This window comes from Kushneria sinocarnis (genome assembly GCF_003633775.1).
GTDB lineage: Bacteria > Pseudomonadota > Gammaproteobacteria > Pseudomonadales > Halomonadaceae > Kushneria > Kushneria sinocarnis.
The window spans coordinates 398,625-566,358 of record NZ_RBIN01000001.1; the positions used below are offsets into that span (position 1 = coordinate 398,625).

The following is a 167,734-nucleotide window of genomic DNA, read 5'->3' on the forward strand; positions in this document are numbered from 1 at the left end:
CTCGCCGGCCAGCCAGGGGCTGCCGAAACGGGTCAGCCCCTCCTGCCAGAGCGCCTCGAGGCGCCTGAGGTCGCGGGCGAGGGCCTCCCCGGGGCGCCGAGCTCGATGCGCAGGGCGCAGTTCATCGAGCATTCGTCGCGCAGGGCGGCAAAGCCCGCATGCATTTCGGCACTCGCCGAGCGCGCCCAGCTGCGGGGGTCGCGATGCGCGGGCCAGACACCGGGATAGGCTTCGGCGAGATACTCGATGATCGCCAGCGACTCCCAGATCACCTCGTCGCCGTCATGCAGGCAGGGCACCCGGCCGGTGGGCGAGAAGGCCTCGAAGGCACGCTGGCGACCGGCGCCTTCGAACGGGGTCAGGATCTCCTCGAAATCAATGCCGAGCGCGCGCATCAGTACCCAGGGGCGCATCGACCAGGAGGAGTAGTTGCGGTTGGCAATGAACAGTCGGTAATGCATGGGCGCCTCCCGAGCGACGAGGACATGGAGATCTTCATGTTCTCAGGCCCGGGGGCGCACCGCCAGTCGTTTATCGGCGCATGGCGGTGCAGGCCGCTGTGCCGCGGGGCATGCCCTCAGATGACGCCGAAGATATCGAGAAACACCCGGAGGGCGACCAGCGAGACCACCAGCATCACGAGGCCATAGACCACGTTCTGGCGCCGTGTGTTGGCCAGTTCGCCGAGAAAGCGGCGTCGATTGCAGAGCACCCAGATCGACCCGACGATGGCAGGCAGCAGCAGGCCGTTGATGGCCTGGGCGGCCAGGATCAGCTCGATCGGCGTGCTGCCGAAGGCGGCCACGATCGCGATCGGCGCCAGTCCGGCAAACAGCATGGCGGCCCGGTTGAAACGGTCGCCGGCGTCTTCGGAGCGCCCCAGCGCCTCGCCCAGCAGCGGGGGCTGCACCGCGATGTTGAACAGCCCCGACGAGAAGCCCGCCGCCCACAGCCCCAGCGAGAACAGGATACCGGCGTACTGCCCCAGCATCGGTGTCAGCTGGCGGGCCATGTCGGTCGCCCCCGAGACCGAGGCGTCGCTGCCATGGATGACACTGCCGGCGCAGAGCAGGATGGCGACCATGACCAGTCCGGTAATGACCACGTTGGTGGTGTGATCGAAACGCGACAGGGCGAGCCGCTCGGCCATGGGGGTGGTGTGGTCATTGGCGTACTTGCGCTTGATGAAGGCTGACAGCCCCAGCACGGTATTGGGCGGCAGCGTGGTCGCGATCAGGGCCAGGATCAGCCAGTAGTTGCCTGCCGGGACCTGAAACGAGAAGCCCGTGGCGGCGACGGTGGCAAGGTCCGGGCCGGCAAACAGGGCGGTCAGCACGAACGAGAGCACGATCAGGCCGATGATGACCCGGTTGACGTTCTCCAGCAGGCGATAGACCCCCACCCAGCACATGATCAGTGCGGCCAGCGCCAGAAGGGCGACCCAGACCACGATCGGAATGGACGGCAGAAAGAAGTTCAGGGCCAGCGCCGCGCCGGTGAAGTTGCCGGCCTGAAAGGCGACGGCCCCCAGCAGCAGGGCGACGTAGAGCAGGCCCGACCAGCCCCGGCCCATGGTGGTGCGAATGCCCTCCATGGCGGACTGGCGCGTCATCAGGGTGAAGCGGATGACCGGGCGCTGGAAGCAGAAGGCGACCAGCGAGGCGGCAAGGGTCGCCCACAGCAGCTGATAGCCGTAGGTGGCACCGGCGACCGACAGGGTAGTGATGGAGCCGGGGCCCAGGATGCAGGCCGCCACCATCGCGGCGGGACCCAGCGCGCGCAGGCGCTGGCGCATGTCGAGGCGGGGCGCGGCGTCGCGTGCCGCATGCCCGGAGGCAGTGTGCTCTGTCATGGCGATACTCGTCGATTGTTGGCCTTGTTATCAGGCTTCTCGCGGGAAGCTCATGAGACGAAAGTATCAGTCATTGCGGGCCGGCGCCATGGCCGCCGATCCCTTTCTTCGCCGCTCGCGGCCGCTCGGCAGCGGCGCGCAGGCACCATGAAAAAGCCCCGCCGGTGGCGGGGCTGAAGGCAGGGGGAGGGGCGCTTCAGTGCGAGGTACTGCCGCTGGCGCCCAGCCCGGTCTGCGACCGCACGAACTGGGGTTCGAACAGGGCCCGCTCCTCTTCCGCGGCCCGGGACTTGTCGGTGACCGAGAACACGTAGATGCCGAGAAAGGCCACTGCCATCGAGAACAGCGCCGGGTAGTCATAGGGATAGATCGGCTCGGCGTGGCCCAGTACCTGCACCCAGATGGTCGGTCCCAGGATCATCAGGCCGATGGCCGTGGCCAGCCCCATTGCGCCGCCCCACAGCGCGCCCCGGGTGGTCAGCCGTCGCCAGTACATGGCCAGCAGCAGCACCGGGAAGTTGCAGCTGGCGGCGATCGAGAAGGCCAGCCCCACCATGAAGGCGATGTTCTGGCTCTCGAACAGGATGCCCAGCCAGATGGCCACGATCCCCAGCACCAGTACCGCGCCCTTGGAAACCATCACCTCCTTCGCCTCGTCGGCCTGGTCGCGCTTGAGCACGCCGGCATAGAGGTCGTGCGAGACCGCCGAGGCGCCTGCCAGCGTCAGCCCGGCGACCACCGCGAGAATGGTGGCGAAGGCCACCGCCGAGATGAAGCCGAGGAACAGGCTGCCGCCCACGGCGTCGGCCAGGTGCACCGCCACCATGTTGTTGCCGCCGATGATGGCGCCGGCGGCATCCTTGAAGGCCGGATTGGTGCTGACCAGCAGGATGGCGCCAAAACCGATGATGAAGGTGAGGATGTAGAAATAGCCGATGAATCCGGTCGCCACGAACACGCTCTTGCGGGCCTCCTTGGCATCCCCGACCGTGAAGAAGCGCATCAGGATATGCGGCAGTCCGGCGGTGCCGAACATCAGCGCCAGCCCCAGCGAGATGGCCGAGATGGGATCGCTGACCAGGCCGCCGGGGGTCATGATCGCCTCGTCATCGGGATGTACCCGGGCGGCCTCGCTGAACAGGTGCTCGACGCTGAAGCCGACATGCCACAGCACCATCAGCGCCATGAAGGTGGCACCGAACAGCAGCAAAGCCGCCTTGATCATCTGTACCCAGGTCGTTGCCAGCATGCCGCCGAACAGCACGTAGCAGACCATCAGCACGCCGACGATCACCACCGCCACGATGTAATCGAGGCCGAACAGCAGCTGGATCAGCTTGCCCGCCCCGACGATCTGGGCGATCAGATAGAGGGCGACCACCGACAGCGAGCCGAAGGCCGACAGCGTGCGGATCGGGCGTTTCTTCAGGCGATAGGAGGCGACGTCGGCGAAGGTGTAGCGCCCCAGATTGCGCAGCCGCTCGGCGATCAGGAACATGATGATCGGCCAGCCGACCAGAAAGCCCATCGAGTAGATCAGACCGTCATAGCCGGAGGCGAAGACCAGCGCCGAAATGCCCAGAAAGGAGGCCGCCGACATGAAGTCACCGGCAATCGCCAGGCCGTTCTGGAAGCCGGTAATGCGACCGCCGGCGGCATAGTAGTCGGAGGCGGTGCGGCTGCGCTTCGAGGCCCACCAGGTGATATAGAGCGTGGCGGCCACGAACAGCAAAAACATCACGATGGCGGCAATATTGAGCGGCTGACGCTCGACCTCGCCGCCGATGGCATCCGCCAGCGCGCCCTGCAAGGGCAGCATCAGCGCGATGCTGCCCACGGCGGCCAGCCATCCCGTACGTTGTAGCGTGCCAGAGGAGAAGCGGCTCATTGACGGTCCTCCTCGAGGATCTGGTGGACGAGACGGTCGAACTCGCCATTGGCGCGGCGCACGTAGATACCGGTCAGAATGATGGCCGCCAGGATCAGGCCGATGCCGATCACGATGCCCCAGGTGGTCATGGCGCCGTCGGCCACCGGAATCCCCAGCACCTGCGGGGCAAAGGCGATCAGCAGGATGAAGGCGAAGTAGAGCCCCATCATGATGGCGGTCAGGGTGAGTGCAAAGCGTCCCCGTCGGTGTACCAGGGCCTGAAAGTTGGGATTGCTGGCGATACGCCGATAGGCGTCGTCGTGATCGAGCGATGACATATCGATTCCCTTGCCGAAGTGCCCTGCACGCGACGGGCACGATTTTTTTGACGTCCTCGGCGTCGTAATACCACCGACAGGCGGTCGAGGCGCATCTCTCTTTGGTCGTAGTACGGTGCAGGCTTAAGCGCTACTACAGGTGGCTCTGATGCAAGGGGCGGGCCGCGCGGGCCCGGGGGAGGCGGTCGTGCGGGGTCTCAGCAGGTCTGCCAGCCGCTGCGCCCGACGCAGTGGCCCTGGCGGTCAAACACGCACACTTCCAGCGCCATGCCGCTCTGGCGCACGACCCGGGCGGCGCTCGCCAGCGCCGCCTCGGCGATCGCATCCCCCAGCGCGATCCCGCCGGCGGCCGCCTGTTCGAAGGCATCCAGCCCGGAATTGGCCTCGGCGATGGCCGCCACCAGGGCGTCACTGCCGCCCCGGGTGCGGGCCAGTTCGGCCAGCGCGGCGAGATCGACCCCGCCGCGGCGCGAGTGTACATCGAGCATGCCCTGGCCCAGCTTGGCCATCTTGGCGATGCCCCCGGCAATGGTGACCCGCGGTACCGGATGGGCCCGCAGATACTTGAGCATGCCGCCGACGAAGTCGCCCATCTCGATCAGCGCGCTCTCCTCGAGGGCGTAGAGCTGCTGAACGGCGGCCTCCGAGGTCGAGCCGGTCGAGCCGGCCACATGGCTCAGGCCGCGGGCACGGGCGACATCGATGCCGCGGTGGATGGAGTGAATCCAGGCCGAGCAGGAGAAGGGAATGACCACCCCGGTGGTGCCGAGCACGGAGAGACCGCCGAGAATGCCCAGCCGCGGGTTGAGGGTCTCGGCGGCGATGCGCTCGCCGTCGTCGATGGCGAGGGTGACCTCGAGATCGAGCTGATGATGACCGTCGGTCCGGCTGGCGACCTCCTGCAGCGCCTCCAGAATCATGCGTCGCGGCACCGGATTGATGGCCGGCTCGCCCACCGGTACCGGCAGGCCCGGCCGGGTCACCGTGCCCACCCCGGGGCCGGCGCGGAACACCAGCCCCGAACCGCCGGCCAGGGCGCGCACGCTGGCGCGCACCAGCACGCCATGGGTGGCGTCCGGGTCATCGCCGGCATCCTTGATCACCCCGGCCATGGCCATCGGCTCGCCGGCCTGCTCGTACAGCGCGTGGACGGCGAGCGCAAACGATGGCGTCTGGCCGCGCGGCAGGCGCACCGTCACGGGGTCGGTGAATTCGCCGGTCAGCAGCGCGCCATAGGCCGCCCGGGCCGCGGCGGCAGCGCAGCAGCCGGTGGTCCAGCCGCGTCTGAGAGGAGGCGTATCGTTCATGTCGTGCAGCATACCGGACGTACGCCGCCATGGGCATGCATCCGAGCAACGCCGGGGCGCGACCCCGGACGCCCGAGTGCCCCCTTTTCGGGCATCCGGATGCCTTTGCCGTTTTCCTGCACCAAACGAGGCCTTTCGAGGTCCCCGGACGATCGGAAACGCAGCAGCATGACGCAGCGGATCATGGCAATGCGCGATGATGGCGCATGGAAAAGCGCAGGACTGGCATGACTCTTGTATGGCAAAGGCGTGAACGCTGCTGTGCCTGCACCACAGAGGGACATCGGGCAGTTCGATAACAATTCCACGGGATCATCGGGAGTCAGGTCATGTTTCAACACTTGTGTGTGCGGCGTCTGCTCATCACGGCAGGACTGGCGGTTGCCCTGCCGTTCGGGGCGCAGGCGGCCGAACAGGACGATCAGGGGCCGATTCGGGTCGGTATCCTGCACTCGCTCTCCGGCACCATGGCGATCAGCGAATCGACGCTGAAGGACGAGATGCTGATGCTGATCGAGCAGCAGAACGAGGCCGGGGGCCTGCTGGGCCGCCAGCTGGAGCCGGTGGTGATGGACCCGAACTCGGACTGGTCGCTCTACGCCGAGCAGGCGCGTGACATGCTGACCGGCGATGACCGCGTCGACGTCATTTTCGGCAACTGGACCTCGGCGTCGCGCAAGGCGGTGCTGCCGGTGGTGGAAGAACTCAACGGCCTGCTGTTCTACCCGGTGCAGTACGAAGGCGAGGAGTCCTCCGAAAACATCTTCTACACCGGCGCCGCGCCGAATCAGCAGGCGATTCCCGCCGTCGACTACCTGATGGACCAGGGCGTCGAGCGCTGGGCGCTGCTGGGCACCGATTACGTCTATCCGCGCACCACCAACAAGATCCTCGAAGCCTATCTCAAGGAGCATGGCGTGGCGGACGAGGACATCATGGTCAACTACACGCCGTTCGGTTTCAGCGACTGGCAGTCGATCGTCTCCCGGGTGAGCGACTTCGGCAGCCAGGGCAGGAAAACGGCGGTGATCTCGACCATCAACGGCGATGCCAACGTGCCCTTCTACAACGAGCTCTCCAACCAGGGCATCTCCGCCTCCGACATTCCGGTGGTGGCGTTCTCCGTGGGCGAACAGGAGCTCTCCGGCATCGATACCGCCCCGCTGGTCGGCCACATGGCGGCGTGGAACTACTTCATGAGCGTCGACAGCGACGCCAACTACGACTTCATCGACAACTGGGTCGCCTATACCGGCAACGACGAAGCGGTCACCAACGACCCGATGGAAGCGCACTACATCGGCTTCAACATGTGGCTGCAGGCGGTCGAGAGTGCCGGCACCCCGGCGGTGGATGCGGTGAAGGACGCGATCATCGGCGTGACCGTGCCGAATCTCTCCGGCGGGGCGTCGACGATGATGCCCAATCATCACATCACCAAGCCGGTCATGATCGGCGAGATCCAGGACGACGGTCAGTTCAGCGTTGTCTGGCGTTCGCCTTCCGCGGTGGCCGGCGATGCCTGGTCGGACTATCTGCCGGAATCGCAGAACCTGATCAGCGACTGGCGCGCACCGCTGCGCTGCGGCCGGTTCAACGTCGAGTCGATGACCTGCGAAGACGGTCAGGGGGCCGATTAACGCCTGTCTGCCGGCGCTCCACGAGCGCCGGCAGACTGCGTCGGCAACACCGGTTCTGATGCCGGCCGCATGGCGGCTGGCATCGAGGAAGGAAAAATGACCCGAATCCCGCTTGCCGGAGCCCAGCATGCCGTACGCCTGCTGCTCCTTTTCCTGCTGCCCTGTCTGCTCTCGGCATGGGGGCAGTCCGCCACGGCTGACGTCAGCGAGTCACGGGCCCGGGCGCTGCTGGAAGCGCTCGATACCGACAGCTTTCAGGCCAGGGGCGACGCCGCCCGGGCGATTGCCGACAGCGATGCCGAGCAGAAGACCCGCTGGCTGCAGGCGCTGCTCGAGGGCCGCCTGGGCAAGGCCCGGCGCGGCGATCGCTTCTACATCATCACCGATGACAGTGGCCGCGAATGGCCGATCATCGATGCGATCAGCTACGAGGAGGCCGGTACCGGCACCCGGCGCACGGTCGAGGCGTTTCGCATCAACAACGAGCTGCGCACCCGCCTGCAGGGGCTGCTCGCCTCGCTGTCACTGACCAGCGGCGACGAGGCGGCGCGACTGCGGGCCGCCGATCGCCTGCTCGGCGAGGTCGCGCCGGACAATGTCGAGACCGTGCGCCAGACGCTTGCCGACGAAGAGAGCCCGGCGGTGCGTGAGCGCCTGGAGATGGCGCTTGCGCTCTTTGCGGTGACCCGCGGTGACGCCGAGGCGCTCGACACGCTGCGCGGCAACCTTGATACCCGCGTGCGCAACGCGCTGACGCCGATCGCCGCCGGTGACGATGCGCTGGCCGGGCAGACGCGGGCGGTGCTCGAGGGCATCGAAAGCAAACGCGCCTGGTATGACCGGGCCCAGACGCTCTTCTTCGGTCTCAGTGCCGGCTCGATCCTGGTGCTGGCGGCGATCGGACTGGCGATCACCTTCGGCGTCATGGGCGTGATCAACATGGCGCACGGCGAACTGATCATGATCGGCGCCTACACCACCTGGCTGATCCAGCAGGCGCTGCCGGGCCAGCCGGGGCTGGCACTTGCGCTGGCGATTCCCGGTGGCTTTCTGGTCGCCGGGGCGTTCGGGGTGGTGATCGAGCGCACGGTGATCCGCTTTCTCAAGGGGCGGCCGCTGGAGACGCTGCTGGCGACCTTCGGGCTGAGCCTGATGCTGCAGCAGCTGGTGCGTACCGTCTTCTCGCCGCTCAACCGCCGGGTGAGTTCACCGGAGTGGCTGCAGGGCTCGTGGCAGATCAACGAGGCGCTCTCGCTGACCCTCAACCGCTTCGGCGTGCTGCTGTTCTGTCTGGCGGTGTTTGCCGCGCTGTGGGCGCTGATGCGCTTTACCCGGCTGGGGCTGGAGGTGCGTGCGGTGACCCAGAATCGCGCCATGGCACGGGCGATGGGCATCCGCGCGACGCGCGTCGACATGCTCACCTTCGGGCTGGGGGCGGGCGTCGCCGGGCTGGCCGGCGTGGCGCTGTCGCAGTTGACCAACGTCGGCCCCAACCTGGGCCAGGGCTATATCGTCGACTCCTTTCTGGTCGTGGTCTTCGGCGGCGTCGGCAACCTGTGGGGCACGCTGGTCGCCGGGATGTCGCTGGGCGTGATCAACCAGGTGCTGCAGCCCTGGGTCGGCGCCGTGCTGGCCAAGGTCTTCGTGCTGGTCGGGGTCATCCTGTTCATCCAGAAGCGCCCGCAGGGCATCTTCGCACCGAAGGGGCGCACCTCATGACCGCAAGCGACCATCCGCAGGCCATCGACCGCTCTCGCCAGCTCTTCCTGTCACGCTCGACGCTGCTGACCAGCGGGATGCTGATCGTCGGCATGGTGGGCGTGCTGGTGCTCAACGCGCTGCCCGCGGCCAGTCCGCTGCATGTCAGCAGCGCCACGGTGGCGCTGCTCGGCAAGTATTTCACCTACATGCTGCTGGCGCTGGCGGTGGATCTGATCTGGGGCTATCTCGGCATTCTCAGCCTGGGGCACGGCGCCTTCTTCGCCCTGGGCGGCTACGCCATGGGGCTCTATCTCAACGCGCAGACCTCGCCGCTGCCCGGCTGGCAGGCGGTGATGAGCTGGTTTCCCGTGGCCGCGCTGGCGATCGTGCTCGCGCCGGGGCTGCTGGCCCTGGTGTTCGGCTGGCTGGCGTTCCGCTCGCGGGTGACCGGGGTCTACTTCTCGATCATCACCCAGGCGCTGACCTTCGCGCTGATGCTGGTCTTCAATCGCAACGAGATGGGCATGGGGGGCAGCACCGGGCTGACCCGCTTCTACGAGCTGCTGGGGTTCCGGCTGGCCAGCGAGGGCATGACGGTGGCGCTGTTCATCGCCTCCGGGGTCGCCGTGCTGCTCGCCTTCTGGCTGTGCCGGGCGATCGTCGTCTCCCGGCTGGGGCGGGTGAGCATGGCGACACGCGATGCCGAGGCGCGGGTGCGCTTCATCGGCTACCGGGTCGATCACGTCAAGCTGGCGCTGTTCGTGGTGTCGGCGATGATCGCCGGGATTGCCGGCGCGCTCTATGTCCCGCAGGTGGGCATCATCAATCCGAGCACCTTCGCGCCGCTGTTCTCGATCGAGATCGTGGTGTGGGTGGCGCTGGGCGGCCGCGCCACGCTGTACGGGGCACTGCTGGGCGCACTGGTGGTCAACTATCTGAAAACCGTGCTGACCGGTGCCATGCCGGATGCCTGGCTGTTCATTCTGGGCGGGCTGTTCGTGCTGGTCACGATGGCCCTGCCGCAGGGCATCGCCGGGCTGCTGGCACGCCGGCGCGGCCGGCAGGAGGCAAGTGCATGAATCCGATCGCTTCCGGCCGTCTCGAGCGGCTGCGGGAATTCGCGCGTCCGGATCGCGTCTTCGATTTCATGGCGCCGGCGCAGTCGCCGGTGGACGTGCGTCACGGCCCGATTCTCTATCTGGAAGATGTCAGCGTCAGCTTCGACGGCTTTCAGGCCATCCACCGGCTCAACCTGACCATCGACGACGGCGAGCTGCGCTGCATCATCGGGCCCAACGGCGCCGGCAAGACCACCATGATGGATATCATCACCGGCAAGACCCGGCCCGACAGCGGCCAGGTCTGGTTCGGCAGCCGCCACAACCTGCTGACGCTCGACGAACCGCAGATCGCCAATCTCGGGATCGGCCGCAAGTTCCAGAAGCCGACGGTCTTCGAGGCGCTGGACGTGACCGAGAACCTGGAGCTGGCCATGGCCGGCGATCGGCGCATCTGGAAGACGCTGCTGGCCCGGCTCGATCACGAGGGGCAGGCGCGCATCGACGAGGTGCTCGAGACCACCGGGCTGACCGCGCAGCGTCATCGCCCTGCCGGCGTGCTCTCCCACGGTCAGAAGCAGTGGCTGGAGATCGGCATGCTGCTGATGCAGCGCCCGCGCCTGCTGCTGGTGGATGAGCCGGTGGCGGGCATGACCGAACCGGAGATGCACCGCACCGCGGATCTGCTGACCCGGCTGGCGGGCCAGCAGTCGGTGGTGGTGGTCGAGCACGACATGGGCTTCGTGCGCTCGATCGCCCGCCGGGTGACGGTACTGCACCAGGGCAGCGTGCTGGCGGAGGGCTCAATGGATGAGGTGGCCGGCGATCCCCGGGTGATCGAGGTCTATCTCGGCGGTGACGAGGAGACAGCCTGATGCTGAGCGTGGCAGGACTGAACCAGTACTACGGCGAGAGCCATATCCTGCGCGATCTCGACCTCGAGGTGCCGAGCGGCGGCTGCACCTGCGTGATGGGGCGCAACGGGGTCGGCAAGACGACACTTTTGAAGACGATCATGGGCGAGGTGGGAGCACGCAGTGGCCGCATCCGGTTCGACGGCGACGACCTGCTCGGGCGACGCCCGGAGGCGCGCGCCGGGCTGGGCATCGGCTATGTGCCGCAGGGGCGCCAGATCTTCGCCACCCTGAGCGTGGAGGAGAACCTGCGCATCGGCCTGCCGGCGCGGCGCGATCGAGTGCGGCGCATTCCCGAACGCATCTACGAGCTGTTTCCGGTGCTCAGGGAGATGCGCCATCGCCGCGGCGGCGATCTCTCCGGCGGACAGCAGCAGCAGCTGGCGATCGGCCGGGCGCTGGTGCTCGATCCGCGCCTTTTGATCCTCGACGAACCGGGCGAGGGCATCCAGCCCAACATCGTAACGCAGATCGGCGAGGTGTTGCGCCGGCTGCAACAGGAGGACCGGCTGACGGTGCTGCTGGTCGAGCAGAAGCTGCCCTTTGCCCGCCGCTACGCCGATCACTTCATGCTGATGGATCGGGGACATCACGTCGCCGTCGGGGCGATCGGCGAACTCGATGACCGGCTGGTGGCCACGCACCTCACGGTATGACCGGGCGCCTTGCCATGGTGCATGGCCGGTCGCTCTGCCGGCTGTTTGCACCCTTATTGTGCGCCATGCTGATCCGGCATGGTGCATGGGGACGCCGAGGGGCGCCGTGGCGCCCCACGAGAGCGCGTGTGGCCGGCGTTTCCGGGATTCCGGCATGAAATTTGTATGAGGATGGGCAGGGCCGAGGCGCGGCTGCACCAGCGAAGTTCACCGTGGTGCCGCGCTCAACGCCACTGACCTTATTCATCACAGCCGCAGCCGGCCTTCATGCCGCAGGGCCGGTGCAGGGAGCACCCGCATGACCACCCGCCAGTCAGGTGTCCGCGAGGCGGCGCCGCGCAGCAGCGACGAAACCCTGGAAGACTATACGCTGCGCTATGCGCCCCGCAGCTTTCGTCGCTGGCGTCCGTCCGTGGTGGCCATCACCGCGCTGGGCGGGATCGCCTATCTGGCCGACTTCTCCATCGGCGCCACCATCGGCCTGACCCACGGCACCCTGAATGCCCTGCTGGGGATCCTGGTGGCCGCGGTGGTGATCTTCGCCACGGGGCTGCCGATCGCGTACTACTGCGCCCGCTACAACATCGATCTGGACCTGGTTACCCGCGGCGCCGGCTTCGGCTACTACGGCTCGGTACTGACCGCGATCATCTTTGCCACCTTCACCTTCATCTTCTTTGCGCTGGAAGGCTCGATCATGGCGCAGGGGCTGCTGCTGGGGCTGGGCATTCCGCTCTGGCTGGGGTATCTGATCTCGACGCTGCTGGTCATTCCGCTGGTGATCTACGGCATGAAGGCGCTGAGTACCCTGCAGGTCTGGACCTCGCCGATCTGGCTGATACTGATGTTCGGGCCGGTGCTCTGGCTGATCCATCGCGATCCGGGCATGGTCTCGACCTGGCTGGCCTTCGACGGCGACAGCGGGCGCGGCGTCAATCTCGCCGAGGTCATGCTGGGCGCCGGGGTGGCGCTGTCGCTGATGGCGCAGATCGGCGAGCAGGTGGACTATCTGCGCTTCATGCCGACCCGCACCGCGGAGAATCGGCGCGCCTGGTGGGCCGGGGTGCTGGCCGCCGGGCCCGGCTGGGTCATCCTGGGCGCCCTCAAGCAGGCGATCGGTGCCTTTCTGGCGGTCTATATCGTCTCCCGGGTGGGCAATACCAGCGCCACCGAGCCGGTCCAGCAGTTCGTGGCGACCTTCGGCCAGCTGGTACCCGGCTGGCTGGCCATGACCCTGGCGGTGATCCTGGTGGTGATCAGCCAGATCAAGATCAACGTCACCAACGCCTATTCGGGGTCGCTGGCCTGGACCAATGCCTTTACCCGGGTGACCGGCCACTATCCCGGCCGGCTGGTGTTCGTGATCATCAACCTCTCCATCGCCCTGGCGCTGATGGAGGCCAACATGTTCGCCGTGCTGGGCGATATTCTCGGCTTCTACTCCAACTGCGCGGTGGCCTGGGTGGTCACGGTGGCCAGCGATATCGTCTTCAACAAGTATCTGCTCGGGCTCTCGCCCCGGCTGCCGGAATTCCGGCGGGGCATGCTGCACGCCGTCAATCCGGTAGGGACGGTCTCCTTCATCGCCTCGGCAGGCCTGTCGATTGCGGCCTACTTCGGCGCCCTGGGCGAGCTGCTGGCGTCCTATTCGCCGCTGGTCGCCATCGTGGTGGCGCTGGTGATGACGCCGCTGATGGCCGCGATCACCCGGGGGCGCTACTACCTCAGACAGCGTGACGACGGCATGGCAACCCCGCGCTTTCTGCCCGATGGCACGCCGGGCGATACGCTGCATCAGTGCGTGGCCTGCGAGGCGACCTTCGAGCGGCCGGATGTGCTCTACTCGGCGCAGCATCAGGGCGTGATCTGCTCGCTCTGTCTGAGTACCGGTGACCGCCATGCCGTACCGGCGCCGGCACAGTGAAAGGCAGGATGGGTCCGGACCCGGTGAGGATGGGAATGAACACGTGATGAGCGAACAGGCAGAGCGACAGGGCAGCCGGGCCGAGGGGCCGGCGGACAGCGGCCACCGCTTCGATGCCGCACGGCGCTGGCCGGCGTCGCTGGAACTGCAGTTCGCCCCGCGCGGCGACCGGACCCGGCTGGTTCGCAGTCGCCATCAGGGGCCGCTGCGGGTGCAGCGCCCCTTTCATCCGGAAGGTGCGCCCTGCCATCTCTATCTGCTGCATCCCCCGGGGGGGCTGGCCAGCGGCGATGCGCTCGACATGCGCATTCATGTGGCCGCGGGGGCCGAGGCGCTGGTGACCACGCCGGCGGCGACCAAGCTCTACCGCAGCGATGCTCGCGGCGTGGCGTTCGAGCAGCATGCCCGGCTGGCGGTCGAGTCCGGGGGCGTGCTCGAGTGGCTGCCGCAGGAGACCATCGCCTTCGACGGGGCCCGCGGTACGCAGACCACCCATATCGAGCTGGCCGCCGGAGCCGCGACGCTGGGCTGGGAGGTGCTGGCGCTGGGCCGGCCGGCAGGCGCGCAGCCCTATCGCCACGGCATGCTCGAACAGCGCTTTCGCCTCGAACGTGGCGGCCGGGTGCTGTGGCACGAGCGTCAGCCGCTCGATCCCCGGCATCCGCGCTTTGCCGGTCGCTGGGGGCAGGGCGGTGCCACGGTACAGGCGACCCTGTGGGCCGTGGGGCTCGACGCGCCGGAGGCGAGCGTGGCGGCGCTGCGCGAGACGCTCGTCGATGAGCCGCCGACCTGCTGGGCGGTCACGCTGCGCTGGGAGGTGCTGCTGCTGCGCTATCTCGGTGATGACACCCGTACCGCCTGGCGGCTGTGTGAACGTGCCTGGCAGCTGTTGCGACCGCGCCTCTCCGGCCGGCCGGCGTGTGCGCCGCGCATCTGGGCGACCTGAACCACCCCCGGGCGGCCCGGCCCGGTGAGTGCATTTTGAAACCGCAATGCCACCGCATGGCTGGCATCTTGCTGCAGGAGCATGGCCGATGGAACTGACACCAAGGGACCGGGACAAGCTGATGCTGTTCTCGGCAGCCCAGCTGGCCGAGCGGCGTCGCGCCCGCGGGCTGAAGCTGAACTATCCGGAAGCGGTGGCGCTGATCAGCTTCGAGATTCTCGAAGGCGCCCGCGACGGCAGGAGCGTGGCCGAACTGATGAGCTACGGTCGCGAGATTCTCACCCGCGATGATGTCCAGGAGGGCGTGCCCGAGATGATCGAGGATGTGCAGGTCGAGGCGACCTTCGCGGACGGCACCAAGCTGGTGACCGTGCATGATCCGATCGTCTGAGGGCGCGACGGCGGCGGGCTCGCCGCCCGGTCGTCGCGCCCCTCGCTTTTGCACCGACACTCCATCCACAGGGCGGGAGCAGACCCATGATCCCCGGTGAATATCAGCTGCAGGACGGCGAGATCGAACTCAATGCCGAGCGCGAGCGGCGCACGCTGGCGGTGGCCAATACCGGCGACCGGCCGGTGCAGGTGGGCTCGCACTATCACTTTGCCGAGACCAATTCCGCGCTCGATTTCGATCGCGGTGCGGCGCGCGGCTTTCGGCTCGATGTGCCGGCGGGTTCGGCGGTGCGCTTCGAGCCCGGCCAGACCCGGGATGTGACGCTGGTGGCGCTGGCCGGCCGGCGTCATGTCTACGGCTTTCGCGGCGAGGTGATGGGCCCGCTGGATGAGGAGGACACCGCATGAGTCGCATCTCCCGACAGGCCTATGCCGACATGTACGGCCCCACCACCGGTGACCGGGTACGGCTGGGCGACACCGAGCTGTTCATCGAGGTCGAGCGCGACTGTACCGTGCCCGGCGAGGAGGTGAAGTTCGGCGGCGGCAAGGTCATCCGCGACGGCATGGGGCAGGGCCAGCGCACCGACGCGGCGGTGCCCGATACCGTGATCACCAATGCGCTGATTCTCGACTGGTGGGGAGTGGTCAAGGCGGATGTGGCGATCCGCCATGGGCGCATCAGCGCCATCGGCAAGGCCGGCAACCCGGATACCCAGTCCGCGGTCACCATTCCGCTCGGGCCGGGCACCGAGGTGATCGCCGGCGAAGGCAAGATCCTGACCGCCGGCGGACTGGATGCGCATGTCCACTTCATCTGCCCCCAGCAGGTCGATGAGGCGCTGGCGTCCGGGATCACCACCATGCTGGGGGGCGGCACCGGCCCGGCGACCGGCACCAACGCCACCACCTGCACGCCGGGCGAGTGGCATCTGGCGCGGATGCTGGAGGCGGTCGATGGCATGCCGATGAACGTCGGTCTGCTCGGCAAGGGCAATACCAGCGATCCGGCCGGAATCGAGATGCAGATCCGCGCCGGCGCGATGGGGCTCAAGCTGCACGAGGACTGGGGCACCACGCCGGCGACCATCGACAACTGCCTGAGCGTGGCCGAACGCTTCGATGTGCAGGTGGCGATTCATACCGATACCCTCAACGAGGCCGGCTTCGTCGAGGAGACCTTCCGCGCCTTCCGCGAGCGCGGCATCCACACCTATCACACCGAAGGGGCCGGCGGCGGCCACGCCCCGGACATCATCACCGCCTGCGGGCTGGCGCACGTGCTGCCGTCGTCGACCAATCCCACCCGGCCCTACACGGTCAACACCATCGACGAGCACCTCGACATGCTGATGGTGTGCCACCACCTCGACCCCGCCATTCCCGAGGATGTGGCGTTCGCCGACTCGCGCATCCGCCGCGAAACCATTGCCGCCGAGGATATCCTGCACGACCTGGGGGCGCTGTCGATGATCGCCTCCGACGCCCAGGCGATGGGCCGGGTCGGCGAAGTGATCTGCCGCACCTGGCAGACCGCGCACAAGATGAAGCAGCAGCGTGGCGGGCTGGGGACGGCCGCCGACGGTCCGGTGGACAACTTCCGGGCCCGGCGCTATATCGCCAAGTACACCATCAACCCGGCGATCACCCACGGCATCGCCCACGAGGTGGGCTCGGTCGAGGTCGGCAAGCTGGCCGATCTGGTGCTGTGGAAGCCGGGCTTCTTCGGCGTCAAGCCGGCGCTGGTGCTCAAGGGCGGCATGATCGCGCTGGCGCCGATGGGCGATCCCAACGCCTCGATTCCCACTCCGCAGCCGGTGCACTACCGACCGATGTTCGGCAGCCACGGCCGGGCAGCCAGTGCCACCCGGCTGACCTTCGTCAGTCAGGCGGCGATCGATGCCGATCTCGGCCGCCGGCTGGGGCTGGCGAGTCCCCTGAGCGCGGTGCGTGACGTGCGCGGCGTGCGCAAGGGGGACATGAAGCTCAACGACGCCCTGCCGAGGATCGAGGTCGATCCGCAGACCTACGAGGTGCACGCCGATGGCGAGCTCCTGAGCTGCGAGCCGGCCGCCGAGCTGCCGCTGGCCCAGCGCTATCACCTGTTCTGACCCCGCAAGGAGCGGCTGACCGACATGTACAAGGCGATCGAGCGCCTGAACCGCGAGGCACTGGCGCATGCGCCAGTGCTGGATACCCTGACCCACGAGCAGCGCTCGCGCGGCCGGCTGCGCGCCACCAGCGATGACGGACACGATGTCGGCCTGTTCCTCGAGCGTGGCCCGGTGCTGCGCGACGGCGACGGCGTGCGGCTCGAAGGTGGCGAGGTGCTGCTGATCCGGGCCGCCGCCGAGCCGGTGGCCACCGCGCGCATCGAGGGCGCGCTGGCGCTGGCGCGGCTCTGCTATCACCTCGGCAACCGCCACGTGCCGCTGGCGATCGGCGAGGATGCGCAGGGAGGCTTCGTGCGGCTGCAGCCGGATCATGTGCTGGAAGCACTGGCCGAGCGGCTGGGTGCCCGGCTCGAGCGGGGCGAGGCGCCGTTTGACCCCGAGTCCGGCGCCTATGCCGAGGGGCATGGGGGCATGCCCACGCGCATGATCATCATCCGGCCTCCGGGCACCCGCACGAATGAGCGAAGCGGCCACCCCGCTCCCGGGCGGCGAACTCGCGCTGCTGGGACTGTTGCAGCTGGTCAGCCCGGCGCTGCCGGTGGGGGCCTTTGCCTGGTCACAGGGGCTGGAGAGCGCCTTCGAGCTGGACTGGGTGCGTGACGAGGCGAGCCTCGGCGACTGGCTCGAGGGTGTGTTGTTCGATGGCATCGGCCGCCTGGAGCTGCCGCTGCTGCCGCGCCTGCTGCGTGCCTGGCGGGCCGAGGATGTCGCGGCGCTGGTCGAGTGGAACGACTGGCTGCTGGCGGCGCGCGAGACCCGCGAGCTGCTGGAAGAGGATGTCCAGCTGGGGCACTCGCTGCGGCGCTGGCTGGAGGGGCTGGGGCTGGCGCCCGAGCCGGGCGTGCTGGCCCGACTGGAGACCCTGGCCTACGTCACGCTGTTTGCCCGGGCGGCCCGGATGCGCGGGCTCGACGAGCGCACCGCCACCCTGGGATTCGGCTGGGCGTGGCTGGAGAACCAGCTGGGCGCGGCCTGCAAGGCGCTGCGGCTGGGGCAGAGCGCGGCGCAGCGGGTGATCGAGCGGCTACGCCCGCGGCTGATCGAGGCGGTCGATATTGCCGAGACGCTGGCCGATGACGAGCTGGGCCCGGTCACGCCGGGGGTGACGCTGGCGAGCGCACTGCATGAGACGCAGTATTCGCGGCTGTTTCGCAGCTGAGCGCCGAAAAACATCGCGACTGAAGTCGCTCCTACAGAAGACGGCTCTGTTGTCCTGCAGGCGGGCTTCGATCGCGAAATATCAGCGGCGTTCGAATGAATCGCCCGCGGAAGGTGGGCAGAAGGTTGCCTGCAGGAGCGACTTCAGTCGCGAAATATCAGCGGCGCCCGGATGAACCCGCCGCCGCGGGAGATGGGCAGAAGGTTGCCTGCAGGAGCGGCTTCAGTCGCGAAATATCAGCGGCGTTTGAATGAACCCGCCGCCATGGAAGATGGGCAGAAGGTTGCCTGCAGGAGCGACTTCAGTCGCGACACATCAGCGGCGTTCGAATGAACCCGCCGCCGCCGGAGATGGGCAGAAGGTTGCCTGCAGGAGCGACTTCAGTCGCGAAATATCAGCGGCGTTTGAATGAACCCGCCGCCGCGGGAGATGGGCAGAAGGTTGCCTGCAGGAGCGACTTCAGTCGCGAAATATCAGTGGCGTTTGAATGAACCCGCCGCCATGGGAGATGGGCAGAAGGTTGCCTGTAGGAGCGACTTCAGTCGCGAAATATCAGCGGCATTTGAAACGAATCCGCTCCTGACGCGAACGTCATCGCAGGAGCGCCATCCTGACAATCGGAACAGAAGGATCAGGACAATGACACAGTGTCTTCGGGTCGGCATCGGCGGCCCGGTGGGATCAGGCAAGACCGCGCTGCTGCTGCAGCTCTGCCGGGCGCTGCGCGAGCGGGTCAATCTCGCCGTGGTGACCAACGACATCTACACTCGCGAGGATGCCGAATTTCTCCAGCGTCACGAGGCGCTTTCCAGCGATCGCATCATCGGCGTGGAAACCGGCGGCTGCCCGCATACCGCGATCCGCGAGGACGCCTCGATGAACCTGGCGGCCATCGACGAGCTCCATCAGCGCCATGAGGGGCTGGAGCTGGTGCTGATCGAGTCCGGCGGCGACAACCTGGCCGCGACCTTCAGCCCCGAGCTCTCCGATCTCACCCTCTACGTGATCGATGTCTCCGCCGGCGACAAGATTCCGCGCAAGGGCGGGCCGGGGATTACCCGCTCGGATCTGCTGATCATCAACAAGATCGATCTGGCCCCGCAGGTGGGCGCCGATCTCGACGTGATGGATCGCGACGCCCGCAGGATGCGCGGCGAGCGGCCGTTCGTGTTCACCAATCTGCATGAGGGTAGCGGGCTCGATACCATTCTCGCCTTCATTACCGAGCGCGGCATGCTGGCGGCTTGAAATGGCCATGGCGGGGGCGGGCCGTGTGAGCGTGGCCGTATGCGCGACAGGTAGCGGGCGCCATCGACATGACGCCCGCTGAGATGGCCGGTATCGACCGTGGCCGGTTATATCCTGACGGTGGCCGGATCCGCCAGCGGGTTGCTGTCGTGCACGTCCAGCGCCCGCTCGCGGTCGCGCTCGATGAACCCGATCGTGTGCGTGTGGCGGCACGAGGTGCCGATTTCGATGGGATAGCACCCGGCATCGACGATCCACTGCGTGCGGTCCGGGTCGAAGCGGGCCAGCGCCCGGTCATGCAGTTCGAGCGACAGGAAGCGGGTTTCGCCCGGTTGCAGCATGACCCGGGTAAAGGCGCGCAGTACCCGTAGCGGGCGCTCGACCTCGCTGTGCTCGGGCGCTCCCACGTAGAGCTGGATCACCTCGGCGGCGGCCCGGTCACCGACATTGGTGATGCGGCCCACGGCCCGGGTACGGCCATCCGGCTCATCCAGCAGCGTGAAGTCCTCCAGTTCGAAGCGGGAGTAGCTCAGACCGAAGCCGAACGGGAAGAGCGGTGTGCGCTGCAGCCTGTCATAGCCACGATAGCCGATATCCAGCCCCTCGCTGTAGACCATCCGCTCGATGGCGTTGTCGTCGTCACCATAGGCCTCGCTCGGCGCGGGGTAGCTGCCATGGGCCGGGTTATCCTCGACGGTGCGTTCGATCGAGATCGGCAGCCGGCCGCTGGGCGAGATGTCGCCGTAGAGGATTTCGGCCAGTGCGCGGCCACCGTGCTGGCCCGGATACCAGGCGTGCAGTACGGCCCCGACGCGTGTCAGCCAGGAGTCCATGGCGAGTCCGGTGCCGCCGTGCAGGACCACCACGGTATGCGGGTTGCGCGAGGCGATGCTTTCGATCAGTTCGGCCTGGAACTCCGGCAGTTCGAAGTCGTGATCGAACGCCTCGCCCTCGTATTCGGCACTGTTGCCGGCGGCCACGATGACGGCGTCATAGTCGGCCAGCGCAGCCGGCGCGGCCAGCGAGGCCCAGCTCATCTGCACGCCCTGCAGCCCGCCCAGGGTGCCGGAGAAGCCGCTGCGCCGGGTGTATTCGAGTACCACCCGGTAGGCCCGGCCGGCCTGCAGTGCCCGGGCGCGAGCGTTGCGGGCCGCGGGATCGGGAATGGTCGGCGCCGGCAGCTCGTTGGCGGCATCGAGGATCAGCTCATCATCGACCCAGAGCCGTATCGGGCCATCGGCGCGCACCTTGAAGACATGATCGCCTTCGAGTTCGGGGCGGATGAAACCGGTGAAGCGGGCCGAGAGGGCGCCGGCCCGGGTATCGAACCTGTTGTTCCAGCTGTTGGTGGTGCCGAAGTCGGTCACGTTCTCGTTGGTCGAGAAATCCCAGTTGAGTGCCGGTTCGATGCGCTCGAAGGTGGGTTCGGCCTGATCGAAATCATCGGTGGCGTAATAGGCGCCATGGAGCCCCCGGACTTCCTCTCCCGCGTCATCAAGGGTGAACCAGACACTGTTGCGCGGGTTGAGGGCCAGCGACTCGATGAAGTCCACCCGTGCCCCGTCACCGGCCAGATCGCGCAGACCATCGAGTTCGCTGGTGTAGTCCACCGGGTCGATGTTGGCACTGCCGAACCCGGTGGGCGGTGCGTTGCGGCTCAGCTCTCCGACCACGGCGATTCGTTGCTGCCGGTTGAGCGGCAGTAGCGGGCGGCGGTGGCAGGCGGGTTCGTTGCGCAGCAGGACAATGCCCTGGCGGGCGATCTCCAGCGCCACCCGCTGGCTCTCGGCGCTGTGGATTTCGCCCGAGCCTTCCGGCAGCGCCTCATCGAAGCCGAAGCGCAGGATCTGGCGCATGATGCGGCGCACCTTGTCATCGATGATGCTTTCCTCGAGCGTGCTGTCCTCCAGTGCCGGCATCAGCGTCTCGGCATTCATCCGGTAGCCGGTGGGGCGGTCGATGTCGGTGCCGGCCTGTGCCGCCTTCAGACCATCGATGATGCCGTTGTAATCACTCTCCACCAGCCCCTGGTACTGCCAGTCGCCCTTGAGAATATCGCTGAGGATATGCGCATTCTCACAACCGTAGTCGCCGTTGACCCGATTGAGGGTGGCCATGATCGAGGCAGGGTGCGCATTCTTGACCACCGACTCGAAAGCCAGCAGATAGTGTTCGCGCAGGGTGCGCTCGTCGATGATCTCATCGAGGTAAAAGCGGTTGGTCTCCTGGTTGTTGGCGGTCAGGTGCTTGACGCTGCACCACACACCGCGCGACTGGATGCCGTTGATGGCGGCGGCAGCCAGTACGCTGCCCAGCATCGGCTCTTCGCCGGTCATGTGCTCGAAGGCACGACCGCCATAGGGCATCCGGTAGAGGTTGAGCCCCGGGCCGAGAATCTGCTGGAAACCGGCTTCACGGGTATCGAATCCCAGTGCCCGACCGTAACGTTTGGCCAGATCGAGGTTCCAGCTCGACGCCAGTGTCTGTCCGGCCGGATAGCCGACGCCGGGTTGTGAGCCGAAGCGAACCCCCAGTGAGGCATCGGTGCCCCGGATGCGGGGCAGCCCCAGACTTTCCCGGGGTTTGACATCCCAGTCCAGCTCACCACCGATGTAGTCGAGCTTCTCTGCAAGTGTCATCTGTCCGAGCAGCGTGTCGATGCGCGTCTCGATTTCGGCCGCGTCGGCGGACATGGCGTGGTGTTGTGAAGCATTCATGGCTGATCATTCCTGTTCGAGATGATGGAAAGGCGCGCCATTGAGCGGGATGTCATGGCGCACTGACGTCGCCGTCTTTCTCTGTCAGTGGCGACGCTTTCACCATGATTTAATCGTTTTTAAAGAGAAATCTGATGCAGGTGTGAGGGGAAAATGCGACATCCGGCAATGACGATGAAAGTTTTCGGGTTGCCGATTGCGGATGTAATGCAAATCACTGGTTTCAGGTTTTATTTTTGCAATTAACGAAGCCGTAAGAGCGCTTCTGGCGCCGGCAATGAAGGTTTCATGAGTGCAATGGCCGGCGCTGATCAGGTGCCGGTTCAGGGGAGGGTCGCAGGGGCCGGTTACCGTGGCTGATGGTCGTCGAGGAACAGTCGGGCCGGTGCCGGGGTGGTGCAGCGACCGCTGGCCGGCGGGCTGGAGACCGACTTCTGCCTGCTCACCCCACGCGAGCAGCCGCTTTCGCAGCTGGCCCGGGAGTTCGTCACGCTGTTCGAGCGCGAATACGACCGGGTAATCGTCGGGGCGGGAGCGCCTGCCCGGGCCTGATGCTGCCCGGCCATCGTGTCGTCCGGCAAGGCGCGAACGGCCACCGCAGGCGGCCGTCGCCGGCTTGTTTACTCTTCGGGGGGTGTCAGGGCCCGCTGGCGGATGCCGTTGATCTCGTCGGCAATGATTTCGGGATGATCCTCCGGGGTGAAGTGATAGCCGTCGGGAATGCGGCGCACCGGAGCGGCACCGAGCAGCTGGCCCAGCCGCTCGCCGGCGGCGATGTCGAGCAGGTCGTGCTCGCCCCAGATCAGCCCGATGGGGCAGTCGGGGGTGGTGCTCAGGCGATCGGCCACGGCCAGGGTGTCGCGGGCATCCAGATGGCGCAGCTGGTTGGCGAGTCCGGCCGGGCCGGTGGCCTGGTTGTAGGGTGACCAGTGCAGCAGCGCCGCGTCCTGCCCCCGCTGCTCGTCGGCATGGCCGTATTTGGCCAGGCAGTGCATGAAACCGGGGCGCAGCAGCGCCGGGGGCGTGGTCGCCACCAGCCGGTTGAAGCGCTGCCCCCACTGCATCGCCGGCACCGGCCAGTTGTCGAAGGCCACCGAATCGACCAGCACGGCACCGGCACAGTACTCGGGGTGCGCGGCCAGCAGTGCCTGCACCACGCCACCGCCGACGTCATGGCCGACGAAGATGGCGCGCTCGATGCCCTGCGACTGCAGCCAGGCGGCCAGGTAATCGGCCTGGGCCGGGATGGAGATATCACGGCCCAGCCCCTCGTCGATCGACCAGCCGTAGCCCACCATCTCCCAGGCGAGGCAGCGGCTGCCGCCGTTCACCAGATGCGGGATCACGTGGCGCCACAGGCGCGGGCCGGTGGGGATGCCATGAATCATGATGACCGGCAGCTCGTCGCCGTCGCTGTCGCCATGCGCCTCCCAGCGCATCACCAGGTCGTTGACCAGGGCGCTGTGGGAGAGCTCCGGCGCGGTCGGGGTGAGGCTGTCCGAGCGGCGCGCACGCAGCGCCTGGTGTTTCTGCCAGGAGGTCCACGCCATCCAGGCAGCCGTACCGGCCACCAGCCAGCGCCCGTAGCGGGGGCGGCGGGGTCTGTCATCATCGAAGCGTTCGCGATCCATGTGAGCACCCGATTCGGTCGGGCCCGTGCGGGCCGTGCAGGAATGTGTCTTGCTATCCTGAGCGTAGTCCGCCCCGGCCGACACGCAATGGCGCCCTGTGCTCATGGCGGCGGGATCGGTCGTGCAGGGCGAGGAGCGGATGCAGTAGAGTGTCGAGGGACCGGCATGTCCGCCAAGGCTCAACCCACTCCAATCACAAGGACCTTTCATGCGCCCGTATACCACAACGACCACCGCCCTGCTGGCCCTGTTCGGCATGGCCATGGCCTCTCCGGCGCTGGCCCACCCCGCGCTGCTGCCGCATACCCATGGCGGCGGCCTGATGGCCGGGCTGCTGCACCCGCTGACCGGGCTCGATCACCTGCTGGCGATGGGCGCCATCGGACTCTGGAGCGCGCGCCAGAGCGACCGGCTGCGCCGCTGGATGCCGCTGCTGGTGGCGCTGGGCATGCTGGCCGGCGCCGGCATGGCCTGGGCCGGTGTACCGCTGCTGGGCGTCGAGTTCGGCATCGCCATGAGCGTGCTGCTGGCCGGTCTGATGATTGCCGCCATGGTGCGTCTGCCGAGCGTTGCGGGGGCGGGGCTGGTGTTCGCCTTCATCCTGCTGCACGGTCACGCCCACGGCAGCGAGCTGGCTCCGAACGCCTCGGCGCTCTACTACGCGCTCGGCTTTCTCGCCTCGAGCGTGGCCATCACCCTGACAGGCCGGCTGCTCGGCGGCTGGCTGGCCCGGCGCGACGATCGCATCAGCCGGACCCTGGGTGGCGTCATTGCGCTGGCCGGTGGCGCACTGACGCTGGGCTGAATCGATTGCTGTCACCTTGCGCCGGCCCCACGGGTCGGCGCTCCTTTCCCTCCCGTTTTCGGAACACCGTGTCATGAGTGCCTATCAGCAGCTGACGGATCTCTTTCAACGTCTCTCCCGCTATGAACATCTCGGCGCCATGGCCGGCTGGGACCAGCTCACCATGATGCCGGAAGGTGGCAGCGAGGCCCGGGCCGAGGCCATGGCGGAGCTGGAGGTGCTGATGCACCACACGCTGACCGCGCCAGAGGTCGGCGAGTGGCTGGCGCAGGCCGCCACCGAGTCGCTGGATGACACGCAGCACGCCAACCTGCGCGAGATGCAGCGGGCCTGGCATGACGCCGTGGTGCTGCCGGAGCGGCTGGTGGAGGCCCGCTCGCTGGCCGGTGCGCGCTGCGAGCAGGCGTGGCGGCGGCAGCGCCCCGAGAACGACTGGGCAGGATTTGCCGCCAATCTGCGCGAGGTGGTCAGCCTCTCCCGCGAGGAGGCCGCCATTCGCGCCGAGGCCACCGGTACCGGCCGCTACGAGGCGCTGCTGAACAAGTTCGAGCCGGGCCTGGGTGTGGCCGAGCTCGACCGGCTCTTCGATGACCTGCGCGGCTGGCTGCCGGAGCTGCTCACGCGGGTGGTCGAGCGCCAGCGCGCGCATCCGGTGCGTACCCCCGAGGGGCCGTTCGATCGCGAGGCGCAGCGCCGGCTGGGCGTGGCGACCATGACCCGGCTGGGCTTCGACTTCGATCACGGCCGGCTGGATGTCAGCCTGCATCCGTTCTGCGGGGGCGTGCCCGAGGATGTGCGCCTGACCACCCGCTACCGCGAGGATGAGTGTCTGGGCGCGCTGATGGGCATCATTCACGAGACCGGTCACGCCCGCTACGAACAGAACCTGCCGCAGGCGTGGCGCGGCCAGCCGCTCGGCCGGGCACGCTCGATGGGCGTCCACGAATCGCAGAGCCTGACCTTCGAGATGCAGCTCGGGCGCAGCGAGGCCTTCCTGCGCCAGCTCGCCCCGCAGCTGGTCGAGCACTTCGGTGCGCGCGCCGGCTTCGAGGCCGACAACCTGGTGCGGCTGGCCCAGCACGTCGAGCCGGGGCTGATCCGGGTCGATGCCGACGAGGTCTCCTATCCGGCGCATATCCTGCTGCGCTACGAGATCGAGCGCTCGCTGATCGAGGGCGCCATCGAGGTCGATGACATCCCGGCGCTGTGGGACGAGAAGATGCAGCACTATCTCGGCCTTGACACCCGGGGCAACTACCGCGACGGTCCGATGCAGGACATCCACTGGACCGACGGCGCCTTCGGCTACTTTCCGACCTACAGTCTCGGCGCGATGCTGGCCGCCCAGCTGATGGCGGCTGCGCGGCGTGCGCAGCCCGGGCTCGACGAGCAAATCGCCGCCGGCGACCCGGGCGGGCTGTTCGACTGGCTGAAAACGCATGTCTGGCAGCAGGGCAGCCGTTTCGATACCCCCGAGCTGATCCGCCGGGCAACCGGCGAGCCGCTTGATGCCGGCTACTACCGGCGCCATCTTGAAGCGCGCTACGCCGGCTGAGCCCGACGCAGCGCTCACCGGAGCCTGCCCATGACCCTGCCGATCCTGCACCACTTCGATGCCTCGCCCTTCTCCGAGAAGATCCGCCTGCTGATGGGTTACAAGCAGCTGACCTGGGGCTCGGTGCAGGTGCCGCGAATCATGCCCAAACCGGCACTCGTGCCGCTGACCGGCGGTTACCGGCGTACACCGGTGATGCAGCTCGGGCGGGACATCTACTGCGACACGGCGCTGATCGCGCGTACGCTGGAGCGGCGGCAGCCGAGCCCGACGCTGCTGCCCCCGGCCCAGCTGGCCAGCATTGCCGCGCTGGAGCAGCTCGCCGATCGTCAGCTCTTTCTGGCCGCCGTACCGCTGCTGTTGCGACCGGCCGGGCGGCAGGCACTGGTCGAGCGGCTGGGGGAGGCGTTCGTGGCCCGCTTTCAGCAGGATCGGGCCGAGCTTTTTGCCAGCGGTAGTACCGGGCGGCCCGATGAGGCCTTCTCCCGACAGGTGCTGAAGCCCACGCTGGCGCTGCTGGAAGCGCAGCTGACGGCGGCGCCCTTCATGCTCGGCGTGGCCCCGACGCTGGCCGATTTCGCGCTCTATCACCCGATCTGGTATCTCCGCCACAACCCCGCTGGCGCCAGCGAGCTTGACGGCCATCCGCGGCTGCTGGACTGGTACGAGCGCATGGCCGCCTTCGGCCACGGCAGGCCGCAGGAAATGCCGGCGCAGGAAGCGCTGACGGTCGCGGCCGGCTGCCGGCAGTGGCAGCCGCTGCCAGGCGACTTCGATTGCACGCTCGAGCTGGCGGCGGGGCGCCGGGTCGCGATGGCCGCCACCGACTACGGCACCGAGCCGGTGACGGGCGAACTGATTCATGTCGGGCCGGAGAGCATGACCCTGGCTCGCCACGACGAGACCATCGGCGTGGTGCGAGTTCACTTCCCGCGTCAGGGCTTTGCAGTTTGCGCGCTCGACTGAAGCGCCGTATCCCGGTTGGCCGGCGGGCGCCATTGCCCTGCTCAATCCGCTCGATTGCCCTTGAAGGGGCCCGCCATTTGCTAAGCTTGAATTCAGTACTCCTGCCCGCGCGTGCCAAGTGGCCGGTACAGTGACCGGCATCGGCGCCCGAAGATGGATGAAGTGATCGAACCGACAAGCCAAGGAGCCCTTCATGTCGAAGCTCAGTGACAGTGATCTGCACGGAGAGCAGAGCGAGCGGGCCGGACCCGGTGGCGGCTGGCCTTCGGTCAAGGCGACCGAAACCCACTTTCTGCGTGAGCATGTGCCCTGGCAGGGCAACAAGCTGATGCTGAAGATGAACAAGCCGGGCGGCTTCAAGTGCCCGAGCTGTGCCTGGCCGGACCCGGCCAACCCTGGCCCCGCCGAGTTCTGCGAAAACGGCGCCAAGGCAGTGGCCTGGGAGGCGACCACGGCGCGGACCACGCCGGAGTTCTTCAGAAAGCACACGGTGACCGAGCTCAGGGAGTGGTCGGATCATGCGCTGGAGAAACAGGGCCGGCTGACCCATCCCATGCGGTACAACGCCACCACCGACAAGTATGACCCGGTGGAGTGGGAGACGGCGTTCCGCGAGATCGGTGAAACCCTCAGCAAGCTCGATCCCTGGGATGTCGATCTCTATACCTCGGGACGGGCCTCGAACGAGTCGGCCTTTCTGTGGCAGCTGTTCGGGCGCATGTATGGCACCAGCAACTTCCCCGACTGCTCCAACATGTGCCATGAAACGACCTCCAGGGCACTGCCGGAAAGCATCGGGGTTGGCAAGGCGACCACTACCCTGGATGATTTCGAGCACGCCGATGCGATCTTCATCTTCGGGCAGAATACCGGCACCAACAGCCCGCGGATGATGGGCGAGCTCTATGAAGCGCGCAAGCGCGGTGCGGCCGTGGTGACCTTCAATCCGTTGCGCGAGAAGGCGCTGGTGAAGTTTGCCAATCCGCAGTCGCCGAGCGACATGCTCACCAATGGCAGCGAGCCGATCAGCTCGCAGTACCATCAGGTGCGTATCGGTGGCGACATGGCCGCCATCCAGGGGATCTGCAAGGCGATTCTGGCCGCCGATGATCTGGCCCGCGAAAGCGGCGGTCGGCGGGTGATCGATGCCGATTTCATCGAAGCGCACACCCACGGTTTCGAGGCCTTCGCCGAACACTGCCGGTCGCTCTCCTGGGAGACCATCGAAAGTTACAGCGGGCTGACCCGCAACGCCCTGCAGGAAGCCGCCAATACCTGGATGGCCGCCGAACGGGTGATCTGCTGCTGGGGGATGGGCATTACCCAGCACATCAATGGCGGCGACAACGTGCAGCAGATCGTCAACCTGCTGCTGCTGGGTGGCCACATCGGGCGCACCGGCGCCGGCCCCTGCCCGGTACGCGGGCACTCCAACGTGCAGGGCGATCGCACCGTGGGCGTCTTTCATGAATCCGGCGAGCCGTTTCTGGCGAAGATGGATGAGGTGTTCGGCATTCACTGTCCGCGGGAGCACGGCCGTGATGTTTCCCTGACCACCGAGGCGGTGCAGCGTGACGAGGTACGGGCGTTTCTCGGCCTGGGGGGCAATTTCTTCCGGGCGATTGCCGATGATGAGCGTACTGCACCGCACGTGGCCAATCTCGATCTGACGGTGCAGATCTCCACCAAGCTCAATCGCAGCCATCTGCTGCACGGTCGGGCCGCGTACATCCTGCCGACGAAGGCCCGGACCGAGCGCGATGTGCAGGCCGGCGTCGATCAGGCGCTGACCATGGAAGACGGCATGTGCAACATCCACGCTTCGAAGGGGGATCTCGAGCCGGCCTCACCGCAGCTGAAGTCCGAGGTGGCCATCATTGCCGGGCTGGCGCAGGCGACCCTGCCGGTGCATCCGAAGGTCGACTGGGCGTGGCTCTGCGAGGATTACGCGCGCATTCGCGACAGGATCGAGGCCACCCAGCCGGATACCTTTGCCAATTACAACCGCCGGCTGGAGGAAGAGGGCACCTTCCATCTGTATATTCCGGCGCGCGAGCGGATCTGGCACACCGACACCGGACGGGCCAACTTCCTCTTTCCCGGTGATGAGCTGAAGGAGGACGAGAGCCGCCCCGGGGATGATCACTTCCAGCTGCTGACCACCCGCGGCCATGATCAGTTCAACACCACGGTCTATTCCTATGATGATCGCTATCGCGACATCTACGGCGAGCGCATGGTGGTGATGATGAACCCGCAGGATATCGAGAAGCACGGCTTCGAGGCCGGCAACATGATCGAGTTCATCACCGTCAGCCAGGATGGCATCGAGCGGCGGGCGGCCGGCTTCAGAATCATCGCCTACGATATCCCGCAGGGCTGCCTGGGGGCGTACTATCCGGAAACCAACGGGCTGATCCCGATCGCCAACCGCGACCGACGCAGCGGTACCCTGGCCGCCAAGTCGGTGCCGGTCACGCTGCGGCTGATGGACAGCGAAGAGCTGGAGCAGCAGACCGGCAAGCTGGCCACCGCCTGATAGGGGCCTTGCCTTCAGTGATTCAGCGCCCGGCTTCGGCCGGGCGTTGTCATGTCGGAGGTGTGGCCCGGGGGCGTTCCAGCGGCAGCCAGCAGATCACCCGCTGGATCTGGCGGTCCCAGTAGCGCCACTGATGATCGCCGGCGCCCTCGCCGTAATCCAGCGTCAGCGCCGTATCCCGGCAGGCATCACGAAAGCGGCGATTGGCCTCGAGCAGGTAGTCCTCGCTGCCGCACCACTGGAACAGGGCCGGCTGACAGGGCTGCGGCTGGCGATAGTGCGCGAGCAGCGCCAGCAGATCGTCCTCGCCGCCGGCGGGGGCATGCTCGAAGATCCACGGATACTCCGGTGGCGGCGCCTCGCGCTCGCCCACCGCCACGATATCCAGCGAGCCGGAGAGGCTGGCGGCGGCCGCGAAGCGCCCGGGCTCGCGCAGCGCCCACTTGAAGGCGCCGTAACCGCCCATTGACACGCCGGCCACGAAGGTCTCCTCGCGGCGCTGCGAGATGGGGAAGAGCCGCGCACTGACGGCCGGCAGCTCCTCGCTCAGAAAGCGATACCAGGCCGGGCCGCGGGCCATGTCGGTGTAGTAGCTGCGCTCCACTCGCGGCATGATCACGGCCAGCCCATAGGGCTCGGCGTAGCGCTCGATCGCGGTTCGGCGCAGCCAGCTGCTGTCATCGTCGGAGAGACCGTGCAGCAGATAGAGCACCGGTGAGGGACGTTCGGCATGCTCCGGCACGAGTGCCGTGAGCGTGGTCTCCATGTCCAGTACGTCGGAACGGAAACGGCAGTTCAGCAGCGCCATGAGTATGGCTCCGGCTCAGGCATCGACGATGCGATAGCGCGCATTGACGAAGCAGTAGATGCCGTAGGCCACCAGCCCCAGCGCCACCACACTCAAAAGCCAGGGGCCGAAGGGCTGCTCGGCCAGCGTCTCCAGCGCGCCGCCCAGGCCGCGGGCCTGACTGGGCCGGGTATTCCAGGCGGCCAGACAGATGAAGCCCGACATGATCAGGAACACGAAGCCGCGCGCCGTCAGCCCCCAGCGGGCAATGAGATCGGCGACGTGCAGCTGATGCGCGGGCATTTCCCGGGTGTGCCAGTTCTTGCGATAGCTCTGCTTCCAGGCCCGCCACCACTGGCGCAGGCCGACAAAGCCGAAGATGACGCCGATGACGAAGACCGCCACCAGGCCACCGGGATGGCTCATCAGCATGGCGGTACGACTCTGGGTCGAACCGCCGCCACTGCTGCTGGTCAGCAGCAGGCTCAGGCTGTGCACCGCCAGGGCGCCGTAGATCAGGCCGCTGATCACGAAACCGCCGCGCACGCACAGTCCCTTGAAACCGCCGCCCTTGTGTTCGGCATCGAACACGGCCTGGATGATGCGCCAGGCGGTGTAGGCCAGCAGCCCGGCTGCCAGCACACCCAGCATGTAGCTGCCGAAGGGCTTGAGGGCGAGCTCTCGCAGGGCATCCGAGGCGCCGCCGCGCTGTCCGCCCAGACCGACCGCGGCCATGAACGCCAGCCCGCCGATCAGGATGTAGACGACGCCCTTGGCGGCATAGCCCAGACGGGCGGCGATCGTAATGACTTTCTGCAGATTGCCGGTAGGGTGATCCAAGCCAACTCCTTGTACGGGGTGATCGTGGAGCGAATCGTTTTATTGTGTCGCTCCGGACTGGTGAGTGTTCGATATGACCGGCATTATCGCAGCATTGCACTGTCAAAATGCGAACGTTGATGGCCGGCCACAGAAAAGTAACCATTGCAGACGTGGCTCGCCACGTCGGATTGACCAATATCACGGTCTCCCGGGCGCTCAACCGGCCGGAAATGGTCAAACCGGCAACCCGTGAGCGCATCCGCCAGGCCGCGCTGGAGCTGGGCTATGTGCCCAATGCCTTCGCCCGGGGCCTCAAGCGCAGCGACAGCCGGCTGATCGGCGTGGTCACCGCGAGCCTGGACAACCCCTTCTACGCCGAGATGATCAAGGCCATCTCGCGCCACGCCAAACGCCACGACTACGCCATCATGCTGTTCGATACCGATGGCGAGGCCTGGCTGGAGGAGACTGCGATCGAGACCCTGCTGAGCTATCAGGCGGCGGGCATCATTCTCTCGCCGGTTTCCGACGAGCCGGACTACCAGCCGGCATACATCAGCCGGCTGCAGGCCAGTGACGCCGCCGTCGTGCAGCTGGATCGCACCCTGCATGGTAGTGGCTTCAGCGCGGTGGTGCTCGACAATCTCTGGGCCGGGGAGCGGGTGGCCCGCCATCTGCTCGATGAGGTCTTCCACCGGCGCGAGGCCGGCGGGCGGCTGCTGGTGGCGGCCGGCCCCGAGCACTCGCTGATCTCGAGACAGCGGCTGGCCGGGGTACGCGAGGCGCTGGCCCGCCACGGCAGTGACATCACGGTCGATGTGCTGTGGGGCGATTACACCTTCGAGCCGGCCTTCGAGCAGGTGGGGGAGTATCTTGATCACTTCGGCGCTCCCCGCGCCATCTTCGGGCTCAATCAGCTGATCACGCTGGGGGCCCTCAAGGCGCTGCGCTCGCGCGGGATCGACCGCGACTCGCTGGGCGTGATCGGCATCGACCGGCTGCCCTATCTCGATATCTTCGATATCACGGTGCCCTGCGTGGTGCATGACGGCTACCACGCCGGCCGCCAGGCGGTGGAGCTGCTGCTCGAACAGATTCGTGATGCCCATGCGGCGCCGCACACCCTGACGGTACGCGGCGAGCTGCTGCTATAGCTCGCCCCTTCTCAAGAAGCGCCAGGCGTTTTCAGGGAGAACCCGAGACAGACCCCCTCCCGAATCCGGATAATGGCGGGCAATTCGCACCCCGCGACCCCCGCCACCCATCCGGTTTGTGCTCATGGAAATCAAGGTCAACTATCTCGACAACCTCCGTCAGGAGGCGAAGTTCGACGACTTCACCGTCATCACCGATCAGCCGATCCGCTACAAGGGCGATGGCTCCGCGCCCGGGCCGTTCGATTACTTTCTGGCCTCCACGGTGCTGTGCGCGGGGCACTTCGTGCGCGTGTACTGCAACGCCCGCGATATCCCGACCGAGCACATCCGGCTCTCGCAGAACAACATCGTCGATCCGGACAACCGCTACAACCAGATTTTCCGCATCCAGGTCGAGCTGCCGAGCGATCTCTCCGAGAAGGACCGCACCGGCATCCTGCGCTCCATCGAGCGCTGCTCGGTCAAGCGGGTGATCCAGAACAACCCCGAGTTTCGGATCGAGGTGGTCGAGAACATCGACGAAGACGCCCAGGCACTGCTGATGGGCGGCACGGTCGAAGGGGAGAGCACCTGGATCGAGGGCAAGGATCTGCCGCTGGAGCAGACCATCGCCAACATGACCGGCATCCTCGAGCGCCTCGGCATGAAGATCGAGATCGCCTCCTGGCGCAATAGCGTGCCGAATGTCTGGTCGCTGCACATCCGCGATGCCGCCTCACCGATGTGCTTCACCAACGGCAAGGGCGCGTCGAAGGAAGCGGCACTCTGCTCGGCGCTGGGCGAGTTCATCGAGCGGCTCTCCTGCAACTTCTTCTACAACGATCAGTTCTTCGGCCCCGAGATCGCCGCCAGCGACTTCGTGCATTACCCCCATGAGCGCTGGTTTCAGCCGGGGCCGGATGACACCCTGCCCGAGGGGCTGCTCGATGACTACTGCCGCGCCATCTTCGACCCGGACGGCGAGCTGCGCGCCTCGCACCTGATCGACACCAACTCCGGGCGAAGTGATCGGGGCATCGTCGCGCTGCCGTTCACCCGCCACTCGGATGGGGAGACGGTCTGGTTCCCCTCCAACCTGATCGAGAATCTCTATCTCAGCAACGGCATGAGCGCGGGCAATACCATTGCCGAGGCGCAGGTGCAGTGCCTCTCCGAGATCTTCGAGCGGGCGGTGAAGCGCCGCATCATCGAGCAGGAACTGGCGCTGCCGGATGTGCCTGACGAGGTGCTCGCGCGCTATCCCGGCATCAGGGAAGGCATCGAGGCGCTGGAAGCCCAGGGCTTCCCGGTACTGGTGAAGGATGCCTCCCTCGGCGAGCGCTACCCGGTCGCCTGCGTAACGCTGATGAACCCGCGCACCGGCGGCGTGTTCGCCTCCTTCGGCGCCCACCCGAGCCTCTCGGTGGCGATCGAGCGCAGCCTCACCGAACTCTTGCAGGGCCGCAGCTTCGAGGGCATGGATGATCTGCCCCAGCCGACCTTCAATTCGCAGGCGGTGACCGAACCGAACAACTTTGTCGAGCACTTCATCGACTCCTCCGGCGTGGTCTCCTGGCGCTTTTTCAGCGCCCGCGCGGATATCGCGTTCTGCGACTGGGACTTCTCCGGCGATACCCACGCCGAGGCCGAGCAGCTGTTCGCGATCCTCAAGGAGGACGGGCTGGAGGCGTATGTCGCGATCCATGAGGATCTGGGCGCGCCGGTCTGCCGCATCCTGGTGCCGGGCTACTCCGAAGTGTATCCGGTGGATGATCTGGTGTGGGACAACACCAACATGGCGCTCCACTACCGCGAGGACATCCTCAACCTCCACGCACTCGACGATGACCGGCTGGCCGAACTGCTGGAGCGGCTGGAGCAGAGCGAACTCGACGAGCAGATGAAGATCGTCACGCTGATCGGCATCGAGTTCGACGACAATACCGTCTGGTCCGAGCTGACGATTGCCGAGCTGAAGCTCCTGATCAGCTTGGCGCTCGGCCAGTACGAGGATGCGCTCGACCGCACGCGGATGTTTCTCCAGTTCAACGACAACACCCGCGACCGCGGCCTCTTCTATCAGGCGCTCACGGCGGTGCTCGAGATCGCCATCGATGACGAGCTGGCGTTCGAGGACTACCACCGCAACCTCGTGCGCATGTTCGGCGAGGAGAAGATCAATGCTGCCGTCGGCTCGGTGAACGGCGACGTGCGCTTTTACGGCCTCACGCCGACCAGCATGGAACTGGAAGGCATCGACCGCCATCAGCGGCTGATCACCAGCTATCAAAAGCTGCACGCCTGGCGGGCGGCGAACGTCGAAGGCTGATACCTGCGTCATCATGTTGTGCACCGCGCCCACCACCGAGTGGGCGCGGTTGTGTGGGGCTTCGTGAGCGAGGCGTAAGCCCCGCCCGGTCGATAGCTGCCACCGTGGTGACCTGATTCTTGCTGACAAGGCTGGTAAGCCGGTTTTAAACGGGATACTCGGCAACAACCATCAGTGAGGGAGCAGCTCTTTTACCATTGGTACTTTCCCTTTCAGGGAGCCTATGTCCAGGAGCTGGAGTCGCGCGGTAGCTGGCCGTGGGGATCGTAGGCAGCCAGTCTGTCCTGGTCGGTCAGAGCCTCCGTGAAAAGCACCAGGTTTGTGCCCTCGGGCCTCGCCAGGGAAGGAAAGAGAACGCCCTTGTCGCCCGCCTCCAGAATCATGTCTCCAATGAGCCAGGAGGGGGGCTCAACCCGCTGATTGAACCAGATTCGCCGCCAGTCGCAGTAGAGTTCCTGCCACAGCGGATCCCATCCACTGCTGAAGCCCTCCCGGAAGTCCACCAGGTTGGTGACCTTTACCTCATAGCTCACGATCAGGCCCGGCGGCATGAGCGCGGACAGCTGCTTGTATTCCGCAATGGCGGTGGCTTCATCGAGCGCTAGATAGAGTGCTGATAACCCTATCCTGTTCAATCGGCCGCCATGTTCGCCTGCGCCCGCACCGCTCGTTGGAATGAACGACCATTTGGGGTCGTGGACGCGATAGGCCACCGAGGCGAAATGCGAAAGCTCGATCACCCTACAACCCCGGCCTGCAGGGCTCGAATGTAGCGCAGCAGATCTTCGCTGCGGCCATCGCTGACCAACTGCTCCGCAGTCTGGTAATCAAAGGTGCTGATAGGCTCGTTGCGAAACCAGAACAGGGCATCGTGGAAATTACCGTTGATGTCGGTCGCTGCTGCCAGTATGCGAATGGCGTCGCGCAGAAAGGCCTGAAGCTTTTCAGCACCCGCCGCGCGAGCAATGGTCGTGCGATGAACATGAGCTCGGCTGGCCAGCACCTGGATGTCCATGCTGAGGGCGCTGGCGAACAGGCGCGGACTGATGATGGGTTGACCACCGGGACGCGCCGCTATCCTGAGATCCTCGACGAATCGATCAAAGCTCTCCGGCGCCCGGTAGGCACTCGGTTCGGGAGTCTCACGCAGGGCTTCCGTACTCATGGCACTCTCCTGGACGCCTTGATGCGTCCTAAATGCATCACAAATACATCCTATCACCTTCACAAGCAGCCCATCACGTAGCTTCGTGGTTTTCCCACATCGAAGTACCGGCTTTCTGACAAGTCAGCTCTCAGACAGCGCCTGCTACAGGCTGGGGCTTCTCCGCGCTACTCACGCCGAAGCCGATCAGCATGGCGCTGGAAGGCATCGACCGCCATCACCCGATAGTGGTTGATGCATCTCATGCCTTGGTGGGCGTTGCTCTCGAAGTAACGCTTGGTTACTTTAAGTAAAAACTACTTAAGACGGGCTAGGTCAATACAGTGCACGCAGGGACTACCGCATGGAAGGCAGCCGACCAGCCTCCCATGTACAGGTAGGGGCGGTAGCGTGGCTGAGTATCATGTGCCTACCGCAAGGTGCCTGAGAAATTCCTGGGTTCTGTTTGAAAAAATCGGCTCTCATGTATTGCCCGAAAGCTTGCTTCAAACAGGCTGGCTCCAATCCGATTGATTAAAGACCGGGCAGTGGTTGCTGATATTTATTAGGTTAATTTTAAATAAGAGGTGTGGCAAAATGTTCAGGTTGCTCGGCAAACTGATCTTGCTTTTACTGGCTTTAGTCTCAGCCGGAGTGGTCTGGCAAAAAAACAGTCTCACAATTCTGGCATTGGAACGGGTTGATCCACTGCCAGAGACAAAAGAGCTGATAGCAGCAGGCCATTATGCAGAAGCGAATGAGTATCTGGGCTTTTTCATGGAGTTTGATTATGTCGCTCAAGATCCGGAAGCCCGGGCACTGCTAGAAGATATAGAGTCTCATCGAAGCAGCTATGCTTATCAAGCCAGCAAGCTAGCAGAGGGGCTTTTCACGGGGAGCAGCGACGAAACCATTGGTCAGGCAGCCAGTGTCACGTCAGATTTCTTCCTATTTGGGGACCTTCGGGATCTCTCGCAACAAGGCTGGCATTGGGTTAAAGGAGAGCCCGTTGACAAAGCCGTTACTACACTGGCTGGTACAGGCGTTGCTATAGGTCTTGGTCAATTGGTCGCGGGTGCAGCCACCATTGGCACGGCCGGGGCAGCAGCGCCATCGATCGTCGCTACATCATCGGCCAAAATTGGCATTTCCATGCTCAAGATCGCCCGGAGGATGGGCAAGCAGCCTCCCTGGCTGGGCAAGGCCCTGGTCAGAAGCGCTGGAAAAGCCAGGATTGCTGGCAACATGGCTGCCATTCGAGGTTTGTTCGGCGATCTCGCAGTGCTTGCCAAGACTCGAGGCGGCATCGAGCTATTGAGTCATACTCGTGATGCAGTGTCGCTACATGGCATGGCGAGTTTTGCCAAGGCTTTAGGCAAGGACAGCCTCCCCATTTTCATGCTGGGTGGAAAAATGGCAATAAAAGCCACTGGCAATATTGATCGGCTGGGCAAGGAGTCCATTCGAGTGGCAGCCACTTATGGTCAGAAGGGGCTAAAGCTGCTCAACAAAACCGGCATGCCTTCAAAGTTCAAATTAGCAAGCCGCTTGGGAAAAATGGGGATCAAGGGCGATATATTGAAATTGCTGGCTCATATCCTGGCGAATATACCTGTCTGGATTTTATATGGGCTTATAGCACTCGGCGTCATAATCTGGAAACCTTGGCGTTGGGCAGATTTTATCCTCAGGCCACTATCTGGAAAGCTGGCGCGTCGATTAAATGAGACCCGCGCCGTCCGGCACTAGATAGAGGTACATCATGACTGGCATTACGGTTACCGAGGCACGCAACAACCTTTACAGGTTGCTCGATGAGACCGCCGAGTCCCACCAGCCGATTGTCATCATGGGCAAGCGCAATAAAGCGGTGCTGGTGTCGGAAGAAGACTGGTCCGCCATTCAGGAGACGTTTTACCTGCTTTCCGTACCCGGCATGCGCGAATCCATACGTGGGGGATGAACACCTCCATCGAGGGATGCGAGGGAGAGCTGGACTGGTGACATGGAGATCGGTGTACCAGGTGCTTGAGGATGAGCGAGTGATGAAAGTGCTGCGGCTCTGGAGCCATTATGAATAGGGCTTCACAGGCCGGCTACTACCAGACAACCTTGCTGCTGCCATGAACCCCCTGCCCCGAAGGGCAGGGCAGAAGCTACCTCGCCGTATACCCCCCATCGATCGGCAGACACACCCCGCTGATCATCGCGGCGTCGTCGCTGAGCAGAAACAGGATTGGGGTGACCACATCCGCCATCTCGGCAAAGCGCCCCAGCGGAATCGCGGCGAGCATCGGGTCGCGCTGCTCCGGCGCCGACCACACCTTTTCGGCCATCGGCGTCATTGTAACGGTCGGGTTGACGCTGTTGACCCGGATGCCGGCCGGGCCGAGCTCCAGGCAGAGCGCCCGGGTGATGGCGTCCATCGCCGCCTTGGAAGCGCTGTAGGCGAGATGATCGTCCAGCCCGACCAGCGAGGCCTGGCTGGAGACATTGACGATGCTGCCGGCCCGGCCGGCCTCGATCATGTGGCGTGCCACGCTGCGTGCGGCAATGGCTGCGGCGCGGGCGTTGGCCTGGAAGACGGCGTCGATGCGCTCGGCGGGCAGGGTCAGCGCCGATTCCACGTGGGTAATACCGGCGCTGTTGATCAGGCCATCCACCACGCCGAGGCTGCCAATCATCTCTTCCAGCTGTTCGCTGTCGGTGATGTCGAGCGGGTGCGTCTCGCAGCCGTATTCGGCCAGCCGGGCCAGCGCCTCGGCATTGCGGCCCAGCGCCACCACGCGCGCGCCCTGGTCGATCAGGGCGCGTGCGGTGGCGTCACCAATGCCGCTGGTGGCGCCGGTGACCACGTAGCAGCGGCCGTTGAGTGAGGGGTAGTGGGTCAGCTCGCTCATGGAATCAGTAGCACCTTGATGGATTCGGCGGCGGTCGCCATGCGAAAGCCCTCCTCGAACTCTGAAAGTGGCAGCTCGTGGGTGACGATGCCGTCGGTGGTCACCAGCCCGCGTGCCATCAGGTCGATCGCCACCGGGAAGGTATGCGGCGAGAGGTGCGCGCCGCGCACGTCGAGCTCCTTGCGATCGCCGATGATCGACCAGTCGACGCTGGTCTCCTTGCCGAACACGCTGAACTCCACGAAGCGCCCCAGCTTGCGGATGATCTCGAGCCCCTGACGCACCCCGGTGGGCGAGCCGGTGGCCTCGATGTAGACATCGCAGCCGTAGCCGCCGGTCAGCCCGCGCACCTCCTTCGCCACGTCGTCGCGCGCGGGGTTGAGCACCACGTCGGCGCCATAGCGTCGGGCCAGTTCGAGGCGTTCATCGAGCATGTCGATGACGATCAGCTGCTTCGGCGTCTTGAGCCGGGCGACCTGCACCATCGCCAGGCCGATCGGGCCGGCGCCGGCAATCACCACCGTATCATCGAGCTGGATATCGCCGCGATTGACGGCATGAATGCCGCAGGCCAGCGGCTCGATGAAGGCGCACTGGGCCAGCGAGAGGGCCTGTGGAATGCGGTGCAGCCGCGCCTTCGCGGGAATGCGCATGTACTCCGCCATGCCGCCCTCGGCCACCTCGCGCTGAAAGCCGAGGATGTTGTGCACCTCGCACATCCAGTAGTGGCCGCTGTCGCAGTAGCGGCACTTGCCGCAGGGCACGATCTGCTCGGCAATCGCGCGGTCGCCGACGCGCACGTCGAAGTGCGCCTCGGCCCCCGGGCCCATCTCGACCACCTCGCCGAAGAACTCGTGCCCGGCCACCACCGGCGCCTGCACCCAGGCGGGCTGGGAGTCGCCGCCCCAGAACATCTCCGCCCCGCCCCGGCATTTGACGTCGCTGGCACAGATGCCGCAGGCGCCGATCTTCAGGATCACCTCGCCGGCGGCGGCGCGTGGCCGGCTCACCTGTTCGAGCCGGTAGTCCTCGGGGCCGTGGCAGACCACGGCCTGCATGGTGTCTTCGGAAGCTTGTGCTGTGGTTGAGGTCATTGGAAGGCTCCAGTGTCAGAGAGGCGGGCTCAGGTGTTGCGGCCGCGCCCGATATAGATCGCCAGCAGGATGATGGCGCCCTTGACCACGTCCTGCAGATAGGGCGACACCCCCAGCAGGTTGAGGCCGTTGTTGAGAATGGCCAGCAGCATGGCGCCCACCAGGGTGCCGAGGATCGCGCCGCGCCCGCCGGCAATGGCTGCGCCCCCGAGCACCACGGCGGCGATGGCATCGAGCTCGAAGCCGGTGCCGGCATTGGGTTGGCCGCTCATCAGCCGGACATGAGCATGTCCTGACAAATGTTATCGTTGTCATTTGCTATTCAGACGCCGTCGGCGGTTTTCGGCAATTCGTCTTTGGCGTGAAAGACCAAAGTCGTAGGGCCCCGGGCTGGCGCCGGGCCGCGACCGGCGCCAGGGTAGAGCCGGGCCGCAGGCCATTCGCGGGCCGCATCCACGGACAGCTTTCAAAGACGGTTTCTACGGACAGCTTTTACGGACAGGGAGGCAGCAGATGCCGCGCTACCATGTGGGCGTCGATGTGGGATCGGCGAGTGTGCGTGCCGGAGTCTTCGACACGCGCGGGCACTGCCTGGCGCAGGCGGCCCGGCCGATCGAGCAGTACCGGCCACGGGCCGAGTTCGTCGAGCAGTCCAGTGACAACATCTGGCAGCAGTGCGTCGCGGCGGTACGCGAGGCGGTCGAGCGCGCGGCGGTGGCGCCGGGCGAGATTGCCGCCCTGGGCTTTGATGCCACCTGCTCGCTGGTGGCGCTGGGGGCGGATGGCCGGCCGGTGTCGGTCTCGCCGAGCGAGGAGGCGGATCACAACATCGTGATGTGGATGGATCACCGGGCGACCGCCGAGGCCGAGGAGATCACCGCCACCGGCCACGAGGCGCTGAAGTACATCGGCGGGCAGGTCAGCCCCGAGCTGGAGCTGCCCAAGCTGCTGTGGCTGAAGCGTCACCGTCCGGATCAGTTCGCGCATGCGGCGCTCTATCTCGATCTGGCCGACTTCATGGTGGCGCGGGCCATCGGCGATCTCGAGGGGCCGCAGGTGGGGGAACCCGGGCGCAGCGTCTGCACCCAGGTGTGCAAGTGGCTCTATCTCGCCCACGAGGGGCGCTGGCCGGAGGATCTGCTCGCCCGGCTGGGGCTCGAGGCGCTGCTGGAGAAGCCGGCCATGCAGGGGGCGATCCGGGCGGTCGGCTCCCGGGCCGGTACCCTGTCGGCCGCGGCAGCCGAGGCGATGGGCCTCTCCGGCGAGGTGGTGGTCGCGACCGGGCTGATCGACGCCCACGCCGGCGCGCTCGGGATGCTGGGCGAGGACCCGGAGGGGTCGCTGGCCGTGATTGCCGGCACCTCGGCGTGTCACATCGCCTTTTCCCGCGAGCCCTGCTTCGTGCCCGGGGTCTGGGGCCCCTACTGGGGGGCGGTGCTGCCCGATGGCTGGATCAACGAGGGCGGCCAGAGCGCGGTCGGGGCCCTGATCGACCATGTCATCACCGACAGCGCGGCCTGCGATGCCCTGAAGGCGGCTGCCGACACCGCCGGCATCAGTCACTTCGAACTGCTCAACCGCCGGCTGGCCGAGCTCGAGCACGAGCACGGCGAGCTCACCGCCGAGGTGCATCTGCTGGATTATCATCATGGCAACCGGTCACCTCGGGCGGACGCCTCGCTGCGCGGCATGTACAGCGGGCTCGATCTCAACGAGGACATCGATGCGCTGGCGGTGCGCTATCTCGCCACCCTGCAGGCGATCGCCTATGGCACCCGGCACATCATCGAGGCCCTCAACGCCCACGGCCATGCCATCGAGCGGCTGCGCCTGTGCGGCGGGGCACTGAAGAACGAGCGCTGGCTGCAGGAGATGGCGGATGCCACCGGGCTGCCCATCGAGCTGCCGGCCGAGCCGGAGACCGTGCTGCTGGGCGGGGCCATGCTGGCGGCAACGGCCTGTGGCGATTATCCGAGCCTGCGCGAGGCCGCGGCCGCGATGAGCGGCACCGATCGCCGGCTCGCGCCGAATCCGGCCCGCCGGCGTTTCCATGCGGCCAAGTATCGGGTCTACCACGAGCTGCACGCCGATCAGCTGAAATACCGCGAGCTCATGCGCCAGGCCTGATATGCAGGCCTGACCCGCCCGCGTTTCAGGACTCGGGCTGTGGCGCGCTGGCCAGAACCTTGCGCAGAAAGGTACGGGTACGCTCGTCCCGGGGGCGGGTGAACAGCTCGTGTGGCGGGGCCTGCTCGATGAGGCGGCCGCCGTCCATGAACACCACCCGGTCGGCGACGTCACGGGCGAACTGCATTTCGTGGCTGACCACGATCATGGTCTGGCGCTCGGTGGCGAGCTGTTTCATCAGCGTCAGCACTTCCTCGACCCATTCCGGATCGAGCGCCGAGGTGGGTTCGTCGAACAGGATGACTTCGGCGCCGGTGGCCATGGCCCGGCCGATGCCGACCCGCTGCTGCTGGCCGCCGGAGAGGGCCGCCGGGAAGGCGTCCGCCCGATCGGCCAGGCCGATGCGTTCGAGGATGGCGCGGGCGCGGCGATGGGCCTCGGCCTTCGCCATGCCCTGCACCACGATCATGGATTCGGCGATGTTCTCCAGCGCCGTCCGGTGGGCGAACAGGGCGTAGTTCTGGAACACGAAGGCGGTCCGCCGGCGCAGGGCGAGGATGTCGCGCTTCGTGGCGCGCGTGACATCGAAGCTCAGCTCGCCGACCGTCAGCTGCCCGGCATCCGGCGTCTCGAGGAAGTTGATACAGCGCAGCAGGGTCGACTTGCCGGTGCCGGAAGGGCCGATCACGACGATGATTTCGCCACGCTCGAGTTCAAGATCGATGTGATCAAGCACGGTGTGATCACCGAACCGCTTGGTGAGTCCGGAGAGTGCAATCATCGCTGATACGCCCGGTTGAGTCGTTGCTCCAGCCACTTCTGCAGCCACGAGAGGGCCTCCACGATCACCCAGTAGATCACGGCGACCACCAGAAAGGCTTCGAAGTAGAGAAAGCTGCCGGCCGCTTCCTTCTGGGTGGCGCCCATCAGTTCGGTGACGCCGAGGGTAAAGGCCAGCGAGGTCGATTTGATCATGTCGATGAAGTAGTTCATCAGCGTCGGCGTCGCGACCCGGGTCGCCTGGGGCAGGATGATGCGACGCATCAGCTGGGCGCGGGTCATGCCGATCGACAGCGCCGCCTCGGTCTGGCTGCGGTCGATGCCGATGATGGCCGCGCGGATCGACTCCGCCATGTAGGCCGAGAAGTGCAGGGTCAGGCCCATGATGGTGGCGGTAATGCCATTGATCGAGACCAGAAAGGAGAAGATCTGTGGCAGACCGTAATAGAACAGAAACAGCTGCACCAGCAGCGGCGTGCCACGAAAGAACGAGATGAACAGCAGGGCGGCGCCGTTGAGGCCCGGCACCCGCGAAACCCGGATCACGGCCAGCAGACAGGACAGGAGCAGCGCGCAGATCATGCCCGCTGCGGCCATGCCCAGCGTCAGCGGCAGGTAGCCCAGCAGGATGGGCACCAGCCCTGCCATGTAATCGAAATCAAGTGCGTGCATACCTGCAAACCCGGCTGACAGAACGCGAGCGCTCAGGGCTCGCGTTCCGGTATGGCTTGATCGACAGCGTCAGGACTGGCTGGCGGTCGCTGGCTGCTCGCTCTCTTCGGGGGCGCTGGTGATATCGCTACCGAACCATTTTTCGGAGATCCGGCTCAGTGTGCCGTTCTCGCGCAGCGTCGTCAGGGCCTGGTTGACGCGATCGCGCAGCGCACGGCCCTGTTCGTCATCGCGGAAGGGCAGGGCGTTTTCGATCTTCGAGAACGGCTGGCCGGCAAGCTGCAGTGGCAGGGGCTTGTCCTTGATCACCTGCGTGGCGCTGACCCGGTCCATCACGAAGGCATCGGCGCGTCCCAGCGCCACATCCTGCTCGATATTGGAATCATAGGTCTTGATGTTGATCTGATCGGCATACGGCAGTTCGTTGAGCAACTGCTCGTAATTGGACCCCAGGTTGACGGCCACCGTCTTGCCCTTGAGATCCCTGACGCCATGAATCTCATCGTTGCCCTTGCGCACCACCACCTGAGCACCATCGTAGACGTAGGGTTGAGTGAAGGCGTATTTGGCCTTGCGCTCCGGGGTGATGGTGATCTGATTGGCGATGGTATCGATACGACCGGAATCGAGCATGCCGGCCAGACCCGAAAAGCTGGCGGTCACGAATCTGATGTCATCGCCGGTCTGTTCACCGATGGCCTTCATGACATCGACTTCGAAGCCCTTGAGCTGATTGTGATCGACAAAGGTGAAGGGGTAATACTTGCCCGACATGCCGACCTTCAGCGTGTCAGCCTGAGCCAGGCCGGCAGCGCCCAGCGTGCCGATGCTCAGGGCGGTAATGGCCAGGGTACGGGTCAGGATAGAGGCCAGTGACATGTCATTCTCCGAATCAATGGGGCCGCGCATGGCAGCGATGAGCGACAGCGTAACGCAACCTTACATTGAGTAATAAGAAAAAGAATTCATATGCGATCGGGTTTTTAACCATGAGGGCGCTCCGGCACAGGATTCCCGGGGCACCTCATGATCGTGCTGTCGCGCAGGGCCGATTTTCAGAGCCGGGAGCACTGTCACAGCGGCAGGGCGCCATCGGTCTTGATCTCGTCGAGCACGAAGAAGGTGCGCACCTGACGCACCCCCGGCAGTGCCACGATCTTCTCGCTGTGAAAGCGGTTGAAGGCCGGCAGGTCGCGCACCCGCACCTTCATGAAGTAATCCACGTCGCCGGCCACCAGCCAGCACTCCAGCACCTGGGGCAGGGCGCCGGCGGCTTCGGCGAAGCGCTCGAAGCTGTCCCGTGTCGAGCGGTCGAGCACCACGCCGACCAGCACGGCGGTTTCGCGCTGCACGGCGCGGGGTTCGATCATCGCCCGCACGCCCCGGATCACCCCGCGCTCGAACAGACGCTTCGTGTGCTGCCAGCAGGCCGAGGCGCTCAGCCCCACCCGGCGGGCGAGGTCGGCGTTGCTCAGGCGGCCGTTGTCCTGCAGGGCCCGCAGGATGCGGCGATCATGGGCGTCCAGCTCGGGCCAGACGGGGGGCTGTTCGTTGTCCATGTAATGATCCTTTTGTTGTTCGGGTCGTGCGGCGTCATTTCTGCGTCAATCGAACGCTGTGATGGAGGATCGTGTCAATCGGGACGGGAATCAAAAAGCACCTTTCGCCAGGGCTTCGATATGCTGAAGGGGTGCGATACCGGTTCGGTGCCGGATGACAACAAGACTCCCGATTTCAGGACACCCCACCATGACTCTAGACCTCGAAGCGCGTTTTTCCCGTACGCCGCTGGGCTTCTTTCCCTCTCCCGTGCATCCCCTCAAGCGACTGTCGAAGGCGCTCGGGATCAATCTCTGGGCCAAGCGCGACGATGTCTCCTCGGGGCTGGCCTTCGGCGGCAACAAGGTGCGCAAGCTGGAGTGGCTGGCCGCCGATGCGATCGCCCAGGGCTGCGATACGCTGGTGTCGATCGGCAACATCCAGTCCAACCATACCCGCCAGGTGGCGGCCGTTGCCGCGGCGCTGGGCATGAAGTGCCGGCTGGTGCAGGAGGAGTGGACGAAGTGGGACGATCCGGCCTACGAGCAGGTCGGCAATATCCTGCTGTCGCGGCTGATGGGCGCGACCACCGTGCTGGAGGGCGAAGGCTACTCCACCGAGCTCAAGGAGACCTGGCAGCGGGCGCTGGAGGAGGTCCGGCGCGAGGGCGGCAAGCCCTATGCGATCCCGGCCGGCGCCTCGGATCACCGCCTGGGCGGGCTGGGCTATGCCAACTTTGCCGATGAGGTGGTGCGCCAGGAAGCCGAGCATGAGCTGTTCTTCGATACGGTGATCACCGCCACCTGCACCGGCTCCACCCAGGGTGGCATGGTCGCCGGCTTTCGCGGTCAGGACCGGCCGCGGCGGCTGATCGGCATCGATACCGCCTGCAACGAGGCGATGACCCGGGCAGCGGTCACGAAGATCGCCCGCCAGACCGCGGATCTGATCGGGCTGTCGGCCGAGATTCGTGACGAGGATGTCATCATCGACCCGCGCTTCGCCGGCCCGGACTACGGCCTGCCGGACGAGGCCACCATCAGCGCGATCCGCATGGGCGCGGAAATGGAAGCGATGCTGACCGACCCCGTCTACGAGGGCAAGTCACTGGCCGGGCTGATCGCCATGGCGCGCTCGGGCGAGATCGCGCCGGGGTCGAACGTGCTGTACGTGCATCTGGGCGGGGCGCCGGCACTCGACGCCTACCATCGGGCGTTCGAATAGCGCGCCCCACCCGGGGCCACCGAGCCGGCCACGGGCCGGCCCTTTCATGCCCCGCAGCACTTCTTGTACTTCTTCCCGCTGCCGCACGGGCAGGGGGCATTGCGCCCCGCCGTGGCACGTGCCGGCGGGTCGATGACGCCATCGACATAGAGCCAGCGGCCCTGGCTGCGGCGAAACTGGGCACGCTCGTGCAGCACCGCCGGCCGCGCCTCGACGGTGCCGCCCTCGTGTTCGAGATCGTGCTCCAGATAGTGGGCGCGAAATTCCACCATCCCCTGGGCGCCGTGCACGCTGCTGTCGAGAATCTCCAGGCCGGTCCAGTCCACCGTGCGCCGGTCCAGCATGGCGGCATCCTCCGGTGGCCGGCCGGGCGCGTCGGGGGCCCAGGTGGCCAGCAGATAGTCGCCCAGTCCGCCGAGCGCGAAGGCGCTGTAGCGCGAGCGCATCAGGGTCTCCGGATCGGGTGGGGTTGCCAGGCCCTGATGGTAGCGGGCGCAGCAGTCGCTGTAGTCCAGCCCGCTGCCGCAGGGGCATTCGGTCGCCTCGGTGGTCATCGTCCCTCCGGTTGCATGAGCCGAGGCGCATTCTAACAGCTCCGCAGCTCCGGCTCAGGAGGCCGCTTAGCGCTCCGGGCTGGCCGTGCGCAGGGCCAGGCGCAGCCGGTGGATCAGCCAGTAGCCCAGCGCCCCCATCGTCGAACCGGTGAACCAGCCATAGTCGTGCAGCCAGTTCCAGAAGCCGCCGAAGGCGGAGAGCAGCATGATCGCCACCGGAATGGCAAAGGCCAGCATGCCGGTCAGGTTGACCGTCGGATAGCAGCCGTCGGTGCGGTAGAGGTCGGCCAGTTCGAGGCGCTGGCGGCGGATCACGAAGTAGTCGACGATCATGATCCCGGCGATCGGCCCCAGCAGGCTCGAATAGCCCAGCAGCCAGTTGGAGTACAGGCTCTCCAGGGTAACGCCGGAGGTGATCACGCCCGCCTTCTGCAGCAGGTCCCAGCCCATCAGCACGGTGCCGGTCAGCCCGGTCAGCAGCACCCCACCGGTACGGTTGATCAGCTTCGGCGCCAGGTTCTGGAAGTCGTTGGTGGGCGAGACGATGTTGGAGGCCGTGTTGGTCGAGATCGTGGCGATGATGATCAGCACCATGGCGATGGCGACCCAGGCGGGGCTGTCGATGTGGCCGATCAGGTTGACCGGGTCGGCGACGGTCTCGCCCACCAGGGCCGGGGAGGCGGCGGTCATCACCACCCCCAGTGCGGCAAAGAAGAACATGGTCAGCGGCAGCCCGATGATCTGCCCCGCGATCTGGTCCTTCTGGCTGCGAGCGTAGCGGCTGAAATCGGGGATGTTGAGCGACAGCGTGGCCCAGAAGCCGACCATCGCGGTCAGGCCCGAGAGCAGATGGGGGAGGAGGGCGTCCTCGGCCGGACGCGAGGGCGGGCGCGCCAGCAGTTCCCCCACCGAGATGTTCGGCAGCGCCCAGACCATCAGCCCCGCCCCGACGAGCAGCAGCAGCGGGGCCGACAGGGTTTCGAGCCAGCGGATCGACTCGGCGCCGCGGATCACCACCCAGAGGTTGGCCGCGGCAAACACGAAGAAGCCGATCACCTGACCGAGCCCGCCCAGCCCTGCCCAGCCGGGCAGGAGGGCAGAGAGCAGCAGGTGGATGGCGAGTCCGCCGAACATGGTCTGGATGCCGAACCAGCCGCAGCCCACCAGCGCCCGGATCAGGCAGGGCAGGTTGGAGCCGCGAATGCCGAACGACGAGCGCAGCAGTACCGGAAACGGAATGCCGTAGCGGGTACCGGGAAAGGCATTGAGTGCCAGCGGCAGCAGCAGGATGACGTTGGCCAGCAGGATGGTCAGCAGCGCCTCGCCCACATCGAGCCCGAAGTAGGCGGTGAGCACCCCGCCCAGGGTATAGGTGGGCACACAGATCGACATCCCCACCCAGAGCGCGGCCACGTTCCAGCGTGACCAGATGCGCTCGCGGATCCGGGTCGGGGCGATGTCATGGTTGAAGGCGGCGCTGTGCTGCAGGTCCTCGCCGAGGTGCAGCTCGCTCTTGCCATCCTGCTCGACGCTGCGGGAGGTCTCGAGGGTCATTGTTGTTCTCCGATGGGGGCGCCGACGCAAGGCCTCAGCGCTGTGCCAGGCCGCGCACCGCTTCACTGCGGCGCGGCAGCTGATGGTAGCCGCGGTCGAAATAGAGCAGGCCGCGGGTGCGCTCGCAGTGATCCATGGCGACGATCTCGCAGAACAGCACGTCGTGGGTGCCGACGCTGACGCGGCGCGTGATCCGACAGTCGAAGTGGGCCAGCGCGCCGGTCAGCACCGGCGCGCCGGTCACCGCCGAGGACCACTCGCCAACCTCGAAGCGTTCGTCCATCGGCGTGCGGCCGCCGAAGGTATTGGAGACCGCTTCATGGTCGCCGCCCAGCACGTTGACGCAGAGCACCTCGTTATCGGCAAAGGCCGGCCAGGCCGAGGCGCTCTGGTTGAGACAGACCAGCAGCGTGGGGGGCGTATCGGTCACGCTGCACACGGCCGAGGCGGTAAAGCCGGCGCGGCCGCCGGGGCCGGCAGTGGTGACCACGTTGACCGCCGAGGCCAGCTGCGCCATGGCCTCGCGGAAGGCCTCGCGCGAGATGGCGGACTCGGTGTCATGCTGCGAAGCGACAGGATGGGGTGCCGTCATGTCGGTCTCCTTGCAGGTCGGGCCTGCGGTTCAGGTCGTGAGATAAGCGGTGACCAGCGCGTTGACGGTGTCCGGAGCGGTCACCGTGACGCCGTGGCCGCCGTAGTCGAGCAGCTCCAGGCGGGCCCGGGGCAGCGCGTCGGCCAGCTCCCGGGCGCGGGTCCAGGGCACCAGCAGGTCATCGCGGGTGGCGATGACGAGGGTCTCGGTGGCGAGGGCACTCGCCCGCTCGCGCAGATCGAAGGTGGTGGCCGCCCCGACCCGGGCGCGCAGGTTGTCGGCATCCGGGGGGTGATCGAGCGCGGCGTGAATTTCCTCGGCGATGTGCCGGGCGTTGGCCGAGAGCCAGTCGGCGGGATAGAGAAAGAGCGGCTGGGCATCGAGCCAGGCGGCCATGCCGGCCTGCTCCAGCAGCGTCAGGCGGGTGCGAAAGCAGCGTGCGGTGTGGGGGTCGGGCGCGGCCCAGCCGTTGATCACCACCAGTTGATCGAGCCGCTCGGGCGCGAGGTGGGCCAGTTCGAGGCCGATCAGGCCGCCCAGCGCGTGACCCATGAAGCTCACCCGCGGCATGTCGAGCGCATCGAGCAGCCGGATCACGTCCTGCGCCATGTCCGTCACGCTGTAGTCGGCGGGCAGCCGGCCGGGGCTCTTGCCGGTGCCGCGGTGATCGTAGGTGATCAGCCGGTGGCTCCGCCCCAGGGCCTCGAGCTGGGGTGTCCAGAACTGCCCGGCGCCCCCCAGCCCGGAAGAGAGCAGCAGGGCGGGAGCGGCGTCGTCGCGCCGCCCGTGGAGGGTGTAGTGGAGTTCGGGGCGATCGGCCATGACGCGTGCTCCGGCTCAGCTCGGCAGATGCGCGAACGAGGCGATTTCCACCAGGGCCTCGGGTTTGACCAGCCCACACTGGATGCAGTAGCGCGCCGGCTTGTCACCGGGGAAGTATTCGGCATAGACCTCGTTGATCGCGGCGTAGTTGGCCCAGTCGGTGAGGAAGATCGAGTTGAAGGTGACATCGGCCATGCTGCCGCCGGCGCTCTCCACCACGCGCTGGATGGTGTCCAGCACATGGCGGGTCTGGGCGGCGGCATCGCCGGGATGCACCACGTCGTTGTGCTCATCGAAGGGCAGCGTGCCGGAGACATAGAGCACGTTGTCGGCCAGCGCGCCGGGGACGAAGGGGGCAATCGGGGCACTGGTGCCGGGGGGAATGATGGCCTGTCGTGGCATGGGGCAACTCCCTGGGGTGTGAGGGTGAACGAAGGGGTGGTCAGGCCGGTTGCCGATCGGCACCGGCCCGCGCCGGAGGGCAGGCCGCCTCGACCGCCTGCTCGAAGGCCGTGGCGGTCGAGACCCAGCCGAAGAAGGTTTCGATGTTGTAGATCGCGGCCTCGTGCGCCGAGCGGGGTCCGGCCTGGTGGGTGGCGTCTTCCAGTACCACGCCGAAGTATTCGAGAAAGAAGCCGTCGCGCAGGGTGGACTCCACGCAGACATTGGTGGCGACCCCGGTGAAGACCAGGTTGCGGATGCCGCGGGCGCGCAGCACGCTGTCCAGCGGGGTGTTGAAGAAGCCGCTGTAGCGCGGCTTGGCCATCACCACATCGCCGGGCTGCGGAACAAGCTCGTCGACCAGCGCGTAATCCCAGCTGCCGCGGGTCAGCAGGCTGCCGGCGAGCTCCGGGCGCTCGCGCATGGTCCTGAGCGCATTGGACTTGTGCCAGTTGGGCGAACCCGGCCCGCCGGCCTCGACGTACTCCGGGTCCCAGCCGTTCTGGAAGAAGATGATCGTCATCCCCGCGCGCCGGGCGGCGCGCAGGGCACGCGCGGTGTGCTCGATCACCGGCCGGGTGCCGGAGACATCGAAGCCGGCCAGATCGAGATAGCCGCCCGGCGAGGCGTAGGCGTTCTGCATGTCGACCACGATCAGCGCGCTCTCGGCCGGCGCCATCGCCAGCGCCTCGGGGCGCCCCGGCAGCAGCAGGTCGCCGGCGCGGGCGGCGGTATCGCCGCAGCGCACCACCGGCGCATGATTCAGCCCGCTCATGACACCACCTCCTCGGCAGCGGTCGCGACGCGGGTCTTCATCAGCGGCTGCACGTGGCGGCCGAACTCTTCCAGACCGCGCACGAAGTCATCGAAGACCAGCATCGCGCCGGCGGCCCCGGGCACCGCGTCGATCTCGTCGAGCATGGCGGCGACGTGCTCGTACGAGCCCACCAGGGTGCCCATGTTGATGTTGACGGCGGAGGTGGGGTCGGCCATCTGGCGCACGTTGGTATCGCTGCCGGATTTCGTGTCCTTGCTGCCCTGGTCGGTCAGCCATGCCAGCGCCTGTTCGTCCGCGCCGGCCTTGTAGTGCTCCCAGCGCGCCTGGGCCTCTTCATCGGTGGCGGCCGCGATCACCATGAACAGCACCATCGATTCGATGCGGCGCCCGCCCTCGGCGGCGGCGTGGTTGATGCGCTCGACCGTGGGCGCGAAGGCGGTGGGCGTGTTGACGCCCTTGCCGAAGCAGAAGTTGTAGTCGGCGTGCTTCACCGAGAAGGCCATGCCCTTTTCCGACTGGCCGGCGCAGATCAGCCGGGTGGGCTGCTGCGGACGCGGGCTCAGCCGGCAGTCGTCCATGGTGAAGAACTCGCCCCTGAAGTCGCTCTGCCCGGTGTCGAGCAGTTCGCGCAGCACGGTGGTGTACTCGTCGAGGTAATCGTAGCGCCGGGCAAAGTACTCGTCCCCCGGCCACAGCCCCATCTGGCTGTACTCCGGTTTCTGCCAGCCGGTCACCAGGTTGATGCCGAAGCGGCCCGGCGCGATGGAGTCGATGGTCGCGGCCATGCGGGCCACGATCGCCGGCGGCATGACCAGGGTGGCGGCGGTGGCGTAGAGGTCGATCTTCGAGGTGACCGCGGCGAGCCCGGCCATCAGCGTGAAGGACTCGAGATTGTGATCCCAGAACTCGGTCTCGCCGCCGAAGCCTCGCAGCTTGATCATCGACAGTGCGAAGTCGAAATTGTACTGCTCGGCCTTCTGCACCACCTCCCGGTTGAGATCGAAGGAGGGCATGTACTGGGGCGCATTGCGCGAGATCAGCCAGCCGTTGTTACCGATGGGAATGAAAACGCCGAGTTTCATCAGAACCTCCTGGCGGTCAGCCGCGAAGACGACCGCAAGCGGATGCATGGGTGTCGGACAAGCTCCCCCTTTGCCTAACAAGTCATGTGCCAGGTGGGGATTTGTGCCGGTGAATCAGCCGCTTGTCGGTGGTTCTCGGCAGACTTGTGGACCATACGGTCCAGTTTTCGCGGCCGTTGGCATCACGATGGGGAAATGTCGCGTCCGGTTGCATGCTTTTTGTGCATGACGGTCGGTTGAGCGGTGTCATGAGGTGGCGGGGCGGGAGTGGTAGGATGCCTGCACGCTGCGCTCATGAGAGGGCAGCAGCCTGCGATGACTGTCGAACCGGAGCTGCCATGACCACTCCCACCACCCGCGCGGCGGCCAGCGAAGCCCGCCGGGAGCGTATCCTCGAGGCGGCGCTGTCGCTGTTTTCCCGCTTCGGGCTGCGCGGGGCCCGCCTCGACCGCATCGCCGAGACGGCCGGCGTTTCCAAGTCCAACCTGCTCTATCACTTCGCCAGCAAGCAGGCGCTCTACATTGCCGTGCTGCAGGCACTGCTGGAGAGTTGGCTGGAGCCGATGCGCGCCTTTCGCGAGGATCAGGATCCGGCCGAGGCGATCTCCGGCTATATCCGCACCAAGCTCGAACTCTCCCGCGACTGTGCCGAGGCCTCGCGGCTGTTCTGTCTGGAAATGGTGCAGGGCGCGCCGCTGCTGAAGCAGACGCTGGATCGCGAGCTGCGCGCGCTGGTGGAGGAGAAGACCGAAGTGATCCGCAGCTGGGTGGCCCGCGGGGCGCTGATCGAGGTCGATCCGCATCACCTGATCTATCTGCTCTGGGGGGCCACCCAGCACTACGCCGATTTCGCCGTGCAGGTGGAGGCCCTCTCCGGGCGCACGCTGGCCGATCCGGCGTTTCTGGAGGAGACCGCCGCCAGCATCGAGCACATCGTGCTGCGCGGGGTGCTGCCCGGGGGCGCGGGCGAGCGGGGCTGAGCCCTTGCAGCAGGTATGGCCACGACACAGGCCATGCCCGTGGCCTGCTATCATGCGCCATCGCCTGATTGCCAACGGGAGGGCGCATGCCACCGAGATTCGTGAGGCCGACAAGCCGCCGCGGCTGGCTGCTGCTGGCCGCCTTCATTCTGATCATTGCCGCGGGCTGCTGGCCGGTGATCGCGCTGGTCAATCAGCCCGTGCGCGTGCTGGGGCTGCCGCTGATCGCGCTGTGGGCCTATGGCATCGTGCTGGCCAGCGTGGCGGTAATGGCGCTCGGCAACCGCTGGCTGGCCCGCTCCGACCCGCCTGCTGCGGAACCCGAAGAGCGCGTGCAACGGGAGCGGTCGTCATGAATGTCCCGGTCGCCCTGTCGATCACCCTGACCTATCTGCTGGTGGCGCTGTGCATTGGCGTGCGCGCCCGCGGCGGCCGTTCGATGGCGCGGCTGGAGGAGTGGGGCGTGGCCGGACGCAGCATGAACGGCGTGGTGCTCTATCTGCTGATCGGTGCCGGCAGCATCAGCGCCTACACCTTCATGGGGGCGCCCGGCTGGGCATACTCGAAGGGGGTGCCGGTCTTCTATGTGGTGATCTATTTAAGCTATCTGGCGATGGTGGCGTGGTACTTCGGCCCGAAGGTGTGGGCGCTGGGCGAGCGCTTCGGCCATGTCACCCAGGCGGACGCCATCCGCGATCGCTACCAGAGCCCGAAGCTGGGCGCACTGGCCGCACTGGTGATGTCGATCGGCACGCTCGCCTACGCCGTGCTGCAGACCATCGGCGCGGCCTACATCCTCGACGTGATGAGCGGCGGCGCCATTCCGCGCTGGGCCGGCGTGAGCGTGGTACTGGGCATCATGGCGATCTACCTGTGGCTCAGCGGCCAGCGGGCGATCGGCATGACCAACGCCTTTCAGGGCGCACTGATGCTGGTGATCGCCTGGCTGATCGGGCTCTGGGCGACCCATCAGGCCAGCGGTGACTGGTGGTTCGGCGCGGTGTTCGACCGGCTGGCCGACCAGCGCCCCGGGTTTCTCACCCTGCCCGGTGCCGATGGCAGCATGAGCTTCGCCTTCTGGACCACCTCGATCCTGGTGTCGATGGTGTCGTTCATGCCGCCGGTGTGGATGCAGTGGATGAGTGCGCGGTCACCGACCACGCTGCGGCGCAGCGCGACCTGGCTGCCGACCTACTATGTGGTGATCCTGCCGATGGTGGTGGTCGGCTTCATCGGTATCTTCGCCCTGCCGCAACTCGAGCGTGCCGATACCGTGGCGCTGACCATGGCGATGCAGTCGATGCCGGCGGCGCTGGCAGGCCTGCTGGGCGCCGGCACGCTGGCGGCAGCGATGTCCTCCAGCGAGCCCTTCATTCATGCCACCGCCGTGACCTGGGCGCGGGATGTGCTGCGCCCGGCGCTGGGCCTGTCCGAGGCGGCGACCGCCCGGCTGGCGCGCTGGCTGCTGCTGGCGATCATGGCGCTGATCGTGGCCCCGCTGGCGATCACCTCGCCGGGCAACCTGGTGATGATCCTGCTGATCGGGCTGGGCTTTGCCGCCCAGGTGCTGCCGGCCTTCATCGGCATGTTCCTGTGGCCCCGTGCCACCCCGGCCGGGGTGACCGCGGGGATTCTGGCCGGCTTCGCGGTCACGCTGCTTGGCACCCTGGTGTGGCGCAATCCGCTGGGCGTGCACGCCGGCTTCTGGGGGCTGCTGCTCAACCTGCCGCTGTTCGTGGTGGTCTCGCTGAGCACCCGGCCGGTAGCCCGCGAGGTGACCGAACGCTTCTTTGCCATCATGGCGCGGCACTGAGGGCTCGCTGCGCTGGCCCGGTGGCGGACACGCGCGCCATACTGGAAGCATGGATGAGATCGATACCCTGCTCGAGCGCCTGCGCGGCTCGTCGTTTCGCCGGCGCTTTCACCTGCAACCGGCTGAGCGCGACTATCTCGAGGACCGCGGGCGCGCCACCGTGAGCCGCCATGCCCGGGAGTTCATCGCCCACCGTCTCGCCCCTGCCGAGCCGCCCCATGAAGGTCGCCAGACCCCGTGGCGCGGCCATCCGGTGTTTGTCGCCCAGCATGCCACGGCGACCTGCTGTCGCAGCTGTCTGGCCCGCTGGCACGGCATCGAAGCGGATCGGGCGCTGAGCGAAGCCGAGCAGGCCCGGGTGACTGAAGTGATCATGGCCTGGCTTGCCCGCGAGGCCCCCGGGGCGGGCGAGCAGGGCAGCGCCCCGCAGCAGGGCACGCTGCCGCTCTGAATCGCTGTTGCCTACCCCTTTTCGGCTCAGTGTCTGGCCTGAGACCCGCCGGCCCCGGTCAGCGCGGCCTCGGCCAGATCCACCTCGCGCACCAGGCGTCTGAGCACATCATCGTTGATGCGGTGGCGGCCGCGCAGCTTGTAGTACTCGCGCCGCTCGGCGCGCAGCGCTTCCAGCCGGGTCTCGCGTTCGAGCTGGCGGGTGGCCTCGAGCAGCGGCGTGGGCGTGTCGTGATCACCGAGCTGCAGGCGCTGGCGGTAGTAGGTCATCAGCCGGGCGCTGATCTCGTTGAAGGCCACCAGCAGCTCCTCGTTGTGCTGCTCGCGGGCGAAATCGAGATTGCGATCATGGTGATAGCGTTCGATGCGATGGATCGCGGCCTCGGCGCCGGCGATGCGGGCGCGGCGCTCCTCCTCGAACTCGTGGGTATCGCGGGGCAGATCGAGATTCTTCAGCAGCAGCGGCAGTCCGATGCTGCCGGTCAGCAGGGTGAACAGGATCACCCCGGTAGCGAGGAAGATCAGCAGCTCCCGGGCCGGGAAGGGCGTGCCATCGTTCATCAGCTGGGGCAGTGACAGCGCCGCGGCCAGGGTGATGGTGCCGCGAATGCCGGCCAGGGTGGCCGCCAGGATCACCCGCATCGAGGCGAAGCGATCATGGCGCTCGGGGTGGCGCAGCCGCGAGAGCTGATGCGAGACGGCGGTGGCGCCGAGAATCCAGACGAAACGCGACACCAGCAGTGCCACCGAGATCACCACCACATAGCCCAGCAGGCGCAGGAACTCGTGATCGCCGACGTCGTGCAGCGAGTGGCTCAGCGCGCCGCCGATGATCTCCGGCAGCTGGAAGCCGAGCAGCAGGAAGACCAGCGCATTGAGCACGAACTCCACCATCTCCCAGACGCTCTGGGCCTGCATGCGGGTGTTGAGCTGGCTTTCGCGCTTGAGGTCGGCGCGATTGATCACCATGCCCGCGGCGACCGCGGCCAGAATCCCCGAGCAGCCCAGGTGCTCGGCAATCAGAAAGGCGGCGAAGGGCAGCAGCAGCAGCAGCAGGATGATCTGGATGGTGGTGGCTTCACCCAGATGGTGCTCGATCAGACGGGTGCGGACCAGATTGAACAGCCAGGCCACGGCGGCACCGATGAGCAGCCCGCCGAGCGAGATGATGAAAAAGCTCAGGGTGGCGCCCGCCAGCGAGAAGGTGCCGGTCAGCGCTGCGGCGACGGCGAACTTGAAGGCGACCAGCCCGGAGGCGTCGTTCATCAGCGATTCGCCTTCCAGGATGTGCATCAGCCGCGGCGGCACCGGCAGCCGGCCGGAAATCGCCGACACCGCCACGGCATCGGTGGGCGAGAGGATTGCCGCCAGCGCAAAACAGATCGGCAGTGCCAGCCCCGGCAGCAGCCAGTGGATGAAATAGCCCACCCCGAGCACCGTGAACAGCACCAGTCCCAGCGCCAGCGCCAGGATGGGACCGCGCAGCACCATGAACTCGCGCTGGGGGAAGCGCCGGGCATCGGAGAACAGCAGCGGCGCGATGAACAGCAGCAAAAAGATCTCCGGTTCGAGCTCGACGTGCAGGCCGATGGCCGGCCAGGCGAGCAGGGCACCGAAGGCGATCTGCACCAGCGGTATGGGCAGCGCAGGCAGAAAGCGTGCCGCCACCCCGGTGGCTGAGGCGATGAGCAGCAGGATCAGAACGAGCAGCAGGGTGTCCATGAAACTCCGCAGTGGGTCGTGACACAACACAGGTGCCGAGCATACGTCAGATTCGCCCGGCCGTGGACCGGCATGTCAGCGCGCCATGCCGGGTGGCCGGAGCGGCCGGGCAGCCCCGGCGCTGCCGGCTCATGACGGGCCGGACTCACGGATGAGGCGGTTCATCATCCTCCGGGGTTTCCGGGGGCAGCTGGCGTCGGCGTGCGCCGTGCCTGCCGACATGCAGCGCCATTTCGGCCAGATCGAGCTCGTGGACCAGCCGCCGCAGGGTGTGATCGTCGATGTGGTCCCGCCGGCGCAGGCGGTAGTACTCCTGGCGCTCGGCGCGCAGTGCTGCCAGCCGGGCCTGACGGTGCAGGCCGCGGTCGTGTTCGAAGCGCCGCGAGCGGGCATGGCGGTCATCAATGGTCAGGCGGCGGCGGTAGCCGTCGATCAGCCGGCTGGAGACCGCCTCCAGTGCGGCCCGCCGGTCCTGATCCTCATCCTCGTCGTCCTGCTGCTGCCAGTGCTGCTCCAGTGCCCGGATGGCAGCCCGGGCGGCCGCCTGACGGGCGCGGCGCTCCTCCTCGAAGTGCCGGTGATCAGGCGTCGAGGCCAGCCCGCGCAGCAGCAGCGGCAGACCGACACTGCCCAGCACCAGGGTCACCAGGATGACCCCGGCGGCGATGAACACCACCAGCTCGCGTCCCGGCAGCGGGCCGCCATCGGGCAGCTGCGCCGGCAGCGAGAGCGCAGCGGCCAGCGTGATGGTGCCGCGGATGCCGGCCAGGGTGCCGACCGCCACCACGCGTGGCGAGGCCGGCACCCGGGCGTCGCCGTGGTGATGCGATGAGAGGTTTGACAGCTGAATGGCCCCGATCACCCAGAGCAGCCGCAGCCCCAGCAGCACCACGGTGGTGCCCAGCACGTAGAGCGACAGGGTGCCCAGCCCGAAGTTGCGGCCATCGAGCACCGAGGTGGTCAGGGCATCGCCGATGATGTGCGGCAGCTGCAACCCCAGCAGCAGGAAGACCACGGCATTGAAGACAAAGGCGAGCATCTCCCAGAGGTTGTCGAGCTGCATGCGGGTGCGGGTCTGGTCATGGTGGCGCAGCTCGGTGCGGTTGAGCGTGATGCCGGCGGTGACCGCGGCCAGAATGCCGGAAACCGCGAAGTGCTCGGCCAGCAGGTAGGCGGCAAACGGCATCACCAGCATCAGCAGCACGATCTCGGTGGAAGCCTCCGTGCCGCGCAGCGCCAGCAGCTGACGGCGGACCAGGCTGAAGGCCACGGCCAGCAGGGCGCCGATGATGCCGCCGCCCAGCGCGATGCCGAGAAACGACAGGGTCGCCTCCCCCAGCGAGAAGGTGCCGGTCAGGGCCGCGGCCACGGCGAAGCGGAAGGCCACCAGCCCCGAGGCATCGTTCATCAGCGACTCGCCCTCGAGCATGTGCATCAGCCGGGACGGGATCGGCAGGCGCCCGGAGATGGCGGAGACCGCCACGGCATCGGTGGGCGAGAGGATCGCGCCCAGTGCGAAGGCGATCGGCAGCGGCAGGTTCAGCAGGGTATGCCCCAGCCAGCCGATGCCGGCCACGGTGAACAGCACCAGCCCCAGCGCCAGCGCAATGATCGGGCGGCGCAGCGACAGCAGTTCGCGCTGGGGAAAGCGCCAGGCATCGGCGAACAGCAGCGGCGGGACGAACAGCAGCATGAAGATGTCGGGCTTCAGCGCGACATCGAAGCCGGTACCCGGCATGGCCAGTGCCGCCCCCATGGCGATCTGCAACAGCGGCAGCGGCAGCCACGGCAGGAAGCGGGCAGCGAGCCCGGTCCCGGCGGCCACCAGCAGCAGCAGCAGGACGAGCAGAATGATCGACATGCAGGTCTCGCTCCGTTGGCAAGGTATCCATGACGCCCGGGGCGTCGTTGTTCACTCCTGTGACCGTAACGGCGCGCGGGCGTGCCATGCATGCAAAACGGGCGCTCGAATGAGCGCCCGTGGAAAGCTGCCGCTGCGGTCGGAAGTCAGGCGTGCTGACCGCGGTGACGGCCTTCCTTGATCTCTTCGATCAGCTTGTTGTTGAAGGCGTGCAGGTCGGCCGGGGTCCGGCTGGTGACCAGCGCACTGTCGCAGACCACTTCGCTGTCTTCCCACTTCGCGCCGGCATTCTTCAGATCATCGGCGATCGAATGCACGGAGGTCAGGCGACGGCCTTCCACCACTTCGGCGTTGATCAGGATCCACGGTGCATGGCAGATCGCCCCGACCGGCTTGCCGGCCTCGAAGAAGGCACGCACGAAGTTCAGCGCCTTCTCGTCGGTGCGCAGTGCATCGGGGTTGAACAGGCCACCCGGCAGCACCAGGGCGTGATAGTCCTCGGCACTGACCTCGTCGATCACCTTGTCGACGGGGTAGTCATCGCCCCAGTCGGTCTTCGCCCAGGCGCGGATGCCGTGCTTCTTCGGCGCCACGACATGAACTTCCATGCTCTGCGCTTCCAGCGCCTTCTTCGGTTCGCTGAGTTCCAGTTCCTCGAAACCGTCGGTCGCCAGGATGGCGACCCTGGTGCCTTTCAGTTCGGTCATGTCGACGTTCTCCCTGTCTGAATTCCTGCGGCGTTCGTGCTATCCGGCAGAGCCGCACGAACGCTACGAATGAGCCCCTTTAAAGGGTGCCTCAGGCGTGCTGCTTGCGGTGGCGGCCTTCCTTGATCTCTTCGATCAGCTTGCCGCAGAAGGCATCCAGATCGCCGGGGCGGCGACTGGTGACCAGTGCGCTGTCGCAGACCACTTCGCTGTCTTCCCACTTCGCACCGGCGTTTTCCAGATCGCGCCGCACGGTGGGGTAGGAGGTCATGCGACGGCCCTCGACCACCTGGGCGCTGATCAGAATCCAGGGGGCGTGACAGATGGCGCCCACCGGCTTGCCTTCCTCGAAGAAACCGCGCACGAAACTCATCGCCTTCTCGTTGGTGCGCAGGGTATCGGGGTTGATCACGCCGCCCGGCAGCACCAGGGCGTGATAGTCGTGGGAGCTGACTTCATCGAGGGACTTGTCGACGGTGTACTCGTCACCCCACTGCGTTTCCGCCCAGGCCCGGATGGTGCCGTGCTCGGGGGCCACGATGTGAACCTCAACGCCTTCCTGATCGAGCATGGTGCGCGGTACGGCCAGCTCGGATTCCTCGAATCCGTCGCTGGCCAGAATGGCAACGGGGATACCGGTAAGGCTCTGACTCATGATGACTGACTCCTTGTCGTCCGAATCGGTGACTTGCTTGTGCTGGCGCCCGCAGGCGCGGGTGTACCCAGTGTAGTCGGCGTGGCCGGCTTGTCAGTCGACCGCCGACCGGATCGCGGCTGAAGCCGCTCCTACAGGTGCCAAGGGGCATATGCTGCAGGGGCGGCTTGTGTGCGACTCGGCTGTTGGTTGCTCCATCGCGGCTGAAGCCGCTCCTACGGGGGGCTCAGGGCCTGTTTTGCAGGTGCGGCTTGTGTGCGACTCGGCTGTCGGTTGTTGCATCGCGGCTGAAGCCACTCCTACGGGTGCCCTGGGCCTGTTTTGCAGGGGCGGCTTGTGTGCGACTCGGCTGTTGGTTGTTGCATCGCTTCTGAATCCGCTCCGGCGGGTGCCCGGAACATGTGCTGCAGGTCTCCGGGACACAGGCCCGTAGGAGCGACTTCAGTCGCGATCATGACACCTCTGCTCTTGTCGGCGGTGCCATGCCCCCTGCAGGACCTGCATGGCACCTTATGCCGCTTCGTCCCGCGTCGGCGGCGCCATGAACTCCGGCCCCACCGGGTCGGTGATGCACTCGTCGAGAATGGCGTTGATGTCGCGCATCGCCTGATCGTTGAGCGACCAGCCCATCACCTCGTTGGCGGGGTCGAGCTGATCCGGCCGGCGCGCGCCCCACAGGGCCACCGAGACACCGGGCTGATCGAGCAGCCAGCGCAGCGCCAGATGCAGCACCCGCTTGCCGTAGTGCTCCTGTGCATAGGCGTCGAGCTTTTCGACGGCGCTGATGTACTGCTCGAAGCGCGGCTGCTGGAACTTGGGATCGTTGTTGCGCAGGTCGTCGCCCTCGAACGTCGTATCCCGCTTCATCTTGCCGGAGAGCAGTCCGCGGCAGAGCGCCCCGTAGGTCAGGGTGCCCACGTTGTCCTCGCGTACCGCCGGCAGGATGTCGCGTTCGATCTCGCGCTCGAACAGGTTGTAGGGCGGCTGCAGGGTCGACAGCGGGCAGATCTTCTCGAACTCGCGCATCTGTTCGACCGAGAAGTTGGAGATGCCCACGGCGCGGATCCTGCCGGCTTCGCGCAGTTCGCGCAGGGTCTCGGCGGCTTCGCTGACCTCGCGGGTCGGGTCGGGCCAGTGCAGCTGGTAGAGATCGATCCGGTCGGTCTGCAGCCGGCGCAGGCTGTCCTCGACCTCCTTCTGGATGCGCGCGCGGCTGGCGTCGCGATAGGGGCCGTTGTCATTCCAGTTCAGCCCGCACTTGGTGGCCAGCACCACCTGATCGCGGATGCCGCCTTCCTTCAGCGCCCGCCCCACGATTTCCTCGGAGCGGCCGAAGCCGTAGACCGCGGCGGTATCAATGCAGGTGATGCCGCGTTCCACGGCACTCTGGATGGTATCGATCGACTGTTTCTCGTCGGTACCGCCCCACATCCAGCCGCCGATGGCCCAGGTCCCGAGGGCAATGCGGCTGGGGGTCAGATCGCTGTTCGGCAGGGTAACCGTTTCCATGGTATCTCTCCTGATCGGATGAATCCCTGACTCTCCCTTCACAGGGTGGAGACAGCATGGCCAGTTTCAAGGGAGGGGCCGGTAACGCTGCGCAGCGCGGCCTGCTTCAGCTGTCGAAGAAGACCCGCATGACATAGTCGAGATGCGCGCGCATGGCCTGCCGGGCGCCTTCGCTGTCGCGGCGCTCCAGGGCCTCGAGGATCTCGCGGTGCTGGCGCTGCGAGCGCGTCTTCATGTCGGTGGTCAGATACAGGTCCTGCAGCCGGCGGAACATGATGCCGTACTGGTGACCGAGGATGTGGCGAATCAGCAGGGCGTAGGCAGGGTTGCCGCAGGCATCGGCGATGCGAATGTGAAACAGCCGGTCACCGGTATGGTTGGCGGCATAGGGCTGCCCCTGCTGACGCGCGTCGATCTCGCTGCTGTTATCGGCCACGTTGCGTTCAAAGGCCGCGCGGATGCCGGCCAGGGCCTCCTCCGACATCTGCCCGGCGGCCAGCGCCGCGGCTTCCGGCTCGACCAGCCGACGGGCCTCCAGTAGCGCATGAGGCGGAATTTCCGTCTCCGGGTCGAGGGTGAACGCCTCGATCAGCTCCGGATCGGGCTGCCAGGGGTGCTGCCGGGCAGCGGCGCCCAGTACCGGCTGTTCGCCCCGCGGTACCAGCGGCCCGACCAGCACCCCGTGACCGACCCGGACCTCGACCTGGCCGATGACCTCGAGCGCGATCAGCGCCTCGCGTACCGAGGCACGGCTGACGCCCAGGGTCTGGGCCAGCTCACGCTCGGGGGGCAGCAGGGTGCCGGGTGGAAACTCGCCGCGCTCGATGAGTTGATGAAGCTGATCGGCAATCTGGCGATAGAGCCGTTGCTGGCGGATGGCCTGAAGCGGCATGGCGCAGTCCTGTGATGATTGTTGAATCACAATATTCTGCGATATTAGCGGTCCTGTGTGGTTGCGACCAATGATTAAAGGTCAGGCCATTGGCCGTCTGATTAAATCGTTGACAGAGGACGGTCATCGGTCGAGTCGGGCGGGAGGAGTGATATGCAGCCACAGCAGGCGCGGCTGGCAGGCAGCACGGCGCTGATCACGGCAGCCGGCCAGGGCATCGGACGGGCAGCCGCCGAACGGCTGGCGGCCGAAGGCGCGCGGGTCATTGCCACCGATCGGGAGGCGGCTCGGCTGAGCGATCTCGCAGGCGTGGAAACGCGCGCGCTGGATGTGCTCGATGACGCCGCGGTACGCGCGCTGGCCGATGAGCTCGGCGGCGTGGATATCCTCTTCAACTGCGCCGGCTACGTTCATCACGGCACGATTCTCGAGTGCGACGAGCACGCGCTGGAGTTCTCCCTGAATCTCAACGTGCGCTCGATGTTCTATGTCATCCGGGCCTTTCTGCCGCTGATGCTCGAGCGCGGAGGCGGCAGCATCATCAACATGGCCTCGCTGGCCTCGAGCGTGAAGGGAGTGCCGGATCGCTTCGCCTACGGTACCAGCAAGGCCGCGGTGATCGGGCTGACCCGCTCGGTGGCCGCCGATTACATGACCTGCGGCATTCGCTGCAATGCCATCTGCCCCGGTACGGTCGACTCCCCGTCACTGCGCGAGCGGATTCGCGAGCGGGCCGCCGCTCAGGGGCGTGACGAGCAGGTGGTGCATGACGAATTCGTGGCGCGTCAGCCGATGGGCCGGCTGGGGCGGCCCGAGGAGGTGGCGGCACTGGTGGCCTGGCTTGCCAGCGACGAGGCGGCCTTCATTACCGGCACGACCCAGATGATCGACGGCGGCTGGTCGAACTAGGCGCTGGTGCACGGTGTCCGGACGGGCCACGCGGCCCCGCCGGCCATCCCCCGACAGGAACCAAGGAGACAAGTCCGATGAAACTGTTGCGCCATGGCTCGCGGGGCCACGAGAAGCCGGGCGTGCTCGCCGCCGACGGCAGCGTGCGCGATCTCTCCCGGCACGTGGGCGATATCGCCGGCGAGACCCTGCTGCCGGAACAGCTGGCCACGCTGGCAGCACTCGACCCCATGACGCTGCCGGTAGTCGATGAGGGCATGCGGCTGGGACCCTGCGTCGGCCGGGTCGGCAAGTTCATCTGCATCGGGCTGAACTACGCCGATCATGCCGCCGAAACCGGCGCCGAACTGCCCGCCGAGCCGGTGGTGTTCAACAAGTGGACCAGTGCCCTCTGCGGCCCCAACGACAACGTCGAGATTCCGCGCGATTCGACAAAGACCGACTGGGAGGTCGAGCTGGCGGTGGTGATCGGTCGACCCGGGCGCTACATCGACGAGCAGGAGGCGATGGCGCATGTGGCCGGCTACTGCATTGCCAACGACGTCTCCGAGCGGGAGTTCCAGCTCGAGCGCGGCGCCACCTGGGACAAGGGCAAGGGATGCGATACCTTCGGCCCGCTGGGGCCCTGGCTGGTCACGCCCGACGAGATCCACGATCCGCACCGGCTGGGGATGTGGCTGGAGGTCGACGGCCACCGCTACCAGGACGGCTCGACCGAGACCATGGTCTTCCAGGTGCCGCAGCTGATCGCCTATCTCAGCCGCTTCATGAGTCTGCAGTCCGGAGACGTGATTTCCACCGGCACGCCGCCGGGGGTGGGCATGGGGCAGAATCCGAAGGTCTTTCTGCAGGCCGGCCAGACCATGCGGCTCGGCATCGAGGGGCTGGGCGAACAGTGCCAGCGTACCGTACAGGCCTGAGTGCGCGAGTGAATGATGCCACCCGCAGCGGGAGATGAGCATGGCCAATCCCACGATCACCGGCTTTCGGGTCGAGGATATCCGCTTTCCCACCTCGGCCTCGCGGGATGGCTCGGATGCGATGAACGAGGCCCCCGACTACTCCGCCGCCTATGTGGTGCTCGAAACGAACGCCCGTGACGACGAGGGCCATCCGCTGGAAGGGCATGGCATGACCTTTACCTGCGGGCGCGGCAACGAGCTCTGCTGCGCCGCCATCGGGGCGCTGGCCCCGCGGGTGCAGGGCTGGACGCTGGATGACATCCGCGCCGACATGGCCGGCTTCTGGCGCCACGTGGTGGGCGACAGCCAGCTGCGCTGGACCGGGCCGGAGAAGGGCATCATCCACCTGGCCACCAGCGCGGTAATCAACGCCGTCTGGGATCTGTGGGCGAAGGCCGAGGGCAAGCCGCTGTGGCAGCTGATCGCCGACATGAGTCCGGAGGCGCTGGTGCGCTGTATCGACTTCCGCTTTCTGACCGACGTGATCACGCCGGAGGAGGCGCTTGAAATCCTCCGCCGCCAGCAGCCCGGCCGGGCCGAGCGGCTGGCGCGTCTCGAGGCGGAGGGCTTTCCCTGCTACACCACCTCCGCCGGCTGGCTCGGCTATGACGATGACAAGCTGCGCCGGCTCTGCCGGGAGGCGATCGAGGCGGGCTTCACCCACCTCAAGCTCAAGGTGGGCGGTCACCCCGGGGATGACATCCGCCGGCTCACCATCGCCCGCGAGGCGCTGGGCGAAGAGGGCGTGCTGATGATCGATGCCAACCAGGTCTGGGAGGTCGATCAGGCGATCGAGCGGGTGCAAGAGCTCGCCTTCGCCCGGCCGTGGTTCATCGAGGAACCGACCAGTCCCGATGACATCGCCGGCCACCGGAGGATTCGCGAGGCGGTGGCGCCGATCCGGGTGGCCACCGGCGAGATGTGTCAGAACGCGGTGATGTTCAAGCAGTTCATTGCCGGAGGGGCGCTCGATCTGGTGCAGCTCGATGCCGGTCGTCTCGGCGGTCTCAACGAGGCGCTGGCGGTGATGCTGATGGCGGCGAAGTACGAGCTGCCGGTCTGCCCGCATGCCGGCGGGGTGGGGCTGAGCGAGTATGTCCAGCACTTCTCGATGATCGATTACCTCTGCATCTCCGGTACGAAGGAGGGGCGCATCCTCGAGTATGTCGATCACCTCCACGAGCACTTTCTCGACCCGTGCAACGTGCACGATGCGGCCTACTGGCCCCCGCGCCGGGCGGGCTTCTCGATCGAGATGCATCCGCACTCCCGCGAACGCTATCGCCATCGTGAAACGACCGGCTGACGGCCGGCGGCGTCGATCCTGCATGAGTGCCCCATCCGCCCGGCGGGTGGGGCACTGTCATGAGCGGTCATGGCCGCTCGGCCCGGCTGCCACCTTGGTCTCATAGCCGATTGATCAATTGAGCGGCCCCCGGGAGTCGACCATTGTGAGCCCAGTGGTCAGGCCATTGATCGAAGCGCGCAGGGGGCGATCAGGCTGACGACTCCGGTGGCCGGGTGCTTCACCGGTACAGGCACTGCACTGCGGGAAATGGCATGCCGGGGCCGCCGTCCGATCCGTTGCCAGGCGTGCCACGGCCGGCGGGTGACCGGCCGGGACATGGCGTCTGCCGGATCATGCTGGCGGCCCGTTTTCGACTGCCTTTATTTGCTTCACGGAGACAGAACATGACAATCAGAGCCATTCTCAAGCCGCTCGCCCTGAGCTGTGCGCTGGGCGCCGGCGCCATGGCGACCGCCGCTCAGGCGCTCGAGTTTCCGCCGCTGCCGGAGGTGACCGGTGACAAGGTGACCACCGATGACGACAAGACCTATACCATCAAGTTCGGTATCGGGCTGACCGAGGAGAGTGGCCAGTATCGTGGGGTGCAGTACTTCAAGAAGTATGTCGAGGAGCGCAGTGACGGCAAGGTCAAGGTCAACATCTTCCCCAATGCCCAGCTGGGCGGTGACCTGAAGATGGTCAGTGCGCTGCAGTCCGGCACGCTGGAGATGACCTCGCCGTCGACCTCGCCGCTGGTCAACATGGAACCGAAGCTGGCGGTGTTCGATCTGCCCTTCCTGTTCGACGACTATGACCAGGCCGACAAGGTCCTCGATGGTGATATCGGCCAGGGCCTGCTGAAGAAGATCAGCGATGACAACAACGGTCTGGTCGCACTGGGCTGGTCGGAGAATGGCTACCGCGAGCTGACCGACAGCACCGGGGTGGTCGATTCGCCCGACGACCTCAGCGGGATGAAGATCCGCACCATGCAGAACCCCATTCACCTGGACATCTGGCGCACCCTCGGCGCCAACCCGACCCCGATGTCGTTCGCCGAACTCTTCACCGCGCTGGATCAGGGCACGGTCGACGGCCAGGAGAACCCCTGGATCACCATCCTGTCGTCGCGGTTCTATGAAGTGCAGTCGCACGCCACGGCCACCGATCACGTCTATACGCCCTTCATCACGCTGATGTCGTCGCGCTACTGGGAGCGCCTGCCGCAGCCCTACCAGCAGCTGATCCGGGATGCCAGCGAGGAGATGAAGACCTATCAGCGCAAGGTCAACCGTCAGCTGAACCGGGAAGCCAAACAGCAGCTCAGCGAAGAGGGCATGGAGATCACCGAACTCTCCGACGAGCAGCGTGACGCCTTCCGCCAGAAGGTGCTGCCCGTCTACGAGGAGTATCGCGACCAGATCGGCCAGCCGCTGTTCGACAATGTCATGAAGGCCACCGGTCACCAGATGACGCAGTAGGCCACGGGAGGGATCCGGTCATCCGTCCGGCTTCCGGACGGGTGGCCGCTGTCGGTACGGCAGATGTCAGCCCCGGGCTGGCGTCTGAACGGATACGGCCCGCCGGGCTTCATGAGCTATTCAACAGTGGCGATCTGCTATGAGTAACGGGCGATCCGACAAGCGGGGCTTCATCGGCGGGGTCGAAAGGGGCCTCGACTACATGCGCAAGTTTCTCCTCGTCATCGTGGGGCTTCTGACCATCGCCGTGTTCTTCTGTGTCTCGGCCAACGTGTTCGGGCGATTCGTGCTCAACAGCTCCTATCCCTGGGCCGAGGAGATGTCGCGTTTCTTCTTCATCTGGACGGTGCTGCTCGGGGCGGGCGTGGCCTGCCTGGGCAACGAGAACGTGACCCTGGAGTTCGTCCGCGAGCGGGTGCCGGCGGTGGTCGGCCGGCTCTTCGACCTGATCCGGATCCTGGTGATCTACGCCATCTGCATCGTGATCTTTCTGGCCTGGCAGGATGTGCTGGCCGGCTTTGTCAGTTTCACGCCGATTCTGGGCATTCCGCATACCTGGATGTTCGTGGCCATGCTGGTCTTCGCCGTGCTGATGTTCCTGGCCAATACCCTGGACCTGCTGCGGCTGGGCGCCGGGCTGAAGAAGGAGCACTGAAACATGTTCATGCTGAGCATCCTCATCGGCCTGCTGGCGCTGATCGCCATCGGCGTGCCGATCGCGATCGCGCTGGGGGCGATCAGCGTCTATCTGATCTGGCACTACGACTACGCGCTGTCGCCGATCATCCAGCAGGCCGTCAACGGGCTGGACTCCTTCCCGCTGCTGGCGATTCCGCTGTTCATCCTGGTGGGCGAGGTGATGAGCCACGGCGGCATCGCCTCCCGGCTGGTCCGGCTGGCCAGTGCGCTGGTCGGTTTCGTGGCCGGCGGGCTGGGGCAGATCGCGGTATTGACCTCGATGTTCTTCGGCGGCATCAGCGGCTCCGCGGTGGCCGATGCCTCGGCCATCGGCAGCATGCTGATCGATCCGATGAAGCGTCACAACTACTCCGCCGGCGCGGCCACGGCGATCATCGTGGCGGCCTCGGTGGTGGGCATCATCGTGCCGCCCTCGATCCCGATGATCCTGTTCGGCGTGGTGACGGGCACATCGATCTCCAGCCTGTTCCTGGCCGGCATCGTGCCGGGGATCATGATCACCATCGGGCTGATGCTGACCACCTGGCTGACCTCGCGCGCCAGCGGCAAGGCGCAGTCCTTCTCGCTCAGCGAGCTGTGGCACGCCTTCTATTCCGCCTTTCCGGCCCTGCTGCTGCCGATCATCATCGTCGGCGGCATCCTCAGCGGCGTCTTCACTCCCACCGAGAGCTCGGCGATTGCGCTGATCTACGCCGTGCTGGTGTCGGTCTTCCTCTATCGCAGCCTCACCGTGAAGAAGCTGTTCGAGCTGTGCATGAATACCGGCAAGCTGACCGGGCTGGTGCTGCTGCTGCTGGCGTTCGCCAACGTGCTGGCATGGCTTCTGACCGCCAACATGGTGCCGCAGCAGATCGTTGAGGTGCTGACCTCGCTGACCGAGAACCGGCTGGCGATGCTGGGCATCATCACGCTGTTCCTGCTGGTGGTCGGTTTCTTCATGGACCTGACCCCGGCCATGGTGATCCTGGCGCCGCTGATGACCCCGGTGGTGGTGAAGCTGGGCATCGACCCGGTCTACTTCGGGGTGCTGATGTCGTTCATCCTCGGGATCGGCCTGATCACGCCACCGGTGGGCACGGTGCTCTATGTCGGCTGCGGCGTGGGCAATGTCAGCATGGAGCGGCTCTCCCGTGCCCTGATTCCGTACTACCTCACGCTGCTGGCACTGCTGGCGCTGTTTGTCCTCTTCCCCGGCCTGATCCTCTGGCATCGCTGACCGGTCGGCGGCGGGCAGGCTTCGGCCTGCCTGCCGACCCTTCCCGTGTTGCCCGCCTGCAGGCATTGCCCCCTCCGGCCTTGGTCTTATAGCCGATCGGTTAATTGAGCTGCCGAGCACGGCGACGCACTATCGGTTTATTGGTCAGGCCATTGACGCGACGGTTTCAGCGGAGTGAGGCGATGCGTGTACTGGAGTGTATGGCCCCGGGGCACATGACCCTGGTCGAGCGGGAGTATCCCGAGTACGGGCCGGGGGAGGCGCTGCTGGAAATGCGCCGGATCGGGGTCTGTGGCACCGATATCCACGCCTTCGGCGGCAACCAGCCCTATTTCAGCTACCCCCGGGTGCTCGGTCACGAGCTGTCCGGATGCGTGACCGCCACCGGCGACGCGGCCGATCGCGGGCTGATCGGCCACCATGCCTGCGTGATTCCCTATCTGCACTGCGGCGAGTGCGCGGCCTGCCGGCGCGGGCGCACCAACTGCTGCCAGCGGCTCGAGGTGATCGGCGTGCATCGCGATGGCGGCATGGCGGAGGCACTGGTGGTACCAACGCGCCATCTGCTGACCTCGGAGATACTGAGCATCGACCAGCTGGCGCTGGTGGAGTGCCTGGCCATCGGTGCCCATGCGGTCAGGCGCAGCGCGCTGGCCGCCGACGAGCTGGCGGTGGTGGTCGGCGCCGGGCCGATCGGCATGGGGGTCATTCAGTTCGCCCGCAGCCGCGGCGCCCGGGTGATGGTGATCGACACCAATCGTGAGCGTCTTGCCTTCTGTACTGAAGAGCTGGGAGTCGAGGAGACCTGCCACGCCACCGAGGATGATGTCGTAGCTGCGCTGGAAGCACTCTCCGAGGGGGCGCTGGGTGACGTCGTGTTCGATGCCACCGGCAATCCGGCTGCCATGAACCGCGGTTTCGATTTTGCCGGGTATGGCGGCCGCTACGTGCTGGTCAGTGTGGTGCGGGCGGACATCACCTTCCATGATCCGGATTTCCATCGCCGGGAGCTAACCCTGCTGGGCAGCCGCAATGCCACCCGCGAGGACTTCTCGGCCGTCATGGCCGAGATGGAGGCCGGCCGGCTGCATGAGCAGGCGATGATTACCCACCGCTGCGCCCTGGATGACATGCCGGACTCCATGGCGCGCTGGTGCGAGCCGGCCCACGGCGTGATCAAGGGCATGGTCGAGATCGGCGAACAGTCACCTGCGAGCGCGGGAGCCACGTCATGAGCGACATGATAGCGACTCAGACACCGCGCAGAAGCCTGCGCATCCACCGTGACGACAACGTGTGCGTGGCGCTGGTCGATCTGGCGGCCGGCACCCGCATCGAGGAGGCGGGGCTCGACATCACCCTGGCCGAAGCGGTCGGGCGCAAGCACAAGTTCACTCTTGAGGCGCTCTCGCCCGGCGATACCGTGATCATGTATGGCGTGACCGTGGGACGCGCCACCCGGCCGATTCCGTCGGGCGGGGTGATCGCGACCGGCAATATCGAACACACCACCGACAGCGCGCGCGATGGGACGCGACGCCGCGATTGGCAGGCGCCCGATGTCAGCGCCTTTGCCGGGCGCACCTTCGAGGGCTATCACCGCGCGGATGGCAAGGTGGGCACCGCCAACTACTGGCTGGTGGTGCCGCTGGTGTTCTGCGAAAACCGCAACATCGAGGTACTGCGCGAGTGCGTGCGCGAGGCGCTGGGGGATGACCCGCACCGGCGCTACAAGCACATGGCGCGCTCGCTGCTGCATGGCGAGGCCATGCCTGAGGCGGCAGAGGAGGCACCGGCGCTCGAGCGGCCGTTTCCCAATGTCGACGGCGTGCGCTTTCTGACCCATTCGCTGGGCTGTGGCGGGACCCGCGAGGATGCCCGGGCGCTGTGTCAGCTGCTGGCCGGCTACATCTGCCATCCCAACGTAGCCGGGGCCACCGTGCTGAGTCTGGGGTGCCAGAACGCCCAGGCCGGTCTGCTGCAGGAAGCACTGGCCGAGCACGACCCCGAGGGCGTGCGCACGGTGGAGTTCTTCGAGCAGCAGGCGCTGGGCGATGAGGAAACCCTGCTGCGCGAGACGCTGACGGCGATCTTCGACGGCCTGCGCCGGGCCAACCGCAACGAGCGCCGGCCGGCGCCGCTGTCGAAGCTGGTGCTCGGCGTGGAGTGCGGCGGCTCGGATGGCTTCTCGGGCATTTCCGCCAACCCGCTGGTGGGGGCGGTGATGGACCGGCTGGTGGCGCTGGGGGGCTCGGGCCTGCTGAGCGAGTTTCCCGAGCTGTGCGGCGTCGAGCACGAACTCCGCAGCCGCTGTGTCAGCGATGAGACGGCCGAACGCTTTCGCGAGCTGATGGCGGCCTATCAGCGCCACGCCGGGGCGGTGGGCGCCGATTTCTCGATGAACCCTTCGCCCGGCAACATCCGCGACGGGCTGATCACCGATGCGATGAAATCGGCCGGCGCGGCCCGAAAGGGCGGCGACAGCCCGATCGTGGACGTGCTCGATTACACCGAGCCGGTCCGCCGGCCGGGCCTGAGCCTGCTCTGTACGCCGGGCAACGATGTCGAATCGACCACGGCCATGGCGGGCTCCGGCGCCAACCTGATGCTCTTTACCACCGGGCTGGGCACACCGACCGGCAACCCGGTGGCGCCGGTGCTCAAGATTGCCAGCAACAGCGAGCTGGCCACGCGCATGCACGATGCCATCGATTTCGACGCCGGGCCGATCGTCGAGGGGCGTGCCGGCATCGATGAGCTGGCCGACGAGCTGCTGACGCTGTGTCTCGACGCGGCCTCCGGACGCTATCGCAGCTGCGCGGTGCGGCTTGATCAGCAGGACTTCATTCCCTGGAAACGCGGCGTATCGCTTTGAACGGTGGGGCCCCCACGGCCGCGTGGCATGACGGGGCATCTCGGTGCCGGCGCGGGGTGTGGCCGGCAGCGAAGGCACGGCCGGGCCGTGTCACAGCCGGACCGGCCGGCCGAAAGCGGCCTCGTCCGAACAGCCGCCTGACGATGCGGCAACGTGAAAGCACGAAGCACCGCCGAATCTTCGGCAAGGTCTCATCAAGGAGTTCTTATGCGCCGGAAACTCATGAGCTGGCTGGCGACCCTGACCGTGGCGTCGTTCGCACTGGCCGGCAACGTACAGGCGGCCACGGAAATCAAGGTGGCCTATGGCAACCAGCCCGGCGAGCCGATCGATCTCGCCGTCAAGCAGTGGGCGAAATGGGTGAAAGAGGAGAGTCAGGGCGAACTGGTGCTGCAGCCCTTCCCGGCCAGCCAGCTGGGCTCGGAGATGGAGGTGACCCAGCAGGCCCGCATGGGCTCGCAGGTGATTGCCATCAACTCCTACAGCAACTTCATTGATGCGGTACCGGACCTGAGCGTGATCGATGCGCCCTACATTTCCGATACCTTCGAGGACAAGCTCAAGCTGCTCGAATCCGACTGGTTCCGGCAGCAGCGGGAGAAGATGAACCAGGCCGGCTATCACATCGTGGTGCCGGATGTGATCTACGGCGAGCGCCAGCTGCTCTCGCGTGAAAAGGTGAGCAGGCCCGAGGACCTCAAGGGGGTCAAGATCCGGGTGCAGAACTCCCCGATGTATGTCGCCACGGTCCGGGCCATGGGGGCCGTGCCCACGCCGATGTCACTGGGGGATGTCTATCCCGCGCTGGCCCAGGGGATTGTCGACGGGGTCGAGAACCCGCCCTCGGTGCTTTACGGCGGCAAGTTTCACGAGCAGGTCAAGCAGCTCAACATGACCGGCCACATGCAGACCGTGACGCCGTTCGTGACCGGCGAGGCGTTCTGGCAGCAGCTCTCCGACGAGCAGCGCCGGATCCTGACCGAGACCGGCAAGCGCTTCTCCGACTACGCCTCGAAGCTGGTGCAGGAGCGCAACGACAAGGATATCGAGCGACTGAAGGAGGCCGGGGTCGAGGTCAACGAGGTCGATGTCGCGCCGTTTCGCGAGCGGGCCCGCGAGCAGATTCCGCAGGACTTCCCGCAGTGGTCGCCGGGGCTCTATGACAAGGTGCTGAAGATCATCAACGGTTGAGCGCGCGCCGGGGCAGCGCTGGCTGCCCCGGCAGGAGCATGTCATGAAGAGTGTACTGAAGTGGCTCGATCGCCTCATGTCGCTGGATGAGGTGCTGGGCAGTCTGGCGCTGTTCGCCCTGTTCCTGATCGCCCTTGCCAACGTCATCATGCGCTACTTCTTCGATGCGCCGATCGCCTGGGCGGAAGAGATCCTGCAGCTGCTGCTGGTATGGGCGAGCTTTCTGGGCGCCAGTGCGCTGGTGCGGCGCAACGACCATGTGCTGATCGAACTGTTCGGCGAACGGCTGCCGCCGGCGCTGAACCGCTGGCGCGAGCGGCTGTTCAATACCGGGCTGGTGCTGGCCAGTGCCGTGATCATGGTGATCTGGGGACTCGAGCTGCTGCCCTTTTCGGCCTATCGCAGCACCCCGATGCTGCAGATTTCATACTACTGGATCTACCTGGCCGTGCCGCTGAGTGCCGCGATGATGATCTATCACAGCCTGCGACGGCTGATGACCGTACGAGAGGTGTAACATGGCGGTTACCCTGGCGCTCTGCCTGCTGCTGCTGATGTTCCTGCTGGGTACGCCGATCGCGTTTGCCCTGTTTCTCTCGACCTTTGCCTACTTCGTGATCGGTGCCGATCAGCCGATTGCCCTGCTGATCCAGCGGCTCGCCGGTGGGCTGGAGTCGGTCTCGCTGCTGGCGATTCCGTTTTTCATCATGGCCGGCGTGTTCATGAACCATTCCGGCATCACCGTGCGCCTGCTCAATCTGGCCGAGCTCTGCACCCGACGCTTTCACGGTGGGCTGGCGCAATCCAACGTGCTGCTGAGTACCTTCATGGGCGGGCTTTCCGGCTCCAACATTGCCGATGCGGCGATGAACGCCAAGCTGCTGGTGCCGCAGATGAACGAGCGGGGCTATCCGACCGCGTTCTCTTCGGTGGTAACGGCCTCCTCCTCGCTGATTACCGCGACCATTCCGCCGGGCATCGCGCTGATCGTCTACGGCTACGTCAATAATGTCTCCATCGGCCGGCTCTTTCTGGCCGGGGTGGTGCCGGGGCTGCTGATGGCCGCGGTGATGATGGGACTGGTCGCCTTCATGTGCCGGCGGCGGGGCTATCAGCCGCCGCGCCGCGATCGCGTGTCACGCAGCGAGTGGATCAGCGTGACCCGCGCCGGTCTGATCGCGCTGGCGCTGCCGGTGCTGGTGATCGGCGGTATCCGGATCGGCGTGTTCACGCCGACCGAGGCCGGTGCCATGGCGGTGGCCTACGCCCTGATCGTGGGCATATTCGTCTATCGGGAAATGCGCCCTGCCAATGTGGCGCTGGCGACCCGCGAGTCGCTGCTCTCTTCGGTGAACGTGCTGTTCATCATCTGCGTGGCCTCGGGATTCGCCCGCTTTCTGACCTGGGAGCAGATTCCCCAGACCATTACCCAGCTGCTCGCCAGCGGCATGGGCAGCGCCGTGGCCTTTCTGCTGCTGGCCAATGGGCTGCTGCTGGTGCTGGGCATGTTTCTGGAAGGCAACGCCGTTCTGATCGTGCTCTCGCCGCTGCTGGCGCCCGTGGCCGCGCAGTTCGGCATCGACCCGGTGCATTTCGGCATCATCTTCATCTTCAATGCCGCCATCGGCACCATCACGCCGCCGCTGGGCACGGTGATGTTCACCACCTGCAGCATTACCGGCACCCGGGTGCCGGAGTTCATCCGGGAGGTACTGCCCTTCTGGGTGCTGCTGATCGTCATGCTGCTGCTGGTGACCTTTGTCCCCGGCATTTCCCTGCTGCTGCCCGGGCTGGTGTTCGGCTGACCGGCGGGGCCCGGCGACGGCGCCGCGACTCTCTGGCATCCTTGCGGATCGAAGAGCGCGGCGCACCAGGGTGCTGCAACGGGAGCGGGCATGGAATCGGTATCGATCACGGCAGGGGTGGCGGGTCTGCTGGCAGGACTGGTCATCGGCGCGGTGGTGCTGTTGAGTCAGCGCCGCCGCCATGGCGAACGCGAAGCCGAGCTGGAGGAGCAGCTCGATGACGAGCGGCGTCAGCACGGGGAGAGCGAACGGCTGCTGGCTGAGCGGGAGGCGTTGCTCTCCCGTGAGCAGGCGCTGACCCAGGAACAGCGCCAGCAATTGGGCGAGCGCGACCGGCGGCTGGAGCGGCTCGCCGAGGAGCTGGCCGGCTGGCAGCGCCGCGCCGCGTCGCTGGAGACCGCCCGCGAACAGGAACAGAGCCATCACGCCGAACAGCTCAGGCTGCTGGAGTCGGCGCGCCATCAGCTCAAGGAGGAGTTCGAACAGCTCGCCGGGCGGATCTTCGAGGAGCGCAGTGCACGCTTCAGCCAGCAGAGCCGGGAGGGGCTCAATGCCCTGCTGACCCCGTTTCGCGAACAGGTCGAACAGTTCCGCTCACGGGTCGAGGCGCTGCACGGCGAACAGGAGCGCAGCCGCGCGCATCTCAACGCTCAGCTGGAGCAGCTGGCCGGTCTCAACCGGCAGATGAGCGAGGAGGCGGTCAACCTCACCCGCGCGCTCAAGGGCGACAACAAGGCCCAGGGCGGCTGGGGCGAGCTGATGCTGGAAACGGTGCTGGAGCGTGCCGGGCTGCGCAAGGGCGAAGAGTACGAGCGCGAGGTGGCCCGCCAGGGCGAGCAGGGCATCGGCCGGCCCGATGCGGTGATCCATCTGCCCGAACAGCGCCATCTGATCGTCGATGCCAAGGTCTCGCTGACGGCGTGGAGCGAGGTGATGGCCGCCGAAACCGATGAGGAGCGTCAGCGGGCGATGAAGGCGCACCTGCGCTCGGTGCGAAACCATGTCGATGGCCTGGCACGCCGCGACTACCCGAGCCTGACCGGCCTCAACGCCCCGGACATGGTGTTCCTGTTCCTGCCCATCGAGCCTGCCTTTGCCGCCATCTTCCGGCACGACGACACCCTTTTCCAGCAGGCCTTCGACCGTCACGTGGTGATCGTGACCCCCACCACGCTGCTTGCCAGCCTGCGCACCGTGGCGAGCCTGTGGCGACTCGAACGCCAGAACGACAACGCCCGCGGCATCGTCGAGCGTGCCGAAAAGCTGCTCGACAAGTTCCACGGCTTTGTCTCCAGCATGGAGGATATCGGTACTCACCTGCACCGCGCCGGCAACAGCCATCAGCAGGCGATGGATCGGCTGCGCGACGGCCAGGGCAGTCTGGTCGCCCAGGCGCATGAGTTGAATCGGCTGGGCGCACGGATGAAGAAGGAACTGCCGGCCAGCCGGGAATAGGATCCATGAAAAACCGCCGGCCCTGGGGCCGGCGGCTGTTCCAGTGCGTGGCGTCAGTGCCACCCGGCAGTGGGTTACTCTTCCAGCACGAACTCGGCGGTTTGTCCCGCCTCGGAACTGCCGCCAATCTGCACCTCGAAACGCCCCGGCTGGACCTGCATGGCCAGGTCGGCGTCAAGAAACGCCAGCTGGTCGCGGGTCAGCCAGAAGGTGAGGGTGCGAGATTCGCCGGGTTCCAGGGTGACGCGCTGGAAGTCCTTCAGTTCGCGCACCGGACGCACCACCGAGGCGGTCAGATCGCGCAGATAGAGCTGCGCCACTTCGGTGCCGCGCCGCTCGCCGCGATTGCTCAGGGTAACGCGGATCGCCAGCGCCTGATCGCCGCTGATGCTCTGCCGGTCGAGATCGAGCCGGGAGTACTCGAAGGTGGTATAGGAGAGCCCGAAGCCGAACGGGTAGAGCGGCGTGTTGGGGATATCCAGATACTGCGAGGCGTACTTGGGATCGACCCCCTGCGGCCGGCCGGTATTGAAGTGGTTGTAGTAGAGCGGTACCTGGCCGACGCTGCGCGGAAAGGTCATCGTCAGCTTGCCGCCGGGATTGTGGTCGCCGAACAGCACATCGGCCACGGCATTGCCGGCCTCGCTGCCCGGCCACCAGGCCTCGAGCATCGCCGGGGCGATGGCATCCAGATCGGTCAGATCGAGCGGCCGACCGTTGAACAGCACCGTGGCCACCGGTTTGTCTCCTGCCGCCTCGATCACCTGCCGCGCCAGCTCGAGCTGCATGCCGGGCAGGCGGATGTCGGCGCGGCTGGCGGCCTCGTCGGCGTACTCCTGGCGCTCGCCGAGCGCGAGGATGACCGCATCGGCCTGTTCGGCCAGCCGCACTGCCTCCTCGATGCCCGAGGTATCGGTACTGCCGATCTCGTTGGAGACGCCTTCGGCCTGCAGCAGCTCGACCCCGTCACCCAGCCGGTTGCGCAGTCCGCTCAGCAGCGAGACTGCCTGCTCGGCGTCGCCGTCGGCATGCCAGGAGCCGATGACCTCCTGAGTATTGCCCAGCGGACCGATCACGGCGAGGGTGCCGATATCGCCATCCAGGGGCAGCACCGCATCGTCGTTCTTCAGCAGTACCATCGACTCGCGGGCCAGCTCGCGGGCTGCCTGACGATGCTCATCGGTCAGGATGGCGGTGCGTTCGCGCTCACTGTCCGAGTAGCGGTACGGGTCCTCCAGCAGCCCGAGGGCAGCCTTGATCAGCAGGATGCGCCGAACCGCTTCGTCGATGCGCGCCTCGGCGACCTCGCCGGCCTCGACCAGGCCGCCCAGCTCATCGAGGTAGTAGCCATCCTGCATGTCCATGTCGATGCCGGCGTTGACGGCCTTCCTTGCCGCCTGGCGGGCGCTGTCGGCCACGCCGTGGCGTTCGAGCTCCATGATGGCGGTGTAGTCGGTGACCGCGAAGCCGCGAAACTGCCACTCGTCGCGCAGGATGCGTTCGAACAGCAGCGGATCGGCCGAGGCCGGCAGGCCGTTAAGCGAGTTGAAGGCCGTCATCACCGTGGCGCAGCCGGCATCCAGCGCGGCCTTGAACGGCGGCAGATAGACCGAACGCAGCCGCCACTGCGACATGTCGACGGTGTTGTATTCGCGCCCGGCCTCGACCGCCCCGTAGCCGGCGAAGTGCTTGGCGCAGGCGGCCAGGGTATCGGTGGCCTCCGGATCATGCCCCTGCAGGCCGCGGACCTGGGCGATGGCGATCTGCGAGGTCAGCCAGGGGTCCTCGCCGGCGCCCTCCATCACCCGGCCCCAGCGCGGGTCGCGGGAGATGTCCAGCATCGGCGTGAAGCTCCAGTGCACACCGGCGGCAGCGCCTTCGGTAGCGGCGATGCGCGCCGCCCGCTCGATGCCTTCGAGGTTCCAGCTCGCCGCCTGGCCCAGCGGGATCGGGAAGATGGTGCGAAAGCCGTGAATGATGTCGTAGCCGAAGATCAGCGGGATGCCGAGCCGGCTGTTGTCGACGGCCAGCTCTTGCAGCTCGCGGGTGAAGTCGGCATCGAAGGCGTTGAAGACCGAGCCGACCCGGCCGGCGCGAATGTCCTCTTCGATGTCGCTGCCGACCGAGGGCCCGGTGGTGTCCCGGTCGCTGGTGAACTGGGTCATCTGGCCGATCTTCTCCTCGAGGGTCATCTGTTCGAGCAGTGAGTCGACCTGTGCGGTCAGCTCACGATAGCGCGCCTCGGAGAGTTCGAAGGGCAGGGCGGTCGGTTGCGGATTGATGGCGGGAGTGGAGTACGGACGAGTCATGATGATGCTCCTTGCAGCCTATGCGGACAGGGTCGATGGTGCCCATCGACCCTGTCATCTCAGCGTCATCAGCCGTGCTGATCGAGTAGCGCCGGGTGTCGGTGGCGGCCGCGACGCTCAGGCCGCGCGGGTGAAGTAGTACACCCCGAACAGTCCCTCCGGGTCGTGCCAGCGCTCGACCGGCGCAAATCCTGCCTGCCCGGCCATCTCCTCGAAGCCGGCATCGCTGTACTTCCAGGAGTCCTCGGTGTGAATGCTCTCGCCCCGGCGCAGCTCGATCGGCGTCTCCCCCAGCATGAAGCGCTGATCGCGGCGGCTGACCAGATGCATCTCGATCCGGCAGGCATCGCGGTTGTAGAACGCCCGATGATCGAAGTCCGCCGGATCGACCTCGGCGCCCAGCTCATCGCGCAGCCGACGGATCAGGTTGCGGTTGAACTCGGCGGTGATGCCGGCGGCATCGTTGTAGGCCGCCTCGAGAATGGCGGGCGACTTGATCATGTCCACGCCGATCAGCAGGCCGCCGCCGACCGGCAGCAGCTCGCGCAGGTGGTCGAGCATCACGCTGGCCTCGTCGGGCGAGAAGTTGCCGATCGAGGAGCCGGGGAAGAAGGCGACCGGCCGCTCGCTGTCGGCAAGCTCCGCCGGCAGCGTCAGCGGGGTGGTGAAGTCGGCGCAGATGGCGTGCACGTCCAGCCACGGGTAGTCGACGGCCAGCCGTTCGGTGCTGTCGATGAGAAAGTCGCGGGAGATGTCGATGCCGGCATAGCGACTCGGACGCAGGGCATCCAGCAGCAGCCGGATCTTGCGCGAGGCGCCGCTGCCGAGCTCGATCAGGGTGGTCTCACGGCCGACCCGCTCGGTGATGTCGGGCAGCGCCGCTTCCAGGATCGCCTCCTCGGTGCGGGTGGGGTAGTACTCCGGCTGCTGGCAGATGCGATCAAACAGTTCGGAGCCGCGCTGATCGTAGAAGTGCTTGGGCGACAGGGTGCGGGGCGGCTCGCCCAGCCCCGCGCGGGCGTCCTCGAGCAGGCTGCTTGCAGCCGCGCGGGAGGTATCGAGCAGATCGTGAAAACGGATGCGGGAATCGGTGGCCCGGGCCATGACAACACTCCTTGTGGATGGCGGGTCCTGATGATGGCGAGCGAGCCTCGCCGCGGATGGTGCAGTACACCGGCAGGCGGGCCGATACCCAGGGCATCGGCCCGCATGGCGTGTCGGTGGTCAGGCGTCGCGGGCGAGCCGGAAGCCGGAGAATGCCCAGCGTGCCTGGGGCGGGAAGAAGTTGCGGTAGGTGGCGCGGATGTGATCACCGGGGGTGGCGCAGCAGCCGCCCCGCAGGACCATCTGGCCGGACATGAACTTGCCGTTGTACTCGCCGAGCGAGCCCTCCAGCGGCTTGAAGCCGGGATAGGGGCGGAAGGCGCTGCCGGTCCACTCCCAGACATCTCCGAACATCTGGTGCGGGCCGTCTCCGGCATGCGCGCCGGCCACCGGCTGCAGCCAGTCATTCTCGACGAAGTTGCCGGTCACCGGCAGTTCGGCGGCCGCGACCTCCCATTCGGCTTCGGTGGGCAGGCGGGCACCGGCCCAGCGGGCGAAGGCGTCGGCCTCGTAGAAGCTGACGTGACAGACCGGTGCATCCGGATCGACCGGCACCAGCCCGCCCATGGTCATCTGATGCCAGCGGCCATCGACCAGCTGCCAGTACTCCGGTGCCTGCCAGCCGGTCTCGTGGATGTGGTGCCAGCCATCGGAGAGCCACAGCTCGGTGCGCTGGTAGCCGCCATCCTCGATGAAGTCGATGAACTCGCCGTTGGTGACCGGCCGGTCGGCCAGCTCGAAGCCGGCCACGTACTGGCGATGACGCGGTGTCTCGCTGTCGAACACGAAGCCGTTGGCGTCATGCTGTGGCCCATCGGAAACCGAGTAATCCTTGCCGATCAGCCGTACACCATCGGTGTAGTGATGCCACTGGCGCGCGGTCTGCGGCTGGGGCGCTTCGGCGGTCTCCAGCAGGCGCTGGCGGACATCGTCGCGGTAGATCGGATGGAGCGGGTTGCATGACAGGATGTGCTTGATGTCCATCACCAGCAGCTCCTGGTGCTGCTGTTCGTGATGCAGGCCGATCTCGACGCGCGAGAGGATCTCGCCGAGCCGGTCGAGCGGCGGATCGTTGAGCAGCCGCGCCATCTCGGCGTCGATGTGGGCGCGGAACTGGTACATCTCGGCGACCGTGGGGCGCGAGATGGTGCCGCGCAGCGGCTTCGGGAAGGGCTCGCCGTGGGTTTCGTAGTAGGAGTTGAAGAGGAAGTCGTAGGCGGTATTGAGGGTCTGGTAGTCCGCCAGATACGGCTTGAGCAGGAAGGCCTCGAAGAACCAGCTGACGTGTGCCAGATGCCACTTGGGTGGGCTGACATCCGGCATGCTCTGCACCATGTAGTCCTCGGTATGCAGCGGCGCGCAGAGCGTTTCACTGGCCTGGCGGACCCGCTGGAAACAGCGCAGCCACTCCTTGGCGTGGGTGGCATCCAGATTCTCGACGGGATAGCGGGAGACTTCACTCATGTCGATTCCTTGCACCGCGCCGGTGCGATCAATGAATGGGGTGGGCGCAAACCGCGCCATTGAGTTCAGCGTAGCAACGCCACCCACGGATACCAGCCGGCTTTGTGAGGCCGGGTAACCCGGCGCGGGAGTTGTTAGCATGAGCGAGCCCGGTACCGGTTCCGGGGTGTTCACCAGCCAACGGGAAGTCCGTCTTTCATGTCCGATGCCCACCGCCCGCCAGTGCCCGCGCTCCTGTGGCTGCTGGCCTTTGCCCTGGCCGCCTTCAACCTGCGTGCGCCGATCGTGGTGGTCGGCCCGGTGCTCGATCCGATCATGCATACCCTGCACATCGAGGCCGGGGCGGCCAGCCTGCTCACCACCGGCATGATTCTCTGCTTCGGCGTGTTCTCGCCGCTGGCGCCCGGCATTGCCGCCCGCATCGGGCTCGACCGGGCGATTGCCGCAGCGCTGGTGGCGATCACCCTGGGCGGCCTGATGCGCGGCATCGAGAGCTTTGCGGTGATGATCGCCGGCACCCTGTTCGCCGGGCTGGGCATTGCGCTGGGCAATGTCTACATGCCCAGCCTGGTCAAGCGTGACCGGCCGCAGCAGCTCGGTCGCACCATGGGGCTCTACACCGTGGTGATGGGGATCGGCGCCACCCTCGGGGCGGGTACGGCGGTGCCGCTGATGCAGCTGGCAGGCAGCTGGTCGGTGCCGATATGGCTGTGGGCCGGGGTGGGGGTGATTACCTCGCTGCTGTGGTGGGCGCTGGCGCTGCGGCATCCGCCGGCGCCGGGCGAGGGCAGCCGGAGCCGCATGCGTCTGTTGTTTGCCAGCCCGGTGGCGTGGACCCTGACGATCTTCATGGGCATGCAGTCACTCGGCTTTTATACCCTGCAGACCTGGGTGCCCTCGGTGGCGCTGGAGGCCGGGGTACCCCGGGCGAGCGCCGGCGCCATGCTTTCCGTGATCAACCTCACCACCATCCCCGCCAGCTATCTGATCGCCCGGCTGGCCTCGCGGCTGTCGCGGCACAGCCTGCTGGTGCTGGGCCTCTGCCTGCTGGTCGCTGTGGGGCTGGCGGGGCTGCAGGGGGCGCCCACCACGGCGCCGATGCTGTGGGCAGTGCTGCTGGGGGCCGGCCAGGGCGGCTGCTTCAGCTTTGCCCTGACCATGATCGTGATGCGCACCACCCATTCGCATCACGCCGCGATGCTCTCCGGCATGGCGCAGAGTCTGGGGTATCTGATGGCGGCCGGCGGGCCGCTGGTCTTTGGCGGGCTGCACTCGCTGACCGGCAGCTGGCAGCTCTCGCTGAGCTTCCTGCTGGTGCTGCTGGGAGTACAGACGGTTGCCGGCATGCTGATCGGCCGACCGCGCATGGTGGCGCTGACGGAGTAGCGACACCCGGTCGCACGGCCCGGGGGTGAGAAGGCGTGAAGCGCGGGGCGTTTCCCGGTATAAAAAGACCGGGAACCCTGTTCGTCATGCCGGGAGGACGTCTCATGTTCCGATCACTGCTGGTGCCCATCGATGGTTCGGGCTATGCCCGGCAGGCGCTGCGGGTCGCCTGTGAACTGGCCGCCTCCCACGAGGCGACCCTGTACCTGCTCAACGTGCGCGAGCTGCTGCCACACCTGCATGACGGCGGGATTCGCAGCGTCGAGCAGGCGCTGCGCGCCGCCTCCGCGCAAGCCGTCGAAGAGGCCGGTCAGGCACTTCTCGACCGGGCGCTGGCCGAGGTGCCGGACTTCCCCGGCGAGATTCGTACCCTGGTGCGCCGCGGCTCGCCGGCACATGTCATCATTCACGAGGCGAAGACGCTGGGAGTCGATGCCATTGTCATGGGCAGCCGCGGGCTCAGCGATCTGACCGGCATGGCGATCGGCAGTGTGTCGCATCGGGTCAGCCATACCGCGCACTGCATGGTGATCAGCGTGCACGCGGCGGAAGATGCCACGCCCTGAAATGACAGCGGCGCCGGCTGACCGGTTCAGCCCTGCAGGGCGCGCCGGCAGGTGGCCAGCGACTCCTGGCTGATCGCCTCGTAGAGCGCGAAGGGATCGTGCACCGTCACCCCCAGCGCCGCTTCAAAGGCCGCCTGATTATCGCCCTGCGCATACTTCCCGGTGCCGCTGTCGCCGAGGTTGGACTGGAAGATTCCGGCGGCGCTGACCGGCAGGAAATCCTCGTAGATGATCGGCGAGGCCTCGATCAGGCCGCGCTCGATCAGCGCTTCGGCCTCTTCGGGCAGCGTCCCGGTGCCGGCCTGCCGGCGACCCTGCTCGGTCAGGTGGTAGCGGAAGTAGCCCAGCCCCTCGCGGCGCAGCACCGTCTCGTCATCGGGGAATTCACGGAACGCTTCGGCGAGCGCCTGTTGGTGGGCTTCGCCGGAGAGCCCGCCGGTGGTGGCTTTTGACGCGCTCAACAACTGGTCATAGAGCTCGCGCCCGCGCGGGGTCAGCGCCATGCCGCGCTGCTCGATCTCGCCGAAGCGGGCGGTATGCGAGCCTTCTTCCTCGCCGGCGAACAGGATGCTCTCTTCCAGCGCCCGAAAGCTGGTCTGGCGCAGCAGGATGGGGCACTCGCGGCGCGGCGGGCCTTCGATGGTCGCCTTGGGCGTGATGCCGTGCTCGGGCATGGCGGCCTGGGTGGCGTCGATATCCAGCGTGCGCGGGGTGAGGTGATTGATGTGCGGGCCGCGGAAGCAGACCACGTCGGCGATCAGCCGGTGGACCTCGTGCAGCCGCTCGTAGGTAGGGCGATCGACCGTGGCATGGCTGTGCCAGCGGAAGGTCTCCAGCGCCTCCATTACGAACTCGTCGGCCTGGCGGTCACTCAGCCCGCCCTGCCGGCGCCATTCGGCGAGCAGCTCGCGCAGGCGCGGAGTGAAGATGTCGCGGGCGGCCAGAATCCGGCGCGCCTGTTCGCGCAGCGGCTCATCGTCGATCAGCTCCAGCCGCAGCAGCGAGGTAAAGACCCGGAAGGGGTTGTGGGCGAGCGCCGCTTCGTCGACCGGCCGGAAGGCAGTGGCGTGCACCGGCACCCCGGCCTCGGCGAGATCGTAGTAGCCCACCGGAAACATCCCCATCACCGCGAATACCTCGCGCATGGTGGCCAGCTCCTCGGGCGTGCCCAGCCGGATGGCGCCATGCCGCTCGACATCCAGCCGCGCCAGCTCGCCCTCGTCCGGCACCTGCCCGGCCGGCCGTTCGGCCAGCACGCCGGCATTGATTTCACCCACCAGCTGCAACAGCGTGCCGTATTGCGGCACCTCCTGGCGGTACATGTTGGACATCGCCCGGGAGAAGCGGGTGCGGATGCGATCGGGAGAGACGAACTCGGCGCTCATGATGCGGCTCCTGAAAACGATGCCTCCATTTAACGCCCGTGCCGGGGCGCATTCAAATGCGGCAGCGGGGCCGCCGGCCGTGCGGGCTCAGCGCTCCGGCCACTGACTCAGCAGCTGATGCACGATATCGCCGCAGACGCCGAGTGCCGCGAGGCTGACCACCGCCGTCGTCAGGCGCATGGCCCAGGTCGAGAGCGGTGACACCGGCTGCCGGGTGGTGGTGATCACGTGCAGCCGCAGGCCCGCCCAGGCATACATCGCCCCGGTGCTCGCCAGCAGGGTGATGCCCAGCACGGTCAGCAGCGTGTCGTGGTGCTCGAACCCGGCCCGGGTGATCAGCGCCGAGTTGAGCAGCAGCAGAAAGGCGGTGCGCGACCAGGAGAGGCCGGTGCGCTCGGGCTGCAGGCCGGGGTCGCGGGTGGAGTGGGGCGTGCTCATGCCGGCTCAGGGAAAGATGATCAGCAGCGCCAGGGCCAGCGCCACGATCGCCACGAAGATCGCCACCACCAGCAGCAGCCGGGTATAGGGCAGGGCGCTGTCGCTGCGCATGGCCTGCTCGTTGCGCGACCAGCGCCGATAGGCCGCCAGCGCCAGGCTGGCCCCGCCGAGGGTCAGCAGCACGCCCAGCGCCTCGCGGGTGACCGGCGTGGCGAAATCCGGGGCAAACTGATAGATGCCCACCGCGCCCGCCATGAAAGCCAGTGCGGTCCGAATCCAGGCAAGGAAGGTCCGCTCGTTGGCCAGCGAGAAGCGATAATCGGGATGCCGGCCCTGCTCGAACCAGGCCGGGGTCCCCAGCGAGCGTGAGCGCGGTTTGTGTTCGGATGTCTCCTGCATGATCCGGTGAGTCCTCCTCAGCGTCGATGCCGTGATGCGCATTCTGCCACAGCCGGGCCGCGAGCGGCGCAGGCCTCATCAGCCCGGCCAAACCGGGGTGCGACCGTTTATCCGTCCACAGGGTACGGGCACTGGGCTATGCTGACCATCACGATGGGTTGGTCCGGCTTTCAGCAAGGGCAGGGGGCACAGGGCACATGTACAGGGTGACGCAGGCCGGCCTGATCGGCACGGGCGTACTGCTGGTGGGCTATCTCATCGGCGCACTGGTGCAGGACAACTTCCTGCTGGGCAGCTGGCCGCTACCGGTCAGGCTGCTGATTCTGGTCTTCGCCGGCAGTGCCTTTCTGCTCTGGAGCCTCATCGCCTACTGTTTTACCCGCAACGCCCCGGTACGCCGCCATCTCCACAGGCGCATGCGCGGCCGCAACCGGCGCAAGTAGCCGGTTTGAAAGCAAAAGGGGTGTTCAGTGCGCGACTGAACCGCTAGACTACGCAGCCGGTCAGCCGGTGTAGCTCAGTCGGCAGAGCAACGCATTCGTAATGCGTAGGTCGGAGGTTCGAATCCTCTCACCGGCACCATAAAGATCAGTATAAACCGCCACTTACGGGTAATGCCGGGTGGCGGTTTTTTTGTTGCCGCCTTTCTAGGTGACACTTGGAAGCAGGCAATTAGAAGAGCGCCAGAGCTGAGGCCGAAATGATGTAAGACGCTGACACCATTGGTTGGTTACGGGGCTGCGCTGAGACGGACATTCAGCCGGAAAGTAGTTTAGGAACCCCTTTGTCAGTGTGATACGTAGGTTTCTCATTATCGAATTTCTGGCAGAGTTTGTAAAAATGTTTACCGCTTCTTTCCGGTGCTATTAATTCCTCCGCCTGATATAGGCCAAACTGATTTAGGCCTTTTGTGTAAATCCTTTTTTAAACGCTTGTACATACCATCACTGACGTTCTTTTTGGTTCTTTCAGATGGGCTCGAAAGTTGAGCGTGTAATCTGAACAGTTTGCTTGTCACTTTTTTATCAAGTTTTCCGTTGAGAGCTGCCTTTTCTATAACGGCTCTGGCATTGATAGCCATGAGAAACCTGATCTCTTCACGGGTTATTTTTCCCGTATCTACATAATGCTGGACGATACTTTCCAGATTCATTTTCTATTTATATCCAAAATTTTACGAAAGCAGGGCGGAGCTGGATGATGATTAAATATTTATAGTGTCTTGTCAGTGCTCTTCCGCAAAAGTTTGCCTGTTGTATTATCTATTCGATAATCAACAATGCTTCCATCAATGATTCGCCGTATCACTTCACGAGCGGTATCCAGCTCCACATCAAACCATTCTCGCGGTTTGTAAGTGCTGCCATCCTGCGAGCGCAATGTCATATTCACTCGCTGCTGCCCTAACATGGCGTGTATTAAACGCTCAAACCTGTGCGGGTTAAAGTTATAGCATTCGAAGGTCGTGACGATTCTGACCGGCGCTTCAAGGAAGGTCCGGTCCTTGTCAGCATCAATGATGCGCGATTCAACGCTATGTTCGGTGTAGCCAATCTTGTAGAGATTGCGGATGGACTGGATTTTTGGGTTCTGGCTCAGGGATTGAAGAATGTATACCGCGCCAACACGATTATCGTGATGCGTGATGCCCTGTAACTCGTTGAAGGTGTTGTCGCGCTGGAGAATCCGTCGTCCCGATTCATCCTTGTAAAGTGCTCGGGCCAAAGAGCGCAGCAACAGGTTGGATTCCGTGCCGTTGCTGAACACAACTCTCAGGCGCGGATTGAATTTTTTCCCCGCGCCAACGCTTTCTTTACCAGCCTGATCAGCAATACAGAGCATGCCATTAAGAATGAACATGTCTCCTTCGCTGATCTGCGATTCTTTCTGAAAAGACTTGGTCTCAAGCTCGCCAGCATTGAGTTGTTGATGCACCTTTTCGAACAACGTCTCGAAGCGATAGAAGTCGTCACAGTGTTTGCGCTGGGCAATATCCTCAGGCATATCCCGTTTTTCATAGCGAGGAACATGGCGAAGGTTGAAAAGACTCTCGTCTCCTGTGTCGAGCAGGCCCAGCGTATCGCTCGCAAGAATATCGTCCAGTGACATGACACTATTTTGAGAGGTCAACCGATGTGCGGCTTGAGGCTCTGGCTCGGTGGGCACTACATCGGTTGGCTGTGCCGGCATTGAAAAAGTATCAACGTCTTTCTGTCCCTGAGCAGGATGCAGAAGCCCGAACGCATCCCTATCCTCAAGTATGGCGACCTGGTCAGGATTGGCTCGAATGGCTGCCAGGCGTGTTCCGAGTTTGGCTTCTTCAAAGTCGTTGGCATCTCGATCAGGTTCATGGCCATGCCTTGCCATGAACTGCTCGATTTCCTGAAAGCAGGCCATGAGCCTTTGATCGCCACTGGGTATGGCCTGTCTGATTTTGACTTCCAATAAACCCAACGGGTCCGGTTCAGCAAAAATGTCACTGAGCGTCTTGCGCGATCCCCTGCCGGGGTTTGAGCGAATCATGACGCCATACTCCGGCCACGCTCCGCTTTCTTGTGCTTGATATACGCCAGTGCCTCGGCGTAGCGCACTTCAATATGGTTATCACTGTGAAGGTTGGGCTCTCGCCCATGTTGCTGTACGAACTCATTGATTCCTGGCCAGAGAATGACGGCTTCTTCTTCACTCATCTGCACCCGGGAGCCGATCACCGTATCCTGAATGGTTTTCAGCACTGACGAAGTCACTGATTTGGACAGGATTTCATAAGCCCCCTGGAACGGGTTGATACGATCGATCAGATCGACATTGAGATGTTCAATGTTGATGAACTTGTCGCCCATTCTGACAAACTGGCGATTGCCGCTAGAGCTTCCGGTGCCCGGGGTTTCATCGTAGGCAGCACCATTTAAAGGGACGCCTTCCTGAGCGGTATCGTTTGTGGTCCCCGGATTATGATCAACGTTATATACACCCGTCGGTTCCTGAATGAGGGCATCTTTAGGCAGGTCTTCTTCATCGAACAGGCCACCGCCTGATCGGATCAGCATGGAGGTCAGCACCCCCTCGCGAAGCATTTCTCGCTCGTTGTCATCCAGCTCCGGGTAAAGCCGTTCAATGACCTTGGGCAGTTCTACCTGGTTAATCACTTCCGGCTCCGTCGTTTCAACGACGGCTGCAGTAGTGACGGAAGGCGCCTGGACCAGCGCCGCGACAATGTCGTCCTTGCCGCCATTGTTGAGGATATCCAGCAGCCTTGCCGACACTGGGGCTGCAGTGTCCTCGATAACGACCGTACCGGGTTCGAGCGGCTCGCCTTGCTGCATGCGAGAGCGTGGCTTGAAGGTCACGCTGGGAGCCAGCACCTGCTCCATCAACAGCGAGACCGTGATTGCCTTGAGCATATTGTTGACGCTGATACGCACGTCGTCATCTTCGGCGTCAGGCTGAGCGATCAGGTTGGTAAACTGGGCATGTACCTTGCCCGGATTATCCCGCGTGGCACGTCCGATAATCTGAATGATCTCGGTCATCGAGTTGCGATAGCCGATGGTCAATACATGTTCGCACCAGGGCCAGTCGAACCCCTCCTTGGCCATGCCCAGCGCAATGATGATATCCATATCATCGGCAGATTTAATCTGACGTAGATACTCCACCACCTTCGGGCGCTGCAGAGAGTTGTCTTCTACCAGATTGGCGACCTTGAGCAATCGACCGCTGGCGTGGCGTACGGAAAAAATGCCGGTGGTCGCATCCTGCTGTTCCACGTTCCCCAGAATATCGAGAATGCGATCGACTTCGCCGTATTTGTCCTTGGTGGACTCACCGGAGTTCACGTTGGGGATATGAACGATGGTTTTTTGATCAGGGTTCAATACTTCACTGACCGCATCGATATAGCGGTTTTTATAGAAGTGATAGCCGATGCCCAGTGATTTCAGATAGCGATAGCCGTTGAGCTGCTCGTAATAGGTGTACGTCACCTTGTCGAAGCGCTCTTCATCCTCCGGGAGCAGGATGGGGGCAGCATCCCCGCGGAAATAGGAGCCCGTCATCGCCACGATGTGCGCGCTGGAGGCATTCATCAAGGTGTCGATCAACGCGCCGAGGCGGTTGCTCTCATCGGCCGACACATGATGAAACTCATCAATTGCCACCAGGGTGTGGTCAAATTCCTCGGGCGCAAGCCGATCGAAGGCAAAGCGCAGGGTGGCGTGGGTGCACACCAGAATGTGCTCCTCCGATTGGCGCATGAACCGACAGAACACCTCGACCTTGCCCTTGTCACTGCCCGCGCGACACAGGTTATTCTGATCGGCAATCTCCCAGTCGGCAAAGAAGCCCTGTCTGGTGAGATCGGTCTTACCAAACGAGCCACCGATGCTCATCTCAGGCACGGCCACGATGACCTTGTGCAGCCCCTGTCGATGCAGTTTATCCAGTCCCAGGAACATCAGGGCGCGCGATTTTCCCGATGCTGGTGGCGCCTTCAAAAGCAGATACTGGCTGTTGCGCTTTTCAAAGGCGCGGGCCTGCATCTCGCGCATGCCCATGTCATTACTGGTGGTGCTCCCGCCAGTCCGTGCGTATTCAACTCTGATCAGATCGGCCATGAATTACGCCTCCACCCGGGTTTTGGGAGTGCGCGTCGTCTTGCGTTTTTCGACGGCCGATTTGGCACTCTTCTTCTCGGCGGCGATCAGGGTTTCATAGCGCGCCAGCAGATAGGTCTGGCGCTCCGCCATATCGCGGAAGGGTTTATCCCGATACAGCAGCTCAACGGCGACATCGAGCGCCTGATGAGCGGCCAGCAGGTCCTGTGGCATCAGGTCAGGATCGTAAAGCTCTGCCATGGTGCTGCCGGGATGGCATTCCCGGGCCAGCAGCACGTTGCGGCCCAGACGTTCAATTTCAGCCTTCTGCGCGTCGGTGGCATCCGGCCAGGGGAAGGTGTTGTAAACGATGGTGGCGGAGTAGCGGTAACGGCTTTCCAAACGACCGCCCACCAGACGCAGCCAGTCCATGTGCAGGCGCGTTGAGAGAATAGCGAAGTCGTAATGCGTGCCGTTGGGAATGATTTGTACAGCGTCATTTGCTATTACATCACTATTGAAAAAACCAACAGGGGCATAATAGCGGCGCTCGGATGTCACTCGGGGCACCAAAATATAGCTATCTGGATTATTCAGGTCCCTGAATTGGTGGGGGCGCTCGGCGAGCTTCCTTGTTCCCGCATCGCTGCTTAAAAGCCTCTTTTCACGAACTTGCTCAACAAGATTTTTTACTGCTGGCATAGCTTCTATGTCATCAGCATGAGCATCGGCCAGCCACAGGCACCAACGCTCCTTACCTTTGATGAATTCATCAGCGCCTATTAGTCTTCTAATCCAGCGCTGTGCTGAAGGCTCAATGGCAAGTAAGGCATCACGCTCGTCAGTAGTCATGAGCAGATAACCACCATCGTTAGGCATATTGCCAAAAAGCATCGGTCTAGCACCTTTCAAGAAGGACTTTCTGCTTTCAGAAATGACCGTATTGCTTCCTCTAACCAAGTAAGGGCTAATATTATCTACAGTCTCTTTATGCCACTGATCGTTTACTTTTTTATATATGCTTCTTTCTTTCTCATGATGCGTCAGCCCAACAACAATGACGTGCACGCCAGCATTTTTCTTTGCGCTATTGCTCCAGCTAAAAGTCTGGTAAGCGAAACTTATTTTAGTGCCTTGTCGGATAATTGACGGCCAAAGCAGGCTAGCTTGCTTCCCTTGACAAAGGGAGTTGGTCGAGACGAAGGCAGCTTCAGTTGAGCCGGTACGACAATAGTTAGCCGCTAGATAGAACCAACAGGCCACGTAATCCAGAGACTTGTATTTTTTGATGGCTTGACCCAGTACTGATTTCATCTCAGAAAGCTGTGCGTTACTACGATTACCGTGTCCAATAAAAGGAGGATTTCCGCAGATATAGATTTCGTAATCTTCATCTCGGGGGCAGATTGCCTGCCAGTCTTCTAACAAACTATTACCCAGCACCAGATTGCCGGATTGCTTGAGCGGCAGTGTGGGCTCGGCGTGGCCGAACTCCGCTCTGAAAGCCATGTTCATCTGGTGCTCGACCAGCCACATCGACAGGATCGCGATTTCATGGGCGAAGTCGTCAATTTCGATGCCGTAGAACTGGCTCAGCCGAATGCCGCTCATGAACATTTCGTTCTGTCTGGAGACTTTCTCCAGCTCACGAAACACCGCCATTTCCAGTCGTCTTAGCTCCTTGTAAGCGATGATCAGGAAGTTGCCGGAGCCCATGGCCGGGTCAAAGATGCGCAGACGTGTTAACCGAATCAGTAGTGCCTGAAGACGCTTGCGATTGCCACGAGCGCTTTTAAGCTCACTTGTGAGCTTTTCCAGAAACAGCGGCTGAATCACTTTCAGAATATTGGGCACGCTGGTGTAGTGCTGTCCGAAGGCGTCGCGGCTCTCTTCATCGACCACGGCCTGAAACATCGAGCCGAAAATATCCGGGTTGGTTTGTGACCAGTTGAGCTGGCCACACTCAATCATCATGCGTCGTGCCTTGGCGCGGATGCTTGGGACCGGTAGTTCCTGTGCGAAAAGGCCGCCGTTCACATAGGGGAACTGCGCCAGATGCGCTGGCAGGGTCGGGGCGCGTTCTTCCAACGGCTGGTTGAGCACGCGGAAGAGAGTAGTCAGTAGCTCGGGCAGTTCGTCACCATCTTCGCTACTGGCCTCAGCGATCAAGCGAGTAAAGGTGCCTTTGTCGAAGATCTCGGTGTCTTCCGCGAAGTAACAAAACAGCAGGCGAGTCAGAAAAACGTTGAGGGAGTGAAGCTGGTCGGGTGTCTGAAATTCGTTGCTTTCACGCAGGCGCTCAAAGAGCTTGCCCATCTTGGCGGCTGCCTTGACGTCGGCACTGGCCTCGGGATATTTCTCGACACGCTCAAGCCCGGCCATGGGCGCAAAAAAGAGATAGTGTCCGGGCAGGTCAGCAAAGGCGCACTCGATGCGCTCATCCGTTTTGCTATCACGTGCAGTGAACTGCTCAAAATCGGTCACGATCTGGAAACGGGTCTTGTGTCGGGCGACCAGATCATCATCTGCCAGCCTTTGAAGCGCTTCATGAACGCTTTCCCCGACGTTGGGCGGCATGAAGTACAGCCAGTTCTTGAGCCCTACATGTCCCTCTGCCTGACGTGTTGCCACGTTGCGGCTGCTACCGGTGCGTAGCTGGGTGATGGTTGCCTTGGGGAAGCCATAGGCATCAAGGAAGGAATAGATGAAGTCTTCATGACTGGCGCCACTTGCCGTTGCGGCTGCCAGAGCTTCCATGCAGTGAACCTGGTTGAACGCCATTTTGTGCCCCTGAATAATGTAACTAAAGTTTTCTTTAGATTTCAGGTTGCAACGGCTTTAAGATTGAATAACTTTAGGCAATTCTGCAGTTATTTTTTAATCGCATAAAAATCAAATGCTTATAATACTCTGACTGTGCATTCAACCAACGCCATACCGGGAGCCCAATGAACATCGAACGACTCGGCAACGGGCTGGCGTTTTTAAAGGAGGCCGAGCGGCTCAAGAGCGTGCTGCGCACGGCGTAACCACCACCGGGCGGCAGGAGGATACGGCGGCGCATACGTGGCGGCTATGTCTGATGGCGATGACGTTCGAGCGCGAGCTGGCGCCGCTGGACATGACGCGCATTCTGGAATTCTGCGTGTTGCACGATCTGGGTGAGGCGATCCACGGCGATTAGCTCGGCATAGGTGAGAAGCGGTGAGGCCATGGCGCCTGTCTCGCCGGTATCGTGCTGCCGTCATGCTGATCAGTCTCCCAGGTCCGTAACTTGCCCGGGAGGCCGATTTCCCGTGCAAAGGCTTCAAGCGCTGTCCGTGCAACGGTCTGTGCGTCCATGGTGGCCTTCTCTGTCCATTATTTACAGACGATCATTAATAATGGACAGGTATAAAAAATGGACATCAAGGTGGCATCACCTATCGAAGATGACCACTTGGGAGCGATCGCCACGAGAGGGGAACATGACACGCTGTTGCATGCCCGGGCGGCCGGTGTAGGTCGCCCCCGGGCCTGCAGTCAGGCGGAGGCGCTCGGGCTCGCTATAGTCGGATGATGAAGCCCCGGATCAGCCGGGTCATGCCTCCGACTGATCCGTGGCATCGGGTGCGGACGCATCGGCGGCGCCGGCATACTTGAACCAGGTCTTGCCCAGGTGGTTGCGCAGCTCCTTGCCCAGCCGCTCGCTGTCGCGGGCCTCCAGTGCCGCCATGATGGCGTCATGCTCGACCATGGCGTTGTGCCATTTTTCGGTACTCTGATTGGACAGATAGCGCACCCGGTAGAGCTGCCGGCTGATGTAGCCGTGCATGTCGACCAGTGAATTGTTGCCCGAGAGCGCCACGATCCGGTTGTGGATCGATTGGTTGAGGCGGAAGTAGTTCTGCCGGTCCTGCCGCAGGAAGGCGGCCTTCATCTCATAGTGCAGCGCCTGTAGCTCGGCGATGTCCTGTTCGGTGGCCCGGTTGCAGGCCAGGGGCGCCGCGGCCTGCTCCAGCACGCTCAATACATACGCCTTTTCCTGCATGTCCGCCGGGCTGACATCGGCCACCACCGCGCCCCGGTTGGGCAGTATCTCTACCAGTCCCTCGGCGGCCAGCGTCTTCAGCGCTTCGCGCAGCGGCGTCCGCGAGACCTTCAGCTCCGCCGCCAGCCCCCGCTCGGTCAGGCGCTGTCCCGGCTGAAACCGATCCATCACGATGTGTTCGCGCAGATAGCTGGTCACCCTGGTCACCAGCCCCTCCCTCGAAGCGGAAGCGATCTCCTCGAGTGTTGTCATCCCTGCTGCTCCGCGTGTTCTGGAATACCATCCAGCTTATCAACAAAGGTCCAGGATCGGCCATGGTTAAAATAATCCATTAATATCAATAACTTGAAATGATCATGGCGCCATGGAGACCAAAGTAGTAATGATCGGGCCCGGGGCATTGATGGTATACCATTTGAAAAGTCGCCGGATGCTAGCGTCAGCTTGCGGGTCATCACGGCGATTTCACCGGATACAGGGAATGGGATTATAGCGCATGAATTATCAGAGCTACTTCGCCACCGATACCGTCGTCGAGGCCTGCGTTGCCGGCGCCGGCGACTTCGGCACCGGGGTGATCGGCCAGTCGCTTGAAATGAAAGCGTTATCCGTGCGGGTCGTGGTCGATGTCGATGCCGGACGTGCCCATCAGGCGCTGCGCCGGGCCGGGGTGGCCGAGTCCCTTATCCGCGAGTGCCACGATCGCGAGAGTGCCCTGCAGGCTTGGCACGAGGGATACTTCATCGCGACCGGCGAGCATCGGGTGGCCCTGGCGCTGCCCTTCGATATCCTGGTCGAGGCCACTGGTATACCAGAAGTTGGCGCCCGGCTGGCACACGAGGCGATTCAGGCCGGCAAGCATGTCGGCATCGCCACCAAGGAGACCGAGTCGGTCATCGGCCCCTGGCTGACCTGGCAGGCCCGCGAGCGCGGGCTGGTCTTTACCCCCCTGGACGGCGATCAGCCGAGCCTGCTGATCGGCCTGATCAGCTGGGCGCGCACCCTGGGGTTCGAGATCATCGCGGCCGGCAAGAGCAGTGAGTACGATTTCATCCGCCACCACGACAGCGAAACCGTGACGAGCAACCACCGGACCCATGAGGCGACCGGCATTGCCGACTGCTGGCCACTGGATGCGCACGAGGTCTCGACAACGCTGGCGGGCCGGGCCGAGGCCACCCGGAGCATCGTTTCGGTGTCGGTACCGGATCTGTGCGAAATGACCAACGTGGCCAATGCCACCGGGCTGATGCCGGATCGTCCCGAACTGCACGCGCCGGTGCTGCGCATTCCCGAGGTGCCCAGCGTGCTGGATACGCGCGAAGAGGGCGGCATCCTGCAGGAGAGCGGCAGGCTGGAAGTCTTCAGCTGCCTGCGCTTCGATGACGAGGTCAGCTTTGCCGGCGGGGTGTTCGTGGTCATCCGCTGCGACGAGTCGAAGGGCTGGTCGCTGCTGCGTGACAAGGGGCATGTCATGGGCCGCAACGGCAAAAGCGCGATGGTCTATCTGCCGCGTCATCTGCTGGGCTGGGAGGCGCCGATCTCCCTGCTCGATGCGGTGCTGCACGGCATGCCTTCCGGCGGCGGCGATGCTACCGCCCCGCACCTTGACCTGGTCGCGCGTGCCACCCGCGATCTGCCCGCCGGCCATCGTTTCGAGATGAGCGGTCACCACCGCGTCATCGATGGGCTGCGTCCCGAAATGCTGCCGGCCCAGCCCATTGATGATGGGGGCCGTGCTCCCTTCTACCTGCTACCGGATGCCGTGCTCGCACGCCCCATTGCCGCCGGCGAGCCGATCCCCTTCGATGCCCTCGAGATCGCTGCCGATACCATGCTGCTGCGGCTGCGGCGAGAGCAGGATCGGCATTTCTTCACCACCTGCAGCACCGGTGTTACTGCCTGAGGCCTGCGCCTTGGGTGATCGGGCATCAGTATCGGGGTGCCTGGGTCCCGAGAAAGTGCCATGAACATTCCCGGAAGGAGCTTGATGACATGTCCGATCGAAACACATTTCTTGCCTTTGGCATGGCCGGGGTACTCGCGGCCGGCACTCTCGCGGCCAGCGCCACGATGGCGGCCGAGGATAACTTTCCCGATGGCAATATCACCTTTCTGGTGGCGGCCGGCGCCGGCGGTGGCACCGACAATTTTGCCCGCACCATCCAGCCGCTGCTGGAAGAGCGGCTGGACACCACGGTCAACGTGATCAACCTGCCCACCGCCTCGGGCGCCATTGCCCACCAGCGTACCGCCAGCGGGAAGGCGGATGGCCGGACCCTGGATTTCGCCTCGAGCACCCTGGTCACCTCGCTGGCCGCCGGACAGAATCCGACGGGGCTGGATCAGCTGACGCCGGTCGCCAGAATGCAGTCCGACGTGATGGCGCTGGTGGTGAATCCGGACAAGTACGAGGATCTGGAAGCCTTCATGGAGCATGCCCGGGAGCAGCCCGGCGACACCGTTATCGGCGGTACGGCAGCCGCCAGCCCGGACAAGATGGCCTTTCTCGCCTTTCAGGATGCCACCGGGCTCGATCTGAGTTTTGTGCCCTACGATCAGGAAGGCAGCACGGCGGCCAATGTGCTCAGCGGCAACATCGACGGCATGTTCAACGAGATCAGCTCCATTACCGGTTACACGGAGTCGGGCAAGATGAAGCCGATCCTGTTCTTTGCCGAGCAGCCGCTGGAGGGTTTCTCCGAGGTACCCACCACCGTCGGGCAGGGCTGGGATCTGACCAACGGCAATGAGCGCGGAGTCTTTGTCAGCGCCAAGACGTCACCGGAACTCGTCAACCGGCTGGAGAGCGCCCTGCACGAGATCTATCAGTCGGATCAGTACCAGCAGTACGCCGAACGGGTGCATCTCGACTACCGCGACGGGTGGATGGGCAGTGATGCCTATCAGCAAAAGCTTCAGCAGGACCTGAAACAGTACAGAACCCTGCTCAAGCAACAATAGGTCTTGCCCGGGAGCCTGGTCACGGATGATTTCGATCAGGCTCCGAACCTACGCCTCGAACGCTGAATGACACGGCTTCGAGTGCCTGAGGGGAATCGCCGATGAGAATTCCGACCCTGATCTTCAGTGGCTGCGTGTTCGCGGTCAGCGCATTTCTGGCGGTTCTGGCGCTGGGGCTGCCGGGCTCCGATGAGGTCTCCACCTTCATCGGGCCCCGTCTGTGGCCGCTGACGGTGCTGGTGATCACCATGCTGTTGTCGATCCTGCTCGGCCTGCGCACGCTGGCCGCCGGCCGAAACGCCGGGGAGACCGCTGGCGAGGCAGAGGAGCGCGCAGCGGCACCGAAGGATGATACCGGGGCTGACGAGGCCGAGTCGCCCGCCCGCTCGCGTAGCCGGCACTGGCTGCTGCTGGCACTGGTCATCGCCTGGACCGTTGCCATGGAGTTCGTCGGCTTTGCGACCGCCACGGTGCTCTTCGCGGCAGTGGCCACCTGGCTGCTCGGCAACCGGAATGTGCTGTCGATCGTGGTGACCACTGTCGTCAGCCTCGTGCTGGTGTCGGTGGTCTTCAACGAGCTGCTCAATATCCCCCTTCCCTGAAACGGTCCATCGGTCCGGATGCTGTTCAACGAGGCGATGCCATGCTGGAAAGTCTATTGAACGGGCTGGCTGTGGTGCTCCAGCCCATGAACCTGGTAATTCTTCTGTCAGCGGTCTTTATCGGATTTGTCGGCGGGGCACTGCCCGGGCTGAGCGGGGTGATCCTGGTCGTCATTCTGCTGCCGGTGACCTACGGCATGGACTCCACCAGTGCGTTCATGCTGCTGACCGCCATCTACGCCTCGACGGTCTTCTCCGGGCTGATCACCTCGATTCTCTACCGGGCGCCCGGCACGCCCGAGGCAGTGATGACCTCGTTTGACGGCTATCCCATGACCCAGAAGGGGGAGGCCGGCAAGGCGCTGGGCATCGGCATTCTGAGCTCTGCCATCGGCGGCACCGTGGGCACCGTCGCCCTGATCGTCTTTACGCCGCTGCTGGCGTCGGTGGCACTGCAGTTTTCCTCTCCGGAGTTCTTCGCCCTGGCCGTGCTGGGGCTGACGGTCGTGGCCTCGCTGGGGAGCGATCTGCTGCTGGGGCTGATCGGGGCGATGATCGGGCTGTTCATCGCCACGATCGGCATTGACCCCGTGACCGCCACCAGTCGCTTCACGTTCGGCAGCCTGAATCTGGCCAGCGGCATCAATCTGATCCCGATCATCGTGGGCATGTTCGCCATCTCGGAGGTGCTGAAGCGTGCCGGCGAGAACTCATCGCACAAGGCGATGAAGGAGTTCCGCATCCGCATCTTCGACGGTGCCGTGCTGAAGAAGATTCGCACGACCCTGGCGCGCTCCTCGCTGCTGGGGGTGGGCGTTGGCATCCTGCCGGGCATCGGCGCCAGTACCGCCGCCATGATCAGCTACAGCGAGGCGGTACGCTGGTCCCGGCATCCCGAGTGCTTCGGCAAGGGGGAGGCCAACGGCATAGCGGCGCCGGAGGCCGCCAACAATGCGGCGGCCATGGGCGCGCTGGTGCCCCTTTTCGCGCTGGGCATCCCCGGCAGCGGCACCACCGCGATCATCCTGGGGGCCTTCGTCATGCACGGCCTGCAGCCGGGGCCGACATTCATGAGTGCCAACGGCGAGCTGATCTATGCCGTCTTCGTCGGGCTGCTGATCGTCAACCTGATGATCCTGGCCTTTGCCAAACCCTTCATCGCGGTCCTCTCGCGGCTGCTGAATGTGCCCTATGCGGCGCTCGGGCCGATCATCATCATCTGCTGCGTGGTAGGCACCTATTCGGTGCAGAACTCCATGTTCGATGTCTGGCTGATGCTGGGCTTCGGGGTGGCCGGTTATCTGCTGGAAAAGATCAACTTCCCGCTGGTGGCGATCATCCTCGGGGTGGTGCTGGGGCCGATCGCCGAAAGCGAGTTTCGGCGCTCGCTGGCGATGTCGCAGGGGGACCCGATGCTGTTCTTTACCCGCCCGATCAGCGCCACCCTGCTGGCGGCGGCCATCGGCATCGTGACGCTGACCCTGCTGGCACCGCTGTGGAAGCGCCATCGCCGCCGGGTCGCGGCAGCCTGAGGCTGCCGGGGGCGGTGCGGGCAGCGGCGGGCCGCTGCCCGGGCACTATCCGGCAGACCTGTCCCCGGCCGGGGGTGGCGGCGCAAAGCCGCACGGGGTGCCATCCGTGACGCTGACCCGGTCCTCCCAGGGGAGCCGGTAGCGCCCGGCGACCAGATCCTGCATGTAGGTGTAGGGGCAGTCACCGGCGCCGCCGGCCACCGCCACGTAACCGCGATGCCCCAGCTGGTAGATGTTGTTCTCGACCCCCCAGTGATGGCGGGCCTCGTCGATCAGGTCCGGGCGGATCTCGGCGGTAATGATCTCGTCCGGCTGATTGCCGCCCTCCACCAGCGGGACGCCATCGAAGTTGACGATCGAGCCTTCCCCCATCGAATTGAAGGTGCCGTCCGTGCCGGCGAGGCAGACATTGGCGGTCGCCATCAGGTTGCAGAAGGCATTGGCCTGGTTGGTGATGCGCCAGGCGTGCCGGATCGGCGCGGTATAACCGGCGGTGCGCAGCGCAACATGTGCCCCCTTGTAGGCGCATTCGCGGGCCATCTCCGGGAACATGCCGTCATGACAGATGATCAGCGCGAGTCTGGCGCCGTTGGGGCCGTCGCAGACCGGGATGCCCAGGTCGCCGGGCGCCCAGGGCTCGACCGGTACCCACGGGTGCAGCTTCCTGTAGTGCAGCCGCAGGCCGCCCTGGTCGTCGATGATCAGGCCGGTATTGAAGGGGTTGCCCTCGGGGTTGTACTCCATGATCGAGAAGCAGCCCCAGATGGCGTGCTTGCGACAGGCCGCCCGGAACTGCTCGACCTCCGGGCCATCCACCCGACACATCAGCTCATCCCGGGTATCCATGGAGAGCCCGTGCAGGCAGTACTCCGGAAAGACCACCAGGTCCATGGCGGGGTTCTGCCGGCGGGCCTTGCCGACCAGTTCGCAGACCCGGCGGGTCTGCTGCGCCAGCTCTGCCGGGGTTGTGATGCTCGGCAGCTGCAGCTGGGTCATGCCGATCACGACACCGCTGCTCGACCGATTGAGTCCGCCCAGACCGCTCATGATGAGACTCCCTGCGGGGTTGAATCTGGTGGTGTGGCACAGAGTGCGGGCCATTGCGCGGCCCAGGGGGCGGCCTGCTCATAGGCGGCGGCCGCGGCCAGCACGCAGCTGTCATCCAGATGCCGGCCCACCAGCTGCAGGCCGACCGGCAGGCCATCCCCGGTCCATCCGGCGGGCACCGAAGCGGCCGGCTGGCCGGTCATGTTGAAGGGGAAGGCAAGGGAGAGCCACTGGGTGGGAGAGACCATGCGCCCCTCCACCCTTTCAGGGCCCTGGGTGTGAATCGCAAACGGCGGCACCGTGAGGGTGGGGGTGATCAGCAGATCGTAGTCCTGCATCAGACGGCGCATCCGGTTGTAGAGCGCCTGGCGCATCCGGTTGGCCGTGGTGATGTCCTCGGCCCGCCAGGGGTGTGCCAGAAAGGCGGTCAGGTGCGGGGACATCTCGTGACCGTGGCGTGCTGCCAGTGCCCGCATGCCCTCGAGATCGGTGTTGCCGGCCACCAGCCCCCAGAAGGTCTCGAAGGGGTCCTCCCAGTCGGGGGTGACGCTCTCGACGTGACAGCCCAGTGCCCGTTCGAACACGCTCGCGGCCCGGTGGACCAGCCGGCGCACCTGCGGGTCGACGGCGGCATAACCGAAATCCTCGCTGTAGGCGATCCGCTTGCCGCGGAATCCCTGACCGATGGCGCCGTGCCAGTCGATGTCATCGGGAATCGAGAGGCGATCCCGCGCGTCGGGCCCGGCCATGACCGACAGCATCAGCGCACCATCCCGCACGCTGCGGGTCATGGGGCCGATGTGTTCCAGCGTCTCCCAGCTCGACAGGCCGGGATAGCGCTCATCCCGGCAGCCCGGATAGAGCGGCACCCGGCCCATGGACGCCTTCATGCCGAACAGGCCGCAGTGCGCCGCGGGAATGCGCACCGAGCCGCCGCCGTCGCTGCCCACCGCCAGCGGCGTCATGCCGGTCGCCACGCTCACCCCCGAGCCGGCGCTGGAGCCGCCCGGCGTGAGTTCGGGCTGCCAGGGGTTGCGGGTGGTCTCGAAGATCGGGTTGTGGCCGACGCCGCTGTAGCCGAATTCGGGCACATTGGTCTTGCCGATCATGATGGCCCCGGCGGCCTTGAGCCGTTCGACCACCACGTCATCCTCCTCGGGCACGAAGTCACGATAGGCCGGGGAACCGCCGGTGGTGCGCACGCCCCGCGTGGCCACCAGGTCCTTGATGGCGACCGGTATGCCGGCCAGCGGCCCGGGGTCCTCGCCCTTCGCCAGCTGCTCGTCGACGCGGGTGGCCTCCGCCAGAGCCTGATCGGCACTCAGGGTACAGAAGGCGTGCAGCCCGCCATCGAGCCGTTCGATGCGCTCGAGGGCCGCCCGGGTCATCTCCCGGGCCGACACCTGCCGACTGCGGATCAGTTCGAGTCGGGCCGTGGCGTCCAGCTGCCAGAGCTGTGTGGTCATGAGGTCATCTCCTTTCCCTGCAGGGAGTGGGGGTCATTCCGCGCCCGGGCGGGCGCCGACGGGGCGGGTGGCCAGGGCGCCGGCAATCAGCCAGTAGGCAGCGCCGCCGGCCAGCATCGCGACCACTGCCACCGAGAGCTGGGGCAGCCAGAGATTGACCCCGGTGGCCGCCACGATGGCGATCCCCCAGCCGCCCAGCGCCGCCGGCGGGTTGGCCTCAAGCGTCAGACCGTTGCGCAGGAAGTGCGCGATCATGACCCCACCGATGCCGGGCACCACCACGCCCAGCAGGCTCAGCCACTGGATCAGCAGATCCCAGACCCCGGCGGCGGCGGCCACGGTGCCGATGGCGCCGAAGAGCACGGTCATCACCCGGAAGCGCTGGCCGGCGATCTCGCTCCAGCCGGTGGCGGCGTTGTAGAGACAGTGCATGGTGACCGAGGCACAGTTGACCACGAAGAAGGCGGCCGCCACCGGCACCAGCCAGCCCGCCTGATCGGCAACCACGGCGGCAAAGTTGCCATCGCTGGCGGTCCCGGCCGCGGTGACGATGGCGCCCAGCGTCATGGCAACGCCGTTGGCGAGGGGGAAGGCACTGGCCGTGGCGAGCACGGCGTGGGTCGGATTGCGCGCCCAGCGCGTGAAATCGGCGGTCAGGGTGCCCGAATCGATGAACAGCGAAATGACCATGGTAATGGCGACACCGATGCTCAGGACGCTGGCACCGCTGCTGCCGGCATAGCCGACGATGGCGCCCCACTCATGCTGCGAGAGGGTGATGGCAACGGCGGCAATGCCCATGAGCACGAAGAAGGGCACCGAGACGGCGCCCACCACGCTCAGTGCCCGCACGCCCATCATGGTCAGGGCGGTGAACAGCACCCCGGCGGCCAGACTGGAGAGGGGCGCGGACCAGCCCAGCATGTCCTGCAGCCCCTGACCGGCGAGGCCGGTCTGAACCGCGAACCAGCCCACGACCAGCGTGGAGAGAAAGCCCGACACCAGCCTGGCGGCCGATGGGCCGAAGACACCCCGCGAGAGCAGCGAGAAGGAGCGGCCGCTCCGCGCGGCAATCGCGCTCTGGATGCCGACATAGCCGAACAGGATCAGATTGCCGAGCACGATGGCGAGCATGGCCGTCGTGAAGCCCAGTGCCTGGGTCAGCTGGCTGCCCAGAAAGGCCCCGGTCACGACCAGCGGGAAGCCGATCCACACCAGGGTCACCGACAGCAGGGAGTGGCGACGGCTGTCGGGCACCGGTTCATGTTCGAACTCGTTGCCGGAGTGCTGCGGACGATCCGGAGAGGATGATGCGGTCATGAGCTGCTCCTGTGTCATTGTCGTTGTCATGGTGGTGATCGGCGGGGCGCCGGGCGCCCGGGGGTCAGTCGGCGTCCAGCGCACTCAGCAGCGCCGCTGAGGGGGCGGTGGCGCCGAAGATGCCGCCCTGCATGTTGATCATGGTGATGGCGGCTTCCTTGTGGCGGGTTTCGGTGGCGGCGGTGCAGTCGGTCAGCATCAGGCACTCGAAGCCGCGATCGTTGGCCTCGCGCATGGTGGTATGCACGCAGACATCGGTGGTGATGCCGGCAATGATCAGATGGGTGCGCCGGCAGGTGTGCAGCACGTGTTCCAGGTCGGTGGCGTAGAATGAGCCCTTGCCGGGCTTGTCGATGACGATCTCGCCCGGCATCGGCGCCAGCTCCGGGATGATCTCCCAGCCCGGCTCGCCGCGGGTCAGCACCCGTCCGCAGGGGCCGGGCTCGCCGATGGTGGCGCCGGTCTGCGCGCTGCGCCATCGCTTGTTGGCCGGCAGGTCGACCAGCTCCGGGCGGTGGCCTTCCCGGGTGTGAATGATCATGGCGTCGGGGTGCCGGCGCATTGCCGTCAGCACCCGGGTCAGGGGCTCCACCGGAGCCCGGGTCAGCGAGAGGTCGTAGCCCATGCGATCGACATAGCCTCCCGGGCCGCAGAAGTCGGTCTGCATGTCGATCACGATGAGCGCCAGGCGATCCAGCGCGACTTCGCCGTCAAACGGCCAGTGGTAGGGGCGGGCATTCAGGGAAACGGTTCGGGTCATGCAAGGCTCCATACAGGCAGTAGTGTCGGGCGTGACAGCGGATCAGGCGGTCGTCGCCGGTCGGGTGTGCAGCCAGCGGCGCCAGCTGCCCCATTCGGTGATGTCATGCACGTCGTGCATTGCTTCCAGTGCGCCGGCCACGGTGACGAAGCCGCAGCACCACTCGCCGCTGGCAAGCTCGAGCCGGCCGAGGCCGAGCGGTGGGGCGATCTCCGCCAGCAGGCTGCCGAGTGCCACGGTGGGCAGGCGCCAGACCTCGACCTCGATGGCCGCTCCGTGCTGCTCGTCACGCACCATGGCGGGGCGCGGCGGTTCGCCGGGCAGCGCCAGCAGCCGGTAGGCGGCGCTGCTGCGGGTGACCGCCACACGCCGGGCCCGGCGCTCGGTCAGCTGATGGTTGAGGGGCATGCCGGAGAGATGGGCGCCGCAGACCACCAGATCGGTCAGGCCATCGGCGGCCGGAGGCAGGGGGGCCGCTTGTCGGCGGGGCTGGCCGGTTGCTCCCAGGGGCAGCGCCAGGTGCTGCTCCATGGCGCGGCCGAAGCCCAGCAGCTTGAGATCGGCAAAGGCAGGGCCGAACAGGGTGACCCCCTGGGGACGGCCCTCGAGCAGGCTGACCGGCACGGCGAGGGCGGCGTAGTCCAGCAGGTTCATGAAGTTGGTCCAGCGCCCCAGCTGCGTGTTCAGCTCGATTGGGGCGGCGGCCACCTCGGCCTTCGTCGGGTGGGTGGTCACGGTCGGGGCCAGCATGAGATCGACCTGGGCCAGGCCTTCATTGGCCTGCCGGCCCAGTTCCGCCAGCCGATAGCGGGCATCGAAGGCTTCCACCGCAGAGGGCTGGCTGCCCCCGGCGATGACCTGTCGCGTGATCGGGTGCAGGGTCTCGGGGCGCTCCTCGATCAGGGCGCGAATGGCGTGATAGCGCTCGGCCACCCAGGGGCCGCCATAGAGCAGGCGGGCGGCTTCCAGCATCGGCGTACAATCGATCTCGGTGCGCGTGCCGCCCAGGGCTTCCAGGGTCCGGATAGCCGTCTGCATGGCACGGGTATGGGCGGGGTCCGTCGCCCACTGGGACTCGGGCGGCACGCCGAAACGGAAGGCCGCCGGCGGGGCACCGTAGCGCTGGCCGGCGGCACGGAAGTCGTGTCGGCGTGACCAGGCGCAGCAGGGGTCGAAGCGGGCGGTCGTATCGAGCACGGTGTGCGCGTCATCCGCACTCAGGGCAAACAGGCTGATGGTATCCAGCGTGGCGCAGGCGGGGACCACCCCCCGGGTGCTCAGCAGCCCCAGCGAAGGCTTGAGACCGAACAGGTTGTTGAAGCCGGCGGGCACCCGGCCGGACCCGGCGGTATCGGTGCCCAGCGCAAAGCTCACCTGACCGCAGGCCACGGCCACGGCCGAGCCGCTGCTGGAGCCGCCGGGGATGAAGGCAGGATCGAAGGCATTGTCGGGGGTGCCGTGGACCGCCGGGCTGCGTTCGCCCACCAGCCCGGTGGCGAACTGATCGAGATTGGTCTTGCCGAGCGGAATGGCCCCGGCATCGATCAGCAGCTGGACCGCGAAGGCACTCTGCTCCGGCGTATGGGCGTAGGCCGGACAGCCGGCCGTGGTGGGGACACCGGCCAGATCGATGTTGTCCTTGATCGCAAAGGGAATGCCGTAGAGGGGCAGCGTCTCCGGCGAGCTTGCGCGCAGCCGCGCCAGCCAGGGTTCTATCCGTTCCCGGCTCAGACGGGTGATCCAGATGGCCGGGTCCCCGTGGGCATCGATCCGCGACAGCAGCCGGTCGATCAGCGCATCCGGGGTCAGCGAGCCGTCCCGGTAGGCCCGCTGGAGGCCGGCAATGGTGAGATCGGTCATGTGGCGTCCTCCTGGTGGGGCCGGTGCCGGGCATGGGTCTCGACGAACTCCCGGGAGACGCTGCCGACCGAGAGCACATGCCGCCGGGCGGCCTCGGCGGCTTCGCGGGCGTCACCGGCCACGATGGCCTCGACGATGGCGGCATGTTCGGCGAAGGAGCGTTCCGGCCGGTGGGAGACACGAAACTGGGTGTGGCGGAAGGGGGCCAGGCGGGTGCGGGTGGTGCGGGTCAGCTCGATCAGATAGTCGCTGCGTGAGCCGGCATACAGGCGGGAGTGGAACTCGTCGTTGAATCCGGTGTAGGCCGCCGAGTCGGGCTGCTCGGCGAGCCCGCGCGAGGCGTCGTGCAGCGTGACCAGGGCGTGGCGCTCCTCGAGGGTCATGCGTTGTGCGCACAGGCCGGCGCAGGCGGCCTCGAGCTCGGCCATCGCCTCGAACATGCTGAGCAGCTGCGACTCGGAAATGCATGCAGTGACCACGCCGCGATTGGGGCGGCGCTCCACCAGCCCCATCGCGAACAGATGGCCGAATGCTTCCCGGACGGGGGTGCGGGAGACCCCGAAGCGCTCGGCGATCGAGCGGGCGCTCAGGCGGGTGCCCGGGGGCCAGTCACCGGAGACGATCTCCTCGGAGAGCGCCGTGACCATGGCGTCCACCGTCGTTCCTTCCCGAATCAACGTGCGGGCAGGCGCCCGCGGCTCGCTGGCTGACTGAAACATGCTCGGTACGGTTCCCGCTGGGCTGGATTCATCCACCGGTTCTCGCACGGTGGCGGTCTGACAAACTGCATGCAGTTCCGGTGCCAGCAGGAATAAAAGTGCTCGTAAACCAGTGTGATGGGGCGAAAGGGAAGTGTCCGGTGGCGATGCCATGAAAAGTGCATGCACCTTTGGGGTGCCGGGGACGGCACCGTGCACCCGGAGCGACCGGCGCAGGCGGCTGGCGGGAAGAAGGGGGAAGTATCAGGTGCCCTGACGCATGCGCCGGCCACGCCCGCAGGCGTGGCCGGCCGAACAGGCCCGGGGCGGGATCAGCGCCTTGCCGGGGCCTCGCCTGCATCCGCTGCCGGCAGCCGCAGCCACCCGGCCCGGGTGGCAATCGCGGCGATGACGGCCACGGTGCCCAGCGTGATCGCCACATAGAGCCAGGAGTGGCCCGCAATCAGCAGGATGGGGGAGAAGGTCACCAGCATGATCTCGACCGGGGCGCCGAAGATGTAGGCCAGTGCAAAGTCGTCGAGGGTGCGGCTCTTCAGCCGGGGATCGACGATCCTGAGCAGGGCGATGCCCATCGCCACGGTGCCCGTGAACCAGCCCCAGCCGAACAGCCCCTTTTCGAACCAGTACTCCCTGAACAGGCAGGGGGCGACGTAGCGGAAGAAGCAGTAGCTGAAGGCAACGCCGAACAGCAGCAGCAGCAGCGGCACGAAGTAGGCGGCCACCACCGCGAGGTTGATGGAGGCGATGCCGAAGGCCACCAGCACGTCGGTGGCGCCACTGCCGATGCGGTTGATGACGGGGGCGCTGACATAGTGGCGAACGCCGCAGACGCTCAACAGCGCATTGAGGCCCAGCCCCACCAGGAAGGCGAGGGCGAAGGCCGGCGCGGTGAAGTCGAACAGCGCCGCGATCGTCCCCTTGAGCCAGAAGCTGGCGCCGGCAACGGCGGTGACCAGCAGCAGGTGAAACAGCAGCGGTTCGATCGTCATCGAGGAGATCGTTTCCACGCTCTCGCTCTCCCGCTTGTCGGTGGGCACCAGGCCGGTGCGCAGTTCGGAGGGCAGCGAGCCGAACTCGCTGATGAAGCTGGTCCGGCCGCGCCGCGAATTGTGGCGGATGATGGCGATGCCGCCGATGATCGAGCAGAGGACCCCGACCGTCGCCGAGGTCATGGCCAGCGAGGTGGCTTCCGGCCAGCCGTGCGCCGCGAACACCTCCCCGATCGCGGCGGCCGTGCCATGGCCGCCGACAAAGCCGGTGGCCAGCAGCAGGCCGAAGCCTTCCGGCATCGACGACCAGAACGGCGAGAAGAAGACCAGCGCAAACAGCACCCCGGCACCGTACATGCCGATCAGGGCCATGTTGCCGAAGGACCAAATGCTGCCGACCCGGCCCGCGATGCGTCCCAGCGGCACGCGCTGTGCCGCCAGCCCCAGCGAGCCGAAGATGAAGGCAATCAGGATGCCCGGGTAGCTGGCCATGTGGCCCGAAAAGCCCAGCCAGTCCAGACCATTCGGGCCGAGCAGTAGCCCCAGCAGGCCGGCCGTGATGCTGGCCGGCAGGAACAGCTTCTGCATCCAGACCAGCCGGGCACGCAGTGCCACGCCGGCCAGCAGCAGGATCGCCATCAGGGCGGCGTCGTTCATCAGGGTGTCCAGGGAAAACGTCATCTCATGCTCCTGTCTCGCCTTGTTGTTGTAAAAAGAGCCGGTATCAGCCACTGCCGGATCAGGGGGTCGGGTCCGCCTCGGCGAAGCGGCTGAAGCGATAGGGGGTGGGGTCCACCAGGGGGGTATTGCCCGTGACCAGATCCGCCATCAGCTGACCTGCGCCGGGGGCGGTCCCGAAGCCGTGACCGGAGAAGCCGGTGGCCAGGTGGAATCCCGGCAGGGTGTCGATGGCATCGATGACCGGAACGGCATCCGGGGTGACGTCGATCAGCCCGCCCCAGCGCTGGGTGATCTCGAGGTCCCGGAAGAAGGGCACCGCCTCTCCGATCTGGCGCGTGGCTTCCTTCAGGACCCGCGCGGAGGGCACGGGGTCGAGTACGCGCTCGCGCTCGAAGGGCGAGACGCCATCATCCGACCAGCGGCGGTGATGCCACGCCTCCTGCCACAGCCGGGCATCGAGGCGCAGCCGGAACTCCTCCCGGCTGGTGCGCATCATGGGCAGGAAGTCGCGCAGATAGCGGAAGCTGTCGGGCACGATCGGTGCCAGCGAGCCGCCCCGGTGTGAAATGGTGTAGCCGCCATCCGCGCGCTTGCGAAACGAGAAGCCGCTGGTGCCCAGGGCCGCATCGGGGCCGCCCGGCATGGGGGCGGTGCGCATCACCGAACCCAGCACCTTCAGCTGGGGCAGCCGGATGCCCAGATGGCGGCAGAACAGCGACGACCAGGCGCCTCCCGCCAGCACCACCGCCTGGGTACGCACCCGGCCGCGCTCGGTCACCACGGCATGCACCCGGCCGGCCCGGGTTTCGAGGCCGCGCACCGCACACTGCTGCAGGAGGGTCGCGCCCAGGCGCATGGCACTCCGGGCCATGGCGGGGGCCACGACATCCGGTTCGGCCCGGCCGTCGTCGGGGGTATAGAGCGCGCCCACGAAGGCACCGGGATCGACCCCGGGCATGTATCGGGCCAGCTCTGCGCTATCCAGCAGGCGCGAGCTGACCCCGTAGTGGCGGGCCCGCGCCAGCCACTCACGCTGCTGGGTCAGCTCGGCCTCGTTGCGACAGGCATACAGGATGCCGGTGCGCTTGAAGCCGATATCTTCCGACAGCGCTGCTGCCAGTTCGGGCCAGCGGGCCAGGCTGGCCATCGCCAGCGGGATCTCGCGCTCGTCGCGCCCCATGGTGCGACACCACCCCCAGTTGCGGGAGGACTGCTCGCCGGCGATTACCCCCTTCTCCAGCAGGGTGACACGGACGCCGGTGCGGGCCAGTGCCCAGGCCGTGGCGACCCCGATGATGCCGCCGCCGATGACGGCGACATCGGTCTCGTCGGGCAGGGCGGGGGAGGATTCGACCGTCTGAATATGCGGGTACATGGTCATCCTGTTGTTATTGGCCGGTGACGACTTCGACATCTATCACCGCCGCGGAAAGACGAACAACCGGAACCGCCGGCCGTGCTTCCCGGGGGTCCGCTTTGCTCATATAGTGAGACCACTGCCATGCATCCACGGCCGGGGGCCCCATGCCGCAACCTGCTCATCTGCCGCCCGAAGCGGAACGTCCGGACGTGGCGGGTACCCGGACCCTGGCGCGTGCCATGCAGCTGCTGCGCCTGGTGGCGGCGCAGGGCGATCGCGGGGCGACGGTCGGGATGCTGCGCCAGCACTCGGGGCTGTCACGCGCGACGCTCTACCGGCTGCTGCTGAGCCTGCGCCGCCAGGGGCTGCTGCGACAGCCCTATCCGCGGGGCGCCTACTTCCTGGGCTATGAACTGCTGTCGCTCGGTGCCCGGGCGGGCAATGCCAGCGGGCTGCGGGAGCTGGCACGCCCGGCGCTGTTGCAGCTGGCCGCCCACTTCGGGGACAGCTTCTTTCTGCTGGTCCCGGATGGCTACTTTGCGCTCTGTCTGGAGATGCAGGATGGCGACCGGCCGGTGCGCTGCTTCTCCCAGGCGGTCGGCGGGCGCATCCTGATGGGGGTCGGGCAGGCCAGCATTGCGCTGCTCGCCGGCATGCCCGCTGCGCAGCGCCAGACCATTCTGGCCCACAATGCGCCGCGGCTGACGCGCGAGTATCAGCTCGAGATGTCGCGGGTGCGCCGCCAGGTCTCCCGGGCAGGGCAGCGCGGGCATGCCTACAGTGCCGGTGGCATCGGGCTGGATGGCTATACCGGCGTGGCGGTGCCGGTACGCACCACGCAGTGGCATGTGGTGGGCGCGCTCAGCTGTGCCATCGAGATCGACGAGATGACCCGTGGCCATCGGCGTGCGCTGGTGGCGGCCCTCAAGCATCATGCCGGCGAGGTCGGCGAGCGGACCGGTCAGCTGCTGAGACTGACGTAACCCGGTGGTGGCGGTGTCATACCATCAACCAGCTTGATAATGACCTTCACGGCGTTCGATTCGTGCTCCTTCCACTCCGGGCCGACACTGCTGCCATCAGGAAGATGCAGTGCCTTCCGGCACGTTCTGAAACACGGAAAGGAGTACGACCATGAACGCCCGCAACCGTCTCAATACCCTGTTCGCCATCACGCTGGCTGCCCTGCTGCCGACGGCGGCACTGGCCAATCCGGTGGATAGCGGTGCAGGGGAGAGCGCCGCTGCCCCGTGACCGGAGGCGACTTCGCCACCACTTGCCCTATACTGGGCACATGTGTGGACGCTACGCCCTGTTTACCCGAAAGGCGCAGCTGCTGGACCAGCTGCCCCTGCGGGTTCGTGATGCAGATGATGATGCCGGACAGCCGCGCTACAACGTGGCACCCGGCACCGAAGTGCTGGCCGTACGCCGGGCCAGCGATGACGACGAGAACACGGCGATAACGCTGGACAGGCTCTGGTGGGGCTATCATCCCCACTGGGCGGGTGACAGCGCTCCGACCCCCATCAATGCGAAGGCCGAGAAGGTCGCCACCTCGAAATACTATGCAGGTGCCTTTGCCCGTCAGCGCTGCCTGATTCCTGCGGATGGCTGGTATGAGTGGCTGGCCACCGAACACGGCAAGCAGCCGCATTTCATCTGTCGGCAGGATCGCAGCCCCGTCTGGCTGGCCGGTATCTGGAGCGCGCGGCCGGATGGCACCCCGGGGCTGGCGATCATCACCCATGATGCCCGCGGCGTGGCGACCGAGGTGCATTCGCGGATGCCGCTGGCGCTGGACGAGCGCTGCCTGACGGAGTGGCTCGATCCGCACATGACCGACCGGGAGAGCGTTCGCCAGCTGATCCGCCCCCTGCCGGCCGAGCTGCTGAGCCACTGGCCCGTCAGCCGCGAGGTGAACCGGGTCGGCAATGATCGGGCCACCCTGATCGAGCCGATCAATCCGGCATGACGCGCCGGTACACTCCCTGTGTCGCTTGCCCACCCGGCGGTCGCCCGGCGACTGGCCCGGGCATCATGTCCCCATGCTGCTGCCGATGAGGCCACGCGCCCGGCGTATGATGCGCGCCCACCGGGCCGCGTCGTGGCGGAATGATCGCTCCGGGCCGCCTTGAACAGCGGTGCTGAACCGTTGCGGTATCGGCATGAAGTGCTCCGGCTGTTTCCGGTTTTTCATGGGCTTTTTCCAACACGAAACCGGTTGATGTTCAGCAATGATTTCCCGATTTAGACAAAAGTCAGGCTATGCGCCGCTTTCTTGAATACTAGTATATTAGTTCCGGGCGCCGGCCATTGCAGGGAAATAAAGCGGGTGCCTGACTCAATGAAAAGGGAGCGCGAGCAATGAAATCATTTCTCTCTGCAGGCTTGTATCGCCTGCTGACAGGCGTCTTCTGCGTGGGTGCGGTACTGGTAACCGGTCAGGCTTATGCTCAGAGTTCGGCAACCATCAAGGTCGCCAGCTACTTTGCCGAAGAGCATCCCCAGAACGTCGCCATTCGGGAAAAGTTCAAGCCGTATGTCGAGAATCATTCCGACATGAAGGTGAAGATATACCCCAACAGTTCGCTCGGCGATGAACGGCAATATACCAACGGCGTACGCACCGGTAGCATCGAAATGGCGATCGCCGGCATGGGACTGCAGACAGCGGATCCCCGCATCGGTTTTCCGGAATGGCCCTTCTTGTTCGAGAACTATGATCAGGCCCAATCCATGCTGAATGGCCCGGTGGGAGAGAAGATTGATCCGGCCTTCCGCGAGTTGGGGGTTGAGCCACTGGCGTGGACAGCCAATGGATTCCGGGTGTTCTCCAGCAATCGCAGGATCGGCAGCATGGAAGACTTCAAGGGCTTCAAGCTCAGAATGCCCAACCTGAAACTGTACGTGCGTGTCGGCCAGGCCCTGGGTGCCAATGTGCAGACCATGGGGATGTCCGAGGTGTATCCGGCACTGGAGCAGGGCGTGGTGGATGGTCAGGACAATCCGCTGGCAACGCTCTACCGTTCCGGCTGGTATGAGGTGCAGAGCAACGTGCTGGAAAGCCGACACATGTTCAGCCCCAATGTCTATCTGATGAACAAGCGCTTTTACGACAATCTGAGTGAAGAGGATCAAAAGGTCATTCAGGAGGCATCGCATCAGGCGATGGAAATGGAGTGGCAGCTGATGCGGGATTCGGCGGCAGAGATCAAGCAGAAGCTGAAGGCGGCAGGACTCGAGGTGACAGAGCCCGATCAGCAGTTTCACGACCGCATGGTCAGTGCCATGCAGCCCATCTACGACGACTTCGAGCAGCAGTATGACTGGGCCGGCGAGTGGCTCGACATGGTACGCAATCACACTCGGGACTGATCACTGCCGATGGCCATGCAGGGCAGTTTCCTGCATGGCAGATCGCTCACTGCCACGGAGGTGGCCATGTCTCTTGCCGGTCTTTTCAGTCTGCTGGACAAGCTGATCAAGCTCGCCATTGCCATCGCCCTGGTGCTGATGGTCGGGTTCGTGTTTACCAATGTCGTGCTGCGCTATGCCTTTGACAGCGGCCTGACCTGGTCCAGCGAAGTGGCCCGTTACCTGTTTGTCTGGGTGGTCTTTCTGGGCTCGATTCTGGCGGTGGCCGATCACAGCCATCTGGGGGTCGATATCCTGGTCAGCCGGGTGCCGCTCTGGCTGCAGAAGGTGCTGTTCGTCATTTCGGTCATCCTGATCACCGGTGTCATGAGCCTGGTGGTACGCGGGCTTCTGCTGCTGATCGAGCTGAATGTCGGCATCACCGGCCCGGCCACCGAGCTGCCCATCAACAACTATTACCACGCCGGCATGATCTCGGCCGTGCTCATGTCGCTGGTGCTGATCTTCCAGGCGATCAGCTTTGTGATTACCGGTCGTCATGGACCGCAGTGGAGCCGGCACCGGGATGGGGAGGAGTGAGTCATGATGGTCGTGGTCTTTCTGGCCGTGCTGTTTTCGCTGATGCTGATCGGCATGCCGATTGCCTTTGCGATGCTCTGTTCGGCCGTGGTGATGATGTGGTCGCAGGACATGTTCAATGTCACGACCCTGGCCGAGCATTTCATTACCGGGGCCAACAGTTTTGCGCTGATGGCCATCCCGTTCTTCATCCTCACCGGGGAGATCATGAACGCCGGGGGCATCTCGAAACGCATCGTCGAGTTCGCCTCCTCGCTGGTGGGGCACGTGAAGGGCGGTCTGGGGTATGTCGCCATCATCGCCGGCGTCATCTTCGCCGGTCTTTCCGGCTCCGCCGTGGCCGATACGGCGGCATTGGGGTCGATTCTGATTCCCATGATGGTCGCCCAGGGGTATGAGAAGCGGCGTTCCACGGGGCTGGTCGCTTCGGTGGGCATTGTCGGCACCGTCTTTCCGCCCAGCATTCCGCTGATTCTCTATGGCGTGGTGGGCAGCGTCTCGATTACCGGGCTGTTCATGGGCGGTATCGTGCCCGGCATCCTGATGGCCATCGGCATGACCGTGACCTGGTGGTTCGTGGCCCGCCGGGCGGATACCCAACAGCTGGAAAGGGCGAGCTGGCAGGAGCGCCGGCGGACCTTCCGACGCGCCTTCTGGGCGCTGCTGCTGCCCCTGATCATCATTGTCGGCCTGCGTGGCGGCGTGTTCACGCCCACCGAGGCCGGGGTGGTCGCGGCGGTCTATGCCTTCGTGATCAGTCTCTGCCACCGCGAGCTGAAACTGACCCAGCTGTTCGAGGTGCTGGCCGGTACGGCCAAGACCACGGCTATTGTCATGCTGATCGCCTCGGCGGCGATCGTGACCGCCTACGCCATCACGGTGGCCCAGATTCCGGCGCAGATCGCAGCCGGTCTGACCAGCATTACCGACAGTCCCACGCTGATGATGCTGATCATCATGGTAATTCTGCTGCTGTTCGGCTGTGTCATGGACATGACCCCGGCGGTGCTGATCTTCGCCCCGGTGCTGATTCCGGTGGTGCAGCAGCTGGGCATCGACCCCATCTATTTCGGGGTAGTCATGATCATCAATCTGTCGATCGGTCTGATTACGCCCCCCGTGGGCACCGTGCTGTATGTCGGCTGCAGCATCAGCCGGATCAGCATCATCGATATCACGCGCGGTATCTGGCCGATGCTGGTGATGTATGTCGCCATCCTGTTCGCCCTGATCCTGTTTCCCCAGATTGTCACGGTGCCGCTTGAGATCCTGCACGGTGGCTGATTTTTCGGAGTCGGCATGAAAAGATCCCTGTCCCGCTGGCGGCGGTTCGACCAGGCGCGCAGCATTGCGGAGCTGGCCGAGATCGCCCGCCGGCGCCTGCCCAACTTTGTCTACGAGTACATTCACGGGGGCTCGGATGACGAGGTCAGTCTCGCCAACAATCGCGCCGTGTTCGATCGCTATCGCTTCACCCCCAGAACGCTGACCGATGTCAGTCATCGCGACCCGGGCTGTACGCTGTTCGGCCGCCGGATCAGCATGCCGGTCGTGGTCGGGCCGACCGGGTTCAATGGCATGGTGACCAAAAACGGTGATACGAAGCTGGCCCGCGCGGCAGCCGGGCGCGGCATTCCCTTTACCCTCAGCAACGTCTCCACGGTCCCGCTGGAGGAGATCGCCACTACTCCCGGCGGTTGGCAGTGGATGCAGATCTATTTCTATCGTGACCGGGACTATGTGGCGCAGCTGGTCCACCGCTGCCGCGAGTCGGGCTACGACACCATTGTCGTCACCACCGATAGCGCCATCTACGGCAACCGGGAGTGGGATGCCCGCAACTACGCGCGCCCCTTCGTGCTCGACTGGCGCAACAAGCTGCATGCCCTGAGCCGGCCGCGCTGGATCAAAGACGTGCTCTATCCGGAGGGCATCCCGACCTTCAAGAACCTCGGTGATCTGCTGCCACCCGAAGACACGTCCGTGAAGGGCGCCGCGGCCGAGATCGGCAGGCATCTCATGCCGTCGCTGAGCTGGGAGGATATCCGCTGGCTGCGCGATCGGTGGTCCGGCCATCTGGTGATCAAGGGGATTCTCTCGGTCGAGGAGGCGTGCACGGCGGTCGAGTATGGCGTCGACGGCATCGTGCTGTCCAATCACGGCGGCCGCCAGCTCGACAGCTCGGTCTCTCCGGTGGAAATCCTGCCCGAGGTGCGCAAGGCCGTGGGGGATCGGTTGACCCTGCTGCTCGACGGCGGCTTCAGGCGCGGCAGCGACATTCTCAAGGCCCGGCTGCTGGGCGCCGATGCCGTGCTGCTGGGACGCACCACGCTCTACGGACTGGGCGCCGGGGGCGAGGCCGGCGTCGATCATGCGCTCGGCCTGCTGCAGGGCGAGCTGGATCGCAATCTCGGTCTGCTGGGCTGCAGCTGCCTGGCGGAGCTGGATGACTCGCTGATGAGACGAGTGGGCGATGCCTGACTGCCATGCCGGCGGCACCCGGTGCGGACAGCGGCCGTTTCGTGACGCCTCCGGGCAGGCTAAAGTGGCCGGAAACCAGAACCTGTGAGGGCTGTCGGCATGATGAACCGGTCTCGGGGGCGCTCCTCCAGTGATCGCGCCTATATCGAAATTCGCGACAAGATCATCACGACGGCACTGAAGCCCGGCGAGAGGATTTCCGAAAAGGCGCTGTCGGAGGAGTTCGGCATCAGTCGCACGCCGATTCGCGAGGCCCTCATGAGGCTGCGCTACGATGGTTTCGTGGACATCCTGGCCCAGCGCGGTACCTACGTGACCCCCATTCACCTGGATGTGGTACGGGCCGCCCACTACAGCCGTTCGGTACTCGAGTGCGCGTTGGTGCGGGATGCCGCGCTGCGCTGCAGCGAGCGCGAGGCCCGGGCGCTGTGGGAGAATCTGGAGCAGCAGCAGCTGATTGCCGACCAGGGCAGCGGCCTGTACCGGATCGAGGGGCTGGATGAGACGCTGCATCAGCAGCTTGCCGGGATCGCCGGCCAGCCCTCCCTCTGGCAGGTCATCTACCCGGTGCAGCTGCACATCAACCGGGTCAGGACGCTGTTTCTCAGCAGCACCCGGGTGCCGGAGATCATCCGGGAGCACGACGCCATCATCCGGGCCGTCACCCGGCATGACGCGGAAGCCGCGCAGGCCGCCATGCAGACACACCTCGAGTACATGGAAAACAACATCGAACGCCTGGCCGACAGCTACTCGGAGTATCTCTCGTGACCGTGTCCGGCACGTTGCCGGGGCGCTGCCGCCGGGTCGGGTGATAACCGGAGAGGCGGCGAGCGGCGAGGGCCGGGACACGGCAGGCGCGCCCCGGCCGGTTGCCCGTACCGCTGCAACGCTACAGTGCCTTCAGCTCGGCAATCAGCGTCTCCAGCCCGGCTTCGGTCAGCAGGCCGCCGCTGGCGGCCACCAGTGCCCTGAGCGGCAGATAACGCCACATGGCGTTCATCATCTCGCTGGCGTCATCCGCCCGCTCACCCTGCATGCCGGCCAGCAGCGGAACCTCATCGGCGATCGGTGCAAGATGCGCCTTTATCAGCGCCATGGCGGCCGGGAAGGGGGCAAGATCGCCGATCAGGGTATTGCGATGAATGGCGGGCAGGGGCTGCGGATCGCCCTCGACCTCGAGGCTGTGCGCGAGCCGGATATCCCGCGAGGAGGCGCCCACCCGCACCTCGAAACGGCCTCCGGGAACCCGCCACTGCGCGAGTGCCACGTCGTAATGGGCGAAATCGCGGCGCGCAAGCTCGAGCTCGACCCGACGGCTTTCGCCGGGCGCCAGACTGATCTTGCAGAAGGCCTTGAGGGCCTGCTCCGGCATGATGACCGTTTCGGTACCATCGTGCAGGTAGAGCTGGACGACCTCTCGCCCGGGGCGCTGGCCGGTATTGGTTACCGCCACGCTCACGGTCAGCCGATCCGCGGACGTCAGGCGCTCATGGGAGAGTTCGAGCCCGTCATACTCGAAGCGGGTATAGCTCAGGCCGTGGCCGAACGGGAACAGCGGCGCAATGCCGACACTGTCGTAATGGCGGTAGCCGACAAACAGCCCCTCGCTGTAGTACGCCGTATCCCCTTCTCCCGGGAAGGCGGTGTAGCAGGGCGTATGTTCGAGCCGTTCGGGGAAGGTTTCCGCCAGCCGTCCGGCGGGGTCGGCATGGCCGAACAGAAGATCGGCAATCGCACTGCCGACGGCCTGACCGCCCAGATAGCCTTCGAGAATGGCGCTGACCTCGCTGGCCCACGGCATCGCCACCGGCGCGCCGTTGGCGAGTACCACCACGGTGTTCGGCTGCACGGCGGTGACGGCCGCCAGCAGGGCCAGCTGATTCTCCGGCAGGTTCAGGTGGGTGCGGTCGTAGCCCTCCGACTCATGGCGCTCCGGCAGCCCCAGGAACAGCACGGCCACCTCGGCCCGACGCGCGGTGTCGGTGGCAGCCTCGATCAGTGCCTGATCGCTGTGATCCTGGTCGATCGCGAAGCCGCGGGCGTAGTCGACCTGGTCGCCGGTCGCCTGCAGGGCGGCCAGCGGCGTGTCGACCCGGGTGGCGTTGACATGGGAGCTGCCGCCGCCCTGGTAGCGCGGCCGTTCGGCGAACTCTCCGATGACGGCCACGTGCCGGTCGGAGGCCAGGGGCAGTACCCCGTCGTTGGCGAGCAGCACCATGCTGTCACGGGCCACCTCCCGGGCCAGCTGATGATGCGCCTCGGCATCATGAGTGGCGTCGGGGCGCCGCGCCTCATGGGCGTGCAGGATGCCCTCGAGCAGGCGGACGACGGCCTGGTCGAGCACGGCCTCGTCGAGTTCGCCCGACTCGACGGCCGCCACGATCTGGCGGTCGCGCTCGCCGTTGGTGGCCGGCATCTCCAGCTCCAGCCCGGCGCGCAGCCCGGCGACCCGGTCGTTGACCGCCATCCAGTCGGACACCACGAACCCCCGGAAGCCCCACTCGTTGCGCAGGATATCGGTCAGCAGGCGCGGGTGTTCGCTGCAGTACTCGCCATTGACCCGGTTGTAGGCGCACATCACGGTCCAGGGCTGGGCCTCGATGACGGCCTTTTCGAAGCTGGCCAGATAGATCTCGCGCAGCGTGCGCTCGTCGATCCGGGCATCGACCGACATGCGGCGATGCTCCTGATTGTTGGCGGCGAAGTGCTTGAGGGAGGCTCCGACGCCCTGCGATTGCACGCCACGGATATAGGCGGCCGCCAGCGTGGCGGAGAGCAGCGGATCCTCGGAGAGATACTCGAAGTTGCGCCCGCACAGCGGCGAGCGCTTGATGTTGGTACCCGGGCCGAGCAGGAAGGCGACATCCTCGGCCAGCGCTTCCTCGCCCAGAGCCACGCCGACCCGTTCCAGCAGCTCGGGGTCCCAGGAGCTGGCCAGACCGGCCGCGGTGGGAAAGCAGGTCGCGGGCACGCTGTCCAGCAGCCCCAGATGGTCGTCGCCCGGTCCGGTGGGCTGCTTGCGCAGGCCGTGTGGCCCGTCGGACATCATTACCGAGGGAATGCCCACTCTGTCGATGGCCTGGGTATGCCAGAAATCGGCGCCGGAGCAGAGGCTGGCCTTCTCCTCCAGTGTCAGCTGCGACAGCAGCGTTTCGGTCCGGTGGTGCATGGTGCTCTCCTGAACGGTTGTCAGTGACTGGTGGGTTTGGCGGCGCGGATCTGCTCCATGCGCCGGTCACTCAGGGGGTGCAGCCACATCAGCAGTACCACCCCGAGTGCGCCGACTGCCGGCAGTACGCTCATCATGCTCTTGATCAGTGTCAGGACGAGGTCGCCCTGTTCGGTGTTGGGGGTATAGCCGGCCAGGGAGAACAGCAGGCCGGTCAGCATGCCGCCGATGCTCATGCCGAACTTCTGGCTGAAGGTGACCGCGCTGGTGGAGGCGCCGGTGGCCTTGCGCCCGGAACGGTACTCAACGTAGTCGGCGATGTCGGCCACCATGGCCCACATGTTGGGGGTGATGACGCCATTGAGGAACTTGGCAGCAAAAAAGGCGGCGAAATAGGCGGGGGCTCCCCAGTCGGCGGCGAGGAAGAACAGCGCCAGTGCCAGCGCATAGGCCAGGTTGCCCACGATTATGATCCGGCGCTTGCAGAAGCGCTGCAGGCAGAACTGGTTGAACAGGATGCCGACGACCACGCCGATATAGCCGGAGGCCAGAAACCACGAGACCAGCTCCTCGTTGCCGATGTAGTACTTGAAGAAGTAGATGGCGGCCGAGTCGGGCATCAGCATCAGGGCGAAGATCAGCAGGCTGGCGGCAAACATGATCCAGAAGGGCTTCGCCCGGGCGACGTGGCCGAAGGTCCTGAGCGGGTTGCGCTCTTCCTCGCCCTGGGTATGGCGTTCGCGCACGCCGCGGAAGGTCAGCATGAAAACCAGAAAGGTGACCGCGCCATAGAGGGCGTAGGTGAGGGCGAAGCCGCGCTGGTCGTCACCGCCGCCCAGCCATTCGACCAGCGGCAGGGTGGAGTAGCTGATGATGACAAAGCCCACGTAGGAACAGAGCATGCGGGCATTGGTGAGCTGGCGGCGTTCCCGGTTGTCGATGGTCATCGCGACCGGCAGGGCCGAATAGGGCACATTCACCAGCGTATAGAGGCCCATCAGTAGCATGTAGGTCGCGAAGGCGTAGACCACGCGCCCGGTATCGCCGAAGGGCGGCGTCATGAAGGTCAATGCCAGCAGCACCGCCAGCGGCAGCGAGAAGTACAGGATATAGGGGCGCAGCCTGCCCAGTCGGGTATGGGTGCGATCCGCCAGCCAGCCCACCAGGGGATCGGTGATGGCATCCCAGAAGCGGGTGATCAGGAAGAGCGTGCCGACCAGGGCGGGGCTCAGGCCGAAGACATCCGTGTAGAAGTACATCAGATAGAGCGATAGCGACGCCCAGGTGAAAGCGCTTGCAAAATCGCCCAGTCCGTAACTCAGTTTTCCCCTTGCACCCAACATACCGATTTCTCCCGTTCGGGGGCAGAAGCCTGGCTGACAGATGGCGTTTCATTGTTATGAAAGCGCTTTCATGCTGGTTCAGCAGATTTTCCCTGACTACACGACTTTCGTCCTGGATCAGGGCAGCATGATTGCTTCAGGGGCTTATCATGAGCACCAGCACGAAAGTCGAGGCCCGGGAGGAGCGCATATGTCGACCATCAGGGAAGTTGCCGAGCTGGCGGGAGTCTCCCAGGCCACGGTCTCCCGCGTCATGAGCGGGGAGGTACCGGTCACCGAGAGCACGCGTCAGCGGGTCGAGTCGGCGATGCAGGCGCTGGATTATGCCCCCAACGCCTTTGCGCGCTCGCTGGCATCCAATCGCTCGCAGGGGGTGGGGCTGATGATCTCCCACCTGGGAGGCCCCTTCATGGGGCGCATGATGGTGACGCTGGAAGACCGGCTGCGGGCGTATGACAAGTCGCTGCTGGTGGCGTCCGGGCGCAGCGACCCCGAGCGTGAGCGCGAGACCGTGCGCTTCCTGCTGGCCCGGCGCTGCGACGGGATGCTGCTGCACGCCGATGGCATGGGCGATGACGAACTGGCGGCGCTGGCGGAGCGGCTGCCGGTGGTGATTCTCAATCGGCTGGTGCCCCGCCTCGCCGAGCAGTGCGTTCACATCGACAACGTGGCCGGAGGCTACCAGGCGACCCGACATCTGATCGGGCATGGTCATCGGGCGATCGCCTGCATTACCGGTCCGCTCTGGAAGCAGGATGCCACCCAGCGGCTGATGGGATATCGCCGGGCCATGGCGGAAGCGCATCTGGCGGTGGACAGTGACTGCGTGATCGAAGGCGACTCCACGGAGGCGGGCGGGCGCCGGGCCGTGGACCGGCTCGAGGCGCGCGGAGTGGCCTGCACGGCGGTGGTGGCCGGCAACGACGAGATGGCGGTGGGCGCCATGGCCCGGCTGCGGGAGCTGGGCCGCCGTATCCCCGGCGATATCTCGGTGATCGGCTATGACGATGAGGCCTATGCGCATCATCTGACCCCGGGGCTGACCACCATTCACGCCCCGATCGAGGAAATGGCCGAGGCCGCCGCCGCCCGGTTGCTCGAGCTGACCTATGAGCTGCCCTGGCAGGGCCCGCTGGTGTTCAGGCCCTGGCTGGTCGAACGCGGCACGGTGGCCGGGCGGCGTGACTGACGCGCCCATCCGGCCGGGCGGCAGGCCTGCGGGGGCACTACTCCGCCTGGCGGGCGCGTCGGCTCTGATGCTGATGAACGGCATGCAGCACGACCCCCGCCCAGATCGCCAGCAGCACCAGCTGGGTGCCGGTGATCATGTCGGCCGGGAGCTCGACCGCCCCGAGCACGGTGCGGGCGTTGATCACCACGATCGCGCCGCCCACGAACACCCCCAGCAGCTGCGCCGGCATCAGTCGCACCAGCCAGGCGGCCAGTGGTGCCGCGAGTAATCCGCTGATGGCAAAGATTGCCACCCACTGCCAGTTGATGTTGTCGACGCCCAGCGCCAGCAGGAAGCCCAGTGTACCCGCCACCGTGACAAAGAATTCACTGCTGTCGACCGAGCCGATCACCTTGCGGGCCTCGATGCCCCGATGGGCCAGCAGTACCGGGGTCGAGATCGGCCCCCAGCCGCCACCGCCCACGCTGTCGAAAAAGCCGGCCACCACGGAGAGCGGGATCAGCTTCCAGCGGGCGATCCGGGCGCTGCCCGCGCCGGCCTCGAAGCCGAACAGGTAGCGCGCCACGATGTACAGGCCGAGCAGCAGCAGCACGGTGGAAATGTACGGCTTGATCATGTCACCGGGAATGTTGCTCAGAAAGCAGGCCCCCGCAAAGGCGCCCAGTGCGCCGGGGATCAGCATGGTTCTGACCAGTCGTTTGTCCACGTTGCCCAGGCGCAGGTGGGAGAGCCCCGAGGCCGCCGTGGTGGCGGTTTCGGCCATGTGGATGGAGGCCGAGGCGATCGCCGGCGTAATGCCCATGGCCAGCAGAATGGAGGAGGAGGTCAGGCCATAGCCCATGCCGATCGCGCCGTCGACCAGCTGGGCGATGAATCCGGCGATACCGAACAGAATCAGCTTTTGCATGCAGCAGGCTCCTGGAAGATGACATCAGATGCTGGTGGCAGAGAGCGCCGCCCTCACGGCGTCGGGGGAGAGCTCGGGGGTACAGCACTCGAGAAAGCGATAGGCAAAATTGCGCAGCAGGTGGCCCCGGCGCAGTGCAATCAGCGTGGTGTTGCTGGGGAAGAGCGGATGGCCGTCGATCAGCTGCAGGCCGTGATCGCGTGCCGGATCAAAGGCGACGGAGGCAATGATGCCGATACCGAGCCGGAGCTCGACGTAGGTCTTGATGACATCGGCATCCAGTGCCGACATGACGATGTCCGGCGTCACGCCGGCTGCCTGAAAGGCTTCATCGATCCGCGAGCGGCCGGTGAACCCTTCGTGATAGGTGACAATGGGATAGCGGGCGATGGTCGCCAGCCCCGGCTCGGGGCTTGCCAGCAGCGGATGTCCGTCGGGCACGACAATGGCGTGCTGCCAGCTGTGAAACGCGAAAGTGACAAAGTCGTGGCGCTCATCGGCCAGCGCCTCGGTGGCAATGCCGATATCGATCTGGCCGGCCTTCAGCAGGGAGACGATTTCACCCGGACCGCACTGATGCAGTTCGAGATGCACCTCCGGGTAATCCTGTCTGAAGCGCGTAATGACGCCGGGCAGGGCGTAACGCGCCTGGGTATGGGTGGTGGCGATGCGCAGGTGCCCCCGTTCCTGATCGCTCCACTGGGCGGCCAGGCGCTTCAGGTTTTCCGTATCCAGCAGGATGCGCTCGACAATCTCGAACAGCGCGCCGCCGGCTGCCGTCAGCCCCAGCAGTCGCTTGCCCCGGCGCTCGAAGAGTTCGACCCCCAGTTCGTCTTCCAGATCGCGGATATGCTTGCTGACGCCGGACTGGGAAGTGTGCAGGGCATTGGAAGCTTCGGTCAGGTTGAAGTGGCGGCGCACGATTTCACGGACGAGACGCAATTGCTGGATATTTACCGGAGCCTCGGAACGTCGAATGGCAGGAAGTCCGCTCAATATAATGACGTTCTTTCAGGCCGCTAAATGGTGATTTCCGATATGAATATCCGAAAAGCTGATAAGCCTTCACGGCAGTAAATGACGGCGGGTCGGGCGGGGATGGTCCGAGGATGCGACGGCTCGTGACCGCCGGAAGGCAGCTCGCCACGGAGGCCGGAATGGCGGGTGCCGGCCGGGGCGCGACCGGGCTTCGGACGGCCCGGCCGGTATCGGCAGGTTGTCAGGAGCGGGCCCGTTGCGTCTCGATCAATGGGCCGCGGCCGCGCTATCGGCCGGCCTCTTCATTCATGCGCCGGCAGTCCTCTTCGGCCTCGTCACGGACCTCGTATTCATTGCCGACATACTGCTGCTGCTGGTGGTCATAGATGCGAAAGCTTTCCAGCGGCATGTCATTCGGGCCCTCGTTCTGTTCCCGGTTGGGATCACCCTGAATGTGCGATGTGGCGTGCTCGAATACCTCGTAGCGCTGCGGCATGTCTGCTCTCCGATTGGCGTATTCACCTCCCAGTGTGGTCACCCCGTCCAGGGAATGCCACCGGCTTCCCGTGGCCTTCTCATGCTGTTTCATGAGCACGTCGGCAAAGTGCATCGCTACCCCCGGAAACGGATGTAGTACGCTCGATACCGGAGCCGTGATACCCGGTATTGCCCATGATGACCGGCAGCATGGTGCGAAACATGGCGGCTGGTCTTCGCTCCTCAGGCAATGGTTGCTGAAGGTTGAAGCCGGTACGGCACAGGATCTGATGGTTTCGGTCGATAGCCGGTCAAGCCGGGAAAAAGTAACTTGTGAGGGTTTTCTGTTACAGAGAGTTCCCACCGTGCCGGACCAGCCGCCACCCAACCTTGCCCTGACGCCCAGATGTTATCTGTGTGGCTGCCATCTGCTGGCCATCGAGCGTCGCGACGAGGATGACTCCGATGCCGTGAAGTGCGGTCTCTGCAGGATCTATCTGGGGCGGGCGGAGGATCTGGTCGCCGGGGTGCGTGAATACTGAACGGCCGCCGTCGCGCAGCACGGGCAGGCCGAAATCCTCCTGCCGGCCGGCGTAACGTCACTTCAGCCGAACAGGCTTTTCAGCGATCTCAGCAGGGTGATCACTTCATCGCCCCTGAGCATGTAGCAGTGCCCCGCCGGCTGTCGGCGGCACCATACCAGTTCGGCCTGCTGCAGGATCTGCAGATGCCCGGCCAGCTGTGATGAGTCGATGCCGAGCTGCTGTTCGAACTCGGTGAGACCCAGTTCACCCTCCGCGGCCAGCAGCTGCAGGATGTGCAACCGGAGCCCGTGGCCCATGGCCTGCATGACCCCGGCCGCACGCTCATGACCGTAATCGGCCCTGAAGGGGGCATCGGCGGGATGAATCAGCTCGAGCGGGTGCATGTGCAGTTCCCTCTTGTTGTATTTTGCCCGCTTCATATCGGCAGTAACGTGGTTCACCTGAGGGGCAGGACACGCGAATGCCGGAAAAGGCTCAGGGTTGCCAGGCAGCCTGCCGCTATTGGAGAGTGAGAAGTGTCCCGGTCTCGACTTTCAAGCCTGCACGGGGGTGAGCAAAGTTTCATGCATGCCGAATATTCGCCGGAGCAGAATGAGCTGCTGCTCGGGTTGCACCATCTGCTGATCGACCATTTCGACGATCTGCCCTCGTTCATCCCCGCCTGTCTGGAAACCGGTCGGCAGCTGCTCGGGCTTTCGACCGGTATCCTCAGTTGCATCACGGACGATGATTATGAAGTGGTCGACGTGCTGAGCCCGCTGGAGGCCATCCGGCGAGGTGATCACTTTGCGCTCCGGGATACCTACTGCGACGCGGTGATCCGGGAAGGGCAGCCCACGGCCTACCATGCGGTAGGTCAGCGTGCCGACATGCAGCAGCATCCCGTCTATGTCGGTCTGCAGCTGGAGTCCTATATCGGTGTGCCGGTGTATACCGCGCAGGGCGTTTTCGGCACGCTCAATTTCAGCGACCTCAAGGCCCGGGAGCGGCCTTTCGGCGATTACGAGATTCGCATTCTGGAAGTCATGGCCTCCATGCTTGGAAGACTGATCGAGCGTGAACGCCGGGAGCATCGGCTGTTCGAGCGTGAGCAGCTGTTCGAGAAGAGCTTCCGCCACGGCATCGTGCCCAAGGCCATGGCAAGGCCCGATGGCGTGATCATCGATGTCAACGATGCCTTCTGCCGGATGTTCGGCTATCAGCGTGAGCAGGTGCTGGGGCTCAGGCCTTCCGAACTCACTCATCCGGATGATCAGCACATCACGGAGCAGGCCTACCGGGAGCTGTTCAGTGGCATGCGTGACTACTTCGTGACCGAAAAGCGTTATGTCACGCTCAAGGGTAATGTCATTGAAACGCAGATCGCGGTGGCGCTGGTCCGCAACGAGTATGGCGATCCCGGTCATATCGTTTTCGAGGGCGTGGATCTTACCGACAAGAATCGCACGATGCGGGCGCTGGAAGCGGCCAATGCGCGGCTACACAGGTTTGCCCAGACGGATGCCCTGACCGGACTGCCCAACCGCCGGGCCTTTGACGAGGCGCTGGAGCGCGAGTGCGCGCGTGCCAGGCGTACCGGTAATGCCCTGTCGATCGCCATCATCGATCTGGATCATTTCAAGCGTATCAATGACCGGTATGGTCATGGAGCTGGCGATGAGGTGCTGGTAGCGCTGGCCGAGGTACTGCGCTCCGGTATTCGCCGCTCCGACATGGCAGCCCGGCTGGGCGGTGAGGAGTTCGTCGTGCTGCTGCCTGAAACGACCGCTGCGGCGGGTGCCGGACTGGCCGAACGGCTGCGTGAGGCCCTGCATGCCGCCAGCTGGCCGGTCGACAGGGTCACGGCCAGCTTCGGTGTCGCGCAGTATGATGCCGCCGCCATGACACCGAAAACCCTGCTGGCCCGGGCGGACGAGGCCCTCTATGCCGCCAAGGCGGCAGGACGCGATCGGGTGATGAGGGCCGGGCAGTAGGCCGTCGGAGCCATGGCCGCCGGAGGCGCCCGCAACAACGCGCGCTTGCGCGGCGGTTACGCCTGGCGAAGCTCCAGATGAGTGACCTCGACCCCGTTACGGGCAAAGCACATGGCCACGTCGTCGCTTTTCATCAGGTTTTCCGCATCGTCGAGCACCAGCTGACAGCTGGAGCCACCCAGCTGCAGCAGCTGGATCGCCCCCTGGTAGGCCGTTTCCGGACTGTCGTACAACCGGCCCACCGGGCTGTACCAGCCATCCACGCCGATGAACAGGCGCGTGCCGAAGTCGGTCTCGTTCATTTCCAGCATGATCCGGTGCGTACCCTGTTTTTGCACGATCCTGGCCTGCTGCACTGCGATGGTTGCATAGCCCATGGGCACCTCGCCTTTCGAACCGGTTGTGACCGTCTCTGTGTACAACAGTCACGCGGGGACGTATTTATGACTTTCGTCGGCCGTCGATCGGCCGGAGGCGCCGCCAGTCCGGTCCGGGGCGGTGGGCTAATACGCTTTTCCTAATCATCGGGTTTGCCAGAAGGGCCGGGTTTTACTACTACTGGGAGTGACAACCGGTTGTTGTCACTCCAAACCTTGCCCCGGCTTCTGCCGGGTTTTTTTATGCCTGCTGTTCTTGCACGGGTACACGGCCAGCATTCAGTCGCCCCAGCAGCGCGATGATCATGCCCTGCAGTACCAGCCCCGCCCCCAGCAGCAGCCATGCCGAGTCGATGGCGATGGAGCCGAGATAGAGCAGTCCGCTGATGCCGGCCGGCACCAGCGCATAGGGGATCTGGGTGCGCACATGGGCGATGTGATCGCAGCCCGAGAAGATCGAGGCCATCACCGTGGTATCCGAGATGGGAGAGCAGTGATCGCCGAAGATGGCGCCGGAAAAGATGGCGCCGATCGCCATGCTGACCAGTGCCATGTCTCCCATGTTGAAGGCCAGCGGCACCCCGATGGGCGTGAGAATCGCCATTGCGCCCCAGGAGCTGCCGGTGGCAAAGGAGATCACCATGGCGATCAGGAAGATCAGTACCGGCAGCAGCGCCGGGGAGAGCCAGTCCCGGGTGGCATTGATGACGTGCTCGCCGGTATCGAGCGCGCCCGTGACGGTGCCGATGCTCCATGCCAGCACCATGATGACCAGCGCCGGCAGCATGGTGCGAAAGCCGGCCAGCAGGGTGTCCTCGCACTCGGTCAGGCTCTGGCGCTGCAGCAGCGCCATGGCCATGCCGGTGAGGACCATGGCGAAGGCGGCCCATGAGAGCGACACGCTGACATCGGTATCGGCGATGGCATCCATCAGCGGCTTGCCTTCGGCGCCACCGCCGGTGTACCAGAGGGCCCAGCCGGCGACCCCGATCAGCACGACCAGCGGCAGCAGGAAGTGCCAGAGCCGCCCCCGCTCCTCGGGCACCTCGCCCAGATCCTGTTCGACGCTGGACAGCGGCGTATCCCCCGGCGCCACCAGTTCGCCGGTGGCCTCGGCGCGCGCCTGGGCCCGGCGCATCGGACCGAAGTCGCCCAGCGCGATGATCATGGGGACCGAGGCCAGGCAGAGCAGGGCATAGAAATTCCAGGGCAATGAATGCAGAAAGACCCGATAGGGCTGTTCGGTGGTCAGGCCGAGGGTGACGAAGGCGGCGGAGATCAGCGAGACCTGATAGCCGATCCAGTCCGAAACCGGCCCCAGGGTGGCCATGGGCGCCGACGTGGCATCCATGACCCAGGCCAGCTTCTCGCGCGAGATGCGCTGGCGGGCAGTGAGCTCGCGGGTGGCATTGCCCACGATGACCGAGTTGACATAGTCGTTGAAAAAGATGATGACACCCAGCGCCCAGGTCAGCAGCAGCGAGTGGTGCCGGGAGTGAATGCGGGCCATGAGCCAGCGGGAGAGGGCCTGGGAGCCGCCGGTGCGGTGCATGAAGGCGGCTCCTGCGCCGAGCAGTGACACGAGTACCAGAAAACGGGCGTTCCACTCATCGGTCATGACTTCGGCGAACCAGTCGAAGGTCTGCGCCACGCCCGACAGGGGATCGCCGGCGACCAGCCAGCCGCCCAGCCAGATACTGGCAAACAGCGACAGGTTGACCCGGCGGGTGAGCAGGGCCAGCACAACGGCGGCCAGCGGGGGGAGAAGCGAGATCAGCACATCCATGGGGGGCTCCGGTTATCGTTGTTCCCGCCCGATTGGAATCACGGATGGGGTCGCGCGCGCAACCTCGGGTTAAGCGAACGGGGCCCCCCGGCAGGTGGGGGGCCGGAACAGGCCTGACACGACAGGCCACGGGGTGGAGTACGTACTTTTACCTGCGGTGTGTGCGCTCGGCCTTTCTTGCCAGATAAAGGTGAACGCCTGCGACAAGATTCATGACCAGCAACAAAAGCACGATCAGCGTCCCGATGGGGCGGGACACCGAGATCACCTGAAATGCGAACGGCAGTCCGATCAGCATTGCCATCAGCAGCCAGAGGCCGTCGAAGACCGGCCTGGCGACCGATCCCTCTTCCTCTGAGGGGTGGCGAAAGAGATTCAGGATGTGTTGAAACATGGTCTGTGGGGTCCTTTTCATATCGTTGCCTCCTTGTAGCCCGGGCAAGCGGAACCCGGTCTCTGCCATGTTGCACCTTCGGGCCTGCGCTGAAATCCGTATGAAGGCGTCGCACGCCGGGCTTAAACCCGAGGGCGTACCGGGGCGGGTGGCGGTCGCGCAGATGCATGCTCCGCACAAGCAGGGCGCGTGCCATGGCTGCCGAGTGTGCCAGGGGATCGTCGCGAAACGGATAGACCGAGCCGGCCCTCAGGACACGGCCATGCACCGGTCGGAGTTACCGCGCATGGATGCGGGCAGGATTGCCGGCGATGATGCAGGCAGCTCGATCGTCATTGAAGGCCGGAAATTATTGACCGTTGTCGGCTCCGGAAGAGCGCTGAAACCGCGAAATCGGAGAGAGAAAAAAGCGCTGACGGCAGCAGGAGGCGCGGAAATATATCTGAAGAATGCCGAGCCAGAAAATGACCTTTTGACTCGGCATTGGAAAAGAGGGGTCTCGAATCCTTCCCTGGAACCCGTTCAAGTCCATTTAACCCAAACGACTGGACGCCATGCCCTTCGAGACTGCCCCACAGATTAGGAGTGAGCAGGCCCGGCGACAAGCATATTGTCCAATTATTGCATCGTTTTTTGCGATTCTTACACCCGCTGATTACTGTCAATAACACAGGTAATGAAAAGGGTCTTTTTCAGGCCTTTGATGGGCCTTCTGCATCAGCTGCATTGAAGAAAGTGGCCCATCGTGCCCTTCCGATGATGACAGAAACCCCCCGGGTCCGATCACTCATGATGACCATGAACACGGTGAGCGTTTTGCCACGGTCAGGATGGCGTGTGCGGGCCGGATAGGACATGGCCGTGAAGGCCGTGGCGATTTGCAATGCCTGGAGGTCGTGGACTAGCTTTTTTCGAACCCGAACGACGGGCTTTTCCGATCACGCACAACAGATGAGGGGATGCCGTGAGTGATACCGATCTGGGTACGATGGATGCCGGCCAGCTGAGTGAACTCTTCCGAACCGGCAAGGCATCCCCGCTGGAGGCGACCCGCGCTGCACTCGATCGCATCGACCGTTTCAATGACCAGGTCAATGCCTTTGTCCACGTCGACCGGGAAGGGGCGGAAAAGGCTGCCCGGGCTTCCGCCCGTCGCTGGGGGCAGGGGCAGCAGCTGAGTCCGATTGACGGGGTGCCGACCTCGCTCAAGGATCTGACCGAAGTGGCCGGCATGCCGGCCCGGGAAGGTTCGCTGACCACCACCGATACGCCCTGTGAGCACGATGCCCCGCCGGTTCAGCGGTTGCGGGAGGCCGGCGCCGTGCTGCTCGGCAAGACCAATACCCCCGAGTTCGGCTGGAAGGGCGTCACCGACAATCAGGTCTTTGGGGCCACCTGCAACCCCTGGGATACCGGGCTGACACCGGGCGGCTCTTCCGGCGGTGCGGCAGCAGCGGCAGCGCTCAACATGGGCGTGTTGCACCAGGGCGGGGATTCCGGCGGTTCGATCCGTATTCCCGCGGCCTTTACCGGCGTGTTCGGCTTCAAGCCGACCTTCGGCTGGACCCCTCAATGGCCCCCGGCCAAGATGCCCACGCTCTCGCATATCGGGCCGCTGACCCGCAACGTGCGGGATGCGGCGCACATGCTCAATGCGATCGGTCGTTACCACTACCACGATCCCTATGCCGTGCGTGGTCAGCCAGAGGACTGGGGCGTGGATCTCGACAAGGATCTGCGCGGGCTGCGCATCGCCTATTCGCCCGATCTGGGCTATGCGAAGGTGGACCCACAGGTGGCCGATCGCGTCCGGGAGGCGGCCCGCAAGCTGGAGGCGCTGGGTGCCGAGGTGGAAGAGATTCACCCCGGCTTCGAATCGCCGATCGGCATATTCCAGACCATCTGGTTCACGGCCTCGCTCGAGCTGTACACGCAGAGCAGTGAGCGCGAGCGCCAGCTGCTCGACCCGGGGCTGGTGGCCAAGGCGCACCGGGCCGAAAGCTGGAGTGCCGTGGAGCTGTTTCATGCCGAGGCGGAGCGCGCCCGCCTGACCATGGCGCTCGAGCGGTTCAACCAGGAGTACCATCTGGTCATGACGCCATCGGTGCCGCTCGAGCCCTTTGCCATCAACCAGGAGGTCCCGCCGGGGAGCGGCATGCAGGACTGGGAGGAGTGGTCGCCGTTCTCCTATCCCTTCAATCTCAGTCAGCAGCCGGCGGCCTCCGTGCCCTGCGGCTTTACCGACCGGGGCCTGCCGGTCGGGTTTCAGCTGGCCGGTGGCAAGTATGACGACATCCGCGTGCTGCGGGCCTGCAATGCCTACATGAAGGCGCATCCACCGCGCTTTCCCACCGTGCCCGATCCGGCCCAGTACGCCGGCTGAGAGCCTGCCATCCGGCGATCCGGCCTCCGTCCGGGTCGCTGCTCAGCGACCGCGGCCGTTTCTCCCGCCCTTGCGGCCGGCCCGGGCCGCCTTGTCACGGTCGTCGGCAAAGCTGTTCGAATCGCCACGATGCTGTGTCATATCCATCTATCCCCTGCGTGCTGACGGTATATCGCCCGGCGCAGCAGGCAAAAAAAGGCCGCCTCGTGAGGCGGCGATATGGATCGTTACACAGCACGACCATCATAACGTGTCGCCACGCGAGCACCATTCGCCATTGGAGGGGAGATATGTAGTAGCCCGACAGAAGGGGCTACGGCCGCCGGAGCCATCGCCGCATCAGACAGCGGCAGAAGAGCGGAAGCAGGCGTCGCTCGATCAAGCCGGATCGGCAGGTGCCCTGAATCCATCCCTGGAACCCGCGCAGGTCTCACGAAAAGAGACGATCAGCGACGACTGGGCCTGATGCCCTTCAGAGCGTAGGGAAGTGTATAATCCATACAACTGTTGTACAAGAATTTTCTTGCGACGGCCGCAGCCGCCATTTTCATTGATTCGCTCGATTTCCGGGTGACAGCTTCCATAACGTGAGCTAAACAGAAGGGGTCGATATATCCCTGTCGTCAACAGTGTTGGGACCCGGCCTCTCGAGGCCGGGTTTTTTTTATCCCGGCTGGCATGTAGTGACCCATCAGACATCGGCTCGCGATCTCGGCATTCAGTGGCCCTGCGCCTCGTCGGGCGCCTGCTCTTCAACGGCGGTGGCCTCGGGTGCGGCCTGCATGTCGGCTGCCGCGCTGTGGTGGCAGGCAATGATGGCTTCCACCTCGGCTGCACAGCGCGCCCAGGCGGCCTCGGTGCGCTCCAGCTGAAGATGCAGCTCACCGTTGGTGGTCGGATGACTCGCCGGAAGCGTGCAGGGATCCGGGGTCGCGCAGCGATTGACGGTAAGCGTCGGCGCCGGTGACGGCATCTCGCTGGCGCAGCCGGATAATCCGATCAGGCAGAGGCTGATCAGCCCACTGCTGAATGCTGGCATTCTCATGTTGTAACTCCCTGATGTGCTGAAGACGGTTGGAGGCGAGCCGCGCCAGGCGGGCCCGTCGGTCGGCAAGCTGTTGGCGCTGTTGTTCGATGCGTCTGGCGTTGTGCCAGAGCGCATCGATGATCAGCTGGCGCCGCTGCGATTCAAGTTGCTCCCGGTCGAGCTGCTCGCTGACCTGATCGGCTCTGGCAGCAGCGGCTTCGCTGCGCTCCCACAGTGCCCAGCAGCTCAGGGCCAGCATCAGCATGACGGCGCCGATGGCGAGATAGCGGGTCATGGCTCGAGCTCCTTCAGACACAGCCTGCGCTCGGTCTGCCGACGCCTTACCAGCCCGGGCAGTTTCCTGCCGCCGGCATGTACCCAGCGGGTCAGTTCATTGCAGGCAGCGCGAGGCTTGCCGGCGTTGAGCTTGCGCAGCAGGGTGGAGTCGCGAAAGTTGCCTTCGCCAACGTTGAAGATGAACGAGGCCAGCGCCGCTCGGCGGCTCTCCGGCATCTGCCGGTAGATGACGGGATCAACCCGGCGCTCGAGAGCGGCGAAGGCCTCGCCGAGGTCCTCTTCGAGCAGCGCCCGGCAGCGTTCATCGCTGAGGCGTTCGCCGGCCCGGACCCCGGGGCCGGTATGGCCGGTACACACGGTGGGAACCCCGACCGGATCGAGATAGGCCGTGTTTTCCGTGCCTTCGAAGTAGCCCACGACAGCCGTGGCGATGGAAAGCGCGCCGGCCGAGCCGGTGGCGATCAGACGTCGGGGAATCCTCATGTTTCCTCCCTGCGACGCTGTCGCCGTTCCTTCTGCTCCCGCCAGCGCTGGAAACGATGAATGTATCTGGTGAGCAGCAGGCCGATCTGCAGCGTCAGATAGCACAGCGTCAATACGCTGACCCAGTCGGCCGGCGTCATCCCGCCTGCGTGAAGCAGGGAAACAAGCCCCGGTGGTACGGTCCGGGCGGTTTCGGAAACCAGTGTCGTCAACGGCATTTTTCCTCCCGCGTTGCTTTGACGGCGCCGGTTATCAGTCAAAGGTATTAGTTCCGGCGCCCGACGGGATTACGCTACCGTTGCCATATAGCGTGCCGCCACGAGATGGGAGTGTCGGGAGGCTGCCGTAATCGCCCACGTAACAGCAGGTTACGGCATCAGAGAGGGAGGTCTTGGGGCAAGCGATGCTCCGGCACGGCGCCGGGCGCATTGTGTTTTGCCCCGCGCCCGACCAGGGTAAAGGTCGGGAGTTCATTCAGGTAAACCGGGGAGAGACGCATGTTCCGGGCAGTTCTGACCGAGCGCGACGACGCGGGGTATCGCAGCCAGCTGACGACGCTGGATGAGGCGCAACTACCGGCCGGTGATGTCACCGTGCGGATTACGCATTCGACCCTCAACTACAAGGACGCGCTGGCGATTACCGGACGCGGCCGGATCGTGCGTGACTTTCCCATGGTGCCCGGCATCGATTTCGCGGGCACCGTCGAAAGCAGCGAGCACCCCGATTATCGGTCGGGCGACAACGTGCTGCTCAACGGCTGGGGCGTCGGCGAGTCGCACTGGGGCGGGCTTGCGGAGAAGGCCCGGGTCAACGGCGACTGGCTGCTGCCGCTGCCGCAGGCCTTTACGCCGTGGCAGGCAATGGCCATCGGTACGGCGGGCTATACGGCGATGCTGTCGATCATCGCCCTCGAGCGCCAGGGCGTGACACCGGCCAGCGGCGAGGTGCTCGTGACCGGTGCCAGCGGCGGGGTGGGGAGTTTCGCCATCGCGCTGCTGGCTGCGCTGGGGTACCGGGTCGTGGCCTCGACCGGCAGGTTGGAAGAGCAGGCGTATCTGCAGCGGCTGGGCGCGGCAGAAGTCATCGATCGCAGTACCCTCTCGGAACCTGCTCGCCCGCTGGAGAAGGCGCGCTGGGCAGGCGCGATTGACTCCATCGGCAGTCATACCCTGGCCGGGGTCTGTGCCTCCATGCAGCGCGGCGGCGTGGTGACCGCCTGTGGTCTGGCCCAGGGCATGGATTTTCCCGCCACGGTAGCGCCCTTCATTCTGAGAGGTGTCACGCTGGTCGGGATCGACAGTGCCATGCGTCCGCGCGAGGACCGGATGGCGGCGTGGCAGCGTCTTGCCACCACACTTGATGTGTCGCTGCTGGATGAGGTCAGCCGCACCATCGACCTTTCCCGGGTGGTGGATACGGCGACCGAACTGATCGAGGGGCGTATTCGCGGCCGCATGGTGGTGCAGGTCGCCGGGTAACAGCCGAATACGCGGCCGGAAGCGCTGAATTTCCGGCCGTGGTGCTTCAGAGGTTGAGCTCGCGCCTGGCAATCGCCTTCGCCGCGCGGAGTGCGGCCGGGCGGTCGAAATCGGCGCCCTGGTCGCACAGCGCCGACAGCTGCTCGGTCAGGCTGTGCTCACTCAGGTGTCCGCCAGCCAGTGACGCTTCATAAGCGAAGTGAGCCGCAACCTCGTAAGGATTGTGGGTGGGCGTGCCCCCCTGGTTGATGATCTCGATCACCCGCTCGAGGCTGAGGGTCTGTCTCAGCGTCTCGCAGGATGAAGTGTTGAAAACTTCCATGTTCACACCTCGCACTCGTTCATGACCCGACCCGATCGGCATGCTGGTCGCATGTACAGCCTGCGGCTCCTTGTCGATGCGTGCCATGACCTGGGTTAGAAAGACAAAAATGTCCTGGTGCTGGTCGCGTCGGTTGCCGGGATGGGCGCGGAACAGATGTCGGGCGAGGCGGGCGCATAAAAAGGCCGCCATTGCTGACGGCACAATAAGGGTTGAGCAAGCGAACGTGGAACGAATCGCTTGCAGTGCAGTCTGACAGAGCCCGCTTTCAGGCAACAGCGGATTGCGACCAATGATGGAGGCTGCACTCCGCTGTTGCCGTCAACGCTTGTGCCGATGGTTGCTTCTGGTTACCGATCGGGGCAGATGCGCCATTGAAGGTGCAGGGCGCTGTCCCAATGCACGCTCGCAGGGCAGCGTGGCAGTGTCAGCGGGCCATGGCCGGATCGATCCTTCCGACGGTGCTTTCGAGCCGGCTGCAACTGCCGTGACGAACGGCAGCAATCAGTAACCGGCCCAGTGAATCCAGGTTATGGCAGCGCGCTGGTGCCCGGCAGGAAAATAGCGTGGTTATTACCCATCGGGAGATCGCAACACCATGTCCAGTGAATCCAGAAAGCCGCTCAAGAAGAAGGTGACCGGCCGTGTCATGGAAGAGATCGGCGTCGCGCTCAACAGCGACACCGTCTATGACAAGGGCAAGCGGAATGAAATCATTGCGCGTCTGCGCAAGGAGAAGGGCATGAGCAAGGAGGAGGCCGAGCAGGAGGTAGACCGCTTCCTGGGCGACGTCTGAGCCCGGCGTTCCCGCCGTCCGGCATACCTCGCCTTGCATCTCGCCCGCAGCTTCCGGTGGCTCCTGCGGGCGATGGTGTCCTGCCCGGTCCGCACTCCGGCAACAGGCAGCGTTGCCTGTACGCCGCAGTACCCGCTCCCGATGGCCCGCAGCGACTCATCGGCCGGTTGATCGGCTGACGGTCAGCGCGGCCCGGCCCGCGATCGGGTGCCCATGGCAAATGGGGCGGAAAAAAACGAGCCCGCCGGAAGGCGGGCTCTGCTCATGCTGGCAGATGCCGAGCCGAGCTGCTCAGCTGCGGCCGACCAGCAGGCCGAACACGAAACCGACCCCGGCGGCAATGGCCAGCGCATTGAACGGGCGATCGGCGGTGTATTCGCGCGCGTTTTCCATGGCTTCGCCGTACTGCGCCTGGGCCCGGCCTGCGGCGCTGCGTACCCGACCTTCCGTCTGCACGGAGTGATCATCGGTTGCTTCGCCAAAGGCCTGCTGGGCGCGCCCGGCGAGATTGCGGGATTCACCCTCGAGCTGATCCGTGTTCATGATGTCTCCTGACAGTGAATGGATGAATGACCACGTCTGCCCCCCCAGGTTATGACAAAATTGCGCGCTCTGCCGAACTATTTTGCGCGTGCCGGATTTGACCTTCGGGGCTGACCTGCCACTGTTGCCTTCAGGGGAGGTCGATGGCCGTCTCCCCCGGCCTGCATTCGGGAGTCTTCGTCATGTCGGAAAAGCAGTACCGCATTGTCTCTGCGCTGATGAAACGCCACGGACGGACCTTTGCCGCCGAGTTGGGAGTCGATCTGAAGCGCAATACACCCTCGCCCCTGTTCCGGCTGCTGTGCTTTTCGCTGCTGACCAGTGCGCCGGTACAGGCCGATATTGCCATGAAAGGCGCCATTGCGCTGGGGCGTGCCGGGTGGACCACGCCGGGGAAACTGGCCGACAGCCGCTGGGAGGCGCGGGCGAAAACCCTCAATGAAGCCGGTTACGCCCGGGTCGATGAAAAGACCGCCACCCAGCTCGACGAGATGAACCGTCAGCTGCTCGATGACTACCACGGCGATCTGCGCCGGCTGCGCGAGCATGCTGACGGCGATGTTGCTCGGGCGCAGAAGGCGCTCAAGCGTTTCAAGGGCATCGGCGAGACCGGCGCCGGCATTTTTCTGCGCGAGGTGCAGCGTGCCTGGCCGGAGTTTCAGCCCTTTGCCGACAGGGCCGCACTGAAGGCCGCCGACAAGCTCGAACTGCCCGGCAGCGCCGAAGAGCTGGCCGGGCTGGTCGATCGGGCGGACTATCCCCGGCTGGTGGCGGCGCTGGTCCGTGCCCAGCTGGCAAGGGATACGGATGAGCTGCGACGGGCGGCGGATTCATCGGCCTGACCGGCCCGCCGCTCGGGGCGGCGAGTGAATCGGCGCCTGCAAGGATTTCCGGGTCCCGGTGGCCTCGTTATCATGGTGTCATGGAATCGCATGCGCTGCCCGCCCGCGGAGTCTCCGGGTTCGTCATTGCCGACGCCCTGAACGATCCGTTCTACTATCTGGTCAATTTCGAGAGCGTACTCGACTGGGTACGCACGCATCATCACGACCTGCTCAGCGCGGATGAAACCGCCTTTGTGCATGACTTTGTGCAGCTGCCGCGTGTCTCCCGGGCGCTGCTGGTACGCATGGTGATGCGCAAGGGCGAGCTGTTTCGTCGCTCGAAGCTGGTCTACGACGAAATCGGTCCGATCGACCCGGCCTGTGCGCCGCTGATCGAGCATGGCTGGGTCGAGCGTGAACCGGCCATCGAGCTTTCCACCCTGTTCGAGCTGGCTACCCGTGCCGAGCTGAGCCGCGCCTTTCGCCCCTGGCTTGAACGCCCGGGTGGGCGCAAGGCGGCGCTGTTGGCGCAGCTTGCCGAGCAGTTCAGCGAGGCCCGCCCGTTCGGCGAGTGGCTGCCGGCCAGTGGTGACGCCCTCTATCGGCTGACCGTGATGCCGCTGTGCGAGCGGCTGCGGCTGATGTTCTTCGGCAATCTGCGCCAGAGCTGGTCGGAGTTCATCCTCGCCGACCTGGGGATCTTCCGCTTCGAGACGGTCGAGCTGAGCGAGGCCTCGCGCGCCTTCCACTCGCGCGAGGCGGTGGATCGCTATCTCGAGCTGCATCGCTGTCGCGAGCGGCTGGAGGGGGACGAGTCGCCGGCTGCCATTGCAGCGGATGTGCCTGCAGTGGCGGAAGACAGCGTCTGGCTGCGGGCGCGACGTGACCGCCTGCTCTACCGGCTGGCGCGGGAGAGCGAGCGTGGCGGCGACTACGCCACCGCCGTGACCCTTTATGCCGACAGTCATCATCCCGATGCCCGGCTGCGGCGCATCCGCGTGCTGGAGCGACTGGCGCAGTACGAGCAGGCCCTCCAGCTGGCCGGGGAGGCCGAGGCGGCCCCGGAAAGCGACAGTGAAGCGCAGCAGCTGATGCGTATCATGCCCCGGCTGCGGCGTCGGCTGGGGCTGGCGAAGCGGCCGCCGGCCGATACGGGGCCGGTCGACACCTTCGAGCTGACGCTGCCCCGCCCCCTGCACGGCTCGGTGGAGCGGGCAGTGCGCGATCAGCTGCAGCAGTTTGATGCACCGGTGCACTATGTCGAGAACAGCCTGATCAACTCGCTGTTCGGACTGCTCTGCTGGGAGGCGATCTTCGCCCCCGTGCCCGGGGCCTTCTTTCACCCCTTTCACACCGGGCCGGCGGATCTGCATCAGCCGGATTTCCGCCAGCGTCGGGCGGCACTGTTCGAGCGCTGTTTCCAATGGCTGGAAAGCGGCGAGTGGGGCGAGGTCATCCGGCGCAATCGCGTCGCCAAGCAGGGGCTGCAGTCGCCCTTCGTGCACTGGGGGGCACTGGACGAAACGCTGCTGGAGCGTGCGCTGGCCCACCTGCCGCCGCAGCACCTGCGGCGCTGGTTCGAGCGGCTGCTGCAGGACATCCGGGCCAACCGCGCCGGCTTTCCGGATCTGATCCGCTTTACCCCCGAGCCGCCCGGCTACGAGATGATCGAGGTCAAGGGGCCGGGCGACCGGCTGCAGGACAACCAGCGGCGCTGGATCGAGTTCTGCCGCCAGCACGCCATGCCGGTGCGGGTCTGCCACGTGCGCTGGGCAAAGGCGTGAGCGAGGCCGCCGACTACCGGGTGGCGGTCCGGGCGCTGTGCGCCTTCACGGCGCGGGGCGGCGATCTCGATCTGCGCTTCACCCCTTCGCCCACGGCGCAGGAGGGCATGGCCGGGCACGGGGTGGTGACCGCCCGCCGGGATGCGTCCTACGAGCGGGAAATTGCCCTGGAAGGTCACTTCGAGACGCTGCGGGTGCGCGGCCGGGCCGACGGTTTCGACCCGCATGCGAACCGGCTGGAGGAGATCAAGACCTTTCGCGGCGATCTCGAGCACCAGCCGGAGAACCACCGCCGGCTGCACTGGGCGCAGGCGAAGGTCTACGGCGCGCTGATGTGCCGGGCGCGCGAACTCGCCCGGATCGAGCTGGCGCTGGTCTATTTCGATGTCACCAGCCAGCGCGAAACGGTGATCAGCGAATCGTTCGAGGCCACGGCGCTGGAGGCGTTCTTCGCCACGCAGTGCCGAGCCTTTCTCGCCTGGGCGGCACAGGAGCTGGCGCATCGCCGGGCGCGGGAGCAATGGCTTGCACAACTCGGCTTTCCCCACGATACCTTCCGCCACGGCCAGCGTGCGCTGGCGGAGAACGTCTACAAGGCGGTGGCGACCGGCCGGGCGCTGATGGCCCAGGCGCCGACCGGGATCGGCAAGACGCTGGGCACGCTCTTTCCCATGCTCAAGGCGATGCCGGGCCAGCAGCTCGACCGGCTCTGCTTTCTCACCTCGCGTACCACCGGGCGGCAGCTGGCGCTCGATGCCCTGACCACGCTCGGCGCATCGGCGCCGACCACGCCGCTGCGGGCGCTGGAGCTGATCGCCCGCGAGAAGGCCTGCGAGAACCCCGATCTTGCCTGTCATGGCGACTCCTGCCCGCTTGCCCGCGGTTTCTACGACCGCCTGCCGGCGGCGCGTCAGGCGGCGGTCGAGGCCGGCTTGCTCGACCACACCACGCTGCGCCGGGTGGCGCTCGCCCACGAGATCTGCCCCTATTATCTCGGCCAGGAGATGGCACGCTGGGCGGATGTACTGATCGGCGACGTCAACTACTGGTTCGATGCCAGCGCCATGCTCTACGCCCTGAGCGTGGAGCAGCAGTGGCGCATCGGGCTGATGATCGACGAGGCTCATAACCTGGTGGAGCGCGGCCGGCGGATGTACAGCGCCGAGCTCGATCAGACGCGCTTTCTGGCGATGCGGCGCCAGGCGCCGACGGCGCTGAAGTCCCCGCTGGATCGGGTGGCGCGGCGCTGGCGCGAGCTCAATGCCGAGCTGGATGACGGCAGCGGCGATGGCGACTATCGGGTGCTGGCGGCGCCGCCCGGCCGGCTGCTGGAGGCGCTGGCGCGCGCGGTCTCGGCGATCAACGACTACATGGTCGAGCAGCCGGTGGGGCTCGACAGCGCGCTGCTCGAGTTCTATTTCGATGCGCTGCAGCTGGCGCGGGTGCATGAGCTCTTCGACGAGCACTTTCTCTGCGATCTCACCCGGGTGCCGGGGCGCGCGGGGCGCACCGCCTCGCGGCTCTGTTTGCGCAACGTGGTACCGGCGCCGCTGCTGGCGCCGCGCTTTGCCGCGGCCCGCTCGAGCGTGCTGTTCTCCGCTACCCTGAGTCCGGCGCACTACTATCGCGACCTGCTCGGGCTGCCCGGGGCGACACCCTGGCTTGAGATGGCCTCGCCCTTTGCCGGCGACCAGCTCGAACTGCATGTCGATGCCCACATCTCGACCCGCTATCGCGACCGGGCGGCGTCGCTTGCGCCGATCGCCAGGCTGATCGCGGCGCAGTATCGAAAGCGACCGGGCAACTATCTCGCCTTCTTCAGCAGTTTCGACTATCTCGAACGGGTGGTGGCGACGCTGCGCGAGCAGGCGCCCGAGCTGCCGCTGCATGTCCAGTCACGGCGAATGAGCGAACAGGCGCGCCGCGACTTTCTGGCCGTGTTCGACGAGCACCAGGGGGTCATCGGTTTTGCGGTGCTGGGCGGGATCTTCGGCGAGGGTATCGATCTGCCCGGTGAGCGGCTGATCGGCGCTTTCATCGCCACCCTCGGGCTGCCGCAGGTCAATGCCGTCAACGAGCAGATGAAGGCCCGCATGGCGGCGCTGTTCGGTGACGGCTATCGCTACACCTATCTCTATCCCGGGCTGACGAAGGTGATCCAGGCCGCCGGCCGGGTCATTCGCACCCGCGAGGATCGCGGCGTGATCCATCTCATCGATGACCGTTTCGATCGCGCGGAAGTACGGTCACTGCTGCCGGGCTGGTGGTCACCGGCATGAACGGGAGCGATGGCATGCCAGCAAAAACCGAGTCCCGCGCCATCCCGAGCTTCGATGTGGTGGTGATCGGCGGCGGCCAGGCCGGCCTGGCCTGCGGCTATTTCCTGCGTCGCTACGCGCTGCGCTTCGTGATCCTCGATGGCGAACAGGCCGGGGGCGGGGCCTGGCAGCACATGTGGGCGTCGCTGCGAACCTTCTCGCCGGCGCGCTGGAGTTCGCTGCCGGGCTGGCGGATGCCGGAGCAGGGGTCGCAGTGGCCGCATCGGGACGAGGTGATCGACTATCTGCGCCACTACGAGCAGCGCTACCAGTTGCCGGTAAAGCGGCCGGTGACGGTGCATGATGTCACCGCCGGGCCGCAGCGACTGCATCTGGCGACCGATCATGGCGAGATCCGTGCCCGGGCCGTGATCAATGCCACCGGCAGCTGGCACCATCCGTACATCCCCGCTTATCCCGGCCAGCAGGAGTTTCGCGGTCGCCAATGGCATACGGTCGATTACGACCGGCCCGAGCCATTTCGCGGCCGCCGGGTACTGGTGGTCGGCGGCGGCAATTCCGGGGCCCAGCTCATGGCCGAACTGGCCACGGTGGCCGAGGTGAGCTGGGTTACGTTTGAGCCGCCGCGCTTTCTGCCCGAATCGGTGGATGGCCGGGTGCTGTTCGAGCGTGCCAGTGCCCTGTGGCGGGCGCGACAGTCGGGGGAGGCGGCGGTCGAGACGGAGTACGGGCTGGGCGACATCGTGCAGACCCCGGCGGTGCACGCGGCACTGAAGCAGGGGCGGCTGGGCAGCGTGCGCCCGTTTCGGGCATTGACCGAAAGCGGCGTCATCTGGCCGGACGGTACCGAGGAGGCGATCGACGATGTGATCTGGTGTACCGGTTTTCGCCCGGCACTGAATCATCTCGCCGGTCTGGGGGTGCAGGACGACGCGGGTCGCGTTGCGGTCGAGGGCAATCGTTCGAGCGTCGAACCCCGTCTCTGGCTGGTCGGCCACGGCAACTGGACCGGCTTTGCCTCGGCCACCCTGATGGGGGTCATGCGCAGCGCCCGACAGGCCAGTGAAGGGTCGGTGCGGCTGCTCGGCGCGAAGCGCTGGCGCCACCGGAGCTGAACGCGCATGCGCCCGGCTGCCGGGCATTTGCCATGGCGATTCCCGGCCGGTGGCCCGGCTACCGGGTGAAACCGGCTAACAGCGATTAAAGCCCGGGCACCGGCTGGCCGATCAATAACGCAACGACCCGCCGCCAGGCGGGCCGGAGAATCGGCTGCCGTTGACCATGCGCCCGCGAATCCTCCCCGTGTCCTGCAGGAGTGACCCGGCGGCATTGTCCGGTGGTTCTCCGCCACGCGCTGTCGAACTGCGAGAACTCCATGAGGGCATCGGGCAAGCGTCCTGTTCCGTCACTGATCCTGCTGGCGCTGCTGCTGCTGGCCGCCATGCCGGTGGCTGCTGCCGGGGTGACGGTGGCGGATGCGGCCACCGGTCAGCCGCTGGCGAACGCGGTGGTGGCACTCTACCCGCGCGCCGGCCACAGCAGTGCGCCGCCGCCGGTCAGGGCGAGCATCGTGCAGCGCCGGGCGACCTTCATGCCCCACGTGCTGGTTGTCCCCCCGGGCAGCCGGGTCAGCTTTCCCAATCGTGATACCACCCGTCATCAGGTGTACTCCTTTTCCCCGCCGCTGACGTTCAGCCTGAATCTTTATCTTCGGGAGACGCCGCCTCCCGTCACCTTCGACAGGGCCGGCGTGGAAGTGCTGGGCTGCAACATTCATGATCACATGCAGGCCTTCATCGTCATCAGCGAGGCGCCGTTCAGTGCAGTGACCGCGGCCGATGGACGGGTGGCGCTCGAGGTGCCGGCGGGGCCGTATCGCCTGCGCATCTGGCATCCGCTGCTGGAGGACACGCATCAGCAGTGGTGGGAGGGGCAGCTTGACGCCGACGAGCAGCGCCGGGTGGCACTGACCCTGCGCGCCTCGCCGCCCCCGCGCGACGAGCCCTCCGAGCTGGCGCGCCACTTTCAGCAGGCGCTGCAGCAAGGGACGGCGCCCTGATGTCGTTCCGACGCCGTCTGCTGCTGATCATGCTGGGGGTGGTCATCGTCGCCCAGCTGGTCACTGCCGTGGCCACGCTCGGTGCCATCCGGCGGGATGAACTGATCCGGGGCGGCCGGGAGCTCGCGGTCGGGCTGGACGTGACCCGTCAGCTGCTCAGGGAGCGGGGCAGACAGCTGCGCGACAACGTGGCCATTCTGGCGGCCGATTACGGCTTTCGCAGTGCGGTCGCCACCCGGGATACCGCCACGCTGGCCAGCGTACTGGCCAATCACGGCGAGCGTGCCGGTGCCGACATGGTGATACTGACCGACCCCCGGGGCAGCATCATGGCCGGCACTCACCTGGCGCCGGGGTCTGCGCTGCCCTTCGAGTCTCTCTGGCAGCAGGCGCAGCAGCACGGTCAGGCGGTGGGAGTGGTGCTGCAGGATGGTCAGCCTTTTCAGTTCGTGCTGCTGCCGGTGCGGGCGCCCAATCTCATCGGCTGGATCGGCATGGGCTTTGTCCTTGATGACTCGCTGGCGCGCGAGATCGGGCAGCTGACGCGGCTGTCGGTCAGCTTTGTGGTCGGTACCGCTGCCCCGCAGCACGGCGATGAGTTCGTCTCCGGGGCGCTCGCAGCCGGGGAGGGGGCAGGTATTGGTGAACTGCGCCAGGGGCTGGCCCGGGGCCGTTACCTCGAGCAGAGCCGGTTCGAGCCCGGCAGTGCACAGCTGACCCGGGCGACGCTGCTGGTCGATGGCGCCGATGGCCGGGTCTACACCGTGGTCCAGCGTTCCCGCAGCGAACTGCTGGCGATGTTTTACAACCTCGGCTGGCAGATGCTGGTCATCTTTCTGTTGACCCTGGTGCTGATTGCGGTGGCAGTGGCGCTGTGCGTGCGCAGCATGGCCCGGCCGCTGGTGCGGCTGGCCGATGCCGCCCGACGCATCGGTCGCGGCGAGCGGCTGCAGGACATGCCGGTGCGTGAGCGGGGGGAGGTCGGCCTGCTGGCCCGAACCCTGGCCGGCATGCAGCAGGATCTCGACGAGCGCGAGCGCTCGCTGCTGCATCAGACGCGTCATGACCAGCTGACCGATCTCGCCAACCGCTCCTGCGCCCAGCAGGATATCGAGGCCGCCGTGCACCAGGGACGCCCCTTCACCCTGCTGCGTCTGGCCATCAGCGGGTTTCGCCATATCAACGATACCTTCGGCTATGACATGGGTGATCGGGTACTGGTGACCCTGGCGCGGCGCCTGCGGGCGCTGCCGCCGCCGCTGCGACAGGCCTACCGCATCGGTGGCGATGAATTCCTGCTGCTGCTCGATGTCGCGCAGGCTGAAAAGGTGTGGCTGACCGGTCTGCTGGATGAGCTCTTTCGGCCGATCGACCCGCAGGGCACGCCGATCCGGCCGACGCTGTCGCTCGGCGAGGTGAACTTCCCGGCTCACGGTCATGATACATGGCTGCTGCTGCGTCGCGCCGAGATTGCCATGGCGGTTGCCCACCGTACCCACTGCCCTCATCGGCGCTACGAGGAGGGGCAGGATGAGCAGCACCAGCGCCAGCTGAAGCTGGTTCGTGATCTGCAGCAGGCGGTGACCGACCATCAGCTGTTCATGGTCTATCAGCCGCAGACGGCCGCCCCTACCGGTTGCCTGACCGGTTTCGAGGCGCTGATGCGCTGGCAGCATCCCGAGCTCGGTTTCATTCCGCCGGATGAGTTCATCAGTCTGGCGGAACAGTCCGGCCACATGACGCTGCTGTCGCAGTGGATGATCGAGACGGTCTGCCGGCAGCTGGCCGAGTGGAATACCCAGGGGCACCGGTTGCGGGTGGCGATCAATCTCTCGGCCCGCGACGTGGTCGATCCGACCCTCGCCGATCGGCTGGAGCAGGTGCTGCTGGCTCATGACGTGGCTGCCGACCAGCTGACCCTGGAGGTGACCGAGAGTGCCATCATCCAGGATCCGGTCATGGCGGTGACCGTGCTCGAGCGCCTGCGCCGGGCGGGCGTGCGGATCGCCATCGACGACTATGGCACCGGCTACTCCTCGCTCTCGCAGCTGCGCACCCTGCCGGTGCGGGAGCTCAAGATCGACAAGTCCTTCGTGCTCGGACTCGAGGAGCGCGAGGAGGATCGCATCATCGTGCGCTCGACCATCGAGCTTGGTCACAATCTCGGGCTCGAGGTCGTGGCCGAAGGCGTGGAGACGGAGGCTGCCCGGCAGCTGCTGGCCAACCTTGGATGCAACTACCTGCAGGGCTATCTGATCTCGAGGCCGCTGCCCGCACAGGCCGTGCCCGGCTGGATTGCCGATGGCGCCGTACTCGAGCGCCATCCGTGATGCCGGCCACGTTCTTGCGCATCAATTCATTGACCGGGAGTTTGCCATGGCACGTGCTTGTTACTGGCTGATGGTGCTGCTGTTGCTGTCCGGCTGCGGCTCGCAGGCCGCTTCACCTTCGCTCTACAGGCAACTGGGGGGCCAGCCCGGGGTCGAGGCCATCGTGCATGACTTTCTGATTCGCATGGCGGACGATGCCCGGCTGGTCGGTTTCTTCGCCCATACCAATATCGACCATCTTGCAGATTCGCTGGGCGATCAGCTTTGCGAGGTCAGTGGTGGGCCCTGTCACTACCAGGGGCCGCCAATGGACCGGGTGCATCAGCACATGGGACTGACCGATGACGACTTCTACGCCATGATCGGCCATCTCAACAAGGCGCTGATGGCGCAGGGCGTGCCGGCCGGGGCGCGACAGCGCGTGATCGGGATTCATCTGGCTGCCCACGAGGATGTCATGCGTCTGGCCCGGCCGGCGCACTGAGCACAGGGCGCCGTCGACGTTCGGAGGCCGCGCGCTTCGACGCGATGTTAACCATTCGTTTATTTGAAGTTGACCGATCGGGCTGTCAGGCTATCCGGCAACCTGTAGAGCAACCAGCGGTTAACAAGTCATGTATGCAACCGGAACTCCTGCCGGCGAAACAGTCAACCGTCACGACTGGCAGCGTGACGAAATCGAGCAGCTGCTGAATCTGCCGTTCAACGAGCTGCTGTTTCGCGCCCAGGCGGTGCATCGCCGTCATTTCGATCCCAACGCCGTCCAGATCTCCACGCTGCTGTCGATCAAGACCGGCGCCTGCCCCGAGGACTGCAAGTACTGCCCGCAGTCGGCCCACTACAACACCGGCCTCGACCGGGAGAAGCTGATGCAGGTCGAGACGGTGCTGGAAGAGGCCCGCAAGGCGAAGGAAGTGGGGGCCAGCCGCTTCTGCATGGGCGCCGCCTGGCGTCATCCGCACGAGCGCGACATGCCGTACGTGCTGGCAATGGTGCGCGGTGTGCGGTCGATGGGGCTGGAGACCTGCATGACGCTGGGCATGCTCGGTCAGGCGCAGGCCGAGCAGCTCGCCGACGCCGGGCTCGATTACTACAACCACAATCTCGACACCTCGCCGGAGTACTATGGCGAGATCATCACCACCCGCACCTATGCCGAGCGGCTCGATACGCTGGAGCATGTCCGCCGCGCCGGCATGAAGATCTGCTCGGGAGGCATTCTCGGCATGGGCGAGTCGGTCACCGACCGCGCCGGACTGCTGCAGCAGCTCGCCAATCTGCCGGTGCACCCCGAGAGCGTGCCGATCAACATGCTGATCCGCATCGAAGGCACGCCGCTGGCCGAGGTCGAGGAGCTCGATCCGCTGGCATTCGTGCGCACCGTGGCGGTGGCCCGCATCCTGATGCCCGGTTCGCACGTGCGACTGGCCGCCGGCCGCGAACTGATGAGTGACGAAACCCAGGCGCTGACCTTCTTCGCCGGGGCCAACTCGATCTTCTACGGGGAACGGCTGCTGACCGCGCAGAACCCGCAGGCGGCCCATGATCAGCGCCTGTTCGAACGCCTCGGGCTCTACCCCGAGCGTCGCGAGGATGTCGACGATGCCACCCACGAGGCCGCCATCGGTGAGCAGCTCGAAAAGGCGCGCATCCGGGCGGTGACCACCGACGCCACGGCCCGGGCATGAGCGGGGCCGGCAGTGCCGACCTGGACGCCGCGCTGGCGCCCCGGCTGGCCGAGCGTCATGCGCAGGCGCGCTACCGGCAGCGGCGCACCGCGGATCGGGCCGGGGCACATGTGCACGTGGACGGCCGCGACGTCGTGAACTTCTGCAGCAATGACTATCTCGGGCTGGCCCATGATCCACGGCTGGGCGAGGCGCTGGCAGCCAGCGCCCGGCGCTTCGGCACGGGGGGTGGAGCCTCGCATCTGGTCAGTGGGCATCTGACCCCGCACGCCATGCTCGAGCAGCGGCTGGCCTGCTGGACGGGCCGCGAACGGGCGCTGCTGTTCTCCAGCGGCTATCAGGCCAATACCGGCACCATCGCCGCGCTCACCGGGCGGGGCGATCACGTGGTGCACGATCGCCTCAACCACGCCTCGCTGCTCGATGGCACCCGGCTGGCCGGCGCCCGGCTGCACCGCTTTGCGCACAGGGATCCGGCGCATGCCGGGCAGCTGCTGGCCGGACTCGATCCGGCGCGCGCCCGGCTGGTGGTCAGCGACGGGGTCTTCAGCATGGATGGCGACTGCGCCGATGTAACGGCGCTGGCCGGGCAATGCCGTGCCCGGGGGGGCTGGCTGATGATCGACGATGCCCACGGACTGGGCGTGCTGGGGGCGCGGGGCGCCGGGACACTGGAGGCGCAGGGCGTATCGGCCGATGAGGTGCCGGTGCTGGTGGGCACGCTCGGCAAGGCGCTGGGCACCCAGGGGGCCTTCGTGGCCGGCAGCCATACCCTGATCGAGGCGCTGATCCAGTTCTCCCGCCCGTATGTATATACCACCAGCCTGTCACCGGCGCTGGCCGGGGCCACCCTGACCGCGCTCGATATCGTGCGGGACGAGCCCGAACGCCGCACCCACCTGCAGACGCTGATTGGCGCGTTCCGCCACGCCGCCGAACGTCTGCCGGGCATCCGGCTGATGCCTTCCGACACGCCGATTCAGCCGCTGCTGGTCGGCCGGGGCAGCGAGGCCGAAGTACTGGCGCTGGCCCGCCGGCTGGCAGACGAGGGGCTGTGGTGTACCGCGATCCGCCCGCCCACGGTGCCCGAGGGCAGTGCCCGGCTGCGGATCACCCTCTCGGCAGCGCACACCCACGCCGATCTTGATCGACTACTGTCAGCACTGGAATACCACTGTTGCAGCCAGGAGCTGACCGATGACTGATGCCGACCGGACCTGTGAACGCCTCATCCTGCTGCCCGGCTGGGCCCTCGGCCCGGACCCCCTGGCGCCGCTGGCGCGCGCCATCGAGCGGCACGCCCCCGGAGTGGTGGTCGAGTGCGCCCGCTATCCGGCACTGACCAGCCGCCGCCGCGAGGTCTGGCTGGAGGCACTCGATGCCGAGCTGGCCGATCATGCCTGGCTGGCGGGCTGGTCGCTGGGCGGCATGCTGGCGACCGCACTGGCCGAGCGACGCGGCGCGCGGGCGCGGGGGCTGATCACGCTCGGCAGCAATGTCAGCTTCATCGCCCGCCCGGGCTGGTCGGCGGCGATGGCGCGCCACACCTTCGAGGACTTCCGCACCCGGCTGGCCTCCTCACCGGGGGAGGCCTTCGAGCGCTTCGCCGCCCTGAGCGCCAGGGGCAGCCGCGATGCCCGAAGTCTCGGACGTGAGCTTTTGGGCGCGCTGCGGCGTACGCCGAGCGATGAAGCCGCCGCGGGACTGGCGCTGCTGCAGCAGCTCGATCTGCGCGATGTGCCGGCCCGGCTTCAGGTGCCCCAGCTGCACCTGTTCGGCGAGCACGACATGCTGGTGCCCAGTGCGGCCCGGACGCTGATTGGCGAGCGTCTGCCGGCGGCAGGGGAGACCCGGCTGCTGGCCGATACCGGTCACGGCTTTCCGATTGAGCGGGTCGAGGAGACCGCCGGGGCGATCGCGGATTTCATTACCCGGCACGCCTCGGCCCGAAGTGTTCGGAGCGCACCGCCATGATCCCGGAGACCGACCCGGTAACAGCGCATGATGTACCGCAACAGGCAAGTGCCTGCTTCTCGCGGGCCGCCGGACACTACGATGAGGCGGCCGCGCTGCAGCGTGAGGTTGCCGATCGGCTGTTGGCGCACATCGACGACGCCCGGGTGCCCGCCACCATCGTCGATGTGGGTTGTGGCACCGGCTATGTCACCGCGCAGTTGCAGCAGCGCTTTCCGGGGGCGGCGTTAATCGGTGTGGACCCGGCACCGGGGATGCTGAGCGTCGCCCGCAGCCGCCATGCCGCGCTGCCGATCGACTGGCGCGCCGGGGCCGCCGAGGCCCTGCCGCTGCCTGCCGAGAGCACCGATCTGCTGGTGTCGAGTCTGGCGTTGCAGTGGTGCGCCTCGCCGGCGCCCTTTCTGGCCGAAGCCGAGCGGGTGCTGCGACCGGGCGGCCGGCTATGCTTTACCACCCTCTGCGAGGGCAGCCTGTTCGAGCTGAAGGACGCCTGGCAGACGCTGGACAACGCCCCGCACGTCAACGCCTTCATCACGCCCGAGGCGCTCCACGGCGAGCTGCAGGCCTCGGCGCTGCACTACGAGGAGATGACCCTGGACGATCACCGCACCTTTCATCCGGACCCTGCCACGCTGATGCGCGCGCTCAAGGCGGTCGGGGCCAATACCGTGGCCGGCCGTGGCGTCAGCGGACTGACCGGCCGGGCGCGCTTTGCCCGACTCGAACGGGCGATCGAGGCCTTTCGCACCGATGCGGGGCTGCCGACCACCTATCGGGTGGCGCGGGTGAACCTGCATCGGCCGGCCGATAGCGCGGCGGGTGCGCCTGCGCCCCCGGCCGGGGAGAGCGCTTCATGACGCGGGCCTTTTTCGTGACCGGCACCGATACCGATGCCGGCAAGACCGTGGTGGCCGCCGGGCTGCTGGCGGCCGCCCGCCGCCGGGGGCTGAGTACCGCGGCCGGCAAGCCGGTGGCCACGGGCTGCACGCGCACGCCACACGGACTGCGCAATGACGATGCGCTTGCGCTGCAGCGCCAGTGCCGGCCCGGGCTTGAATACGAGACGATCAATCCGGTGGCCCTCGAGCCGGGCATCGCTCCGCACATTGCCGCCCGGGAAGCGGGTATCGAACTGACGGTGGACGCGCTGGCGGCGCCGATGCGCATGCTGCTGGCCCGTCACGCCGATTTCACCCTGATCGAGGGCGCCGGCGGCTGGCGGGTGCCGCTCAACGAGCATGAGTCGCTCTACGGGCTGGCCCGCACGCTGGCGCTGCCGGTGGTGCTGGTGGTGGGGGTGCGGCTCGGGGCGATCAGTCACGCCCGGCTGACGCTGGAGGCAATCGAGCGTGACGGACTGCGCGTGGCCGGCTGGGTGGCCTGCGTCATCGCGGGGGAGACTGCCCGGCTCGCGGAGAATCTGGCCACGCTGAAGCACTGGCTGGGCCGCGAGCGCGACCCCGACCGGGGCCGGGTGCCCTGTCTGGGCGTGGTGCCCCGGCTGGCCGATCCCGCGCCCGAGCGGGTGGCCGACCATCTCGATATCAATGCACTGATGGAAGAGCGCCGATGAGTCGCAACGACGAGTGGATGCAGCGTGATATTGCCAGCCTCTGGCACCCCTGCACCCAGATGAAGGACCATGAAACGCTGCCGGTGACCCCGATCCGGCGCGGCCGCGGGGTCTGGCTGGAGGACTTCGATGGCCGCCGGTATCTCGACGCGGTCAGCTCCTGGTGGGTCAACATCTTCGGTCACGCCAACGAGCGTATCAACGCGCGTATCCGCGACCAGCTCGACTCGCTGGAACACGTCATCCTGTCGGGATTCACCCACCAGCCGGTGATCGAGCTCTCCGAACGGCTGGGCCGGCTCACGCCGGCGGGGCTGGGGCACTGCTTCTATGCCGACAATGGCTCGGCGGCGGTCGAGATCGCGCTCAAGATGAGCTACCACTACTGGCACAACGTCGGCCGGCCGGAGAAGCGGCGTTTTCTGACCATCACCAACGGCTATCACGGCGAGACGCTGGGGGCGCTGTCGGTCGGGGATGTGGCGATCTTCACCGAGACCTATCGCTCGCTGCTGCTGGATGTGCTCAAGGTGCCGGCCCCGGATGGGTTCGGCCTGCCGCGCGAGCAGTGGATTGACGAGGCGTGGGAGAAGTTCGCCCACATGGAGGCGGCGCTGGAACGCCATCATCATGAGCTGGCGGCCGTGATCGTCGAGCCGCTGATCCAGTGCGCCGGGGGCATGCGGATGTATCCCCCCGAGTATCTGACCTGGCTGCGCGAGGCCTGTGATCGCTACAACGTGCAGCTGATCTTCGATGAGATCGCGGTCGGCTTCGGGCGTACCGGCACGATGTTCGCCTGCGAGCAGGCCAGCGTCCGGCCCGACTATCTCTGTCTCTCCAAGGCGATCACCGGCGGCTATCTGCCGCTGTCGGTGGTGATGACCACCGATGAGGTCTATGACGCCTTCTACGATGACTACGCGAGCCTGCGCGCCTTTCTGCATTCGCACAGCTATACCGGCAATCCGCTGGCCTGTGCCGCCGCTCTGGCCACGCTGGATATCTTCGAGCAGGACAGCGTGATCGAGGCCAACCGGGCGAAGGCGGCCCACATCGAGCGGGTGACGGCGCCGCTGCGGGATCACCCCCATGTCGGCGATGTGCGCCAGACCGGCATGGTGGTGGCGATCGAGATGGTCCGGGACAGGGCCACGCTTGAGCCCTATGACTTTCGCGAGCGGCGCGGCTTGCGGGTCTTTCAGCACGCCATGTCGCGCGGGGCGATGCTGCGCCCGCTGGGGAACGTGATCTACTGGATGCCGCCCTACGTGATCGAGCCCGAAGAGATCGACTTTCTGGCCGAGGTCACCCGGGAGGGGCTGGAAATCGCCACCGGCGATTGAGAGACAACGAAAAAAGGCCGCCCGAAGGCGGCCGAATCCAGGAAAACCAACGGCATCAGAAGGATTCCCACTCCTCGACTTCGGAGTGCGATGTGGTGCGCGGGGCCGGGGCAGTGGCTTTGGCCGGGTGAGCGCCGGAGGTGCGCGCCGAGTGGCTGGTGGCCGGCTTCGGGGCATGGGTGCTCGTGCTTTGTCCCGGGCGTGTTTGGGTCGGCTGTGCTGCGCGAGGCGGCTGCGGGTGGCCCACAGCTTCTGCGTGCCTGAAGAAGGCGATCTCACGGATCAGCGCCTCGGCCTGCTGCTCCAGCGATCGGCTGGCGGCGCTGGCCTCTTCGACCAGACTGGCGTTCTGCTGGGTGACGCTGTCCATCTCGGTAATGGCGGTGTTGACCTGGTCGATGCCGGTGGACTGCTCCCGACTGGCGACGGCAATCTCGCCCACCAGGTCGGTCACCTGCTTGACGCTGGTCACGATCTGCTCCAGCGTCTGCCCCGAGCGGTTGACCAGCTCGGTGCCGGTGGTCACCCGGGTGACGCTCTCTTCTACCAGCGCCTTGATGTCCTTGGCGGCATCGGCGCTGCGGCTGGCAAGATTACGCACTTCCGCGGCGACCACGGCGAAGCCGCGCCCCTGCTCACCGGCGCGCGCCGCCTCGACCGAGGCGTTGAGCGCCAGCAGGTTGGTCTGGAAGGCGATGTCGTTGATCAGGCCGATGATGCTGGCGATCTTCTGGCTCGAGGTATTGATTTCGCCCATCGCCGAGACGGCCTGCGAGACCACTTCACCGCCTTCCCGGGCCTGCTGGCTGACATTGCGCGCCAGGGTATCGGCCTGGGCGGCGTTGTCGGCGTTCTGACGTACGGTGGAGGTGATCTCCTCCATCGAGGCCGCGGTCTGCTCCAGGTTGGCGGCTTGGCTCTGGGTGCGCTGGTTGAGGTCATCGTTGCCGCTGGCGATCTCGCGGCTGGCCACCTGCACCGAACCGGCATTGCGCTGCACCGAGCTCACCACTTCGGTCAGCCGGTCGCGCATGGCGGCCAGCGACTGCAGCATGTCGCCGAACTCGTCCCGGCAGGTGATGTTGATGCGGGTGGTCAGGTCACCCTCGGCGAGCGCCTGGGCCATCTCGCGGGCCTTGCCCAGCGGGGCGAGGATGCCGCGGATCAGCCAGATGGCCAGCGCCGCGGCCAGCAGTACCGCCACCACGATCACGCCGATCACGGTAGTGCGGGTGGTCGCGTAGGACTGACGGCTCTGCTGAAAACCGGCTTCGACCTGCGCATTGTTGGTCTGGAACAGGGCGTCGATATCCCCGGCCAGCCGGTTGTACTGGGTGCTGAGGGTCGACGCCGAGTGCGCGCGGGCGCCATCGAAATTGCCGGCGGCCATCAGACTGACGTTCTGCGCAATGCTGTCGCGCAGTTCATTCAGGTGCTCGTGAAGGGTATCGGCCTCGCTGGCTTCCAGAGTCGAGCCGATCCCGCTCTGATACGCCTGCCAGGCCTGGTCGATCCGGGCATTGCTGCGGGCGAGCTGCTCCTTGAGGCCAGCGATGGCGGCGCTGTCACGTTCCGCCTGGCTGTCGACGATGCGCACCCAGTCGCGCAGCAGGTCCGTGCGAACCTCGGCCAGGGCGGAGAGCGGCTGGACGTTGTTGTGACTGATGTCGTCCAGCGTCTGCTGGGTGCTGCGAGTGCTCATCAGCCCCAGAACGCCGACCGCAATCAGCAGGAGGATACAGAGACCCAGGCTGGCCGCCAGCCGGGCCTTGACGCTTCGATTCAGACCGAACATTGCGAAAATTCCCTGTAGAGGACTGCCTTCCTGGCAATCGTTGAGGCCAGCAGCGTCATGGACCGGACAGGGCAGTGACCCGCTGTTACAGGCCATATCGGCCTGGCCCGAGGGATAATTAGGCTGAATGCTGCTTATGGTTATAATAAATAAATTTTAATAAAGAAAAGCGATTAAGAGCCGAGGGGCCAGTGTTCCGGCAGGTGGTGGCCATTCGAATCCGGATTTGTGCCCCCGGATCGCGTCACCGACACTGTGCCTCCTTGCTACCACCTGCCGCTGAACGGGAATGATCATGTCGGATACTCGACAGCACACCTCCGAGTCGCCGCTCGGGCCGGCCCTGGTACTGCTGATGGCAGTGACCACCGGACTGGCCGTCGCCAGCAACTATTATGCCCAGCCGCTTTTGCACACCATCGCCGATCGGCTGGCGCTGTCGTACTCCAGCGCCGGCATCATCGTGACCACCGCCCAGGGCGGCTATGCCGCCGGGCTGCTGCTGCTGGTGCCGCTGGGGGATCTGTTCGAACGCCGCCGCATGATCGTGATCATGATGCTGCTGGCGGCGCTGGGGCTGCTGATCAGTGCCAGCGCCGGGTCGCTGGCCATGCTGCTGCTGGGCACCGCCATCACCGGGGTGTTCTCGGTGGTGGCCCAGGTGCTGGTGCCCTTTGCCGCCACGCTCGCCGAGCCGGAGCGCCGGGGCAGGGTGGTCGGCACCGTGATGAGCGGGCTGCTGCTCGGCATCCTGCTGGCGCGCACCGTCGCCGGCGCGCTCTCCTCGCTGGGGGACTGGCGCACCATCTACTGGGTCGCCGCGATCCTGATGCTGCTCAATGCGCTGATCCTGTGGCGGATGCTGCCGCGCTATCGCCAGTCCGCCGGGCTCTCCTACGGCCGGCTGCTGATGTCGATCGCCACGCTGTTCCGGCGCCATCCGCTCTATCGGCTGCGGGCCAGCCTGGGCTTTTGCACCTTCGCGACCTTCAGTGTGCTGTGGACCTCGCTGGCATTTCTGCTCTCCGGGGCACCGTGGCACTTCTCCGATGCCACCATCGGCCTGTTCGGTCTGGCCGGGGCCGCCGGCGCGCTGATGGCACGCCGGGCCGGCAGTCTGGCGGATCAGGGCCACGCCGCCCTGGTGACCACTGCCGGGCTGGGGGTGCTGGTGGTGGCCTGGGCGCTGTTCGGGCTCGCCGGCTGGAGCCTGGTGATGCTGGTGGCCGGTATCGTCCTGCTCGATCTGGCCCTGCAGGCGGTGCACATCACCAACCTCAACCTGATCTACGGCCTCGACAGCAGTGCCCGCAACCGGCTCAATGCCGGCTACATGACCACCTACTTTCTCGGCGGCGCCTTCGGCTCGCTGGCCTCGGCGGCGATCTATGGCCGTTTCGGCTGGAGCGGGGTGGTCTGGCTCGGGTTCGGGCTCTCCCTGCTGGCGGCCCTCATCTGGTCATACGGTCATCGCCGCATGGTCGATTGAATAAGCGCCCGGACGCCCGCAGATAGGGAGCATGCTGGCTGGCTGGATGACCGGGTCAGGTGTCATTCAGGCAGCGCTGGTCAGGCTGTGTTAAACAGCTATGCTCAGGGTTTACAGGAACAGTTTCCAAAAGGAGCGATATGGATATCATCCGCATTATTCTGGCGATCATTCTGCCGCCGGTGGGCGTCTTCCTGCAGGTCGGTTTAGGCATGCATTTCTGGATCAACATCCTGCTGACCATTTTCGGCTACATTCCGGGCATCATTCACGCCGTCTGGATCATCGCCACGCGCTGACGCATCCGCGAAGCCGCTCGTACGCCCTGCCGCAAGCCCCGGTCATGCCGGGGCTTTTGCGTGGGCAGGCCGGTGGCCGAAGCGCGCGCTCAGGCCGTGGCCGATGCCCGCCCGGTCAGCTGCCGGCGGCGCCGGGCGCGCTCGACCAGGGCGCCGAACACGAGCCCCAGCACCGCCCAGATGATTACCTGAATGCCCAGTGACGAGAGCCGGAACTGCCACAGCACCTCGGCCGGGAAGTGCGCCGGAATGGTCGCCACGGTGGGGAAGAGCCCCCAGGCGAAGGCGGCGATGAGCCCGTAGAGCGCCCCGGCGGCCAGCACGCCGTTCCACGGCCCCAGCCGTGCCCGCAGCGGCCGGGCAAGGCGTACGCTGAGCATCATGGCGCTCAGCGAGACCGCCAGCAGCAGGAAGTAGACCTCGGTGCGCAGGTCGATGGTGGCGGCGGTGCCGATGCCCGGCGGGTTGGGCGGATACTTCACCCACGGCACGGCTACCAGGGCGAGGAAACCGCCGGCGGCCAGCAGCACCGACAGGGCACGCGGCGAGAGCCGGCCCAGCCGCCCGTTGGCCAGGGCAAAGACCAGCGCAAAGAGCCCGCCCAGCGCCGTGCTGTAGACCCCCACGCCGGTGAGCAGCCCCCAGCTGCTCTGGGTGGCCCGGCTGATACCGGCACCGTCGCCGTGATGATGGCCCTCGCCCGTGGCCCCGTGCGAGTGCGCCTCACCGTGATGATGGCCGTCAGCCTGACTCGCCTCGAAGCCGATCGCCCGGGTCAGCGGCGGCTCACCGAAGGTGCTGGCCATGGCAAAGGCCAGCAGACCGGCGATCAGGCCCGCCAGCATGCCGCGCCACAATAGCTGTCCGATCATGTATCGGCCTCCGTTCAGTGGCAGGGGAAGCCGAGCAGATGCCGGCCGTCATGCACGAACTCGTGAATGCCGGTGCCGGAGAACATCGCCGTGGCGCCCTGTTCGGCGCCGACGAAGTAGAGGGCCAGCATCAGCAAGAGCCCGCCGAGCAGGGCCCAGGGGAGCAGTTCGCCGAGTGGCACAACGGGCAGGGAGGGGCTTTCGGGCGACACACCGGTCGCGGTAGTGGTCTGACTCATGTAGGAAGACTCCTGCGGGATGACGCGTCCCTGTGGTCGGGTAAACGATGGCCCTCACGAGGTCTGGCTTCCTGCGGTCATGGATCCGCGGTTACAGTGGCGCGACCGCGCCGGAGTTGCACCGGCTTCCCGTGAGGACCGCACACCTCCATTCTGTGCCGCTGGCCCCGAGATTACTACCCGCAAGGAGTTTCGATGACGCGTCGCCTGACCCTGATTGCCCCGGCCGCCACCGCTGCGCAGCGGCTCGGCCGGCTCCCGGCCGACGAGCCGATCGAGCTGCCGACCGGGGCCCGGCCGCCCCGGATCGACGGCCCGCAGGTGGCTGCATGCTTCCGTGCGCCGGAGCTTCAGGCGCGTCAGACGGCCGAATGGCTGGGGTTTGAGGCCACCACCGAGGCGACGCTCGGCAACCTCGATATCGGCCGCTGGCAGGGCCATTCGCTGGAGTCACTGGCAGGCGAGGACCCCGATGGGCTGGCGCGCTGGCTGCGTGACCCGGCGGCCGCTCCGCATGGCGGCGAGTCGATCGAGCAGCTCTGTCAGCGCATCGCCCCGTGGCTGACGACGCTGGCCACCGGCCACACCCTGATGGTCACGCATTCGGCGGTGATCCGAGCCTTCATGCTGGCTGCCATGGAGGCGCCGGCGCACAGCTACTTCGGACTGGATGTGGCACCGCTGACCCTGACCCGACTGGAGGACAGCACGCGCTGGCGGGTACGCTGCAGCGGCGTGGCGCTTGATTCAAGCGTGAAAGGAAGTTGATCTTTCACCAAAGACGGAGATATTTGAACGGCTTTTCAATTTGCTAACAGCCGTTCTGCCAAGCGTCGGTCCGTTACCAGAATATTTCCCAGTCCGGCCGTGAATGCAGCCCGCACCGCATCAGCCTTATAGGAGCCACTGGCTAAAATCATAAGGTTGGCAATCCGGCGCATCTCTTCAAATCCCATTGCCAGGGTGCGGCGGGAGAAATCTGTATAAAGGCTGCCATCGGAGCGGATAAAAGTACCCAAGATTTCGGCCACGGCGCCGGAGGCAGTAATTTGCTGCTGTTCATCCGGTTCTAGCCGCTGAGTCAGCTGTGATTGCAATGGCTGAATACTCCCGATCGAGATGGCTGCCGCACTGACGTTGTCAAACTGGGCCATGGCTGCCGCCACGCTTTGTTCTCGGCGCAGGCTATCGGCTATCCCATCATCTGAAACGATCAACGGTACGTACATGGGATAAGCCTTGCCGTGATTCACCTCAGTGATACGCCGAATCATATCCAGTGAGTTTTCGCCGGGTGTACCCACAATACCGCAAATTTGTACCACCGGGCAGCCCGGCAGCCGCTCAAGCTGATCCACCATGGCGCTGGTGGTACGCCCCCAGCCCACCCCCAATACATCGTGTTCGGTGATCAAATCACCGAGCAGCGCCGCGGCCGCTCGACCGATCTGCTGTCGGGTGCGTACAGAATCATCCTCTTCGACAAAGGATTCCACTACCACCGCTTCACGCAGACCGAAGCGCCGGCGTACTTCGCTTGAAAGGGCCGAGTGGATTTCGATGGGAGGGCGAATTACGAACTCGACCATGCCCCTTTCGCGTGCAATATCAAGCAGGCGCGCCACCTTGAAACGTGAAATGCCCAGGTTTTCGGCGATCTGAATCTTGGAGTCGTTATCGATATAAAAACGCTGCGCCACGCTCGCTGCCAGAAGTCCTGTCTCCTGATCGCCGGTCATGGATCTCTCCTTGCTGCCTAAAAAAGTATCCTACGAAAAGAGAATATCGCACAAAAGAGCGCTGATGCTTTCATTTGAGTGGTTCAGCCTAGAGTTTAAAGGGCGAATAATCAGTGCGTCCAGCTAACGCGCCGAGGATGCGACCAGCCAGACAGGGAGAACACGATGTCAGTTTTCGATGCTTCTATAGTGGGACTCTATGTGGTCGATGTACATGGTCGGTCGATTACGTCACTACCGGACGAGGGAACCGGTCAGTTCATTGATGAGATTGTCTTTACGGTAGCGGGGACTGCCGGTGGTGTGGCGGTGGACTGCGCCCTGCTGGGAATGAATGTCTACGCGGCCGGTGCAGTGGGTGATGACGAAAAGGCTAATTTCATCTTTCACAACCTGGCTGAGTATGGGGTGGATACCGGCGGGCTTGAACGCCTTGCACATCTGCCTACCTCAGCTTCGATGATCGCTAGTGGTGGTTCCGGTGAGCGCCGGCACTGGCATTTTCGTGGTGCCGCCGGGGGCTATCGGCCAGATGCGACAGCCATTGAGCAAGCCCTTGAAAGCCACATTGTGCATGTTGGTGGGATCGGACTGCTGGGCGAGTTCGATGGTGAGCCGGCGCTGGATTTCATGCGCCGCGCAAAAGCTAGGGATTGTATCACCACGCTGGATCTGATTTTCGCCCGCCCAGAGGTGCGTGAATCGGTTGATCCGCTCATGCCATGGACCGATTATTTTATTCCCAGCATTGATGAAGCTCAGGTGCTGACCGGTCTCGATGACCCTGATCGAATCGTCGACTATTACCTCGAAAAAGGCGCGGCCAATGTCATCCTGACGCTGGGTGAAGATGGCAGCTATCTGGCCGGGCGTGACATCCGTGAGCGACTTCATGTTCCGGCAATTCCCGGATTGCAGCCGTTGGATACCACGGGCTGCGGCGATGGGTATTCGGCGGGGATTATTGTCGGGCTCCATAATGGTTGGAGTCTTGAATTTTCTGCATGCTTTGCTACTGCCGTCTCATCACTGGTGCTGTCGGGACTAGGGTCTAAGGCTGGCATTGTGTCGTTGCAGGCAACACGTGACATAGCCGAGCGCCACTATAGCGAGTGTCAGAAATACATCGGCGATCGCGGACACCGGTATGAGGCAAGTTCATCGGGGAATGGATAAGCGAGTGTTCCGGTCTCTGAATGAAGGTCTCCTCTTATCCTGCCTGGACAGATGACATGACTGAAAACGAGAAGCGACAGTTGATTGTCGACCATTGCCTGGAAATGAATCAGAACGGCCTCAACCAGGGGACATCAGGCAATATCAGTCTGCGCCACGAACGAGGCATGCTGATTTCGCCAAGTGGTATCGATTACCGTGAGATGAGAGCCGAAGAGATCGTCTTTGTTGATCATGACGGACAGCCCCATGGGAGGCTCAATCCCTCCAGCGAATGGCGTTTTCATCTGGCCATTCTGAATCGATATGAAGCGTTTAACTCCATTGTGCACAGCCATCCTATCCACGCCACGGCGCTGGCTATATGTCGTCAGGATATTCCAGCAGCGCACTATATGGTAGCTGCTGCGGGCGGTGAAACAATTCCTTGTGCACGCTATGAGACCTTCGGTACTGATGCGCTTTCAGAAGCCGTACTGGAAGTTCTGGAGGGTCATAAGGCCTGTCTGCTGGCGAACCACGGCATGATCGCCTGTGGTGAAACGTTGCCACGCGCCATGTGGCTGGCGGTAGAAGTGGAAACTCTTGCTCGACAATATGTGATTGCCAGTTCCATCGGTACTCCTCACATACTTGATCATCAAGAAATGGTGAAAGTAACCGAGAAGTTCAGGAATTACGGTCGACAGCCGAATCGCACCTCTACGCGATGACCAGCGAGAAGCAATAGCCCGGGATTGTCTTTTGTAGTTGTGGCTACCGTTGTGATTTTCTATCAATGCTCCGTTAGCGCCGCATAAAAGATTAACGAATAGGCCATTCGCGCTCTAAAAAGTGGAGATTCTGCGACCAATAGGTGATTCCGCTCATAAGAGTGATATGTTGCTATTTTGTTTAGCGTGGTGTTTCGAGTGCGCCGACTGGAGTGCTATTGGCGCTGGTATGACCCGAACAAAAGGTGCCTTATGGCGGATAAGATCACGGCTGATTCTGTAGCGGCGTCCATCGAGCCAATCGTTGAATATCGTGATATCAGCAAGCGTTTCGGCACTTCGGTTGTGCTCGATGGCATCCGGCTGTCTCTCTATCCGGGGCGGGTAACGGCATTGATGGGAGAAAATGGCGCCGGTAAATCCACCATGCTGGGTATCTTGGCCGGTCTGCTGGCGCCGTCGCAGGGCACCATCGCCGTGGATGGCAAAACGGTGGTCGAGTATTCCCCCAATGCTGGTCAGGCGCGCGGTATCGAAATCGTTACCCAGGAGCTCTCACTGGTACCACATCTGACTGTGGCCGAGAACATCTTCCTTGGTCGGGAGCTGACAGGATGGGGCCGCATGGGCGGATTTTTACAGTCATCGCACATGCTGAAAGAGGCTCAGGATGCGATTAACGAATTCGATATTCCGGTATCGGCCAGTGACCGCATCGAGCAGATCAGTCTCTCCTATGCCCAGATCGTCGAGATCATTCGTGCCTGGCACCGCCGGCCGCGCATTCTATTGCTCGATGAGCCGACCTCCTCGCTGACCCGCAATGAAACCCGACATCTGTTTGAAATCGTCAAACGTCTGCGCACTGCCGGCACTGCGGTAGTTTTTACTACCCACAAGATGGATGAAGTCGAGCAGATGGCGGATGACATTGCAGTGCTTCGCGATGGACAGATTACGCTGACAGCCCCCATCGAAAAGCTCTCCTCGAACGAGATTATAAGCGCCATGGTCGGCCGCGAACTGGCCGAGCAGCATCTGGAGCTACCTGAAGTAACGGCTAGCAAGCCCGCACTGGCAGTCAGCGGCTATGCCACACGCCAGCCTGATGAGGAGTATGAAACCGGCTTCGCTTTCAGCGTGCGCCCGGGGGAGATTGTAGGATTAGCCGGCATTGCCGGTTCGGGTCGTACGGCCTTTTTCAAATCGGTTTACGGCCTCCATCCCGCGCGTACCGGGGAAGTCGTGATGGGAGGGCAGAACTATGATAACCGTTCTCCTTCGGCATCACTCAAGCGCGGGCTGATTTATATTCCGGAGAATCGGAAGGAAGCGGGGCTGGTACTGTCGCTGGACATCGCCCAGAACACCATCCTGTCGAATCTGACGCGTTTTACCGGGCCCGGCGGGTGGGTCAGGCGCGGACGTGAAGAGAACATCAGCCGTGAGGCACTGGAAAGTTTACGCACCAAATACGGTGGTGCGCGCACTTCTGTTGCGTCGCTTAGCGGCGGCAATCAGCAGAAGGTGCTGGTAGCACGCTGTTTGATTGCCGACAGCCCACAGGTGCTGCTGCTCGATGAGCCCACTCGCGGTATTGACGTAGGCGCCAAGGCAGATATTTACGAAATCATTGTCGACCTGGCACAGCGGGGTATTGCCATCGTCGTCTCTTCCTCCGAGCTACCGGAGTTAATGACACTTTCACACCGTATTGCCGTTTTCCGCGAAGGGGCCCTGTGCCAGACCTTCGAGCGCCATGAGTTCGATGAAAAAGAGATCGTGCGCGCTGCTATTGGCGCCTGAGCTTCTGCACGTTCGACCGATTCCAAGGAGAGCACGCCATGAGTACAGCCCACACGGAGAACGCAGCCAGCACCCGCTCAACAAAAGCCATCGGTGCAATCTTCAATCGCACCCGACTGGCCTCGCTGGTGGTCTGGATCGCCTTTGCCTGTTATGTGGTGCCACTGGCGATCGTTGAGCCACAGTTCATCTCCTTTTACAACATTATCTCGATTCTGATGTTGATATCAGTTTACGCCCTGATTGGCTTCGGTGAGGGGGTGGTAGTGCTGTCAGGCGGGATCGATCTCTCGGTAGGCAGTGTGGTGGGGTTGGCCGGTGTGGTGGCAGCTCTCATTCTGGACGGCCATTCGGGGCTTGGATGGGCGCTGATGGCGATACTGGGCGGTGTGGCGGCTGGCATTGTGATCGGGACATTCAATGGTATCGCCGTAGCACTGCTGAACATTCCCGCTTTTGTCGCCACCCTCGGCACGCTGTCGATTGCACTCGGGTGCGGATATGTCCTGAGCAACGGTCAGCAGATATCCATTAACAACATGGAGTTTCTGGATATCTCGGTTTACTCATGGTTTGGTATTCCGATTCCGATTTATATCCTGTTCGGTGTTTTCTTTCTGCTTTGGCTCACGCTATCACGCACGCGGCTGGGACGTTACGTCTACGCAGTGGGCGGTAATATTCAGGCTGCTTTCGTTGCGGGTCTTCCGATTCGGCGAGTACTGATCTCGGCTTTCATGATCTCGGGAGCGCTGTCAGGTCTGGCTGGCGTATTGCTGGCTTCACAGATTACCGCTGGCATCGCCACGACCGGAACCGGCTACGAGTTGATCGCCATCGCAGCGCCAGTGATCGGTGGTATTAGTCTGGCTGGCGGACGAGGCTCAATCGCCGGTGCGCTGTTTGGTGTGATTCTGTTGGGGACCATTGATAACGGTCTGACAATTCTCAATGTTTCGCCGTTCTATCAGCACATTATCAGCGGTTTCATCATCATCCTTGCCGTGTTCCTCGACACGGTAGCCAGCCGTCGGAAACTGGTCTGAACGACCGTTTTCCATGCACGGAATGCAAGCCAACCATCCCGAAGGGGAGAACAATCATGAGAAGAGCAAAGTGGTTCAGGCAACTGGCAGTCGGTGCAGCTGCGATGTGCGGTCTGTCGCTGATGGGGGTCGCCCAGGCTCAGCAGAGTGAGACGCAGGAAAACAAGGAGCCGCTGACCATCGGTTATACCGTTTATGCCATGTCCGGGTGGGTCTCCTCGGGACGTGAGGGAGTCGATGCAGTCGCCCGCGCCAATAATGTCGATCTACGCTGGGCCAGCGCTGACAACTCGGTAGCCTCCCAGGTAGCGCAAATGAATCAGTTCATTGCCCAAGGTGTGGATGCCATCGTAGTGGATCCGGTCGATTCGGCCGCACTGGGGCCGCAGATAAAAAAAGCACGCGAACGTGACATTCCGGTTATCGGTACCAACGTCAAGGTATTCGACCCCGGCAAGCAGTATCTCAATTCCTATGTTGGTCCGGATGACATAGCCGCGGGTGAGAATCAGACCCGCGCATTGATCAGGAAGATAGGCGGTAAAGGCAATGTGGTGATTCTCCAGGGGCCGCTAGGGCAGTCGGGTACCATTGATCGGACCAAGGGCATTGAAAACGTTCTGGCCGAACACCCTGAGGTCAAGGTGCTTGCCAAGCGCCCTGGCGATTGGAAGCGCGAAGAGGGCTACAACATCATGGCTTCCTGGCTGTCACGCTATGGCGAAGATATCGATGGTGTGATTTCGGAAAACGACGATATGGCGGTAGGGGCTATTCGCGCCATGCGTCAGCGTCGCATCAACGACATCCCGATTGTCGGCATCGACGGTATCGAGGCTGGTTTACAGAATGTAGCTGCGGGCCATCAATTGATGTCCAATCTGCAAAACGCGCCGCTGCAACTGGGGATGGCACTCCAAGTGGCGGTCAATGCAGCTCGGGGCCAGGAAGTGCCGAAGGAGATTTTCATCGGTATGCCTATCGTCACCCAGGAAAACGCCGAACAGTACTATCGACAGATGTACAAGAATCGCGAGCAGTTTCTGGATGAGCTGCCCGAGCTGATCCGTCGCAATCTCGCTTCCGGTGATTATGGTAATCAGCAGTGAGGCCTCGCGGCGCCGCCAACTTGGTCGGCGCCGCCGCTGAACCGGCCATGCCAACAGGAGTAACAGCACCATGGAATACAAAGGCTACAGCAAGGATTTTTCATTGACCGGGCGCCGAGTACTGATCAGTGGTGGCGCGGCAGGCATTGGGCGGGCCATTGCAGAGCTCTATGTAGAAAAGGGGGCTCGTGTAGCGCTGCTCGATCGAAGCGAGGGCGTTCACGAGACTGCCCGGGAAATCGGCGGCAACACGATTGCCGTGCAGGGAGATGTTACCTCGGCCGCCGACGTAGAGGCCTGTGTTGAGCAAGTGGTCGGCGTCCTGGGCGGCATCGATACACTGGTTAACAATGCCGGTATCGTGGCTCTGGCGCCCGCCGAGGAACTGTCAGAGGCAGATTGGGATGCCACCATGGCGGTCAATCTCAAGGGCGTGTTTCTGCTCTGCCAGACGGTGGGACGGCACATGCTTGAACAGGGTGGTGGACGCATTATCAATATGGCTTCGCAGGCTGCCGTGGTGGCGCTGGACAAGCACCTGGCCTACTGTGCCAGCAAGGCGGCCGTAGTCAGCATTACCCAGACGCTTGCCAGCGAATGGGGACCACATAATATTCGCGTGAACGCCATCTCACCGACCGTAGCGCTGACCGAGCTTGGGCAGAAAGCCTGGGCAGGTGAAGTCGGGGAGCAGATGAAACAGAAGATTCCCGCCCGACGTTTTGTTTATCCAGAAGAGATCGCCGGTTGTGCACTCTATCTCGCCAGCGACGCCGCTGACATGATTAATGGAGCCAATCTGGTCATCGATGGTGGTTACAGCATTCAATGACCATAATGCATGGCCGCTCGTTTCGGGATGGTCGGCTTCCTAGCGGTTACTCATCCAAAAAGTAGTCGCTGTCCAGCCGCTTGATCTCGAAGCGATCCACGGTCGTGACGCCCACGTTGTGATCGATCATCAGCCGGGCCAGCTGCTGGCCGTCGATCAGGATGAGGCGGGTCTCCAGCTGGGTCACGTACTCCTGGGCCTCGCGGGTGAAGTGCGAGGTGGTGATGAACACCCCCTTGCGGGCGCGGCGGCCGGCCAGCGCGCCGGAGAACTTCTGGATATCCGGCCGGCCCACCGGGTTCGTCCAGCGCTTGGCCTGCAGATAGATGGTTTCCAGCCCCAGCGGGTCCTCGTTGATCACCCCGTCGATGCCGCCATCGCTGCTCTGGCCCACGCTCTGCCCCGAACCCTGCCCGCAGCCGTAGCCCATGGTGATCAGCACATCGATCACCAGCTGTTCGAAGCGCGCCGGATGGATCTGCTGCATCCGCTCGATCATGTCGCCCTCCAGATCGGCGCGGATCGCCCGCCATGACACCTCCATGCTCTCCAGCGGGGTCAGGCTCTCCATTTCGCCGTCGAGCTCATCGGCGGCCGGAGCCCGCTGGGCACGAGCGGCGCCGTTGGTACGGCGACGAAACTCGCGGAAGGAGTCGAAGCGCATCAGATACGCCAGGTCGACCCGCGTCGTCTCTGCCAGTGCCTGCTGCCCCGCCTCGGTGATGGCGACCACCCCGCGCCCGCGGGAGGTCAGCAGCCCCGCCTTGCGCAGATAGCTGGCCGCCCAGGTGACCCGGTTGTTGAACAGGTACTGCTGACCGCTGGGGTTGAGCTGATGGCGCTCGGCGGCGCTCAGCTCGAAGGCCTCCGCCAGCGGTGTGTAGCTCTCGCGCAGCAGATGATCGTGACCATCGGCGGTCAGCAGCAGCAGCGGATGCATCAGCGACTGGAAATCGGGAATCGGCATGGTGGGGTGGTATCGCGCTCCGTGCGATGGATTGAACGTTCGGCAACCGGCCGGGGCTCGCGGCCTTCAGGCTGCGGGCTGACTGCCCGGCGCCACCACTCGAGGCGGTGGCAGATGAAAGCAGTCCATGTGGCCCTGGGCATTTTCCAGCATGAAGGAGAACATTCGCCCCTGCCAGCGCGCCATGCCGACCCGGCAGGCGGGCACCAGTCTCTACCGGTCAGGCAACCGGATCGGGCACAGCGGCTCGTGCCGGGCAGTGGGTATCCAGATACGCCAGGAGCCGTTAGAATATGTGCCGATCGCTCTGGCGATCAAAGCGCCCGCGTGGCTCAACTGGATAGAGCAACGGCCTTCGGAGCCGTGGGTTGCAGGTTCGAGTCCTGCCGCGGGCGCCACCTGATCCTCCCCGAGCACTCCCGGCAAGCCCTTCAAGCGATCGACGATCGGCAGTCTTCAAGGGACTTCGGCCCCCGGCGTGCCGAGCATTCCTTCGCATCCGGCAGACGCGCAGTATCCCGACTCGCTTACCCCCGTGAGCGACAGCCCGGTCTACCAGGCTGCCCATGGTGCGCCTGCGCGCACGCAGATGTGATGGAGCTGGCAGCTTCTATGGCGTACGTACCCGGCAGCACGCAGCCATACCCCTGACAACAGCAGAAGGCCCCGCCCAAGGCGGGGTCTTTTTGTAGGGTGGTCACGGCCACAAGGCCCTTCACTCGCCAGAGCGCGGGCAGGGGCCGCCATCCGGCTCGAATCGAACGCCCCTTCCTTTCAGCCTATCGGGCAATCAGCCGGTACTGAGAGCATTCCCCGATGGCAGTGTGATCACCCCCGGCCCTCGTGCCTGACCAGGCCAGCGCGATCCCGTGCATACTTTTGTATGTCTTTGTAATCATGATTATCCGTGATAAAAGTGAACACTAATTCGCCAAAGGGTGATGCCTGCTCGGCTGAGAACGGGCCGAACAGGGCACCTGATGGCCACCGGCGCTGTGGATCGCTGCCGGTAACACGGGTCAGTACCCTACGGGGTGCAAGGAGGAGGGGGCTGGATGCAGCAAGTGCAGCTTACTTCGGTGCCCCGAAACCATGCCGCGCCCCAGTATTGGCGCGGTTGGCGCCCTGATGCGTAGGTACAAGGAAACCGACCCATTTAGCGCGCAGGCGGGGAGGGGAGTCGACAACGCGCCGGGAGGTGAGAATTAGAAGAGAGATTAGTGGTCGGGGTGCTGGGTGGATCGGCCTTGTAAAAGAGCAGAGAAGTTTAAGGCGCGTCGTAACTGGGGGTAAGCCATCAGTAGGGTCATGAGAAGGCATGAGAGCTGGCCGGTTACGGCCCAAAGCGGACACCCAAATGAACTACTAAACCGCAAAATAGAAGCCCAACCTCAAATTTTTTTGGAGGAAAAATGCCGATCTCGCCAGAACATAAAGTTACGCTTGGTGATATCAAGCTTGGCGCCTCTGATGCAGAGGCAGACAAAAAGCTTTCGAATTACTTCGTCACAACGCCATACGTATCTTCTGCGCTGGAACTAGCTGCCACTCAGTTCATCGGACGTAAGGGAATCGCTGATCAATTCGTCTCTGAGCGGTTGAAGGGCTCAGAGTGGCACAACCATCGCGTCAGCGATCATTTTCTGACCACCTCAGGTGGTCCGT

Annotated in this window: 156 protein-coding genes, 2 tRNA genes and 1 pseudogene (1 of these 159 running past the window's edge); 86 read left to right on the forward strand and 73 right to left on the reverse strand. The window is 65.2% G+C overall.

The genetic code is table 11. The annotated features are described in order from the left end of the window. The 6 genes from C7446_RS16800 to C7446_RS01825 all read right to left on the reverse strand — a co-directional run. On the reverse strand, positions 1 to 132 hold the 5' end (the start) of the coding sequence (locus C7446_RS16800) for a glutathione S-transferase C-terminal domain-containing protein (protein ID WP_342768337.1). 231 nt of this gene lie to the left of the window's left edge; the window shows 132 of its 363 coding nt (coding positions 1–132); its start codon is at positions 130 to 132; its stop codon lies off the left edge, out of view. Continuing rightward, positions 33 to 461, reverse strand: a complete 429-nt coding sequence (locus C7446_RS16805) for a glutathione S-transferase (RefSeq protein ID WP_342768338.1) — start codon at positions 459 to 461, stop codon at positions 33 to 35. The genes C7446_RS16800 and C7446_RS16805 overlap by 100 nt, the downstream gene beginning before the upstream one ends. Positions 462 to 577: 116 nt before the next feature. Continuing rightward, positions 578 to 1,852, reverse strand: a complete 1,275-nt coding sequence (locus C7446_RS01810) for an Nramp family divalent metal transporter (RefSeq protein WP_121170705.1) — start codon at positions 1,850 to 1,852, stop codon at positions 578 to 580. 196 nt (positions 1,853 to 2,048) lie between these two features. Then, the gene (locus C7446_RS01815) at positions 2,049 to 3,740 is read right to left on the reverse strand and encodes a cation acetate symporter (protein ID WP_211327819.1); all 1,692 of its coding nucleotides are present in this window, start codon (positions 3,738 to 3,740) and stop codon (positions 2,049 to 2,051) included. Beyond that, on the reverse strand, positions 3,737 to 4,060 hold the full coding sequence (locus C7446_RS01820; RefSeq protein WP_121170707.1) for a DUF485 domain-containing protein: 324 nt from the start codon (positions 4,058 to 4,060) through the stop codon (positions 3,737 to 3,739). Before C7446_RS01820 ends, C7446_RS01815 begins: the two co-directional genes overlap by 4 nt. Before the next feature lie 197 nt (positions 4,061 to 4,257). Beyond that, positions 4,258 to 5,367, reverse strand: coding sequence for a cobalt-precorrin-5B (C(1))-methyltransferase (locus C7446_RS01825; protein WP_211327820.1), 1,110 nt, complete (start codon positions 5,365 to 5,367; stop codon positions 4,258 to 4,260). Positions 5,368 to 5,696: 329 nt separating this feature from the next. Here C7446_RS01825 and urtA point away from each other — a divergent pair, with 329 nt between their 5' ends. From urtA to ureG, 13 genes are all read left to right on the forward strand, one after another. Next, positions 5,697 to 7,007, forward strand: a complete 1,311-nt coding sequence (urtA, locus tag C7446_RS01830; RefSeq protein ID WP_121170710.1) for an urea ABC transporter substrate-binding protein — start codon at positions 5,697 to 5,699, stop codon at positions 7,005 to 7,007. A gap of 96 nt (positions 7,008 to 7,103) precedes the next feature. Further along, a complete protein-coding gene (gene urtB / locus C7446_RS01835; protein ID WP_121170712.1) occupies positions 7,104 to 8,726 on the forward strand; it encodes an urea ABC transporter permease subunit UrtB in 1,623 nt (540 codons plus the stop codon). Beyond that, a complete protein-coding gene (gene urtC / locus C7446_RS01840) occupies positions 8,723 to 9,787 on the forward strand; it encodes an urea ABC transporter permease subunit UrtC (RefSeq protein WP_121170714.1) in 1,065 nt (354 codons plus the stop codon). Before urtB ends, urtC begins: the two co-directional genes overlap by 4 nt. Beyond that, positions 9,784 to 10,641 (forward strand): urea ABC transporter ATP-binding protein UrtD, encoded by an 858-nt coding sequence (urtD, locus tag C7446_RS01845; protein WP_121170716.1) that lies wholly within the window; start codon positions 9,784 to 9,786, stop codon positions 10,639 to 10,641. Before urtC ends, urtD begins: the two co-directional genes overlap by 4 nt. Beyond that, the gene (gene urtE / locus C7446_RS01850; RefSeq protein ID WP_121170718.1) at positions 10,641 to 11,336 is read left to right on the forward strand and encodes an urea ABC transporter ATP-binding subunit UrtE; all 696 of its coding nucleotides are present in this window, start codon (positions 10,641 to 10,643) and stop codon (positions 11,334 to 11,336) included. The genes urtD and urtE overlap by 1 nt, the downstream gene beginning before the upstream one ends. Positions 11,337 to 11,634: 298 nt before the next feature. Then, positions 11,635 to 13,260, forward strand: coding sequence for a purine-cytosine permease family protein (locus C7446_RS01855; protein WP_121170720.1), 1,626 nt, complete (start codon positions 11,635 to 11,637; stop codon positions 13,258 to 13,260). A 46-nt stretch (positions 13,261 to 13,306) separates the two neighbouring features. Then, the gene (locus C7446_RS01860; protein WP_121170721.1) at positions 13,307 to 14,206 is read left to right on the forward strand and encodes an urease accessory protein UreD; all 900 of its coding nucleotides are present in this window, start codon (positions 13,307 to 13,309) and stop codon (positions 14,204 to 14,206) included. A gap of 88 nt (positions 14,207 to 14,294) precedes the next feature. Then, positions 14,295 to 14,597 carry an urease subunit gamma gene (locus C7446_RS01865; RefSeq protein ID WP_121170722.1) on the forward strand — a complete coding sequence of 101 codons (303 nt, stop codon included), beginning with the start codon at positions 14,295 to 14,297 and terminating at the stop codon, positions 14,595 to 14,597. 86 nt (positions 14,598 to 14,683) lie between these two features. Continuing rightward, a complete protein-coding gene (locus C7446_RS01870; protein WP_121170723.1) occupies positions 14,684 to 15,007 on the forward strand; it encodes an urease subunit beta in 324 nt (107 codons plus the stop codon). After that, positions 15,004 to 16,710, forward strand: a complete 1,707-nt coding sequence (ureC, locus tag C7446_RS01875) for an urease subunit alpha (protein WP_121170724.1) — start codon at positions 15,004 to 15,006, stop codon at positions 16,708 to 16,710. Before C7446_RS01870 ends, ureC begins: the two co-directional genes overlap by 4 nt. Before the next feature lie 24 nt (positions 16,711 to 16,734). After that, the gene (locus C7446_RS01880) at positions 16,735 to 17,373 is read left to right on the forward strand and encodes an urease accessory protein UreE (RefSeq protein ID WP_425454094.1); all 639 of its coding nucleotides are present in this window, start codon (positions 16,735 to 16,737) and stop codon (positions 17,371 to 17,373) included. Then, positions 17,285 to 17,932, forward strand: a complete 648-nt coding sequence (locus tag C7446_RS01885; protein WP_425454099.1) for an urease accessory protein UreF — start codon at positions 17,285 to 17,287, stop codon at positions 17,930 to 17,932. The genes C7446_RS01880 and C7446_RS01885 overlap by 89 nt, the downstream gene beginning before the upstream one ends. A 639-nt stretch (positions 17,933 to 18,571) precedes the next feature. After that, positions 18,572 to 19,180, forward strand: a complete 609-nt coding sequence (gene ureG, locus C7446_RS01890; RefSeq protein ID WP_121170728.1) for an urease accessory protein UreG — start codon at positions 18,572 to 18,574, stop codon at positions 19,178 to 19,180. Between the two features lie 107 nt (positions 19,181 to 19,287). Here the strand turns inward: ureG and C7446_RS01895 are convergent, their stop codons facing one another. After that, positions 19,288 to 21,897, reverse strand: coding sequence for a beta-glucosidase (locus C7446_RS01895; RefSeq protein WP_121170730.1), 2,610 nt, complete (start codon positions 21,895 to 21,897; stop codon positions 19,288 to 19,290). A 396-nt stretch (positions 21,898 to 22,293) separates the two neighbouring features. On the opposite strand from C7446_RS01895, the gene C7446_RS16410 reads away from it, so the two are divergent. Continuing rightward, positions 22,294 to 22,449, forward strand: a complete 156-nt coding sequence (locus C7446_RS16410) for a hypothetical protein (RefSeq protein WP_170149972.1) — start codon at positions 22,294 to 22,296, stop codon at positions 22,447 to 22,449. A gap of 68 nt (positions 22,450 to 22,517) precedes the next feature. On the opposite strand, the gene C7446_RS01900 is transcribed toward C7446_RS16410, so the two are convergent. Beyond that, entirely contained in the window at positions 22,518 to 23,528 is a 1,011-nt protein-coding gene (locus C7446_RS01900) for an alpha/beta fold hydrolase (RefSeq protein ID WP_170149973.1), read from the reverse strand. Between the two features lie 208 nt (positions 23,529 to 23,736). Here C7446_RS01900 and C7446_RS01905 point away from each other — a divergent pair, with 208 nt between their 5' ends. From C7446_RS01905 to C7446_RS01920, 4 genes are all read left to right on the forward strand, one after another. Next, positions 23,737 to 24,333: a HupE/UreJ family protein gene (locus C7446_RS01905; protein WP_121170733.1), complete on the forward strand. Its 597-nt coding sequence runs from the start codon at positions 23,737 to 23,739 to the stop codon at positions 24,331 to 24,333. Positions 24,334 to 24,406: 73 nt separating this feature from the next. Continuing rightward, positions 24,407 to 25,888 carry a carboxypeptidase M32 gene (locus tag C7446_RS01910; protein ID WP_121170735.1) on the forward strand — a complete coding sequence of 494 codons (1,482 nt, stop codon included), beginning with the start codon at positions 24,407 to 24,409 and terminating at the stop codon, positions 25,886 to 25,888. A gap of 30 nt (positions 25,889 to 25,918) precedes the next feature. Next, the gene (locus tag C7446_RS01915) at positions 25,919 to 26,854 is read left to right on the forward strand and encodes a glutathione S-transferase family protein (protein WP_121170737.1); all 936 of its coding nucleotides are present in this window, start codon (positions 25,919 to 25,921) and stop codon (positions 26,852 to 26,854) included. Between the two features lie 193 nt (positions 26,855 to 27,047). After that, the gene (locus tag C7446_RS01920) at positions 27,048 to 29,393 is read left to right on the forward strand and encodes an FdhF/YdeP family oxidoreductase (RefSeq protein WP_121170739.1); all 2,346 of its coding nucleotides are present in this window, start codon (positions 27,048 to 27,050) and stop codon (positions 29,391 to 29,393) included. A 49-nt stretch (positions 29,394 to 29,442) separates the two neighbouring features. On the opposite strand, the gene C7446_RS01925 is transcribed toward C7446_RS01920, so the two are convergent. Both C7446_RS01925 and C7446_RS01930 read right to left on the reverse strand, forming a co-directional pair. After that, complete coding sequence (locus C7446_RS01925; RefSeq protein WP_121170741.1) at positions 29,443 to 30,201, reverse strand: alpha/beta hydrolase; 759 nt, start codon at positions 30,199 to 30,201, stop codon at positions 29,443 to 29,445. Between the two features lie 15 nt (positions 30,202 to 30,216). Further along, on the reverse strand, positions 30,217 to 31,020 hold the full coding sequence (locus C7446_RS01930) for a DUF1206 domain-containing protein (protein ID WP_245977602.1): 804 nt from the start codon (positions 31,018 to 31,020) through the stop codon (positions 30,217 to 30,219). Positions 31,021 to 31,172: 152 nt separating this feature from the next. Here C7446_RS01930 and C7446_RS01935 point away from each other — a divergent pair, with 152 nt between their 5' ends. Next, complete coding sequence (locus C7446_RS01935; protein WP_245977603.1) at positions 31,173 to 32,156, forward strand: LacI family DNA-binding transcriptional regulator; 984 nt, start codon at positions 31,173 to 31,175, stop codon at positions 32,154 to 32,156. A gap of 124 nt (positions 32,157 to 32,280) precedes the next feature. Beyond that, positions 32,281 to 34,467, forward strand: a complete 2,187-nt coding sequence (locus tag C7446_RS01940; protein WP_121170745.1) for an OsmC domain/YcaO domain-containing protein — start codon at positions 32,281 to 32,283, stop codon at positions 34,465 to 34,467. A 221-nt stretch (positions 34,468 to 34,688) separates the two neighbouring features. Here C7446_RS01940 and C7446_RS01945 read toward each other — a convergent pair whose 3' ends face one another. Together C7446_RS01945 and C7446_RS01950 are read right to left on the reverse strand one after the other, a co-directional pair. Further along, positions 34,689 to 35,207, reverse strand: a complete 519-nt coding sequence (locus tag C7446_RS01945) for an RES family NAD+ phosphorylase (protein ID WP_121170747.1) — start codon at positions 35,205 to 35,207, stop codon at positions 34,689 to 34,691. Next, on the reverse strand, positions 35,204 to 35,632 hold the full coding sequence (locus C7446_RS01950) for a DUF2384 domain-containing protein (RefSeq protein ID WP_121170749.1): 429 nt from the start codon (positions 35,630 to 35,632) through the stop codon (positions 35,204 to 35,206). The genes C7446_RS01945 and C7446_RS01950 overlap by 4 nt, the downstream gene beginning before the upstream one ends. 576 nt (positions 35,633 to 36,208) lie before the next feature. On the opposite strand from C7446_RS01950, the gene C7446_RS01955 reads away from it, so the two are divergent. Further along, positions 36,209 to 37,360, forward strand: coding sequence for a hypothetical protein (locus C7446_RS01955; RefSeq protein WP_211327821.1), 1,152 nt, complete (start codon positions 36,209 to 36,211; stop codon positions 37,358 to 37,360). A 13-nt stretch (positions 37,361 to 37,373) separates the two neighbouring features. Beyond that, positions 37,374 to 37,574, forward strand: coding sequence for a type II toxin-antitoxin system Phd/YefM family antitoxin (locus C7446_RS01960; protein ID WP_425454095.1), 201 nt, complete (start codon positions 37,374 to 37,376; stop codon positions 37,572 to 37,574). A 193-nt stretch (positions 37,575 to 37,767) separates the two neighbouring features. On the opposite strand, the gene C7446_RS01970 is transcribed toward C7446_RS01960, so the two are convergent. The 3 genes and pseudogenes from C7446_RS01970 to C7446_RS01980 form a co-directional block, all read right to left on the reverse strand. Next, the gene (locus tag C7446_RS01970; RefSeq protein ID WP_121170751.1) at positions 37,768 to 38,511 is read right to left on the reverse strand and encodes an SDR family oxidoreductase; all 744 of its coding nucleotides are present in this window, start codon (positions 38,509 to 38,511) and stop codon (positions 37,768 to 37,770) included. Then, complete coding sequence (locus tag C7446_RS01975) at positions 38,508 to 39,605, reverse strand: zinc-binding dehydrogenase (protein ID WP_121170753.1); 1,098 nt, start codon at positions 39,603 to 39,605, stop codon at positions 38,508 to 38,510. Before C7446_RS01975 ends, C7446_RS01970 begins: the two co-directional genes overlap by 4 nt. Before the next feature lie 29 nt (positions 39,606 to 39,634). After that, a pseudogene (locus tag C7446_RS01980) lies at positions 39,635 to 39,883 on the reverse strand (ABC transporter permease subunit); the annotation flags it as partial. Between the two features lie 235 nt (positions 39,884 to 40,118). Here C7446_RS01980 and C7446_RS01985 point away from each other — a divergent pair. Beyond that, complete coding sequence (locus C7446_RS01985; protein ID WP_121170755.1) at positions 40,119 to 41,732, forward strand: FGGY-family carbohydrate kinase; 1,614 nt, start codon at positions 40,119 to 40,121, stop codon at positions 41,730 to 41,732. A 25-nt stretch (positions 41,733 to 41,757) separates the two neighbouring features. Here the strand turns inward: C7446_RS01985 and C7446_RS01990 are convergent, their stop codons facing one another. From C7446_RS01990 to C7446_RS02005, 4 genes are all read right to left on the reverse strand, one after another. Next, positions 41,758 to 42,513 (reverse strand): amino acid ABC transporter ATP-binding protein, encoded by a 756-nt coding sequence (locus C7446_RS01990; RefSeq protein WP_121170757.1) that lies wholly within the window; start codon positions 42,511 to 42,513, stop codon positions 41,758 to 41,760. Further along, positions 42,510 to 43,184, reverse strand: a complete 675-nt coding sequence (locus C7446_RS01995; RefSeq protein ID WP_121170759.1) for an amino acid ABC transporter permease — start codon at positions 43,182 to 43,184, stop codon at positions 42,510 to 42,512. Before C7446_RS01995 ends, C7446_RS01990 begins: the two co-directional genes overlap by 4 nt. A gap of 69 nt (positions 43,185 to 43,253) precedes the next feature. Next, on the reverse strand, positions 43,254 to 44,063 hold the full coding sequence (locus C7446_RS02000; protein WP_121171020.1) for an amino acid ABC transporter substrate-binding protein: 810 nt from the start codon (positions 44,061 to 44,063) through the stop codon (positions 43,254 to 43,256). 194 nt (positions 44,064 to 44,257) lie between these two features. After that, the gene (locus C7446_RS02005) at positions 44,258 to 44,743 is read right to left on the reverse strand and encodes an Lrp/AsnC family transcriptional regulator (RefSeq protein ID WP_121170761.1); all 486 of its coding nucleotides are present in this window, start codon (positions 44,741 to 44,743) and stop codon (positions 44,258 to 44,260) included. Between the two features lie 190 nt (positions 44,744 to 44,933). Here C7446_RS02005 and C7446_RS02010 point away from each other — a divergent pair, with 190 nt between their 5' ends. Continuing rightward, entirely contained in the window at positions 44,934 to 45,947 is a 1,014-nt protein-coding gene (locus tag C7446_RS02010; RefSeq protein WP_121170763.1) for a 1-aminocyclopropane-1-carboxylate deaminase, read from the forward strand. A 44-nt stretch (positions 45,948 to 45,991) separates the two neighbouring features. Here the strand turns inward: C7446_RS02010 and C7446_RS02015 are convergent, their stop codons facing one another. The 7 genes from C7446_RS02015 to rutA form a co-directional block, all read right to left on the reverse strand. Continuing rightward, complete coding sequence (locus C7446_RS02015) at positions 45,992 to 46,501, reverse strand: YchJ family protein (RefSeq protein WP_121170764.1); 510 nt, start codon at positions 46,499 to 46,501, stop codon at positions 45,992 to 45,994. Positions 46,502 to 46,567: 66 nt separating this feature from the next. Next, positions 46,568 to 48,055 carry an NCS1 family nucleobase:cation symporter-1 gene (locus tag C7446_RS02020; protein WP_121170766.1) on the reverse strand — a complete coding sequence of 496 codons (1,488 nt, stop codon included), beginning with the start codon at positions 48,053 to 48,055 and terminating at the stop codon, positions 46,568 to 46,570. 34 nt (positions 48,056 to 48,089) lie between these two features. After that, positions 48,090 to 48,647: a flavin reductase gene (locus tag C7446_RS02025; protein WP_121170768.1), complete on the reverse strand. Its 558-nt coding sequence runs from the start codon at positions 48,645 to 48,647 to the stop codon at positions 48,090 to 48,092. A gap of 30 nt (positions 48,648 to 48,677) precedes the next feature. Continuing rightward, positions 48,678 to 49,469 (reverse strand): pyrimidine utilization protein D, encoded by a 792-nt coding sequence (rutD, locus tag C7446_RS02030; RefSeq protein WP_121170770.1) that lies wholly within the window; start codon positions 49,467 to 49,469, stop codon positions 48,678 to 48,680. 15 nt (positions 49,470 to 49,484) lie between these two features. Then, positions 49,485 to 49,871 (reverse strand): pyrimidine utilization protein C, encoded by a 387-nt coding sequence (gene rutC, locus C7446_RS02035; RefSeq protein WP_121170773.1) that lies wholly within the window; start codon positions 49,869 to 49,871, stop codon positions 49,485 to 49,487. A gap of 40 nt (positions 49,872 to 49,911) precedes the next feature. Beyond that, positions 49,912 to 50,685, reverse strand: a complete 774-nt coding sequence (gene rutB / locus C7446_RS02040; protein ID WP_121170775.1) for a pyrimidine utilization protein B — start codon at positions 50,683 to 50,685, stop codon at positions 49,912 to 49,914. Next, the gene (gene rutA / locus C7446_RS02045) at positions 50,682 to 51,770 is read right to left on the reverse strand and encodes a pyrimidine utilization protein A (RefSeq protein ID WP_121170777.1); all 1,089 of its coding nucleotides are present in this window, start codon (positions 51,768 to 51,770) and stop codon (positions 50,682 to 50,684) included. Before rutA ends, rutB begins: the two co-directional genes overlap by 4 nt. Positions 51,771 to 52,108: 338 nt before the next feature. Between rutA and rutR the strand changes: the two genes are divergently transcribed. The 4 genes from rutR to C7446_RS02065 all read left to right on the forward strand — a co-directional run bounded on the left by rutR (position 52,109) and on the right by C7446_RS02065 (position 55,014). Next, a complete protein-coding gene (gene rutR, locus C7446_RS02050) occupies positions 52,109 to 52,750 on the forward strand; it encodes an HTH-type transcriptional regulator RutR (RefSeq protein ID WP_245977604.1) in 642 nt (213 codons plus the stop codon). 86 nt (positions 52,751 to 52,836) lie between these two features. Further along, positions 52,837 to 53,106, forward strand: a complete 270-nt coding sequence (locus C7446_RS02055) for a hypothetical protein (protein ID WP_121170781.1) — start codon at positions 52,837 to 52,839, stop codon at positions 53,104 to 53,106. After that, a complete protein-coding gene (locus C7446_RS02060) occupies positions 53,103 to 54,563 on the forward strand; it encodes a sodium:solute symporter family protein (protein ID WP_121170783.1) in 1,461 nt (486 codons plus the stop codon). Before C7446_RS02055 ends, C7446_RS02060 begins: the two co-directional genes overlap by 4 nt. A 49-nt stretch (positions 54,564 to 54,612) precedes the next feature. Next, positions 54,613 to 55,014, forward strand: coding sequence for a DUF4186 domain-containing protein (locus tag C7446_RS02065; protein WP_121170785.1), 402 nt, complete (start codon positions 54,613 to 54,615; stop codon positions 55,012 to 55,014). Positions 55,015 to 55,040: 26 nt separating this feature from the next. Here the strand turns inward: C7446_RS02065 and C7446_RS02070 are convergent, their stop codons facing one another. The 6 genes from C7446_RS02070 to C7446_RS02095 form a co-directional block, all read right to left on the reverse strand. Continuing rightward, positions 55,041 to 56,735, reverse strand: a complete 1,695-nt coding sequence (locus C7446_RS02070) for a Na+/H+ antiporter (protein ID WP_121170787.1) — start codon at positions 56,733 to 56,735, stop codon at positions 55,041 to 55,043. Between the two features lie 145 nt (positions 56,736 to 56,880). Beyond that, complete coding sequence (locus C7446_RS02075) at positions 56,881 to 58,596, reverse strand: Na+/H+ antiporter (protein WP_121170790.1); 1,716 nt, start codon at positions 58,594 to 58,596, stop codon at positions 56,881 to 56,883. Between the two features lie 146 nt (positions 58,597 to 58,742). Continuing rightward, entirely contained in the window at positions 58,743 to 59,303 is a 561-nt protein-coding gene (locus tag C7446_RS02080; protein WP_121170791.1) for a type 1 glutamine amidotransferase domain-containing protein, read from the reverse strand. Positions 59,304 to 59,394: 91 nt separating this feature from the next. Next, positions 59,395 to 59,958, reverse strand: a complete 564-nt coding sequence (locus C7446_RS02085) for a type 1 glutamine amidotransferase domain-containing protein (protein WP_121170793.1) — start codon at positions 59,956 to 59,958, stop codon at positions 59,395 to 59,397. Between the two features lie 510 nt (positions 59,959 to 60,468). Further along, a complete protein-coding gene (locus tag C7446_RS02090) occupies positions 60,469 to 61,467 on the reverse strand; it encodes an aldo/keto reductase (RefSeq protein ID WP_121170795.1) in 999 nt (332 codons plus the stop codon). A 106-nt stretch (positions 61,468 to 61,573) separates the two neighbouring features. Next, positions 61,574 to 62,359 (reverse strand): FadR/GntR family transcriptional regulator, encoded by a 786-nt coding sequence (locus C7446_RS02095; protein ID WP_121170797.1) that lies wholly within the window; start codon positions 62,357 to 62,359, stop codon positions 61,574 to 61,576. Positions 62,360 to 62,512: 153 nt separating this feature from the next. Here C7446_RS02095 and C7446_RS02100 point away from each other — a divergent pair, with 153 nt between their 5' ends. The 12 genes from C7446_RS02100 (at position 62,513) to rmuC (ending at position 76,240) form a co-directional block, all read left to right on the forward strand. Then, positions 62,513 to 63,268: an SDR family oxidoreductase gene (locus tag C7446_RS02100; protein WP_121170799.1), complete on the forward strand. Its 756-nt coding sequence runs from the start codon at positions 62,513 to 62,515 to the stop codon at positions 63,266 to 63,268. Between the two features lie 77 nt (positions 63,269 to 63,345). Then, positions 63,346 to 64,188, forward strand: a complete 843-nt coding sequence (locus C7446_RS02105) for a fumarylacetoacetate hydrolase family protein (RefSeq protein WP_121170801.1) — start codon at positions 63,346 to 63,348, stop codon at positions 64,186 to 64,188. A gap of 40 nt (positions 64,189 to 64,228) precedes the next feature. After that, positions 64,229 to 65,536 (forward strand): L-fuconate dehydratase, encoded by a 1,308-nt coding sequence (locus C7446_RS02110; protein WP_121170803.1) that lies wholly within the window; start codon positions 64,229 to 64,231, stop codon positions 65,534 to 65,536. A 386-nt stretch (positions 65,537 to 65,922) separates the two neighbouring features. Beyond that, positions 65,923 to 66,999 carry a TRAP transporter substrate-binding protein gene (locus C7446_RS02115; protein WP_121170805.1) on the forward strand — a complete coding sequence of 359 codons (1,077 nt, stop codon included), beginning with the start codon at positions 65,923 to 65,925 and terminating at the stop codon, positions 66,997 to 66,999. Between the two features lie 202 nt (positions 67,000 to 67,201). After that, positions 67,202 to 67,654 carry a TRAP transporter small permease gene (locus tag C7446_RS02120; protein WP_121171022.1) on the forward strand — a complete coding sequence of 151 codons (453 nt, stop codon included), beginning with the start codon at positions 67,202 to 67,204 and terminating at the stop codon, positions 67,652 to 67,654. A gap of 3 nt (positions 67,655 to 67,657) precedes the next feature. Then, a complete protein-coding gene (locus tag C7446_RS02125; RefSeq protein ID WP_121170807.1) occupies positions 67,658 to 68,914 on the forward strand; it encodes a TRAP transporter large permease in 1,257 nt (418 codons plus the stop codon). A gap of 182 nt (positions 68,915 to 69,096) precedes the next feature. Then, positions 69,097 to 70,149, forward strand: a complete 1,053-nt coding sequence (locus C7446_RS02130) for a zinc-binding alcohol dehydrogenase family protein (protein ID WP_121170809.1) — start codon at positions 69,097 to 69,099, stop codon at positions 70,147 to 70,149. Further along, positions 70,146 to 71,789 (forward strand): UxaA family hydrolase, encoded by a 1,644-nt coding sequence (locus C7446_RS02135; protein ID WP_121170811.1) that lies wholly within the window; start codon positions 70,146 to 70,148, stop codon positions 71,787 to 71,789. Before C7446_RS02130 ends, C7446_RS02135 begins: the two co-directional genes overlap by 4 nt. Positions 71,790 to 71,996: 207 nt before the next feature. Next, positions 71,997 to 72,980 carry a C4-dicarboxylate TRAP transporter substrate-binding protein gene (locus C7446_RS02140; protein WP_121170813.1) on the forward strand — a complete coding sequence of 328 codons (984 nt, stop codon included), beginning with the start codon at positions 71,997 to 71,999 and terminating at the stop codon, positions 72,978 to 72,980. 43 nt (positions 72,981 to 73,023) lie between these two features. Then, positions 73,024 to 73,497 carry a TRAP transporter small permease gene (locus C7446_RS02145; RefSeq protein WP_121170815.1) on the forward strand — a complete coding sequence of 158 codons (474 nt, stop codon included), beginning with the start codon at positions 73,024 to 73,026 and terminating at the stop codon, positions 73,495 to 73,497. 1 nt (position 73,498) lies between these two features. Next, positions 73,499 to 74,785, forward strand: coding sequence for a TRAP transporter large permease (locus C7446_RS02150; RefSeq protein WP_121170817.1), 1,287 nt, complete (start codon positions 73,499 to 73,501; stop codon positions 74,783 to 74,785). A gap of 90 nt (positions 74,786 to 74,875) precedes the next feature. Continuing rightward, on the forward strand, positions 74,876 to 76,240 hold the full coding sequence (gene rmuC / locus C7446_RS02155; RefSeq protein WP_121170819.1) for a DNA recombination protein RmuC: 1,365 nt from the start codon (positions 74,876 to 74,878) through the stop codon (positions 76,238 to 76,240). 74 nt (positions 76,241 to 76,314) lie between these two features. On the opposite strand, the gene bglX is transcribed toward rmuC, so the two are convergent. The 3 genes from bglX to egtB all read right to left on the reverse strand — a co-directional run bounded on the left by bglX (position 76,315) and on the right by egtB (position 81,117). Next, positions 76,315 to 78,549 (reverse strand): beta-glucosidase BglX, encoded by a 2,235-nt coding sequence (gene bglX, locus C7446_RS02160; RefSeq protein ID WP_121170821.1) that lies wholly within the window; start codon positions 78,547 to 78,549, stop codon positions 76,315 to 76,317. Between the two features lie 117 nt (positions 78,550 to 78,666). Beyond that, positions 78,667 to 79,653, reverse strand: a complete 987-nt coding sequence (gene egtD, locus C7446_RS02165) for an L-histidine N(alpha)-methyltransferase (RefSeq protein WP_121170823.1) — start codon at positions 79,651 to 79,653, stop codon at positions 78,667 to 78,669. A 120-nt stretch (positions 79,654 to 79,773) separates the two neighbouring features. Then, positions 79,774 to 81,117: an ergothioneine biosynthesis protein EgtB gene (gene egtB, locus C7446_RS02170; RefSeq protein WP_121170825.1), complete on the reverse strand. Its 1,344-nt coding sequence runs from the start codon at positions 81,115 to 81,117 to the stop codon at positions 79,774 to 79,776. Positions 81,118 to 81,315: 198 nt separating this feature from the next. On the opposite strand from egtB, the gene C7446_RS02175 reads away from it, so the two are divergent. After that, positions 81,316 to 82,503: a CynX/NimT family MFS transporter gene (locus C7446_RS02175; RefSeq protein WP_121170827.1), complete on the forward strand. Its 1,188-nt coding sequence runs from the start codon at positions 81,316 to 81,318 to the stop codon at positions 82,501 to 82,503. A gap of 104 nt (positions 82,504 to 82,607) precedes the next feature. Continuing rightward, the gene (locus C7446_RS02180) at positions 82,608 to 83,069 is read left to right on the forward strand and encodes a universal stress protein (protein ID WP_121170829.1); all 462 of its coding nucleotides are present in this window, start codon (positions 82,608 to 82,610) and stop codon (positions 83,067 to 83,069) included. Positions 83,070 to 83,095: 26 nt separating this feature from the next. Here C7446_RS02180 and hglS read toward each other — a convergent pair whose 3' ends face one another. The 3 genes from hglS to C7446_RS02195 form a co-directional block, all read right to left on the reverse strand. Continuing rightward, a complete protein-coding gene (gene hglS / locus C7446_RS02185) occupies positions 83,096 to 84,454 on the reverse strand; it encodes a 2-oxoadipate dioxygenase/decarboxylase HglS (protein WP_121170831.1) in 1,359 nt (452 codons plus the stop codon). An 87-nt stretch (positions 84,455 to 84,541) separates the two neighbouring features. Further along, positions 84,542 to 84,892: a DUF202 domain-containing protein gene (locus C7446_RS02190; RefSeq protein WP_121170833.1), complete on the reverse strand. Its 351-nt coding sequence runs from the start codon at positions 84,890 to 84,892 to the stop codon at positions 84,542 to 84,544. Positions 84,893 to 84,898: 6 nt separating this feature from the next. Beyond that, positions 84,899 to 85,291, reverse strand: a complete 393-nt coding sequence (locus C7446_RS02195; RefSeq protein WP_121170834.1) for a YidH family protein — start codon at positions 85,289 to 85,291, stop codon at positions 84,899 to 84,901. A 197-nt stretch (positions 85,292 to 85,488) separates the two neighbouring features. Between C7446_RS02195 and C7446_RS02200 the strand changes: the two genes are divergently transcribed. Together C7446_RS02200 and C7446_RS02205 are read left to right on the forward strand one after the other, a co-directional pair. Continuing rightward, complete coding sequence (locus C7446_RS02200; RefSeq protein ID WP_121170836.1) at positions 85,489 to 85,734, forward strand: hypothetical protein; 246 nt, start codon at positions 85,489 to 85,491, stop codon at positions 85,732 to 85,734. 63 nt (positions 85,735 to 85,797) lie between these two features. Further along, positions 85,798 to 85,873 (forward strand) — tRNA-Thr (locus C7446_RS02205). 262 nt (positions 85,874 to 86,135) lie between these two features. Here the strand turns inward: C7446_RS02205 and C7446_RS16245 are convergent. From C7446_RS16245 to C7446_RS02220, 4 genes are read right to left on the reverse strand one after another with little or no spacing between them, the layout of a single operon-like run. Continuing rightward, positions 86,136 to 86,444 (reverse strand): hypothetical protein, encoded by a 309-nt coding sequence (locus C7446_RS16245; RefSeq protein ID WP_147408714.1) that lies wholly within the window; start codon positions 86,442 to 86,444, stop codon positions 86,136 to 86,138. Between the two features lie 59 nt (positions 86,445 to 86,503). Continuing rightward, complete coding sequence (locus tag C7446_RS02210; RefSeq protein ID WP_121170838.1) at positions 86,504 to 87,814, reverse strand: GIY-YIG nuclease family protein; 1,311 nt, start codon at positions 87,812 to 87,814, stop codon at positions 86,504 to 86,506. Continuing rightward, on the reverse strand, positions 87,811 to 89,907 hold the full coding sequence (locus C7446_RS02215) for a DEAD/DEAH box helicase (RefSeq protein WP_121170840.1): 2,097 nt from the start codon (positions 89,905 to 89,907) through the stop codon (positions 87,811 to 87,813). Before C7446_RS02215 ends, C7446_RS02210 begins: the two co-directional genes overlap by 4 nt. A gap of 3 nt (positions 89,908 to 89,910) precedes the next feature. After that, positions 89,911 to 92,667: a DNA methyltransferase gene (locus C7446_RS02220; RefSeq protein ID WP_121170842.1), complete on the reverse strand. Its 2,757-nt coding sequence runs from the start codon at positions 92,665 to 92,667 to the stop codon at positions 89,911 to 89,913. Between the two features lie 139 nt (positions 92,668 to 92,806). Between C7446_RS02220 and C7446_RS02225 the strand changes: the two genes are divergently transcribed. Further along, on the forward strand, positions 92,807 to 93,070 hold the full coding sequence (locus C7446_RS02225; protein WP_245977622.1) for an HD domain-containing protein: 264 nt from the start codon (positions 92,807 to 92,809) through the stop codon (positions 93,068 to 93,070). Between the two features lie 396 nt (positions 93,071 to 93,466). Here the strand turns inward: C7446_RS02225 and C7446_RS02230 are convergent, their stop codons facing one another. After that, positions 93,467 to 94,168 (reverse strand): GntR family transcriptional regulator, encoded by a 702-nt coding sequence (locus C7446_RS02230; RefSeq protein WP_121170844.1) that lies wholly within the window; start codon positions 94,166 to 94,168, stop codon positions 93,467 to 93,469. 244 nt (positions 94,169 to 94,412) lie between these two features. Between C7446_RS02230 and C7446_RS02235 the strand changes: the two genes are divergently transcribed. The 4 genes from C7446_RS02235 (at position 94,413) to C7446_RS02250 (ending at position 99,014) form a co-directional block, all read left to right on the forward strand. Next, positions 94,413 to 95,822, forward strand: a complete 1,410-nt coding sequence (locus C7446_RS02235) for an NAD(P)H-dependent oxidoreductase (protein WP_121170846.1) — start codon at positions 94,413 to 94,415, stop codon at positions 95,820 to 95,822. Positions 95,823 to 95,911: 89 nt separating this feature from the next. Beyond that, positions 95,912 to 96,880, forward strand: coding sequence for a Bug family tripartite tricarboxylate transporter substrate binding protein (locus C7446_RS02240; RefSeq protein WP_245977605.1), 969 nt, complete (start codon positions 95,912 to 95,914; stop codon positions 96,878 to 96,880). A 101-nt stretch (positions 96,881 to 96,981) separates the two neighbouring features. Then, positions 96,982 to 97,482, forward strand: coding sequence for a tripartite tricarboxylate transporter TctB family protein (locus C7446_RS02245; protein WP_121170848.1), 501 nt, complete (start codon positions 96,982 to 96,984; stop codon positions 97,480 to 97,482). A 41-nt stretch (positions 97,483 to 97,523) separates the two neighbouring features. Beyond that, a complete protein-coding gene (locus C7446_RS02250) occupies positions 97,524 to 99,014 on the forward strand; it encodes a tripartite tricarboxylate transporter permease (RefSeq protein ID WP_121170850.1) in 1,491 nt (496 codons plus the stop codon). A 45-nt stretch (positions 99,015 to 99,059) separates the two neighbouring features. On the opposite strand, the gene C7446_RS02255 is transcribed toward C7446_RS02250, so the two are convergent. The 8 genes from C7446_RS02255 to C7446_RS02290 form a co-directional block, all read right to left on the reverse strand. Beyond that, the gene (locus tag C7446_RS02255; protein ID WP_121170852.1) at positions 99,060 to 100,061 is read right to left on the reverse strand and encodes a formamidase; all 1,002 of its coding nucleotides are present in this window, start codon (positions 100,059 to 100,061) and stop codon (positions 99,060 to 99,062) included. Beyond that, positions 100,058 to 101,527: an amidase gene (locus C7446_RS02260; RefSeq protein ID WP_121170854.1), complete on the reverse strand. Its 1,470-nt coding sequence runs from the start codon at positions 101,525 to 101,527 to the stop codon at positions 100,058 to 100,060. Before C7446_RS02260 ends, C7446_RS02255 begins: the two co-directional genes overlap by 4 nt. A 33-nt stretch (positions 101,528 to 101,560) precedes the next feature. Further along, positions 101,561 to 102,847: a purine-cytosine permease family protein gene (locus tag C7446_RS02265; protein ID WP_121170856.1), complete on the reverse strand. Its 1,287-nt coding sequence runs from the start codon at positions 102,845 to 102,847 to the stop codon at positions 101,561 to 101,563. A gap of 64 nt (positions 102,848 to 102,911) precedes the next feature. Then, positions 102,912 to 103,607 (reverse strand): biuret amidohydrolase, encoded by a 696-nt coding sequence (gene biuH / locus C7446_RS02270; protein WP_121170858.1) that lies wholly within the window; start codon positions 103,605 to 103,607, stop codon positions 102,912 to 102,914. A 42-nt stretch (positions 103,608 to 103,649) separates the two neighbouring features. Continuing rightward, entirely contained in the window at positions 103,650 to 105,467 is a 1,818-nt protein-coding gene (gene atzF, locus C7446_RS02275) for an allophanate hydrolase (RefSeq protein ID WP_121170860.1), read from the reverse strand. Further along, positions 105,464 to 106,186, reverse strand: a complete 723-nt coding sequence (locus C7446_RS02280) for a GntR family transcriptional regulator (protein WP_121170862.1) — start codon at positions 106,184 to 106,186, stop codon at positions 105,464 to 105,466. Before C7446_RS02280 ends, atzF begins: the two co-directional genes overlap by 4 nt. A gap of 311 nt (positions 106,187 to 106,497) precedes the next feature. Next, a complete protein-coding gene (locus C7446_RS02285) occupies positions 106,498 to 107,856 on the reverse strand; it encodes a sodium/glutamate symporter (protein WP_121170864.1) in 1,359 nt (452 codons plus the stop codon). A 58-nt stretch (positions 107,857 to 107,914) separates the two neighbouring features. After that, positions 107,915 to 109,231, reverse strand: a complete 1,317-nt coding sequence (locus C7446_RS02290) for an NAD(P)/FAD-dependent oxidoreductase (protein WP_211327824.1) — start codon at positions 109,229 to 109,231, stop codon at positions 107,915 to 107,917. 149 nt (positions 109,232 to 109,380) lie between these two features. Between C7446_RS02290 and C7446_RS02295 the strand changes: the two genes are divergently transcribed. The 7 genes from C7446_RS02295 (at position 109,381) to C7446_RS02325 (ending at position 116,425) form a co-directional block, all read left to right on the forward strand. Beyond that, positions 109,381 to 110,199: an IclR family transcriptional regulator gene (locus C7446_RS02295; protein WP_121170868.1), complete on the forward strand. Its 819-nt coding sequence runs from the start codon at positions 109,381 to 109,383 to the stop codon at positions 110,197 to 110,199. A 293-nt stretch (positions 110,200 to 110,492) separates the two neighbouring features. Beyond that, positions 110,493 to 111,191 carry an SOS response-associated peptidase gene (locus C7446_RS02300; RefSeq protein WP_245977606.1) on the forward strand — a complete coding sequence of 233 codons (699 nt, stop codon included), beginning with the start codon at positions 110,493 to 110,495 and terminating at the stop codon, positions 111,189 to 111,191. Positions 111,192 to 111,583: 392 nt separating this feature from the next. Beyond that, entirely contained in the window at positions 111,584 to 112,594 is a 1,011-nt protein-coding gene (locus tag C7446_RS02305; RefSeq protein ID WP_121170872.1) for a TRAP transporter substrate-binding protein, read from the forward strand. Positions 112,595 to 112,660: 66 nt separating this feature from the next. Continuing rightward, positions 112,661 to 113,173 carry a TRAP transporter small permease gene (locus tag C7446_RS02310; RefSeq protein WP_170149974.1) on the forward strand — a complete coding sequence of 171 codons (513 nt, stop codon included), beginning with the start codon at positions 112,661 to 112,663 and terminating at the stop codon, positions 113,171 to 113,173. Positions 113,174 to 113,176: 3 nt separating this feature from the next. Next, positions 113,177 to 114,457 (forward strand): TRAP transporter large permease, encoded by a 1,281-nt coding sequence (locus C7446_RS02315; RefSeq protein ID WP_121170876.1) that lies wholly within the window; start codon positions 113,177 to 113,179, stop codon positions 114,455 to 114,457. A gap of 15 nt (positions 114,458 to 114,472) precedes the next feature. Continuing rightward, on the forward strand, positions 114,473 to 115,654 hold the full coding sequence (locus C7446_RS02320; protein ID WP_121170878.1) for an alpha-hydroxy acid oxidase: 1,182 nt from the start codon (positions 114,473 to 114,475) through the stop codon (positions 115,652 to 115,654). 99 nt (positions 115,655 to 115,753) lie between these two features. Then, entirely contained in the window at positions 115,754 to 116,425 is a 672-nt protein-coding gene (locus tag C7446_RS02325) for a GntR family transcriptional regulator (RefSeq protein WP_121170880.1), read from the forward strand. Positions 116,426 to 116,546: 121 nt separating this feature from the next. Here the strand turns inward: C7446_RS02325 and C7446_RS02330 are convergent, their stop codons facing one another. Together C7446_RS02330 and C7446_RS02335 are read right to left on the reverse strand one after the other, a co-directional pair. Then, entirely contained in the window at positions 116,547 to 118,826 is a 2,280-nt protein-coding gene (locus C7446_RS02330) for a glycoside hydrolase family 3 C-terminal domain-containing protein (RefSeq protein ID WP_121170882.1), read from the reverse strand. A 20-nt stretch (positions 118,827 to 118,846) separates the two neighbouring features. Further along, the gene (locus C7446_RS02335; RefSeq protein WP_121170884.1) at positions 118,847 to 120,169 is read right to left on the reverse strand and encodes an MFS transporter; all 1,323 of its coding nucleotides are present in this window, start codon (positions 120,167 to 120,169) and stop codon (positions 118,847 to 118,849) included. A 190-nt stretch (positions 120,170 to 120,359) separates the two neighbouring features. Between C7446_RS02335 and C7446_RS02340 the strand changes: the two genes are divergently transcribed. Then, positions 120,360 to 121,358, forward strand: a complete 999-nt coding sequence (locus tag C7446_RS02340) for a LacI family DNA-binding transcriptional regulator (RefSeq protein ID WP_170149975.1) — start codon at positions 120,360 to 120,362, stop codon at positions 121,356 to 121,358. 37 nt (positions 121,359 to 121,395) lie between these two features. On the opposite strand, the gene C7446_RS02345 is transcribed toward C7446_RS02340, so the two are convergent. The 3 genes from C7446_RS02345 to C7446_RS02355 all read right to left on the reverse strand — a co-directional run bounded on the left by C7446_RS02345 (position 121,396) and on the right by C7446_RS02355 (position 123,742). Beyond that, a complete protein-coding gene (locus C7446_RS02345; protein WP_121170888.1) occupies positions 121,396 to 122,268 on the reverse strand; it encodes a sulfite exporter TauE/SafE family protein in 873 nt (290 codons plus the stop codon). A gap of 24 nt (positions 122,269 to 122,292) precedes the next feature. Then, the gene (locus tag C7446_RS02350) at positions 122,293 to 123,264 is read right to left on the reverse strand and encodes a CysB family HTH-type transcriptional regulator (RefSeq protein ID WP_245977609.1); all 972 of its coding nucleotides are present in this window, start codon (positions 123,262 to 123,264) and stop codon (positions 122,293 to 122,295) included. 268 nt (positions 123,265 to 123,532) lie between these two features. Then, positions 123,533 to 123,742, reverse strand: coding sequence for a hypothetical protein (locus C7446_RS02355; RefSeq protein ID WP_121170890.1), 210 nt, complete (start codon positions 123,740 to 123,742; stop codon positions 123,533 to 123,535). A 346-nt stretch (positions 123,743 to 124,088) separates the two neighbouring features. On the opposite strand from C7446_RS02355, the gene C7446_RS16415 reads away from it, so the two are divergent. Next, positions 124,089 to 124,265, forward strand: coding sequence for a Cas5 family CRISPR-associated protein (locus C7446_RS16415; protein ID WP_170149976.1), 177 nt, complete (start codon positions 124,089 to 124,091; stop codon positions 124,263 to 124,265). 62 nt (positions 124,266 to 124,327) lie between these two features. Here the strand turns inward: C7446_RS16415 and C7446_RS02360 are convergent, their stop codons facing one another. After that, complete coding sequence (locus C7446_RS02360; RefSeq protein WP_170149977.1) at positions 124,328 to 124,651, reverse strand: ArsR/SmtB family transcription factor; 324 nt, start codon at positions 124,649 to 124,651, stop codon at positions 124,328 to 124,330. Between the two features lie 180 nt (positions 124,652 to 124,831). Between C7446_RS02360 and C7446_RS02365 the strand changes: the two genes are divergently transcribed. Next, on the forward strand, positions 124,832 to 126,241 hold the full coding sequence (locus tag C7446_RS02365) for a sensor domain-containing diguanylate cyclase (RefSeq protein ID WP_121170894.1): 1,410 nt from the start codon (positions 124,832 to 124,834) through the stop codon (positions 126,239 to 126,241). A 56-nt stretch (positions 126,242 to 126,297) separates the two neighbouring features. Here C7446_RS02365 and C7446_RS02370 read toward each other — a convergent pair whose 3' ends face one another. The 3 genes from C7446_RS02370 to C7446_RS02380 form a co-directional block, all read right to left on the reverse strand. Further along, positions 126,298 to 126,618, reverse strand: a complete 321-nt coding sequence (locus C7446_RS02370; RefSeq protein ID WP_121170896.1) for a hypothetical protein — start codon at positions 126,616 to 126,618, stop codon at positions 126,298 to 126,300. Between the two features lie 241 nt (positions 126,619 to 126,859). Continuing rightward, positions 126,860 to 128,404, reverse strand: coding sequence for a Na+/H+ antiporter NhaC family protein (locus C7446_RS02375; RefSeq protein WP_121170898.1), 1,545 nt, complete (start codon positions 128,402 to 128,404; stop codon positions 126,860 to 126,862). A gap of 148 nt (positions 128,405 to 128,552) precedes the next feature. Further along, positions 128,553 to 128,867, reverse strand: a complete 315-nt coding sequence (locus C7446_RS02380; RefSeq protein ID WP_147408715.1) for a hypothetical protein — start codon at positions 128,865 to 128,867, stop codon at positions 128,553 to 128,555. Between the two features lie 895 nt (positions 128,868 to 129,762). On the opposite strand from C7446_RS02380, the gene C7446_RS02385 reads away from it, so the two are divergent. Further along, positions 129,763 to 131,181, forward strand: a complete 1,419-nt coding sequence (locus C7446_RS02385; protein WP_121170902.1) for an amidase — start codon at positions 129,763 to 129,765, stop codon at positions 131,179 to 131,181. A gap of 42 nt (positions 131,182 to 131,223) precedes the next feature. Here the strand turns inward: C7446_RS02385 and C7446_RS16865 are convergent, their stop codons facing one another. The 5 genes from C7446_RS16865 to C7446_RS02410 all read right to left on the reverse strand — a co-directional run bounded on the left by C7446_RS16865 (position 131,224) and on the right by C7446_RS02410 (position 133,200). Further along, positions 131,224 to 131,328, reverse strand: a complete 105-nt coding sequence (locus C7446_RS16865) for a KGG domain-containing protein (RefSeq protein ID WP_425454096.1) — start codon at positions 131,326 to 131,328, stop codon at positions 131,224 to 131,226. A gap of 571 nt (positions 131,329 to 131,899) precedes the next feature. Beyond that, positions 131,900 to 132,154 carry an Rz1-like lysis system protein LysC gene (lysC, locus tag C7446_RS16870; RefSeq protein ID WP_121170904.1) on the reverse strand — a complete coding sequence of 85 codons (255 nt, stop codon included), beginning with the start codon at positions 132,152 to 132,154 and terminating at the stop codon, positions 131,900 to 131,902. After that, on the reverse strand, positions 132,063 to 132,503 hold the full coding sequence (lysB, locus tag C7446_RS02400; protein ID WP_121170906.1) for an Rz-like lysis system protein LysB: 441 nt from the start codon (positions 132,501 to 132,503) through the stop codon (positions 132,063 to 132,065). Before lysB ends, lysC begins: the two co-directional genes overlap by 92 nt. After that, complete coding sequence (locus tag C7446_RS02405) at positions 132,500 to 132,988, reverse strand: lysozyme (RefSeq protein ID WP_121170908.1); 489 nt, start codon at positions 132,986 to 132,988, stop codon at positions 132,500 to 132,502. The genes lysB and C7446_RS02405 overlap by 4 nt, the downstream gene beginning before the upstream one ends. Next, a complete protein-coding gene (locus C7446_RS02410; protein ID WP_170149978.1) occupies positions 132,985 to 133,200 on the reverse strand; it encodes a hypothetical protein in 216 nt (71 codons plus the stop codon). The genes C7446_RS02405 and C7446_RS02410 overlap by 4 nt, the downstream gene beginning before the upstream one ends. A 285-nt stretch (positions 133,201 to 133,485) precedes the next feature. Between C7446_RS02410 and acuI the strand changes: the two genes are divergently transcribed. After that, complete coding sequence (gene acuI, locus C7446_RS02415) at positions 133,486 to 134,469, forward strand: acrylyl-CoA reductase (NADPH) (protein ID WP_121170912.1); 984 nt, start codon at positions 133,486 to 133,488, stop codon at positions 134,467 to 134,469. A gap of 46 nt (positions 134,470 to 134,515) precedes the next feature. On the opposite strand, the gene C7446_RS16525 is transcribed toward acuI, so the two are convergent. Further along, on the reverse strand, positions 134,516 to 134,983 hold the full coding sequence (locus tag C7446_RS16525; protein ID WP_121170913.1) for a hypothetical protein: 468 nt from the start codon (positions 134,981 to 134,983) through the stop codon (positions 134,516 to 134,518). Positions 134,984 to 135,389: 406 nt separating this feature from the next. Between C7446_RS16525 and C7446_RS02425 the strand changes: the two genes are divergently transcribed. After that, positions 135,390 to 135,587, forward strand: a complete 198-nt coding sequence (locus C7446_RS02425) for a CsbD family protein (protein ID WP_121170915.1) — start codon at positions 135,390 to 135,392, stop codon at positions 135,585 to 135,587. Positions 135,588 to 135,878: 291 nt separating this feature from the next. On the opposite strand, the gene C7446_RS02430 is transcribed toward C7446_RS02425, so the two are convergent. Next, a complete protein-coding gene (locus tag C7446_RS02430) occupies positions 135,879 to 136,130 on the reverse strand; it encodes a CsbD family protein (protein WP_121170917.1) in 252 nt (83 codons plus the stop codon). A 182-nt stretch (positions 136,131 to 136,312) separates the two neighbouring features. On the opposite strand from C7446_RS02430, the gene C7446_RS16420 reads away from it, so the two are divergent. The 13 genes from C7446_RS16420 to C7446_RS02490 all read left to right on the forward strand — a co-directional run bounded on the left by C7446_RS16420 (position 136,313) and on the right by C7446_RS02490 (position 151,987). Beyond that, on the forward strand, positions 136,313 to 136,972 hold the full coding sequence (locus C7446_RS16420) for a hypothetical protein (RefSeq protein ID WP_170149979.1): 660 nt from the start codon (positions 136,313 to 136,315) through the stop codon (positions 136,970 to 136,972). Positions 136,973 to 137,052: 80 nt separating this feature from the next. After that, positions 137,053 to 138,738, forward strand: a complete 1,686-nt coding sequence (locus tag C7446_RS16425; RefSeq protein ID WP_170149980.1) for a VRR-NUC domain-containing protein — start codon at positions 137,053 to 137,055, stop codon at positions 138,736 to 138,738. Then, a complete protein-coding gene (locus C7446_RS02440) occupies positions 138,735 to 141,017 on the forward strand; it encodes an ATP-dependent DNA helicase (RefSeq protein WP_211327825.1) in 2,283 nt (760 codons plus the stop codon). The genes C7446_RS16425 and C7446_RS02440 overlap by 4 nt, the downstream gene beginning before the upstream one ends. 14 nt (positions 141,018 to 141,031) lie before the next feature. Continuing rightward, positions 141,032 to 142,132: an ArsO family NAD(P)H-dependent flavin-containing monooxygenase gene (locus C7446_RS02445; protein WP_121170921.1), complete on the forward strand. Its 1,101-nt coding sequence runs from the start codon at positions 141,032 to 141,034 to the stop codon at positions 142,130 to 142,132. A gap of 260 nt (positions 142,133 to 142,392) precedes the next feature. After that, entirely contained in the window at positions 142,393 to 143,076 is a 684-nt protein-coding gene (locus tag C7446_RS02450; protein WP_211327826.1) for a cupredoxin domain-containing protein, read from the forward strand. Next, complete coding sequence (locus tag C7446_RS02455) at positions 143,076 to 145,406, forward strand: bifunctional diguanylate cyclase/phosphodiesterase (protein WP_121170923.1); 2,331 nt, start codon at positions 143,076 to 143,078, stop codon at positions 145,404 to 145,406. The genes C7446_RS02450 and C7446_RS02455 overlap by 1 nt, the downstream gene beginning before the upstream one ends. Positions 145,407 to 145,452: 46 nt before the next feature. Next, positions 145,453 to 145,890 carry a group I truncated hemoglobin gene (locus C7446_RS02460; RefSeq protein ID WP_170149981.1) on the forward strand — a complete coding sequence of 146 codons (438 nt, stop codon included), beginning with the start codon at positions 145,453 to 145,455 and terminating at the stop codon, positions 145,888 to 145,890. A 130-nt stretch (positions 145,891 to 146,020) separates the two neighbouring features. Continuing rightward, positions 146,021 to 147,094 carry a biotin synthase BioB gene (gene bioB / locus C7446_RS02465; protein WP_121170926.1) on the forward strand — a complete coding sequence of 358 codons (1,074 nt, stop codon included), beginning with the start codon at positions 146,021 to 146,023 and terminating at the stop codon, positions 147,092 to 147,094. Then, on the forward strand, positions 147,091 to 148,299 hold the full coding sequence (bioF, locus tag C7446_RS02470) for an 8-amino-7-oxononanoate synthase (RefSeq protein ID WP_211327827.1): 1,209 nt from the start codon (positions 147,091 to 147,093) through the stop codon (positions 148,297 to 148,299). The genes bioB and bioF overlap by 4 nt, the downstream gene beginning before the upstream one ends. Continuing rightward, positions 148,292 to 149,068, forward strand: a complete 777-nt coding sequence (locus C7446_RS02475; RefSeq protein WP_121170928.1) for an alpha/beta fold hydrolase — start codon at positions 148,292 to 148,294, stop codon at positions 149,066 to 149,068. The genes bioF and C7446_RS02475 overlap by 8 nt, the downstream gene beginning before the upstream one ends. Further along, the gene (gene bioC, locus C7446_RS02480) at positions 149,065 to 149,925 is read left to right on the forward strand and encodes a malonyl-ACP O-methyltransferase BioC (RefSeq protein ID WP_121170930.1); all 861 of its coding nucleotides are present in this window, start codon (positions 149,065 to 149,067) and stop codon (positions 149,923 to 149,925) included. Before C7446_RS02475 ends, bioC begins: the two co-directional genes overlap by 4 nt. Further along, positions 149,922 to 150,641 (forward strand): dethiobiotin synthase, encoded by a 720-nt coding sequence (bioD, locus tag C7446_RS02485; RefSeq protein ID WP_121170932.1) that lies wholly within the window; start codon positions 149,922 to 149,924, stop codon positions 150,639 to 150,641. The genes bioC and bioD overlap by 4 nt, the downstream gene beginning before the upstream one ends. Further along, positions 150,638 to 151,987: an adenosylmethionine--8-amino-7-oxononanoate transaminase gene (locus tag C7446_RS02490; protein ID WP_121170934.1), complete on the forward strand. Its 1,350-nt coding sequence runs from the start codon at positions 150,638 to 150,640 to the stop codon at positions 151,985 to 151,987. The genes bioD and C7446_RS02490 overlap by 4 nt, the downstream gene beginning before the upstream one ends. Positions 151,988 to 152,042: 55 nt before the next feature. Here the strand turns inward: C7446_RS02490 and C7446_RS02495 are convergent, their stop codons facing one another. Then, complete coding sequence (locus C7446_RS02495; protein WP_170149982.1) at positions 152,043 to 153,782, reverse strand: methyl-accepting chemotaxis protein; 1,740 nt, start codon at positions 153,780 to 153,782, stop codon at positions 152,043 to 152,045. Positions 153,783 to 154,077: 295 nt separating this feature from the next. On the opposite strand from C7446_RS02495, the gene C7446_RS02500 reads away from it, so the two are divergent. Together C7446_RS02500 and C7446_RS02505 are read left to right on the forward strand one after the other, a co-directional pair. After that, positions 154,078 to 155,271 carry an MFS transporter gene (locus C7446_RS02500; RefSeq protein ID WP_245977611.1) on the forward strand — a complete coding sequence of 398 codons (1,194 nt, stop codon included), beginning with the start codon at positions 154,078 to 154,080 and terminating at the stop codon, positions 155,269 to 155,271. 140 nt (positions 155,272 to 155,411) lie between these two features. Beyond that, positions 155,412 to 155,570 (forward strand): YqaE/Pmp3 family membrane protein, encoded by a 159-nt coding sequence (locus C7446_RS02505; protein ID WP_121170938.1) that lies wholly within the window; start codon positions 155,412 to 155,414, stop codon positions 155,568 to 155,570. Positions 155,571 to 155,659: 89 nt separating this feature from the next. Here the strand turns inward: C7446_RS02505 and C7446_RS02510 are convergent, their stop codons facing one another. Continuing rightward, positions 155,660 to 156,442 carry a CbtA family protein gene (locus tag C7446_RS02510; protein ID WP_121170940.1) on the reverse strand — a complete coding sequence of 261 codons (783 nt, stop codon included), beginning with the start codon at positions 156,440 to 156,442 and terminating at the stop codon, positions 155,660 to 155,662. A 14-nt stretch (positions 156,443 to 156,456) separates the two neighbouring features. After that, complete coding sequence (locus C7446_RS02515) at positions 156,457 to 156,681, reverse strand: CbtB domain-containing protein (protein WP_121170942.1); 225 nt, start codon at positions 156,679 to 156,681, stop codon at positions 156,457 to 156,459. 195 nt (positions 156,682 to 156,876) lie between these two features. On the opposite strand from C7446_RS02515, the gene C7446_RS02520 reads away from it, so the two are divergent. Continuing rightward, positions 156,877 to 157,449, forward strand: coding sequence for a histidine phosphatase family protein (locus C7446_RS02520; protein WP_121170944.1), 573 nt, complete (start codon positions 156,877 to 156,879; stop codon positions 157,447 to 157,449). 35 nt (positions 157,450 to 157,484) lie between these two features. On the opposite strand, the gene C7446_RS02525 is transcribed toward C7446_RS02520, so the two are convergent. Continuing rightward, positions 157,485 to 158,420: a sugar-binding transcriptional regulator gene (locus tag C7446_RS02525; RefSeq protein ID WP_121170946.1), complete on the reverse strand. Its 936-nt coding sequence runs from the start codon at positions 158,418 to 158,420 to the stop codon at positions 157,485 to 157,487. A gap of 165 nt (positions 158,421 to 158,585) precedes the next feature. On the opposite strand from C7446_RS02525, the gene C7446_RS02530 reads away from it, so the two are divergent. The 6 genes from C7446_RS02530 to C7446_RS02555 all read left to right on the forward strand — a co-directional run bounded on the left by C7446_RS02530 (position 158,586) and on the right by C7446_RS02555 (position 165,102). Then, complete coding sequence (locus tag C7446_RS02530) at positions 158,586 to 159,596, forward strand: carbohydrate kinase family protein (RefSeq protein ID WP_121170948.1); 1,011 nt, start codon at positions 158,586 to 158,588, stop codon at positions 159,594 to 159,596. Positions 159,597 to 159,652: 56 nt separating this feature from the next. Further along, complete coding sequence (locus C7446_RS02535; RefSeq protein WP_121170950.1) at positions 159,653 to 160,309, forward strand: class II aldolase/adducin family protein; 657 nt, start codon at positions 159,653 to 159,655, stop codon at positions 160,307 to 160,309. Between the two features lie 252 nt (positions 160,310 to 160,561). Next, complete coding sequence (locus C7446_RS02540; protein ID WP_121170952.1) at positions 160,562 to 162,115, forward strand: sugar ABC transporter ATP-binding protein; 1,554 nt, start codon at positions 160,562 to 160,564, stop codon at positions 162,113 to 162,115. Positions 162,116 to 162,153: 38 nt separating this feature from the next. Beyond that, complete coding sequence (locus C7446_RS02545; protein WP_121170954.1) at positions 162,154 to 163,161, forward strand: ABC transporter permease; 1,008 nt, start codon at positions 162,154 to 162,156, stop codon at positions 163,159 to 163,161. A gap of 56 nt (positions 163,162 to 163,217) precedes the next feature. After that, positions 163,218 to 164,270, forward strand: coding sequence for a substrate-binding domain-containing protein (locus C7446_RS02550; protein WP_121170956.1), 1,053 nt, complete (start codon positions 163,218 to 163,220; stop codon positions 164,268 to 164,270). A gap of 70 nt (positions 164,271 to 164,340) precedes the next feature. After that, positions 164,341 to 165,102, forward strand: a complete 762-nt coding sequence (locus C7446_RS02555) for an SDR family oxidoreductase (RefSeq protein WP_121170958.1) — start codon at positions 164,341 to 164,343, stop codon at positions 165,100 to 165,102. A gap of 46 nt (positions 165,103 to 165,148) precedes the next feature. On the opposite strand, the gene C7446_RS02560 is transcribed toward C7446_RS02555, so the two are convergent. Together C7446_RS02560 and C7446_RS16875 are read right to left on the reverse strand one after the other, a co-directional pair. Beyond that, positions 165,149 to 166,069, reverse strand: coding sequence for a restriction endonuclease (locus C7446_RS02560; RefSeq protein ID WP_121170959.1), 921 nt, complete (start codon positions 166,067 to 166,069; stop codon positions 165,149 to 165,151). 66 nt (positions 166,070 to 166,135) lie between these two features. Beyond that, positions 166,136 to 166,255 (reverse strand): hypothetical protein, encoded by a 120-nt coding sequence (locus C7446_RS16875; RefSeq protein ID WP_425454097.1) that lies wholly within the window; start codon positions 166,253 to 166,255, stop codon positions 166,136 to 166,138. 135 nt (positions 166,256 to 166,390) lie between these two features. Between C7446_RS16875 and C7446_RS02565 the strand changes: the two genes are divergently transcribed. Beyond that, a tRNA-Arg gene (locus tag C7446_RS02565) sits at positions 166,391 to 166,467 on the forward strand. A 1,014-nt stretch (positions 166,468 to 167,481) separates the two neighbouring features. Further along, positions 167,482 to 167,734, forward strand: a 253-nt coding sequence (locus C7446_RS16255) for a hypothetical protein (RefSeq protein ID WP_211327828.1), incomplete at its 3' end; no start/stop codon positions are given.

What these genes read in the sequence shown, in the direction of transcription:
- C7446_RS02560 (WP_121170959.1), bottom strand. Translation starts at nt 166,069, where the DNA reads ATGCCGATTCCCGATTTCCAGTCGCTGATGCATCCGCTGCTGCTGCTG.
- C7446_RS02375 (WP_121170898.1), bottom strand. Translation starts at nt 128,404, where the DNA reads ATGGATGTGCTGATCTCGCTTCTCCCCCCGCTGGCCGCCGTTGTGCTG.
- C7446_RS02215 (WP_121170840.1), bottom strand. Translation starts at nt 89,907, where the DNA reads ATGGCCGATCTGATCAGAGTTGAATACGCACGGACTGGCGGGAGCACC.
- C7446_RS02130 (WP_121170809.1), top strand. Translation starts at nt 69,097, where the DNA reads ATGCGTGTACTGGAGTGTATGGCCCCGGGGCACATGACCCTGGTCGAG.
- C7446_RS02105 (WP_121170801.1), top strand. Translation starts at nt 63,346, where the DNA reads ATGAAACTGTTGCGCCATGGCTCGCGGGGCCACGAGAAGCCGGGCGTG.
- C7446_RS02550 (WP_121170956.1), top strand. Translation starts at nt 163,218, where the DNA reads ATGAGAAGAGCAAAGTGGTTCAGGCAACTGGCAGTCGGTGCAGCTGCG.
- lysB (WP_121170906.1), bottom strand. Translation starts at nt 132,503, where the DNA reads ATGACCCGCTATCTCGCCATCGGCGCCGTCATGCTGATGCTGGCCCTG.
- rutA (WP_121170777.1), bottom strand. Translation starts at nt 51,770, where the DNA reads ATGAAACTCGGCGTTTTCATTCCCATCGGTAACAACGGCTGGCTGATC.
- C7446_RS02180 (WP_121170829.1), top strand. Translation starts at nt 82,608, where the DNA reads ATGTTCCGATCACTGCTGGTGCCCATCGATGGTTCGGGCTATGCCCGG.
- C7446_RS02425 (WP_121170915.1), top strand. Translation starts at nt 135,390, where the DNA reads ATGTCCAGTGAATCCAGAAAGCCGCTCAAGAAGAAGGTGACCGGCCGT.
- C7446_RS01970 (WP_121170751.1), bottom strand. Translation starts at nt 38,511, where the DNA reads ATGAGCGAGCTGACCCACTACCCCTCACTCAACGGCCGCTGCTACGTG.
- C7446_RS16525 (WP_121170913.1), bottom strand. Translation starts at nt 134,983, where the DNA reads ATGGCGGCCTTTTTATGCGCCCGCCTCGCCCGACATCTGTTCCGCGCC.
- C7446_RS16420 (WP_170149979.1), top strand. Translation starts at nt 136,313, where the DNA reads ATGTCGGAAAAGCAGTACCGCATTGTCTCTGCGCTGATGAAACGCCAC.
- C7446_RS02060 (WP_121170783.1), top strand. Translation starts at nt 53,103, where the DNA reads ATGAATGTCCCGGTCGCCCTGTCGATCACCCTGACCTATCTGCTGGTG.
- C7446_RS01855 (WP_121170720.1), top strand. Translation starts at nt 11,635, where the DNA reads ATGACCACCCGCCAGTCAGGTGTCCGCGAGGCGGCGCCGCGCAGCAGC.
- C7446_RS01895 (WP_121170730.1), bottom strand. Translation starts at nt 21,897, where the DNA reads ATGAATGCTTCACAACACCACGCCATGTCCGCCGACGCGGCCGAAATC.
- C7446_RS02055 (WP_121170781.1), top strand. Translation starts at nt 52,837, where the DNA reads ATGCCACCGAGATTCGTGAGGCCGACAAGCCGCCGCGGCTGGCTGCTG.
- C7446_RS02260 (WP_121170854.1), bottom strand. Translation starts at nt 101,527, where the DNA reads ATGACCACACAGCTCTGGCAGCTGGACGCCACGGCCCGACTCGAACTG.
- C7446_RS02380 (WP_147408715.1), bottom strand. Translation starts at nt 128,867, where the DNA reads ATGGCAGAGACCGGGTTCCGCTTGCCCGGGCTACAAGGAGGCAACGAT.
- C7446_RS02320 (WP_121170878.1), top strand. Translation starts at nt 114,473, where the DNA reads ATGAAAAGATCCCTGTCCCGCTGGCGGCGGTTCGACCAGGCGCGCAGC.
- bioC (WP_121170930.1), top strand. Translation starts at nt 149,065, where the DNA reads ATGATCCCGGAGACCGACCCGGTAACAGCGCATGATGTACCGCAACAG.
- C7446_RS02305 (WP_121170872.1), top strand. Translation starts at nt 111,584, where the DNA reads ATGAAATCATTTCTCTCTGCAGGCTTGTATCGCCTGCTGACAGGCGTC.
- bglX (WP_121170821.1), bottom strand. Translation starts at nt 78,549, where the DNA reads ATGACTCGTCCGTACTCCACTCCCGCCATCAATCCGCAACCGACCGCC.
- ureC (WP_121170724.1), top strand. Translation starts at nt 15,004, where the DNA reads ATGAGTCGCATCTCCCGACAGGCCTATGCCGACATGTACGGCCCCACC.
- rutR (WP_245977604.1), top strand. Translation starts at nt 52,109, where the DNA reads ATGACCACTCCCACCACCCGCGCGGCGGCCAGCGAAGCCCGCCGGGAG.
- C7446_RS02120 (WP_121171022.1), top strand. Translation starts at nt 67,202, where the DNA reads ATGCGCAAGTTTCTCCTCGTCATCGTGGGGCTTCTGACCATCGCCGTG.
- C7446_RS02110 (WP_121170803.1), top strand. Translation starts at nt 64,229, where the DNA reads ATGGCCAATCCCACGATCACCGGCTTTCGGGTCGAGGATATCCGCTTT.
- C7446_RS02495 (WP_170149982.1), bottom strand. Translation starts at nt 153,782, where the DNA reads ATGTTCGGTCTGAATCGAAGCGTCAAGGCCCGGCTGGCGGCCAGCCTG.
- C7446_RS02220 (WP_121170842.1), bottom strand. Translation starts at nt 92,667, where the DNA reads ATGGCGTTCAACCAGGTTCACTGCATGGAAGCTCTGGCAGCCGCAACG.
- bioF (WP_211327827.1), top strand. Translation starts at nt 147,091, where the DNA reads ATGAGCGGGGCCGGCAGTGCCGACCTGGACGCCGCGCTGGCGCCCCGG.
- C7446_RS16865 (WP_425454096.1), bottom strand. Translation starts at nt 131,328, where the DNA reads ATGGATATGACACAGCATCGTGGCGATTCGAACAGCTTTGCCGACGAC.
- C7446_RS02525 (WP_121170946.1), bottom strand. Translation starts at nt 158,420, where the DNA reads ATGACCGGCGATCAGGAGACAGGACTTCTGGCAGCGAGCGTGGCGCAG.
- C7446_RS01990 (WP_121170757.1), bottom strand. Translation starts at nt 42,513, where the DNA reads ATGATTGCACTCTCCGGACTCACCAAGCGGTTCGGTGATCACACCGTG.
- C7446_RS02090 (WP_121170795.1), bottom strand. Translation starts at nt 61,467, where the DNA reads ATGGAAACGGTTACCCTGCCGAACAGCGATCTGACCCCCAGCCGCATT.
- C7446_RS02265 (WP_121170856.1), bottom strand. Translation starts at nt 102,847, where the DNA reads ATGACCGCATCATCCTCTCCGGATCGTCCGCAGCACTCCGGCAACGAG.
- C7446_RS02540 (WP_121170952.1), top strand. Translation starts at nt 160,562, where the DNA reads ATGGCGGATAAGATCACGGCTGATTCTGTAGCGGCGTCCATCGAGCCA.
- C7446_RS02235 (WP_121170846.1), top strand. Translation starts at nt 94,413, where the DNA reads ATGAATTATCAGAGCTACTTCGCCACCGATACCGTCGTCGAGGCCTGC.
- C7446_RS02240 (WP_245977605.1), top strand. Translation starts at nt 95,912, where the DNA reads ATGTCCGATCGAAACACATTTCTTGCCTTTGGCATGGCCGGGGTACTC.
- rutC (WP_121170773.1), bottom strand. Translation starts at nt 49,871, where the DNA reads ATGCCACGACAGGCCATCATTCCCCCCGGCACCAGTGCCCCGATTGCC.
- C7446_RS02125 (WP_121170807.1), top strand. Translation starts at nt 67,658, where the DNA reads ATGTTCATGCTGAGCATCCTCATCGGCCTGCTGGCGCTGATCGCCATC.
- C7446_RS01955 (WP_211327821.1), top strand. Translation starts at nt 36,209, where the DNA reads ATGTTCAGGTTGCTCGGCAAACTGATCTTGCTTTTACTGGCTTTAGTC.
- C7446_RS02330 (WP_121170882.1), bottom strand. Translation starts at nt 118,826, where the DNA reads ATGCACCACCGGACCGAAACGCTGCTGTCGCAGCTGACACTGGAGGAG.
- C7446_RS16245 (WP_147408714.1), bottom strand. Translation starts at nt 86,444, where the DNA reads ATGAATCTGGAAAGTATCGTCCAGCATTATGTAGATACGGGAAAAATA.
- acuI (WP_121170912.1), top strand. Translation starts at nt 133,486, where the DNA reads ATGTTCCGGGCAGTTCTGACCGAGCGCGACGACGCGGGGTATCGCAGC.
- C7446_RS02290 (WP_211327824.1), bottom strand. Translation starts at nt 109,231, where the DNA reads ATGTACCCGCATATTCAGACGGTCGAATCCTCCCCCGCCCTGCCCGAC.
- C7446_RS01975 (WP_121170753.1), bottom strand. Translation starts at nt 39,605, where the DNA reads ATGACCTCAACCACAGCACAAGCTTCCGAAGACACCATGCAGGCCGTG.
- C7446_RS02345 (WP_121170888.1), bottom strand. Translation starts at nt 122,268, where the DNA reads ATGCAAAAGCTGATTCTGTTCGGTATCGCCGGATTCATCGCCCAGCTG.
- ureG (WP_121170728.1), top strand. Translation starts at nt 18,572, where the DNA reads ATGACACAGTGTCTTCGGGTCGGCATCGGCGGCCCGGTGGGATCAGGC.
- C7446_RS01940 (WP_121170745.1), top strand. Translation starts at nt 32,281, where the DNA reads ATGGAAATCAAGGTCAACTATCTCGACAACCTCCGTCAGGAGGCGAAG.
- C7446_RS02515 (WP_121170942.1), bottom strand. Translation starts at nt 156,681, where the DNA reads ATGAGTCAGACCACTACCGCGACCGGTGTGTCGCCCGAAAGCCCCTCC.
- C7446_RS02310 (WP_170149974.1), top strand. Translation starts at nt 112,661, where the DNA reads ATGTCTCTTGCCGGTCTTTTCAGTCTGCTGGACAAGCTGATCAAGCTC.
- C7446_RS01880 (WP_425454094.1), top strand. Translation starts at nt 16,735, where the DNA reads ATGTACAAGGCGATCGAGCGCCTGAACCGCGAGGCACTGGCGCATGCG.
- C7446_RS01905 (WP_121170733.1), top strand. Translation starts at nt 23,737, where the DNA reads ATGCGCCCGTATACCACAACGACCACCGCCCTGCTGGCCCTGTTCGGC.
- C7446_RS02080 (WP_121170791.1), bottom strand. Translation starts at nt 59,303, where the DNA reads ATGACCGAACTGAAAGGCACCAGGGTCGCCATCCTGGCGACCGACGGT.
- C7446_RS16425 (WP_170149980.1), top strand. Translation starts at nt 137,053, where the DNA reads ATGGAATCGCATGCGCTGCCCGCCCGCGGAGTCTCCGGGTTCGTCATT.
- C7446_RS02555 (WP_121170958.1), top strand. Translation starts at nt 164,341, where the DNA reads ATGGAATACAAAGGCTACAGCAAGGATTTTTCATTGACCGGGCGCCGA.
- hglS (WP_121170831.1), bottom strand. Translation starts at nt 84,454, where the DNA reads ATGAGCGCCGAGTTCGTCTCTCCCGATCGCATCCGCACCCGCTTCTCC.
- C7446_RS02015 (WP_121170764.1), bottom strand. Translation starts at nt 46,501, where the DNA reads ATGACCACCGAGGCGACCGAATGCCCCTGCGGCAGCGGGCTGGACTAC.
- bioB (WP_121170926.1), top strand. Translation starts at nt 146,021, where the DNA reads ATGTATGCAACCGGAACTCCTGCCGGCGAAACAGTCAACCGTCACGAC.
- C7446_RS02095 (WP_121170797.1), bottom strand. Translation starts at nt 62,359, where the DNA reads ATGCCGCTTCAGGCCATCCGCCAGCAACGGCTCTATCGCCAGATTGCC.
- C7446_RS01960 (WP_425454095.1), top strand. Translation starts at nt 37,374, where the DNA reads ATGACTGGCATTACGGTTACCGAGGCACGCAACAACCTTTACAGGTTG.
- C7446_RS02145 (WP_121170815.1), top strand. Translation starts at nt 73,024, where the DNA reads ATGAAGAGTGTACTGAAGTGGCTCGATCGCCTCATGTCGCTGGATGAG.
- C7446_RS02200 (WP_121170836.1), top strand. Translation starts at nt 85,489, where the DNA reads ATGTACAGGGTGACGCAGGCCGGCCTGATCGGCACGGGCGTACTGCTG.
- C7446_RS01915 (WP_121170737.1), top strand. Translation starts at nt 25,919, where the DNA reads ATGACCCTGCCGATCCTGCACCACTTCGATGCCTCGCCCTTCTCCGAG.
- C7446_RS02065 (WP_121170785.1), top strand. Translation starts at nt 54,613, where the DNA reads ATGGATGAGATCGATACCCTGCTCGAGCGCCTGCGCGGCTCGTCGTTT.
- rutD (WP_121170770.1), bottom strand. Translation starts at nt 49,469, where the DNA reads ATGGCCGATCGCCCCGAACTCCACTACACCCTCCACGGGCGGCGCGAC.
- urtA (WP_121170710.1), top strand. Translation starts at nt 5,697, where the DNA reads ATGTTTCAACACTTGTGTGTGCGGCGTCTGCTCATCACGGCAGGACTG.
- C7446_RS02075 (WP_121170790.1), bottom strand. Translation starts at nt 58,596, where the DNA reads ATGTCGATCATTCTGCTCGTCCTGCTGCTGCTGCTGGTGGCCGCCGGG.
- urtD (WP_121170716.1), top strand. Translation starts at nt 9,784, where the DNA reads ATGAATCCGATCGCTTCCGGCCGTCTCGAGCGGCTGCGGGAATTCGCG.
- C7446_RS02245 (WP_121170848.1), top strand. Translation starts at nt 96,982, where the DNA reads ATGAGAATTCCGACCCTGATCTTCAGTGGCTGCGTGTTCGCGGTCAGC.
- C7446_RS01810 (WP_121170705.1), bottom strand. Translation starts at nt 1,852, where the DNA reads ATGACAGAGCACACTGCCTCCGGGCATGCGGCACGCGACGCCGCGCCC.
- C7446_RS02365 (WP_121170894.1), top strand. Translation starts at nt 124,832, where the DNA reads ATGCATGCCGAATATTCGCCGGAGCAGAATGAGCTGCTGCTCGGGTTG.
- C7446_RS01985 (WP_121170755.1), top strand. Translation starts at nt 40,119, where the DNA reads ATGCCGCGCTACCATGTGGGCGTCGATGTGGGATCGGCGAGTGTGCGT.
- C7446_RS16805 (WP_342768338.1), bottom strand. Translation starts at nt 461, where the DNA reads ATGCATTACCGACTGTTCATTGCCAACCGCAACTACTCCTCCTGGTCG.
- egtD (WP_121170823.1), bottom strand. Translation starts at nt 79,653, where the DNA reads ATGGCCCGGGCCACCGATTCCCGCATCCGTTTTCACGATCTGCTCGAT.
- C7446_RS02490 (WP_121170934.1), top strand. Translation starts at nt 150,638, where the DNA reads ATGAGTCGCAACGACGAGTGGATGCAGCGTGATATTGCCAGCCTCTGG.
- C7446_RS02285 (WP_121170864.1), bottom strand. Translation starts at nt 107,856, where the DNA reads ATGACGTTTTCCCTGGACACCCTGATGAACGACGCCGCCCTGATGGCG.
- rutB (WP_121170775.1), bottom strand. Translation starts at nt 50,685, where the DNA reads ATGAGCGGGCTGAATCATGCGCCGGTGGTGCGCTGCGGCGATACCGCC.
- C7446_RS02530 (WP_121170948.1), top strand. Translation starts at nt 158,586, where the DNA reads ATGTCAGTTTTCGATGCTTCTATAGTGGGACTCTATGTGGTCGATGTA.
- C7446_RS02140 (WP_121170813.1), top strand. Translation starts at nt 71,997, where the DNA reads ATGCGCCGGAAACTCATGAGCTGGCTGGCGACCCTGACCGTGGCGTCG.
- urtC (WP_121170714.1), top strand. Translation starts at nt 8,723, where the DNA reads ATGACCGCAAGCGACCATCCGCAGGCCATCGACCGCTCTCGCCAGCTC.
- urtB (WP_121170712.1), top strand. Translation starts at nt 7,104, where the DNA reads ATGACCCGAATCCCGCTTGCCGGAGCCCAGCATGCCGTACGCCTGCTG.
- C7446_RS02070 (WP_121170787.1), bottom strand. Translation starts at nt 56,735, where the DNA reads ATGGACACCCTGCTGCTCGTTCTGATCCTGCTGCTCATCGCCTCAGCC.
- C7446_RS16875 (WP_425454097.1), bottom strand. Translation starts at nt 166,255, where the DNA reads ATGGCGCGCTGGCAGGGGCGAATGTTCTCCTTCATGCTGGAAAATGCC.
- C7446_RS02085 (WP_121170793.1), bottom strand. Translation starts at nt 59,958, where the DNA reads ATGAGTCAGAGCCTTACCGGTATCCCCGTTGCCATTCTGGCCAGCGAC.
- C7446_RS02100 (WP_121170799.1), top strand. Translation starts at nt 62,513, where the DNA reads ATGCAGCCACAGCAGGCGCGGCTGGCAGGCAGCACGGCGCTGATCACG.
- C7446_RS01920 (WP_121170739.1), top strand. Translation starts at nt 27,048, where the DNA reads ATGTCGAAGCTCAGTGACAGTGATCTGCACGGAGAGCAGAGCGAGCGG.
- C7446_RS02545 (WP_121170954.1), top strand. Translation starts at nt 162,154, where the DNA reads ATGAGTACAGCCCACACGGAGAACGCAGCCAGCACCCGCTCAACAAAA.
- C7446_RS02455 (WP_121170923.1), top strand. Translation starts at nt 143,076, where the DNA reads ATGTCGTTCCGACGCCGTCTGCTGCTGATCATGCTGGGGGTGGTCATC.
- C7446_RS01925 (WP_121170741.1), bottom strand. Translation starts at nt 30,201, where the DNA reads ATGGCGCTGCTGAACTGCCGTTTCCGTTCCGACGTACTGGACATGGAG.
- C7446_RS02510 (WP_121170940.1), bottom strand. Translation starts at nt 156,442, where the DNA reads ATGATCGGACAGCTATTGTGGCGCGGCATGCTGGCGGGCCTGATCGCC.
- C7446_RS02230 (WP_121170844.1), bottom strand. Translation starts at nt 94,168, where the DNA reads ATGACAACACTCGAGGAGATCGCTTCCGCTTCGAGGGAGGGGCTGGTG.
- C7446_RS02500 (WP_245977611.1), top strand. Translation starts at nt 154,078, where the DNA reads ATGTCGGATACTCGACAGCACACCTCCGAGTCGCCGCTCGGGCCGGCC.
- C7446_RS02460 (WP_170149981.1), top strand. Translation starts at nt 145,453, where the DNA reads ATGGCACGTGCTTGTTACTGGCTGATGGTGCTGCTGTTGCTGTCCGGC.
- urtE (WP_121170718.1), top strand. Translation starts at nt 10,641, where the DNA reads ATGCTGAGCGTGGCAGGACTGAACCAGTACTACGGCGAGAGCCATATC.
- C7446_RS02255 (WP_121170852.1), bottom strand. Translation starts at nt 100,061, where the DNA reads ATGAGCGGTCTGGGCGGACTCAATCGGTCGAGCAGCGGTGTCGTGATC.
- C7446_RS02115 (WP_121170805.1), top strand. Translation starts at nt 65,923, where the DNA reads ATGACAATCAGAGCCATTCTCAAGCCGCTCGCCCTGAGCTGTGCGCTG.
- C7446_RS01815 (WP_211327819.1), bottom strand. Translation starts at nt 3,740, where the DNA reads ATGAGCCGCTTCTCCTCTGGCACGCTACAACGTACGGGATGGCTGGCC.
- C7446_RS02360 (WP_170149977.1), bottom strand. Translation starts at nt 124,651, where the DNA reads ATGCACCCGCTCGAGCTGATTCATCCCGCCGATGCCCCCTTCAGGGCC.
- C7446_RS01910 (WP_121170735.1), top strand. Translation starts at nt 24,407, where the DNA reads ATGAGTGCCTATCAGCAGCTGACGGATCTCTTTCAACGTCTCTCCCGC.
- C7446_RS02195 (WP_121170834.1), bottom strand. Translation starts at nt 85,291, where the DNA reads ATGCAGGAGACATCCGAACACAAACCGCGCTCACGCTCGCTGGGGACC.
- C7446_RS02315 (WP_121170876.1), top strand. Translation starts at nt 113,177, where the DNA reads ATGATGGTCGTGGTCTTTCTGGCCGTGCTGTTTTCGCTGATGCTGATC.
- C7446_RS02190 (WP_121170833.1), bottom strand. Translation starts at nt 84,892, where the DNA reads ATGAGCACGCCCCACTCCACCCGCGACCCCGGCCTGCAGCCCGAGCGC.
- C7446_RS01820 (WP_121170707.1), bottom strand. Translation starts at nt 4,060, where the DNA reads ATGTCATCGCTCGATCACGACGACGCCTATCGGCGTATCGCCAGCAAT.
- C7446_RS01995 (WP_121170759.1), bottom strand. Translation starts at nt 43,184, where the DNA reads ATGCACGCACTTGATTTCGATTACATGGCAGGGCTGGTGCCCATCCTG.
- C7446_RS02025 (WP_121170768.1), bottom strand. Translation starts at nt 48,647, where the DNA reads ATGACGGCACCCCATCCTGTCGCTTCGCAGCATGACACCGAGTCCGCC.
- C7446_RS02295 (WP_121170868.1), top strand. Translation starts at nt 109,381, where the DNA reads ATGCCGCAACCTGCTCATCTGCCGCCCGAAGCGGAACGTCCGGACGTG.
- atzF (WP_121170860.1), bottom strand. Translation starts at nt 105,467, where the DNA reads ATGACCGATCTCACCATTGCCGGCCTCCAGCGGGCCTACCGGGACGGC.
- C7446_RS02150 (WP_121170817.1), top strand. Translation starts at nt 73,499, where the DNA reads ATGGCGGTTACCCTGGCGCTCTGCCTGCTGCTGCTGATGTTCCTGCTG.
- C7446_RS02445 (WP_121170921.1), top strand. Translation starts at nt 141,032, where the DNA reads ATGCCAGCAAAAACCGAGTCCCGCGCCATCCCGAGCTTCGATGTGGTG.
- egtB (WP_121170825.1), bottom strand. Translation starts at nt 81,117, where the DNA reads ATGAGTGAAGTCTCCCGCTATCCCGTCGAGAATCTGGATGCCACCCAC.
- C7446_RS02325 (WP_121170880.1), top strand. Translation starts at nt 115,754, where the DNA reads ATGATGAACCGGTCTCGGGGGCGCTCCTCCAGTGATCGCGCCTATATC.
- C7446_RS01870 (WP_121170723.1), top strand. Translation starts at nt 14,684, where the DNA reads ATGATCCCCGGTGAATATCAGCTGCAGGACGGCGAGATCGAACTCAAT.
- C7446_RS02335 (WP_121170884.1), bottom strand. Translation starts at nt 120,169, where the DNA reads ATGTTGGGTGCAAGGGGAAAACTGAGTTACGGACTGGGCGATTTTGCA.
- rmuC (WP_121170819.1), top strand. Translation starts at nt 74,876, where the DNA reads ATGGAATCGGTATCGATCACGGCAGGGGTGGCGGGTCTGCTGGCAGGA.
- C7446_RS02340 (WP_170149975.1), top strand. Translation starts at nt 120,360, where the DNA reads ATGTCGACCATCAGGGAAGTTGCCGAGCTGGCGGGAGTCTCCCAGGCC.
- C7446_RS01900 (WP_170149973.1), bottom strand. Translation starts at nt 23,528, where the DNA reads ATGGATCGCGAACGCTTCGATGATGACAGACCCCGCCGCCCCCGCTAC.
- C7446_RS02355 (WP_121170890.1), bottom strand. Translation starts at nt 123,742, where the DNA reads ATGCCGCAGCGCTACGAGGTATTCGAGCACGCCACATCGCACATTCAG.
- C7446_RS02175 (WP_121170827.1), top strand. Translation starts at nt 81,316, where the DNA reads ATGTCCGATGCCCACCGCCCGCCAGTGCCCGCGCTCCTGTGGCTGCTG.
- C7446_RS02430 (WP_121170917.1), bottom strand. Translation starts at nt 136,130, where the DNA reads ATGAACACGGATCAGCTCGAGGGTGAATCCCGCAATCTCGCCGGGCGC.
- lysC (WP_121170904.1), bottom strand. Translation starts at nt 132,154, where the DNA reads ATGCCGTCACCGGCGCCGACGCTTACCGTCAATCGCTGCGCGACCCCG.
- C7446_RS02405 (WP_121170908.1), bottom strand. Translation starts at nt 132,988, where the DNA reads ATGAGGATTCCCCGACGTCTGATCGCCACCGGCTCGGCCGGCGCGCTT.
- C7446_RS02535 (WP_121170950.1), top strand. Translation starts at nt 159,653, where the DNA reads ATGACTGAAAACGAGAAGCGACAGTTGATTGTCGACCATTGCCTGGAA.
- C7446_RS02250 (WP_121170850.1), top strand. Translation starts at nt 97,524, where the DNA reads ATGCTGGAAAGTCTATTGAACGGGCTGGCTGTGGTGCTCCAGCCCATG.
- C7446_RS02370 (WP_121170896.1), bottom strand. Translation starts at nt 126,618, where the DNA reads ATGGGCTATGCAACCATCGCAGTGCAGCAGGCCAGGATCGTGCAAAAA.
- bioD (WP_121170932.1), top strand. Translation starts at nt 149,922, where the DNA reads ATGACGCGGGCCTTTTTCGTGACCGGCACCGATACCGATGCCGGCAAG.
- C7446_RS01825 (WP_211327820.1), bottom strand. Translation starts at nt 5,367, where the DNA reads ATGAACGATACGCCTCCTCTCAGACGCGGCTGGACCACCGGCTGCTGC.
- C7446_RS02000 (WP_121171020.1), bottom strand. Translation starts at nt 44,063, where the DNA reads ATGTCACTGGCCTCTATCCTGACCCGTACCCTGGCCATTACCGCCCTG.
- C7446_RS02210 (WP_121170838.1), bottom strand. Translation starts at nt 87,814, where the DNA reads ATGATTCGCTCAAACCCCGGCAGGGGATCGCGCAAGACGCTCAGTGAC.
- C7446_RS02520 (WP_121170944.1), top strand. Translation starts at nt 156,877, where the DNA reads ATGACGCGTCGCCTGACCCTGATTGCCCCGGCCGCCACCGCTGCGCAG.
- C7446_RS01860 (WP_121170721.1), top strand. Translation starts at nt 13,307, where the DNA reads ATGAGCGAACAGGCAGAGCGACAGGGCAGCCGGGCCGAGGGGCCGGCG.
- C7446_RS02450 (WP_211327826.1), top strand. Translation starts at nt 142,393, where the DNA reads ATGAGGGCATCGGGCAAGCGTCCTGTTCCGTCACTGATCCTGCTGGCG.
- C7446_RS02010 (WP_121170763.1), top strand. Translation starts at nt 44,934, where the DNA reads ATGACTCTAGACCTCGAAGCGCGTTTTTCCCGTACGCCGCTGGGCTTC.
- biuH (WP_121170858.1), bottom strand. Translation starts at nt 103,607, where the DNA reads ATGACCCGAACCGTTTCCCTGAATGCCCGCCCCTACCACTGGCCGTTT.
- C7446_RS02005 (WP_121170761.1), bottom strand. Translation starts at nt 44,743, where the DNA reads ATGGACAACGAACAGCCCCCCGTCTGGCCCGAGCTGGACGCCCATGAT.
- C7446_RS02505 (WP_121170938.1), top strand. Translation starts at nt 155,412, where the DNA reads ATGGATATCATCCGCATTATTCTGGCGATCATTCTGCCGCCGGTGGGC.
- C7446_RS01950 (WP_121170749.1), bottom strand. Translation starts at nt 35,632, where the DNA reads ATGAGTACGGAAGCCCTGCGTGAGACTCCCGAACCGAGTGCCTACCGG.
- C7446_RS02280 (WP_121170862.1), bottom strand. Translation starts at nt 106,186, where the DNA reads ATGTTTCAGTCAGCCAGCGAGCCGCGGGCGCCTGCCCGCACGTTGATT.
- C7446_RS02135 (WP_121170811.1), top strand. Translation starts at nt 70,146, where the DNA reads ATGAGCGACATGATAGCGACTCAGACACCGCGCAGAAGCCTGCGCATC.
- C7446_RS02020 (WP_121170766.1), bottom strand. Translation starts at nt 48,055, where the DNA reads ATGACCCTCGAGACCTCCCGCAGCGTCGAGCAGGATGGCAAGAGCGAG.
- C7446_RS02475 (WP_121170928.1), top strand. Translation starts at nt 148,292, where the DNA reads ATGACTGATGCCGACCGGACCTGTGAACGCCTCATCCTGCTGCCCGGC.
- C7446_RS01865 (WP_121170722.1), top strand. Translation starts at nt 14,295, where the DNA reads ATGGAACTGACACCAAGGGACCGGGACAAGCTGATGCTGTTCTCGGCA.